This is a genomic window from Agreia bicolorata (assembly GCF_000938265.1).
In the GTDB taxonomy this organism is placed as follows: domain Bacteria; phylum Actinomycetota; class Actinomycetes; order Actinomycetales; family Microbacteriaceae; genus Agreia; species Agreia bicolorata.
The window spans coordinates 1-221685 of the sequence record NZ_JYFC01000008.1; the positions used below are offsets into that span (position 1 = coordinate 1).

A 221685-nucleotide genomic window follows, 5' to 3' on the forward strand; every position below is an offset into this window, starting at 1 on the left:
CTACCACCGCCGGAGGCGCCAACCCCGCCTGGGCCGTTTGACGCCCATCGAGTTCGAGACCATCATGAACACGACCGCCGCACTGGCGGCGTGACTACAACATGTCACCTACTCGTGCAGCAGACCCGACGCCATCATCAGTGGCAAGCGGTACCTTGCATTCCAAGTTCCTGAGAGTGAAGGAAAAGCCTGTGGCCGCACCTTCGAAGACGCCTTCCTCCTCGCTAACCCCTCTGCTGAAGGGCTCACGCTCACGGGCGATATCAGCCAGGACGAGGCCCGCGTTCGCGAGGCTGTGGACGGTCTGAAGAAGAGCGACTTCGCTTTGCGATTCGCCGTTGAGGAGGTGGGCTGGAAGACCCCTCGATACATTCAACGAGGACTCGACTGGTTACTGAATTACTCCACCGGGGTTGAACCCGTGGCTGAGGCTCCGAACGACTCGGGAGTGGTTGTTCGATGACCGCTCCGGAGAGCACCGTTGCTCACAACGCCGAGCGAGCGAGCGAGGAAGCTTTAGCGGCCCTCTTTGCCGCGCTCGATAGTCGCAGGAACTTCAAACTCGAAGCGGGGGCAGGAGCAGGCAAGACCTACTCGCTGGTCCAAGCCCTGCGACGCATACTGAAAAATAAGTCCGTCTACCTTCCCCGCAGCGATCAACGAGTCGCCTGTCTCACTTACACCAAGGTTGCCCGCGACGAGATCAAAGCAAGAACTGATGGAGACCCCGCCATCTTCGCCGATACCCTCCACGGGTTCCTATGGGAGATGATCAGTCCATACCAGAAGGCTCTCTCGGTGGCCCTCCACGCTTCAGAGAGTTGGAAAGATCGTCTTACTGAGAATCCAGAGATCAGTGGGCTGGCGATCGAGTACGACCTTGGAATTCGCGGCGTTCATGATGATCGAATCACGCTCCATCACAATGACATCCCAGAGTTCGCGATTCAGCTCTTCGGCAATGAGAAGTTCCGGTCGCTCATCACCGACCGATTTCCTGTCATCTTTATCGATGAGTACCAAGACACCCCGTCTGGGCTTGCTGAAGCGGTGCTATCTGGTCACGGAGACGACCGTACAAGCCCTGTCGTTGGTTTCTTCGGTGACCACTGGCAACAGATCTATGACAGAACATGTGGTTCGATCGAGCATTCTTCGCTCACATCGATCCCGAAGAACGCCAACTTCCGATCGGACAGATCGGTCGTCAGCTTCCTGAACAAGCTACGCCCGGAGCTTCCTCAGGCGCCTCGAGCCGACGCCGGTGAGGGCACAGTCACGGTATTTCACTCCAACTCCTGGCCGGGCGTCCGTCAAGGCAGAAATTGGAAGGGCCAGATCTCCCAAGAGGCAACCCAAGCATGTCTGGAATGGCTCCAACACGCGTCCCCAAGCAGCACATGGATCCAGGACTCAGAGGATCTGAAGATCCTCATGCTCACGCACGCGACGATCGCGAACGAACTCGGCTACCCGAGCCTTCCAGGGGTATTCGGCTCAAACGATGCCTTTGCCAACAAGGAAGACCCGGTGATCGAGTACCTTGTCGACATTGTCGAACCCGCCATGCAGGCGTTCTCCGAGCACAAATACGGAGAGTTGTTCCGCCTCCTGGGGAGCAAGAAGCCAACGCTCAATGCACCGAAGGATAAGCATCGCTGGTCGGATTACTTCGATTCGGTCATCTCGACCAGTCGTACGGGCACGATCGGGAACGTGTTGGACCTCTTGAACTCGCAGAATCTCTTCTCCTTACCCACGCGAGTAGCTAAGAGACAACGCGAGTTAAGGGAGGCGCTCCTGGCTCTCGGCGCGGGAGAGGAACTTAGAGAACCACGAAAACTGGTTGAGCATCGGGCACTACGCTCCGTGCCGTATGCCGAAGTTCGCGCGCTTCGTTCGTACTTGGAAGACAGCACCGTTTTCTCAACCAAACACTCTGTAAAGGGCGCAGAGTTTGACGACGTGATCGTACTTGTCGGGCGCGGCTGGACCAAGTACGACTTCGCCAAGATGATCGCGGCCCACGCTCCGCAGAGCAATCCAGAACTTAGGGAGGCCGGGAGTTTTCAGCACTCACGCAATCTCTTCTACGTCTCCGCTTCGCGAGCAAAACACAACCTTGCACTGCTGTTCGTTCAAGAGCTCAGCGACGATGCAATCGCGGTACTCGAGGACTGGGCAGGACAGGGGAATGTGATCTCGATCGAGTTCGACGAGGCGGGAACACCACGATCGCTCTCCGCGTAGGTACTTCCAGGGGCAGGCTATGGGCGGAAGGCCCCTCAAATCGTCGTACCCACGACGCGCGAGTGATACGTAACTACCGCGAGTCAGAGACGATAGTTCTTAGCCAGCTCGTGTGTCGTCTCATAACGAACCGTCCCCGCACCATGTGACCAAGCGTTAAGCGCGAACCGTCCCTCTAGTCGCCTGCGTGGCCCAGCCCCTTGAGGGCGTCGGACGGGCTAGATGCTCGACTCGGAGCGCCCAAGTAGTCACCGCGCGAGGGTCTCGCGAAGGTATTCGTGGGCCGCCCCGAACAGGCCGCGTTGTCAGTTCGATTAGGCACCCAACGCGCCTCAGACCTTAGCCCTTAGCCCTTAGCGAGTGTTTAAGCAAGAAGGTCGGACGGCCCCAGGTAGTCGAGTTCGACGACGTCTCCTGCTCCGATCGCGGTGACTTTCAGTAGCCCCTGACGGCGCAGGTTCAGGTGCGCGGTCAGCACTCCGACAGGCCGGGCATCTGCTGCTTCGAGCACGGTTGTTTCGTCGGAGTGGGAGATCGCTCGGTATGGCTCACCGGGGGTGGGCAGGTAGCCAGGAATCCAACTCACCGAAGCCTCGTGCACTTCATGAATCCAGGTTCGTTGACGGAGGACGACAGTGCGGGTGGCGAAACTCATCCACAGCTCGCGGGTGATCGGCGTAGGCCAGGACGCGTCTCTGGTTGCGATTTGTGCTGCCTCGGAGATCATCCACTCGTGTAGCCCGGCTGGGGTCGTGAATGCAGCTTCGGTTGACTCCACCGCGGCGAGCGCTCCCGACCGGGAGGCGAAGCCCGCTCGCATCAGCGTCGACGCGGCCCTGTTCAGGGTGCCGGCTTCCACAGCAGCGACGCTCAGTCCGGTCTCCGGACTGGATAGGGCCCAGGGGAATGTGTCGGGGGTGGGGTGTGCTGCAGCTCGGACACGGACGGCTTCGAGTGCCCACGGGAGTCGGTATGCCAAGGTTTCTTCAATGAACTCTGCAGTTTCGAGGCTGTCGTCGGCAGCGAGTTCCACGACTGGGCGTCCGCGGAGCCACCCGACCAGGATCTCTTCCCAGTTGTCGGGCCGGGTCTTGGGAGTGAAGGGGAAGATTTCTAGCGCGATCCTGGCGAAGCGGGTGATCGCGTCGATTGCTTCGTCGTTCATGCCGAGTTGGATGGCAGCTTCGGCTATTTGAATGTGTCGGTTGAGTTGCTCAGCATTCGAATCGAGTTCCCGGCCGGTCGCGAGGCCAACGCCGGCTAGGTAATAGCCGCGCCGCTGATCTGGTGTCGTGCTCCGCCAGATGACCTCAGCCCGGGCCACGAGACCTGTTCGCAGGGCGTTGCGCACAGGTTCCTGGTATCGAGCGATCGTCCGTGCCCACAGTGATGAAACGAGAACGGCATCGAGCGCAGCGCCGAGATCGTCTTCAGCGACTGAGGAGTCGCTGAGTAGACCGAGGATTGCGCAATCCAGACTCGCGAGTTGGCCCGGCCAAGACTTCATGGATTCGTTTGTGGCTTCTTCGTCTTCGGTGGCAATCACAGGAAAGGACCAGTCGGCAAGCCCGGTGACGTACTCGGTGAAGTCGCCCCAATCGGTTTCGCCGAGATTGTCGGACATCCTCTGGAGCATGGTGGCGAGGAGTCGGACGAGTCCGCTCTGCATGTCCCGCAGCTGGGAATCTTCAACGAGCCATTCCCAGTTCTGTCGTGCTCGTCGGCTGGGTTCGAACATCGGGTGTACCACGAGTCCGGACGAATCGACGAACGCTCGTCCTGCCCGGCCCACGATGTTGCGGAACTCCGCGGCGTCGATGATCTTCCGGTTGCGCCACAGACTATGCACCACAAGCGAGCTTGCCGACAAATTCAGTCCCTGTGCCAGCGTGGGGGAGGAGATCGTGATTTTCAACGCCCCCTGTTGCAGAAGTTTCTCGACTTCTTTCCGGTAGGGCCCCGGGAGAGAGCCGTGATGTATGGCCACGCCCAGGCGCAGGCAGGCAAGGAGAGGATGATCGGCCCCGAACCATTCCTGGCCGATGCTGAGCGCGGTGTTCAGGACGGTCGGGTCGCCGTCAAATACGCTGCGAAGCGCGCCTTGCCGGACCAGCTTGACGATCAGTTTGGCAAACGCGTTCACCGAGCTCTTCAGCGGGCAGAACACCAGGACGGTCTGGCCGTCATCTACAAGGCGCCAAGCGGTAGCCAGAGTCAGCTCTTGCGCGTCTTTCGGGAACGGGAGCTTTCGTTGCTTGCTGGGGACGGCCTCCGCAGTCAGGAACCGGGGGACATATGGTTCCTCACCGCCGACAGTAATGTTAAGTCTCGCGTTGTCCTCGCGCCAGACGACTTCTCCGTATCGGAGGACAGTTGGGCGCCAGTCACTGCTGATCAGTCCATTAGGTTCATCGTCTGTGAGCCAATCAACGAAATCCTTCACCTCGTCACCCTCGGGCAGGATCGCTGAGAGGCAGATGATGCGACGAGTCTTCGCGTCGGGACGGCGGAGGAGTCGCTGAATCTGGACTTCGTACCGCACCTCCCGCTCGCTCGCTCCGATCATGTGTCCCTCGTCCAACACGATCAGCCCGACATCATTGAGCAGGTCCGGATCGTTGCGGAGGGCGAAGTCGAGCTTCTCGGGAGTCGAGACCACAATGTCTCGGCCCTGGAGGATGCTCTCGTCGACATCGCTGACCCCGGTGGTGCCGTACAAGGATGAGATGGTCTTGCCAAGAGGGACGAAGGTGCGTTCGAGAGCAGTCTCGGTCTGCGCGGAGAGCGCGCGGAGCGGGGTGACGAACACCACCCGTTTTCCTTCAGCCAGGGTCGCCAGGATGCATAGTTCTGCGATGCGAGTCTTGCCGGCGCTCGTGGGCAGGGAGAGCACGAGGTTGTCTTGCGTGTTGAGTACTCGTGACGCGGCTTCCAATTGGGAGGGCCAGAGGTCGATCTCGGATCGGCGTCGGCGGAAGAGCGAGGCGATGAATGTGGCGCGTAGGCGATCCCAGTCGCCAGCGTCCCCGCCTTCCGGCCCCATCGGCAGAACCACGTGGAAGCTGGATTCCCACAGTCCCCGAAGCAGGTGAGTCGCCAGCCGATGACACCACCACTGCGGCACCATGCTCAAAGCGGCCGCGCCGCGCATACCCACCTCGAGTCGTGCAATGGCCTCCGTGAGGAGAGGTGGTTCACCACGTTCGAACCCGAGCATTGCCACACTGATCGCACCCATGAACGCATCGGTCAATGCGGCATCGACGATGTCCAAGACATCGGCCTCGTCGTCGTTGTCTTCATCCGGGGCGAGCACCGAGCGCAACTCCTCGGCAAGGCTTGCGTCCGCGGCCCGTTCGTCCGCGCGGCTTCCGGAGACGAGCGTCGTCAGGCTATCCAGGTCCCGGAGCATGAGTAGCACCAGGCATCTCTCGGTGGGGGAGGTGTTCTGATCGTTGCGCGTCGCTGCCAGAAGGGAATAAGCCCTCGCTGAGAATCGAGCGAGATGAAAGCTAGCTGCGGCCACCACCCTGTGAAAGCCCAAGTCCGGTGTTACCTCCCCGCGGGCGATGACTGATTCGATCGCTGTCGCCGCGTTCTCGAATGCCCGTCGAGATGCCTCGGCAGATCCCTCTAGATCGCTCAGTTCCAGTCCGTGCTCCAGAAGCGCATACCCGTAGGAGAGGAGATCATGGCTCAGCAGAACGTCAAATGGGGGAGCGTCCTCTGGGAGAACACCTTCGCGCCATACCATTGCGCGCGCTTCCCCACGCGCGAGAAGCCGCCCACGGAAGCCTGGCGCCGTTGCCCGACCGATCGCTGCTTCGAGATCCTCAACGCGCCCGGGCATCACGGATCACCTTCTCGAACACTCGACGGATGAATGCCTGGTGTTCTGGGACCTGCAGCCCCACACCGAGGCGCCGGATCTTGCCCTTATACGCCTCGGTGTGATCGCGGAGCAATCTGAGAGAGTCATTGCCAGAAAACGTGAATAGCAGGTGCAATACATCGCCCGATCGGATACGTCCACGAAGCTGAGCCGCGAGAATCTTCATGTGCAGCTTGGTTTCGCCCATTTCGCGCAGACGCGCGGCGACGAACATCAGCGCGTGGGGCGTCGGCAGGCCATGCTCGCTCAGCAAGGCGGCTTCCGCCTCATTCAGTGTCGAAGTCGAGAGACTCGCGCGACTTTTCGCCTCACCCTTGAGGAACTCGAGCTTGTCGTCGTCCACCATGCGAACGCCGAGGAGATCGTCGCCGCGCATGGGCATCTCGCGGCCGTCCTTCCACCGCAGGCGTGCGATCATGCGGTATCCGAGTTCGCGCGCCACAAACTGGGTGGCGAGAATCTCTCCGAGTTCGCCGGACCGGGTCCGCTTACTGACCGGCAGCTTTCCGCTGAGAACCTCCGCCGCCTCCGGCTTGCCGAGCTCGCGTAACACTGCGGCGATCTCATCCGCAGACACATAATGACGAGGAACGGCGGCAGCGGCCCATTTTACCCCAGCATCAATCGCGACCTCGTCGGCTGGCACCATCCGCACAACCTTGTGAGAGCCAACGTTCTCCCGGGTGATGGTCACCCATGTCTTAATCCGAGCCATCCGAACAATCCTCCAAAATTGGCCAGGTCAAACGAGTCGTCCGGCCTGTGATTGTCCGAGACCGGCCGCCGGTAGAGCGGACTGCTCATTAAAGTTCCCACCATTCATGGGTCAGACCGCCCGAAGGTTCGCTTGGCTGCGTGACCCAGTTTGCGCATTTCCTTCGAGGGAGAACGTCACGAGTCCGAGCATGAGATCCCGCACGTCCTGTGCGCGCACGTCGAGCGCTCGCGCGATCTCGATGAATCCTGCGCCTTGGCCACGCATATCGTTCATGACCTGCGTTAGCAGGCTGGAGCTTTCGGCGAGTAGGTCGGAGCCGGGCTCGCTTCGTCGGAAGCCAGCCATTGAGAGTTGTTTCGCTAGTGTGCTGTAGGTCCAGTCGGAGATGACACCCAGTCGATGCGCGCGAAGATTGAGTGCCATTGCGCTTACATGCCAGCGCCTCTTGAGCATCAGGATGTCCTCGAGCATCAAGTTGCCGCGGATCGAGCCGAGGACGTCGGCCCGCGGCATTAAGAAGGAACTGGCAAAGTCGTTCGCGGCCTGCTCTTTTTCCTTGCCGGGCTCAACATGCAATGACCCACCGTGCATGACGAGATGCCCGAGTTCGTGGGCGAGGTCGAAACGTAGCCGCTCGGCGGACTTATGCACGTTCAGGAAAATCACCGGTGTCTCCCCGTGCCGGAACGAGAAAGCGTCGATGGCTTGCAGTGGCCCACCGGCGGAGTAGACCTTGGCCCCCTTGGATTCGAGAAGCTGCAGGAGGTTTTTGATCGGTGACACACCAAGACCCCATGCGCCGCGCAGCGCCTCGGCGGCTTGCTCGGGTGGCAGTGAGTCGTCAGAGTCGAGGAGATCCTGGAGCTCTGGAACCTCTGGAGCCGGTGCCCTATATGTCGCTTCGATCCAGTCCGACAGCTCGATCGCCAGTGTCGACAGGCTTCGTGCTGTCGCCTCGTCCTTCTTCGCGAGTCGCGACGTCGCCCGAAAATGGAAAGCATCCGACGGCGGGAGTGCCGTGACCGGGCGGTAGAAGAAGTCGACCGGAAAGTTGAGGACGCGCGCGAACTCACGAACAAGCTCCGGACTCGGTGTCTTCTTAGTGTTCTCGGCTTGAGACACCCAAGGCGCGGTCGTGCCCGCTTCCGTGGCGAGCGCGGTTGCGGTCATCTGTCGGATGGCGCGCGCCATCTCAAGGCGTGCGGGAATGAAGGTAGTGCTCATCGCGGGAAACCCGGCGCCTTAGCGCCGTGCGACGGTGAAGCCGAAGCCCTCGTCTTCTTCGGTGTCTTCCTCGAACGAGAACGCACCGAGCGCTAGATCGAACGGCGGGAAGATGATCCGCTCCGACCAGCTGTCTATCTGCTTGCCGGCCATCGAGGTCGGACGAGACAGCTCCAGGAAAACCATGCCATCACGTTCGTTGTAGAGCAGGATCCAGAGGTACTTGACGTCGATTTCGCCACCGTCGTCGGTCGGCTGGCCGAACATGGCAATCTGGCCGTTCTCGTCCACGCGACGCGCAAAGGCCGAGCCCTTCGGGTTCTTGGTGCTCGGCGTGCCCCAGGCGACCCCGGTGAACTCGTCGCCACTACTGGTGATCAGTCCGAGGTTGAGGTCAGTCTGAGAGAAGTAGGGCAGATTCTGCGGGTCTGAACGCTTCCAGTCGAGCTGCAGCAGCATGAGTTGCTCGTGAATTACCTCGACGGTGCGGTACCAGCGAGTCATATTGGGTGCAGACTTCGGCGCGCCCTTCGAGTAGGTGCGACTCTCCGCAGCGCCCACCGCGACGGCACGCTCGAAGACGGTCGCTTGGAGACGCATTGGGTACAGGTGGCGCGCGAGATCCTCGCGGGTCTTGGGGGTATGAATCGCCATGACGGTTCCTCTCTCGCGGCCGGTGATGAGTATCACTCTAGTGGGAGAGTGAAAGAATTGCCACATCGAGTCAGGGTCGGCGTGTTGATGCTTCAGTTCAGAAACGGAGGCTCATCGCCCAGGATCGCAGCCGGAACTGCGTTCACCACCGCAAGCCCGACCCGGGGTCCGGCAATCGTTGGCCTGGAGATGCGAGCAGAGTCGATGGTTCGGTACACCACGCGGTCGCCGTCGATCGTGCCTGAGTACTGGCCGGAGGTGTCGAAGACGTACCGGGCCTGGATCGTTCCCAGGTAGGTTCCCGATCCGGCAAACAACCGGTTACCGTCTCGTTGCAACGGACGGCCATTCTTTGTGTAGAGCTGAGGCATGTTGGCATTCTCCGGCAGGCCTCAGACATCGCGACTGAAGGAACGGTATGCCGCTCACCGAGGAACAGAAGGCTGAACGAACGCAGAAGCGTCGCGTGACGAACGCACTCAAGGAAGAAGCACGCGCGCATCGCGACGAAGCGAGGCGACAGGAATGGTGCGACAAGGGGATGTACCTCACGCGCGAGCAGGCGGCCGCGGGTGAGGCATGCCGAGGCTGCGGATTGCCGGTCATCGACAACCTCGGCAGTTGGCCGGGGACGATGTATCTCACGGACGAACAGCGCGTCATCTTCGACGCGGACCAAGAGCGCTACCGCGAGATGCATCCGAACTGCGATGCGCACCGCTGGAGCATTGTGGCTACTGCTGCCCACCGATCCCGATCTCGCACGATCAGGCAGAAAGAATCCAGCGCATCCTTGCCACCGTCTCCGAGCGTCGGGAGGGAGAACTCGATGTCTGGGCTCGGACGCTGACATGTGGGAGCAACGTGGAGCAGAGCGTCCATCACACCAACCGGGCGCCGAGCTTCTCGACGCAGTGGTGCCCGGAGTGTGAGATCACTCGCGGCGTCGTGTCGTCAGAGAAGGTGGTCGAAGCTGCGGCTCGGATGACTGAGGCGAACCGCAGGCGCGACGACAAGATTGCAAGCGCGGAGAGTGCAGTGAAGAAGGCCATTGGGTCGGGTTGGACTGAACTTGTTCCTGGAGGCCCCGAAATGTGATCGGTCCATCGCGTGTTTGGTCGTCGAATGTCGGACCTCAACGCTAGTCTTCTTGAGCATGAGAACAACGTCAGCAATCGGGGGGTAGCGTGACGAACTTGACGACAGGTACTGAAAGGGCGATGCCTGATTTGCAGTCGGAGCGAAGCCCGCTGCCGGATGACTTCAATACTTTCAAGAAGCCGCCACTCTATTTTGCAGTCACCAGGCCGATTGGTACCCACACGAAGCAGGTAACCAGCGCACTGTCAGCACAGCTGCACGAGTCGGGCTACTTGACAAAGGAAATCAAACTTTCTGGCCTGATTCGAGCTGCATACAGGGATCTAATTGGCCAAGATCTTCCTAGCGTTGATCGCGAGGCAGACCCTCATAATTTTTCTGGACATAGAGCCCTGATGAGAGCGGGGGACATGCTACGGGTCGCCTTGGACAACTCGATTGCGGCTCGTCTTGCAATTCTCACCATCAATGCCGAGCGCGAGCAGGTTGTTCAAGACGCAATTCTTAACCGTCGCGATGGGGTGGCGTACATCGTTACTCATCTCATGCATCCAGACGAAGTGCAGATGATGCGGAGCGTTTACGGCAGTAGGTTCTTCCTCATTGCTATCAATGCACCTAGGAAAAGGCGGCAGGACTACCTCGAGGCTCAATTTGACCGGATATCCAACCAGTCTCCTGATGAGGTAAGAGCCGACACGAGGCTAGGAGGACAACAGCGATCCAAACGGCAGGAGATTAGCCGTGACGCGGTGAATCTCGCAAAAGAATTAATTTCGATCGACGCCGGAATTCTGAGCTCCGTTCCACTGCTACATCCAAAGGGCCGCTTAAACGTTGACGAGACCTTTCACCTTGCGGATCTCTTCATTCGTTCCCGGGCGGAGTTTGGTCCCGGGGAGGAACCGCTGAAGACGAACGCGACCCTTGACGCGTCGGCTGTTTCGCAGATAGTCCGATTCGTTAATCAGATATGCGGTGACCCGTTCGGCACTCCAACGATTCAAGAGAATGCGATGGCTGCTGCATTCTTAGCTGCGAAATCGTCAGTGGCGATGGGGCGAAGTGTCGGCGCGGCTCTGGTGGATACCAATGACGGTTCACTCATCGCAACTGGATGGAATGAGGTTGCAAAGCCCAGCGGAGGCCCATATCGAGAAGGAGACTCCCCTGATTTCAGGGATCATCAAAGGGGCATTGACCCAAGCGACCCGAATCGCATACATGCCATCAGAACATTTTTGGGAATACTGTTTACGCCGAGTTCGTGGCGAGAAGAGTTGGGCTCAATCGACGACAAGTTTGCTGGAACCAAAGAGTGGTTGGAGAACTTGGCAGATGGACTGAATGGTGACGATAATGCTCCTTCCGATGCTGCGGTAGCTGGGCTCTCGGCTCTTGAAGCCTTCGATAACACCCGGATTATGCACCTGATCGAGTTTGGTCGAAGCGTTCATGCTGAAATGGCGGCGCTCTCAGACGCCTTTAGAAGATCCGCCGGAGCTTCCAGTTCGACGATGTTTGTAACTACATTTCCCTGTCACGAGTGTGCGAGAAACCTAGTGTCTTTCGGAATACAAGACCTTTACTACGTTGAGCCCTACGGAAAGAGCATGGCGGAGTCGTTATATTCCGAAGAGATTGTCGTCTTCCCTGACGATCTGTCCGGCAAATCCGAACGTCGGGTCCGGTTCATTCCGTTTGAGGGCATTGCCCCGGCTCGGATCGAAACACTTTTTTCACCGGTGAAACGAAAAATGAGCCTCCGTGACGGAGTCAAGGCGAGCGATATCGGTTCGAAGGTCGGATGGGAACTCAAAGTTGGCTCAGTGAGGCCATTGATACTTGCGTACCCCGGAGAATTTGAAGGGACTCTCAATCCGGAGATCGAAGTAGGAATGTTGTCACTTGAGTTATTTGTTTCGAAAGAAACGGTCGGAATGATCAAAGAGATAGCCGATGGTTTAGAAAATAATTCTTAGCTATGAGGTACTTGCAATTATGGGTAAATAATCACCATCTAACTAAAGGTCTATAAAAATGGAAAAAAAATTTGGATCAGACGATGTAACGGAAATATCTGAACTGTCTCAAGATCGTCTAGACATGATCCTCAAGATGGCCCAGAGCGCGTTGGAGTCAGGGTTAATTCCAAGACGGGATGATCTGACGTCGGACTACATTGACGCCCTTCTTCCCGCTTAGTATTCGTGTTTACCGCTCGGGTATTGACGATCTTCGTCGCTTCCCCCGGAGATCTTAAGGCTGACCGCGCAGAGATCCCTAAGATTGTTCTCGATTGGAATCAGCAACACGGCGAGCGTTTGAGTGTTCTCTTCTTGACGAGAATGTGGGAGTTTGATCTACCGCATGGCGGTCATGATCCTCGGGGTGGTCAAAATCTCATCGATTCGACTTTGCTCCTGTCGTCCGACGCTTGCATCGCTTTGTTTTGGACGACCCTGGGAAATGGAATCACCAACGGAATGCCGTCGAGCGCGCACGAACTCAGTTTGGTGCGCAACAGCGGTCGTCCGACCTACGTTTGGCTAAAGCAGTCCAAGGTGTCGGTTAATGCTGATGTGAGCAAGCGTCAAGAGCTCGTCGAATACGTCAAGGACATGCAGGCCACGGGCTACATAACTGGAACATTTACAAAACGGTCCGACCTTTCATCGTTACTTCACCGAGTCCTCTTCGACTTGGCTAAAGACCTGCCTGTTCCAGCTGCTTCAGATCCTGAACAGAAAGGTCAGAGTCTTTCTGGCTCCTACTTCAAAGCTTCGATCTCCCGAAGCCGAAGAGTTGGTTACTTCTCCCTGGAGAATCTGAGCGCAGACTATTTGGATCTGGAGCGGGTGTCGCTCAGTTCCGCTGCGGGGCCAAGCCCATCACTTGCAAACGTTTCCGTACCAGGAGGCATTGCTCCCGCGGGTGTCTGGCGTGAAATGATCCATTTCCCAGCCCCAGTGACAGACGTGACCGTGAAAATAGTGTTCCAACACCCGGCATTCGGGCGGCTAGAGGAAAAACTAGAAATCGAAATACGAGATACTTAGACGCCTTTCTGTTCTTTGGACGGGTCCGGTCGAAATTGATTCATATGTCTGCCTCGATTGTGTCGAACGGGCTATTTTGTCACAAATGTGCGTCGGTATTGGAAGTGAATCAATTAGTACCAATCTTTAACTGCGTTGCGGGAAGCTTGTCTACGAACGGGCACCGACTCACGGCCTCAGGGTGGTGCTCGAAGCCGAATACCCGACGCGATCTGGAACACATTCCACGCAGGCAAAACTAGTTCCCAATTCCGAAGCACGAGTTCTCTCGAGGCGTTTCGGTTTTTGCAACTACCGAAGGACTAGCGTCGGTCAGCGCAGTGGTGGCGAATGGCATTTGCATGTCCATTCGCAAGATGAATGTCAACTACTCGTGCTCCCAGTGAAGGTGAGTTGCTCATATCGACTGGAAGCACGCTCGACTGTCTCGCGAAGCCGATGCTTATTAGGGGCCGATTTGGCATCGTCATGCGCTGGAGCATTTGATTGACGGCCCCAGTAGTCATCGAGAACGCATACATGCCATTCGACGCCGTCTGACCACAGATCTTCTTCGTCCTCGTCGGAGCCGCCATCTGCACAACACAGACAGCGAACACCCGCGACGAAGGACCAGTACCCAGCGCGACGGCCTCTTGGGTTGGACGACTTACGCCGTTCATTATCCTTACTGTGGTCGTGACCTGGTTTGTGATCTCGCCTATAACTTCGTTGCCGGTCTCGTGACACTCGGCTTCGCGGCCGGAATCACATCGCCGATTGCTGCCACGCCGCCCCATGGCTTGGAAACCTTGAGCTGACTCGAGCGGCACATGTAGGGGGCAAGCACTGTCGATATGACGTGCCTTACCCCCTGGTATCGCTCCACTCACGAATCCCCGTGGCGATCTCGTCGTGGTGCGCGTGATGCAGGTAGTGCTCCCCATCGATCGGCACCACCGTCCCATCCGACACCGCAGCCGCTTGCTCCTCATGCAGCCCGAGCCAGCCCGGGTTGCTCTCATTGTTCGCGACGACGAACAGCAACAGTGGTAGCCCCTTCGGGAATCCCGTACCCAGAGCATCCGCGAAGTTCGTGCGGATGTGCGCCATCTCGTCGAGATAGGTCGGGCTCAGCGAGTTGCGGTTGCTCAGCATCGCGAGCTGCTCCCTGTCGTGGTCGGAGTATGCAGCGTCGCCGTAGTCGTCCCCGCTGACGGCGGCCACGAGGCGCACCAGGCCGAGGTTCTTCGCCACGGCGAGGAGGCCTGTCGGGAACTCCGCATCCATGCCCGGCTGGCCGGGAACACTCGAGTCGATGCCGACGAACGCCGTGACCTCGTCGGGATAGCGGTTCGCATACTCGATGCCATAGATGCCGGCGATGGAGTGACCCATGAGCGTGTAGCGCTCGAGGCCCAGAGCGGTCACCGCGTCGTGGATCTCCGTGACGATGTTCGCGGTCGTGCGCTCGGCATCCGTGCCATCACTGAGGCCGTAGCCGAAGGGCTCGACCACGGTCACGCGGTGGTCGACGGCGAGCTCCGCCACGAGGGGCGCGAAGTCGAGCGCGGGGGAGGCCGTGCCGAATCCGGGGAGCAGCACGATGTCGGGGCCCTCGCCGGTCACCACGACGTTCATCTGCTTTCCATCGACGGTGACCGGAGTGCCGTACGGCTCGATCCGGTCGCTTTCAACCGACGACGCAACGGCGTGCACGACCGTGGTCGTCGCCAGTCCGAGCGCCAGGACCGCACCGACGGCGGTTACGGCCAGAAGGGCTCTTCGAGCAAATGTCTTCATGTGTTCCTCTCGCGGGGACACAGGAATTCGCCCCCCATCCCATGGTCCTGGCCACGGGAGTCGAGCGCGTCAGCCCAGAGGGGTCACTCTTCCGCTGCGGCTACCGCGGACGCAGTACGCGCGCCGAAGGGGCGGTCGCGTCCGTCGAGCGCATCGATGTAGCGCAGCACGATTCCCTCACGCAGTGCCCACGGCGAGATCGTCATCGTCTGCACGTCGAAGACCTTCATGGCCGTGCGCAGCACAACCGCGCCGGCGAGGATCTGATATCCGCGCTCGGGAGTGATGCCGGGCAGGTGCTCGCGCGCGGCGCCTGTCATCGCGCGCAGGGACGGCTCCCACTCGCGCAGGCCCGCGTAGTGCAGCTGGGCCAGATCGCCGGTCACCGGATCCGGCGGACCGCCGACCAGCCTGGCGAGCGATCGAATCGTCTTGGAGGTGCCGACCACTCGCTTGGGGCGAGGCCGGTCTGCGAACAACTCATTTCGCAGCTGAGTCAGCTCGGCGCGGGCGTGAGCGCGCAACCGCGAGATATCGGCGCGCTGAGGCGGGTCCTCCGCGAGGAACCCGACCGTCGTGCGTCCGGCGCCGAGGGGAAGAGAAGCCTGCACGTCGGGGTATTCGTCGGCGCCCTGGGCGATCTCGAACGATCCGCCGCCGATGTCGAAGAGCAGGATCTCGCCCGCCGACCAGCCGAGCCAGCGCCGCACGGCGAGCATCGTGATGCGCGCCTCGTCCTCGCCGGAGAGCACGTGCAGCTCGACCCCGGTCTCCCGCGCGATCCGAGCCAGCACCTCCTCGCCGTTTGTCGCCTCGCGGATCGCGCTGGTGGCCGTGGAGATGAGGTCGTCGACCCCGATATCGCGGGCGGTCTCGGCCGACTCCTTCACCGCCGCGACGATGCGCAGCACGCCCTCGTCGACGATCGCACCATCGGCATCCAGATAGCGCATGAGCCGCAGCGTGGAGCGCTGGGAGTGATAGGGCACGGGGCTCGCCCCGGGATGGGCGTCCACAACCAGGAGATGGACGGTGTTGGACCCTACATCGATGACTCCGAGGCGCATGACCCGGAGTCTATTGCCCGCGCACGCGTCATACAGGCACGACCCGGTGCCCGACAGTGTTGACTGGCATGCATGAGGAAGTCATGAACACGCGACCCGACGAGGCGCTGCGCGGCGCCCTGAACTCGGCGGACGCCTCGATACGGCTGCAGGCGGCGCTCTCGGCCGGTACCTATCCGCGCGACGAGTACGTCGACGCCCTCGTCGAACGCTGTGCTGTCGAAGCCGATTTCTTCGTGCGCGACATGCTCACCTGGGCTTTGACGCGGCATCCGGCCGACCTCACCGTGCCACGCCTGATCGCCGAGACGACATCTGCCGTGCCACAGGCGCGCAGCCAGGCCTTCCACAGCCTGTCGAAGGTGGGCGACCCGCGCGGGTGGGCTGCCGTCACCGAGACGGCGATACAGGATGCCGACGAGTCGGTCGCGCGGGCGGCCTGGCGGGCCGGGGTCATTCTCGTGCCGGTCGGCCAGGAGGGGGAGGTGGCGACGGTGTTGAGCACGCAGCTCGGCCGCGGCGATCGCGACGTGCAGCTGAGTCTCGCCCGGGCGCTCGCGGAGCTCGGCGATCACGCCGTTCCGGCGCTCCGAGCGGCACGGATCCATCCGAGTGAGGTCGTCAGGGCGCACGCGCTCGCGATCGAGAGGCTGATCGAGGACCCCGACGACTACTTCGACGAGGCGATCTTCGAAGCCATGAGGGTGGTCACGCGACCGGATGAGCCCGAGAAATCGGCTGATTCGACGCATGCGCCCCACGTCGAAGACGCAGAATAGGACGCATGTCACGGTCCACGATCCTGAGGCAGTTCGCTGCCGGTGTCTTTCTCGTCAACGCGGTGCCGCACGGCGTCGCCGGGGTGCAGGGACGGCGCTTCCCGTCGCCGTTCGCGCGTCCACCGGGCCGCGGGCTCTCGTCGCCGACGGTGAACGTGGTGTGGAGCGCACTGAACGCCGCGGCCGGATCGGCGCTTCTTCGTCGTGACCGCACGGCCGGCGAGAATGCGGCCGTCGGAGCGGGAGCCGCGGTCATGGCGATCTTCCTGTCTCTCTACTTCGAGAAGAGCGACAGGGACTGAGAATAGCCCGCCGGGAATCCCTCGAACACGGAGCCATCTGTCAGCTTGCCGATATATCGTTGACTATCGTTCGCGAGTTCATTTGGAGGACATCATGGGCAACTCATTCCCCTCAGGCGGGTTCAACCTCGGCAACCTCGGCAACGCCGACGGCATGTGGCAGGCCATGGAGCAGCTGCGCGCCACCTTCGAGAAGAAGGCCGGAGCGGGCACCCGCATGGGCAAGGGTGACGTGCGCGCGGCCGTGCTCTCGCTGCTCGCCGAACAGCCCATGCACGGCTACCAGATCATTCGCGAGATCGAGGAGCGCTCGGGCGGCAGCTGGAAGCCCAGCGCCGGCAGCGTCTACCCGACCCTGCAGCTGCTCGCCGACGAGGGGCTCGTGAGCGCCGAGGAGTCGAATGGGCGCAAGACCTATGCCCTCACTGACGCAGGCCGACAGGTCGTCGACACAGACGGCACCTCGACCCCCTGGGCGTCGACCGACACGAAGGAAGACGGCCCCAGCTTCGGCGCCCTGCCGAAGTCCGGCGTCGAGCTCGCTCAGGCCGCCGCCCAGGTAGGTCGCACCGGCACGCCGGAGCAGGTGCAGCAGGCCGTCGCCGTGCTCGACGACGCCCGTCGTCGCCTGTACTCGATCCTCGCGCAGGACTGACGGGAGTGACGTCGGTCAGTCCGGCCCGGGCAGACCTCGCGGCCGGCGCCGGCAACACGCGTGCGCGGTACCGCCGCATCCTGCGTTTCTCGGCCTGGCACCTGGCCGTGACCTGGTGGTTCGAGCTGTTCCTGCCCCGCATCGGCCTGCTGAGGGTCGCGGAGCGCACACGGGCCAGGCGCATGCAGCGCTTCGCGCGCAGCTTCCATGTGCTCGCCGTCGACCTCGGCGGGCTCATGATCAAGGTGGGCCAGTTCATGTCGTCGCGCCTCGACGTGCTTCCGCCTGAGATCACGAAGGAACTCGAGGGCCTGCAAGACGAGGTTCCCGCGGTTCCGTTCGCGGCCATCCGGGCGCTCGCGGAGGCCGAGCTGGGCGTGTCGCTTGAGACGGCGTTCGCGCGAGTCGACGAGACGCCCGTCGCCGCGGCATCCCTCGGCCAGGCCCACCGGGCCGTTCTCGCACCGACGGCCGCCGTCGACACCGGCCTCACGGGGGTCGTGCTCAAGGTACAGCGACCCGGAATCGACGAGATCGTCGACGTCGACCTGGCGGCGCTGCGCAAGGTCGGCGGGTGGCTGAGCCACGTGCGCCTCGTCTCCGACCGCGTCGACATGCCCACCCTCGTCGAGGAGTTCGCGGCCACGAGCCTCGAGGAGATCGACTACCTGCACGAGGCGGCGAGCTCCGAGCGGTTCGCCGAGGACTTCGCCGGCGACGACCGGGTGGCCGTGCCGTCGATCGTCTGGGAGCGCACGACCCGCAGGGTGCTGACGCTCGAAGACGTCACCGCGATCAAGATCACCGATGCCGCCGCGCTCCGGGCCGCCGGCATCGATCCCGCCGAGGTCGCGCCGGTCTTCGCCGCTGTGATGTTCGACCAGCTGTTCACGAACGGCTTCTTCCACGCCGACCCGCACCCCGGCAACATCTTTGTCACCCCCACGGGCGGTGGGCCGGATGCGTCGGGCAAGACGACCTGGAAGCTCACCTTCATCGACTTCGGCATGATGGGCGAGGTTCCCGGCAACACGCGCAGCGGGCTGCGAAAGCTGCTGATCGCCGCTGCCTCGCGCGACGGCAAAGGCCTGGTGGATGCGATCCGCGACGTGGGCGTGCTGCTGCCGTCTGCAGACACCACCGAACTCGAACGCGCCATGACGCAGCTCTTCGCCCGCTTCGGCGGCATGGGGTTCGCCGAGCTGCGCGAGGTCGACCCCCGGGAATTCCGCGACTTCGCCGACCAGTTCGGACACGTCGTCAGGTCGCTGCCGTTCCAGCTGCCCGAGAACTTCCTGCTCATCATCCGCGCCATGTCACTGACCTCCGGGGTGTGCAGCGCGCTCGATCCCTCGTTCAACCTCTGGGACTCAGTCGAGCCGTACGCTGCCCAGCTCATTCGCGACGAACGCGGCAACGTGGTGGGCGACCTGGGGCGCCAGGCGCTCGACAACGCCGCCCTCGTCTGGAGGCTCCCCAAGCGCATCGACGGTCTCGTCGCCCGCATCGAGGACGGCTCCGTCGCTGTTGCCAACCCGGGGCTCGAACGTCGGGTCATCAGACTCGAGCACGCGGCTCGCAGGCTCGTATCGGCGTTGCTCTTCGGAGCACTACTGATCGCGGGAGCCCTCGTGCGCGCCGACGACACGGTGTTCGGCACCGTGCTCATGGCCGTGTCGGCGATACCGCTGCTGCACGCCGTCTTCTCGGGGCGGCGACAGGGTTGATGCGCGCCGCCGAAGCATCCGTGGTTTTCTTAGCGGTATGACTCAGAGCACTTCACGGGTTCGGCCGGGCTTCGTCACCGTCGCCGTGGCGGTGATGTATCTGGGCGGGGTCGCCCAGATCGCCCTCGGCATCCTGACTCTCTTCATCCGGTACATCCCCGACGCGCCGACCGGCGACATCGGCCTGCTCGTGTCGCTCTTCGGCGCGGGCATGATCCTGTTCGGACTCTTCGTGATTGCGCTCGCGTCGGGTGTTGCCCGGGGCAGCCACGCGTCTCGGGTGTCGGCGACCGTCGTGCTGCTTCTCACGCTCGTTCTTGCGCTCGTCGATCTGGTCGTCGCGGGCGACGGCGACTGGTCTGGCGTCGCGGTGCAGCTTGTGTCGTCGACTGCCGTCATCCTGCCGCTGTGGACGGGCGCCGGGCGTCGCTACTTCGCCCCGCGCTGACTCACAGCCGGCTCCGCGTCGCGGCGAGCGATCCTGCGGTGGGCGAAGCGCACGATCTCGATCAGGGCGATCGATACCAGCGATGCTCCGAGCACGAGCAGCGCCGTCGGCAGTGTGAGGTCGACGAGCTGCAGGAATTCCCGCATGATCGGCACCGTGTATACCAGCACGAGGCCGACCATCATGGCGCCGATCACGACGCCCTTGAACCGGGTCACCGGGCGTGACAGCACCACGAGGATCCAGAGTCCGATGATCGTGAGGATCAGTGTCGAACCGGTGCGAATCTCGGCTTCGGGGATCTGCTGGCCCGCTGCGAGCCGCGCGTAGGCGGCAATGCCGAGCGTCGCGGCGACACCGGCCGGAATGGCGAAGGTGAGCGAACGGCGCAGAAAGCCGGGCACGTAGCGCTGCGCGTTCGGCAGCAGGGCGAGGAAGAACGCCGGGATGCCGATGGTGAGACCGTCGGTCACAGACAGCTGTCGAGGCAGGAACGGGAACGGCAGCAACAGGATGCCGAAGGTGATCGCGAGGAAGGTGGCGTAGGCGGTCTTGGTGAGGAACAGCATCGATACGCGCTCGATGTTCGCGATCACCTGGCGACCCTCTGCGACGACGCTCGGCAGGTGCGAAAAACGCCCATCGAGCAGCACGAGCCGGGCGACCGCCTTCGTGGCCGCGGCTCCCGAATTCATCGCGATCCCGATGTCGGCCTCCTTGATCGCGAGCGCGTCGTTCACGCCGTCACCGGTCATGGCGACCGTGTGGCCGGCTGCCTTGAGTCGCACCACGATGCGCTTCTTCTGATCTGGCGTGACCCGGCCGAACACGATGTGCTCGTTCAACACCTCGAGAAGCTCGTCATCGTCGTCAGGCAACTGCCGCGCATCGAAACCGCGGGGCGCGTCGAGACCGACCTCGCGGGCGATGGCCGCGACGGTCTGGGGATTATCGCCCGAGATGATGCGCACGCCCACGCCCTGGGCCGCGAAGTAGCGGAGCGTTTCGGCGGCATCCGGACGGATGTTCTCGCGGAACGTCAGGAGCGCGACCGGCACCGCGTCGGCGGGGACTGTCTCGTCGATGGGCGGCGACCCGTGAGCGAGAACGAGGGTTCGGCGACCGGTGGCCGCGAGCTCGGCCGCCATCGTTGCAAGACCCTCTCGATCGGCGCCGGGGGAGTCGTGGCCAGGGAAGACCATCTCGGGTCCGCCCAGAATCCACATGCCGTCGTCGAAGGTCGCGGCACTCCACTTGCGGGCGGAGGAGAAGGGAACCCGATCGATAACGGCCTTGCGTGGAGAGTCCGTGAAACGCGAGGAGAGGCTGCGCGCCGTCGCGTTCGCGTCGTTCTGCACCCCGTACCAGGCGAGCACACTCTCCCAGCCTGCGACCGCCGTGAGCACGTGTGCCGCGTCGAACACGATGTCGCCCTGGGTCAGGGTTCCGGTCTTGTCGAGACAGATCATGTCGACCCGGGCGAGGCCCTCGACCGCGGGAAGCTCCTGCACGAGAATCTGCTGCCTCGCGAGCTTGACCGCTCCGACGGCGAACGTGATGCTCGTCATCAGAACGAGGCCCAGGGGCACCATGGCGACGACGGATGCGATGGTCGCCGTCGCCGCGATGCGCCACCCGCCGCTCGCGGCCGCGTCGACCCAGCCGCCCTGCGTGATCATCTGCGCATTCAGCACCAGGAGCGCCACCGGACCGACGATCCAGGCCACCCACTTCAGCACTCGGTTGATCGAGGAGCGCAACTCGCTCGCCACGAGGGAGAACCGCTTGGCCTCCGCCGAGAGCGAGTTCGCGAACGAATCCGCGCCCACCCGGTCGACGACCGCGGTGCCCTCGCCCCCGACGACGACCGAGCCCGACAGCACGCGATCTCCGGGAATCTTCTCCACGGCATCCGATTCGCCGGTGAGCATCGACTCGTCGACCTGCAGGCCGCTCGAGGCGTCGACGATCCCGTCGGCGGCGACCTGGTCGCCCGCGCGCAGCACGAGCGTGTCGTCGACGACGACGAGGGCGATGTCGATCTCTACTTGGGAGCCCTCTCGCAGAACCCGGGCGTGCGGCGCGTTCAGAACCGCCAGCCGGTCGAGAGCGCGCTTGGCCCGATACTCCTGAACGCTGCCGATCACCGCATTGGCCACCGCGCTGAAGCCGAACAGCGCGTCTTGCCACCGCCCTATCGCGAGGAGTACCAGGAAGCAGACGAGAATGATGCCGTTGAACAGTGTGAGCACGTTCGTTCGTACGATGCTCCAGACGCTGCGACTCGTGTCTTGCACGAACGAGTTGGTCTTGCCGTCGGCAACGCGCTCTGCCACCTCGATCGAACTCAGACCCGACCCCGTCACGTGCGCCCCCTCGACCTCGGCTCACTGTAGCAACCGAGTTCCGGGCGCTGCTGGGGCTGCTCGTCGAGAAGGCTCAGATCGCGTGGATCTTCACCTCTCCGTCGACATCGACAGAGGGGGCGCGGTCGTGGCGCGGGCGACGAGCCGTGTCGGCAGCAGCACATGCGTCGACGCCAGGGTCTCGCCATCCATCAGGCTGGTGAGCATGCGGGCGGCCGCCTGACCGATGCTCTGCATAGGCTGACGAACGGTCGTGAGGGGCAGAGCGAGACGGGATGCCTCGGGCACGTCGTCGAAGCCGACGACCGACAGATCGCGCGGAACCTCGAGACCCAGCGACTGAGCGACCTCGATGATCGCGATCGCAGAGAGGTCGTTCGCCGCAAAGACCGCCGTGGGGCGGTCGCGCTGCATAAGCAGTTCCTGCGCCGCGCGGCGCGCGGTGTCGGCCTCGTAGAAACCAACGCGAACGAGCCCGGGATCGAAGGCAATGGATGCCGCGACGAGGGCCTCGCGGTATCCGGCGTCACGGAGGCGCGACGACTTGAGGTCGGGCCGGCCCGATACGAAACCGATGCGTCGGTGGCCCAGCCCGACCAGGTAGGCGGTCGCCTCGAACGCACCGCTCCGGCTGTCGGCTTCGACGGTCGGGAGATCTGCGCGGCCCGTGTGCGGGTCGACCGCGACGATCGGAACATCGGCGGCGACGTTGACGACCGTCGGGGTCACGATGATGGCTCCGTCGATCAGGGTGCCGCTCAGGCGACTGAGAGAGCGCCGCTCCCAGCCCTCGCCCTCGCCGCGCCGCGATCCACTGTAGGCGAGCAGGTCGTACCGCGAATCGCGCAGGCCCACCGCGACGCCCTTCAACACCTCGGCGCTGAACGGCTCGAAGTCGGCCACGAGCACCCCGATGACGCCCGTCCGTCGTGAGCGCATGCTGCTCGCGACGAGGCTCGACTCGTATCCGAGCGCTGCCACCGCCTCGAGAACACGATCTGTGGTGACTGCCGATACGCCGTATCTGCCGTTGACCGCTTTCGACACGGTGGCTACCGAAACGCCCGCCGCCGCAGCGACGTCGTGGATTGTCGCCCTCGCCATCATGGGCCGAGCATAGTGCTGATTCCGGGCGTGCGAAAATGATTTCGAAAACGTTTGACGACCTTTGTGCGGTCACGCACACTGATCACGCCCGATCAGACAGCGTTGCCTCGGATCCTGATACATCCAGGTCCTCGGTGGGAGGGCACACCGCACCACCCGTGCACCAGCAAAGCGTCCGCACAGCCGCGGGCGTCCCTCAATGAAGAGAGCAGGTTCGAATCACAATGAGACTCACCAAATTCGTCGCTGGCTCGGCCGCGATTCTTCTGAGCGCACTCGCGCTCAGCGGATGCAGTGCCGGATCGAGCGACTCGTCCGACGGAAAAGTCACGCTGACGATGTGGCAGAACTCCACGACCGGCGACGGAAAGAAATACTGGGACGACACGGCGGCCGCGTTCGAGAAAGCGAACCCCAACGTCACTGTCAAAATCCAGTCGATCCAGAACGAGGAGATGGACGGCAAGCTGCAGACCGCCCTCAACTCTGGCGATGCTCCTGACGTCTTTATGGCTCGCGGTGGTGGCAAGCTCGCGGATGTCGTGAAGGCCGGCCAGGCGATGGACCTCACATCAGGGCTCAGCGACGCAACGAAGAAGGCCGTCGGAAACAGTCTGTCGGCATTCGAGATCGACGGTAAGAACTATGGAGTGCCCACGGCGGTGCTCCCTTCCGGATTCTTCTATTCGTCTGATCTGTTCACCCAGGCAGGCGTCGCGTCGCCTCCGAAGACGATCAGCGACCTCGAGGCGGCGGACGAGAAGCTCAAAGCAGCGGGTATCGACCCCATCGCTGTGGGGGCTAAGGACGCGTGGCCTGCGGCCCACTGGTACTACAACTTCGCGTTGCGTGCCTGCTCGCAAGATGTGCTCAACGAGGCAGCCAAGAGTCGCAACTTCGACGATGACTGCTGGCTGAAGGCCGGTGAGAACCTGCAGTCGTTCATCAAGACGGAGCCGTTCAATGATGGATTCCTCACCACCTCCGCGCAGCAGGGCGCGGGCTCATCTGCCGGCCTCATCGCGAATAAGCAGGCCAGCATGGAGCTGATGGGTGCGTGGGATCCAGGCGTCATCGCATCTCTCACCCCCGATGAGAAGCCCCTGGCCGATCTCAAGTGGTTCCCGTTCCCCGAGGTGCCGGGCGGCAAGGGCGAGACCGGCGCCATGATGGGCGGTGTCGACGGTTTCACCTGTTGGGTCAACGCTCCGAAGGAGTGCGTCGACTTCCTTAACTTCATGGTCGAAAAGAGCAACCAGGAGGCGTACGCCACGGCGTTCCAGACCCTGCCCGCATCGACCGAGGCGCAGTCCTCCGTCTCCGACCCCGCGCTGAAGGACATCCTGGCTACCTACAACAACGCTCCCTATGTGAGCGTGTGGCTAGACACGCTGTATGGACAGAGTGTCGGTAACGCGCTCAACGTGGCCGTCGTCGACATGTTCGCTGGCAAGGGTGATGCTCAGAGCATCGTCGACGCTGTGAACGCTGCCGCAGCGAAGTCCTAGGAGAAGCAAGAATGGCTGTCCTGCGCGACGAAATGCACACGAAAGAAGCTGCGCGGGGCAGCCGGAGTCCAGCCGGGGGAGGCGCTCAGGCGCTGCCCCCGGCGGGCGCACCCCCACGGGCGCGTTCCCGCTGGCCCAAGCGAGCAGAGCTCCTTCTGCTCATCGGGCCCGCCCTCGTGGTGTTCGTAGCCTTCGTCATCTTGCCGGTGGCGCTGGCCGCCTACTACGGATTCTTCAGTTGGTCGGGTTACGGACCGGCCACCGACTTCGTGGGACTGCGCAACTACATCACGATCCTCACCGACCCGGCCTTCCTGGAGGCGCTCAGTCACAACGCGTTCATCGTTGTGATGTCGCTCGTGCTGCAAGGGCCACTCGCGCTTGGAATCGCGCTTCTGCTCAACCGCAGGCTTCGCTTCCAATCGCTGATCCGGGTACTCATCTTCGTTCCCTACGTCATCTCCGAGGTCGTCGTCGGTCTCGGCTGGAGCCTGATGCTCCAGTCCAACGGCGCGCTTAATGGCCTCCTCGAGAAGGTGGGCCTCGGCGGCCTCGCCACCGACTGGCTGAGCGACCCCAGCGCAGCGATTTGGACGCTGCTGGTCATCATCACGTGGAAGTACGTCGGATTCGCTGTCATTCTGTTCCTCGCTGGCCTTCAGGGGATACCTGACGAGATCACTGAAGCCGCACGAATCGATGGGGCCAGCTACTGGCAGGTTCAGCGCTACATCGTTCTGCCGCTCATGGGGCCGACCGTCCGCATCTGGGCGTTCCTCTCGATCATCGGCTCGCTGCAACTGTTCGACCTGGTCTGGATCGTCTGGGGGCAGTACGTGGCCGGCACCGCCGGCACCTCGACGATGGCGACCTACATGGTGGCCAACGGTCGTAGTTCCGGCAGTTACGGCTACGGCAATGCCGTGGCGGTCGTCATCTTTCTCATCTCACTCGTCGTCGCGCTGCTCTACCAGCGCTTCATCCTGCGCCGCGATTCAGCGGTCACTACTACCGGAGGCGCACACTGATGGCTATCGCCGCACCCGTCGCATCCCGACCCCGCCGAAGCCGGCGCGTATCGGAACAGACCAGGCGTTCGAGCCTGATCTCCTACTTCGTGGCCCTCGTCCTGATCGGATTGATGCTGGCGCCCGTGGCCTACATCATTCTCGGCGGCTTCCGCTCCAACTCGGAGATCACGGTCGATCCATCAGGATTCCCGCAAGCCTGGGCGTGGTCGAACTTCGGCAGCGTCCTCGCCAGCAGTTCCTTCTGGACCCAGGTGCTCAACTCGACGATCACCGCTGTGTGCACGACGGCATTCGTCGTCGCGCTCGGTCTCATGGCTGCTTACGGTCTGTCGCGCTATGCGTTCCGGGGCAGAGGTATCGTCTACGGGCTCTTCACCGCTGGCCTTATGTTTCCGCTCACGGTCGCCATCACGCCGCTGTACGTTCTGGTGCGCGACCTCGGCCTGATGAACTCCCTCGCGGGCGTGATCGTTCCTCAGATCGCCTTCGCGTTGCCGTTGACGATCATCGTTTTGGTACCGTTCCTCGCCGCTATCCCGAACGAGCTGCAGGAGGCGGCCGCGATCGACGGGCTGGGCCGGCTCGGTTTCTTCTTCCGCATGGTGCTGAGACTGTCACTGCCCGGTGTTATCACCGTCGGAATCCTCGCATTCATCGGAAGCTGGAATGCCTACCTCCTGCCGCTGTTCATTCTGAATGGCGAGGCGTCGTTCACCTTGCCGCTCGGAACGCAGGCGTTCGCGTCGCAATACGCGGTCGACACGGCCAAGGTGCTCGCTTTCACCTCGTTGTCGATGATTCCCGCACTCATCTTCTTCAGTCTCTTCGAGCGCCGCATCGTCGGCGGTCTCACCGGAGCGGTCAAGGGCTGACGGCATGAGTATCGAACACGTGGAGACCGCTGCGGCGACTCCCGGAGCAACGAATCGTGTGCGTGAGCTGCTGTCGCAGATGACCCTCGAAGAGAAACTCGCGCAGTTGGTGGGGTTCTGGGTCGACCAGGGCGACGAGGTCGTCGCGCCGATGGCGGGCGAGATGGCGTCGTCGACGAGATACGAGGATGCCACGGTGCACGGACTCGGGCATCTCACGCGGGTCTACGGCACACGTCCGGTCGACCCCGTCGAACGGGCCTCCTGGCTGTGGTCGGAACAACGCCGGCTGCAGACGGATACCCGCCTCGGCATCCCGGCTCTTGTGCACGAGGAATGCCTGACCGGCCTCGCTGCGTGGAAGGCCGCGACCTTCCCGACGCCGCTGGCCTGGGGCGCGGCCTTCGATCCGCAGCTCGTCGAACGTATGGGCAACGCGATCGGCCGCTCCATGCGTGAGCTCGGTGTGCACCAGGGCCTCGCCCCGGTGCTCGACGTCATCCGCGACCCCCGATGGGGCCGCGTCGACGAGTGCATCGCCGAAGACCCCTACGTCGTCGGCACCATCGGCACCGCCTACGTGCGGGGCCTGCAGGATGCCGGGGTGCACGCGACCCTGAAGCACTTCGTCGGCTACTCCGCGTCTCAGGCCGGACGCAACCACGCGCCGGTCCATATCGGACGGCGAGAACTCGAGGACGTGCTGCTGCCTCCGTTCGAGATGGCGGTGCGCTCCGGCGCGGTCCGCAGCGTGATGAACTCCTACGCCGAGATCGACGGCGTGCCGGTCGCGGCGACCCCCGACTACCTGACGAGCATTCTGCACGATCGTTGGGGCTTCGACGGCGTCGTCGTCTCGGACTACTTCTCCGTCGCCTTCCTCGAGACGATGCACGCCGTCGCCGAGAATCGAGGGCACGCAGCCCATCTCGCCCTCGAGGCAGGAATCGACGTCGAGCTGCCGAGCGGCGATGCATACCTCGCACCTCTCGCCGAGCGTGTCCGAGACGGCCGAACCCCGGAACTGCTCGTCGATCGCGCAGTTCTTCGCGTGCTGGCGCAGAAAGAGCAACTCGGTCTGCTCGACGCGACCTTCGACTCGCCCCCCGCATCCATCGATCTTGACGACGCCGAGCACCGTGCTATCGCGCGCGAACTGGCCGAGAAGTCTGTTGTGCTGCTGTCGAACGACGGCACGCTGCCCCTCGCCTCACCGGCGAGGATCGCCCTGATCGGCCCGAACGCCGACAGTGCCGAGGCTCTGATGGGTTGCTATTCGTTCGCCAACCACGTGCTTGCGCACCACCCCGGCGTTCCGTTCGGATTCGACATTCCAACGATCGCTGAAGAGCTGCGCGTGCGGCATCGGGATGCGCGGATCACCTTTCACGAGGGATGCGCTGTCGAAGGCGACGACCGCTCGGGCATAGACGCCGCAGTGGAATCTGCCCGAGCGAGCGACATCGCAGTGGTGGTCGTGGGGGATCGCGCCGGACTCTTCGGCCGAGGAACTGTCGGTGAAGGCAACGATACGGACTCGCTCGAGCTGCCGGGGATCCAGAGAGAACTCGTCGAGGCGGTCATCGCCACGGGAACGCCCGTCATCGTGGTGGTGCTCTCGGGTCGTCCCTACGCGATCGGCTGGATGCTCGACGGAGAGGGCGCCGCCGCTGCGGTAGTCCAGTCGTTCTTTCCGGGGGAGGAGGGCGGCGCGGCGCTCGTCGCGATCCTCTCCGGTGACACTGACCCGTCGGGCCACCTGCCGGTTTCGCTTCCACGCTCCGCCGGAGCGCAACCATACAGCTACCTGCATCCGCTCCTCGGTGGGCCGAACGAGGTGACCAGTTCGGACAGCACGCCTGTGCGCTCCTTCGGCTTCGGGATGGGATACACGACGTTCGATCGAACAGACTTGCAGGTCGAGGAGAGTGCGCCGACCGATGGCGTCATCCGGGCGAGCGTGTTCGTGCGCAATACCGGGCGGCGTGCGGGGAGCGATCTGGTGCAGCTCTACGGGCACGATGTCGTCGCGAGCGTGACCCGTCCCGTCGCGCAGCTGCTCGGCTACGCGCGAATCGACCTCGAACCCGGTGAACGGGCCCAGGTGGTGTTCGATGTTCCCTCCGCACGGCTGGGGTTCACCAACCGTGACTTCGTTCGAGTCGTCGAGTCCGGCGACATCGAACTCTGGGTGGGAGGATCGTGCGCCGACAAGCAGACCACAGCTTCCGTGCGGCTGACGGGGGAGGACTATCTCTTCGGGGCGGATGCGCCGGCCGTGACGGCGGTGACGATCACCCGCGATCGGTCGTGAGATGACGGTTCGACCGACCGCTCCGTAGGACATCTTGGTAAAGTTAGGGTAGCCTAAGCTTAGCCATGACCCGGCGCGATCGGAGAAGAAGACACGATGAAACGAGCATCGACCGCTTATTTGTTGACCTGCGCAGTGCTGGGCGTGGCGGGAGGACTGCTTCTCGCGCCGGCCAATTGGCTGTCGACGGCGCTCTATGCCTCCGTGCCGTTCTTCTCGGTGGCTATCGCCGGCCTATGGCTGCTGCCGGCGATCATCGCCCTCCGGCTGATCCAGCGTCCGGGTGCAGGTCTGCTGGTGGGCGTCATCTCAGGTCTGGTGCTTGCTCCGTTCTCGGGCTACGGCTTCTCGACGGTCGCGACGAATGTCTGGTGGGCCTTCTTCGCAGAGATCGGATTCCTCATCGTCGGCTATCGGTTCTGGACGATCTGGCAGCACTACGCGGGCGCGGTGGTCGTCGGCGTGGCGTACCCGATCCTTGCTCGCCAGTCGTTCGATCTCGACTCCTACCCGGTCGGCATCCAGATTGCCTTCTTCGCGCTGACTTTCGCCAGCTGCGTTGCCGCCACGGCAATCGGAATCGGAATCGCTGCGGCGCTGCGGCGCGCGGGCGTCGGTGCCGCTGCTCGCCGTCGGCCCCGATCGGTGGCGTCGCAGACCGCCCAGTGATCGCAGGGTGGCCGCGCTTCGCCGATGGCGTGCAGATCACCGTATCGTTGCCTCGATCCTTGCGCCGCGCCAGGCTCTGAATTCGTCGGCGATCTGCGCCGAATGAGCGTGATGCAGATAGTGTTCTCCGTCGATCGGGATCACCGTTCCGTCTGTCGCCTCGGAGGCCTGTCGCTCGTGCAGCCCGAGCCAGTCCGGATTCTTCGAGTTGTTGGACTGGACGAACAGCAGCAGGGGGAGATCCTGAGGGAAGCCCGTGCTCGCGGCCGCCGCGAAATTGGTGCGGATGTGCGTCATCTCATCGAGGTAGGTGGGGTTGAGGGAGCTTCTATTGCTCAGCATTCCTATCTGTTCGCGCGCGTGTTCTGAGTACTCGCCACCGCCGTAGCCGTCGTCGCTCAGTGCGGCCACGAGTCGCAGCAGTCCCAGATTCTTCGCCGCAGTCATGAGGCCGATCGGGAATTCCGCGTCCATGCCGGGCTGCCCGGGCGCGCTCGAGTCGATGCCGACGAAAGCGGTGACCTCGTCTGGGTATCTCGTGGCGAAGTCGATGCCATAGATGCCGGCGATGGAGTGACCCATGAGGACGTACCGGTGAGCGCCGAGTTCGGTGAGTGCGCCGTGAATCTCCGTAACGATGTTCTCGGTGGTTCGTTCGCTTTCGGTTCCGTCGCTGAGTCCGTAGCCGAAGGGTTCGATGACGATGACCCGATGGTCGTGTGAGAGGTTCGAAACGAGCGGCTCGAAGTCGAGAACAGGGGATGCGGTTCCAAATCCCGGCAGGAGGACGATGGTCTCCGGTCCGTCGCCCGCGATCAGCACGTTCATCGAGCGCCCGTCGACGGTGACGGACTGGCCGTAGGCCTCGATTCTGTCGGCCTCGGCCTCGGTGGCTACGGTGTGAACCACCGTCGTTGTGGCTAATCCGAGCGATGCGGCGGCGATGACCGCCGCAAGTGCCAGGAGTGATCGCTTCGCGATGCTCTTCATATGTCCCTCTCCGGATGCGCGGTGCGCGTCCTCCACAATGGTTGCGTGAGGAGGGTTCAGGCGCGTCCACCCGATGGAGGACCTTCGTCGTCGCCCCTACCGCGAGTGCGGTACGAGGGCGGAACGCATGATCGGTACGGCTACCAATTGCGCCGTGTATTGATCGGGACAGCGTCGCCAGGTCGATCACGAATCGGCGTCCGAGGTGCTGTTTCTGTGGCGAGTCCTGATTTCTTTGAGCAGCTTTTCGTGCTGCACGCATGCCGCGCACGGGCAATCCAACCACTCGTGTGGGCCGGGGAAGGATGCGGCCCGCGGGAGGTGTTCCAGACCGACGTAGTCGCGGAAGCTGTAGCGTGGGACCGTCGAGAAGGCGCCAGCACGTAGTACCGCGAGTAACGCGGTTCCTCGTTCAGCGTTCGCGCGATGTCGTCGACGTGCTCAGCGCTCGATGAGCCCATGCGGTCGACGACCCGCGTGGTCGACCAGTACCGCAGCTGCGCGTCCATTGTGAGGACCCAGAGTGGGTTCTCGTCGACGTCTTCCGTATCTTTCTTGCGTCTGTTCGCTACTCCGTTGATGAGCAGCTCGACGATGTCGTAGCCCGCTTCGATGATCATGCTCGACGGTAGAACGGCGGCGACAGTGCCGGCGCCGTTCTACCGATAATGTGCAGAGGCCGGTCGCACTCCAGCATGTGGAGGACGACCGGCGCAGCGCGTCGATCAGGCCAGCGTTGCCACATCGATCACGAAGCGGTAGCGCACATCAGACGCCAGCACGCGCTCGTACGCCTCGTTGATGTAGTCGGCCGCGACGAGTTCCGTCTCGGGCGCGATGCCGTGCTCGGCGCAGAAGTCGAGCATCTCCTGGGTCTCGCGGATGCTGCCGATACCCGACCCCGCGAACGAGCGGCGATTGCCGAACAGGCTGAAGACCTGCACCGGAAGCGGCTCGGGCGGTGCGCCGACGCTCACGAGAGTGCCGTCGAGTCGGAGGAGCGACAGGTATGCGTTGATGTCGATCTTCGCGCTCACCGAATTGACGATGAGGTCGAACGTGTTCTTGAGTGTGCCGAACGTCGCCGGGTCGCTCGTGGCGTAGTAGTGATCGGCACCAAGACGCAGGCCGTCCTCCTGCTTGCTCAGAGACTGCGAAAGCACGGTGACCTCGGCGCCCATCGCGTGCGCGATCTTCACGGCCATGTGTCCGAGTCCGCCCATGCCGACGACGGCCACTCGCGATCCGGGCCCCACCTTCCAGTGGGCCAGGGGCGAGTATGTGGTGATGCCGGCGCACAGCAGTGGAGCCGCCTTCTCGAACGGGATGGCTTCGGGTACGCGGAGTACGAAGTCCTCAACGACCACGATGTGGGTCGAATAACCGCCCTGGGTGATGGTGCCGTCGCGGTCGACAGCGGCGTACGTGCCCGTGTTTCCGTTGAGGCAGTACTGCTCCTCGCCGGCGAGGCAGTTCTCGCACTCGCGGCAGGAGTTGACCATGCAGCCGACGCCCACACGGTCGCCTACCTTGTGCAGGGTGACCTCGGTACCGACCTCGGTGACTGTTCCGACGATCTCGTGGCCGACCACCTGCGGGTAGGCGATGTCACCCCATTCGCCGCGGACGGTGTGGATGTCGGAGTGGCAGATACCGGAGTAGGCGATCTCGATCAGGACGTCTTTTGCGCCGACATCTCGGCGCTCGATGGTGGTTCGGGACAGGGGTTCGGTGGCTGAGGTCGCGGCGAACGCGTTCACTGTAGGCATAGAGCGATTATCGCGCGTGATTCCCGTGTGGTGGCCGGGTGCGCGGACTGTGCTAGAGGCCTGCCTGTTCACGCTTCGAAGCGCGCCAGCCAGGTCGTGAGGAGTGATTCGAGCTGGTCGACCTGATCGCGCGTGAGGCCGTCGAGCAGTTCGCGCTCGTTATTCATGTGCTCGGTGAACACTTCGTCGATCAGGCGTCGACCTGTCTCGGTGAGCCCCACGACGCGCGAACGCCCGTCTCTCTCGCTCACGCGGCGTGCCACGAGCCCGGCGCGTTCGAGTCTGTCGACCCTCTTGGTGATGGCACCCGTGGTCACCATGGTGTGCGCGGCCAGTTCCCCCGGTACGCGTTCGAAGGGGCAGCCCGCTCGACGCAGGGCAGCGAGTACATCGAACTCACCCTCTCCCAGGCCGTGGCGCGCGTACACCTCCACGATCGAGTCGGTCAGATGCATGCCAACGCGATGCAGCCTGCCGATCACGCCCTGGGGTCGCACATCGACATCCGGCCTCTCGCGCTCCCACTCCTGTTGGATCCGAGCGACGCGGTCGAATTCACTGGATGACGGATCTTCTCGCATGTGGCCATAATACCTTCCCAGGAAGATATATTGGTTTCCATGGAAGCTATATCGACCTCGCGCATCTCCGACCGACCCGGCGTCTGGGCGCTGGTCACCGCGGTGGCGCCGATCGCCTGGGGCACGACCTACTTCGTGACCCGGGAGTACCTGCCGGAGGGATATCCGCTGTACGGCGCGCTCACCAGGGCGCTCCCGGCAGGCCTCCTGCTGCTGGCGATCGTGCGCCGCCGCCCGCACGGATCGTGGTGGTGGAAGGCGATCGTTCTCGGCACGCTCAACATGGGCGCCTTCTTCGTGCTGGTCTACCTGGCCGCGCAGCTGCTGCCCACCAGCGTCGCGTCGACCGTCATGGCCGCTGCGCCCGTGGTGATGATGCTGTTCGCCTGGGTTCTTCTCGGCGCGACGCCGCGCATGGCGCAGGTGATCGCGGCGGCCATCGGCATCCTGGGTGTCGCCCTGCTGCTTCTGGCCGGAACGCGAGCCGTCGACCCGGGCGGAGTGGCCGCATCCGTCGCGGCTCTCGCGATGTCCTCTCTCGGCTACGTGCTCGCCCAGAGATGGAGCGCCGGCATCGACGCCGTCTCGCTGACCGCGTGGCAGCTCGTCGCCGCCGGCCTGATCCTGGCGCCGGTCGCCGTAGCCGTCGAGGGCGCGCCGCCGGCGATGGATGTCACGACCTGGCTCGCGTACGGATACATCAGCATCGTGGGAACGGCCGTGGCCTTCGTGGCGTGGTTCACGGGGCTGCGCAACCTCGGCGCGGGAACGGTCGGACTGATCGGCCTGCTTAACCCGGTCACGGGTGTGCTGCTCGGGACCCTCGTCGCCGGCGAGCTTCTGGCCCCGCGGCAACTGCTCGGCGTGCTCATCGTGCTCGCTGCCGTGGTGCTCGGCCAACCCGGAATCTCTCGTGTACTCGTGCGCCTGCGTGCTTGGATGAGGGCATGACAGAAATCATCCCCGCCGACTACGCGGCGTTGCTCGAGAACCCCAACTACGGACACCTGGGAACGATCCGCCCCGACGACACGGTTCAGGTGAATCCGATGTGGTTCCTGCGCGACGGCGACACCCTGCGCTTCACACACACGACGAAGAGGGCCAAGTTCAGGAACCTCCAGCACAATTCGTCGATGAGTCTCTCGGTGATCGACCCGGAGAATCCGTTCCGCTACCTCGAGGTGCGGGGACGGCTCATCGCCGTCGAACCGGACCCCACCGGGGCGTTCTACGTCGTGCTCGGCAAACGTTACGGCAACGCAGAACAAACGCCGCCGCCCGACTCCGCGGATCGCGTCGTTCTCGTGATGAGCATCGAGAAGAGCACGAAGCAGTAGCAGGTCGGACGGAGTCGTTCAGCGCGGGTCAGTCGCGACCGTAGCGGGGGCGATCCTCACGCTTGGCCGAGTTGCCCGCACGATCGGGTTTCAGCTCGATGAGCTTGCCGCTGATTCGTGTGTTCTGAAGGCGATCGAGTACATCGCCGGGCAGATCGGACGGCAGCTCGACCAGTGAGAAGTCGGGGCGGATCTGGATGGCGCCGAAGTCGCCGCGATTCAGCCCGCCCTCGTTGGCGATGGCGCCCACGATCTGGCGTGGCTCGACCTTCTGGCGCTTGCCCACCGCAATGCGATAGGTGGTCTTGGGTCCTCCGGAGCTGCGCGGTGCGCGGTCGGGGCGGTCGCTGCGGTCGGGGCGTTCCCACTTGTCGCCGTGGCTTCCGCGCTCGGCGCGAGCCGGACGGTCATCGCGGAATCGATCGTTTCGATCGTTCCGCTCGGGCCGGTCGCGAGAATCGCGTTCGAACCGCGGAGTGCGCACCGGTTCGGGGTCGAGCAGTAGGGGAGTGTCGCCCTGCGCAACGACGGCCAGAGCCGCGGCCACGTCGGCCTCGGGCACATCGTGATGCTCGACGTAGTGTCCGACGATGTCGCGGAACTGCTGAATCTGCTCGGGCTGGCTGAGGGCCGCTGTGATCGCATCGTCAAAGCGAGTGAGACGCGTGGCGTTCACGTCGTCGACGCTCGGCAGCTTCATCTCGGTCAGCGGCTGGCGGGTCGCCCGCTCGATGGCCGTGAGCATCCGACGCTCACGAGGGGTGACGAAGCTGATCGCGTCGCCCGTGCGCCCGGCGCGACCCGTGCGGCCGATGCGGTGCACATACGACTCTGTGTCGATCGGGATGTCGAAGTTGACGACGTGGCTGATGCGTTCGACGTCGAGACCGCGTGCCGCGACGTCGGTCGCCACCAGAATGTCGAGCTTGCCCGACTTGAGCTGATTGACAGTTCGTTCCCGCTGCGCCTGAACGATGTCGCCGTTGATGGCGGCGGCGGAGTAGCCGCGCGCGCGCAGTTTCTCGGCGAGCGTCTCGGTCTCGTTCTTCGTGCGGGTGAAGACGATCATGCCTTCGAAGTTCTCGGTCTCGAGGATGCGGGTCAGGGCATCGACCTTCTGCGGATACGACACGATGAGGTAGCGCTGAGTCGTGTTGACCGACGTCGTGGTCTTGTTCTTGACCGTGATCTCTTCGGGGTCATGAAGGTACTTGGCCGAGATGCGCCGGATCTGGGCGGGCATCGTGGCTGAGAACAGTGCGACCTGCTTCTCGTCGGGGGTGTCGGCAAGGATCGTCTCGACGTCTTCGGCGAAGCCCATCTTGAGCATCTCGTCGGCCTCGTCGAGAACGAGATACTTCAACTGCGAGAGGTCGAGCGTGCCCTTCTCGAGGTGATCCATGATGCGACCGGGCGTGCCGACGACGATGTGCACGCCGCGGCGTAGTGCGGAGAGCTGCACGCCGTAGCCCTGGCCGCCGTAGACCGGCAGCACGTGTACGCCTCGAAGATGCGAGGCGTACTTCTCGAACGCCTCGCAGACCTGCAGGGCGAGTTCGCGGGTGGGAGCGAGCACGAGGGCCTGCGGAGTCTTCTGCGCGAGGTCGAGACGGGAGAGGATCGGAAGGGCGAAGGCGGCCGTCTTGCCCGTGCCTGTCTGTGCGAGGCCGACAACGTCGCGGCCATCGAGAAGGAGGGGGATCGTTGCTGCCTGGATTGCTGAGGGGGTTTCGTAACCCACGTCTTTGAGTGCCTTGAGCACTGCGTCGTCGAGGCCGAGATCGGAGAATGTCTGCTCGGCCTGCGCGGCGTCGGCCTCGGTCGGGCCGGAAATCGTAGAGGATGCCATCCCTCAACGGTAGTCCACGCGGTGCGGGCGGGCGTCAGGTCGGGCGCTTGGCTCGCGGCAGGCCCTCGACGACCCGCTCATAGGAGTTGACGATCAGGTCGGTGACGAGTTGCGGATCCGCGTCGGGACCGACGGTCACCGTCACCCAGTGACGCTTGTTCATGTGGTACCCCGGGGTGATCCAGTCATGATCTCTGACCAGTGCCTCCGCGTGCGGCGGATCGGCCTTCAGAGTTACCGTCACAGGCTCGCCATCGAGATTCGTGATGGCGAATACCCTGCCGACGACCTTGTACACGCTCGTCTCGGGACCGAAGGGGTTCTCGTTCCGCGTGGCCGGAAGCGCGTCGCAGACCGCGAAGATGTCGTCTCTCGAAAATCGCTTCTGCATGATCCGAGCGTACAGTTGGCGTAATCGCCCATGAACAGCTATCACCAGCCCCCGTTGAGGCCGGTCGCCCGACCCGCCTCCAGACGCGCACGGCTGACGCGTCGCATCCTGGGTGTCACCGCAGGGGCTGCGGTTCTGGCGCTCGCCTCTCTGAGCGCGCTCGCGCCTCCGCCCGCCCCGGCTCAGGATGACCTGGCGGCCGCGAGCGCCGCGTCTGCTCGGTCGGCCTCGGAGCAGGTGCTCAAGCTGCCCGAGGGGCTGACGCAGGCCTCCGTCGCCCGGGATTCCTTCGCGGCCGTCGCCGGCGTTCAGGGCCTGGCCGCTGGAAGCACGAACCGCGACTGGGCCGAGCTGGTTCTGCTGCTCGGCGATTTTCCTCGCACCGACGACAACATCACGGTGATGCTGCGCTGGATGCGACAAGAAAACGGACCCGACAACTGGTGGAACCGCAACAATCCGCTGAACAACGGCTGGGGCTCTGGCGGCAACAGCGGTCTGGGCAGCTACGACAACCTCGTCATCGCCGCCGAGAACGCGGCCGAGGCGCTGCATAGCAACCCGGGTTACGCCGGCATCGTGGCAGGCTTCTCGTCATCCGCTCCGACATCCCAGATCGAACAGGCGATCTGGGCGTCACCGTGGGCGACGAGCCACTATGCGAACGGCGCGCACTGGTCGTACACGCCCGTGCCGGTGATCGAATCACCCGCCGGCACCTGGTGATCGACGGTAGGACCCTTAGACCGATACCTCTGCCATCGCCTCGGCTGTGAGCTCCACCGATCGAAGCCGTCCAGGCAGCTCAGGCGAAATGTGCGCGATGATCAGTTCATCAGCCTGTGAGTGGCGGGCGAAGTCCTCGAGATAGTCGCGCACTTCTGAGGGTGTGCCCACGGCGGAGTAGGTCATCATCGAGGCGAGCTGGCGACCGTTCGGCGTCGTCAGGAATTCGTCGATCTGAGCGTCGCTGTAGTCGGGTGTCGCGGGGCCGCGGGAGATCATGCCGCGCACACGGGCGCGCCGGGTCGTCGCCGCCTGCTCGACGGCGTCGTCGTGATCATCGGATGCCACGACATTGACTCCCGCGATCACGTGCGGCTCGGCGAGTTGCTCGGATGGCCGGAACCCGCCGCGATACGCGGCGACGGCCTCGTGCAGCGCATCCGGTGCGAAATGCGACGCGAACGCGTAGGGCAGTCCGAGTTTGGCCGCGAGCTGTGCCCCGAAGAGAGACGAGCCGAGAATGTAGAGGGGCACGATGCCGCGGGCGCGGGGCACGGCCTGCACGCCCGGGATGCGCGATTGGCCGCTGAGGAATCCCTGCAGTTCGATCACGTCTTGGGGAAAAGACTCGGCCGACATCGGGTCGCGACGGAGTGCGCGCATGGTTTTCTGGTCGCTTCCGGGCGCTCGCCCCAGACCCAGGTCGATGCGCCTGGGGAAGAGGGTCTCGAGGGTGCCGAACTGCTCCGCGATCGTCAATGGCGAGTGGTTCGGCAGCATCACGCCGCCCGAGCCGAGCCTGATCGATGACGTGTGCGCCGCGACGTAACCGATCAGAACGCTCGTTGCCGATGACGCGATGCTGGCCATGTTGTGGTGTTCGGCGTACCAGACTCGACGGTATCCGGCCCGTTCGGCGGCCTGGGCGAGGGCCACACTGCCCTCGAAGCTCTCGCGTGCCGTCTGACCTGGCGCGATCGGGGCGAGATCGAGAATGGACAGCGGAATCGACATGGTGTGACGGCTTTCGTTTCGAGTGCTCGGATAGCGCTCGGAACGATCGCCACCCTCACACCTCAACGATGTTCAAGCCCCTGACATTCCGTGGTTGACGAAGATGATCACGGCCACGGCGGTGGCAATCAGATATCCGAGCAGCGTCAGGTAGCCGATGACGAGCCCGATGATTGCCATCACCCGCCCTTGTTCCTGGGTCCGCCTGATCTGGCCGAGCGATATATGGCCGAGAATGATCGGCACGATGGCGAAGCCGAGGATGCTCGTGACCAGGGTGATGATCGACAGAACGTTTGTTCGGGGATTCTCCGGGTACGCATCCATGGTCCACACGTTACCCGAAGGTAACGAATCGGCATCGTCCGCGATCACCGTCGTTTAGCGGATCGCGCCGTATTCTTGGCGCCAGACTGCTCGGAATACCCCCTTTCGAGGGTGATTTTTGTTTCAGTCCGCGTCGAATAGCTGTTACGGTTATGCCCGGTCCATTGGCCTATCACCCCAAGACGCGCACCCGCAGGCCACCTTGCCGCGGGTTCGTACGGTAAACCGTGACGAAGCGATCTCATGATGGCTTCCGCCCGCGCAGATTGATGCGTCGAGAGCGATCACGGCAACCCGTCTGCGAGTACGGAACACGTCTGGCGACCGCCTTTAAGATTCGAGAGCGCCGCCGGTCGTGATGGAGATTCCTCACGTGACACTGACAACCCCGGCACTGAAGGCCGAACACCTCTACAAGGCATTCGGCCGCCGACCATCCGAGATCGTCGACAGATTGAGAGCGGGCAGCACTCGAGCGGAGGTGACATCCCTCGGAACAGCCGCCGTCATCGACGCGTCATTCGATGTGCAGCCCGGTGAGATCTTCGTGGTCATGGGCCTCTCCGGCTCAGGCAAGTCGACGCTCATCCGCATGCTCAATGGACTGCTCGACGCGACCAGCGGCAGCGTGACCATCGGCGGGTCTTCTATCACCGGCGTTCCCCAGGCCAAACTGCGCGAGGTTCGCCGCCAGAAGGTCTCGATGGTGTTCCAGCACTTCGCGCTGCTTCCGCACCGCTCCGTGATCGACAACATCGCCTACGGCCTCGAGATCCAGGGCATGTCCAAGACTGAGCGCACTCAGCGGGCTCGCGACATGGTCGCCACCGTCGGTCTCGACGGATGGGCCGATTCCTTGCCTGGCGAGCTTTCCGGTGGCATGCAGCAGCGCGTCGGTCTGGCCCGCGCGCTGGCCGCCGACACCGACGTTCTGCTGATGGACGAGGCGTTCTCCGCCCTCGACCCGCTGATCCGTAGGGAGATGCAGGAGCAGCTCATCGAGCTGCAGCAGAAGCTCGGAAAGACCATCATCTTCATCACCCACGACCTCAACGAGGCCATGTTCCTTGGAGACAGGATCGCGGTCATGCGCGATGGTCGCATCGTGCAGATCGGCACTCCGGAGGAGATCCTCACCGACCCGGCGAATGACTACGTCGCCCAGTTCGTGCAGGACGTCGACCGGGCGCGCGTGCTCACGGCCTCGAGCGTGATGGAGCAGGCGAAAGCCGTCATCCCCATGTCTGCCGGACCCCGCGCCGCCCTGCGGATCATGCGCGACCTTCAGACCTCCGCCGTCTTCGTCACCCGACGCGACCGCAGCCTCGCCGGCGTCGTGCGCGACCGCGACGTGCTGCGTCAGGTCAAGTCCAACCAGAACGACCTCGAGGCGATTCTTCGTCACGAGGCCACCGTTGTTCCCGCCGATGCGCATCTCGTCGATCTGGTCGAACCGTCGGTCGGCAGTGACCTTCCGATCGCGGTTGTCGGCGACGACGGTCGACTGCTCGGGGTCATTCCTCGCGTCACCCTGCTTGCCGCTCTCGGCAACGTATCTACCAGCACAGCGGATGTTCCGGTGCAGCTTCCTCCGACGACCCTCACACTCGAGGTCATTGCCGAAACCCTCCGTGAGTCGACGACGGAAGGGGCCGTGCGATGACCGACTTCCGCCTCGATCTCGGAACCTGGGTTGCCGGTTTCATCTCCTTCGTCACCGATACCTTCGGCGGCGTCTTCGACGTCATTCGCGCCATCTTCCTGGCCGCGTATGACGTGGTCGACTTGCTGCTCGCATCGCCGCCTTTCTGGGTTGTGATCGTGATCGCCGCGATTCTCGGCTATCTCGCCCGAGGATGGAGGTTCGCGCTCGGCACCGCTGTGGGCCTCTTCGTCATCGTGAGTGTCGATCAGTGGGAGAATGCGATGGACACGCTCGCGCTCGTTCTCGTCGCGAGCTTGCTGGCGATCGTGCTCAGCATCCCACTGGGCATCTGGGCCGCCACCTCGTCGGTCGCGTCCCGGATCATCCGCCCGATTCTCGACTTCATGCAGACGATGCCCGCCTTCGTCTATCTGATTCCGGCGTTGATTCTCTTCCGTGTCGGCGTCGTTCCCGGAATCGTGGCGACGGTCATCTTCGCGCTCGCCCCGGGTGTCAGGTTGACCGAGCTTGGCATCCGCGGTGTCGACAAGGAGATCGTCGAGGCAGGCCAGGCCTTCGGTGCGTCGCGATGGCGCATTCTCCGGCAGATCCAGCTGCCCCTTGCCCGTCCGACGATCATGGCCGGTGTCAACCAGGTGATCATGCTCTCGCTCTCGATGGTCGTCATCGCCGGTATGGTCGGCGCCGGCGGCCTGGGCGCCCAGGTCGTTGCGAGCCTCAATCGCATCGATGTCGCACTCGGCTTCGAGGCCGGCCTCTCGGTGGTCATCCTCGCGATCTTCCTCGACCGTCTCACCGCCGCCCTCGGCGACGGCGAGACGGTGCTCGGTCGGATGCTGGGCGCACGTGCAGCACGACGCCGCGCGTCAGCCGCTCCGGCGGCACCAGAGCGGGCCGCGGAGCCGGCGCCGGAGCGCACCGAGCCGGCCCTCGTCTGACCGGCAGCGGCTCGTAGATCTTTTCTCACCCGACGGGTGGCCCATCCGGTCGCCCAGAACAGGAACTCCTATGAAGAACAGCACTCGCATCATGTCTCTGCTCGCCCTCTCGACCGCCGGCGTCCTCGCATTCGGTGGCTGTGCGGCCACCGAGGCGGAGACCGTCGGAGACGGCAACGACGACAAGAAGGAGCTCAGCCTCGCCGTGTTCAACGGCTGGGACGAGGGCATTGCCGCATCTGAACTGTGGAAGGCGATCCTCGACGAGAAGGGCTACGACGTCGAACTCGAATACGCCGACGTCGCGCCGGTGTTCTCCGGTCTGTCAACGGGCGACTACGACCTCACCCTCGACGTCTGGCTGCCCGACACCCACGCGTCCTACCTCGACGAGTACGGCGACGACATCGTCGACATCGGAGCCTGGAACAACGAGTCGAAGCTGACCATCGCGGTCAACGAGGACGCCCCCATCGATTCGCTGGAGGAGCTGGCGGACAATGCCGACAAGTTCGACAACCGGATCGTCGGCATCGAACCCGGCGCCGGCCTGACGAAAGCCACCACCGAGCGGGTCATTCCCGCCTACGGACTCGAGGACATGGAGTACGTGACGAGTTCGACGGCCGCGATGCTGACCGAGCTCAAGAGCGCGACCGACAAGGGCGAGAACATCGTCGTGACCCTGTGGGAGCCGCACTGGGCCTACACCGATCTGCCCATCAAGAACCTCGAAGACCCCGAAGGAACCCTCTCTTCGGTGGAGAGCCTGCATGCATTCGCACAGTCGGACTTCGCGAAGGAGTTCCCGCAGGCCGCGAAGTGGATCGGCAACTACAAGATGGATCTCGAGCAGCTGTACTCGCTCGAGAAGGCCATGTTCGTCGACTACGACGGTCAGGACTTCGGTCCCGTCGTCGAGAAGTGGATCTCCGAGAACCGCGACTACGTCGACTCGCTGACGGCAGAGTAGCCCGTCATCTCGTGTGGGCGGCGGGGGAGTGACTCCGCGCCGCCCGCACGAGTAGCCTTCCCACTATGGCGAGCGAAGCGGCAAGCATCAGTGTCCCTGGCCCTCACGGCGATCGGGAGGTGCGCATCTCGAGTCCGTCTCGTGTGCTCTGGCCTGAGGTGGGCATCACGAAGCTCGATCTGGCCCAGTATCTCGTCACCGTGGGCGAGGCATTCATTGCCGCGAACGGCGACCGGCCGGTGTCACTGCAGCGGTTCTCTGGCGGCATCGACGGCGAGCAGTTCTTCTCAAAGAACCCGCCGAAGGGCGCACCCGACTATGTGCGCAGTGAGATGGTCGTCTACCCGAGCGGCCGCACGCATCCGCAGCTCGTGCTCGACGAGCCTGCCGCCGCCGTCTGGGCCGCCCAGATGAACACCATCGTGTTCCACCCGTGGGCGTCGCGTGCATCAGCGAGTGACTTTCCCGACCAGCTGCGCATCGATCTCGACCCGCAGCCGGGCACCGACTTCGACGATGCGAAGCCCGTGGCCGTCGAGTTGCGGGCTGTTCTCGCCGAGGCGGGGTTGGAGGCCTTCATCAAGACCTCGGGAAACCGCGGGCTGCATGTGTTCGCGCCCATCCGGCCGGAGTGGGAGTTCCTCGAGGTCAGGCACGCAGTGATAGCTGCGGCCCGCGAACTCGAACGCCGGATGCCGGACGCGGTCACCACGAACTGGTGGAAGGAGGAGCGCGGGGAACGCATCTTCGTCGACTACAACCAGGCGAACCGCGATCGTACGATGGCCGGCGCCTACAGCCCGCGAGCGCTCGCCCACGCTCCCGTCTCGTGCCCGATCGAGTGGAGCGAGCTCGATCGTGCCGACCCCGCGCAGTTCACGATTCTCACCGTTCCCGAGCGGCTATCGACCACGGGGGACCCGTGGGCCGTCATGGGCAAGAAGCCTGCCTCGATCGATGTGCTCCTCGAGTGGTGGGCGCGCGACGTCGAGAACGGCCTCGGCGAGCTGCCTTTCCCCCCGGACTACCCGAAGATGCCGGGGGAGCCGCCGCGAGTGCAGCCGAGCAGGGCGAAGAAGCAGCCCTGACGCGTTTCGGGGATGTAAAGATCGGGTAACAACCCAGTACCCCCTATTGGGGGCACTTTGCTGTCTCCCTAGGCTGGCGCAACCGGCCCGTAGCCGCGGGCCACATCATCAGGGGGACCCTTGCAGAAGAAACAACGACGTTCACGTTCCGCCTTCGCCGCGATCGGCGCCACCGCTCTTGCGGGGGCCATGGTCTGGGGTGGCGCGACATCCGCCTCGGCCGTTGATCAGGACGCATTCGCCGATACCGTCACCGTCGACGCGATCATGGAGCGCCTCGCAGACCTGCAGGCCATCGCGGACGCTCCGGGCAACGGCGGCAACAGATCCGCCGGCAGTCCCGGGTACGAGGCGAGCGGCCAGTACGTCGAGGCCGTGCTCGCCGAGGCCGGCTACACCACCTCGCGCCAGGTCTTCGACGTGACGACCCAGACGATCGAGTCGCAGTCGGTCACTGTCGGCGGCGAGATCCTCACTCCCGAGCAGGCCATCCCCATGGCGTACACGCCGGGCACCACACCGATCACCTTCGACGCGATCGTGCCTGCCGTCAGCACCGGCTGCACCGCAGACGACTGGGCCGGAGTGGATGCGACAGACCGCATCGCCGTTGTCAGCCGTGGTGTGTGCTCGTTCGCCGAGAAGTCCGTGGCCGCCGCCGGCGCGGGCGCGCGCGCCCTCCTCGTGTACAACTCGGAGCCTGGTCCGTTGAACGGCACGTTCGGCGAGGTCGTCGACGGCACCGTGCCGTCGTTCGGCATCGAGGCCGACAGGGGCGCCGCCCTCGTTACCGCGATCGGTGCGGGTGCGGTCTCGATCTCCGTCGCGCTCGAGCAGACGACCGCGACGGTCTCGACGTTCAACGTGATCGCAGAGACCGCGACGGGGCGTGCCGACAATGTCGTGATGCTCGGTTCGCACCTCGACAGCGTGCCGGAGGGGCCGGGCATCAACGACAACGGAAGCGGATCCGCGACCCTGCTCGAGGTCGCGGTGCAACTCGCCAAGCAGGGCGAGCTGAACAACAAGGTGCGCTTCGCATGGTGGGGTGCCGAGGAGCTCGGACTCGTCGGGTCCACCCACTACGTGGACGACCTGGTGGAGAACGATCCCGCGGCCCTCGACCGCATCGCCACCTACCTCAACTTCGACATGGTCGGCTCACCGAACTACATCATCGGAACGTACGACGCCGACGAGTCGAGCGTTCCCGCCGACGTGGAGATTCCCGCCGGATCGATCGAGACGGAGGACGTGTTCGAAAACTACTTCACGTCGATCGGCCAGCCCTTCGTGGGCACGTCGTTCGACGGACGCAGTGACTACCAGGCGTTCATCGACAACGGCATCCCCGCCTCCGGCCTGTTCACCGGCGCGGATGACGTGAAGACCGAGGAGGAGGCGGCCCTGTTTGGCGGTATCGTCGGCGAGACCCTCGACCAGAACTACCACCAGGCCGGCGACAACCTCGAGAACATCAACGAGGAGGCCCTCGGCATCATGTCGAAGGCCATCGCGTTCGCCACGGCATCACTCGCGAACGACACCGTGCTGATCAACGGGGTGGCCGCGCCGACGCCGGTCGAGGAGACGCCGGTCGCGCCGGCCGCCGCTCCGCAGCCTGCTCTCGCCGCCACAGGTTCGGCCGATGCGGTTCCGCTGCTCGCGCTTTCGTCGCTCACTCTGCTCGTCGGGGCGACGATGATCGGACTTCGCGCCCGTCGCCGCTACTCCAGCACGGCTCCGAAGTCGTAGGCGACGGGAGTCTCGAGCTGGTCGAACGTGCACGAGCTGGCGTCCCGATCGGGGCGCCAGCGGTCGAACTGCACGGTGTGGCGAAACCTTGAGCCCTCCATCTGGTCGTAGCGCACCTCGGCCACGATGGTGGGCTCAAGGCGCACAAATGACACGTCCTTGCCCGAGGAGAAGCGGCTTCGTTCGCCTTCACCGGTGACGACCGCCCCCTCGGCGTCGCGCATCACGGCGGGCTCGAGCTCGGAGACGAGCTCGAGCCGTCGCGCCGCAGTGAACGCCGAGGCACCGCCGACGCTGCGGAGTTCGCCCGAGTCGTCGTAGAGGCCGAGAAGCAGGGAACCGACACCCTCGCCGCTTGTATGCACCCGGTATCCGATGACGACCACGTCGGCAGACCGGTGGTGCTTTACCTTGAGCATCACGCGTTTCCCGGGGGAGTACGGAGCGGCCAGTGGCTTGGCAACCACTCCGTCGAGCCCGGCGCCCTCGAACTCCACGAGCCAGCGTCGTGCGGTGTCGACATCCTGGGTCAGCCGGCTCAGGTGAAGGGGCGCGACGGCGGAGCCGAGCAGGTCGACCAGCGAGCTCCGCCGTTCGGAGAACGGCCGCTCCATCAGCGACAGGCCGTCTCTCTCCAGCAGATCGAAGGCGATGAAACTCGCCGGTGTCTCGCTCGACAGTGTCTGGATGCGACTGGCGGCCGGGTGGATTCGTTGCGAGAGCGCGTCCCAGTCGAGACGTTCGCCGCCCGGGGCGCCGAGCCGCAGCACGATCTCCCCGTCGATGACGCACGGTTCCTCGAGCTGCTCGGCGAAGGCATCCACCAGCTCGGGAAAATACCGGGTGAGCGGCTTCGACCCGCGGCTCGTGATCTCGACCGATTCCCCGTCGTATGACACGATCCCGCGGAAGCCGTCCCACTTCGGCTCGTATCCGAGCCCGCCAGGAACGCTGTCCTGGTCGGGAAGCCCGGGAACGGACTTCGCAAGCATGGGCGCGGGGACAGGTCCGAGGGGAGATTTCATACGAACGATCCTGCTCCGTCGACGTCGGGGAACCAACCCCCCTAGCCGTGGTCGAAGAAAGGCCCGTGCACGGGGTGCACAGGGGTTTAACCGTGAAATCTCAGGACAACTTCGCATACTGTCGGCTTCGCCCGCGCGCCGCATCAGGCCGTGGGCGCACCCGACACCGATTCGTCACGCCACGAGGCCGCGCCCCGCTTACCCGGTTGCGACGACGGCCTCGTCCCCTCCGGACAGACAGAGAACCACGGGGAAACGCGAGCGCCCTGGCACGACCGCGCTTGCTTTCGGCGTGCCGGTCGACGATCCATTGGACGACATGCACCAGGCTCCACAGACCGTTTCCACCCGAACAGCGTCTACCCGACGCGAGCTGGCGAAGACCCGCCGACAGACGACCCGCAAGCGCTACCTCGCCACGGCGGCCATTGTGGCTGTCGGCGGCTCGCTCGTCGGTACCGGATTCATCGTTCAAGCACATGCTGCGTCGGCCGAACGCGCGGCGGCGACCGCGCAGCTGTCGAGCGGGACGGGCCTGCAGCGCGATCATCTGGGCGTCTACGCGACCATCGCCAAAGTGCAGGCTGACCAGAAGGCGAAGGCGACGATCGATGATGCGAATCAGGTGATCGCGGCCGTGCAGAACAAGGTCGACACGACCCCGCTGTCGACAACCGTAGCGTCGCTGGCGTCGTACCAAACGCTCGACAGCGACACGGTGCTGTCATTGGTGAAGCAGGCTGCAGAGGCGAAGGCGAACGTTCAGGCCGCCGCCAGCCAGGCTGACCAGGCTGCCGCCGAGGCTGCCGTTGCTGCTGAGGCCGCCGCCGCAGAGGCCCTCGCCGCAGGCAACACTGTCGCGGGTGCCAAGGCCACCGCTCAGTCGCTTGCCGCATCGAAGTACGGTTGGGGCGACGATCAGTTCTCGTGCCTGGTCTCGCTGTGGACGAAGGAATCGGGATGGAACTACCAGGCTTCGAACGCATCGAGCGGAGCGGCGGGAATCCCGCAGGCGCTTCCCGGCAGCAAGATGGCCTCGGCCGGCTCTGACTGGGAGACGAATGCAACGACCCAGGTCACGTGGGGACTCGACTACATCAAACGCGGTTACGGCACGCCGTGTGCTGCCTGGTCGCACTCGCAGTCGGTGAACTGGTATTGAACTCCGTCATCGCAACCCGAAGGTTGCCCTAGACTGGCGGCATCCGCTGCCGATCCCGTCGAAGGAGTTCTTTCGTGGCCTACGATCTCGAACACTTGAGGCAGGTGTGCTCTGCGCTCGGCGAGGCGACGAGATGGCAGATTCTCGGCAGAGTGGCCGGTGCCGAACTCTCGGCGTCGGCCCTCGCCGAATCGGTGCCGGTCAGCAGGCAGGCCATCGCTAAGCATCTCGCCGCCCTCGACGCCGCCGGACTGGTGTCGTCGAAACGGGTCGGCCGTGAATTGCGATACTCGGCGCGTCCCGACGTCCTGAGCGAAGCATCCCGCCACCTCGGCGAGATCGCCGATGCGTGGGCTCAGCGAACGCCGGATGCGTCGTGAGCGTTGCGCGCCGAGGTCATGGCGCTCGGCTCGCGAGGAGGCTCTCCATATAGTCGATCTCTCCCGACTGGGCGAATACGATCGCCCGCGCCAACGTCGTGACGAGGGGGTGGGTGCTGCGCGCGAGAACGGCATCAGCCATCTCGACGCCACCCTTGTGATGCGCGATCATCAGGGTGAGGAAAAGCACTTCTGCGTCTGATCCGCTTGCGTTGCGCAGGCGCTCCAGATCGGCCTCACTGGCCATACCGGGCATAACGCCACTTTCAGCGGAGGCGCTGGTCGACGAGGTGGCGTCCGTCGTGGCCGGGATTCCGTGATCGTGCCCCTGGCCGGCGCTTCCGTCGAGTGTGGGGGCAGACATCCATTCCATGGTTTCGCCCGGACGCGCTTGGGGAACTCCCCAGTCGTTGAGCCACGCGTACATCTGGCCCGACTGCTGGGCCTGGCTCGTTGCGATGTCATAGGCCAGACCGCGGATATCGGGGTCATCGGTGAGGTCCCGAACGATGAGGGCCATCTCGACGGCCTGATCGTGGTGGGTCTGCATGTCCCGAGCGAATCCGGCCTCGACGCTCGACGACGTGGGGTCGGCGCTACGTGCTGCGAGTATCCAGCCTCCGGCCAGACCGACCGTGAGAACGAGCGCTCCAGCGATGACGCCGGCGGTTACGAGCCGCCAGCGGCTTCCCTCGCGCGGACGTTCCTTTTCGGTCACGCCACGCGGCCCGGCGCGTTGATGCCTCCGGTGCAGGCGGCCCCTGGCTCTGGCGCGTCGTTGGAGCGCCAGAACCGGTCGAGGAACGATCCGAGGCGCACGTCGTCGGGGTCGTCGAGCGCGACCTGAGCGCCCCAGGCGCTGGCGACGATGGGCGAGTCGAGTCCGTCGATGGGCGAGACAACGATGTAGTTGTCTGGAAGCTTGGACCGGAGAGCATCGACGCCGGCGGAGTCGAGCTTCGCGGGGTCGTATGAGACCCAGACGGCGCCGTGCTCGAGCGCGTGCACGGCGTTCTCATTGGGCACGGGCTCCTCGTACACGCCGCAGTTCAGCCATGCTCCGGCATGATCGCCGCCGACCGGCGGGTTCTGCGGGTAATCTACGCGGGTGGTGACGTGGTTCGCCGTCAGGCCCGGGTAGGTCTGCAAGCCCTCTATGGCGATGCTCGACGGATCTGGTTTGGGAGTGGCCGATGTGACGACGAATCCGATCAGCAGTCCGACAATCGCCACGGCCGCCACGGATCCCGTGACGATGGCGATCAGACGATTGCGCTTCTGTCGTGCCTGTGCCTGACGGAACGCGGCCAATTTGGCTTCTCGATCCGCGGCGCGCTGCTGCTTCACCGTCAATTTCTGGGGGCGGTCGGATGCTCGGGCGTCTTCGGGCGGCGGGGTCACGTCTCTCGATTCGGTCGGATTTTTTCGGTTGTACCTACAAGTTGCCATGAATGGGCTGGTGAAATACTGGGAACGGGCAGAACTTCGCCGCACCGTCGGCAGCCGCATCATCGACGGGAGAAAGCGAACGCTCAACGATATTCTTCAGTCCGAGCTCGTTCGGAGCATCCTCGGGGCACTCATCGCCGTGGCTTCAGCTATCGTCGTCGTCATCGTCTTCCTCGAGAATCCCGGTCTGGCGCGGTCGCTCTCGGTGCCGTTCTGTTGTCGTTTCCTGGCGCCCAGACCTTCGGGGCCAGCCTTCTCGCGTCTGCCGGACTGCTCTCGATCATCGCCGGACTCGCGGTTCAGTCGAGTCTCTCGAACGTCTTCTCGGGAATGCAGCTCGCCTTCAGCGACGCGATCGGAGGCTAAGTGCGGATCCGCATCCTGGTCAGCGCCAAGGCCGATATGCGTGGCCCGTCGCTCGATCCCGAGCCGAACACGGGAACGGGCGATCTCTTCTCGGGCGATCCCGAGGCCGAAGACAGAGCGAGCCTCTTCACGGGCCGGATCGACGTGATCCGCCCGCCTGCACCCGAGTGAGGTTCGGCGCGTCGGAATCTACGCGCTCTGCTGGCCGAGCAGGGTCGTCACGCCACGGCGTAGTTGTATGGCGGCGATGATGAACATAACGCCGAAGACGATGGCATAGATCCCCACGATCCAGATGAGGCTCAGCACCGTCGCGCCAGGAGTCGCCAGCGTGAGGATGCCGAGCAGGATGCCGAACGCGAGCGTGAGAAGGCCAGAGACAATGCCGATGGTACGGTTCCGACCGTCGGCGAGTCCGGCTGCAGAGCCGATACCGAGCGCTCCGTGCATCACCGCGTAGATCACGATCGTCCATAGGGCGAAGAGCCCGCCTATGACGCCGGCCAGCACCGGGAAGATCAGGGCGACAACGCCCGCGATGATCGAGACGGCGCCCTGGAAGAGCAACCATCCCCATCCGCTGCCGGGAGTCCGGATCTGAACGGCATGGATGACCGCCGTGACGCCGTCGACGATGGCATAGATTCCGAAAACGAACACAACACCTGTGAGAGCGGCGCCTGGCGCAGCAAGGGCGATGATTCCAAAAATCACGGCGAAGATGCCGCGCAGGAGCACGGCCCACCAGATTCCTTTGGCGACTGCCGCGAGCGGGGAATTTGTCATATTACATACCGTAGTGGGTCACGCTTAGCAGATTGAAGAGGCTTTCGTCCCTAGGGGGTGAGTACGACCTTTACGCAGCCATCCTCCTTCTTCTGGAACACCTCGTACATCGCCGGAGCCTCCTCGAGCGAGACGCGATGGGTGGTCAGATCGAGAACCCCGAGCGGGTCACGCGACTCCTCGACGAGCGGGAGGAGGTCGTCGATCCAGCTGCGCACATTGCACTGCCCCATTCGTAGAGAGATCTGCTTGTCGAACATCGACTTCATCGGCATCACGTCGGCCTCGCCGCCGTAGACGCCGCTCAGCGACACCGTTCCGCCTCGGCGCACGAGATCGAGGGCCGTGTGCAGAGCGGCGAGCCTGTCGATGCCGGCTTTGTCCATCGCGGGTCGAGCCAGGGCGTCGGGCAGGATGCCTACGACAGCCTGCGCAAATCCGGCGCCGGGGGAGCCGTGCGCCTCCATGCCCACGGCGTCGACCACCGAGTCCGGTCCGCGCCCCTCCGTCTGGTCGCGCAGCACATCGACGATGTCGTCATCGAGATTCCATACCTCGGCGCCGTAGCGGGCCGCCAGCTCGCGCCGCTCGAGCACCGGATCGACCGCGAGTACCCGATAGCCGAGATGAACACCGACCCGCGCGACGAACTGGCCGACGGGCCCCAATCCGAGCACGCCGAGGGTGCCGCCATCCGGCACATTCGCGTACGTCACGCCCTGCCACGCGGTCGGCAGAATGTCACTCAAGAACAGGTAGCGGTCATCCGGACCTTCTGCCGAAACCTTCACGGCGTTGTAGTCGGCCAGTGGCACGCGCAGCAGTTCGGCCTGTCCTCCAGGAATCTGCCCGTAGAGCTTCGTGTAGCCGAAGAGCGACGCGCCCGAACCCTGCTCTCTGACCTGCGTCGTTTCGCACTGGGACTGCAGGCCGCGACGGCACATGTAGCAGTGGCCGCAGGCGATGTTGAAGGTCACGACGACGCGATCGCCCACGGCGAGGTTGCGCACGTCGGAGCCCACCTCCTCGACGATTCCCATGGGTTCGTGCCCGAGAACGTCGCCGCGGTCGAGAAACGGCCCGAAGAGTTCGTAGAGGTGAAGATCGGATCCGCAGATAGCCGTCGACGTGATGCGGACGATCGCATCCGTCGGAGCCACGATGACGGGATCCGGCACCGTTTCGACGCGCACGTTTCTTTTTCCCTGCCAGGTGAGTGCTCTCATGCATCCATCGTGCGCTGAACCTGTCGGGCCGCGTCGACGGCTGGACACACGGCGGGCGACGGTGTAGCGGGCCGGATGCTCCGGGGCACGACTTCAGGATTGGCCGGTATTCTCGTGCTCGGGACCTGTGGGTCACACCCTGATCAGGAAGGTTCACGAGCGGTATGTCTGACAGTCCGGCCTCGGCCACTCCCTACGAGGTGCTCGGCATCACGCCCGCTGCCAGCGTCGAGGAGATGCGACGCGCTTACCGTCGGCGTCTGCGCGAGACGCACCCCGACACGGGTGGTTCTCCGGCGCGCTTTCACGCTGTGCAGGCCGCCTGGGAGGTTCTGGGCGACCCCGTCTCTCGATCGGCCTACGACCGCGGAGCGTCTGCGCCGTCTGCCCGCTCAGGCTCGGCTCGTGCCGCGGGATCGTCATCGTGGACCGCTCGTGCCGCAGCGCCGTCGACCGCATCGAGCCTGAAAGCGCGATCCTACGGGCACCCTGGGGGCCAGGCCAGGGAACGATTTCTCACGCTCATCAGGGAGTGGGCGGGGCGGGGCGCCGATCTGGCGGACCCCTACGACGCCGCCCTTGTGCGAAGCGCTCCCCGCGAGATCCGCTGGCTCCTCGGCAAAGCGCTGGCGGAAGAGCAGACGGCTCGCAGCCTCTCCGATCTCGGCATGGGGTTCACCGTCTGGAACGACGTCGCCACTCCCACGGGCCACAAGATCGACCACATCGTGCTCGGACCGGCTGGACTTCTCGCCCTGATGTCGGAGGACTGGGGAGAATCAGTGCGCCTCCACAGGGGTGAGCTGACAGGGGACGCGATCCCCGACGGAGAACAGCCCATTCGCGACCTCGTGCGTTCAGCGCGAAAGCTCGGCAGATCGCTCGGGGTCAGATTCGACGGTCAGGTAATCGTCGTGCCCGATGGAGCGCTCGTAGATGCGTCATCCGAGTCGATCGACAGAGGCCGCAATGCGGGCACCCTCGTGATAGCGCGCTCGCGGTTGTCGGATGTTATGCGATCCGGGGTGCCCGGCGGCGACGCGAGGCGTCGGGGCGACGTCTTCGAGGTGCGAACGCGACTCCAGCAGGGCGTTCAGCTGGTCTGAGGCACGCAGTTGCCGAGCTGCTCGGCCGACGGTGTCAGTGGCCGCGCAGCTTCTCGATATCGCGTCGCTCGCGCTTCGTCGGACGTCCGGCCCCACGATCGCGGATGGGAACGAAGGGCACGTCTTCACGCGCCGGCGGCGGCGGCGGAGTGTTGTCTGTCAAGCTCTCTGCCGCGACGGCCGCGCTCACTCGTTTCGCGAGGATCCTCTTGACCACCACGATCCGCTCGGCGTCGGGCATTCGGAGTCTGACCTCGTCGCCCACCCGTACGGAGTAGGCCGCCTTCACCTTCTCGCCGTTGACCCGCACGTGACCCGCACGGCACGCGGCCGTGGCAAGGGAGCGTGACTTGATCAGCCGAACGGCCCAGATCCAGCTGTCCACTCGAATCGATGAGCCTGCTTCCATTCCTCGACTCTACGAGACGACCGATGCGACACCCACGGCGACTAGAACATATGTTCGAATATACGTATGCTCGGTGTATGACTCTTGCATATCAGGCCTCGCTCTTCGATGACCCGGGGGCGGCCCCGGTCGTCGGCGCCCTCGGCGAGCGGGTGCGGCGCATCCCGCTCGATTCGGGGGCGTGGATCGATTTGAGGCCGGGATGGGTCGCCAATTCCGACTCGCTCTTCGAAGACCTGGTCGCTGCCGTGGAGTGGCGAGCCGACAGGCGTGAGATGTACGACAGGGTGGTCGAGGTGCCTCGGCTTGTGAGCTGGTTCGGCGCGAAAGACCGCCTGCCGCACCCGACGCTCGACGAGTCGATGCGGTTGCTCAATGAGCACTACGCGCATCTCGATGCCGAGCGATTCGCGACCGCCGGCCTGTGCTTCTATCGAACCGGCGACGACAGCGTCGCGTGGCACGGCGATCGAGTAGGCCGTACGGTGCAGCGCGACACGCGTGTCGCCATCCTCTCTGTCGGCGCGGAGCGCGTGCTGTCCGTGCGTCCGGTCGGAGGCGGGGAGATCTCCAGATTTCCGGTGGGGCACGGTGACCTCATCGTGATGGGCGGCAGTTGCCAGCGCACCTACGAGCACGCCATCCTCAAATCGGCCAAGGCTGTCGGGCCCCGCATCAGCGTGCAGTTTCGACGCGCCTGACCTGCGGTTACGCCGAAACGGTGAGATTCGCCAGTTGTTGGGCGAAGGGAATGACGGGCTCCTCGATGGGCCGTGTTGTGGGGCGTCCCTCGATCATCTCGGCCAGCTCGCCGCCCGCCCGTGTGATCCGCGCGGCAAGTTCGCCATGCGTTCCCCCTGCGCTTCCCCAGTCTTCTGACGCTGCGAAAACCGAGGTTGGCACGATGACAGATTGTAGGTACGCGAAGAGCGGGCGCACCGAATATTCAAGGGCCAGTGAGTGACGAGCCGTGCCACCCGTTGCCGCAAGGAGCACGGTCTTGCCGGCTAGGGTGCGCGGTTCGAGGATGTCGAAGAACGACTTGAAGAGTCCGCTGTACGACGACGAGAAGATCGGGGTCACCGCGATGACGGCATCCGCGTCGGTGATGGTCTCGATCGCGGATGAGAGTTCTCCGGCGGCGAAACCGGTCAGCATCGTGTTCGTGATCTCGTGCGCCAGGTCGCGCAGTTCGATGACGGTGATCGTCGCATCGGAACCGGCGTCTGCCAATGCTCGCGTCGTCGCCTCGCCCAGTCGGTCGGCAAGCAGGCGCGTCGACGAGGGCTGGCTGAGTCCGGCCGAGATGATTGCGATCGACTTGTTCATGATGATCTCCACTCCCACATTTCAATGCGTTTGCATCTACATGGGTTCGAAACCCGATGGCGGTGGCGAATATTCCCACCGATCGGGGGCGGCGCCACCCTCGACGAGATGAGGCAGAATCGGGTGATGGATACCTTGGAGCCCGGCGCGTATGTTCACTTCAAGGGCGGTCGATACGACGTCGTCGGCGAAGCGCGGCACAGCGAGACGGAAGAGAGGGTAGCGGTCTACCGATCTGCGGACGGTTCCCTGTGGATTCGGCCCCTCGATATGTTTCTCGGCGACGCCGTGGTCGATGGTGTTGCGGTGCCACGCTTCACCAAGCTGTGATGGCCACGAACCCGCTCGACGCGGCAGGTCGCCGACCCCACGGAAGCGGCGACGCGTGGGTCACGGCACCAGATGGGCGTAAATTCTGGGGCACTTTCGGGGCGGCAGGACTTCTCGTGCACGACGACCGCGGCATTCTTCTGCAGCTGCGGGCCGAGTGGAGCCATCATGGCGGAACCTGGGGTCTTCCCGGTGGCGCACGGCATGAGGGCGAGTCTGCCGTGCGCGGTGCTCTGCGCGAAGCGTCGGAGGAGGCGGGGGTGCCGGCCGACGCGCTCGTCCTCGAATTCACGAGCGTGCTCGACCTTGGAGTCTGGAGCTACACGACGGTCGGCGTGCGCGCCACACATGCCTTCGAGGCGGTCATCGGCGATGCGGAGAGTGCCGAGCTCCGCTGGGTTCCGATCCACGAGGTCGACTCGCTGCCGCTCCATCCTGGCTTCGCTGCGCGCTGGCCCTCGCTCAAGAGGCTTGTGCAGCAGTCGATCAGCGTTGTCGTCGATGCGGCGAACGTGGTCGGCTCCCGACCGAATGGATGGTGGAAGGATCGGGCGGGGGCGGCCGCAAATCTGCTCGAGTCGCTCAACCGCCGCGCCGACGCGGGCGTGCCCGGAACGCTTATGGGTCTCGATGTCGACATTTACTGGCCATCGATCGTCGCCGTGCTCGAAGGGCAAGCCAGAAATGCACCCGATCCGCGTGCCCAGAACTCGGCGCGTGCCCTGGCCGACGGCATCCATACGCCTGTTCTCATGATCGACCGAGCCGACGGCGAGGGTGACGATCTGATCGTCGAGATCGCCGATTCGCGGCGGAATCGCGGCGACACGGTGCTGGTCGTCACGGCCGACGCGGGTCTTCGAAGACGTGTCGAGTCGTTCGGATGCGTGACGAAAGGAACGAGTTGGCTGACGGGAATACTCGAGGGTCTCTCAGACGGATCCATATGACGCCTGATCGGCGCCCTAACCTGCCTCAGCGTGTATCCGTACGGCGTATTCCCTGCTCGCGGGCTGACTCGCATCGGCTACGCTGGACACCCTAGGAGGTCACGAACTTGGCTGATGACACGAACGCACACGAGTCCGCGAACCGCGCACGTAATGAGACCGACACGACCCTGCACTTCACTGCGGAGTTCGCGGCCCAATTGGCGGCTCTCGAAGGTGGGGTCACGGCAGAAGAACTCGAGGCGATTGCCGCTCTGCCCTCGGGTTCAGCGCTGCTGATCGTGCGCCGCGGGCCGAATAACGGGGCTCGTTTCCTCCTCGACTCCGACAGCACGATCGCGGGGCGTCACCCCGAGGCGGACATCTTCCTCGACGACGTCACCGTATCGCGTCGGCATGCCGCCTTCACACGTCGCGCCAATGCCTTCGAGGTGACCGATCTGGGTTCCCTCAACGGCACGTACTTCGACGGCGTGCGGGTCGACAGGGCGCTCTTGAGCGATGGAGCCGAAGTGCAGGTCGGCAAGTTCCGTCTTACGTTCTACCCGTCGCGGCTCGACGTCGTCACCGCTCCCGGCGAGTAGATGGCCGCAACACCCGCATCGGCGCGCGGATCAGCCTCGGCACAGCTTCTCAGCATCGGCCAGGTGCTGGCCCGACTGACGCCCGAATTTCCTGACCTGACACCCTCGAAGCTTCGCTTCCTCGAGGAGCGAGGGCTCGTTAGGCCTGCTCGAACCGAATCCGGCTACCGCAAGTTCTGCCAGCAAGACCTTGATCGACTCCGTCTCATCCTCACGATGCAGAGAGATCGCTATCTGCCGCTCGTTGTCATCAAGTCGTACCTCGACGACGTCGACGCGGGCCTCGGGCCACTCCTTCCGGGGTCGACAACCGATCACGGGCCGTCGATGCTGCCGAGCGGTCGACGTCTCAGTCGCGACGAGTTGATCCGCGAAGCCGGCGCTACGCCGATGCTGCTTCAAGATGCGGTCTCGGCTTCTGTCATCACAGCCGGGGAGACATTCGGAGACGAAACCCTCGCGGTGCTGAAGGCGCTCGTCGAGCTTCAGCGCTGCGGCATCGAACCGCGCCATCTGCGGGGATTCCGCGTTGCCGCCGAGCGAGAGCTCGGGCTCATCGAAAGTGCGCTTGTTCCCGTGTCGAGGCGAAATGACGCGTCGAGTCGTGCACGGGCCGCAGAACTCGCCGTCGAGATCGCGGGTCAACTCGAAATAGTTCGAGGGAGCCTGATCAGATCGGCTCTCGGTCGACTCGTTCCCTGACGACTGCGCGCCGTAGACTAGACGCACGTCGACTCAGCGCGACACGCCGACCGTTAAATGCGGATGTCGTTGCTGCCGAGGGATCGCCTCGCTAGCGTGGACTGAGTAGACACATCCGGCATTTCACTGCCGATAACTTTCTGGAAGAGGCGCGTTTCTTGAGCGAGAACATCGGAACCGGTGCCGGCCCAGGCACGAAGCGCAGCGACGACGCTCGCTTCGATGGCCTCCTCTTCACCGACGGCATGGCCGAACTCGACGCTGACTCGGGATATCGGGGAGCCGTCGCCGCGCGTGCAGCCGGAATCACCTATCGTCAACTCGATTACTGGGCACGCACCGCTTTGGTCGAACCGACCGTGCGCGGCGCCGCCGGGTCTGGCTCGCAGCGTCTCTACGGATTCCGTGACATTCTGGTGCTCAAGCTGGTCAAGCGTCTGCTCGACACTGGCATCTCACTTCAGCAGATCCGCACGGCTATCGAGCAGCTTCGTGAGGCCGGCATCAACGATCTCGCCCAGACGACCCTGATGAGCGACGGAGCCAGCGTCTACCTGTGCACCTCGAACGACGAGGTCATCGACCTGGTCAGCCGCGGACAGGGCGTGTTCGGCATCGCCGTGGGCAAGGTTCTGCGAGAGGTCGAGACAACGCTCGTCTCGATCGATTCGAACGTTCCCGACCCGATGGACGAGCTCGCTGCACGGCGAGCCAACCGCAAGATCTCCTAGGCTAAGCGAGCGCTTCGACAGGCTCGCTTCGACAGGCTCAGCAAACGGGTCCGTTCGCTGAGCCTGTCGAAGGGCAGGTATCTAACCGCGAGCGGTCTTGGTCTCGGCGTACTCGCCGAGTCGCCCGGTTCGCATAACGCGCTCGAGAAGAAGGTCGAAGTTACGCGCCATCTCCTGCGCGCCTTCGCCGGGCCACACATGCAGTGGCTTCGCGGCACCCTGCGCCTGCTGCAGAGACGTGCGCTCTGGTAGCTGTGGGCTCAGAACGAGCGGACCGAACATGTCGCGCAGCTCTTTGATGCGGAACTGGTGCTCGAGCGACTGCGACCGAACACGATTCACGATGATGCCTAGAGGCTGAAGTCGAGGGCTGAGACCACGACGGATCTCTTCAATGGCTCGAAGTGCGCGGTCTGCCGCTGCGACAGAGAAGAGTCCGGGCTCGGTGACCACACTGACTCGATCGCTGGCTGCCCACGCGGTTCGGGTGAGTGCGTTGAGCGAGGGGGCGCAGTCGATGAGCACGAGATCGTAGTCTGCCTCGACGGTGGCCAGTGCCTCCTCGAGCTTCCAGATGTCGCGGATGCTCGGGTGCGGACCGTCGAAGTTGAGCGCCGAGGGACTGCCGATCAGCACGTCGATCTTGCCGCCGCGATCCTTTGTCCAGCCGCTCGGGGCGATGGCCGCACGAACGACCTTCTCTTTGGGGCTGGCCAGAACATCGGCCACGTTGAGGTGACCGGCGACACGGATGTCCATGCCGGTCGAGACATCGGACTGGGGGTCAAGATCGACGACGAGGGTACGCAGGCCCTTTGCAAAAGCGGCCGAGGCGAGCCCGAGCGTCACCGTGGTCTTTCCCACTCCTCCCTTGAGGGAGCTGACGCTGAGTACATGCACGAACACCACGTTACCTTTACTAGGCTGAGACAACCTAACCGTGCGCTGTATGCGCACGTATTTGTGAAAGGCCCTCCCATGTTCTCCAAGATTCTCGTCGCCAACCGTGGAGAGATCGCCATCAGGGCATTCCGTGCGGCGTATGAGCTCGGTGCGAAGACCGTCGCCGTCTTTCCTTATGAAGACCGAAACAGCATGCATCGACTCAAGGCCGACGAGGCCTACCAGATCGGCGAGATCGGTCACCCGGTGCGTGCGTATCTCGACGTGAGCGAGATCATCCGCGTCGCCATCGAGAGCGGCGCCGACGCCATCTACCCCGGTTACGGTTTTCTCTCCGAGAATCCCGAACTCGCCGAGGCTGCCCGCGCATCGGGAATCACCTTCATCGGGCCCGGCTCGCACGTGCTCGAGATGGCCGGAAACAAGGTCACGGCGAAGGATCATGCGATCGCAGCCGGTGTGCCGGTACTCCGATCCACCCCTGCATCACGTGACCTCGACGTGCTCCTGGCTGGTGCTGCTGGGATCGGCTTCCCCCTTTTCGCCAAGGCTGTCGCCGGAGGCGGCGGTCGAGGGATGCGTAGGGTCGAGTCGCAAGGCGAGCTGAGAGAAGCCCTCGAGGCGGCGATGAGAGAGGCCGACAGCGCATTCGGCGACTCCACCATGTTCCTCGAGCAGGCTGTCCTTCGCCCGAGGCACATCGAGGTGCAGATCCTTGCGGATGCAACGGGGGAGACCCTGCACCTCTTCGAGCGAGACTGCTCCGTTCAACGGCGCAACCAGAAGGTCATCGAGATCGCGCCGGCACCGAACATCAGCGACGAGCTGCGTGAGGCGCTGCACCGAGATGCGATCGCCTTCGCTCGGTCGATCGGATACGTGAACGCCGGCACGGTCGAGTTCCTTGTCGACACCGTGGGGCAACGCGCGGGCGAGCATGTCTTCATCGAGATGAATCCGCGCATCCAGGTCGAACACACCGTCACCGAAGAGGTCACCGATGTCGACCTCGTTCAGTCGCAGATGCTCATCGCCGCAGGCGTCACCCTGGCCGAGATGGGCCTGTCGCAGGAGAAGATCGTGCTTCGCGGTGCCGCATTGCAGTGCCGCATCACAACCGAAGATCCGACCGCGGGGTTCCGGCCCGATACGGGCAAGATCACCACGTACCGATCGCCGGGAGGAGCTGGCATTCGGCTCGACGGCGGAACCATCAATCCGGGCGCGCAGATCAGTCCGCACTTCGACTCGATGCTGGCCAAGCTCACCTGTCGCGGCCGCGACTTCTCGGCCGCAGTGCGTCGCTCGAAACGAGCCCTAGCGGAATTCCGCATCCGCGGCGTTGCCACCAACATCCCGTTCCTGCAGGCCGTGCTCGAAGACCCGAGCTTCGCGGCGGGAGACCTGAGCACCTCGTTCATCGACGAACGCCCCGAACTGCTTCGAGGCCATGTCTCAAAAGACCGCGGAACCAAGATCCTCAACTGGCTCGCTGACGTAACCGTCAACCAGCCGAACGGCGCACGCCTGTCGAGCGTCAACCCCCTCGACAAGCTTCCGGCCATCGACCTCGATGCCCCCGCGCCGAGCGGTTCGAGGCAGCGACTCCTCGAGCTCGGTCCGCAGGGCTTTGCGAGCGCCCTTCGCGCCCAGGCCGCTCTCGCTGTGACCGAGACGACCTTCCGCGACGCGCACCAGTCTCTTCTGGCAACACGCGTACGCACCCGAGACCTGCTGGCGGTCGCGCCGTACGTTGCCCGCATGACCCCAGAACTCCTCTCTGTCGAGGCGTGGGGCGGCGCGACCTACGACGTCGCCCTGAGATTCCTGGGCGAAGATCCATGGGAGCGTCTCGCATCTCTGCGCGAGGCCGTTCCGAATGTCGCCCTGCAGATGCTGCTGCGCGGTCGCAACACCGTGGGGTACACGCCGTACCCGACCGAGGTCACCGATGCGTTCGTGCGTGAGGCTGCCAAGACGGGTGTCGACATCTTCCGCATCTTCGACGCGCTCAACGACGTCGACCAGATGCGTCCCGCTATCGACTCCGTGCTCGAGACCGGCCACGCGCTGGCCGAGGTGGCCGTCTGCTACACGGGTGACCTGCTCGACCCCGCCGAAGACCTCTACACCCTCGACTACTACCTGAGACTGGCCGAGCAGATCGTGTCATCGGGCGCACACGTGCTCGCGATCAAAGACATGGCGGGTCTGCTGCGTCCGGCTGCGGCAGAGAAGCTGGTCACGGCGTTCCGCGCCAACTTCGATCTGCCCGTGCACGTGCACACCCACGACACACCGGGCGGCCAGCTGGCGACGCTGCTTGCCGCGAGCCGGGCGGGTGCAGACGCCGTCGACGTGGCGAGCGCACCGATGGCCGGCACGACCAGCCAGCCGTCGGCATCCAGTCTTGTCGCTGCTCTCGCGCACACCGACCGCGACACCGGCATCTCGCTTCAGTCTGTGCTCGACCTCGAGCCCTACTGGGAAGCCGTGCGCACCGTCTATCGTCCGTTCGAGTCGGGTCTCGCCGGACCCACCGGGCGTGTGTACAGCCATGAGATTCCCGGGGGCCAGCTGTCGAACCTGCGCCAGCAGGCGATTGCGCTCGGCCTCGCGGATGACTTCGAGCGCATCGAAGACCTCTACGCGGCTGCAAACAAGATCCTCGGTCGAGTGCCCAAAGTGACGCCGTCGTCGAAGGTGGTCGGCGACCTCGCCCTGCACCTCGCCGCCGTCAAGGCCGACCCCAAGGACTTCGAAGAGAACCCCCAGAACTACGACATTCCCGACTCGGTGATCGGGTTCATGGCGGGGGAGCTCGGCGAACTGCCAGGTGGATGGCCGGAGCCGTTCCGCACCAAGGTCTTGGAGGGCCGCGAAGTCAAGATCGGGGTCACCCCGCTCGCGCCGGCCGACGCCGACACCCTGTCGGGCGACGACAGCATGGCTATCAGGTCAACCCTGAACAGGCTGCTGTTCGCCGGCCCGACGAAGACATTCGAGCAGGTGCGTGAGCAGTATGGCGACCTGTCGGTCGTCGACACTGTCGACTACCTCTACGGCCTTCGACAGGGCGTGGAGAACGTCGTCGAGATCGACAAGGGCGTCAAGCTCTACGTCGGTCTCGAGGCGATCGGTACAGCAGACGACAAGGGCATGCGCACGGTCATGACCATTCTGAACGGCCAGCTTCGTCCGGTGTTCGTCAGAGACCGCAGCATCACGGTCGACACGAAGGCTGCGGAGAAGGCCGACCCGTCGAAGCCGGGTCAGGTTGCGGCTCCGTTCTCGGGCGTCGTGACCTTGAAGGTGGCTGAGGGGTCGATCGTCGCTGCGGGAGAGTCGGTCGCAACCATCGAGGCCATGAAGATGGAGGCCGCCATCACGGCCCCGATTTCGGGCCGTGTGAGCCGCGTCGCCATCCCGGTGACCCAACAGGTCGAGGCCGGCGATCTGCTCGTCGTGGTGGCCGCCCAGTGAGCGTCCGCGAGATCCGCCTCTTCGGCGACCCTGTCTTGAAGACCGTTTCCGATCCTGTGGTGGTGATCGACGATCGCATCCGAGGGCTCGTTGAAGACCTGCTCGATAGCGTACGTCTGCCGGGTCGCGCCGGAGTCGCCGCGTCGCAGATCGGTGTCAATCTCCGCGCGTTCAGCTACAACGTCGACGGTCGGATCGGGTACATCCTGAATCCCGAGATCATCGAGCTGTCGGGGGAGCCGCAACTCGTCGATGAGGGATGCCTCTCCGTGCCCGGGCTCTGGTTTCCCACGCTCCGGCACCCGTTCGCACGGGCGACCGGCATCGACCTCGATGGCAACGCGATCGAGGTATCGGGAACCGGAGTGATGGCGCAAGCTCTGCAGCACGAGACCGATCACCTCGATGGCCTGCTCTACCTCGATCGGCTCGACAAGCCGGCACGACGCGAGGCCATGAAGCAGGTGCGAGAGTCTGACTGGTTCTAGGCTGCGGCAGGATCTGGTGCCGGGTGACCGGCCCCTGCTATGTCTATTGCGCTGACACTCTGAACCCGTGACGATGCGTCTGCGATGCCCCAGGACTCGAACAGGGGAGCCCACAGAGACTTGAGTCGGATCTCCAATTCATCGGCGTTCACCGTCGTTGATCCGCCCACCAGGCCGAACGTGGCGCTGAGGAGGAGTCCGACGGTTCGCTCGGGGAGCTCGTCGGGATTGCCGCCGGAGTCGCGCACAGCGATTTCGAGCTGCTGCCTCACGGTCGTCGCCCAGTCGAAATCGCGGGGCACGTCGATTCCCGCATCGAGAAGCTCGTGCAGCAACCTCGTCGCGCCCCCCGCAAGAGGGCAGGAACGGGCGTCGAGAGACGTCGTCAAAAGAAACGCGGTGAGTCGTTCGAGACCCGGCGGATGAGGCAGCCTCTCGTACAGGCTCGTCCACCGCAGCTGCTGCTGCTCGATCACCGCAGTGGCGAGGGCCAGTTTCGACGGGAACAGGTGGTATCCGATGGCGGATTTCGGCTTGCCCATCGCCTCGGCAACGCGCGAGAACGTTGTCGCCTCGTATCCATACGTGCCGAACTGTCGACCGGCGGCCTCGACGATGGCAGCCTTCGACGCTTCCATCGCTTGCACTCGTCGATTCATTGCCCTCCTCGACCCGCTGATCCGGCACTGTGCGAGAGGCACAATTATACGGAGGCCGATCGTCTGAGCTGCTCTATCGCGAGGCCGCGGCTTGTCGGGTCAGCCTGCGCAGAACGATGCCCAGGCCACCCGCACGGCCTTGCGCTCGAGCGAGTCCATTCCCGGATACGTTCGATCACGCTCGGTGTCGACGGCGTGCGAACAGCGCGAGTCGTTCGCCACGGCGGACGCATCACCGATCGCGGTCACGAGCGCGGTGTCGATGGAGTCGAGCTGAGGTCGGATGGCGGCGAGGTCGGGAGCGGTCGTCGGCGCCGCTTCGGGGTCGTGCTTCCACGTGGTGAAGAGACCCTTCTGAATCACCTTGCTAGCGCTGATCTGCGCACGAATCACGCGTTCCACCAGGGCGGGGTCCACGCCATCCTTCGTCGCGAGCGCGACCGCCTCGTCGACGACGGCCTGCTCCCGTGCGGCGTCTGTGATGGGTTTTCCGCTCAGCCACTTTGATTGGGCGACGGGGGTGGCGAGCGCGAGTCGTTGCGCGACGAGGGATCCGATCGGATCGAGTTCGCCCGCGCCATCCGTGTGAAGTTGTGCTGAGGCGCGTGTGACCGAGGACTGCTCGACTGCTGCGGACATGTCGGACGCGGTGGCGCTTTCCGTGGAGCCGATGATGCCCGTGAAAGCAACGCCGAGAATCACCGCGCCGGCGAGAGCGCGAGAGACGCCGCCGCGCCGAGAAGTCTGAAACTGCGTCGTGGTGCGGATGCGTGGCATGAATGTCTCCCTTGCTGATTGGTCGACTGCGTCGGCGGCGCGCCGCAACAGTTCGTCGGATGACGTCCGCCAGGGAGTGGGGCGGCACTGATCCGCTGTCCCTTTACCTAGACGATCGTCTAAGTAGATGATTCACGAGCGCGACGGTGCCCCGTGACCAACCCGGCAAGTTTTCAGTGAATCGGAAGCTGCTGGGGAGGCACGGCGACCGCGCATCAGCGGCGCTACAGAATGAGCGATTGGCCCTCGGTCGACGGCGCCGCCTGGTAGATACGCTCTACATCGTCGGCGAAGTCTTTCATGATCACGTGCCGCTTGATCGTGAGCTTCGGAGTCAAGTGACCCGAATTCTCGGTGAGATCGTTGCTCAGCACCACGAATTTGCGAATGGACTCAGCGCGTGAGACGGTGCTGTTCGCCTCGTCGACGGCACGCTGGATTTCGGCGAGCACGGCCGGGTTCTGGGCCGCCTCGGCGAGCGAAAGAGTGGACGGTTGGCCGTTGTTGCCGAGCCAGACTGGCAGCATCTCGGGATCGAGCGTGATCAGCGCCGAGATGAACGGCTTCTGATCGCCGACCACGATGACCTGCCCCACAAGAGGATTCGCGCGGATCGGGTCCTCGAGCACAGCGGGCGCGACGTTCTTGCCCGCAGCCGTCACGATGATCTCCTTCTTGCGTCCCGTGATGGTGAGGAAGCCGTCGGAGTCGAATGCCCCGATGTCGCCCGTCTTGAACCAGGTGCCGTCCATGGCCTCCCTGGTCGCTTCCTCGTTGTTCCAATACCCCGCGAACACGTTGATGCCGGAGACCTGGATCTCGCCGTCGTCGGCGATTCTCACTCCCACACCGGGAAGCGCGGGGCCGACCGTGCCGATCTTGAACTTCGAGACGAGGTTGACGGTCGCGGGCGCTGTCGTCTCTGTGAGCCCGTATCCCTCGAGGATCTTGATGCCCAGGCTGCGGTAGAAGTGGCCGAGGCGGTGGCCGAGTGGGGCGGACCCCGACACCGCGTACTGCACACGGCCGCCCATGGCCTGTCGGATCTTCGAGAGAACGAGACGGTCGAAGAGCGCGAACCTCAGTCGCAGTCCGAGGGGCACCTTTCCCGCGTCCAGAGCGACCGAGTGCTCGATCGCGGTGGCGGCGGCCTTGCGGAAGATCGTCCCCTTTCCACCAGTCTCGGCCTTCTGCTCCGATGAGTTGTAGACCTTCTCGAAGACACGGGGCACTGCGAGCAGGAACGTGGGGCGGAAGCTTGCGAGCGAGGTCAGCAGCTTCTTTGTGTCTGGCTGGTGCCCGACCTTGACGCCGGCGTGCACGCAGAGCACCGAGATGAATCGGGCGAAGATGTGCGCCGTCGTGATGAACAGCAGGGTGGATGCTCCGGGCTCAAGCATCTCCTTCATTGCGACCCCGGCGTTGCGGCTGAGTTCAACGAAGTTGGAGTGCGTGAGCATGCAGCCCTTCGGTCTGCCCGTTGTCCCCGATGTGTAGATGAGAGTCGCGAGGTCGCTTCCTGAAGCACTCGACCGTGCGGCCTCAAGAGCCTCGTCGCTCACATCGGCTCCAGACGCCACGATCTTGTCGAGGTCGCCGAGGTCGATCTGCCAGACCTGGTTGATCAGGGGCAGCTCTGGGTGCACCTCGTCGAATCTCGCGAAGTGATCCGCTGTCTCGAGGATCACGGCGACAGCGCCCGAGTCGCTCAAATTCCACTGAACCTGACTGGGAGACGACGTCTCGTAGATCGGCACGAGAATGGCCCCCGCGAACCACGTGGCGAAGTCGACCACGGTCCACTCATAGCGGGTCTTGCACATAAAGCCGATCTTGTCGCCCGGCTTGATGCCGCTGGCGATGAGCCCCTTCGCCGTCGCGCGCACCCGGTGCAGGAATTCGGCGACGGTGACCTCGCTCCACGCATCGTCTCCGTCGGGAACGGCGAAAAGCGGCGCGTCTGGCGTGGCGGATGCCCGAGCGAGCAGCAGGTCGGTGGCGTTCGCGTCGGGGTCAGCCTTCACAACGGCGGGTACAGAGAATTCTTCCACGTCAACTCCTTTGTCAACAGGTCAATGTGCTCGTCGGCGGGTGGGCCGATGCTCCGGCCAAATGGTGCTGCATGGTGCCGGATAACTACACTCTACTTGGCGCATTCGATCCTTTGTCGGAACGCGCATCGCAAGTGACGTCCTTGCCTCACCCGGCCGGCGACGTGGAAGGACACGGGTTTCATGCACGCCATCGGCATCGACATCGGCGGAACCAAGATCGCCGGAGCGCTGGTCGACGACCTCGGGCAGATCGTGCGATTCGACCGACGGCCCACCCAGGCCGTCGACATCCAGAACATCGAGGACTCGGTCGTCGCGATGATCATCGAGCTGGCTGACGGCTACGACGTCGCTGCGGTCGGTGTGGCCGCCGCCGGGTTCATCGACGCGGCGCAGTCGACCGTGTATTACGCCCCGAACATCAGCTATCGCAATGAGCCGTTCCGCGAGAAGCTCGAGCGGCGTGTGCCGTACCGCGTCATCATCGAGAATGACGCGAATGCCGCGGGGTGGGCGGAGTTCCGATACGGAGCCGGGCGGCTCGTGAGCGACATGTGCATGCTCACCATCGGCACGGGTGTCGGGGGCGCAATCGTCTCGACCGATCGTATGTTCCGCGGCGGCTTCGGTGCGGCCGCCGAACTCGGCCACATGCGTGTCGTTCCCGATGGGCTGCCGTGCGGTTGTGGGGCACGCGGATGCATCGAGCAATACGGCTCGGGCCGAGCGCTGCTGCGCTATTCGAACGAATTGGCGGATGCCGGCGGCATCGGCATCGGGTTGGCTGCCGCGCGGGCTCGCGTGGGCGTGCTCACGGGACACGAGGTGAGCGAGCTCATCCAGGCTGGAGACCCGGGGGCACTCGCTGCCCTGCGTGAACTCGGCCATTGGATCGGACAGGCGAGCGCCAGCCTTGCAGCGGTGCTCGATCCACAGCTTTTTGTGATCGGTGGGGGAGTCGCCCAGGCGGGAGACCTGCTGCTCGACCCCATCCGGCAGTCTTTTCTCGACAATCTGCCCGCCCGCGGCTATCACCCCGAACCGGAGTTCAGGATCGCCGAACTCGTCAACGACGCGGGGGTCGTCGGCGCCGCCGATCTCGCACGTCTCTACGCCGCGCAGATCTGAGCTGAAGGCACACGATGTTCTACTGGATCATGAAGAACCTGATCGCCGGACCGATCGTGCTCACGGTGTTCCGCCCATGGATCCGCGGACTCGAGAACGTGCCCCGCTCGGGCGGCGCCATCCTGGCGAGCAACCATCTGTCGTTCATCGATTCCGTGATCCTTCCACTTGTCCTCTCGCGCCGGGTATCCTTCCTCGCCAAGAGCGATTACTTCACCGGCAAGGGCATCAAGGGTGCACTCGTGCGAGGGTTCTTTCTCGCAACCGGGCAGCTGCCGATCGATCGCTCCGGCGGCAAGGCATCGGAGGCGTCGCTGAACACAGGGCTCGGCGTGCTGGGACGGGGCGACCTTCTCGGCATCTACCCTGAGGGCACGCGGAGTCCCGACGCCAAGATGTACCGGGGACGCACCGGTGTCGCGAGGATGGTTCTCGAGGCCGGCGTTCCCGTCATCCCCGTGGCGATGATCGACACTCACAAGGTCATGGCCATCGGAACGAAGGTGCCGAAGATCAGGAGAGTTGGCGTCATCATCGGTGAGCCGCTAGATTTCTCTAGGTTCGAGGGGTTGGAATCCGACCGATTCATTCTTCGAAGCGTCACCGACGAGATCATGTACGAACTGCAGCGGCTCTCGGGCCAGGAATACGCAGACGTCTACGCGACTTCGGTAAAGGAGAAACGGACGAACGTCGTCCGTTGACGCGGCCGGCCCTCAGGGCGCATGGTTCGCACACCCGAGTAGAAACAGATACGGAAACCCTCACGTGGTAGATCCAACCGAACAGGTCGTTCAAGCAGATGAATCTGTGATCGCCGGGTTGGACTATTGGCGAGGACTTCCGGTCAAGCAGCAGCCGACCTGGCCAGACAGCGTGGCCGTCGAATCGGCATCGGCCGAGATCGCCGGCCTGCCCCCTCTCGTCTTCGCGGGCGAGGTCGACAATCTGCGCGACAGACTGGCCGTGGCCGCTCGAGGAGAGGCCTTCCTTCTCCAGGGGGGCGACTGCGCCGAGACCTTCTCCGGCGCAACGGCCGAGCAGATCCGTAATCGTGTCAAGACCGTTCTGCAGATGGCCGTGGTGCTCACCTACGGCGCCTCGATGCCCGTCATCAAGATGGGACGCATGGCGGGGCAGTTCGCGAAGCCTCGGTCGAGTGATACCGAGACACGCGGATCCGTCACCCTGCCCGCCTACCGGGGCGACATCGTCAACGGCTACGACTTCACACCCGAGTCCCGCGAGGCGGACCCTCGTCGACTCGTGCAGGGTTACCACACAGCGGCGTCGACCCTCAATCTGATCCGCGCATTCACCCAGGGCGGCTTCGCCGACCTCAGGCAGGTGCACGACTGGAACAAGGGCTTCACGTCGAACCCGGCCAACGTCAGATACGAGCACCTCGCTCGCGAGATAGACCGCGCCGTCAAGTTCATGATCGCGTGCGGGGCGGACTTCGAGGCGCTCAAGCGTACGGAGTTCTTCGTGAGCCACGAGGCTCTGCTCTTCGATTACGAGCGCCCGATGACCCGCATCGACTCGCGCACGGGAACCCCGTACAACACGTCGAGCCATTTCTTGTGGATCGGGGAGCGCACCCGTGACCTCGACGGTGCCCACGTCGACTTCCTCAGTCGCGTGCGCAACCCGATCGGGGTCAAGCTCGGTCCCAGCACCACGGGCGACGACATGCTGCGTCTCATCGACAAGCTCGACCCGAATCGCGAGCCCGGTCGTCTCACCTTCATCACCCGTATGGGCGCCGGCAAGATCCGCGACGCCTTGCCTCCTCTGCTCGAGACGATCAAGTCGGCGGACGCCACTCCTCTGTGGGTGACAGATCCGATGCACGGCAACGGATTGACTACTCCGACGGGATACAAGACGCGTCGTTTCGACGATGTGGTCGACGAGGTCAAGGGCTTCTTCGAGGCGCACCGCGCGGCGGGCACCCACCCGGGAGGAATCCACGTGGAGCTCACGGGCGACGACGTCACCGAGTGCCTCGGCGGCTCGGAGCACATCGACGAGGCAGATCTGGCGACGCGGTACGAATCACTGTGCGACCCCCGCCTCAATCACATGCAGTCTCTCGAACTCGCGTTCCTCGTGGCCGAGGAGCTCGGCGAGGTTCGCAAGGCCTAGCGTCCGCCGATAGATTCAGGCGCGCTCGGCCTCGGATGCCTTACACATCCGAGGCCGAGCGCTTCGCTTTTCGAGGGGCGGTGCCGGGAGGCGGCACGGTGCCTAGAAGCTGACGCTGACGGTGAGCTTGGAGCCGCGCGGGACGCTCGTTCCGGCCGCCGGATTCGTCGCTGTGACCGTGACGAGCGCGGGCACGATGTCGGCGCCGGCGGGGTAGCTGAGGTCGAAACCGGCCGCAACCAGAATCGACTTGGCGTCGATCCAGGTCTTGCCGACGACATCCGGAACAGTGACCGGTTCGGGGCCGCGCGAGATCTGAAGCGACATCGTGTCACCAGGATGGACGGTGTCAGCAGGCGCGATCGCCTGGATCACCCTGCCTTCTTTGATCGAATCGCTGTAGACCTGTTCGCCGGCAGCGGCAGACAAGCCGACAGACTGCAGCGTGGCCGTGGCGTCGTCGACCGTCTTGTCGGAGACATCTGGGACGGGGCCGGCAGAGACCAGCAGGGAGACAGGTTGAGCCTCACTGTAGAGGACTCCTTCGGTCGACCCGTTGCTGGCGAGGCTCGCGCCCTCGGCGTTGTAGGCATCGAGCACGATCCCCGCTGCAGCATCGCTGGAGAACACCTGCGATTCGCTGCCGAGAGTGAACTTCGCGTTTTCGATCGCCTGCTGCGCCGAGGCCTTGTCTGCGCCGATCAGCTGGGGGAGTGGCAATTGCGCCGGCCCTGTCGACACGAGGAGATTGACGGCGGAGTCGCGTGCGACGTGAGTGCCGGATGACGGATCTGTTCCGATTACGGTGCCCGCGGGTACAGTCACGCTCGATTGATCTGCCCGGGTGACTACGACGCCGAGTTCTTCGAGAGCTGCCTGTGCGGCGTCTGGCGCCTGCCCGGCGACCTCGGGGATGGTCAGCTGGGCCCCTGGTCCGATGCCGAAGTACCACCCGGTGCCACCGGCCAGCGCGACGAGAAGGATGATGACGCCGGCAAGCCAGAACCCTCGTCGTCGACGAACTGCGGCTGAGGTTTTGAGACGCTCGGCCGGCGCTGCAACTGCAGAGGTGTGAGCGGCGGTCGCCTGGGGTGTTCTCTGTGGCGCCGGTGCGCGTGTCGGAGCGGTCAGCGCCGAGGTCAGGCCGGTCTTCTGAAACGCCTGGGTCTGCGCCGATGCGATGTCGGGGCTGAGTGCCGCGGGCATCACGACAGTGCGCTGGATGCCGGTTGTCGCTGCCTGGGTGGCCGTCATGCTCTGCTCGGTGAGTCGCAGCTGTTCGAGCATGGCCCGGCCGTCTGTCGGACGGTCGACCGGGTCTTTCGCCGTCGCCCACAGCACGAGCTCGTCGAGATCGCGCGGCACTGATGGATTCACCGCGCTCGGGCGTGGCACCTGGTCGTTGGCGTGCTGGAACGCGATCTGCATGGGCTGGTCGCCGACGAAAGGCTGTGCGCCCGTGAGCATCTCGTACATCATGATGCCGGCGGCGTAGATGTCGCTTCGGGCGTCGGCCGTGCCGCGCGTCAAGAGTTCGGGGGAGAGGTAGGCGATGGTTCCGAGCAGCGCCTGACCGGTGGCCGTGTTCGCCGACGTCGCTCGCGACAGCCCGAAGTCGCCGATCTTGATGCGTCCGTCATCGGCGAGCAGCACGTTCTCCGGTTTGAGGTCGCGGTGCACGATGCCCGCCTTGTGCGCCGCAGCCAGGCCGCCGAGCACGGCGTCCATGATGTCGAGTGTCTGCTCGGTCGTGAGGGTTCCGTAGTCTTTGAGCAGGTCGCGCAGGGTCATGCCCGGCAGGTATTCCATGACGAGGTACGCCATGTCCGAGTCCTGGCCCTGATCGAAGACGTTGACGACATTGGGGTGCGCGAGACGCGCTGCGGAGCGGGCCTCCTGCACGAAGCGTTCTTTGAAATTCGACTCGTCGGCGAGGTGTCCGTGCATGATCTTGATGGCGACACGACGCTCGAGTCGGAGATCGGTGGCCAGGTAGACAGTGGCCATTCCACCACGCGCGATCCGCGACCGCACCTGATACCGACCGTCGATGAGACGTCCGATCATAGGGTCAGTGGGCGCGGTGGTCACGAATGAAGTTTAGAGAGCAGTGACCGAGGAAGTCGGGATAGACACCACGAAGATCGAGACGCGCCGCGCCTCACCCGCCGCGTTCAGCCGGCGCGCCTGTCTAATCTGTCGGCAGTCTCGGCCGCGGGCCATTCGAGATCGTCGGGGATCGGGTCGAGCCGAAGCATCTGCCCCGGAAAAATGGGAGTTTTCCAACTCAGACCGTTCTGGGCCAGTACATGGGCGGTCGGAAGGCCGTGACGGATGGCGATCTCGCTGACGGTGTCGCCCAATTCGACGCGGTACAGCGCCACATCCGATTTTGCGCCGTCTACCGGAGCCCGGTTTCGTCTGCGCTTCGACGAAGCCGCGAGCTTCGACGCCACGATTCCCACCAGAACGAAGGGGAGAGCGGCCAGCGCGATCAGGGAACGAGATTGGTGGGGCCGCGCTCGTCGGCCTGCGCGGCTCGGCGACCTGGTCATAGCGGCCGTGCACCTCGCAATTCTCGTTTCACCCGTGCGACAACAGTTCCACGGATGCCGGTGCTCGTCAACGCCTCGACGTCACCGCGGACCCGGTGCGGATAACGATGCGATATCGGTGGCGGGGTGCCAGGCGCGGCCCTGATCGTGGCAGGCTTGGCATGTGAGTGAAAACACCCCCGCTAGAACCTGGTTGACCATCCCCGACGTTGCCGAGATGCTCGGATCCACACCGGGTCGAGTTCGCAAGATGATCGAGGAGCATTCCCTGCTCGCGATTCGTCGAGACAAGGTTCTCGTCGTGCCCGATGTCTTCATCCGCGACGGTGAGCCTCTTCCTGAGCTGAAGGGCACCGTCATCGTGCTCTTCGACTCGGGCTTCGCCACTGAGGAAGCGATGCAGTGGCTGCTCGACGAAGAGGAATCGCTCGGGGTCGCTCCGATCGATGCATTGCTCGCCGGCCGAAAGGCCGAGGTTCGCCGCGTGGCCCAGGCGCTCGCCTGACCAGGTGACTGCTTAGAACGAGCGCTTTGTGAGGAGCTGGGCGAGCTCCTCTAGCTCCGCCACGGCGTGGGGATCGAGATCCGCGGCGTGCAGTGCATTGAGTGCGTCGGCGGTGTACGACGATATCGACCGCTCAGTGCTCTCGAGTGCGCCGCTGAATTCGATCTGCCTCTGCAGATCGGCTACGGCGGCGGCGTCGAGGTCGCCGCGACCGAGTGCATCATCGAACGCTCCCCGTTGGGAGTGAGGCATACCCTGGCGCGCAAGCGCCACCAGAACGGTGCGCTTGCCTTCGCGCAGATCGTCGCCCGCCGGCTTACCGGTGATGGTCGCGTCGCCGAACACTCCCAGCACATCGTCTCGCAGCTGAAAGGCGAGTCCGAGCGGCAGTCCGAACCGACGCAGCGAATCGACCTGCGCGGCGGAGGCGCCGCCGATGAGGGCGCCCAGAGCGAGTGGAGCCTCGACGCTGTACTTGGCCGACTTGAAGGTCATCACGCGTTCCGCCCGACGGATCGTGTCGGCGTCGGGCACGGTGGGCCAGGCGTTCTCTTCGAGGATGTCGAGATACTGGCCGACAGTGACCTCGGTGCGCATGCGGTTGAACTCCGCTCGTGTCGACCGGGCGTTGTCTTGATCGGGCAGCAGAGCCAGTGCCGCATCGACGAGCTCGTCGCTCCAGCCGAGAAGGAGGTCGCCGTGAAGAATGGCGCTGGCACGGCCGAACGCACCCGCGGCGCCGGCGAAGTGCTCATCACGATGCAGCGCGGCGAATCGAATGTGGGCGGCGGGCATGCCCCGGCGCGTGTCTGAGTTGTCGATGATGTCGTCGTGCACCAACGCTGCAGCATGAAAGATCTCGAGCGCAGCCGCGAGGGTGATCACGGCCCGTTCTTCCGCAGAATGAGCCCCCGAAGACGTTGCCTGCCATCCGGCGATGCAGAACCTGGCCCGGAACCGTTTGCCGCCGCTGAGAAGATCCCGGGAGAAGTCGGTGAACGAGGACAGTTCGTCTGCCACAGCGACGAGAATAGGTTCACGAGACGCGAGAAATTCAGCGATTTCGGTGTCGACCTGGCCTACCAGGTGCGTGCTTTGTGTCACGTACCTAGCCTAGCCAGATGCTGGGCACTACAATCGCTTCAAGTACGACGCGTGTGACAGAGCCTGAGGTGAATAGGATGCCGCTTTCCGAGCAGGAGCAGAAGCTTCTAGATGAGATGGAGCGCAGTCTCTATCACAACGATGCCGATTTCGTTTCGGCGGTCAACGCCACTAGAGGAAGACTCAACTACGGGGCTCTCGTTCTCGGCATTCTTCTCGCCGTTGCCGGACTCGTCGTAGTCATCGTCGGTGTCATCACGCACCTCCTCATCGTCGGCCTCGTCGGTTTCGTCGGAATGTTCGCGGGGGTTCTTCTGGCCCTTCGTCCTTCGTCGTCGCCTGCGCGTCCGGCTTCGGGCCCGCGTACCGGATCATCGGCCAGCGCCGCCGCATCCAAGACCAATCTGATGGACAAGCTCAACGATCGTTGGGACAAGCGCCAGGATCGCGAGGAGTAGGCCAGGCGCCCACTCCCTCCACCCACCTCCACTTCAGGGGTCGACCTTCGGGTCGGCCCCTTTTTTTTGCGTTTAGTGGCCTGTATTCATCGCTGATACGAAATATCCCTCCATTTCCCTCCACCAACAAGATCGCCGAAATCTAGACGATTTGAGAGGAGAAAAATAAACACGCGTCCGCAATATCGTTGTTTGGTGGTGCGAAGTGGAGTAATGTGGAGGAATACCCAGCACCTGGCCGGATTCGAGGGGGAGAAAGGACGATGTTCCTTGGCACGTACGCTCCCAAACTCGACGACAAAGGCCGAATCATCCTTCCGGCGAAATTCCGAGACGAACTCGAAGGCGGAGTCGTGCTGACGCGTGGTCAGGAGCACTGCGTCTACGTGTTCAGCTCGTCTGAGTTCGAAGAGCTCCACAACAAGATTCGGCAGGCTCCTGTCACCAGCAAGCAGGCCCGCGACTACATGCGCGTCTTCCTCTCCGGTGCCGATGCATCCGTGCCCGACAAGCAGAACCGCGTCAGCATTCCTGCCCACCTGCGCAGCTACGCCGGACTCGAACGCGAACTGGTCGTCATTGGCGCCGGATCGCGCGCCGAGATCTGGGACGCCGAAGCCTGGAACACCTATCTGGCCGCCCAGGAGGCCGCGTTCTCCGAGACCGACGAGGAGGTGATTCCCGGCCTCTTCTGATCGTTCCGCGTGACTCCCAGCCGTTCCTCGCCCTGACACACTTCCCCGGTGCCAGGTCGGAATGGATGGGGATCAGGCAGAACGAACAGGTCGATACACCATGGACGACGTCACACGAATTCATACTCCCGTTATGCTCGAGCGCTGCATCAGCGTGCTGGAGCCGGCACTCGAACGCCCCGGTGCCGTTCTCGTCGACGCCACCCTCGGCCTCGGCGGTCACGCAGAGGCGTTTCTCAGCCGCTTTCCCGAACTGACGCTTGTCGGTCTCGATCGCGATCTCCAGGCCTTGGCGTTGGCCGAGGGCAGACTGAAACCCTTCGGCGATCGCGTGCATCTCGTGCACTGCGTCTACGACGAGATCAACGCAGGGCTGCAGAAGCTCGGCATCCAAGCGGTCGACGGCGTGCTCTTCGACCTCGGTGTCTCGAGCATGCAACTCGATCGCGCTGAGCGCGGATTCGCGTACTCCAAAGACGCGCCACTCGACATGCGCATGGATCAGGAGGCGCCTCTGACGGCCGAGATGATCCTGGCCGAATACTCCGAGTTCGACCTTCGCCGCATCTTCCGGGACTACGGCGAGGAGAAACTTGCCGACCGCTATGCGCGACGAATCGTGCAACGGCGCGCAGAGCAACCGCTTGTGCGATCCGCCGATCTGGTCGACCTGCTTCAGCAGGCCACGCCAGCAGCGCTGTCTCGCGCGGGCCACCCAGCAAAGCGCGTCTTCCAGGCTTTGCGCATCGAGGTCAATCAGGAGCTGAGCGTGCTGGAACGGGCTGTCCCCGCCGCGATCGGTGCGCTTCGTGTTGGCGGCCGCATCGTCGTGATGTCGTACCAGTCTCTCGAAGACCGCATCGTCAAACGCGCGCTCCAGGCCCTGAGCGTGTCTACCGCCCCTCCCGGACTTCCGGTCGAGCTGCCCCAGCACAAGCCGGAGCTGTCGCTCCTCGTGCGAGGCGCGGAGCGCGCAACCGATGAGGAGAAGGCAGAGAACCCCCGAGCCACCCCTGTCCGTTTTCGAGCTGCCGAACGCATCAGGAGCGCCTCATGACGAATCTCGCCACCGTCCCACTTTCGCGACTCGGTGCGCCCGCATCCGCTCCCCAGGTGGAGCCGCGGCGTCGTTGGCTGAGGCCCGCGCCGGACAGCATGCCTCGGCAGCGGCAGCGGCCGAGGATCGTCTACGCGGCGGTCGCCATCGGCGGCATCGCGATCATCGCGCTCGCCCAGCTCCTGCTGAGTATCGGACTCTCCGACGGGGCTTACCAGGTCTCAGCGCAGCAGGCGACGCTGAAAGATCTGTCGCGAACGAATCAGGCGTTGAGCGAGCAAGTGACGGCCTTCTCGTCGCCGCAGAACTTGGTGCAGAATGCGCAAGCTCTCGGCATGGTCGCCAACGGCAACACGGTCTACCTGAGACTCTCCGACGGCGCCGTCCTCGGTTCGCCCGCGCCCGCCAGTGCTGCCAGCGCGCCCATCGCCGCCGACCAGGCGCTCGTTCCGAACTCGCTGCTGCAGCCGGATCCAGTCGTGGCCGCGCCCATTCCCGACGCGTCGAGCGCGCCTCCGACTGCTGCACCCGACCCGACAGTACCGTGGCAGGGTGCTCTCCCATCCCCGCAGACGCACTGACCGACAGATGATCTGCTCACCAGCCGAATGAAAGGCCGCGCGTGACCCCGACGACAGTCAGAACAACTCGAGGGCGCGTGACCATCGCGGTGCTCATCATCGTCGCAGTGGTCTCGGTATTCTGCGTCAGACTCATCGACATCCAGGTCGTGCAGGCGGACAGCCTGAATGCGAGTTCGCTCGCCAGCCGTTCCGACAGCACGGTCACTCTCGGCACACGCGGAGATATCGTCGACGCCAACGGGGTCGTGCTGGCCACCAGCATCCTTCGCTATGCGATTGAGGCCGACCCGTCGGCCGTCGCTGAGTTCGATCGCCCGGCCGCAGACGGCTCCGGCGACGTCACCGTCAGTGCTGAGCAGGCGATCGGCGAACTCGCGTCTGTTATGAAGTTGGACCCGGCCGTGATCACGGCCATCGTCACCGCCGACCCGACGTCGCGTTACGCGCTCATCTCGAAGTCGGTCGACGTGACCACGTACAACGCCATTCGTGCACTCGACATCCCGTGGCTCTACTACAAGGCCGACCAGACGCGCACCTATCCCGATGGAAGCGTCGCAGGCAACCTCGTCGGCTTCGTCGGGGCAGACGGCTCCGCCCTGGCTGGCACCGAACTCACGCAGAACTCGTGCCTCGCCGGCACCGACGGCAGTGAGGTGACGGAGACCGGCGAAGACGGCGTGGCGATTCCCGGGTCGACCGTAACCCTCAAGAAAGCGGTTGACGGCGGCAAAGTGAAATTGACGATCAACAGCGACCTGCAGTATTTCGCGCAGGAGGCGCTGGCTCAACGCGTGACCGAGGTCGGCGCCGAATCGGGAACCGTCGTCGTGACAGAAGCCAAGACAGGCAAGATCCTCACGGCGGCCGAGTATCCTACCGTCGATCCGAACAACATCGACGCCACCGATCCGGCCTATCGTGGCGCCAAGGTCTTCAGCGACCCCTTCGAGCCCGGGTCGACTTTCAAATCGATCACGGCGGCGTCACTGATCGACGCCGGCGCGGCGACTCCGGCCAGCCAGGTACTCGCGCCCTATGAATACAAGTCCGGCAACGCCGTCATCCACGATTCGTTCTATCACGCGCCCATGCCGTGGACCCTGACCGGTGTCATCGAGCAGTCGTCGAACACCGGAATCTCCATGCTCAGCAACAACATGTCCGTCGATCAGCGCTGGGACTACATGAACAAGTTCCACCTGGGCAAGCCCACCGAGGTCGGCTTCGTCGGTGAAGACTCGGGCGACATCCTGCCCGGCGGTGTCTCTGGCCCCACCCAGCTCGACGACCAGACGATCTACAACACCACCTTCGGGCAGGGTCTCACGGTGACCGCCGTGCAGATGGCCAGCGCCTACCAGACGATCGCGAACAACGGCGTGCGGATGCCCGTGCAACTCTTCGAGGGATGTCAACACGAAGACGGCACTGTCACAGATGCCCCGCCGGCATCGACGGGAGAGCAGGTGATCTCTCCTCAGGCCGCACAGGACACGGTGCACATGATGGAGTCGGTCGCGACGACCGGTTACGCCGCCGACGCCTTGAAGATTCCCGGCTACCGAGTCTCTGCGAAGACGGGCACGGCTGAGATGAGCAATGGTGACGGAGCCTACGGTGGGGCGTATCTCACGTCGATGGCGGGTATGGCACCATCGGACGATCCGCAGTACGTCGTTTCGGTCACCATCCGGAAGCCCGTTACCATTACATCTGGACTGGCGGCAGCGCCGGTCTTCCAGAAGGTACTGTCACAGGTGCTGAAGACGTATCGGGTGCAGCCGTCCACGGTTCCCGCGCCCGATCTGCCCACTACTTACTGAATGAAGGAGTCATCTGTGCCGGATCGGGTTTCGCAGGGACTGCGCCCGGAACATCCGATCGCACGATCGCTCTCTCAGCTCGTCGCCGACTTCGAGCTCGAGCAGATCGGCGAATTCGCACCCGACTCCGTCACCGGAATAAGTCTGACGTCGAAAGACATCGTGCCCGGTGACCTCTACGTCGGTCTACCCGGACGCAACATGCACGGTGCCACGTTCGCGACCGCCGCTGCGGAGAGCGGCGCTGTGGCGATCCTCACCGATTCGCGGGGCGCCGAGCTCGCGGCTGACAGCGGGCTGCCGGTGATCGTCACCCCGCAGCCCCGTGAGGCTCTGGGCGCGGTATCGGCATGGATTTATCGCACTCTTGAAGACCCGCCCACTCTCTTCGGTGTGACCGGAACCAACGGCAAGACGTCTGTCACCTACATCCTCGATGCGATCCTCTCGCAGCTCGGCATCGTCGCGGGCTTCAGCACCACGGCGGAGCGCGGCATCGGCGAGCTCCGTATCGCCAGCACCCTGACGACGCCGGAGGCGACCGAGGTGCATGCCCTGCTCGCACGCATGCGCGAAGCAGAGGTGCGTTCGGTGATCATCGAGGTCTCGGCTCAGGCGTTGACTCGCCACCGCGTCGACGGCATCGTCTTCGATATCGTCGGATTCACGAATCTCACTCACGACCACCTCGACGACTACGGCCGCATGGAGGACTACTTCGAGGCGAAGCGAGCCCTGTTCGACCCTGATCGTGCCCGTCGCGGAGTGGTGCTGGTCGACGGTGAGTGGGGTGCCCGGCTCGCCGACGAGTCGAGGATTCCCATCGCGACGGTCTCGACGAAGCCCGGCGTCCCCGCCGACTGGCAGGTGACGATTCTCGAGGAGACCGTTGATTTCACGCGGTTCACCATCGAGGGTCCGGATCACCGTTCCATCACCACGAGCATCCCGCTTCTCGGTCGTTTCATGGCGGAGAACGCGGCTCTCGCGATCGTGATGCTCGTCGAATCGGGCTACGACCTCGAAGCCATCGCTCACGTGCTCGACCGAGACGGTGGCATCGACGCCTTCGTGCCGGGTCGCGCCGAGAAGGTGTCCGCCGATGCGGGTCCACGGGTATACATCGACTACGGTCACAGTCCGGATGCGTTCCAGAGCGCACTCGAGGCGCTCCGGCGTGTCACCGACGGCCGGGTGATCATGGTCTTCGGCGCCGATGGAGACAGGGACACGACCAAGAGGGTCGACATGGCATCGATCGCGGCCCGCCTCGCAGACATCGTGGTCATCACCGACTACAACCCGCGTTTCGAAGACCCGACTTCGATCCGCACCGTGCTTCTGGATGCCGCACGAGCGGCCCGAGAGGACGTCGAGCTCTACGAGGTTCCCGATCCCAGACTCGCGTTCCGGAAGGCCCTTTCGCTCGCCGGCGAGGGTGACGTCATCTTGCACGCCGGTCCGGGCCACGAGGACTATCAGGAAGTCGCGGGCGAGAAGATTCCCTACTCCGCGCGCGACGAGGCACGGCTCGCCCTGCAGGAATACGGATGGCTCTGACGCATGCTACAACTCACACTTCACGACATCGCCGACATCACTGGTGGCCGACTCGTGATCCCCGACGCCGTCGATGCGGCGGGCGTCTCACCTGAGACGGTCATCTCCGGAGCCGTCGACACCGATTCGCGAGAGATCCGAGACGGTGGCATCTTCGTAGCCAAGCCCGGCGAGTTCAGCGACGGCTTCCTGTTCATCGACAAGGCGGTCTCTGCCGGCGCGGCCCTGGTGATCGCCGAGCGGCCATCCGAAGCTCTCGTCGCTCAGATCATCGTCGACGACGCGGTGCTGGCGCTGGGTGCCCTGGCGACCGAGGTCGTGCGCCGCGTGAGAGAGCACGGGCTTCTGCGGATCGTCGGCATCACGGGATCGAACGGCAAGACGACGACGAAGAACCTCCTCCGGTCGATCCTCGATGCCGAGGGCGAAACGGTCGCGCCGCGAGACTCGTTCAACAACGAGGTGGGTGCCCCGCTCACCATGCTCAAGTTGACGCCCTCGACCAGATACCTCGTCGCCGAGATGGGCGCATCCGGCCCGGGTGAGATCACCCGGCTGATACGCATGGCGAAGCCTGATGTCGGCGTGGTTCTCACGGTAGGGCTCGCCCATGCCGGCGAATTCGGCGGCATCGCCACGACGTTGGCGACGAAGACCGAGATGGTCGCCGACCTCGACCAGACGGATGTGGCGGTGCTGAACCTCGATGACGCGCGGGTCGCAGGGATGGCCGACAAGACCGCGGCGCGAGTCGTGTGGTTCGGCCTCGACGAGCGGGCCGCGGTTCGTGCGCACGATGTGTCGGCCCACGCTGGCGGCACGGACTTCATCTTGACCCTCGTCTCGGGCGACAGCAGGCCGGTGCGATTCAAGGTTCTCGGCGAACATCACGTGATGAACGCGCTGGCCGCTGCTGCCGCAGCAGAGAGCCTCGGTGTCGGAATCGATCGCATCGTCGACGCGCTGCAGGCGGTCACGCGTGCGGAACGCTGGCGCATGGAGGTGCTCGGAGGACGCGACAACGTGACCGTCATCAACGACGCCTACAACGCGAGCCCCGATTCGATGGTCGCCGGGCTCAAGACCCTCGCGCAGATAGCGACGCCGTCGTCGCGAAAGATCGCGGTGCTCGGCGAGATGAGTGAGCTCGGCGAGTTCTCGCTCGAGGAGCACGATCGGATCGGTCGAATGATCGTGCGACTCGGCATCGAGAAGCTGATCGTCGTGGGTGAGGGGGCGCGTGCGCTCCACCTCGCTGCGACGCATGAAGGATCGTGGGACGGCGAGTCGCAATTCGTCGATACCGCCGACGAGGCGTATGACGCGCTTGCGCCTGAGCTGCGGTCGGGCGACATCGTGTTCGTCAAATCGTCGAACTCCGCCGGGCTGAGGTTTCTCGGCGACCGACTGGGGGAGCTCTTCGCATGATCACCCTTCTTGCTGCCGGCTCGCTGTCGATGGTCTTCACGCTTTTTATGACGCCCGTCTTCATCCGACTCTTCAAACGACTGGCCTGGGGCCAGTTCATCAACATGGACGGCCCCGAGACGCACCACGTCAAACGTGGAACGCCGACCATGGGCGGAATCGTCATCGTGCTCGCCACGCTGTTCGGCTACTTCGTCGCGCTCCTCCTCACCCAACGCGGCATTTCGATCTCTGCACTTCTTGTGCTCTTCCTGATGGTTGGTCTCGGCGTCGTCGGCTTCATCGATGACTTCATCAAGACGCATCGAAAGCGGAGCCTGGGGCTCGGCCCTGTGGCCAAGCTCGTCGGTCAGATCGTGGTGGGCGTCGCGTTCGCGATCCTCGCGCTGAACTTTCCCGACAAAAACGGCGTGACCCCGGCATCGACGGCGATCTCGATCGTGCGTGATACGCATATCGACTTCGACATGCTCGTCGTTCCTGCCATCATCGTCATCGCCTTCGTCGTATGGGTCTGCGTGATCGTCATGGGCACGTCGAACGGCGTGAACCTCACAGACGGTCTCGACGGCTTGGCGCCCGGGTCGAGCATCCTCGCAATCGGTGCCTTCGTCTTCATCGGCTTCTGGCAGGACAGCCAGAACTGCTTCAACCCGCATCTCAATGCCGAGGTCGCGAGCAAGTGCTACGAGGTGCGCGATCCCATGGATCTGGCGATCATCGCGGCCGCGATCGTGGGCGCCCTCATCGGGTTCCTGTGGTGGAATACCAACCCTGCGAAGATCTTCCTCGGCGATACCGGTTCGCTCGCCCTGGGCGGGGCCCTCGCAGCACTCGCCATCCTGAGCCGCACGGAGCTGCTGCTGGTCGTCATCGGCGGTATCTTCGTGATCGTCGCCGGTCAGGTCGTCATCCAGCTCACCTACTTCAAGCTCACTCGAGGCAAGCGCATCTGGCTGGCGAGCCCGCTCCATCACCACTTCGAGGTCAAAGGCTGGGCAGAGGTCACCATTGTGGTGCGGTTCTGGATCATTGCGGGCCTTCTCGTCGCCGCCGGTGTCGGGTCGTTCTATCTCGAGTGGATTTCGCGATGACCGATGCCGTCACCGGCAGGGCGCTCGGTCTCACGAGCTGGCACGACGACTGGTCTGGCCTCCGCGTCGGCGTGCTCGGCCTCGGCGTCACAGGATTCTCCGTGGCCGACACACTCGCCGAGCTCGGCTCACGCGTGCTCGTGGTCGCAGAGAAGGTCGATGACCGCTACCGGCTGATGCTCGAGGTGATCGGCGCCGAGCTCGCGCAGGCGCAGCCCTTGAGCTCCGTTCCACCAGAGCTCGAATCGCTCGATCCCGAGTTGCTGATCGTCTCCCCGGGATTCCACCCGGACCATCCGGTGATCACCTGGGCGCTTGAGAAGGGCATTCCTGTCTGGGGCGACGTCGAACTCGCCTGGAGGCTGCGCGACAAGGTCGGCGTCTCCGGCGCCGGCAGCGCTCCGGCCGAGTGGATCGCCGTGACCGGAACGAATGGAAAGACGACGACCGTTCAGCTCACGGCCGCCATGCTCGCTGCGGGGGGTCTGCGGGCCGCGCCGTGCGGCAACATCGGAGTACCCGTGCTCGATGCCGTGCGTGATCCGCAGGGCTTCGACGTCTTTGTGGTCGAACTCTCGAGCTATCAGCTGCATTCGACGTCGAGCATGTCGCCGTGGGCTGCCGTGTGTCTCAACGTCGCGGAAGACCATCTCGACTGGCACGGATCGATGGATGCATACGTGGCGGCCAAGGCGCGGGTCTACGCAAACACACGCAGGGCCTGCGTCTACAACCGCGCCGACGAGCTCACCCTGAAGATGGTCGAAGATGCAGAGGTCGTCGACGGAGCCCGTGCCATCGGATTCGATCTCGGTGTACCCGGCCCGAGCGATCTAGGAATTGTCGACGGCATCCTCGTCGACCGGGCATTCCACGACGACAGACATAGCTCGGCTCTCGAGGTCACGACGGTGGCTCGGCTGGCCGCCGTCGGCCTGGGTGCTCCGCACACGGTGGCCGATGTCCTGGCGGCGACGGCGCTTGCGCGCAGCATAGGCGTCACGATTCCCGCCATCCGGTCGGCCCTCGAAACGTTCCATCTCGACCGGCACCGCATCGAGGTCGTCGAGATCCGCGATGAGATCACATGGGTCGACGATTCGAAGGCCACGAACCCGCATGCCGCCGCCGCGTCACTCTCGGCCTATTCGTCGGTGGTCTGGATTGCGGGAGGGCTGTTGAAGGGCGTCGATATCGAACCGCTGGTTCGGGCACGCGCGTCCAAGCTGCGAGGAGTCGTGCTTCTCGGCGAGGATCGTACGGCGCTTCGGGAGGCATTCCAGCGACACGCGCCGCACCTTCCCGTGCGAGAGGTGACGGGCACGGAGACTAAGGGTGTCATGTCGGTCGCTGTCGAACTGGCTGCCGCTCTCGCGGTTCCCGGTGACGTCGTGCTTCTGGCACCGGCGGCCGCGTCGATGGATCAATTCACCGACTACTCCGACCGAGGCGATCGCTTCGCCTCCGCCGTTCGCAACTACCTGGGAAGTGATCCGACTGACGACAACACGCCCGACGGTGCGGCACCCGCTGGGGCTTCCGGGATCTAACCCGAAGAATCCAGCGAAGTCGACATCCGCCAGTCCCGCGGCTCGCACAGCCCGCATCTCGCTCGGACGCGCATTTCAGCCTGAATCTCGCAGCTATTTTCTGCTGCTCGGCACAACCATGTTCCTCATGCTATTCGGGCTGGTCATGGTGCTGTCAGCGAGTTCGGTTTCGTCGTACGCCGGATCGCAGGGAGCGTTTGGTGTTTTCTGGCGACAAGCCATCTTCGCCGCCTTCGGCGTTCCTTTGATGCTGATAATGGCCCAGACGCCGGTGAGGGTCTGGCGCCGCTTCGCGTGGGTTCCGCTGGTCGCAGGAATATTTCTGCAGATATTGGTGCTCTACACGCCCCTGGGAATCGAGTCCGGGGGTAACCGCAACTGGATCGGGATCGGCGGATTCAATGCCCAGCCCTCTGAACTCATCAAGCTTGGGCTCGTGGCATGGCTGGCAGTCATTCTGTCGAAAAAGGAGCCCTACCTCAATCGTTTCAGTCACGTCTTGATTCCCGCACTCCCCGTGGCCGCCCTCGGCATTTTTGTCGTGCTGCTCGGAGGCGACATGGGAACAGCGATGATCATGGCCGCACTGGTTTTCGGGGCGCTTTTCTTCGCGGGCATCAAGGTGCGGATGCTTGCGATCCCGGTGGTGATCGCCCTCGTTCTGACCGTCGTCATCGTTCTGACACGGTCGTCGCGTATCGAGCGCATCCAGAACTTCCTGGGCATCGGTGGTGGAGACCAGACCGGTCTGAGCTATCAAAATCAGCACGCTGACTGGGCGATGGCAGCCGGCGGGGTCTTCGGTGTCGGTCTCGGCAACAGCAAGGCCAAGTGGCTATGGCTCCCCGCTGCGGACAACGACTTCATCTTCGCCATCATCGGCGAGGAACTCGGCCTCGTCGGCGCTGTTGTGGTGCTTGCACTCTTCGTCGTTTTGGCGATTTCCTTCTTGCGAATCGTGAGGTCGTCGACGGAACTCTTTTCGAGGGTCGTGACAGGCTCCGTGATGGTCTGGATCATCGGCCAGGCGTTTGTCAACATTGCCGTTGTTCTGCAGGTCCTCCCGGTTCTCGGTGTGCCCTTGCCGCTTATATCCTCCGGTGGCTCGGCTCTCGTGACCAGCCTCTTGGCGGTCGGCATGGTGCTTTCGATCGCGAGACACAACAGCCGGTCGGTCGACGACCTCTCGAAGAGTTCCATTCGATGACCACCTATCTGCTTGCGGGTGGCGGCACGGCCGGGCACGTTAATCCCCTTCTCGCGACCGCCGATGAGTTGAGACGCCGTGAACCCGACGCGTCGATCATCGTGGTCGGCACCGCAGAGGGGCTCGAAGCGCGCCTCGTGCCCCTGCGGGGTTATGAACTCGTGGTCATTCCGAGGCTTCCGTTCCCGCGCAGGCCGGGCAAAGCCGCGGTCGCATTCCTTCCGCGCCTTCGCGGCGTCATCGCGCAGTTGCGCTCGCTCATTGCAGAGCGGTCGGTCGATGTGGTGGTCGGATTCGGCGGGTACGCGGCCGCACCCGCCTATCTCGCGGCCCGTCGCTCTCACGTACCCATCGTCATCCACGAGGCCAATGCCCGGCCGGGGTTGGCTAACAGGCTTGGTGCGCGATTCACGCCCTATGTGGGCGTCGTTTTCGCCGGAACCCCGCTGCCGCACGCCGTGCTCACCGGCCTGCCCCTGCGCAGTGAGATCGCCACGCTCGATATGAGCGCGGCATCCGGCCCGGCCCGGCAGAATTTCGGGCTCGACAGCGCCGCGCCCGTGCTCCTCGTCACCGGCGGATCGCTGGGCGCGCAGAGGCTCAACCACACGATTCGGGATGCCTTCGGCGTGATTCTCGACGCCGGGTGGCAGATCCTGCACATCTGGGGGGACAAGCCCGACATCGTCGACCCCGGTGTAGACGGTTACGTGGTCGTGAAGTACTCCGATCGCATGGACCTCGCGTTCGCTTCTGCTGACCTCGTGGTCGCCAGGGCAGGGGCAGCGACCGTCTCGGAGTTGGCCGTGCTTGGTCTCCCGAGCATTCTCGTGCCCTATCCGGTCGGCAACGGCGAGCAGAAAGTCAACGCTCACGACCTCGTCGAGGCCGGTGCGGCCGTGCTGGTCGACGATGCCCGCTTCACGTCGAGCTTCGTCGCCGGCGAGCTGAGCCAGCTTCTCGCCGACCGCTCGCGCATCGATGCGATGGCGCACGCCGCCCGCCAGGTCGGCATCGCCGACGGCGATGCGCGGCTGGCCGATCTGATCCAGCGTGCAGTGGCGAGAGCGTAATCTTGATCACTGGTCCGGCGCATTGCGCCGGGTTCCGTTCGAAGAAATGAGTCGTACCCCGTGATCAAGCCAGATCTCAGTCAGCAGATACCAGCCGAGCTCGGTGCGGTGCACTTCGTCGGCATCGGCGGCTCGGGCATGAGCGGCATTGCGCGTCTGATGATCGATGCCGGCATCCCGGTTTCAGGATCGGATGCGAAGGAGTCGAAGGGCACGAAGGCGCTCCGCGAACGCGGTGCGCGCATCAGCATCGGACACGCAGCCGAGAACCTCGGCGACGCAGACACGCTCGTCGTGACGAGCGCCCTCTGGCCCGACAACCCCGAGTATCTCCTCGCGAAAGAACGAGGCATCCCCATCCTCCACCGATCGCAGGCGTTGGCCTGGGTCGCCGGCCGTCATCGCCTCGTCGCGGTCGCCGGAGCGCACGGCAAGACCACCTCGACAGGCATGATCGTGACAGGGCTCATCGAGCTCGGTCAGAAGCCCGGCTTCGTCAACGGCGGAGTTATCTCGGCCCTCGGCACGAGCTCCGCGAGCGGCGAGGGCGAGATCTTCGTGCTCGAGGCCGACGAATCCGACGGATCGTTCCTGCTGTACGACAAGGCCGTCGCGCTCATCACGAACGTCGACCCCGACCATCTCGACCACTACGGGTCTGTGAAGGCCGTTGAAGACGCCTTCGTCACGTTCGCCGACGAGGCATCGGAACTCGTTGTCATCTCGGCCGACGATGCCGGCGCGATCCGGGTGTCCGAGCGGCTCGGCGCCGACCGCGTGCTGACCTTCGGAGAAAACGAGAACGCCGACGTGCGCCTCCACTCCGTCGAGACCGGTGACAACGTCACCTTCCAGGTGCGCTACCTCGGCAACGACTACGCGGGCTCGCTGCTCGTTCCCGGTCGGCACAACGCCCTCAACGCGGCGGGCGCCTTCGCCGTTCTGGTGGGCATGGGCTTCGCCCCGGCCGAAACACTGGATGCCATCGCCCGTTTCGGCGGAACAGGTCGCCGCTTCGAGTTGCACGACACGGTCAGGGGAGTCAGCGTCTACGACGACTACGCCCACCACCCCACGGAGGTCGCAGCCGCTCTCACGGCCGCTCGCACCGTTGTGGGCGAGGGTCGCATCATCGCGGTGCACCAGCCTCACCTGTACTCGCGCACCCAGTTGATGGCGGGCGAGTTCGCCGAGACTCTGGAGCGCACGGCCGACTTCACGATCGTCCTCGACGTCTGCGGCGCACGCGAAGATCCGGTGCCCGGCGTGACCGGCGCGCTGGTGTCTGAAAAGTTCGCGAACGCCGAAGCCGTGCGTTACATCGACGACTGGCAGAAAGCGGCCGACTTCATGGCGTCGATCGCCCGGCCCGGCGACTTTGTTGTGACACTCGGATGCGGAGACGTCAACCTGATCGTGCCGCAGCTGCTCGACGCGCTCGCCCGTGAGACGCAGGCGCCGCCGGCGGCATGAAACGACCTCCTGGCGTCACGCCGCCATCCGCCGGGCCACCGGATGCGGAGCAACCGGCCGGCCCCCGCGGCACTGAATCTGGCCGACGCGCACCGGGGCGCATCCGGCGTTCGAAGAAGGCGTCGACGTCTGATGTCGAGGCGGTCACCGAGCCGATCGATATCATTCCGATTGCAGCGGCTTCAGTGCCGGAGGCGTCGACCGGCTACCGTCCCCTCCCTCCTCTGCCAGAAGTATCGCTCGGCGACGAGCGCGATTCTGTGCGCGACGACGCAGACGATTCAAGTCCCAAACCGTGGTGGCTCACCCGTCGCACCGATCCCACCGTCGAGAAGGCGGCTGAAGCCGAGAAGAACCTCGCTCACGCCGAGAAGCGCCGCCGCAGATACGAGCGTGCCGAGGCTCGACGGTTCACGCAGGCCACTCGCAGCCGTCGCCGCAAGTACCTGGTGGGTCTCGGCGCCGCCGTCGTTCTGGTGCTCGTTGTGGTTCTGACCGCGTATTCGCCCCTGCTCGCCGTGCGCACGATCACCGTCGAGGGCGCGTCCCGCGTCGATGCGTCAGCGGTGTCGGCAGCGCTCGGCGACCAGCTCGGTAGACCGCTGACGCTGGTCGATTTCGGCGAGGTCAAACGAACCCTCGAAACCTTCCCTCTGATTCAGAGTTACGTCACAGAGGCCCGGCCGCCGGACACGCTCGTGATCCGCATCGTCGAGCGGCGCCCGGTCGTGACAGTCGCCGCTGATGGCGCTTTCAACCTAGTGGATGCCGCCGGCGTCGTCGTCGAGACCACTCCGGCTCGCGCGCCCGGCTACCCGACCATCGATGTCGCGGCCACCCCGGTCGACTCGGCCGGTTTCGCTGCGGCCAGTCAGGTGCTGCTCTCGCTTAGCCCCGAGTTCCTCGCCCAGGTCGACTCGGTGAGCGCGCCAACGCCGGATTCCGTGACGCTCGCTCTGACGAACGGCCAACGCGTGGTCTGGGGGAGTGCGGAGGACTCCGCGCTGAAGGCGCGCATCATCGCGAGCATGATCTCGAACCCCGGCATCCCGAACGTCACTGAATACGACGTGTCCTCTCCCGAGGCTCCGATCACGCACTGACGCGCCGGTCTCCGTCTGCCCCCTCATTGCGCCCTCAGTTCGCGACACGCGGGGTGCGTGGAGTGGAAGGACCCGGCCGCGCCCTTAGGTTCGAAACAAAGAAATGCATACTCGATATAACTTTAAGTCTCAGCTAGAGGTTTAGGGTTCCAGCGGAGGCCGGACGTGACAACCAACCAGAACTATCTCGCAGTCATCAAAGTTGTCGGAATCGGCGGCGGCGGCGTGAACGCCGTCAACCGCATGATCGAACTCGGACTGCGGGGTGTCGAGTTCATCGCCATCAACACCGACGCCCAGGCGCTGCTGATGAGCGATGCCGACGTCAAGCTCGACGTCGGTCGTGAACTCACCCGTGGACTCGGCGCAGGCGCCGACCCCGAGGTGGGTCGTCGAGCCGCCGAAGACCACGCCGAAGAGATCGAAGAGGCCCTGTCCGGCGCCGACATGGTCTTCGTCACCGCGGGCGAGGGTGGAGGCACGGGAACGGGTGGCGCGCCCGTCGTCGCACGCATCGCGAAGTCGATCGGCGCCCTGACCATCGGTGTCGTCACGAAGCCCTTCGGATTCGAAGGCAAGCGCCGCGCTGCGCAGGCCGAAGACGGTGTCGCGACTCTCAAGAACGAGGTCGACACCCTCATCGTCGTGCCGAACGACCGCCTGCTCGAGATCAGCGACCGCGGCATCAGCATGCTCGAGGCCTTCTCTACGGCCGATCAGGTACTGCTCGCCGGTGTTCAGGGCATCACCGACCTCATTACGACACCCGGGCTCATCAACCTCGACTTCGCCGACGTCAAGAGCGTTATGCAGGGTGCAGGCTCGGCTCTTATGGGGATCGGTTCCTCTCGTGGGGCCGACAGGGCCATCAAGGCGGCCGAACTCGCTGTCGCGTCGCCGCTTCTCGAGGCGAGCATCGAGGGTGCACACGGTGTGCTCCTCTCGATTCAGGGCGGATCGAACCTCGGAATTTTCGAGATCAACGATGCCGCGAAGCTGGTTCAGGACGCCGTGCACCCCGAGGCGAACATTATCTTCGGTGCAGTCATCGACGACACGCTCGGCGACGAGGTGCGTGTCACCGTCATCGCCGCCGGTTTCGACGGCGGCGACGCGACAGATCAGAGGCGCGGAAGCTTTGTCGCGTCGGCAGACGAAAAAGACCCGTACGGCCCCGGCGGAACCGCCATTTCGACGCTCGCCCCCGTTCGTCACGCCGAGGAGCAGCCGGCCGAGACCCCGTCGTGGTCGCAGACCGGCGAGCACCACCTCACCGGTGCCGTCGCCTTCGATCCCGCGTCGGAAGACGACGATACCGACCTGGACGTTCCCGACTTCCTCAAGTGACACTCGAGCAACGCCTTTCGGAGGTCACAGCTCGGGCCGCAGCCGCTGCGACCCGAGCGGGGCGCACCCTTGACGAACTCACGATCATTCCCGTGACCAAGTTCCATCCGGCGTCGCTCGTGCGCGAACTCTACGAGCTCGGCATACGTGACGTCGCTGAGAATCGTCACCAGGAGGCCCGCGAGAAAGCTCTCGAACTTGCCGATCTGACCGACCTCCGCTGGAATTTCGTGGGGCAGCTGCAGGGCAAGAAGGCCAGGCAGGTGCGTTCGTATGCACGCATCATTCAGTCGATCGACAGGGCTTCGCTGATCGACTCGCTGTCGTCGGACGACACGGATACGTCGATCTTCCTGCAGGTCAATCTCACCGACGATCCTGCACGCGGGGGAGCGGCCGCCGACCAGCTCGAGGAGTTGACCGAGCACGCGCTACGCGCCCAAGGCATCCGGCTCGAAGGTCTGATGGCTGTGGCGCCCCTCGGCGTAGACCCGGGAGCCGCCTTCGCTCGAGTTCGCCAGCTGTCCGAGCGCATCCGTCGCATCGCGCCCACGGCGTCGTCGATCTCGGCCGGTATGTCTGCCGATTTCGAGTCGGCCATCGCCGAAGGGGCGACACACCTACGAATTGGTACCGCAATCACTGGAAATCGCCCAACGGGCGGTTAATCTTGCGACTAGGCACCTGAATCACATACCGGAGGAACACAATGGCCAACCCGCTTCGCAAGACGATGGTGTACCTGGGTCTGGCGGACGAAGAGCTGGAGTATGAAACTCCCGCCCCTGGTCCCGTCGCCCCGGTTCCCGCTCCCCAGTCCCACTCGGCGCAGGCGCACGCCGCACCGGCCGCAACGCGGGCACCAGTAACTCCGCTGCGCAAGACGCACATCCAGAAGAACGTGGCACCCACTGAAATGAACGAGATCCTCACGGTTCACCCCAAGCAGTACAAAGATGCTCAGGTCATCGCAGAGAACTTCCGCGAGGGTATCCCGGTCATCATCAACCTGTCGCAGATGACCGATGCCGACGCGCGTCGCCTCATCGACTTCGCCGGCGGGCTGTCGCAGGGCCTCTACGGAAAGATCGAGCGCGTCACCAGCAAGGTGTTCCTGCTTTCGCCGTCGCACGTTTCGGTCTCTGGCGACACATCGGCGGACACGCGCGCGGAGTCATCCTTCTTCGTCCAGTCATAATTGACGAGTGGATCTACTCGTCATCATCGTCGCGTCAGTCGCGTATTACGCGCTGCTCGTCTACTTCTTTCTCATGTGGGGGCGCTTCGTCCTCGACCTGGTGCAGAGTTTCCAGCGTTCCTGGCGACCGGCAGGCGCTGTGCTGTTCATCGCCGAAGTCGCGTACACGGTGACCGACCCTCCGATAAAGTTCTTCCGCCGAATCATCCCGCCGCTCCGTCTCGGGCCTGTGGCGTTCGATTTCGGCTGGAGCATTGTGATGCTGCTCGTCATCATCGCCATGTTCATCCTGAACCTCGTCAGGTATTCGGCGTAGCTCGCTGTAGTGTGTGTCATGCACAATCGAGACACGTGCCCGTGGGCCTGAATGCCCGCCGCCGTGTTTATTGCTAGCGTTAGTTAGCGATATCCCCGTTCGTCGAATGTAATAAAGGTGGAAGAACATGGCGTTAACTCCAGAAGACGTTGTTAACAAGCGCTTCGCGCAGACCAAGTTCCGCGAGGGCTACGACCAGGACGAGGTCGATGACTTCCTGGACGAGGTCGTCGTTGAACTCCGTCGACTGACCCAGGAGAACGAGGAGCTTCGTGCTCAGCTCTCTTCGGGCGGCTCTGCTCCGTCGGCCGCCGCTGACGCACCCGTCGTCTCCGAGCCTGTTGCCGACGCTCCCGTCGCCGACCAGGTCGTCCCCGAGCCCGTCGCGGCCGCTCCGGCTCCGGTCGCCGCTGCTCCGGCGCCCGCCGCAGACGACGACGCGGCTTCGACCACGAACCTGCTGCAGCTGGCACGCCGCCTGCATGACGAGCACGTCAAGGAAGGCGCGGACAAGCGCGATGCACTCATCGCCGAGGGCCACGCCACCGCCGCACGCATCGTCGCCGAAGCAGAGACGAAGCAGCGCAACGACCTCGCCCGCCTCAACCAGGAGAAGGCTGCCATCGAGCACCGCATCGACGAGCTGCGCTCGTTCGAGAAGGACTACCGAGTGAAGCTGAAGAGCTACATCGAGGGCCAGCTCCGCGACCTCGACTCCTCGGGCACCGAAGGCGGATCGAACTCCTCCGCACCGAGCTACACCGGCTTTGGAGGCTAGGACTGCCGCGAAGGCCAGTCCCAGGGTCCTGATCGTCCTGGTTCTCGTTGCAATCGCTGCGTTTATCCTCGATCAAGGCTCCAAGTATCTCGTTGTCACAACGCTGAAACCGGATGAGGTCGTCCCCGTGCTGGGCGACCTCCTCCAGTTTCAGTTCGTCAAGAATCCAGGCGCCGCCTTCTCCATAGGCAACGCCTACACCTGGATCTTCTCGATCCTCGCGTCTGCGGTCACCGTGTTCATCGTGTGGTTCGCACGTCGCATCCGCTCGCTCGGCTGGGCGATCGTGTTCGGCCTCCTCCTCGGAGGTGTGCTCGGCAATCTGACCGATCGGCTGTTCCGCGAGCCGGGCTTCGGAGTCGGGCATGTGATCGACTTCCTCCGCATTCCGCTGCTGCCGGCCATCTTCAATATCGCCGACACCGCGATTGTCGTCAGCATGGGCCTTTTCCTCATCCTGACTCTGCGTGGCATCGGCCTCGACGGCTCCCGGCCCGTCCGCACGGGCGACGGGGAGTCAGATGAACTCCAGGAGTCGTCGGCGACATCGCCGGGCGAGACCTCCTGATGGCAGAGAGCCGTTCCTTTCCGGTTCCTGACGGCCTAGACGGCACACGGGTCGACGCCGCGCTGGCGAAAATGCTCGGATTCTCGCGCACCTTCGCAGCAGAGATCCTCGATGCCGGCGGCGTAACGGTCGACGGTGTCGAGGTCGGCAAGTCCGACAGACTCCGGGCCGACTCGTGGCTCGAGGTCACGTGGAGCCCTAAGACCGAAGTGCAGATCGTGCCGATCGACGTGCCCGATCTGGGAATCGTGTACGACGATGACGACATCGTCGTCATCGACAAGCCCGTCGGTGTTGCAGCGCATCCTTCCGTCGGCTGGACCGGGCCGACGGTTCTCGGGGCGCTGGCGGGGGCGGGCTTCCGCATCTCCACGAGTGGCGCCGCAGAGCGCGCCGGCATTGTGCATCGACTCGACGCCGGCACCAGCGGTCTTATGGTCGTCGCGAAGAGCGAAGACGCCTATACGTGGCTCAAGAGCGCCTTTCACGACCGCGAGGTCGACAAGATCTATCACGCCGTCGTACAGGGTCATCCCGACCCTCTCGCGGGCACCATCGACGCGCCCATCGGACGCCATCCGCGTTCCGACTGGAAGTTCGCGGTGACCGCCGCCGGTAAACCGAGCGTGACGCACTACGAGACGCTCGAGGCTTTTCCCTCGGCGTCGCTGCTCGAGGTGCATCTCGAGACGGGGCGCACGCATCAGATCCGCGTGCACATGGCTGCACAGCGGCATCCCTGCGTCGGAGATGCGATGTACGGTGCAGACCCGACGATCTCGACGCGTCTCGGCCTCACGAGGCAATGGCTGCACGCGAAACGCCTCGGATTCATCCACCCGAGAAGCCGAGAGTACGTGTCGTTCGAATCGCCGTACTCGCTCGATCTGCAGCACGCGCTCGATATTCTTCGCCGCGACTGAGGTCGCGTGTCGGGGGAGCCGACGTAAACTTGAGACCTCTCAGCCCAGCATTAGTCGGAGTCATCTGTGCCTTCTCAGGATTCATTCGTTCACCTCCACGTGCACAGCGAGTACTCGATGCTCGACGGTGCCGCGCGGGTGAAACCCTTGATCGAGGCAGCGGTCGAGCAGGGCATGCCTGCCGTCGCCGTGACCGACCACGGCAACGTCTTCGGAGCGTTCGACTTCTGGAAGACGGCCACCGACGCGGGCATCAAGCCGATCATCGGAACCGAGGCGTACATCACGCCCGGCACTGCCCGAGGCGATAAGACAAGGGTCAAGTGGGGCGGCCCCAACTCCGGTCGAGACGATGTCTCGGGTTCCGGTGCCTACACCCACATGACCCTGCTCTCCGAGACGACGGAGGGCATGCACAACCTCTTCCGGCTCTCGTCGCGGGCCTCTATCGAGGGCTACTACTTCAAACCGCGCATGGACCGCGAGCTTCTGAGCATGTACTCGACAGGGCTCATCGCGACCACCGGATGCCCGAGCGGCGAGATCCAGACCCGCCTGCGGCTGGGGCAGTACGACGAGGCGCTCAAGGCAGCCAGCGACTATCGCGACATCTTCGGCAAAGAGAACTACTTCGCCGAGATCATGGATCACGGGCTCGGCATCGAGCGGCAGATCATGCCCGACCTGCTGCGGCTGGCCAAAGAACTCGACTTGCGGCTGGTCGCAACCAACGACTTGCACTACACGCACGCACACGATGCGACGAGCCACGCCGCCCTGCTGTGCGTCCAGTCGGGTTCGACACTGTCCGACCCCAACCGGTTCAAGTTCGACGCCGACGAGTTCTACCTCAAGTCCGCAGCCGAGATGCGGCACCTGTTCCGCGATCACCCCGAGGCGTGCGACAACACGCTGCTCATCGCCGAGCGGTGCGAAACGGTCTTCAACACCTCGGCCAACTACATGCCCCGGTTCCCTGTCCCGGAAGGCGAGACCGAAGATTCCTGGCTGGTCAAGGAGGTCGAGGCGGGCCTGATCGCCCGCTACCCGAACGGCATCCCCGACGATGTGCGTGCGCGTGCCGAGTACGAGACCGGCGTCATCCTTCAGATGGGGTTCCCCGGCTACTTCCTCGTTGTGGCCGACTTCATCAACTGGTCGAAGAAGAACGGAATCCGCGTCGGTCCCGGTCGTGGCTCGGGCGCAGGCTCGATGGTGGCCTACGCCATGAACATCACCGACCTCGACCCGATCAGGCACGGCCTGATCTTCGAGCGGTTCCTCAACCCCGACCGCGTCTCCATGCCCGACTTCGACGTCGACTTCGACGACCGTCGCCGTGGCGAGGTCATCAAGTACGTCACCGAGAAGTACGGCGACGAGCGCGTGGCCCAGATCGTGACCTACGGAACGATCAAGGCGAAGCAGGCGCTAAAAGACTCGTCTCGCGTTCTGGGCTTCCCCTTCGGCATGGGCGACAAGCTGACCAAGGCAATGCCGCCGCCCATCATGGGAAAAGACATCCCGCTCTCGGGCATCTTCGATACGAAGCACCCGCGCTACAAAGAGGCATCCGACATCCGCGCGGTCATCGAGAGCGATCCCGAGGCGCGCACCGTCTTCGACACCGCCGTCGGAATCGAGAACCTCAAGAGACAGTGGGGCGTGCACGCGGCCGGCGTCATCATGTCGAGCGAGCCGCTGATCGACATCATCCCGATCATGAAGCGCGAGCAAGACGGGCAGATCGTCACGCAGTTCGACTACCCGGCGGCTGAGGCGCTCGGCCTCATCAAGATGGACTTCCTGGGTCTTCGCAACCTGACGATCATCGACGACGCGCTCGACAACATCCAATCGAACCGAGGGCACCGCCCCGTTCTCGAGGATCTCGAACTCGATGACGTGCCGTCGTACGAGCTCCTGGCCCGCGGAGACACCCTTGGGGTCTTCCAGCTCGATGGTGGGGCCATGCGCTCGCTCCTGCGTCTGATGAAGCCCGACAACTTCGAAGACATCTCGGCCGTGCTCGCGCTCTACCGGCCCGGCCCCATGGGCGCCGACTCGCACACCAACTACGCCCTGCGCAAGAACGGTCTGCAGCCGATCACCCCGATTCACCCCGAGCTCGAAGAGCCTCTTCAGGAGGTGCTGGGCACAACCCACGGCCTGATCGTGTACCAAGAGCAGGTCATGTCGATCGCTCAGAAGCTCGCCGGCTTCACGCTCGCCCAGGCCGACCTGCTGCGCCGCGCGATGGGAAAGAAGAAGAAGTCCGAGCTCGACAAGCAGTTCGAGGGCTTCTCCGCCGGTATGAAGGCCAACGGATACTCGATGGCGGCCGTTCAGACCCTCTGGGACATCCTTCTTCCCTTCTCCGACTACGCCTTCAATAAGGCCCACTCCGCGGCATACGGTGTGGTGTCGTATTGGACCGCGTACCTCAAGGCCCACTATCCGGCCGAGTACATGGCCGCCCTGCTGACCAGCGTCGGCGACTCCAAAGACAAGATGGCTCTCTACCTCAACGAGTGTCGGCGCATGAACATCAAGGTGCTTCCGCCCGACGTCAACGAATCGATCGGCTTCTTCGCGGCCGTGGGGGAGGACATCCGATTCGGACTCGGCGCCGTGCGCAACGTCGGGTTCAACGTCGTCGACGGCATCAAGAATTCTCGCGAGGAGAAGGGCCGCTTCGAGACTTTCCATGACTTCCTGCGCAAGGTTCCTCTGCCCGTCACCAACAAGCGGGCAATCGAGTCTCTGATCAAGGCCGGCGCGTTCGACTCCCTGGGCTCGTCGCGTCGCGCGTTGATGGAGATTCACGAGGATGCGGTCGAGAGCGCGGTGAGCGACAAGAGGGCCGAGGCGAACGGCCAGGTCGGATTCGACTTCGACAGCCTGTGGGACGAGCCCCAGACCGAGAGCCAGGTTCCCGAACGGCCGGAGTGGACGAAGCGAGACAAGCTCGCGTTCGAACGGGAGATGCTCGGACTGTACGTGTCGGACCACCCGTTGGCCGGTCTCGAGATCCCCCTGGCGAAGCACGCGTCGACATCGATCACCGACCTGCTCGCCAGCGAGCACACCCAAGACGGCGATCAGGTCACCGTCGCGGGTTTGATCACCAGCGTGCAGCATCGCACGGCACGCAACAGCGGCAACCAATACGGCATGATCCAGATCGAGGACTTCGGCGGCGAAGTCACGGCCATGTTCATGGGCAAGTCGTATCAGGAGTTCGCACCGGCACTGACCAACGACGCCATCGTCGTGGTTCGCGGGCGGGTCAGCATGCGCGACGACGGCCTGAATCTTCACGCGTTCAGTCTGTTCTCACCCGATCTGGGCCAGGCCGGAGGCTTCGGCCCTGTCGAGATTTCTCTGACCGAGGCGCGGGCGACCACTGACACAGTTCAGGCGCTGAACGACGTGCTCATCCGGCACTCCGGCGACACAGAAGTTCGGTTGAAGCTCGTCAAGGGTCAGACCGCGCGGGTCTTCGAAATTCCCTATCCGGTGAGGGTCTCGGCCGACCTCTACGGTGAGCTGAAGTCGCTTCTCGGGCCGAACTGCCTGGCGTGATCGCGGAAGGTCGCTTCGGCTAGGCGTGATCGCCGAGCAGCCGGTATGCGCGCTCGTGGTAAAGCAGGGCATCGTCGTCTTCGCCGAGCGCGCCTTGCTCGATCTGCACCGCTACGACGGCGTTGTTGTGCAGGGGCATGCGCCCGATGATGCGTCCCACCATCCATGCGGTCACATCGTTCAGGATGGGCAGGCCGTGCGGGCCGGTATGCCAGTGATCGCCCTCGAAGCGAAGCGCATGGTCGCCCGACATGATCTCGGCAACGGGCCTGTTGCGCGACCCGAGCATGTGGATGGCCACATGATCGGTCTCGGCGATCGCCCGCCAGGCGCTGGCCGAGCGTGCCATGTTGAACGTTGCCATCGGCGGCACGGCGGAGAGCGACGACAACGACGTTGCGGTGAAGCCGACCGGTGCGCCCTCGGGCGAGAGCGCGGTGACGACCGCGACCCCAGCGGCGTGGCGCCGGAAAGCCTGTTTGAAGGCGAGGAGATCGTCGGGGGTCTGCGGCTGGCTGGACGTGCTCTCGGGTGCGTCGGGCTGGGATGTATCGGTCACACTGTCCTCCAACTCGACGCAGCGTGTGAGCTATTCCCGACGGCGGCCACTGACCGGTATCGGCCAATACAATGGACAGGCCATGATTCAGACGATCGACCTTCGGGGTCACAAGCCTAGTCCTTCAGAACTCATCGACCTCGTGCCTCGATCGCTCACCGACGTGTCGGTGGCGCAGGCTGCAGCTCAGCAGCTGATCGATGACGTCATCGATGGGGGAGAGCAGGCGATCCTCGACCAGGCCCTGCGCTTCGATGGGGTGACACCGCAGTCGATCCGTGTCTCCCAGAGTGACATCGATGAGGCCGTGGCACATCTCGATCCAGACGTTCGCACTGCTCTCGAGTCGGCGATTGAACGTGTACGCCAGGCGACGCGTGCTCAAGTCCCCCCGGCCATGACAACGACGCTAGGCGACGGCGCGCTCGTCGAGCAGCGGTGGCACCCGGTCGAAAGAGTCGGTCTCTATGTGCCTGGAGGCAAGGCCGTCTACCCGTCGAGCGTGGTGATGAATGTCGTGCCTGCCCAGGTGGCCGGGGTCGCTTCGATCGCCCTCGTATCGCCCGCGCAGAAGGAATTCGGCGGATCGGTGCACCCGACGATTCTCGGCGCCGCCGGGCTTCTGGGAATCACCGAGGTCTACGCCATGGGCGGAGCGGGCGCGATCGGAGCACTCGCCTACGGCATCCCGTCTCTCGGCCTGCACCCCGTGCAGGTCATCACAGGCCCGGGCAACGTCTACGTCGCCGCCGCGAAGCGTATCGTCGGCGCACGAACCGGAATCGACTCCGAAGCCGGCCCGACGGAGATTCTCATCATCGCCGACGCGAGTGCCGATGCCTCCTTCGTCACCGCCGACCTGGTGAGCCAGGCCGAACACGACGAGCTCGCAGCGGCTGTACTTGTCACCGATTCGCCGAAGCTTGCCGATCAGGTGCGCTCGCTTCTCGAGCACACCGCGCGCTCGACTCGTCACGCCGAGAGGGTCGCGATCGCACTCGACGGCGTGCAGTCGGCCATCGTGCTCGTCGACGATCTTGCGGCGGCGGCCGAGTTCAGCAACGCCTACGGTCCGGAACACCTCGAGATTCAGACGATCGATCCAGACGCGATCGTGTCATCGATCCACAACGCCGGGGCGATCTTTCTCGGCGCGTATTCTCCCGTGAGTCTCGGCGACTACCTGGCAGGCTCAAACCACGTGCTTCCGACGGGGGGCCAGTCGCGGTTCTCCTCCGGCCTCGGTGCCTATACCTTCCTGCGCCCGCAGCAGATCATCCGCTACGACCGCGCCGCCCTCCACGAGGTTAAAGACCGTATCCACGCTCTCGCCGAGTCGGAGAATCTTCCGGCGCACGCCGAGGCCGTGGCAGTACGCTTCGACTCTCCCGACCGTTAGGCTCCGCGACATGTTCTGCCCCTATTGCCGCTATCCAGACTCGAGAGTCGTCGATTCCCGAACGACCGACGACGGCCTCGCCATCAGGCGACGACGCCAGTGCCCCGAGTGCGGTCGGCGCTTCAGCACCACTGAGACCGCAAGCCTCAACGTGATCAAGCGCAGCGGTGTCGTCGTGCCGTTCAGCCGCGACAAGATCGTGAGCGGAGTGCGAAAGGCATGCCAGGGGCGACCCGTCACCGATTCCGACCTGGCGATCCTCGCCCAGCGCGTCGAAGAGACCGTCCGGCTCAGCGGCGCGGCCCAGATCGAGGCCAACGACATCGGTCTCGCCATCCTGCAGCCTCTTCGCGAGCTCGACGAGGTGGCCTATCTGCGCTTTGCCAGTGTCTATCAGGGCTTCGATTCGCTCGATGACTTCGAAGAGGCGATCATGCTTCTGCGAGTCGAGCACGCGGCATCCCGATCGAGCGACGACAGCGAAGCAACGGTCGAGTGAGCATGTATGGTCTCCTCTTCTCCCACGTCCTGACCCGTATCGATCCGGAGCGGGCGCATCACCTTGCGTTCACGGTGATCCGCCTTATACCTCGTCTCGGCCTCGGCGGCCTCGTTCGCCGTTTCACCGCGTCCCGGTCGTCGCACGCGGTGCGCACGCTGGGGCTCGAATTCGCGACCCCGTTCGGTCTTGCCGCCGGTTTCGACAAGGATGCCCGTGGCATCCACGGGTTGGGCGCGCTCGGGTTCGGGCATGTGGAGGTGGGCACGATCACGGCTCATCCGCAGCCGGGCAACGACAGGCCGCGCCTCTTCCGCCTCATCGCCGACCGGGCTGTTGTGAATCGCATGGGCTTCAACAACGGGGGAGCGGCCGAGGCATCGCTTCGAGTGGCGAAGGCCACCGGGCTTCGGAGTCGGCCGGTGATCGGCGTCAACATTGGAAAGAGCCGGGTTGTCTCTGTCGATGATGCGATCGGCGACTACATCTCGAGCACCCGCGCCCTTGCGCCGGTGGCCGACTACCTCGTTGTGAACGTCAGCTCCCCGAATACTCCGGGTCTGCGTGGCCTGCAGGAGATCGACAAGCTCGAGCCGCTTCTCAGGGCTGTGAAGACCGAGGCCGGTTCGACTCCACTGCTGGTGAAGATCGCGCCGGACCTCACCGACGACGCCATCGAGCGGGTGTCCAGACTCGCTGTGGACCTGGGTCTCGACGGCATCATCGCCACGAACACGACGCTGTCCCGCGAGGGGCTCCGTACTGCCGAGGAGACGGTCATCGCGGCCGGAGCCGGAGGGCTGTCGGGGGCGCCTCTCGCGGCGAGATCGCTCGACGTTCTGCGCATCATTCGCTCAGTGGTGCCTGCAGAACTCTGCGTGATCTCTGTCGGCGGCGTGGAGACGGCTCACGACGTGGTGGAACGCCTGCGCTCCGGTGCCACGCTGGTGCAGGGCTACACGGCGTTCCTCTATCGTGGCCCACTGTGGGCGCGCCAGATCAACCGCGGATTGGACCGACTTCTCTCAGCTGATCCGGTCTAGCGCAGTTCGGACAGGGCGGCGTCGACGCGCCGTGCTCGAGTGACGTCGGTCTTGGCGGACTCGATCGACAGTGCGATGCGATTCTGATTTGTGTATGAGAATGCCTCGAAACGGGCCTTCGCGTCGGGTTCGTCGACGAACGCACGTGCGAGCTCGGCGGGAATGGTGACCGTTCTAGAGCCGGTATCCCGCTCGATCTCGACCTCGACCTCGTCTCCTCCCGCTACGTTCGCCGCCGTTCGGTTGGCGGCGCTCAGCGAGATCATCAGCCGACCTTTGTAGGTCGCGACGCTGCTGCGGTAGCTGTGAGACCCGATCGTGACGACGACCGGAATCCGTTTCTCTGCGCCAAGCGCCGACATGATCTCGGCCGGCACCTCGATGCCCGTGTTGTTGCCGTCGAGCACGATGGTTGTGGTGAATCTCATGGGCGCTGACTTTCGGTGTCGGCTCGAAGCGGTCGAGGATCAGACCGGGTACTTGCCACGCTTCACCTGCGGCTTGGGCAGACGAAGAGGGCGCAGCTGCAGAGCGCGCATCGCCGCATACCAGCGGACGCCCTTCTCGACCTTGCCGTCGCCGAACTTCGCCTTGAGCTTGCGTGTCACGAGCCAGCCCAGCAGCAGGCTGTCGACGATGACCAGAATGACGAACGCATAGAGAGCGAGCATCAGAGCCGTCTGCACGGTGGGGTTCGGGACGAGTGTTGCCAGGATTACGGCGAACATCACCGGAATCATGACCTCGCCGAGGCTGAACCGGGCGTCGACGTAGTCACGAACGTAGCGGCGCTGCGGGCCCTTGTCACGGAGCGGAAGAAACTTCTCCTCGCCGTTCGCCATGCCGATACGTGCCCGATCACGGGACTCCTGCAGTTTCGCCCGCGAAGCCTTGCGAGCCTCTTTGTTGTCGCCGGCGACGAGCGGCCGTTTGTTGGCCGCCTCGCGTTCCTTGCGAGTCGGAGTCGCGTGGCCTTTGCCGCTGAGGGGCGCGTCGTCGAGCGGTGCGTCGAGAGCGGGGGCTTTGTCTTTGGCCACGATGTACGTCCTTGCCGAGAAGTGCAGAAGTATAAAGTTTACCTCTATGACTGAGAACACGGGCGCGATACCTTCCACCGAGAGCGAGCTGCAGGGGACGGTTCGCCGCATCGTCGAACAGAACATGCCGGGGTCCGTCTCGACTCTCACCGATCTCGTGCGCATCCCCTCGGTGTCGTGGGACGCGTTCGATCGTGCTTTTGTGGCGCAGAGTGCCGACGCTGTCGCATCGTTGCTCGAGCAGACCGGCGCCTTCGACTCGGTGATCGTCTCGCAGGCCGAGACTCCCGAGGGCTCCCTCGGCCAGCCCGCGGTGCTGGCATCACGCGCCGCGAAGAACGGCCGCCCCACCGTGCTGCTCTACGCGCACCACGACGTTCAGCCTCCCGGTGATGATGCCGACTGGGAGTCCGCCCCGTATGAGCCCACCATTCGCGGCGACCGTCTCTATGGCCGTGGGGCATCCGACGACAAAGCGGGCGTCGTCTCGCACATCGCCTCCGTGCGCGCCCTGGTCGAGGCGACGTCGAACGAGTTCGATCTGGGACTGGTCGTGTTCATCGAGGGCGAAGAGGAATTCGGTTCGCGTTCTTTCTCCGCCTTCCTCGACAAGCATCGCGACCAGCTCGAGGCCGACGTCATCGTCGTCGCGGATTCCGACAACTGGAACGTCGACACACCGGCCCTCACCATCAGTCTTCGCGGCAACGTCACCTTCAAGCTCACCGTGCGCACGCTCGAGCACGCCTCGCATTCGGGCATGTTCGGCGGCGCGGCCCCGGATGCGATGCTGGCGGCCGTTCGGCTCCTCGCCTCACTGCATGGTGACGACGGATCCGTGGCGGTTGAAGGACTCGTCGGCTCCGATGGGGCGACGCCGGACTATCCCGAGAGCCAGCTGGCGAACGAAGCGGGATTCGTCGGGGGAGTGACGAGCATCGGTCGCGGTTCGATCCTGTCGCGTCTCTGGTTTCAGCCGGCCATCACGGTAACGGGAATCGATGCACCCAGCGTGGCCAATGCATCCAACACTCTTCTGCCCCAGGTGGCCGTCCGGATCAGCTCGCGCATCGCACCCGGCCAGAAGGCGAGCGACGCTTTCGAGGCGATCGAGAGCCACCTTCGGCAACACGCGCCTTTCGGAGCGACGATCGAGATCAGCGACGTCGACCTCGGCGACGCCTTCCTCGTCGACACGACGGGCTGGGCCGTGCGCGAGGCCAAGACGGCCATGAAGGACGGATGGGGCGTCGACCCGGTCGACACGGGAATCGGTGGGTCCATTCCGTTCATCTCGGATCTCGCTCGTGTCTTCCCGTCCGCGCAAATTCTCGTGACCGGCGTAGAGGACCCCGATACCCGCGCCCACAGCCCTAACGAATCGCAGCACCTGGGTGTTCTCAAGCGTGCGATTCTGAGCGAGGCATTCCTTCTCGCCCGACTCAACGGCAGAACTCTCGCGGAGCTGTCGGAATGAAATCCGCCCACGCACGGTTTGCGTGTTTAGACTGACGAGTAGCTACGTGCATGTGCGAACGATCGCACATCACGGTGCACGTGCTTTCCCGACTTACTAGGAGCAGCCATGAGCGACACCGTATTGACCCAGACCGAGGCTCCCAGCCACCGCGTGGGCGTCACCGACGCCGCAGCCGAGAAGGTGCGCAGCCTGCTCATCCAGGAGGGCCGTGAAGATCTCCGCCTGCGCGTTGCCGTGCAGCCGGGTGGATGCTCGGGTCTGATCTATCAGCTGTACTTCGACGAGCGTCAGCTCGATGGCGACGCTGTCGTCGACTACAACGGCGTCGAGGTCATCGTCGATGAGATGAGCGTGCCCTACCTCGACGGCGCCACCATCGACTTCGAAGACACCATCCAGAAGCAGGGGTTCACGATCGACAACCCCAACGCCGGCGGAAGCTGCGCCTGCGGCGATTCGTTCCACTGATTCTTCGGGCCCGACCAGGCCCGGAATTCCGCTGTTCCACAAGGGAGTCGCTGTCAAGCGGCTCCCTTTGTGGATTCAGGCGGGCGTGTTATGTCGAGTAGGCTAGACCTCGGTTCTCTACACTTGTCGGTAGTTCCTCCGACAGTCTTCCGAAAGGTCACTGGTGCGCTCTCGACGTCTCCGCCTGGCTGCAATTCCCATTGCCGCCACCCTTGCACTTCTTCTCGCGGGCTGCACTCAGCAGCAGCTCCAGGGATGGCTGCCCACCGAACCTGGAACGACGAACAACGTCGACCGCGTGATCGGGCTTTGGGTCACGTCGTGGATCGTGCTCCTCATCGTCGGAATCATCACCTGGGGCCTCACGCTCTGGGCTGTGATCGTCTACCGTCGTCGCCGCGGCCAGACCGGGCTCCCCGCTCAGCTGCGCTACAACATGCCGATCGAGATCTTCTACACCGTGGTCCCGCTGATCCTGGTGCTGGGCTTCTTCGCCTTCACCGCCCGTGACCAGTCGGCCATCGAAGCGAAGTACGACGACCCCGACGTGACGATCGCCGTCTACGGCAAGCAGTGGGCATGGGACTTCAACTACGTCGACGAAGACGTGTACTCCGCCGGCATCCAGGGCCAGCCCAATCCCGACGACGCCAAGGGCAGCCTTGTCGAGTCCGAGATCCCCACCCTCTACCTGCCCGTAGGCAAGAAGGTCGAGATCCAGCTCGAGGCTCGCGACGTCATCCACTCTTTCTGGGTCATCGACTTCCTCTACAAGAAAGACATGATTCCCGGCAAGACGAACTACATGTACGTCACACCAGAGCGCGAGGGAACGTACAGCGGAAAGTGTGCCGAGCTGTGCGGTGAATATCACTCGCTCATGCTCTTCAACGTCAAGGTCGTTTCGCAGGATGAATACGACGCGTATATCAAGTCTCTGAAGGACGCCGGATTCAACGGCCAGCTCGGGCACGAATACGACAGAAATCAGAACCTCCCCGGCACGACGTCGCCCCGGGTAGCGGAGTAGGGGAACGCGCACATGACGACTACAGCCGTAGCACCGACCATGGGTCAGGCACTCAAAGACGGACAATCCCGCAGCGCCGAGCGCAAGGGCAATGTTCTGGTCAAGTGGATCACCTCCACTGACCACAAGACCATCGGATACATGTATCTGATCTCGTCGTTCATCTACTTCTGCCTCGGCGGCGTGATGGCGCTGGTCATCAGGGCGCAGCTCTTCGAGCCCGGGCTTGAGATCCTGCAGACAAAAGATCAGTACAACCAGCTCTTCACGATGCACGGCACGATCATGCTGCTGATGTTCGCCACCCCGCTCTTCGCGGGCTTTGCGAACGTCCTTATGCCGCTGCAGATCGGCGCTCCCGACGTCGCCTTCCCGAGACTCAATGCGTTCGCCTACTGGCTCTACAGCTTCGGCAGTCTCATCGCCGTCGCGGGATTCCTGACCCCTCAGGGCGCGGCATCCTTCGGATGGTTCGCCTATGCTCCGCTCTCGAGCGAAACCTTCACCCCGGGAGACGGTGGCAACCTCTGGGTGATCGGTCTCGGAATCTCCGGCTTTGGAACCATCCTCGGCGCGGTGAACTTCATCACCACCATCATCACCATGCGCGCACCGGGCATGACCATGTTCCGTATGCCGATCTTCACCTGGAACATCCTGGTGACCTCGATCCTCGTCCTGATGGCGTTCCCCGTTCTGGCGGCCGCCCTCTTCGCCCTTGGGGCAGATCGAATTCTCGGTGCCCACGTGTACGACGCGGCCAATGGGGGAGTGCTCCTCTGGCAGCACCTCTTCTGGTTCTTCGGTCACCCCGAGGTCTACATCATCGCTCTGCCGTTCTTCGGAATCATCTCTGAAGTGCTGCCCGTGTTCAGCCGCAAGCCGATCTTCGGCTACAAGACCCTGATCTATGCAACGATCTCGATCGCTGCGCTCTCGGTTACCGTGTGGGCTCACCACATGTACGTCACCGGCTCGGTGCTGCTGCCATTCTTCGCCCTGATGACCATGCTCATCGCGGTGCCGACGGGCGTGAAGATCTTCAACTGGATCGGCACGATGTGGCGCGGCTCCGTGACCTTCGAGACTCCGATGCTCTGGGCGATCGGCTTCCTGATCACGTTCACGTTCGGCGGGCTCACGGGCGTCATCCTGGCGTCGCCCCCGCTCGACTTCCACGTCTCCGACTCCTACTTCGTCGTGGCGCATTTCCACTATGTGGTCTTCGGCACCGTCGTCTTCGCGATGTTCAGTGGGTTCTACTTCTGGTGGCCCAAGTGGACAGGCAAGATGCTCAACGAGACTCTGGGCAAGTGGCACTTCTGGATGCTGTTCATCGGGTTCCACACCACCTTCCTCATCCAGCACTGGCTCGGCGTCATCGGCATGCCCCGTCGGTACGCCACGTACTCGCCGCAGGACGGATTCACGTCGATGAACCAGGTGTCCACGGTCGGAGCGTTCCTGCTGGCCGCATCCCTGGTGCCGTTCTTCCTGAACGTATACATCACGGCTCGACGTGCGCCGAAGGTCACAGTGAACGACCCGTGGGGCTACTCGAGGTCACTCGAGTGGGCCACGTCGTGCCCGCCCCCGAGGCACAACTTCACGTCGATTCCGCGCATCCGCAGCGAGTCTCCGGCTTTCGACCTCAACCACCCCGAGGCCGGCATCCCTTTCGGCGTGGGGCCGGCGAAAGACGCGCCTGACGCTGCCACGTACGACACAGCATCCGAGAAAGTGAAGTAGGCCATGAGAGCGAATAAGAATCTCTTCTGGATCCTCGCGGTCTTCTGCCTCCTGCTCGCAGGGGTATACATCTTCTGGCACGTCCTCGACCAGGGAACGGTCGAATGGGTGGGCGCCCTCGGCATCGGCCTCGCCGGCGTTCTTTCTGCCTTCCTTGCCTTCTACCTGGGTCGCGTCTTCAGTGCCCAGGGTGGCGATCTGCCCGAAGATCGGCTTGACTCCGACATCGACGACGGCGACCCCGAGATGGGCTTCTACAGCCCATGGAGCTGGTGGCCCGTCATCCTTGCCGGGTCGGCCTCGCTGATGCTGCTGGGGTTCGCCGTCGGAACCTGGATCACCTTCATCGGCGTCGCACTAGTTCTGGTCGCGATCGTCGGCTGGACCTACGAGTACTACCGCGGGTACTTCGCCCGGTAGATTCGACTCCTGCACCAGGGCCCGTCTCGTTCGCTCGAGGCGGGCCCTTCGTGGTTGCAGGCTTCATCCGGCCGCTCAGTAGATTGTTCCCATCACCTCACGCACCTCCGCGAGCGTGACCTCGGCCGCCATGTTCGCAAGCCGATTGCCGTGATCGAGGATCGCGCGTGGCAGTTCGGCGTCTGCTGCGAACGTCTGCCGCCTCTTCCTCAGGGGCGCCAGGTAGTCGTTCACTGCTGTCGCTGTCGCGTCTTTCAGAGCGCTGCTGCCCCGGTCGCCGATCTCCTCGGCGAGCTCGACCTGGTCGATGCCCAGGCACAAAGACGCTGTCGTGAGCAGTGCTGAGACGCCGGGTCGATGCTCGGGGTCGAAACTGATCCGCCGGTCTTGATCTGTCTTTGTCCGGCGAATCGCGTCGACCGTCTCATCCGCTGTCATCGACAATGAGATCGCGTTGCCGTAGCTCTTCGACATCTTCCGGCCGTCGAGCCCAGGAACCTCGGGCGCCGAGGTGATGAGGGCATCCGGCACGGGGAACACTTTGCCGTAGCGCTCGTTGAACCTGCGGGCGATCGAGCGGGTCATCTCCACGTGCGGAAGGTTGTCTTTGCCGACAGGCACAAGGTTGCCCTTGCAGAACAGGATGTCTGCAGCCTGGTGCACCGGATACGTCAGGAGCAGACCGCTCAAGGCACGCCCGGACGCGGCGAGCTCGGCCTTCACCGTTGGATTGCGATGCAGTTCAGCTTCCGTGACCAGACTGAGAAATGGCAACACGAGCTGGTTCAGCGCGGGTACGGATGAGTGCGTGAAGATCGTGGTGCGCTCGGGGTCTATGCCCGCGGCGAGATAGTCGAGCACGGCACTGTACACGTTTTCGCGAACATGGGCCGTCGTTTCTCGATCGGTGATCACCTGGTAGTCGGCGAGCACAAGAAACATCTCGACGCCGGCTTGTTGCAGCCGCACCCGTTCCCTGATGGTGCCGAAGTAGTGCCCCAGGTGCAGCGGTCCGGTGGGCCGCTCGCCGGTCAGCACGCGAAAGCGCTCCGGATGCTTGGCCACGGCGGCCGAGATCTCCATCGAGCGTTCTGCGGTTGCGCTAAAGGAATCCATGTGTATCTCCCGATTTGTGGGAGCCGCACGGAGTACTCGGGTCGTTCACGAGCTGCCGCGCAGCCCGTGAACATGCTTCAACCGGCTGCTATCGCAGCCACCACCATGCGGATTGGTTGAAGTGCATAGAGGGGAGAATACCAAAAGATCCGCCGGGCGGTCTCGTTGGAGAGAGCCCGACGGATCTGTATGCCGCGCGTACTGGGGTTAGTGGTGACCGCCGCGCTCGATCTCCTTCGGGCTGACCGGCGCGATGCGGTCCTCGAAGAACCACCGCGACATTCCTGCACGGAAGCGCTGCACGGCGGTGATCTTGCCCTGTGCGTTCGGACGGATCATCAGAGGCTGGTAGTCGTTGTAGTCGACCAGCTTCCAGCGCTCGTACTCGTCGACAGGCTGGTGCACCTCGATGTACTCACCGCCCGGGAGTCGCACGATGCGTCCTGATTCGAAGCCGTGAAGGGCGATCTCGCGATCCTTCTTCTGCAGGGCGAGGCAGACGCGCTTCGTCACGAGATATCCGATGATCGGGCCGAGGACGAGCAGAGCCTGGTTCACGTGGATCACGCCCTCGATCGACAGCTGGAAGTGCGTGGCGATGAGGTCGGAGCTCGCCGCCCCCCAGAGGGCGGCGTAGAACAGAACTCCGGCGACACCGATCGCTGTGCGGGTCGGCGCGTTACGCGGACGGTCGAGCAGGTGGTGCTCGCGCTTGTCACCGGTGATCCAGGCCTCGATGAACGGGTACACGAGGACTGCAACGATCAGGCCGGTCAGGATGAGCACCGGGATGATGATGTTGAACGACCAGGTGCGGTTCCACAGTTCGAATTCGAGTCCCGGCGGAATCAGTCGCAAAGCGCCGTCGGCGAATCCGATGTACCAGTCGGGCTGCGTTCCTGCAGAGACCGGGGACGGGTCATAGGGCCCATAGTTCCAGATGGGGTTGATCGTGAAGAACGTGCCCATCAGGGCGATGACGCCGAAGACGATGAAGAAGAAGCCGCCAGCCTTGGCAGCGAACATCGGCAGGATGGGGGAGCCGACCACGTTGTCCTTGGTCTGGCCGGGGCCGGACCACTGAGTGTGCTTGTGCACGACGACGAAGACGAGGTGCAGAGCGAGCATAACGGCGAGGATCGCGGGAAGCAGCAGAATGTGCAGCGAATACAGTCGGCCGACGATGTCTGTTCCGGGGAACTCGCCGCCGAAGAGCAGGAACGAGATCCAGGTTCCGACGACTGGAAGACCCTTGATGAGGCCGTCGATGATGCGAAGGCCGTTACCCGAGAGGAGATCGTCGGGAAGCGAATATCCCGTGAATCCCTCGGCGAGAGCGAGGATGAACAGGATGAAACCGATGACCCAGTTCAACTCACGCGGCTTGCGGAACGCGCCGGTGAAGTAGATGCGCAGCATGTGGATGCCGATGGCCGCGATGAACGTCAGAGCCGCCCAGTGGTGGATCTGGCGGATGAGAAGACCACCGCGAACGTCGAATGAGATGTTGAGCGTCGACGACATGGCGGTGGACATCTCGACGCCCTTGAGGGGAACGTACGAGCCGTTGTAGACGACCTCGGCCATGGACGCCTGGAAGAAGAACGTGAGGAACGTGCCCGTCAAGAGGATGACGACGAAGCTGTAGAGAGCGACCTCACCGAGCATGAATGACCAGTGGTCGGGGAAGATCTTTCGGCCGAACTCTTTGACGACGCCCGAGATGCTGGTGCGCTCGTCGATGTAGTTGGCGGCAGCCTCGGTGAAGCGGCTCGTGCTGCTGCGCTGCGAAGACGACTGTGTCGGGGCCGGTGCGGGCGCTGTGTCCGGCGTGGTCACTGTACTCATGATGAAGATCGCTCCCAGAAGCTCGGGCCGACAGGTTCGTGGAAATCGCTCTGGGCGATCAAGTAGCCTTCGCCGTCAACGGCGATGGGGAGCTGCGGGAGTGCGCGCTTTGCCGGCCCGAAGATGACCTTGCACTCTTCGGTGACATCGAACGTCGACTGGTGGCAGGGGCACAGCAGGTGGTGCGTCTGCTGCTCGTAGAGGGCGACGGGGCAACCCACGTGGGTGCAGATCTTGGAGTATGCGACGATGCCGTCGTACGACCATCCTCTGCGCTCCGGGCTCTCTTTCAGCTTGGCGGGGTCGAGGCGCATAAGAAGGACGGCAGCTTTCGCCTTCTCTTCAAGGCGGTGCTCCGACTCGTTCAGGCCTTCAGGAATCACGTGGAATGCAGACCCGAGGGTGACGTCGGATGCTTTGATCGGCAGACCGGAGGGGTCGAGGGTGAGACGGGCACCCTTCTTCCACATGGTGTGCTCGAGCAGCTCGACGGGGTTTTCGTTCTGGGGGCCCCAGCCGCGGAAGAGGACGACCGCGGGAAGGGGGAAGGCGACGAGCGCACCCAGGAGTGTGTTGCGAACAAGTGTGCGGCGTCCGAAACCCGACTCCTCATTCGCCTGCTTGAAGATCTCGACAGCGCGGGCGCGGGTCTCGTCGCTGCCACGGACGGGGTGCCGCAGGTCGATTCCCTCGTGGTTGGCCATGAGGCTCTTGGACCAGTGCACTGCACCGAATCCCAACCCGAAGAGGGCGAGAACGATTCCGATGCCAAGCATCATCGTGTGAAGGCGCAGAGCGCCCGTGTCACCGTCTTCGATGGGGAACGCCATGTACGAGGCGATGGCGAAGATACTGCCGACGATTGACAGATAGAAGAAGGTGTAGACCTGTCGCTCGGCCTTCTTCTCGGCCTTCGGATCGGTGTCGGTCACGCGCGGACGGTGAGGCGGGAAGCCCGGGTTCTCGAACGTCTCGGACGGGATGACGGCCGTGCCAGGAGCTGCCGTCTCGTGGGAGACGCCAGCCGACGAAACAGCGGTGATGTCCTTGCCGCTCAGATCGTCATGTGCCATGTGATTGCCTTTCGAGCTTTTCTTCGAGGAAGTCCCTTACGGGTCGTCCTCGCCTCGGTGAAGAATGTGTGCGCAGCTGGGCGCTGGTCTAGTTCGACTTCGCAGTGAGCCAGACGGTCAAGGCGACGATGGCGCCGAGTCCGAAGATCCACACGAAGAGTCCCTCGGCTACGGGGCCCAGGCTGCCGAGTTCGTATCCGCCCGGCGACGGGTTCTTCTCGATGTACTTGAGGTACGTGATGACGTCGCGCTTGTCTTCGGGCGAGAGATTCTTGTCGTTGAAGACGGGCATGTTCTGCGGGCCGGTGACCATGGCCTCGTAGATGTGCACCGCAGCGACTCCGGTGAGTGCGGGCGCGAACTTGCCCTCGGTCAGAGCCCCGCCGGCACCTGCGACGTTGTGGCACATGGCGCAGTTGATGCGGAAGAGCTCGGCGCCGTTGCTGGCATCGCCTTTGCCATCGAGCAGGCTGTCGTCGGGAACCGCCGGGCCGGGTGACAGGGACGCGACGTAGGCTGCGAGCGCCTTGGTGTCGTCTGCGGTGAACTGGGGCGTCTTCTGCATGGCCTGCGGGCCCTGCATGGCCATCGGCATACGACCGGTTCCGACCTGGAAGTCGACAGAGGCGGCGCCGACACCGAGGAGGCTGGGCCCCGCGCCCGTTCCCTGGAGGTCGAGTCCGTGACAGCTGGCGCAGTTGGCGGCGAAGAGCTTCTTGCCCTCGTCGATGGTGGTCTGCGACGCCGTGTTGGTCTCAGCGGTGGCGGTGCTGCTGAAGAGCGCATAGCCACCGCCGGTGAACATCAGTCCGATTGCGATCAGGGCAACAGTCGCCAAGGGGTGACGTCTGTTTGCCGCGCTGCCTTTTCGGGCCATTCTCTTCACTCTTTTCACAACTCTCTTCGTTCGACCAGTGCTCGGGTGTGCCGGTCGATTATTTCAGCACGTAGATAACGAGGAACAGGCCGATCCAGACCACGTCGACGAAGTGCCAGTAGTACGAAACAACGATGGCGCTGGTCGCCTCGCGATGCCCCATGTTCTTGACGGCGAAGATTCGGCCGATCACAAGCAGGAAGGCGATGAGTCCGCCGGTCACGTGAAGACCGTGGAAGCCTGTCGTGAGGTAGAACGCCGAACCGTACGCGCTCGAACTCATCGAGATGCCTTCGGAGACGAGGGTCGCGTACTCGAAGATCTGGCCGGAGACGAAGATCGCCCCCAGGAGATAGGTGAGGAAGAACCACTCGGTCGTGCCCCACTGGGTCGGCTTCCAGCCGGTGGCGCGTGCCTGAAGACGCTCGGCAGCGAACACGCCGAACTGGCACGTGAACGAACTCGCGACGAGGATGAGGGTGTTCACCAGGGAGAAGGGAACGTTGAGAACGCTCGACTCGCTCTCCCACAATGGCCCGGACGTGCTGCGTAGGGTGAAGTAGATGGCGAAGAGGCCGGCGAAGAACATCACCTCGCTTCCGAGCCACACGATTGTGCCCACTGCCACGACGTTCGGTCGTTGAATCAGGGGGGCACTCGAAGTCTGGGTCAGGGAGCTGCTCGTCACTTCTCCATTATGTCCGATATCAGCACAGGGTTTTTGCATTTGGGTGTGAGTGGCGGAGCCCATTGACACCGGTCGGGCGGTCGTCCGGCCTTTAGAATCGGCCTATGGCGTACTCAGAGTCCTGGTCCGAAATTCTCTCCACTCTTCTAGCTCGAGACGATCTCTCGGTATCGGACTCCTCGTGGGCCATGGATCAGATCATGTCGGGGGCTGCATCCGATGCTCAGCTCGCCGCCTTTCTCATTGCACTACGCGCCAAAGGCGAAACTGTCGACGAGATCGTGGGTTTTCGGGATGCCGTGCTCGATCACGCCGTCAGCCTCGATGTCGACCCGCGTGCTCTCGACATCGTCGGCACCGGGGGAGATAGGCACGGAACCGTGAATGTCTCGACGATGGCCTCGATTGTGGCCGCGGCGACCGGTGTGCCTGTGGTCAAACATGGAAACAGGGCAGCCAGTTCGAAGTCCGGCTCCTCTGACGTACTGCAGGCGCTGGGCGTTGATCTCGACATCTCGAATCTGCGCACCGCTCAGGTGCTCGACGAGGCCGGAATCACCTTCGCTTTCGCTGCCAAATTCCATCCTGGATTCGGCAATGTCGCGAACGTCCGGCGCGAGCTGGGCGTGCCGACCGTCTTCAACTATCTCGGCCCGCTGTGCAATCCGGCCAGGCCCGAGGCATCCGCCGTCGGTGTGGCACAACTCGACAGAGTGCCGATCTTCGTGGGTGTCTTTCAGACACGGGGCGCCACTGCGCTCGTGTTCCGGGGAGACGACGGCCTCGACGAGTTGACCACCACGGGCCACAGTCACATCTGGGAAGTGTCGCTCGGGGCCGTTGTCGAGCACGATCTCGATCCTCGAGATCTCGGTCTAGCCCGAGCGAAGATCAGCGATCTGCTCGGCGGTGACGCCCAGTACAACGCCGACATCGCACGCCGCGTGCTGCAGGGAGAGTCGGGCCCGGTTCGCGACATCGTTCTGTTGAACGCCGCCGCCGGACTCGTGGCGTTCGACCTGGCGTCGGATCCTGAACAGGGGCGGCGGCCGATCGTCGATCGTCTGCGCGAAAAAATGGCCGTGGCCGCCCGGACGATCGATTCCGGTGCGGCGACGGCCACTCTCGACGCGTGGGCCGAAGCCACGCGTCACTGACTCACTGCGTGTCTTCGTCGACCCAGTCGAGGGTCTTCGTGACCGCCTTCTTCCAATTGCGCAGCAGACGCTCGCGTTCGGCGTCGTCCATGCTCGGCGTCCAGCGCCTGTCTTCCTGCCAGTTGTCGCGCAGTTCGTCGAGGGTCGACCAGAAGCCGACGGCGAGGCCGGCGGCGTAGGCCGCGCCGAGGGCGGTGGTCTCTGCAACGACGGGGCGCACGACCGGCACATCGAGGATGTCGGCCTGGAACTGCATGAGGCGGTCGTTTGCGGATGCTCCGCCGTCGACCTTCAGTTCGGTCAGCGGAACGCCGGAATCGGCGTTGACGGCATCCAGAACCTCGCGCGTCTGGAATGCGATCGCCTCGATCGCGGCGCGGGCGATGTGGCCCTTGTTCACGTACCGGGTGAGGCCGACCAGCGCGCCACGGGCATCCGATCGCCAGTGCGGCGCGAAGAGGCCGGAGAACGCCGGCACGAAGTAGGCGCCTCCGTTGTCGTCGACCGTGTCGGCGAGCGCCTCAACCTCGGGTGCCGACGAGATGATGCCGAGATTGTCGCGCAGCCACTGGATGAGTGAGCCTGTGACGGCGATGGAGCCTTCGAGGGCGTAGTGGGTCTCGCCGTCGCCGAGTTTGTAGCCGATGGTGGTGAGGAGGCCGTTCTCGCTTTTGACGATGTCGGTGCCGGTGTTGAAGATCAGGAAGTTTCCGGTGCCGTAGGTGTTCTTGGCCTCGCCCTTGTCGAACGCCGCCTGACCGAATGTGGCCGCCTGCTGGTCGCCCAGGATTCCGGCGACCGGAACCTCGCGCAGAAGGCTCGAGTCGTGCACCAGGCCATAGACCTCCGAGGAGCTCTTGACCTCCGGCAGCATCGATCTCGGCACATTGAAGACGGCGAGAATGTCGTCGTCCCACTCGAGCGTTTCGAGATTCAGGAAGAGGGTGCGGCTGGCATTCGTGACGTCGGTGATGTGCACACCGCCGTCTACCCCGCCGGTCAGATTCCAGGTGACCCAGCTGTCGGTCGTGCCGAACAGCAGGTCTCCCGCCTCGGCCCGTTCGCGGGCTCCTTCGACGTTCTCGAGAATCCAGACGATCTTGGTTCCGGCGAAGTACGTCGACAGTGGGAGACCGACGATGTCTTTGAACCGGTCGCCGCCGCCGTCCGCAGACAGCCGGTCGACGATCTCTTGGGTGCGGGTGTCCTGCCAGACGATGGCGTTGTAGACGGGCTCGCCCGTGTTCTTGTCCCAGACCACCGCAGTCTCGCGCTGGTTGGTGATGCCCACAGCCTTGATGTTGTGGCGCGTGATGTTCGCCTTCGACAGGGCCTGTCCGATGACCTCGCGAGTGTTGTCCCAGATCTCTTTGGGGTTGTGCTCGACCCAGCCCGCTTTGGGGAAGATCTGCTCGTGCTCGAGCTGGCCTGTCGACACGATCGAGCCCGAGTGATCGAAGACGATCGCCCGTGTGCTGGTCGTACCCTGATCGATCGCGAGAATGTAGTCCGTCATTGTCTAACTCCTTCGTTGAATCCTGAGGTTCGTCGGTGAAATGAAGAGCGGGCCCGACACGATCATGTGCGGGCCCGCTGTGTTTCAGGTGAGGATGGGGAGGAGGGGGACGGCGGCGAGGCCGGCGAGGACACCACCGATGATGGGTCCGACGACGGGGACCCAGGAGTAGGACCAGTCGGATCCTCCCTTGCCCTTGATGGGCAGCAGGGCGTGGGCGATGCGGGGTCCGAGGTCACGGGCCGGGTTGATCGCGTATCCGGTCGGGCCACCGAGGGATGCGCCGATCGCGATCACGAGAATCGCCACGGGAAGAGCACCCAACGCGGCAAGACCCCCACCGGGCTCCTGACGTCCGAAGCCGATCACCACGAACACGAGAACGAAGGTGCCGATGATCTCGGTGACCAGGTTCCAGCCGTAGGAGCGGATCGCGGGACCGGTCGAGAACACGCCGAGCTTGTTCGCGGCATCCGGTTCTTCATCGAAGTGCTGCTTGTACGCGAGCCACACGAACACGGCGCCGATGATCGCACCGAGCAGTTGGGCTGCGATGTAGGTGAGGATCGACACGATATTCACCGGGACCCCGGAACCGAACTCGGTCGCACCATTCGCGACCAGCCCCAGAGTGACGGCCGGGTTCAGGTGAGCGCCGCTGTTGTACGACACGATGACACCGGAGAAGACCGCGAAGCCCCACCCGATGTTCACCATCAGAAACCCGCCATTGAAGCCCTTGTTCTTCACCAGAGCCACGTTCGCGACCACACCACAGCCGAGCAGAACCAGCAGCGCAGTGCCTACCAATTCAGAGAGAAATACAACCCCAAGATTGTCCACGTTGACCTTCTTTCGTGTGACGTCTATGTCACCTTGTGCAGAACCCCACATCAAGCGGTTGACTACACCATATCCGCGCGGATCGTTGGCGCATATGGTCTTGAGCGAAATGGTCGGACTCTTCCACGGAACTGGAGCGGACGAGTACATTTGACACTGCGAGCTCCGCTCCCGCGCAGCTCCCTGTTCGCAGAGACGCGTCCAGGTCGCACGGCCATCACAGAGGATTGCCACCCATGAAGAAACTCATCAATGACCCGCGTCGAGTGGTCGAAGAAGCAGTCGCCGGATTCGAAGCGGCCCACGGAGACGTGGTCGCCGTGTCGCACGACCCGATCTACATCACCCGCAAGGATGCGCCGAAACAGGGCAAGGTAGCCCTCGTCAGCGGCGGCGGCAGCGGCCATGAGCCGCTGCACGGCGGATTCGTCGGTTTCGGCATGCTCGATGCGGCTGTGCCCGGTCCCGTCTTCACCTCTCCGACCCCAGACCCGATCCTCGCAGCGACCAAAGCCGTCGATGGGGGAGCGGGGGTGCTGCACATCGTCAAGAACTACACGGGCGACGTGCTCAACTTCGAGACCGCCGCTGACCTTGCAGCTGCCGACGGCATCGACGTGCAGACCGTGATCGTCGACGACGATGTCGCCGTCAAAGACTCTCTCTACACGGCCGGGCGTCGCGGAGTTGCGGGCACGGTTCTCGTTGAGAAGATCGCGGGCGCGGCGGCGGAGCGAGGCGATGACCTCGCCGCAGTCGCGGCGATCGCGACCAGAGTCAATGCTGTGACCCGATCCATGGGGGTCGCCCTGACGCCGTGCGTCGTTCCACATGCGGGGGAGCCGAGCTTCATTCTCGCCGACGACGAGATCGAGATCGGCATAGGCATCCATGGCGAACCAGGCCGCGAGCGCATCAAGATCGAGCCGGCAGACGCGATCGTCGATCGGATACTCGCACCGATCGTCGATGACCTTCCTTTTGCATCCGGCGACAGAGTTCTGCTCTTTGTGAACGGCTTGGGTGGCACGCCGCAGGTTGAGCTGTACATCGTTTTCCGACGCGCAGCGGAGGCTCTCGCCGAGCGTGGCATCACCGTGTCGCGCACCCTGGTCGGCAATTTCGTGACGTCGCTAGAGATGCAAGGAATGAGCATTACCGTGATGAAACTCGACGACGAACTAGAACAGCTGTGGGACGCGCCCGTCGAGACGGCCGCTCTGCGGTGGGGACGGTAGGCGGCATGACGTTGAACACGGACTGGGCGGTCCGCTGGATCAAGGGGAGCGCGGCGGTCGTCTCGGAGCATCGGGTCGAACTGATCACACTGGATCGCGAGATCGGCGACGGTGACCATGGCGAGAATCTCGATCGCGGCTTCTCCGCCGTTCTGCCGAAGCTCGACGATCTCCCGGCTGATGCGACGCCGGGCGATGCTCTGAAGCTCGTTGCGACGACTCTGATCTCGACCGTCGGCGGCGCGGCCGGGCCGCTCTACGGAACCGCCTATCTGAAAGCCGCGGGAGCGGTAGCCGGTCATGCGGAGCTCGACGGCGAGGCCGTCGTCGCCATGCTCACGGCTGCCCGTGACGGTATCGTGCTTCGGGGCAAGGCCGAGGCGGGCGACAAGACGATGGTGGACGCCTGGACTCCTGCCGTCGACGCCGCCTCGTCGGCGTTGGCCGACGGGCTCGGCGAGGCAGCGATTCTGGATGCCGCGGCGACGGCCGCCGAAGCCGGCGCGCGTGCCACGGAGCCGCTCGTCGCGCGTAAGGGACGTGCGAGCTATCTGGGGGAGCGGGCCATCGGACACCGAGACCCCGGCGCTCAGTCCTCAGCTCTTCTGCTTCGTGTCGCCGCCGACGCAGCGGCGGGCGTCTGACGTGGCAGGAGTCGCTGGCAGAGTCGGTCTCGTTTTCGTCTCGCACAGTTCGAAGATCGCAGAGGGCCTCGTCGAGCTGGCCGGCCAGATGGCACAGGGAACAGCGCTGGCGGCGGCCGGCGGAATGGACGACGGCGGAATAGGGACGAGTTTCGACCGGGTCGGAGAGGCGATCGCTGCAGTCGATTCCGGATCGGGTGTCGTGGTGTTGTGCGATCTGGGTTCTGCGATCTTGACGGCCGAGACGGCGAGGGATTTCCTCGACGACGACGACGTTCGTGATCGGGTCGTCATCGTGGATGCGCCGCTCGTCGAGGGCGCCGTCGCTGCGGCCGTCGAGGCGGAGGGCGGGGGAGACCTGGCAGCGGTCGTGTCGGCCGCCCGCTCGGCCATAGGTGCATTCTCGTTGCCAGGGGAGGACGCACCGAACGAGGAGGAAGCGGCGACCGTCGGCGCAGAAGCGTCATCCGGTTACTCGCGCAGCGTGACGATCGTCAACCGCGACGGCCTGCACGCGCGTCCGGCGGCGGAGTTCGTGAAGATGGCGAACGGACTGGACGTGCCCGTGACGGTCAATGGAAAAGACGCGAGGAGTCTTCTTGGCATCATGTCGATGGGTCTCGTGAAAGGCAGCAAGGTTGAGCTGGCGACTCCGTCGGCGGACGGCCGGTCCGCAGTCGACTCACTGGCCGAACTCATAGAGTCGGGGCTCGGGGAGAATTGACGGCGCCCGAGCGCACCGATGGCCGGCGGATTGTCATGGACTTCCTGCGCTCGCTTTCGCCACGCGAGACAGAACATCACGATGTGCTCGTGCGCTGAATGTGGGTCGCGATCCAGACTCGCGTTCTGACGCTCAGCGGTTGAAGTAGTGCCCGTCGGCGATGTCGGCAACCAGAGTCGGGTGGGTGGGCTCCCAATCGAATCGCTCACGGGTAAGTGCATTCGAGACGGGACTATCGAGAGTGACGAGAAGCGCGAGGATACTGAAGTGCTCGGCTGCCTCGGCCGCCCCGCCGATGCTTTCGACGGGAAGATCGAGGTGTTGTCCGATCGCCTGCGCAAGGTCGCGGAATGGTACGCCCTCTTCCCCGACTGCGTGTAGGCGCGTTCCAGCGGGTGCCGATTCAATTGCGAGCCGGAAGAGTCGGGCCGCGTCGAGACGGTGCACGGAAGGCCACCGGTTGGACCCGTCACCGACGTACGCGGAAACGCCTTTCTCCCTCGCAATGGCGATGAGCATCGAGACGAAGCCGCGAGTATCCCCGACGCCGTGCACGGTCGGAGTCAGAGCCACAGACGATGACCGAACGCCCCTGTCCGCGAGAGCCAGGACGGACGCCTCCACGGGCAGCCGAAGCGCGGTGAGCGGACTCATGTCGGCTTCGTCGTCTTCGGTGAGTAGCCGACCGGGAGTACGCCCGATGACTCCCGACGTAACGACGAACGGTTTGCCGGTCCCTTCGAGCTCGAGACCGATCGCTTCGACCGCGTTACGTTCTGCCTTGGCGCGCGCGGCTGAATCGGTTGTCTCAGAGATGTGCTGGTTGGCCGCGTAGATGACGCCATCCGCAGCCGCGGCGCCGGATCGGAGGCTGTCGAGGTCGCTCACGTCGCCGCGATGCACGTCGACGTCGAGTGCTGCCAACGCGGCTGCCGAGCTGTCAGAGCGGGCGAGCCCCACGACGTCGTGTCCGCTGGCCATAAGTTCGGCGACGACGGCGGAGCCGACATAGCCGGTGGCTCCTGTAACAAAAATGCGCATGAAAAGGCCCTCTGATTCGAGTGTCTGCGCCGGTTGCATCATTGGGCCGGCTTGTCCTTCGACTTTATGAATCACGGGCCCATACGTCTAAGACCGGTTCTGCACGACGCCATACGAAAAATGAATGATGCCTAGACTGAACCCGACAGAGGAAGCATCCCCATGGATCTTGACCTGCGATTCGTCAGGTACTTCACGGTGGTCGCCCGGCACGAGAACTTCGGACGGGCCGCCGCCGAACTCCGGCTCGCGCAGCCGACGCTCAGCCGCTACATCCGACGGCTCGAGCAGGATCTCGGCGTCCAGCTGTTCGAACGGTCTTCCCGCGGAACGCAGCTCACCGAAGCGGGCGTGAGCTTTCGACCGCTCGCCGAAACTCTCCTCGACGACGCAGCACGAGCCGTGGCGCAGGTTCTCCAGGTAGCGACACCGCATCGCCTCACGGTTGGGTACGTGGGCGGCCTCATCATCACGCCGGCGGTTGCCCATCTGAAGCGGACGAATCCAGGTATTGACGTCCGCACTCTCCATCTTCACTGGAGCGACGCGCACGCGGCGCTTCTCGACCACCGGGCCGACGTTGTTGTGGCCCGCACTCCTTTCCCGACTGACGGACTCCGAACCACCGTCCTCTACGAGGAGCCCCGCGTTCTCCTCGTGCCCCTTGGCCATCGTCTCGCGAACCGACCCTCGGTCACACTCCAGGACTTCGCCGAAGAACCACTGGTCGGATACGATCGCGCCGACTATGACGCGTTCTGGAGGGTCACGCCCCGACCTGACGGAAGTCCAGCCCCTTACGGCCCCGTCGCCGACGTGTGGCACGACAAACTCGAGTCCGTCGCCAGCGGTGCGGCGCTTGCCGTCGCACCCTCCGGCCCGGGCAATGGCGCGCCCCGCCCCGACCTGATTGCTGTACCCGTTGAAGGCATCGCTTGGTCCACCATTGTCGTCGCGAGCAGGCTCGAGCACCGGAAGCCGCTCGTAGCCGCCTTCGAGAAGTCCGCCAAGGCGAAGCTCGTTCCTTCAGGATGCCCACCGAAGTAATCACGTAGCGAGCACGTCACGACGTTCTTCATGTCGTTTCGCTATTCGGTGTTGCTACCTAGCAGTAGTCGGCGTTACTATCTAGTGGTAGTCAATATCACTGAGTAGTTGAGGCGAGTGTTCATGAGTAAGCAACAGATGACCGAGATGCTGAAGGGCACGCTCGAGGGCGTCGTCCTCGCGATCGTGGCACTGCAGCCGGCATACGGCTATGAGATCACGGCGCGGCTGCGCGAGCAGGGGTTCTCCGACATCGTCGAAGGCACCGTGTACGCGCTGCTGATCAGGATCGAGCAACGTGGTCTCGTGGATGTGGCAAAGGTCCCGTCTGAGAAGGGGCCACCTCGCAAGGTCTACTCGCTGAACCCCCTGGGCAGCGACTACCTCGAAGAGTTCTGGAGGACATGGACGTCGCTCTCAGAGCGGATCGAACTCCTCCACCACCACATTGAACAACCGCACGACAAAGGAGAGAAGTAATCATGGCCGCAAAGTGGATCGAGACCCTCACGGGGTCCCTCGAGCAGAAGAAACAGTACAAGCAGGACAAAGCTCGCATCGATGCCTTGCCCGAGCCGTACGGAACAGCAGCGAAGGCAGTACATCGGTATTTCATCTACAACGGAGGCATCACCGACGGTGACGCCCTCACCAAGATGTTCGGCGACTTCGTCGACCTGTGGGAGCGCGCCGCCCTCGATGGGACACCGGTGCGCGAGATTGTCGGCGACGATCCGGTCGCTTTCGCCGAGTCCTTCACCGAGGCATACGGCGGCAAGCAGTGGATCGACAAGGAGCGTACCCGCCTGGCCAAAGCGATAGAGGATGCCGAACAGAGGGAACGGAAGTGACCGAGGAGCCTGCCATCCGCGTGCAGGGGTTGAAGAAGTCCTTCAAGAAGTTGCACGTGCTACGTGGGGTGGACTTCGAGGTTGAGCGGGGCAGCGTCTTCGCTCTTCTGGGCTCCAATGGGGCAGGCAAGACTACGGTCGTGAAGATCCTCGCCACACTGCTGAAGTCGGACGCGGGTACCGCCACCGTCCACGGCTTCGACGTCGCCACGAGGGCCGGCGAAGTGCGCGAATCGATTAGCCTGACGGGCCAATTCGCCGCAGTCGATGAGATACTGACCGGCCGGGAGAATCTGATACTCGTCGCCAAGCTCCGCCACATGAAGGCCCCCGGTGCCATTGCCGACGAGCTACTTGTTCGCTTCTCGCTCACTGAAGCCGGAAACCGGAAAGCGGCTACGTACTCGGGTGGTATGCGACGCCGGCTTGATATCGCGATGAGTTTGATCGGGAAACCCCCGATCATCTTCCTTGATGAACCGACGACGGGCTTGGACCCCGAGGGGCGCATCGAGGTGTGGGAGACCGTGAAGCAACTCGCCGCACAGGGCACGACCGTGCTGCTCACCACGCAGTATCTCGACGAGGCCGAACAGCTCGCAGACCGCATCGCGATCCTGCACAAGGGCACCATCATTCAGACCGGCACTCTCGCCTACCTCAAGCAACTCCTCCCGGTCGCCACAGTCGAGTACGTCGAGAAGCAGCCCTCACTTGAGGATGTCTTCCTCGCCCTCGTCGGCGACACCAGGGCGACCGGCAGTGAAGAAGTCTCCGACACGGCGTCTGACGGAAGGGCTGTCCGATGATCACCCATGCCCTTACCGACACCAGTACGCTGACAGGCCGGTCGTTGCGCCACATCCTCCGCAGCCCAGACACGATCATCACCACCGTCGTCACCCCGATCGCCCTCATGCTGCTTTTTGTGTTCGTCCTCGGCGGCGCGATCAAGACGGGATCCGAGGAGTCCTATGTCAACTACATGCTCCCCGGCATCTTGTTGATCACGATCGCCTCCGGCATCGCATACACCGCGTACCGGTTGTTCCTCGACATGCAGGGAGGCATCTTCGACCGCTTCCAGTCGATGCCGATCGCGAGGTCGAGTGTGCTCTGGGCTCACGTGCTCACCTCCGTGGTGGCGAACCTGGTCTCGATCTCGATCGTCATCGGCGTGGCGCTGATCCTGGGGTTCCGCACCGGCGCATCCTTCGGAGCGTGGCTCGCCGTCGCCGGCATCCTGGTGCTGTTCACGCTTGCCCTGACCTGGCTCGCTGTGATCGCCGGCCTCTCTGCGAAAACCGTCGATGGTGCGAGCGCCTTCAGCTACCCGTTGATCTTCCTGCCGTTCATCAGTTCGGCGTTCGTGCCTACTGACTCGATGCCCGGCCCGGTGGCGTGGTTCGCCGAGCACCAGCCGGTGACGTCGATCGTGGATACGATCAGGGCACTGTTTGCGCAGGAATCCGTCGGAAACGACATCTGGATGGCCCTCGCCTGGCTTGTCGGCATCCTGGTCGTCGCCTACGCTTTCGCAATCGTCCTCTATCGTCGCAAGATCAGTTGACGGCGAGTCCCGCTCCTGCTCGATGTGGCTCGCGAGAGCATGTTCTCTATCCGAGAAGAACCTGGTCAGCTAGAGATTCGGGGGAGTGGTGAACTTGTCCCCGTTTTCACAGTAGGGGTCCGCATGTCGATACGTCCGCGCCGGTGGACTACGTCACCGGGACATGATCCATTGAGTTGAGCGAGCCCAGTCTGCGTTTGGTCCGTCCAAGGTGACCGTGTCTTATGGCTCGAAGTCAAAACGGGCGACGAAGCGTCGTTGCCACGGTGTCTCTATAGCTCGCTGACGATAGTTCGCGCGCGCCCATCGAACCGCGTCTTCGCCCGACACTCCAGCGAGCCGCGCCAGAAGCGCAATTGCCACGCCCGTGCGACCCGTGCCGCCATCGCAAGCAATCTCGACCCTCGACGAGGCTGAACGTTCGTACGCGTCCGTTAGTGCAGCGATGGCTGCCCCGGGAGAGCGGGGCAGTCGAAAGTCGGGCCAGGAGATCCAGCTCGACTCCCACATCTCTTCTTGATGACGCCGAGCGGTTAGGTAGAGACCGAACTCTGGTAGTTCATCGTTAGCCGGTAGGCCTTCCCGTAGGCCTCGGCCACGAATTCGACGCCCGTCAGGCAGCGTCACGAGGCCCGTTGTCGAGTCGTTCCACAAACTCATAGAGCCATTCTCTCCGACACGCTTGCGACCTACCCGGCGATAATCCTTGTTCAGGAGTGAAGCCTTTGCAGAAAAGCGCGGCCAGGGTAGATGTGTGTTGACATAATGTGCATTATCGGCGTAATGATGAGTGGTGCGAAGCAGGGTCCTTAGGCGGTGTAATCGCCTCGAGAACTACGTCGTGATGTGAGCATGTGAGCGTGCATGTGCCGCTACCGGACGTGGTGAGATGATCGGGTTGGGGATGCTGCGCGGCGCGTGCAGCTGCGAACCCATGCGGCCAGCGCGCATCCTGTCGCTCTAGCGCCGCCTGGCGAAATCTCTTGACATAACGGATGCAACGGTTAGTGCGCGTCGACGTAGCGCGCCAGATATTCGCCCGTCAGTGTGGAACGTGCCGACACGAGGTCGGCCGGTGTGCCCTCGAAGACCACGCGGCCGCCGTCGTGGCCTGCGCCTGGCCCGATGTCGACGATCCAGTCTGCGTGTGCCATGACGGCTTGGTGGTGCTCGATCACGATCACTGATTTTCCGGAGTCGACGAGACGATCGAGCAATCCAAGCAGTTGCTCGACATCGGCGAGGTGAAGTCCGGTCGTCGGCTCGTCGAGGATGTAGATGCCACCGTGCTCTGCCATGTGCGTCGCCAGCTTGAGTCGTTGTCGCTCTCCACCTGACAGCGTATTCAGTGGCTGCCCGAGACGGATGTACCCCAGTCCAACGTCTGCAAGCCTGGTCAGGATGGCCTGGGCTGCGGGGGTGCGCGACTCCCCCGTCGAAAAGTACTCCAGAGCTTCGTCGACACTCATCGCGAGGACCTCGCTGATGTCGCGACCGGCCAGGTGATAGTCGAGCACCGAGGCGTCGAATCGGCGGCCCTCGCATACCTCGCAGGTGGAGGTGACCGAGGCCATCATGCCGAGATCGGTCACGATCACGCCGGATCCGTTGCAGTTCGGACAGGCCCCCTCGGAGTTCGCGCTGAACAGCGCCGGCTTGACGCCGTTGGCCTTGGCGAAGGCCTTCCTGATCGGTTCGTGGAGCCCTGTGTAGGTTGCGGGATTGCTGCGCCTGGAGCCGCGGATGGCTCCCTGGTCGACGGAGATGACGCCGTCGCGGCCTGCGATCGATCCGTGGATGAGTGAACTCTTGCCCGAGCCGGCCACGCCCGTGATCACTGCGAGAACACCTGTTGGGATGTCGACATCGATATCGTGCAGGTTGTGCGTTCGCGCCCCGCGGATCTTGAGTGCACCGGTGCGCTCCCGCACCCTTTTCTTGAGAGTGTGCCGGTCGTCGAGGTGGATGCCTGTCAGGGTGCCGCTCCCCCGCAGCCCGGCGACAGTTCCCTCAAAGCAGACCTCGCCGCCCGCCGTGCCCGCGCGGGGCCCGAGGTCGACGATGTGGTCGGCGATGGCGATCGTCTCGGGCTTGTGCTCGACGACGAGAACAGTGTTGCCCTTGTCGCGCAGCTGCAGGAGGAGGCCGTTCATGCTCTGGATGTCATGGGGGTGCAGACCGATGGTCGGCTCGTCGAAGACGTAGGTGACGTCGGTCAGAGACGAGCCCAGGTGCCGGATCATCTTCGTGCGCTGCGCTTCGCCGCCCGAGAGTGTTCCCGCGGGCCGATCGAGTGAGAGATATCCCAGTCCGATCTCGACGAAGGAGTCGAGCGTATGCCGCAGGGCGGTCAGCAGCGGCGCAACAGACGGCTCGTCGATCGTGCGCACCCACTCCGCGAGATCGCTGATCTGCATGGCACAGGCATCCGCGATGCTGGTCCCGCCGATGCGAGACGAGCGCGCGCCCTCGTTGAGACGCGTGCCCGAGCACTCCGGGCAGGTCGTGAAGGTGACGGCCCGGTCGACGAAGGCCCGGATGTGTGGCTGCATGGCCTCCCGGTCCTTCGACAGGAACGACTTCTGCACTTTGGGGACCAGTCCCTCGTAGGTCATGTTGATGTCTCCCACTTTGACCTTGACGGGCTCGTGGTAGAGGAAGTCGTCGAGTTCCTTCGTCGTGTAGTCGCGGATCGGCTTGTCGGCGTCGAGGAATCCGGATCCGGTGAAGATGCGCACTCCCCACCCGTCGGCCGCATAGCCGGGGATCGTGAGCGCGCCCTCGTTCAGCGACCTCGTGTCGTCGTAGAGCTGGGTGAGGTCGATGTCATTGACGCGACCCATGCCCTCGCAGCGGGGGCACATGCCCCCGGTGACCGTAAAGCTGCGGCGTTCCTTGACCTCTCGTCCGCCCTTCTCCATCGTCACGGCGCCGGCGCCGCTGATCGACGGAACGTTGAACGCGAATGCCTGGGGCGAGCCGAGGTGGGGTTGCCCCAGTCTGCTGAAGACGATCCGCAGCATCGCGTTCGTATCGGTCGCCGTTCCGACCGTCGAACGGGAGTTGGCCCCCATGCGCTCCTGGTCGACGATGATGGCCGTCGTCACGCCCTCGAGGACATCGACATCGGGACGGGCGAGCGTCGGCATGAATCCCTGCAGGAACGCGCTGTAGGTCTCGTTGATCATGCGCTGCGACTCGGCGGCGATCGTGGCGAACACCAGGGAGCTCTTGCCCGACCCGGAGACGCCGGTGAAGACGGTGAGGCGCCGTTTCGGGATGTCGACGCTGACGTTCTTGAGGTTGTTCTCGCGGGCTCCCTGCACGCTGATGCGGTCGTGGTTGTCGGCTGCGGTGCTCATGAATCCCCTTGTCGAACAGTCAGCAGGACGCGATCTGGCCGCGCAGGAGCCGAGCGAGGTTCTCGGGTTCGACGGGATCTGTCGTTGTCTCGAGCTCGCGTAGGCTCCACCACCTCTGGTCGATGATGTCGACCGTCTCCTCGGGCGTCCAATTCGCCCGATCGATCTCGAATCGGTTGGTGCGAACGGAGTACCAGACCTCGTGGTGCGCGGCCCAGACGCCGGGAGCCCGTTCGGCGACGAAATCGCGGGCCGAGAACGGCGCTCCCGGGTCGTCGATGACGAGACCTGTCTCTTCGAAGAGCTCGCGCACGGCGGCGGTGCGATGGTCTTCGCCTGGCTCCAGGTGTCCGCCTGTCGTCAGCCATCGTGCCGGGTACCCGTCGACATCGTGGCGGGTCAGCATCAGCAGCACATGATCGTACTGATCGACGAGGAGCACGCGCGACTTCGCGTAGACGACGTCGGTGGTGGTGTGCTCGCTCATGCCGGCCGGTCAGGACGTCAGTCGACGGGAGCGAAGTCGCTGATGTCGCCGACGTACCGCGTGTGGTTCGCGGGAATCGGCTCAACGGCGGCGAGGGCGACCTCGGCAGCGAACTCCCCCACGTTGTAGAGGCGGCCGGCCGATTCCTTGCGTGAGCTGATCGCGCCCGGATTCGCTCGCTCGAGGAGGGTAGCGGTGATCGTTCCTTCGATCATGTCGCCCGAGACGACGACGAACTCGATTCCCTTCTCGTCGAGCTGGGGAATGAGTGCGCGCAGCGCGTCCTCCCCCGCACGCTTCGACAGGGCCACCGGAACGTACTCCGGCATGGTCTCGGTCGTGTGGATGAAGTGCGCCTGGTGGCTGGTGACGAAGACGACTCGTGAACCGGGGGCCAGAAGAGGCGCGGCACTCGTGAGCACGTTCAGCTGGGCATCGCGATTGAGTGTCATGGCGTAGTCGGCCGCCATGCCGCCCTCCATGCCGCCCGAAGCGTTCAGTACGAGAACGTCGAGTCCGCCGAACTCCGACTGGATGCGTTCGAACAGCTGGGCGACCGAGGCGGGGTCGGTGAGATCGGCTCCGACGGTGATGGCCTCTCCGCCGGACTCTGCGATCTTCGCGGCCAGCTTGAGGGCGCGCGCCTCTTTGTTACGGAAATTGATGGCGACCCGAGCGCCGGCTTCGGCGAAGTACGACACGGTGTCGGCGCCGATTCCGCGCGACGAGCCGGTGACGAGCACGCGTTTCGCGGCCATGGATTCGGGTTGCAGGGGGTTTGTTGACACTCTCGGTGCTCCTTTGACTCTGGCTCCCGAGACTACCAAGTCGGGGTCATGCTCTCAGGCGTTGCTGGTAGTTTTGAGGAATACATCGACGAGAGGAGTCGTGTACACATGGTCGAATTCCTGGCGTCCTACGCATGGACGATCTGGCTGGCCCTGGTGCTGGTCTTTCTCATCGTCGAGATGTTCAGTCTCGAGTTCACGTTCCTCATGATCGCTCTCGGCAGCGTCGGCGGTCTCGTCTCCAGCCTCGTCGGGGTCCCCTGGTTCTTCCAGATCGTGATCGCTGCTGCGATCTCTCTTCTGCTCATCTTCACGATCCGCCCCCCGCTGCTCAGGGCTCTCAGGCGGGGCGGCGACCCCACGAAGAGCAACGTGGATGCGCTCATCGGTCTCGAGGGCATCGTCACGACGCGGCTCACCGGTGAGGGCGGTCACGTCAAGCTCTCCAACGGAGATATCTGGACGGCGCGGGTCTCCCCCATCACCGACTCGGCGGTCGTCGACCTCGGCGAGAGGGTGCTCGTGACCGCCATCGATGGGGCAACGGCATTCGTCGTCCCCGCAGAAAGGACAGCGCTGTGACCGGTTCGGACTCCTCCCTCGTCGGACAGATCGTGGTGGTCGCGATCATCGTGGTCATCGTCATCTTCGTGCTCGTGATTCTCGCCCGCTCGATCCGAATAATTCCTCAGGCAACTGCGGGCGTCGTGGAGCGACTCGGCGCATATCACAAGACGCTCGAGCCTGGACTCCGGGTGCTGGTGCCCTTCATCGACCGACTCCGCCCCCTCATCGACCTTCGTGAGCAGGTTGTCTCGTTCCCCCCGCAGCCGGTGATCACGGAAGACAACCTGGTTGTATCGATCGACACGGTGGTCTTCTTCCAGGTCACCGATGCCCGCGCTGCGACCTACGAGATCGCCAACTATCTCGGCGCGGTCGAGCAACTTGCAACTACTACGTTGCGCAATGTTGTCGGTGGACTCAACCTCGAACAGGCGCTGACCAGCCGTGACGAGATCAACGGCCAACTGCGGATCGTCCTCGACGAAGCCACCGGCAAATGGGGCATCCGGGTCGGACGAGTCGAACTGAAAGCCATTGATCCTCCCTTGTCGATCCAGGATTCGATGGAGAAGCAGATGCGGGCAGAGCGGGAGCGTCGCGCGGTGATTCTCACGGCGGAGGGCACCAAGCAGTCGGCGATCCTTGAGGCAGAGGGTCATCGGCAGGGCGAGATCCTGAGGGCGGAGGGTGATGCCCAGGCCGCGGTGCTGCGAGCCAAGGGCGAGGCAGAAGCCATCACGACCGTTTTCGGCGCCATCCATCAAGGCGAGCCTGATCAGCTTCTCCTTGCGTACCAGTACCTGCAGACTCTGCCTAAGCTCGCCGAGGGGTCGGCCAACAAACTATGGATCATTCCCAGCGAGCTCACCGAGGCGCTCAAGGGGATCGGTCAGGCATTCGGCGACCGTGGTCCGACACCACCAACGACGTAGAGGCGTCGGCGAGTGGTTCTCCCCCGCCGTGCCCCGAATTCTGGCCCATCGCGGCTTCGCCCTCGATGCTCCCGAGAACACGCTCGCCTCGTTCGATGCGGCTGTGCGCCTCGGCGTTCTCTACATCGAGACCGATGTTCACGCCTCCAGCGACGGTGTGGCGATGATCGCGCATGACCCCCGTCTGAATCGGGTCGCAGGCGTCGATGTCGAGGTGTCCAATTTGACAACCGAGGAGTTGCAGAAGATCGATCTCGGCGAGGGACATCGTATGCCGACCCTGCTCGAAGCTCTTCTCGCTTTTCCTCAAGCGCGTTTCAATATCGACATCAAGTCGCCGAGAGCGGGAGCCGCCGTCGCCCGTGCGGTACTCGAGTCCGAGGCGACCGATCGCGTGTTGATCACGTCGTTCTCGTCGAGACGGCGTGCGGAGGCAGTGAATCTCCTTCCCCGCGTGGCCAGTTCGGCCAGCGCTTCGCGCTTCGTCCTCATTCTCGCCCTGGCGAAGTTGGGACTCCTCGGGCTTGTTCCTGGGCTCGTGGGCGGGGTCGACGCGGTGCAGGTCCCTTCGCGGCACGGGCGCCTCACGATCGCAACAGACCGCGTGGTCAGGGCCCTTCATCGCCGTGGCGTGGAGATGCACATTTGGACGGTGAACGACCCCGTCGAGATGCGTCGACTGCTCGAGCTCGGCGTCGATGGAATTGTGACGGATCGGCCGGATCTGGCCCTCGAACTCGTGCGTCGTATCCGATCGCCAGACGAGGCACAGCCACGGGCGTGAGCCTGCTTACTCTCTGGGAGAGTTCTGGTAAAGCTCCGGCCGGGAAGAATTGCCCCCTTTCTGGGGTTTATAACGGTGTAAGCAACGCGAGAAAGGACCACACAATGGCGGATCGCAGCTTGCGCGGAATGAGACTCGGAGGCCAAAGCCTTCAGACCGAAGAAGGCGTCGTCTTCTCCCCGCGCTTGACCCACACGTATCACTGTCCCTCCTGCGGAAAAGACACCGACATGGTGTTCTCCGCAGAGGCCGAAGCTCCCGACACCTGGGAGTGCAAGTACTGCAGCATGGAAGCGACTCGGATGGTCGGGTCGGAACCCGTCGTCGTCGAGCACGCGGAGTCGAAGACGCCGCGAAGCCACTGGGACATGCTGCTCGAGCGCCGCACTCGGGCAGAGTTGGAGGAGCTCCTCGAGGAGCGCCTCACCTACCTCCGAGCCCGTCGAGGCCAGAAGGTCAACGCCTAGTTAGAAACCCAGCACGGTTCAGCGCCCCGGTCAGCATCAGCTGGCGCGGGGCGCTTTTCGTTGTGCCCGACGGGGGCTCCGGCCGGCGAACAGGCTGAGAGCAAAACCGGCGAGACCAAGACCAGACACGAGAAGCTCTATGCCGCTCCCCAGGAGCATCGCTGGAGTCTCCTGCGTCGCGAGCGGTACATCGGAGATCATCGATCCGGCCTCGTAGGGGGGAATGGATGCGATGGTCGAGCCGTCGGGGGCGATAATCGCCGATGTGCCGACGGTGGAGATGTTCACGACGCTGCGGCCCGTCTCCACCGCTCGCAGCCGGGCGATGGCGAGCTGCTGCAGGTTCTCGTCTGTCTTGCCGAAGTCGGCGTTGTTCGTCTGGGCGAGAATCACCTGCGCACCGTCATGGACCATGTCTCGCGCCACCGCATCGTCGGTGATGTCGAAGCAGATCGAAATGCCCGCGATCACGCCGTTGACATCGAAGACGGTGTCGGTTGTTCCCTTGCTGTAGTCACGGGTGACCAGATCGACGAGATCCGGAACGATGGCGCGGAAGAAAGCACGGGCCGGCATGTACTCGGCGAACGGCACGGGATGCCGCTTGTCGTAGTGATCGATCGAGCCGCGACCGGCCGCCCAGAGCAGCGACGTGTTGTAGTAGGTGTTCTGCGAGGGATTCGTGATCGTTCCCACGATGAATGGCGCATTCATCTTGCCGCTCAGATAATCGAGTTGCTTCGAAGCCTGCGCCGATCGTGCCGGGTCGAGATCCGATCCGTTCTCGGGCCACACGACCATGTCGACCTTCTGATCGATGATCTTCAGGGTCTCAGCCGTCTGATCGCTCAGCACGTCACCGGCCGCACGCTGAGAGAACAGCGACGCGTCGGTGTTTCCCTGCACGGCTGCGATGCGCGACGACCCTTCGGTCGGCGCATACCAGGCCGGCATGGCAAGAGTTGCGACGATGGCCGTGGCAGCCCAGACGGCACGAGTCGTCGAAGCAACGGCGGACACGCGCGCGAGTTCGATGAGAAAAGCGACAAGCCAGACCATGACGAACGAGACCCCAGAGAAGCCGATCCAGGCCACGAGCGACGCGTAGGGGCTCTCGGACTGCGAGAAGACGACCCGTCCCCACGAGAAGCCACCCTCGGGCCACACGGCTGTGATGGCCTCCCGAGCGGTCCACAGCCCCGCGATGACGATCGGCAGCATCACCAGCCGGATGCGCGTGCCTGGCCAGACGCGCCGGGCGCGAGCGTAGACCACGGCTATCAAGGACGCTCCCAAAGCGAAGAAGAGCGCCTGGAGGATCGCCAGCGCGAGCCAGGGAATAGGTCCGAGATAGAGCGTGAGCCAGATGATGTGCACACCCCAGAACGAGAATCCGCCCACCAGGCCGATCAGAAAAGCGCCGGGCGCGCGTCGGCCGATGACGGAGACAAGAACGAGTGCGATGCCCAGGAAGGTGACCGGCCAGATGCTCTTATCGGGGAAGCCAGTATCGAGGGCTACTCCCCCGGCGGCTGCCGTGAGGAGGGCCAGCCAGAACGGCATAAGCGGGCGCACAGATGCGCTGGTCTCGGGCAGCACTGGTCTCACGCCACCGACGAGTAGGCCACGATGCCTCGACGAATCAGGTCGAGAGCGTCACGCGCCGTGCGCGCGACACGCGCGTCGGGCTGCCCCTGCAGCTGGTCGAGCAGGTCGATGGTCTGCTTCGTCCAGCGAACGAAGTCGCCCGCTTGCATATCGGCGTCGGTCAGAACGTCGTCGAGACGGGCGCCTCGCGCCCACTGATACATAGCGAGGCTGAGACCGGTGGAGATGGGCGAGCCCTCGGGAAGACGGTGCCGAGCTTCGAGCTGCTGGATCGAGTCGAGGATGTGCCGAGTCGCCTCGAGAGCAGCTCTGAACGCTCCACGCGGCAGGAACCGATCGGCCAGATCGTTCTCTTCGCGTCGAGGTTCGTAGACCAGAGAGCAGGCCATGGCGGCGAGTCCGGCGGCATCCAGGTCTTTCCACGCCTGGCGGCGCAGGCATTCGGCAACCAGCAGATCGCGCTCACCGTAGATGCGTTTGAGCGTTCGCCCTGTCTGGGTGAGCGTCATCTCGCCATCCGTCTGAGCCGTGAGATAGCCGAGCTCGACGAGTACATCGGTGACCCGGTCGAAGACCTTGGATATCGCGCCGGTACGCGTGTTGATCTGCAGGGACAGGCGGTCTGTGTCTTTCTTCAGTCGCCACCACCGTTCTGCCCACCGCGCGTGCTGCTCTCGGTCGGGGCACGAGTGCACAGGATGCACCTTGAGCCGACGACGGAGGTCGTTGATCTTCTTCGCCCGAGAATCACGATCGGCGCGGGACTGGCTGTCTGCCTTTCCCGCCCCCGAGCGCTCGAGGTCGGTGATCTCCCGCCGCAGTGCAGCGTACTCGGCGAAATCGCCCCGGTCGCAGGTCATGGATCGTGCGTAGCCGGCGAGCGACTCCTCGTGCGAGCGAAGTTTGCGGGCGAGGTCGACAACGGCCCTGTCGGCCTGGAATTGTGCGAAAGACGACTCGAGGCTGTCTCTGGTGCGAGCTCGACCGAATTGCTCGATCAGATTGACCGCCATGTTGTAGGTGGGTCTGAAGCTCGAGTTGAGAGGGTAACTTCGTCTGGATGCAAGCGACGCGATCGCTTGCGGGTCGAGACCGTCTCGCCACTGAATGACAGAGTGCCCCTCGACATCGATCCCGCGTCGACCGGCGCGTCCCGTGAGCTGGGTGTACTCCCCCGGCGTGATCGGTACTCGGGCTTCTCCGTTGAATTTCTCGAGTTTCTCGAGAACGACCGTGCGCGCCGGCATATTGATGCCGAGCGCCAGCGTCTCGGTGGCGAAGACGACCTTGACGAGCTTCTTCTGAAAAAGTTCTTCGACGACTTCTTTGAAGGCGGGCAGGAGCCCGGCATGGTGCGCCGCCACTCCGCGCTGAAGGCCCTCCAGCCATTCCCAGTATCCGAGCACGGCCAGATCCTCGTCGAGGATCGTGCGGCATCTCTCTTCGACGATGTCGCGGATCTCATCTCGCTCGTCTGCGGTGGTGAGCCGGATGCCGGCTCGCAGCACCTGCTTGACGGCCTGATCGCATCCGATTCTGCTGAAGACGAAAAAGATCGCCGGCAGAAGATTCTGCCGGTCGAGCATGTCGATGACCTCGGGCCTGTCGGCTCGCTCCTGTGCGCCACCACCACGGTGGTAGGAGCCACCACCTCGTCGGTCACGTGAGCCTCGTCGATTCGAGCTCTGTGACATCGAGTTGCGGGCGATCCGCATGAGTTCGGGATTCACCCGATTGGTCGCGGCCTTTCCTGTCGCGTCGAACAGATCGATGAGCTTGCTGCGCACCATTACATGCTGGTCGAGGGGAACCGGGCGTTCTTCGGAGACGATCACTGACGTCTGGCCCCGAACCGCCTGCAGCCAGTCGCCGAACTCCTCGGCGTTCGAGACCGTGGCACTGAGCGAGACCAGTCGCACCTCGGACGAGAGGTGGATTATGACCTCTTCCCAGACGGCCCCGCGGAACCGGTCTGCAAGGTAGTGCACCTCGTCCATCACGACGTAGGCCAGGTCGGTGAGCAGATCGGAGTCGGCGTAGATCATGTTGCGGAGCACCTCGGTCGTCATGACCACGATGCGCGCCGACGCGTTGATGTTCGTGTCGCCCGTCAGGAGCCCCACGTTCTCGGCGCCGTATTCGGCCGTGAACTCGTGGAACTTCTGATTGCTCAGCGCCTTGATCGGCGCCGTGTAGAAGACCTTGGCTCTCTTCTGCTGCATCGCGAGGAACAGGGCGAACTCGGCGACGACCGTCTTTCCGGCGCCTGTCGGTGCTGCGACCAGCACGCTGTCGCCGCCCTCCAGGGCGCCGCACGCCTCGATCTGGAACGGGTCGAGGCCGAAGTCGACTCGCTCCGCGAACGCGTCGAGCAGAGGCTTGCCGCCCCGAGCCCGGCTGCGCGCATAGCGTTCGGCCGGCGAGAGTGCGGCAGGGTCGGATGCGCGCATCAGGCGGCCAATTCGCTGTCGAGGCGATCAGACGCGCGGGCAACGCGCCAGTCGTGGATCCACGCGACCCCGTAGGCCGCGAAGTAGAGGATGATCATAGGGATCGCGAGGAGGATCATCGCCGTCGGGTCTGCGGCCGGTGTCGCAATTGCCGTGAAGAGAACGATCACCAGGATGGCCACGCGCCACGACTTGATGATCGATGATGCGCTGAGAACGCCGACGAAGTTGAGCAGAACGAGGAAGACGGGGAGGACGAAGGCAATGCCGACGGCGAGAACCAGCTTGAGGACGAAGTCGTAGTAGCCGCGCGCCGTGATGAGGTTCGTATCTTCCGAGGGAGCGAAGCCTGCCAGAAGGATCACGATGTGGGGCAGCACATACCAGCCGGCCACGCAGCCCGCGAGGAAGAGAGGAATGGATGCGCCGAGGAACCCGACGCTGTATGCCTTCTCGCGGCGGGTCAGTCCCGGTACCAGGAATGCCCAGATCTGGTAGAGCCACACCGGTGATGACACCACGAAGCCGATCGTGAGCGCGATCTGCACCTTCAGATCGAAGGCGCCGCCGATGTTGTCCCAGTTGATGCTGGCGACACGCCCCTGCTGCTGACCGATCTCGGTGATGGGCCCCCGGATCGCATCGAGCACGAAGTCGGAGAGGAACCATCCGGCGATTGCGCCGAGAACGATGCCGATCGCCGCAATGAAGAGTCTCCTGCGTAGCTCGAGGAGATGCGCGCCGAGAGACATGCGTCCCTCGCGGTTGGCACGCCGCTTGGTTCGGGCGGCCACCGTGCCTATGGCTTTGGCTTGAACTCAGGCGAAACGACGCTCGGTGCCTGGTCGGCGACTGACGCGGCCTGTGCAGAGGTGTCGGTCGTGCCCGTCGTGTTTGACGGCGACGCGTTCTCGTCTTTCATCGTCTTGACTTCGCTGCGGAAGATGCGCATCGACTGGCCGAGGCTGCGCGCGAGACCCGGGAGCTTCGGAGCGCCGAAGAGCAGAACGACGACGACGAGAATGATGAGTAGGTGAGGCCACCCAAATGCGTTACCGAGCATCGGTCCGTCCTTCCCAGGCGTGTGGTGCGGTGATCAGTCTACCCCGCGCCAGACGCGTGTCCCTGCGAAGCTGCCGCATCGTGGCACGACGATCCTTCTCACGGTCGCGACGGTTCGCGACCGCCGCATAGCCGTCGAGGATCGCGTTCGGCGGCGTTTCGACCCGGAGCTCATCGACGTTCCGCTGCAGAAGCTCGACCTTGTCGGTCAGCAACTCCAACTCCTCGACGACGGCGACGCCTTTCTTGAAGAGGCGCCAGCCGAAGAACACGAGTGTGCCGATCAGGAGGATCGCCAGCGCAAGCCAGACGAGGATCCACGACCACCAGTACATCGTGCCAGCCTACGCGTTCGTGATCGTCGTCTCGGAGGACGGCGAATCGGGATACGCAGCCAGCGCATCGAGCGCCCAACGACGTGCTGCCTGACGGGCCTCGGGCGGATCCACGACTCGGGCCACCCCTGCAAGGCCGGCGACGAGGCGAGTGAGACCGTTGAAGTGCGCGACGCGAACGGATGCCCGACTCATATCTCCGGAACGGGTCACTCGTGTGCCCTCCGGCACGAACTCGCCGAGCAGGCTCAGTGCCTCGGGGCGGAATTCGAGAACGACGCTCGTGTGCTCCCCCGACGTGTCGAAGAGGGAATCGGAGAGGGGTACGTCGGCGGGTCGGTGATCGATGGCCAGGTCGGTGACCCGCAGCGCATCGATGCGATCGAGGCGGAACGTGCGCACAGAGTGCCGCGAGTGGCACCAGGCTCGCAGATACCAGTCGTCGTCATCCGAATCCAGACGCAGCGGATCGACGCGTCGGTGCTCTGTCTGCCCACGCGAGTCTCTGTAGTCGAACTCGAGTTGCACGCCCTGAGACAGGGCATCGCCGATGCGGGCGAACGTCTCGTTCGTCGCCGCCGGGGACACGATGACCTGACTCGGCGTCTCGGATGCACCGCGCGCAAGTTTGGTTGCGAGGCTCGAGTACGCCGCCGAATCGACGTTTTCGGGCAGCGATTGAATGTATTGAAGTCCAGCGATGAGGGCAGATGCTTCGCGGGCCGAGAAGCGGGGCGAGTCATCGATGGCGACGAGCTGGGTGATGATGATCTCGTTCTCGTCGAACGCATCCCAGTCGATATCGAAGAGGTCACCGTGCTGATAGTTGCTGTCGCTTCCTGGCACGCCCGACACCGCGATCAGAAGCACGGCCTCACGGATGGTCTCGTCCGACACTCCGAAGTGCCGGGCCGCGTCGTGCACGCTCACCTGGGACTGCTGAATCAAATAGGGAACGAGCGAGAGAAGGAACGTCAGCTTGTCTTGCGCGTGGTGAAACCCGCCGGATGTCGTCTGCTCGGCGCTCATGCGGCATCCACCGTGTCTGAGTGGCTCGCGACGATCGCCCGGAGCCGATCGCGAACCGCGTTCAGGAGCGCCGGCGGTGAAATCACGACGACCTCGGGTCCGAAGGCGGCCAGATCGTCGGCGAGAAGCGCCAGGTCGGTGTAGTGCAACGCGATGGTCCCGTCGGTGTGCCGGATGCTCCCCCGCCGCTTTCCGAGGCGCGATTCGGCATCGGTACCGGGCCGCACCGAGACGCGCGCGATCTGCGTGCTCCAGATCTCGTCGAGCTCTGCCAGCGCATCGTCACCGGCCGTCGCTGATGCCGGACGAGGTGCGGGCGTGCGGGTGACCACGACGGGGCCCACGATCCTCGACAGGAGGAAGGTGCGCGGGGCGTCGGCCTGTTGATCCTCAGCCTGCAGGTACCAGCGGCCCTGGTGCTGCACAACGGCGGTCGGGGCTACCGTTCTCTCTCGGGCATTCTGCTCCCCCGGCTTGAGGTAGCTGAAACGCACGAGAACCGCCTTGTCCAGGGCGTCGGTGAGTGGTCCGAAGGCGGCGTCTCGTGTGCGGATGCGCGGGGCGTAGCCGACGAGCTGCTTGCTTCCCTCGGTTCCCAGTGAGCGCAGCTTGAGAAGCGCCCGGCGGGACTCGCCGGAGAGCGATCCCTCTCGCCAGACCATGGCCGCCAGGTTGAGCAGAGTGGTCTCTTCTGGGGTGAACGTGATGTCGGCGGGAAGATCGTAATCACCCTTGGCTATGCGGTAGCGCAACGCCTGGTTGTTGCCCGGGTCGGTCGGTGACTCGAGCGTCTCGAGCGGCACGCCCAGCTCGCGGATGTCGTCTTTGTCGCGCTCGAACTGGCGCTCGAGGCTCGAATTGTCTCCGCCCGGAACGAACTTCTGCCGGTAGCCCTGAACGGCGCCCAAGATCTCGGCCTTGGTGAGGCCGATCTCTGTGGAAACGAGAGCCAGAACGAGGCTGAAGAGTCGCTCTTCGACGGCAACAGCGGGAGCTGATGCTTCGGTCGAGGACGTGGTTCGGGACTGGTCTGGCACGGGCACTATTTTAGTGCGCCGCAGTAGCTCGGTGACCTGAGCCGCCCTTGTCAGGACGCCGGGTTGGAACCGAGGATGTCGACGACATAGACGAGCGTGGAACCCGGGGGGACGCCTGTCGTTCCCGTGTCACCGAAACCGTCGCTCGGAGGAACGACAACGAGAACCTGGGAGCCGACGGTCTGGCCGACGAGCCCCTTGAGGAGTCCAGGCACGACGCCGCCCTTCGTGGTCGTTCCGTCGGCGGCGAGAATCTGAACGGCAGCGCCCTTGTCCCAGGTGGATTCGAAGACGGACTTGTCACCCCAGACGACACCGAGTTCCTGAACGACGAGAACATCGTTCTCGGCGACCACTGCTCCGGATCCCTTCTTGAGGGTGGTGTAGCGCAGATCGCTTGGCACGGGGCCGGAGGGGATGGTGACGCCGGGCCGGCCATCTGGTGCGGTGACGACGCTGGGGAATCCTGCTTCTGCGGGCTCGGCGGAACCGTTCGCGGCGCCGGGGTACACCGAGGTGATGTCGAAGACATAGGCGTCAGCGGTGCCGTCTGCCGGTGCCGTCGACTGGTCGACCGTCGTCTGAGCGGTGGGGATGACGGCTGCGATCCGGTCTCCTGCACGTGCGCAATCAAGGGCGTCGATGAACCCGGCCGGCGTCACCTTCTGATCGAGCGTGATCATAAAGGGTGCCTGCTGAGACTGCGACGAGTCGGTGCCGCTCGCGATAACTGCCTTGCCCCAGATCACATCCCCCACCTGCGCGGCAGGGCCGGAGCCAGCCGTGAGTACGGAGCGTTCGGTGCTCTTCGACTTCAGCGGAGTGGCGAAGTCGAGGGTTGCCTGCCCGGGATCACCGGCGGCCGTGACGGTCTCGGATGCCGCTCCCGGCTGAGCCAAGGGTGTGCAGTTTCCGTCGGCGAGGCCCGATCCTGGGGACGCGCACGCAGACAGGGTGGCGAGAAGACCCGCAGACAGAATGAGCGCGATCGACTTGCGCACGGATCCTCTTTTCAGTGGTGGTTGAGCGGACAACAGCTTAGTTTATTCCGGGTCGGCGTCGTCGCCGGGCACCGGGTGCTCGGCGTCGCCGGCGGTGCGTGCTGTGGCGGTTGCCGTCGCCATTCGCACTCGCTTGCGGAGGCTCTTGGGGCTGATACCGCGTTCGCCGAGTGCGCCCGGGGTCCACGTCTCAACGTCGTCGTCGGAGTATTCCGATTTGGATGCCCGGCGCTTCAGTTCAGGTAGCTGGGCGCCCGGCGCGAGCCGGCGCGCGGTGACGAGGAAGCCCGTGTGGCCGATCATGCGATGATCCGGTCTCACGGCCAGGCCCTCGACGTGCCACGACCTGATCATGGTCTCCGAGGGCTGCGGATCGGTGAAAGCCCCTGTGCTGCGGATTGTCTCGACGACGCGGGATAGCTGGGTGACGGTGGCCACGTAGCAGAGCACGACTCCCCCCGGTTTGAGCGCGTCGGTCACCGCGGGGATGCACTCCCATGGCGCGAGCATGTCGAGCACCACGCGATCCACCGAGTGATCCGGATGCTGTTCGGGCAGAGCCTCGCTCAGGTCGCCCAGGGTGATGCTCCAGTTGCCGGGAGTCGAGCCGGAGAACGCGGTCACGTTGGCCATGGCCACATCGGCGAACTCTTCGCGTCGTTCGAACGACGACAGGCGCCCCTCAGGACCGATCGCTCGCAGCAGCCAGAGCGACAGGGCGCCGCTGCCGACGCCGGCCTCGACGACCGTGGCACCCGGGAAGATGTCGGCCTGGCCGAGGATCTGCGCCGCGTCCTTCGGGTAGATGATCGCGGCGCCGCGCGGCATCGACATCACAAAGTCGGTGAGAAGGGGGGCGCAGCACGAGGTACTCGACACCGACCGTGTTCGTGACGACGGATCCGTCGGGCTGCCCGATGATCGCGTCGTGGTCGATCGCTCCGCGGTGGGTGTGGAACTCCGCCCCGGTCGCCAGTGTGATGGAGTTGAGCTTGCCCTTGGGGCCGGTGAGCTGCACGCGTTCGCCGACGCGGAACGGCCCGGAGAATGAATTCACAGTTATGGGTGTCGACTTCCGGTTGTGGGGTGGATGGCGCCCGGGCGCCTGTGGGCCTGCAGAGCTGCACCGACGTCGTCGACGGTGCGGCCCGCGAGCGTCGGCCACAATACACTCGCCGGGCTGTTCTCGAGCGGGAGTAGGTGGGGTACGCCGATCGTGACGGCGCCCGACGCCGCAGCGCTGGTGACACCAGGAACGGAGTCCTCGAAAGCGACGCAGTCTTCGATGGGAACTCCCAGGAGACGCGCGGCTTCGAGATAGGCCTCGGGATGAGGCTTGCTGTTCTCGACGCTGTCGCCTGAGACGACGGCATCGAAGGCATCGAAGGGAATGAAAGATCTGACGTGCTCAGCCATGACGCCGAATGACATGGTCACGAGAGCACAGGGCACGGAAGACTCCCGCAGGGCGGAGAGCAGCTCGCGGGCACCGGGTCGCCATGGCACACTCACGCTGATGAGCGTCATCACCTCGTGCGTCAGGTGATCGATGATCTCGTCGGCCTGCATGTCGACGCCACGCTCCTGAAGGAGACGGGCCGTACGGTCGAGCCCGGAACCCACCAGGGTCATCGCGTCGTCGTGGGTCCAGACGCCGCCGAATCGGGAGACGAGCGCCTCCTGCGACCGCATCCAATAGGGCTCGGTATCGACGATTGTTCCGTCCATGTCCCACAGGACGGCGGCGGGCATGGGTGTCATCACGTGGAACGAGTCTACGGGGCCGGGCGCCTGGTCTGGATCGACGGCCTATCCTTGTCAGAACGATCACGCGACGACGAAAAGGGTTCTCCACACGGTGACACAGGGCAACGAATTCCTCAGAGGGCGGCTTCTTGTCGTCGCATTCGAGGGCTGGAACGATGCGGGCGAAGCGGCGACGGGAGCTGTGCAGCTGCTGCGCGAGCAGCTCGACCTGGTCACGATCGCCGGTGTCGATGCCGAGGAGTACTTCGACTTTCAGTTCAACAGGCCGGTGGTGTCTCAAGACGACGAGGGCAATCGAGCCCTGATCTGGCCGAGCGCGACGATCTACGGTCCGGCGAGCACGGAGGTCGACAACATTCCTCTCGCAGCCGACGCAGAACTTCGCGTGGGATCGGACAACACCGGCAATGTCTTCCTGCTCGTGGGTGCTGAGCCGTCTCGCAACTGGAAGAAGTTCACGGTCGAGGTGCTCGACGCGGCCATGACCGCCGGTGTCTCGGGAATCGTTCTGCTCGGGGCTCTGCTGGCCGACGTGCCGCACACCCGGCCGATCTCCGTGACCGCGACGAGCGAGAACGCATCCGTGCGCAGCCAGCTCGGCATCGAGAGATCCACATACGAAGGCCCTGTCGGCATCCTGAGCGTTATCGCCGATGCGGCCGAGGCTCTGGGAATCGCGACGGTCTCCATCTGGGCATCCGTTCCGCACTACGTGCACAACGCCCCGTCTCCCAAGGCGACGTTGGCGCTGATCGACAAGCTCGAGGAACTCGTCGACGTCGTGATCCCCCGCGGCGATCTCGTCGACGAGGCATCCGCCTGGGAGTCTGGAATCGACGCGCTTGCCGGAGAAGATGACGAGATGGCCTCCTACATTCAGCAGCTCGAGCAGGCGCGCGACACGGTCGACTCGCCCGAGGCGAGCGGCGAGGCGATCGCGCAGGAGTTCGAGAAGTATCTGCGCAAGCGCGGCGACGGCCGACCAGACGAGCCGTGGCGCCCCGGCGCTTGACGGTCTGCTCTAGAGCTGCACTCCCAGCAGTGCGTCGACGGCGCGTGCCACGAGGCCTCCCGTCGGATGCGCGCCTGCGACCCATTCATCGATCACCTTGAGGGCGGCGGGAGTGTCGAGGTCTGACGAAAGCACACCGCGAAGCTCCGCGAGCAGCGTGACCTCGTGGTCGAAGGCATCGGATGCCTGTGGGCGCGCGACCGCATCGCGCCAGCGCTCGAGGCGGGCAACGGCTTCTGCCAGGCCGGCGTCGGTCCACTCCCAGTCGTCGCGGTAATGGTGCGCGAGAACGGCGAGTCGCACGGCCGACGGGTCGACACCGGATGCGCGAAGACCCGAGACCAGTACGAGGTTGCCCAGCGACTTGCTCATCTTCTCGCCCTGGTAGGCGACCATGCCCGCGTGTGCGTGCACGTCGGCGAAGCGCTTACCCGTGAGGGCCGTTGCGTGCGCCGCAGAGAACTCGTGGTGAGGGAAGACGAGATCGCTGCCGCCGCCTTGCACGCAGAAGTGTGGACCGAGGGCATCGAGTGCGATGACCGAGCATTCGATGTGCCATCCCGGGCGTCCTTCGCCGACGGCGCTGGGCCACGACGGTTCGCCCTCGCGGGCAGCGCGCCACAGCAGCGGATCGAGCCGATTGCGCTTGCCTTCGCGGTCGGGGTCTCCCCCGCGCTCCGCGAAGAACGCAGCCATCGTCGCCGCGTCGAGACGGCTTTCGAGCCCGAGGTGCCAGTCGGTGTGCTCGGCGGCCGCGTCGATGTCGAAGTAGATGTCCTGGCCGTCGGCATCCCTCGCGTCCGGCGTGTCGACCGGGTAGCCGAATCCGGCGTCGACGAGCCGGCGTACGGCATCCGCTATCGGGTCGACGACCTCGGTGACGGCGACGTAGTCGCGGGGCGGAAGGACGCGCAACGCCGCCATGTCTGTTCGGAACAGCTCGACCTGGCTCGCGGCGAGTTCGCGCCAGTCGACGCCGGTCGCGTTCGCTCTCTCGAGCAGCGGGTCGTCGACATCGGTGACGTTCTGCACATAGTCGACCTCGAGGCCCGCGTCGATCCACAGACGCTGGATGCCGTCGAAGGCCAGGTAGGTCGACGCATGACCCAGGTGGGTGGCGTCGTAGGGGGTGATCCCGCACACGTAGATGCCGATCCGGCCGTCGACGCCCGCCGTCTCGACCAGTGACTCTGTCGAGTCGTCGAAGACCCGGGGAACGGGACCCCGTCCGGGAAGTGAGGGGACGGTGGGTCTGCTCCAGGAATGCACTGCAAAAGACTACCGTCGCCCGAGGGGTCAGGCCTGCATGGCGCCTGTGCTGAGCAGAACAACGAGGACGAGTCCCAAAGCGATGCGGTACACGACGAAGGGCAGGAAGCTTCGCTTCGAGATGTAACTCATGAAGAAGGCGATCACGACGAGGCCGACGACGAAGGCGATGACCGTGGCGACCAGCGTCTCGAGTGGGCCGAAGACCTCGGGGGTGCAGGTGGCCGTGGCTACGGTGCAGGTCTCTTTGACGGACTTGAAGACCTGGTAGAGGCCGCTGCCGAAGACGGCGGGGATCGCGAGCAGGAAGGAGTATCGCGCTGCGGCGGCGCGTTCGTACCCCATGAACAGCCCGGCCGTGATGGTGCCGCCCGAGCGGGATACGCCGGGGATCAGTGCGAGAGCCTGGGCGAAGCCGAACACCGTCGCGTGAGGAACCGTGAGCTGATCGAGGCGCCTCTTCTTTGCTCCGATGTAGTCGGCGACGCCGAGGAGGATTCCGAAGACGATGAGGGTTCCGGCGACGATCCAGAGCGAGCGCAGTGTGCTCTCGATCGCGTCTTGGAAGATCAGCCCGAGCACAACGATGGGCACGCTGCCGAGAATGATGAACCAGCCGAGCTTTGCGTCGGGATCGGTGCGGGGAATTCTGCCGATGATCGAGAGGAACCACTGCGAGACGATGCGCGAGATGTCGCGCCAGAAGTAGATGACGACGGCCGTCTCGGTGCCGAGCTGCGTGATCGCGGTGAATGCGGCTCCCGGATCGTCGCCCGTGCCCAGGAGACGGCCGACGATCAGCAGGTGTGCGCTCGAGGAGATAGGCAGGAACTCGGTGAGTCCTTGGACGAGGCCGAGGATGACGGCGTTGAGGAAGTCCACGAACTCTCCTTGGGAAATGATGCGACGTAGTCGGTCGGGCGTGCGGTGGTGCGGCCGGTCAGTAGCGGAGCAGGAGGTCGGTGAGAACCTGTCTGCCAAACACTAACGCGTCGAGCGGCACCCTCTCGTCGACGCCGTGGAACAGGGCGGGGAAGTCGAGCGCCGGTGGCAGTTGCAGAGGAGCGAATCCGTAGCCCTTGATGCCGATGGTACTGAGGGCTTTATTGTCGGTTCCGGCCGACAGCAGATAGGGAAGTACTTCGGCCTCGGGGTCGAATCGGTGGAGGCTGGAGATCATCTGGTCGACGAGCGGGCCTGAGAAGTCGGTTTCGAGTCCGATGTCCTGATGTGAGATCTCGACGTCGACGCCGGGGCCGGCGAGTTCGCGGAGTCGCGTGATGACCATCTCCTCCTGGCCGGGCAATACGCGTATGTCGAGTAGCGCCTCGGCCCGGTCGGGGATCACGTTGTGCTTGTAGCCGGCCGTCAAGCCTGTGGGGTTGGCGGTGTTGCGCAGTGACGCCGAGATGAACCGCGACGCCGTTCCCGTCGCGATGGCGAGTTCGTCGGGGGTGGTTCTCTGCGGGTCCCTGCCCAGAATTGTGGCGACTCGCCCCAGGAGTTCCGTGGTCGTCTTGGTGAGGTGTACCGGCCACTCCTGGCTGCCGATCCTCGCGACGGCGCCGGCGAGCCTGGTGATCGCGTTGTCGGAGTTGATCTGGGATCCGTGTCCGGCTGTTCCCCTGGCCACGAGCTTCGCCCAGATCAGGGCCTTCTCGCCTGTCTGAACCAGATAGGCCCTCGTTCCGTCGAGGTCGATGGAGTAACCGCCGACCTCGCTGATCGCCTCGGTCGCCCCGGCGAAAAGGTCCGGGCGATTTTTGACAAGGTAGTGGGAGCCGAGGACTCCCCCGGCCTCCTCGTCGGCGAAGAACGCCACCACGAGATCTCGGGCGGGCCTCCGGCCGGACGACAGGATGTCGTCGAGCGAGGTCAGGATCATCGCATCCATGTTCTTCATATCGACGGCACCACGACCCCACAGCATGCCGTCGGCGATCACGCCATCGAATGGATCGACCGACCAGTCGTCGGCTATTGCCGGCACCACGTCGGTGTGACCGTGCACGACGAGCGCGCCTCGGCTCGAATCCTCGCCCTCGACGCGGGCCACAACACTCGTTCGGCCAGGCTCAGAATCGATGAGTTCGGCAACCAGTCCGAGCCTCTCAAGATGCGCTGCGACATATTCCGCTGCGTCCGTCTCGCCATTGGATCGGCCTTCTCCGAAGTTCGATGTGTCGAAGCGGATCAGGTCACGGGCGATCGCGGCTGTGGCGTCGAGACCCGCTTCGGGGATGGGGTTCGCGGGAGTCGAAGTCATGGTTTCACGGTACCGCAGGGCCTCGATGAGCTCGTGGCGTCGAGTGCGTTTCAAACCGTGCTATCGTCTTACCTTGGCTGCACCGGGAACGGAAGCGGCTCATCCAGTCCGGATGGCGGAAATGGCAGACGCGCTAGCTTGAGGTGCTAGTGCCCGTATAGGGCGTGGGGGTTCAAGTCCCCCTTCGGACACAGAAGCAAGAATCACCCCCGATCATCTCTATTCACCGGAGATGTCGGGGGTTTTTCTCTTTTTCGAGGCTGTTTTCACGGGAGTGTGATCAAGGCGTGATGATTTTGGTCGCACGCTGAAGCCGAGAGCATAGTAGGCTGTTCACAGAAGTTGATGTGCCTCGCACGTCCGGGGTGCCTGCGGTGCCCTGCCCGACACTGTTCGGGCCCAATCCTGGGAGACGACGAACACCCCGACGAGTGGCCCCGACAATCGGGACCGAATTATCACTCCAGGAGGAGTTTGCAATGGCTACAGGCACAGTGAAATGGTTCAACGCTGAAAAGGGATTCGGCTTCATCGCCCCCGAAGACGGCAGCCCCGACGTGTTCGCGCACTACTCGGCTATCGCGTCCAGCGGATACCGCTCGCTCGATGAGAACCAGAAGGTCGAATTCGACGTCGCGCAGGGCCCCAAGGGTCCTCAGGCTGAGAACATCCGCCCCCTCTAAGTCTTTCCTTACCCGGTCGAGGTTGCGCGAAAGCGATGACTGAGACGGCGTGAAGCGAAGCTTGACAACGAAGGCCCTCCATCCATTCGGATGGGGGGCCTTCGTCGCGTGTTCTGAAAAATATGCGACACGCCGAATTCGCTCCGGTTGATTGATTCTTTACCGTGTATAGAGCGGCACCCCAATCGTTGCTAGTGTGAGCGATGTTGTTGTTGTGACGAATGTGACTCACGACATCGTTGCGGCCATATCTGCGAATTCGGGGAACCCATGCTTGTCACCACCACCGCACCGCTCGGTCGGTCTTCGACTCGTCGCTCTCCATGGCGTAGCTTTCTTGCGGCAACCGCCGTGGTGGGCATGCTGGCGGCCGGGGCGATCTCGTCGTCGCCGGTATCAGCCGACAACTACCCATCGTGGGACGACGTGGTCGCCGCGCGGTCGTCGGAGGCCGGCAAAGAGGCGGAGATCGCCCGCATCACAGGCCTGATCGACGGTCTGCAGACGCAGGTCGGTCAAGCGCAGGCTGCGGCCGACGCGCGCTGGCAAGAGAATCAGGCGGCGCAGAACGCCTACAACACAGCATCTTTCGAGGCCGATCAGCTGGCGTCGAAGGCGGCCGCGGCCAAGTCCAAGGCTGCCGAATCCCGCGCTCAGGCGGCGATCCTTGCCGCTCAGTTCGCCCGCTCGGGCGGCAATGACCTCTCATCGCGTCTCTTCGTCGAGGGCGACAAGGCGAGCGATCTTCTTTATCAGCTCGGCGCCATGTCGAAGCTCAGCGAATCAACGACCGGCATCTATCAACAGGCCGAGGTCGACCAGAACACGGCGGACTCGCTCAGTGATCAGGCTGATGTGGCACGCAATGCTTTGGGTGCGCTGGCTGCGACAGCACAGAGCGCGCTCGACGACGCCGTAGCGGCCCAGCAGTCGGTCGGCGCCGCCCTGATCGAGCAGCAGAACCACGAAGCCGAACTCTCGGTGCAGCTTCAGGCCCTCACAACCAACCTCGAGCTGACAGAAGATCAGTACAACGCCGGCGTGCAGGCGGCAGCCCAGGCCAAGCAGGCGGCCGATGAGGCGGCGGCGAGGGCTGCGGGGAGCGGTGACTCCGAGACTCCCGGGTCGGCGCCGTCCTCCGGCGGCGATGGATCCTCGGGTGAAACGGGCGGATCGGGCGGATCGTCGGGCGGCAACGAGCCGAGCGCGCCGACTCCGACGGCCCCTGTCGTCAACCCGCCCCAGAGCTACGACGGAGACGCTGTGGTCGCTTATGCCGAGCAGTTCGTCGGAGTCGTGCCCTACGGCTGGGGCGCAGACCCCGGCGACAGCTTCGGATGCGATGGGTTGACCCAGTATGTCTACAAGCAATTCGGAATCGATCTCCCCCGATACGTTCCCACGCAGGCAGCGCAGGGCGTTCGCATCTCATCGTCCGACGCCCGGGCCGGCGACGCGGTCGTGTGGAGCGGTCATATCGGCATCTACGACGGACAGGGTGGAGTCATCCACTCCCCCGACTGGGGTCGCTACGTGACTCATGCCCACTCGCTCTGGGGCAGCTACTACTTCGTGCGATTCCTTTAGGGGCAGCTGAGTCCGCCTGGTGAGGCCGGCGTCAGGAGTGGTGGGCGCCCATCCATTTGCGCACCGTGGCTATGCGCGACTGCAACTGGGTGACGCTCGCTTGGGGAACGGCCGGACCACCGCAGACTCGACGCAGTTCGGCGTGAACCAGGCCGTGCGGCTGGTCTGACGTCTTGGCCCAGATGCCGACAAGGCTGTTGAGGAGCTTCCGCTGCTCTGCCAGCGTGCGGTAGAGAGGTGCTGCCGGCTCGTCTTCCGGGGGGCCGGGGGGAGCGTTCTTGCGCCGGTCGGCCGCGTGGCGCTGCTGTCTGGCCTGCCGGTGTTGAAGAAGCTCGCGCACCTGATCGGGTTCGAGCAGGCCAGGAATGCCGATGAAGTCGAGTTCTTCGTCGCTGTCGACCGGAGCCTCGGCGCCGAACTCGCTGCCCTCGAAGAGCACTCTGTCGAAGGTCGCGTGCGAGCCGAGTGCCTGGAAGGCGAAGTCGTCCTGCAGTGCATCAGAGGCTTTGTCTTGAACGTTGGCCTCGGCGACCATGGCGTCCTCGGGATTCCACATGTCGCCCTCGGGGTCGCCGGAGTCGCGCCGGTCGAGAGCGTGGTCTCGCTCGAGTTCCATCGTTCCGGCCAGGGCCATCAGGCCGGGAACGTTCGGAAGGAAGATCGAGGCGGTCTCACCCCGGCGCCGGGCGCGAACGAAGCGGCCGATGGCCTGAGCGAAGAAGAGCGGGGTTGACGCGCTCGTGGCATACACGCCCACCGCGAGCCGGGGAATATCGACGCCCTCCGACACCATGCGCACGGCGACCATCCACCGCCTCGACGACTTCGAGTACTCTTCGATGCGGCCCGACGCCTCCTTCTCGTCAGAGAGAACGACGGTGACCGGCTCGCCCGAGATGTTCTCGAGGATCGCCGCATACGCGCGCGCCGTGAACTGATCGGTCGCGATCACCAAGCCGCCGGCATCCGGAATGCCCTGTCGCACCTCGGCGAGCCGACGATTGGCAGCGGCGAGGACCGACGGGATCCAGTCGCCGGCCGGATCGAGCGCGGTGCGCCACGCCTGCGACGTGATGTCTTTGGTGTTTCCTTCGCCGAGCCGCGCCTCCATCTCGTCGCCGACCTTGCTGCGCCAGCGCATGTGGCCGGCATAGACCATAAAGAGCACGGGGCGCACGACGCCGTCTTGGAGGGCACGCCCGTAGCCGTAGTTGTAGTCGGTCTGCGAGAGCCGAATGCCGTGTTCGTCTTGGAGGTAGCTGACGAAGGGGATCGGCGAGGTGTCTGATCGGAACGGGGTACCAGTGAGTGACAACCGTCTGGTTGCAGGAGCGAAGGCTTCGCGGATGGCCTCGCCCCAGCTGAGCGCATCGCCGCCGTGATGAACCTCGTCGAGGATGATGAGACTGCGTGCCGACTCGGTGAGTTCGCGGTGCAGGGCGGGACGCGCCGCGACCTGTGCATACGTGACCGCGACGCCGTGGAAATGACTGCCGTAGCGGCGGTCGCTGTTCTTGAATCCGGGGGTGAGGCGGATGTGCACGCGGTCGGCCGCGTCGGCCCACTGCTTCTTGAGGTGCTCGGTCGGTGCCACGACGGTGACACGGTCGATGATGCCCCTGTGCAGAAGTTCGCTGGCCAGGCGAAGCGCGAAGGTGGTTTTGCCGGCGCCCGGTGTTGCGGCGGCGAGAAAATCGCGAGGCTGGTGGGTGAAGTAGGCCTCGAGCGCCTCGGACTGCCAGGCGCGGAGCTTGGACGCGGTGCCCCAGGCGGCGCGTTCGGGAAAGGACGGAGAGAGGTGCTCGGCGGCGCCTCCGCCCACCACAGGCGTGCCATCGGTGCCCGAAGGATCGACCCGGAGCTCGGGCAGGGGAAGAGGATCGGGCAGGCTGTTCACGTGCATCCACACTACCCGCAGCCGCCGACGCCAGGAACGAAACGAGATGCTTCGGCGTCGTTACGAGAGGAGTACATTGACGAGTGGATTTCTTCGAAGGAGCGCATATGACCGAGCGGCATCCATGGCGGCGATACGTGGCGATCGGGGACTCGTTCACCGAGGGCATCGGAGACCCGGAGCCTGCGAGCCCCGGCGGGTACCGCGGATGGGCCGATCGTGTGGCCGAGGTTCTGAGCGCCGAGGCGGGCGACGATTTCGCATACGCGAATCTCGCCATCCGGGGCCGTCTGATGCAGGGCATCCTCGACGAGCAGGTGGAGCCTGCCTTGGCGTTGCAACCCGACCTCGTCACGATTTCGGCGGGAGGCAACGACATCATCCGCCCCGGGACCGATCCCGACGACATCGCGCGCCGGATGGATGCCGGCATCGAACGTCTGAGGCGCGACAACGCCACCGTGGTGATCTTCACGGGAACGGATGTGGCCTTCTCCCCCGTCTTCAGAGGCATCCGCGGCAAGGTCGCTATCTACAACGAGAACCTCCGCACGATCGCGGCACGTCATGACTGCATCGTCGCCGACCAGTGGGGTCTGTCGTCCATTCAGGACTCGCGCATGTGGAGCCCGGATCGGCTTCACCTCAACGCTCTCGGCCACCACGAGGTGGCTCGCCTGGTGCTCCAGGCGCTGAATGTCGAGAACGACCTGCAACCGGGCGTGCCGGAGCCGCTCCCCGCGGCGACGTGGCGTCAGGCTCGAACGGAGGACCTTGTGTGGGCGCGTACGCATTTCGTGCCGTGGGTCATCCGGCGCGTGACCCACCGATCGAGCGGCGATGGGATCTCGCCGAAGCGGCCTGACGCGGTGCCCATGAATCTGCCGGCGCCAAAGCTGGACGAGTCGGAACAGGTGGACTAGCCGAAAACCAGTTCGGGGTGGCCGATGCGCCACCAGAACCCCGGATCCTCCAGAGTTCCGTCGAGCTCGAGGGCGACCTGTTCAGTCGTGTTGTCGACGGTGTAGCGAATGGTGCCTACATTGACGCCCGCCTGTGCAGTCACCATGTCTGCAGCACTGGCGTCGACCTCGACGGCGTCGTTCGACCACACGATGGCATCGCTGTCGGATGTTGCGACGATCCGGGCGGTCTCACCCCAGGCCGTCGTGTATGTGCCGACTTCGGTATCCGCGCGAATGAGCGGAAGCGTGGTGAACGACGCCTTCGTGCTTGCGAGGAGGGCTTGAACGGCGTCGCGCGCGGCCTGGGAGCTCTCTGCCCCGAGGATTACGCCGACCACGGACTTCGTCTCATCTCCGACGGTGAATTCGGCTGAGAACAGCAGGCACGATCCCGCCTCGTCTGTCGTTCCGGTCTTGATGCCATCGATGCCGTCGATTCCGAGGAGCTTGTTGCTGTTGTCGATCTCTCCGATGACCGGCACCTGATCGATCGCTGTTGACACGATTTTCGCGAGGACCGGATCCGCGAGGGCGAGCGACGCGATTCTCATCAGATCCTTCGTCGAGCTGCGGCTCCCGGGATCGAGTCCGGAGGCATCCACGAGCGTCGTGTCCGTGAGGCCATGCTCGGCCGTGAACGACCGGGCCGCCTCGAGATAGGCGGCGAGCGATCCGAACGCCCAGTTCGTGACCGTCTCGGCGTAGTTGTTCGCCGACTTCAGCAGCATGATCTCGAGCACCTGTCGCTCGCTCAGAACCTGTCCCTCGTTGACGAGCTCGTAGGAACCGTCGACCGCGCGGGTCTGCTCGAGGATCTGCACGTCGGCCGCCGTCATTGTGATCCCCGGCCCGTCATCGCCTTCGACGAGAGGATGTGCCTTGAGAACCACCAGGGCCGTGATGACCTTCGTGACGCTGGCTATCGGCACGGGTCCTGTCTGACCGCTCTCACCGAGCAGCTCGTCCGACCCCTCCAAGGCGATCGCCCCTGTGCCCACGCCCGGCAGCGCGAGAGTGGCTGGTTCGGCTGGCGCGGGTGTCGGAACGTCGAGCTGAAGCTGGGCTGTCGGTAGCGGGGCGGCCAAGGCGGCCGGCACGTACAGGCCGAGGGCGACCGCTACGACGACAAGGATGCCTGTGGCCGAGATCGCGACGATTCGGCGGCGGCGGCGGCGGGCAGGTGCTGACGTCGGGGACACCCGCCAATCCTAGGAGACTTGTTGCTTGAAGAATGCCGCCAAGAGCATCACATCCGTCCGCCGTCGACCGACCTCGGGATGCGGGTCTCCCCTTCGGGAACGAGGACCGGTGTCTCGCGATTGAGGCTCTCGCCCCGGAAGAACGGCTTCGCCGAGGGGAAGAAGTACCACACGACCATGACCACCGCACCGACGAGCAAGGAGCCGACGCCGATCACGAACACCCCTCCGATGCCGAAGAGCACGGTGTACCCGTAGTCGGGATCGAGCATGTCGATGGCGGATTGCACGAACGCGGCTGTGAGCATAAGGCCGCCGAGCAGGGGGAAGAGTCCTTTGGTCGCAAAGTTGCGAACCGAAGTGAAGAGCTCCCGGCGGAAGTACCAGACGCAGGCGAAGCTCGTGATCGCGTAGTAGAACGCGATCGCCAGGCCGAGCGACAGGATCGTGTCGGAGAGGAACGCGTCGCTGATGATGGTCATGCCCACGTAGAAGACGCTGGCCACGATGCTCATGACGATCGTGGAGAACGCCGGTGTGCGGAATCGCGGGTGAACCCGGCCGAACCGCTCGGGGAGCGCCCGGTACGTGGCCATCGAGAGCGTTCCGCGGGCTGTCGGCAGGATCGTGGTCTGTGTCGACGAGATCGCCGAGACCATCACGGCGACGACGAGAAGCCACGCCCACGGGCCGAAGAGCGCATCCTTGAGCGCGAAGAACACGTCTTCGGCGTTCTTGTCGTTGGCGAGCCCCAGTCCCGCCTCGCCGAGACCGGCGTAGGCCATCGCGGCCACCGCCACCGCGACGTAGGTGATCACGAGAATGACGGTCGAGAGCAGGGCCGCGCGCCCGGGAATGTGCTCCGGATCCTTCGTCTCCTCGTTGAGGGCGAGGCAGGTGTCCCAGCCCCAGTAGATGAACAGGCACAAGAGGATCGCCTCGGTGAAGCCGGGCAGCGAGTCGAACGCGAACGGGTTGAACCAGTCGGCCTGGGGCACCATCGACCCCTCGGGCGCCGTGCCGGCGAAGACGCTCCCCAGCGCGAAGACCACGAAGAGGATGAGTGCCAGGTACTGGATGCCGAGCAGGATGTTCTGCAGGATCTCGCCGATTTCCAGGCCGCGCACGCTGACGAACGTCATCGCCGCGATGAACACGACGCCCGTCGCGGTGACCAGGGGTGTGCTGTTGTAGAGGTCGGGATTGCCGATGAGTAGCCAGAAGTACTTGCTGCCGATCTGCGCGAGATTCGCGAGCACGATGGTTCCGGCGACGATGACGCCCCACCCGCTCATCCATCCCACCCACGGGCCGAAGGCCTTCGTGCTCCATGTGAAGGAGGTGCCGCAGTCGGGAACGGCCTCGTTGAGCTCCCGGTAGGCGTAGGCCGTGAGGAACATCGGGATGAACGCGAGGACGATGGCGATAGGCGCCTGTGCTCCGACGGCGAGCACTACGAAGCCCACCGTGGCCGCGAGGGAGTAGACGGGAGCCGTGGACGCGAGGCCGATCACCACGGATCCCACGAGCCCAAGGGAACCCGTGGCGAGTCCCTTGCCGTCTGACGTGCCGGCGCCCGGCGTGGACCTCGTGGACTGCTGCGACATTGCATCCTCCTCGTTGCGTGGTAGCGGGATACTACCGCTGAAGGTCAGCGGAGTGTGTAGAGCGCCACGGCGCTCGCAGAGGCCACGTTGAGGGAATCCACTCCGTGGCTCATCGGAATCGTCACCACGGTGTCCGCGGCGGACAGCGCCTGTCGCGAGAGCCCGTCCCCTTCCGAGCCCAGCACGAGCGCGAGCTTGGACGGCACCTCGGCCGCGAACTCGTCGAGCGTGACCGCCTCGTCGGAGAGGGCGAGGGCGGCGATGTGGAATCCGGCGGCATGCAGAAGCGGAGCAGCCTCCGACCATTCGGGCAGCCGGGTCCACGGAACCTGGAGCACCGTGCCCATGCTCACCCGTACGCTCCGCCGGTACAGCGGATCCGCGCACCGGGGGGAGATCAACACGGCGTCGGCACCGATGCCCGCGACGGCACGGAAGATCGCGCCCACATTCGTGTGGTCGGTGATGTCCTCGAGTACGACGATCCGTCGCGCGCCCTCGATGACCTCGGCGACCGGTCGGAGCTCAGGCCTATGCATCGCGGCCAGTGCGCCCCGATGCAGGTTGTACCCCGTGAGCGACTCGAGAGTCGCTGCATCTCCGACGAAGACCGTCACATCGTCCCATTCCGCGAGCAGGGGCTCGATATCGTCGAGCCATTGTTCCTGCACGAGCACGGAGCGCGGTCGATGCCCCGCCGCGAGGGCGCGCGCGATGACCTTCGACGACTCTGCGATGTACAGGCCTCCCGCGGGTTCGCTGAGACGCCTCAGAACCACATCGGTCAGCCGTGCGTAGTCGTCGAGTCCGGGGAGATCGAGACTGTCGATCCGCACTGTCTTCACGTTCGGGCACTCCTCGTTCTTCCGTGTGCGGCTGATGACGCGATCGCGAGCGACCGGTCGGAAACAAAACCGCCCTCGGGACTGTTTAGACTTCGAAGAGTAACGCGAAGCGCCGGAGTCCACAGACTCGGGCGGCAGGAGGTGCAGATGGTCCCGCTCGTCGAATCGAGCCCGAGAGCAGCATCACCCGTCGAGATAGATGAGGCCGTGGCGGCCCTCGCAGGGCGAAGAATCGTCGTTCTGACGGGCGCAGGAATGAGCACGGACTCGGGCATCCCCGACTATCGCGGCGAAGGCGCTCCGAAGCGCAACCCGATGACGTTCGATCAGTTTCTCGAGAGCCATGACTACCGCCGCAGGTACTGGGCAGGCAGCCACCTCGGCTGGAAGATGTTTCATGCGGCCCGCCCCAACGCCGGTCATCGCATCCTCGCCGAGCTCGAAGACGCGGGCGTGGTGTCCGGAGTCATCACCCAGAACGTCGATGGGCTGCACGCACGAGCCGGATCCACGCACCTCGTCGACCTGCACGGCTCGATGGATCGCGTGCTCTGCCTCAACTGCGGCCAGGCATTCGCACGGGCGAGCATTGCAGAGCGGATCTCCGCCGACAACCCCTGGCTCGACAGGCCGGATGCCATCACCCTGGCGCCCGACGGCGACGCTGACGTCACCGACTACTCGTCGTTCGTGGTGCCCGACTGCTCCGTCTGCCAGGGAATGCTGAAACCCGACGTCGTCTTCTTCGGCGAATTCATTCCGAACGAGCGATTCCAAGAGGCGTCCGCGCTTGTCGCCGGAGCTGAGGCGATGCTCATTGCGGGCTCATCGCTCGTGGTCAACTCAGGCATCAGGCTTCTGGAGCAGGCTCGTCGCCGTCGCCTGCCGATCGTCATCGTCAATCGAGGTGCGACGAAGGGCGATTCTCGTGCGACGGTCAAACTGGATGCCGGGGCCGCTGAGACCCTTGCCGAGCTGAGCCGGCATCTCCTCCCCGAGAAGAAGAACGCATGACCGAGCTCGTTCTCGTGCGTCACGGTGAGACCGATTGGAACCTCGGGCGGCGTATCCAAGGCGGGACCGACATCCCGATGAACGACACGGGTCGTGCGCAGGCGGAGGCCGCGGCCGAGCGGCTGGCCGACGAGGAGTGGCACGCGATCGTGACGAGCCCACTCGATCGAGCCCGGGAGACGGCCCGCATCATCGCCGAACGGCTCGGTCTCGGCGAGCTCCAGGTCGATGATCGTCTCGTCGAGCGCGCCTACGGTGAGGCAGAGGGCATGGATGACGCGGCACTCGCGATACGGTTTCCCTCGATGGCGGGCGTACCGGGCATCGAGCGGCGCAGTGACGTGACCCGGCGGGTGCTTCCCTCGCTCGAGTCGATCGCCCTCGAGCATCCCGGGCAGCGGGTTCTCGTCGTGACCCACGGTGGCGTCATCAGTTCGCTTGTGCGCTATGTGACCGAGAAGGCCCTTCCCCCGGCCGAGGTGCGCATTCCGAACGGGTCAGATCACCGATTCCGTCACGTCGACGGAACGCTGGTTCTCGAGAGGTTCAACGGCCTCGCGGTCGAGCCGCCAGTTCGTCGAGAAGCTCCCATAACGTCGTCGCTGACGCCTTCCAGCTGAACTCCGCGGCCTGCACGACGCCGGCCTCCGACCGGCGCGTGAATTCGGCCGGGTCCTCGAGCGAGCGCACGCGCTCGGCCAGGCCCGCCGGGTCGTGAGCATCGAAGTAGAGACCCGCTTCGCCGCCGATCTCCGAGAATACGGGGATGTCGCTGACGACGATCGGTGTTCCCTGCGCCATCGATTCGACGAGAGGAATGCCGAAGCCCTCTTCCAAGGAGGCCGTCACGAGCGCCGTGGCGCTCCGCAGCACCGAGGTGTACTCGTCGTCGCTCGCTCCGTTGTGGAACACCAGCCGCGCGTTCGGTGCGATCGCCTCGAGTCGCCGCCTGTCGGCATCCGATACCCGGCTCATGAGGTGCAGCTCGTAGCCGTCGAGCAGGCCTGCTGCCGCCACGAGCGTCTCGACGTTCTTGTAGGGCATAAAGGAACCCATGTAGACCAGGTGTCGGTTGCGGCTCGAGGCTGGTACGGGCGACGAGACGGCACCATCCGCCGCGTTTCTGACGACGGTGACCGGCTTGCGGGTGAGCTTGTTGCGGGCGATGAGATCGCGCGTGGTCTTCGACACGGTGACCACCGCATCTGCACGTGAGAGCAGGTAGCGCTGCGGCCACCAGGAGAGGTGATAAGCGCGCCACAGGAGCCGAATGGGCCAGGCGAGATCGCGGGGCGGCGTGGGATTCGAGTAATAGATGAGATCGTGCACCGTGAGGGCGAGCGCATAGCGGCGGCCGAACGATCCCATCGTCTGCATCGGAGAAAAGACGACGTCGGGCTTCAGGGTGTTTACCTGCAGCGCCACCAGCGGCTCGCGCACGCTGGTGGGAGAACTCGCGAGGTGCCACGGCAGATCAGGGAGCATCTCGAGTTGGCGGACGTCGCTGATCAGCATCACGAGCTCGTGTTCTTCGGCCAGCGCGCTGACGAGCCCCGCGGTGTAGCGGCTGATTCCGTCGTGTCGACCGATGCGGGTGTAGCGGCAGTCGACGACGACCCTCATTCGCCGCTCGATTCGTCGCGCAGAAATTCGTCGATCGCTTCAGCCGCCTGCTTGGGCATCTCGTAGTGCACCAGGTGGCCGACGTCGCCCAGGACCACGAGCCGCGAATCAGCGATTTTCTCGGTCAGTCGATGCTGGGCCTCGACGGGGGTGATGTCATCGCGGTCGGCGGCGATGAGCAGCGTGCGTGTCGTGTTCTCGGCCGCGTATTCGGAGACGTCGTGAGAGATCGAGGCCTTGAAGGCGTCGAGAACGACCTGCCGGTTAGAGAAGGCGCCGAAGTAGAGATCGTGCTGATTGTGGATCCATCGGCGCAGAGACCGTGACCGGGTCTTCGCCATCGTGACACTCATGATGCGGGTGACGATCGGTGCTTTGAGCACGGCGAATCCGAGACGCTCCGGCATCTTCGCGGGTGCCCAGTAGTAGAACACGGCCAGGCGGGTGAGGATGCCGCGGGGGCCGGACAGCGCCGGTGCGGCGATGGGATTGACAAGAACGATGTCGTCGACCTCGAGACCCCGTGCCAGCGCGGCGGACACGATGATCGAGCCGAAGGAATGGCCGAGCACGACCGTTCGCCCCGGTCCGCGCACACGATCGACGAGTTCGAGAAGCCAGGCCGAATAGCCGTCGATGTCGTGGTCGGCATCGAGGGGCGTAGACACGCCGAATCCCGGAAGATCGGCCAGAACTGTGCGGTACTGGGGCAGGTGGGCGACAACCGGCTCGAGGCCGTGATGGTCTCCGCGGAAGCCGTGAACCAACACGATCGTGGTGTCGGCGTCGCGGGGGCCGTAGACCCAGAGTTCCGTCGTACTTCCGGCGAGTTCTTCGGTGCGTCGCTCGAGCGGGATGGCGTCGAGTCGAGCTGCGTAGGGCGAGGGAACAATCATCGTGATCCAGTGTAAGTGCACGCCTAGACTGGGCTGATGCAGCGCGGCGATACGCCCGATACGCGCCCTCGGAAGGACTAGTACGTGAACTTCACCGCCCCCATCCAGTTGCCGGGACTCACGCTCGATCCACAGTGGTATCGCAGGAGCGTCTTCTACGAGGTGATGGTGCGGTCGTTCGTCGACAGCAACGGCGACGGGGCGGGCGACATCGCAGGCCTTGTGTCGAAGCTCGACTATCTGCAGTGGCTCGGCATCGACGCCCTGTGGCTGCCGCCGTTCTACAACTCGCCGCTTCGCGATGGCGGCTACGACGTCTCGGACTTCACGTCGATCCTTCCTGAATTCGGAACGCTCGACGAGTTCCGCGACCTCGTCACCAAGGCGCACGAGCGCAACATGCGACTCGTTATGGACTTCCCGCTCAATCACACCTCCGACGCGCACGAGTGGTTCCAGCAGTCGCGGTCCGACCCGGAGGGACCGTACGGCGACTTCTACGTCTGGAGCGACACCGATGAGAAGTACGAGAGCATACGCATCATTTTCGTCGACACCGAGGAATCGAACTGGACCTTCGACCCGGTCAGGCGCCAGTTCTTCTGGCACCGGTTCTTCTCGCACCAGCCCGATCTCAACTTCGAGAACCCCGCCGTGCACGACGCGATCTTCGACATCGTTCGGTTCTGGCTCGAACTCGGTGTCGACGGGCTGCGCCTCGACGCCATCCCCTATCTCTACGAGTCCGAAGAAGGCAATGGAGAGGGCGAACCAAAGACTCACGACTTCATCGTGAAGCTCCGCGCCATGGTCGACCAGGACTATCCCGGTCGCGTGCTCATCGCCGAGGCGAACCAGTGGCCGCGCGAGGTCGCCGCGTTCTTCGGCACCGAAGAAGAGCCCGAGTGCCACATGGCCTTCGACTTCCCGGTGATGCCCCGCATCTTCTACTCGCTGCGCTCGCAGAATGCCGACGAGCTGGTGCGCATCCTCTCTGAGACGACGGATGTGCCCGACTCGGCCGCGTGGGGCGTGTTCCTGCGCAACCACGACGAGCTGACGCTCGAGATGGTCTCAGAGGAATACCGCCAGGCCATGTACGGCTGGTACGCCTACGACCCGCGCATGCGATCGAACATCGGAATCCGGCGGCGCCTCGCTCCCCTGCTCGACAACTCGCGGGCTGAGCTCGAACTCGCGCACGCACTGCTGTTCGCGCTGAAGGGAAGCCCGTTCCTGTACTACGGCGACGAGATCGGCATGGGCGACAACATCTGGCTCAACGACCGAGATGCTTCGCGCACGCCGATGCAGTGGACCCCTGACCGCAACGCGGGATTCTCCACGGCTGACCCAGGCAAGCTCTACCTGCCCGTTGTGCAGTCGCTCGTCTACAACTACGCCCTGGTCAACGTCGAGTCTCAGCTTGCGCAGTCGCGCTCGCTCCTGCACTGGGTGCGCAACGTCATTCACGTGCGCAAGGCGCATCCCGCGTTCGGACTCGGCAGCATGCAGGTTCTGCAGACCGATCATGAATCCGTGCTCGCCTTCGTTCGCACCTACGAAGGGTCGGGATCGCACCTCGGAGACTCTCCTGAGCAGGTCCTCTGCGTGTTCAGCTTCGCCCACAACCCCGTCGCCGTTCACATCCAGCTGCCCGATCAGGCGGGCGGACGACTCGTCGATCTCTTCGGAGGCGGAGAGTTCCCAACGATCGCAGACGACGGCAGTCTCACCCTGACCTTGGGCACTCAGAGCTTCTACTGGCTGCAGATCGGTCAGTCTGTCGACCAGCGGTTCTGATCCCCAGGTGGCGCCAGGGTAGCGTCCGAGGTGGCCGGTAGAGTTCGGGTTGTGACAGATTCAGTGCAGCCCGAATTGTTCAGCCTCTCAGACGATGCTGTCCTCATCGCAGATCCGGCCGAGGTCGAGGCAGCGGTGCCGGCACCGTGGTGGCACCGCCTCGCCGTCTTCGATCTCGAGACCACCGGCATCGACGTGCAGACGAGCCGTATCGTCACGGCGAACGTGAGCGTCATCGGCGTCGACGGGCATCCAGTGTCTCGTCTCGATTGGCTCGCGAACCCCGGCGTCGAGATTCCCGAGCAGGCCACGGCCGTGCACGGTGTCACCACCGAGAAGGCCATCGCCGACGGTCGACCCGCCGCGCTGGTAGTGTTCGAGATCGTCGAAGCGCTCCGGGCACTCCTCACCGATGGTGTGCCTCTTGTCATCTATAACGCGCCCTACGACCTCACCCTGCTGCACCACGAAGCGATGCGTTACGGCATCGACCCACTCGAGCTTCCGGGCCCCATCGTCGATCCCCTTGTCATCGACAAGGCCGTCGATCGCTATCGCAAGGGCAAGCGCACCCTCGAAGCCGCGGCAGTGGTCTACGGCGTCGAGCTGCTCGACGCTCACGATGCCGGTGCCGACGCCATCGCAGCAGGTCGGGTCGCTCAGGCTCTCGCTCAGAAGCACGATGCGGTGTCGGCTCTCGCCGTACACGAACTGCACAACAAGCAGGTGGACTGGTTCCGAGAGCAGGCCGAGAGCTTCCAGGAGTACATGCGGCGAACGCGCGACCCCGAGTTCACCGCCAGAACAGCCTGGCCGGTCGGCTGATCGCGCACTGCTTTCGTCTCGACAAGCTCGACGAACGGGAGCGAGCACAGAAGAAGGGCCGGAAGCGAATCGCTTCCGGCCCTTCTTCTGTGCTGAGCGGAGTACTACGCGCCGAAGCCCTTGTAGCGGCTGTTGAACTTCTCGACGCGTCCGGCGGAGTCCATGATGCGCTGCTTGCCCGTGTAGAACGGGTGCGACTCGGACGAGATCTCGACGTCGATGACCGGGTAGGTGTTTCCGTCTTCCCACTCGATGGTCTTCGAGCTGCCGACCGTGGAACGGGTCAGGAAGGTCGCGCCGGAGGCGAGATCGCGGAAGACAACCGGAGCGTAGTTCGGGTGGATGTCTGTCTTCATGGGGTTTCCTTTGGATACGAGTGATGCGAAAAAGTCTGTTCGGCCTGGCACGCACGCGGCATACAGCAGCGTCGACCGGACCAGCGGTCAACTCTATCAGAAAAGTGCCGTGTTCGACGGAGCGTCAGGCAGCGCGGGCCGAGTAGCGGCCGTCGGTCTCCGTCAGCGTGATAGGGAGACCGAAGGTGGCCTCCAGGTTCTCTGCCGTGAGCACCTCGGCGAGGGGGCCTGCGGCCACGATGCGGCCGTCCGAAACGAGCAGCGCGTTGGTGAACCCTCGGGGAATCTCCTCGACGTGGTGCGTGACCATGACGATGGCCGGTGACTCGGAGGAACTGGCGTATCCCCCGAGCAACTGCAGCAGTTCTTCGCGCGCACCCAGGTCGAGGCTCGCCGCCGGCTCGTCGAGGAGAAGAAGTTCTGGATCGGTCATGACTGAACGCGCAATCTGCACGCGCTTCTGCTCGCCATCGCTCAACGAACCGAAGAGTCGGTTCTCGAGGTGATCGAGCTTCCACTCCGCGAGAACACGGTGCGCACGTCGGAGGTCGACGTCTTCGTAGTCCTCGTTCCACCGGCCCGTCACCGAGTAGGCCGCCGTCAGAACGACGTTGAGCACGGTCTCATCTGCCGGAAACCGCCGTGCCATCGCGCTCGACGCGAACCCGACCCGGGGGCGCAGCTCGAACACGTCGACCTGGCCCAGCTTTCCGTCGAGCACCGTGGCGACGCCGCTCGACGGATGGCTCATTGCCGCCGCGATCTGGAGGAGGGTCGTCTTGCCCGCCCCGTTCGGTCCGAGGATGACCCACCGTTCGTCGCCCTCGACCGTCCAGTCGAGGTTCGAGAGAATGGGATTCGCGTCTCGCACTACGGACACGTCGGACAGCTGGAGTACCACGGGCATGGCTCTAGCTTAACCGGTGATCAGAGCAGGGAGCGGTAGATCCGCTCCGTCTCGACGGCGATTTGGGCCCAGCTGAACGTGCTCTCCGCCCGCAGCCTGCCGGCGCGCCCCATCGAGCGCGCCCGTTCGGGGTCGTCGAGCACTCGGGTGAGAGCTGCGGCGAGATCTGCCACGAATCGATCGGGATCGACGGGCGTTCCTGTGCCGTCCTGCAACTGATCGATCGGCACGAGGATGCCCGTGACGCCGTCATCGACGACCTCGGGAATTCCTCCCGTGGCCGTTCCCACGACCGGTAGGCCGCACGCCATGGCTTCGAGATTGACGATGCCGAGAGGCTCGTACACGGAGGGGCATACGAAGACCGTCGCGCTCGACAGCACAACAGACAGAGTGCGCGTGTCGAGCAGCCGGTCGATCCACACGATGCCGGATCGCGTCTTCTGCAACTCCCGCACGCCGGCGGAGACCTCTTCGAGGATCTCGGGAGTGTCCGGGGCCCCGGCACACAGTACGACCTGCACGTCCGGCGACAGCTTCTCGATCGCACGAAGCAGGTAGGGCAGACCCTTCTGGCGGGTGATGCGCCCGACGAAGACCACGGTGGGTCGGGTCGGGTCGATGCCCAACTCCGCGAGCACATCGTCATCGCTCTCGGGGTGCCACTTCTCGAGATCGATGCCGTTGTAGACCACGCTGACGCGCTCCGGGTCAAGAGAGGGATAGCTACGCAGGATGTCGCGGCGCATGCCGTGGCTGACGGCGATGACGGCGTCCGCGCTCTCGAACGACGTCTTCTCGATCCAGCTTGAGAGGCGGTATCCCCCGCCGAGCTGCTCGGCCTTCCACGGCCGCAGCGGCTCGAGGGAATGAGCCGTCACGACGTGCGGGATGCCATGAAGTCGCGCCGCGATCTGACCGGCGGCGTTCGCGTACCAGGTGTGCGAATGCACCACGTCGGCCCCGGCGACATCGTTGGCGATCTCGAGGTCGGTGCCGAGCGTCTTGAGGGCGGGATTCGCGTCGGCGAGCTCGACCGGAGTCGAATACGAGAACACGCCTGCCTCGTTCCTCGGCTCGCCGAAAGCCCTGACGACCACGTCGATGCTGCCGCGCAGCGCCTTGACGAGTTCGGCGACATGCACCCCCGCTCCGCCATAGACCTCGGGTGGATACTCTCGGGATATCACGTCTACTCGCACAGCTATGAACGTAGTACAGTCCTCCGCCGAGGCTCTACTGTTAGTGCATGGCAGCATCGAAGAAGATTTTTGGCATCGTCCTCGCCGGCGGAGAGGGTAAGCGACTCATGCCGCTTACCGCAGACCGGGCAAAGCCCGGCGTTCCGTTCGGCGGCAGCTATCGGCTCATCGATTTCGCTCTTTCGAACCTGGTCAACTCGGGCCTCCGGCAGATCGTGGTGCTCACCCAGTACAAGTCGCACAGCCTCGACCGGCATGTGTCGCAGACCTGGCGACTGCCCATGATGCTCGACTCGTATGTCGCCTCCGTTCCGGCTCAGCAGCGACTGGGAAAGCGCTGGTTCGCCGGATCTGCGGACGCGATCCTGCAGAGCCTCAACCTCATCGGCGACGAGCGACCCGACATCGTCGTTGTCGTCGGCGCCGACCACGTGTACCGCATGGACTTCGAGCAGATGGTCGCCGCACACATCGAATCTGGACTGGGTGCCACGGTCGCCGCTATCCGCCAGCCCATCGAACTCTCCGACCAGTTCGGTGTCATCCAGACATCCGACGACGACCCCACGAAGATCTCCGAGTTCCTCGAGAAGCCCGTGAACGCGAAGGGTCTGCTCGACTCCCCCGGCGAGGTTCTCGCGTCGATGGGCAACTACGTCTTCGACGCGGACATGCTCATCGAAGCCGTCATCCGTGACGGCGAGAAGCCCGACTCCAGCCACGACATGGGTGGCGACATCATCCCCGACTTCGTCGAACGCGGATTGGCCGGCGTGTACGACCTTCAGCGCAACGAGGTTCCGGGAGCGACAGACCGTGACCGCTACTACTGGCGCGACGTGGGAACGATCGACTCGTTCTACGACGCCCACCAGGATCTGATCTCGGCGCTGCCGATCTTCAATCTCTACAACCGCGAGTGGCCGATCTTCACCCAGCAGCTCAACTCGCCGCCGGCCAAGTTCGTGCGGGATGCGAAGGGCAACACGGGCACCACGCTCGGGTCGCTCGTCTCGCTCGGCTGTCTCATCTCCGGTGCACGGGTCGAGGGCAGCGTCGTCGGCCCATGGTCGACGATCGAATCCGAGGCGCTCGTTCAGGACTCCGTGCTGTTCGACCGTGTGCACGTCGAGCCGGGCGCTATCGTCAAGCGGGCTATTCTTGACAAGAACGTGGTGGTTGCAGCCGGGGCCCAGGTGGGAACGGATGCAGTGCGGGATCGAGAGCGCGGATTCACCGTGACCGACTCGGGCATCACGGTCGTGGGAAAGGGAATTCGCGTAGAGCCATGAGTCTGACCTCGGAGGCAGTTCAGCACAGCCCGGGCCGCCAACCGATAGATTCACGGATCTCTTCGCAGGATGCTTCTCGGTTTCTTGTCGTGCTCGACGTCGACTCGACACTCATCGAGAACGAGGTCATCGAGATGCTCGCGCAGGCTGCGGGCAGTTTCGCCGAGGTCGCTGAGATCACCGAGCGGGCGATGAGCGGCGAACTCGACTTCGAGCAGAGCCTGCGTTCGCGCGTGGCCACCCTCGAGGGTCTCCCCGTCGCACAGCTGCCCGACATCGCCGCGCAGATCAGACTCACGGCCGGTGCGCAGCAGATGATCGACACCCTGCATGCGAACAACAGCGTGGTGGGCGTCGTCTCCGGCGGGTTCCACGAGCTGCTCGACGAACTCGCTGGCGAGGTAGGGCTCGACTTCTGGAGAGCGAACAGGCTCGATGTGCGGGATGGAAAGCTGACCGGTGCTGTGCTCGGCCCGGTGATCGACGCCGAAGCCAAGGCCTCCGCTCTTACCGAGTGGGCGTCCGTCTACAAAGTTCCTCGCTCGCGCACCGTGGCCGTCGGAGACGGCGCAAACGATCTTCAGATGATGAAGGCCGCGGGGCTCTCCATCGCCTTCGACGCACGACCTGTTGTTCGCCGTTCGGCGAACGTCGCCATCAGTGAACGCGACCTCAGTCAGGTGCTTCCGGCCCTCGGACTACGCGGCTGACCCGCTGCGGGCGTCGGGTCAGTGACCCATTCCGAGGCCGCCATCCACCGGGATGACCGCACCCGAGATGTAACCCGCGTCATCCGAAGCGAGCCACGCGACGACTCGCGCAACCTCGGTCGGCGTCGCGAAGCGGCCGGCGGGAATCGACTTGAGGTACTCCGTCTGAGTGGCCTCGGGAAGGGCTGCCGTCATGTCGGTCTCGATGAAGCCCGGAGCGACGACGTTGGCGGTGATGCCGCGCGATCCCAGCTCTCGAGTGATCGATCGTGCGATTCCGACGAGGCCGGCCTTCGACGCGGCGTAGTTGACCTGGCCGGCCGATCCGTAGAGGCCGACAACGCTCGAGATCAGAATGATGCGGCCGAAGCGCGCCTTGAGCATGCCCTTCGATGCGCGCTTGATCACGCGGAACGACCCTGACAGATTCGTGTCGATGACCGAGGTGAAGTCGTCTTCCGTCATACGAAGCAGAAGCGTGTCTTTAGTGACGCCCGCGTTTGCCACAAGTACCTCGACGGGTCCGAGCGCCGCCTCGACCTCGGTGAACGCGCGGTCGATCGACGCGGCATCGGTTACATCGGCCAGCACCGTCAGGCTGCCTTCGGGACCCTCGCCGGAGCGTGCCGTGACGGCCACCCGATGTCCCTGGGCGATGAATTCCTCGGCGAGGGAGTAGCCGATTCCCCGGTTTCCGCCGGTGATGAGTACGGTGCGAGCTGTCGTCATGTACGAGTCCTTCTGTGCGGGGCGCGGATCACTGGCCCGTACCAGCATAGGAGGTGCATACGCGGCGTAGGCTTAGTGCAGCCTTCCGGCCATCGAACCCGAGCAGACGAGCGCATGAAACAGCAGTCGATCACCGATCTCCCGCCTTCGCCGGGCGATGAGCGCCGAACGCGCATGATCAAGTACAGCATTGCCATGTCTATTCGTCTCGTCTGCATCGTCCTGATGCTCTTTCTGCACGGGTGGTGGCTGATCCTTCCCGCGATCGGCGCCGTCGTGCTCCCTTACTTCGCCGTTGTACTGGCCAACGTCGGCTCCCCCACGAAGTCCGTCGTGAACCGTCCGGGCGGTGTCGTCGCCGTTCCGGGAGCCCGACCTCCCCGCGATTTCGGCGGTCGCCCGGAATGATCGGTCTCGGACTCGAGCCGGAGGGCTCGGAGTGTTCCCGTGCGGGCTGCCGCGCGGCATCCGCTTGGCGAATCGAGTGGCGAAACCCCAAGATCCACGCTGAGACGCGGCGCAAGATCTGGCTCGCCTGCGACGAGCACGTCTCGTTCCTGCGCGAATTCCTTGCCGCCCGCGAGTTTCCGCTCGAGGTGATCGCCGATGCAGGCGATGGATCTCAGAAGAAGGACGGTCTCGGATGAGCGCGGGCTGGCAATTTCTGATCAGTAGGCGCTGGGGAGGCTACCTGGCTCTCACCATCGTGTTCGCCCTCGTCTGCGTGCTGCTCGGGTTCTGGCAACTGGCACGGAGAGCCGATGCAGTCGCCGAGAACAATCGCGTCGCCGCGAACTACGATGCTGTTCCCCGGCCTGTCGCCGATGTGCTCGATGGCCTGGATTCCTTCGATGAGTCGCAGAAGTGGATGACCGTCTCCCTGACGGGCTCGTATCTCGAGTCCGAGCAATTGCTCGTGCGCAACCGCCCATCGGGAGGGCAGCCCGGATTCGAGCTTCTTGTGCCGTTCCGGCTCGACGACGGCTCCGTCTTCATCGTCGACAGGGGGTGGCTTCCCACCGGTCAGGAGCAGGACAAACCAGACGTCGTTCCCTCATCGCCCTCGGGCGAGGTCACCGTCGTGGCGCGATTGAAGGCCAGCGAGCCCAAACTGGAGGGGCGATCGGCTGCCGCCGGCGAGATCCCCTCCATCGATCTGCCGACGATCGCCGAGCAGGTCGGCGAGCCGACCTACACGGGAGCGTACGGCGACCTGGCCAGCGAGTCCCCGTCCGCCGACACAGGGCAGCTCGACACGCGTCCCCCGGAGGACGAAGGCCCCCACCTCTCCTACGCCTTCCAGTGGTTCGTTTTCGCTCTGCTCGGATTCCTCGGCCTCGGCTACGCGGCCCGTCAGGAATACCGGGCGCTGAACGCCGACGATCCCGAGGAGAAGGAACGTGCGGCCGATCGCGAACGGCGTCGTAAGGCGAAGGCTAAGAGCGATAACGAAGTCGAGGACGAGCTGATCGATCGATCTGCCTCGCGCTGAATTTTCTCGCCCCTACATCTCGAAGTAGAGGTGCGCGTGCAAGCTGCAGCGTTCATTGAAGGGTGCACAGCAGTGGAGGCACCGATCTGTCTTCAGGTACTCGTCTATGGTGAGCTCGCTCGAGCACGCCCCGCAGAGAATGGCTTTGGTGCGTCGCTCTCCGATCGGCCATTGCGTGGCCTGATGGGATTCTGCTTCTTCGTGACATAGGTGACACGGATAGTATCGGCCGCAGCACGCGAACTTGATGGCGATGATGTCTTTCGGCGTTCGGTAATGCACGCACCGCGTCTCGTCGTCTACCGTCTGGCCCCAGACCTTCATGGCTCGATTCCTCTCGCACTCACCGCATCGGCGAGATCGTCGGCGTGCTTCAGCGACATGATGAGGAGAGGAACAGCGAAACTCAGCCGGTGGGGTGGAATGCCACGGGCTCGCTGTGCGTCGCGAATCGTTGCAGCGAAGCCTGCGATCACGGGAATGGAGGTGATGGTCAAGGCGAGGACAAGTGCCACGGCTTCGGGGCGTATACCGAAGCGGCGGAACGGTGCACAGGCGCGTTCGGTGGCGTCGAGAAGATCCGGTATGCGCGTCGTCAACGTGAACAGGGCCGCAAGAATCACTATCAGCGCCACTCGCGCGGTGTTGGTCACGGCATCGATAGCGGGGAGAAAGAGCAATTGGGGCGCGAGCATGAACAGGATGATCCACCTGGCCGCGACAACCTGGCTCGCCAGCACCCGCGCGCTCAGTCCAGCACACGCGTATCCCGTCATAACGAAGGTCAACGCGGAAATGACCTGCCACAGGCTTGTGGTCGTTGTAGCGATAGCGAGAGACGCCCCGATGAAGCAGACGAGCTTGAGGCCCGTCGGCATTCGGTGAAGGACACTCGTTCCTGGCCTGTACAGGCCTATCATGGGTGGCTTCTCTCGTATTCCGCGATGACCGCTCGGGGCTCTCCACATCGGCGCAGACGGCCCTGGTCGAACCACAACGCCGTGTCGCAGCGTTCTGCGAGGCGAAGGTCATGCGTTACCAGGACAAGTTGTTGGGGCATTTCGTCGAGCAGGTGATTGCTGATCCGCCGAGTGTTCGCGGCATCGAGGAGCGCGGTCGGCTCGTCGGCGACGATGAGTTGCGGCTCGCTCACGAGAACGGAGCTCAGTGCGAGGAGCTGCTTCTGCCCACCCGACAAGCTGTGCGCCGCAGAGTTCTCGTGGTGTGAGAGGCCGTGGGTCTGGATCATGCGCGACACTCGTTCGTCGACTTCCGTTCGAGACAGCCCTCGTCCGCGAAGTGAGAAGGCGATGTCTTCGGCAACTGTCGGCATCACGATCTGACTGTCGGGATTGCTGAAGATGAAGCCCACGCGGCGCCGTAGCAGCCGGGCCTGTCTGATGGGGTCGATTCCGTGCACTCTCACTTCGCCGCGGCTTGCGGAGGCCAATCCGTTGAGCAGTCGAGCGAAGGTCGACTTGCCGGATCCGTTGGATCCTATGACGGCGATACGTTTCTGATCGAGTAGAACGGAGACGTTGTCGAGTGCGGTCCTCTCGCCGAAGTCGACGGAAACCTGCCGAAACGAGATGAGCCGCTCAGAGTTCATCGGACGACCTCGAAGACTGCCGCGACGCCCATTCCCCCGCCGATGGCAGCCGTCGCGAGGCCCAGCGCGCCGGCGGGTGCATCCTGTCGGACGAGCCGGGAGAAGAGACGGACGACGCCGACCGCCCCGGAGGCGCCCCACGGATGCCCGAGTGCCAAGGCTCCCCCGTCTGCGCACACACGCGGGTCGACCCGATGGCGATCCGCAAGGTCCAGCGATTGAAGTACGGCGAGCGTCTGGGCCGAGAATGCCTCGACGATCTCGATGGCGGAGATCTGGGACAGGCTGACATTCGCGTCATGAAGCGCTCGGCGCACGGCGGCGACAGGCCCTATGCCGGGGAGAGCCGGATCGCATCCGATCGTCGACGCGGCAACCAAGGCCAGACCGGGCGCGCCCTGTCGCGCGGAGCGCGGCACCATCGCGACGGCGGCGGCTCCGTCACAGATTCGGCAGGAGTTGCCGGCGGTGACGGTGCCGTCGGCGTGACCGGAAGCGTCAGCAAAGAGCGGAACGAATCGTGAGAGCAGACGCGACACGTTCTCGCGCGGTCCGTCGTCGTTCGCCACGCCGTCGACGGAGACGATCTCAGCATCGAATATCTGTCGCCTCTGCGCAGCAAGCGCACGTTGGTGGCTTCGTCTCGCGTAGTCGTCCTGGTGTGCCCTGCTGATGCCGAACATCTGAGCTAGAGCCTCAGCCGCTGGGCCCATCTCCGGGTCGGGGAATCCGGTCGGAGCGAACGGTGCCCTCGTGTACGGCGCACCCGCGATCAGCCGAAGCGGCGCTGTCGAGGCGCTTTCGACGCCGCCAGCGATGCGCATCCGGTGATCGCCGGCCCTGATGGCCTCCCCCGCCGTGATGATGGCTGAGAGGCCGCTGCCGCATTGACGATCGATCGACATTCCGGGAACTGACGAGTCGAGCCCCGCTGCCAGCGCGGAGATACGACCGATATTGCCTCCTGGACCCATGCAGTTGCCCAGGACGACGTCGGCGACCTGCGCCCGCTGCCCCGTCGCCGACTCTGCATCGGTGACGCACTCGCGCACGACCGGGCCCGCCAGCTGTTCTGCGCCGAGGTGGGAGAGGCCGCCTCCTCTCACCGTGATGGGAGTGCGCCGGGCGGCGACGATGACAGCGGGTCCGTTGTCAGTCAAGGCGCCGGGCTTTCTTCTCGAGAGCACAGAGTCGGATCTGCGATCGGGCTGCTTTGCCCGTGCTTGTGCGAGGCATGTCCTCGGTCCAGAACCACCGTCGCGGAATGTGAGTGAGCGGAAGCCGAGCAGCCGCCTGCTCGCGGAGCCGCGCTGTCGACGGGCGTGAACTGCCCGGCGAGAACTGAACGAGCGCGGCGACGAGGGCTCCCGTTCTCTCGTTGGGTAGCCCGAAGACCGCCGCATCGTCTATGCCGTCGATGCTGCGCAATGCGGCCTCGACTTCGTCTGGAATGACCGTTGCGGAGCTGGTGAGGATGGCTCCGTCGATACGACCTCGAAGCATCAGTCGTCCGGAGGCATCGTTCTCCGCGCGGTCCCCAACGGTTCCCCAGCCCTCCCCGTCGACGCGAAAGGGTCCTCCGCCGTCTTCCAGATACCCGGATGCCAGATAGGCGGATCGGGCCCACAGCTCCCCGCCCACGATGCGAGTCTGAACTCCGGGGAACGGACGCAGACCGAGGCCGTCGTCATCGACCGCGACGAACGACAGTTCGGCCGCGCCGTAATAGCCGATCACCCGGATGCCCAGGGCCGCGCATCGTCTCCTCAGCGCGTGATCGAGGTGGTCGCCGCCGACGAGCGCGACTCGCATGCTGTGCGGCGCACCGCCCTCGATCACCTCCACGATGGCGCGCAAGGATTGCGGCGTCGTGTGCACGACGGTGGCGCGAGTGAGATGTTCGGCCGACGACGACGGCCGAGATGGAAGAAGGATGCTCGCGCCCACGGATCGTGAGTGGGCGACCGAGAAAAGTGTCAGCGACGAAGCCAGCGGTGCGGGGACGTAGACCACGTCGTCGGCAGTGAGTGCAAGCAGATCTGTGACGGCGGCGAAGGACACTTGCCATGACGACGCCGAACGAAGAATCACTCGGGGTGCGCCGCTGCTGCCCGAGCTGAAACTTGCCCATGCCTTGTCTCCCCCGACACACTCGGCTTTCGCGTGCGAGCTGACTGCCGACCAGTACTGCGTGCTCCAGCGGCTGTCTCCCACGAGCGGCACTCCGCCCGCTTCGCGCACAGCGAGCAGAGCGACGAGCGCATCGGCCGCGTTGTCGTCGAGTATGGGGTGGATGATCCCGATTCGCGGGTCGTTCTCGGCGACGAATCTGCTCACTCGTTCGTTCAGCTCAGCAGGGCCGATCGTCTTCGATCCATGGAGGATCGAGCCGGGTTTCGTCACGCAGTCACATCCGTATCCACCGGATGCTTCGGGTTGGTTCCGCGACTGAACGCCCGGGGATACGCGCGCCAGAGCGTGAGGGTGATGACTGTGGCAAGCACGGCTTTGACGAGGTCGCCAGGCAGGAAGACGGTGCTTGTCAGGGCTGTTTCGACGAGAGGAAGCCGGGTGACCAGAGCCTGGATCGGAATTCCGAAAGCGTAGACGACAAGGATGCCGCCCGTGACACAGGCAACTGCCGTGCGCCACCAGCGGGGCCTCTCCGAACCGACGGAAGCGATGGCGCCGATGACGACAACTCCGAAAATCCACCCGAGCAGGTATCCCGCCGACGGACCCACGAACATGCCTGCACCGCCCCGACCGCCGGACACGATTGGTAGTCCGAACAGCACCAGCGCCTCGAATGTGAGTATTGCGGCTGCCCCGCGCCACGGGCCGAGAATGGTTCCGGCCAGCATCACTCCCAACGTCTGCAGGGTGATTGGAACGGCTCCCCCGAAGACGGGAACTGCTCCGGGAAGACCGAGAACCGCAATAAGAGCGGCGAAAGCCGCTACTCGCGTCGTGTCACGCACGTCCCAAGCCGCTTGTTTGAACATCGTCTGCCTTCACTTGAACACCGTTCACCTGAACACCGTTCATGTTAGTTGTTATGATGAGCCTACGATGACCACGAACGCTACCCCTTCGGCAAGACCACAGCGACATTCCCGGAGTGACGTCGTCGATGCTGCGCTTGCGATTCTCGACGAATACGGTCTGCCTGATCTGACCATGCGTCGACTGGCGTTGACCTTGAACGTGCAGCCGAGCGCTCTGTATTGGCACTTCGAGAACAAGCAGACGTTGCTCGCGGCAGTGTCGGATCGAATCGTTCGTGGCACGCGCGTCGTGCACCATGGCGAAACCGACTGGGCGTCGGCCGTGCGCATCGAAGCCGAGGCGCTGCGGAACGCCCTGCTGTCGTTCAGAGACGGAGCCGAGGTCGTTCTGAGCTCCCAGGCTCTTGGTCTCGGGGCTGGTGAAGCCCTGGCACGACTCACTGCCGCAATTCACCTGGGCGACTTTGACGAACGCGTCGAACGAGCCGCCGCTGCAGCCTTTCTGCATTTCCTTCTCGGCCACGTCTCTCACGAACAGCAAAGGATCCAGGCGGACAGTCTGGGCGTCGTCATCTCTTCGCAGGGTGCGAAGCCGTCGGATGTCGACACCGAAGCACGCCGTGAACGTGACTCGTTCGACTTCGGGGTGTCCCTGCTCATTGCAGGACTCGCTGTGCAGAGCGAGGTCGCCCGTTAGGCACACCTCACGGGCGCGTCAGGCCAACGAGATCAGGTCGGCGTAGTCCTTGTTCCAGTGGTCCTCGACCCCGTCGGGCAGAATGAGCACGCGTTCGGGGTTGAGCGCTTCGACGGCGCCCTCATCGTGGCTGACGAGCACAACGGCACCCTCGTAGTGAGCCAGGGCGTCGAGAATCTCTTCGCGGCTCGCGGGGTCGAGGTTGTTCGTGGGCTCGTCGAGCAGCAGCACGTTGGCGCCCGATACGACGATCATGGCCAGGGCGAGGCGAGTCTTCTCTCCACCCGACAGAACGCCCGCGGGCTTGTGCGAGTCATCACCGGTGAAGAGGAAGGATCCGAGCACTCGGCGAGCCTCCATCTCGGTGATGTTCGGCGACGACGACACCATGTTCTCGAGCACGCTGCGCTTCACGTCGATGGTCTCGTGCTCCTGCGCGTAGTAGCCGATGCGCAGCCCGTGGCCGGGCTCTATCTGCCCGGTGTCGGGTTTGTCCGCTCCCCCGAGAATACGAAGGAGAGTCGTTTTGCCGGCACCGTTCAGCCCGAGGATGACCACCTTCGATCCCCGGTCGATAGCCAGATCGACTGCTGCGAAGATTTCAAGTGAGCCGTAGCTCTTTGAGAGGTTGGATGCCATGAGCGGGGTTCGGCCGCACGGCGCGGGGGTCGGGAAGCGCAGTTTGGCCACGCGGTCGACGGCGCGTACCTCCTCGAGGCCTGACAGCATCTTCTCTGCGCGGGCCACCATCTGGTGAGCCGCCGCGGCCTTCGACGCCTTCGCGCCGAACTTCGCTGCCTGCAACTGCAGAACCGATGCCTTCTTCTCGACGTTGACGCGCTCTTTCTTGCGGCGCTCTTCGTCGGCTGCGCGCTGGCGCAGGTAGTTCTTCCAATTCATGTTGTAGACGTCGATGACCTGGCGGTTGGCATCGAGGTAGAAGACCCTGTTCACTGTCTCGCCGACGAGTTCGATGTCGTGGCTGATCACGATGAATCCGCCGGAGTAGCTCTTGAGGAACTCGCGCAGCCAGACGACGCTGTCGGCGTCGAGGTGGTTCGTCGGCTCGTCGAGGATCAGCGTACGCGCGTCGGAGAAGAGGATGCGGGCGAGCTCGATACGCCGACGCTGTCCACCGGACAGAGTCGAGAGCGGCTGGTCGAGGATACGGTCGGGCAGGTTGAGGTTCGACGCGATCGACGCGGCCTCGGCCTCGGCCGCGTAGCCGCCGAGCGCGAGGAACCGATCGGTGAGGTTGCCGTACTTGGTCATGCCCTGAGCGCTGACCTTGGGGTCCGAGCTGCCCATGTCGGCCGTGGCCTGCTGCATGCCGAGCACGAGCTGTCCGAGCCCGCGGGCGTCGAGGATGCGGGTGCGGGCCAGATCCTCGGGGTTGCCCGACCTCGGGTCCTGAGGAAGATAGCCGATCTCGCCGTTCCGCTCGACCTTGCCGCCGTTCGACAGCTGCTCCCCCGCCAGGACTTTCGTGAGTGTTGTCTTGCCTGCGCCGTTGCGGCCGACGAGACCGATCTTGTCGCCATCGGCGACCCGGAACGAGACGTCTTGCATGAGCACCCGTGCACCGACCCGTAGTTCGAGGTCTTGAACATTCAGCACAGGCACAATCCATTTCTTCTCATACGCTCTCGCGCTGAGTGTTTGGGGGAAGAACTTCAGTATAAAACTCGGGACGCCGGACCTCCGTGACAACAGACGAAGGCCCCGATCCGATATCGATCCGGTCGGGGCCTGGTCTGCTCACATCGTCGGGAGCTGCAGGATGTGAAGCACGACTACATCGAGAAGCCGAGGGCCCGCATCATCTCGCGGCCGTCATCGGTGATCTTCTCCGGACCCCACGGCGGCATCCAGACCCAGTTGATGCGGAACTGCTCGACCGTGCCGTCGAGCGCCTGCGCCGTCTCCTCCTCGATCACGTCGGTGAGGGGGCATCCGGCACTGGTCAGGGTCATGCTGATGAGAAGGGCGTCGTTCTCGTCGTCCCAGGCGAGATCGTAGATCAGTCCGAGATCGACGATGTTGACCCCGAGCTCTGGGTCCATCACGTCTTTCAGCTTGTCTTCGATCTCATCGAAGCGCTGCGGGGAGAGTGTCGACGCCATGATTACGAGCCGACGTTCACGTTCGAGAGGAAGCGGTCGTAGCCCTCGTTCTCGAGGCGCACAGCGAGCTCCGGCCCACCCTGCTCGACGACCTTTCCCGCGACGAACACGTGAACGAAGTCGGGCTGAATGTACTTGAGGATGCGGTTGTAATGCGTGATGAGCAGGATGCCGAGCCCGGTGTTCGCCTTGGCGCGGTTGACGCCCTCGGACACGATCTTCAGAGCGTCGACGTCGAGACCCGAGTCGGTCTCGTCGAGCACGGCGAACTTGGGCTTCAGCAGCTCGAGCTGGAGGATCTCGTTGCGCTTCTTCTCGCCGCCCGAGAACCCCTCGTTGACATTGCGCTCACGGAACGACTTGTCCATGCGCAGCTGCGACATCGAGGAGTCGAGGTCTTTGATCCAACCGCGAATGGGCGGAGCGGTGCCGTCGATGGCCGTCTTCGCAGTGCGGAGGAAGTTCGACACGCTCACGCCGGGGATTTCGACGGGATACTGCATGGCGAGGAACAGGCCGGCGCGGGCGCGCTCGTCGACGGTCATGGTGAGTACCTCTTCGCCATCGAGCTTCACGGAGCCGCTCTCGACGGTGTACTTGGGGTGTCCGGCGATCGCATAGGCGAGGGTGGACTTGCCGGAGCCGTTCGGGCCCATGATCGCGTGGGTCTCGCCTTCGCCGATCGACAGATCGACGCCCCGAAGGATCTGCTTGGTTCCCTGCTCGGTCTCCACGCTCACGTGGAGATCGCGGATCTCAAGATTCGACATGGCTACACAATCTCTTTCGTTTTGGTCGGGTCGATGTAGACATCTCCATCAACGATGGTGAGTTCATACACCGGAACCGGCTCGTAGGCCGGGAGGGTAAGGGGCTTTCCTGAGGTGACAGAGAACTTGGAGCCGTGGGCCCAGCACTCGAGCGTCTCGCCTTCTACGAAGCCTTCGGCGAGTGAGATATCGCCATGGGTGCAGGTGTCACCGATCGCGTGACATTCTCCGGCTGAGTCCATAACGAGGGCGATGGCCACGTTATCGATGACGACGCGCACCGCCTCGTTCGGCGTGAGGTCGGACACACTGCAGATGAGTTCGGCGGCCATGGCTCAGATCCCCTGTGCGCGCGTCAGCTCGGCCTCGATGGCTGCTGAGAGTTCCGACTCCACCTGCTCGGAGCCGATCTGAGCCACGATCTCGGCGAGGAAGCCGCGAACGACGAGACGGCGAGCCTCGTCTTCGGGGATGCCTCGGGACTGCAGATAGAACAGCTGTTCGTCGTCGAAGCGGCCGGTCGATGACGCGTGGCCGGCACCCTGGATGTCTCCGGTCTCGATCTCGAGGTTCGGAATGGAGTCGGCGCGGGGGCCCTCGGAGAGCACGAGGTTGCGGTTCTCTTCGTAGCTGTCTGTGCCGGTCGCGTGCGGTCCGATCAGTACATCGCCCACCCAGACCGAGCGCGCGGTCGCACCCTGAAGGGCACCCTTGTACTTGACTCGGCTCTTTGTCTGGGCCGCGACGTGATCGATGTACACGCGCTGCTCGAGATGCTGGCCGGCGTCGGCGAAGTACGCGCCGAACGCGCTGCCGTCGGCGCCGGTCTCGACGAGGTGGATCGACGGGTTGACCCGCACGACTCCCCCACCGAGGCTGATGACGATGTGGCGCAGGCGCGCGTCACGTCCGACCCGGGCGAAGTGACTGGCGAGGTGGTTGCTCTCGTCTGTCCACTCCTGCACCGTGACGACGGTGAGCTGTGCCTGCTCGCCGACCACGATCTCTACGTTCTCGGAGAGCTGTGCGTCGCCGGAGTTGCTGAGGATGACGAGACCCTGGCTGAAGGGGGCGGCGGTGATCACCGTGTGGGCTGCGCGATTCACGTGTCCGAGACCGGAGCGGATGACGCGGTACTCGTGGAGTTCTTCGCCCGAAACATCGATGGCGAGGGCTTTCTCGAAAGACGACCACGCGTTCGCGCTGGCCCGCTCTTCGGGCGCGCCGGCGGTGCCGATTCGCGCATCCGATCGGTCGACCCAGCTCGCGGCAACACCGGGCACGCCCTCGGGAAGTGTTGTGGCCGGTGCCGAGCCGTCGAGCTCACCCTCGGTGAGCGACGCGATGCGGGAGACCGGCGTGAGCTTCCACTCGAGCTCGAATCCGGTGACCTTCTCGAAGTCGTCGACAGAGGTCGACGTGAAGCGCTCCGCACGCGACTGCACGGGCACATAGGCGTCGCCCCCGTCGGAGTGGGCCTTCAGGCCGTGCTGTTCTGTCTCGATGAGACCGGTGTTCGCTGAGACTGCTGCGGACATCTAGCCGACACTGCCTTCCATGCCCATTTCGATGAGCTTGTTGAGTTCGAGTGCGTACTCCATCGGGAGTTCGCGGGCGATCGGTTCGATGAAGCCGCGCACGATCATGGCCATGGCCTCGTCTTCGGGCAGACCGCGGCTCATGAGATAGAACAGCTGCTCTTCGCTGACGCGCGAGACGGTCGCCTCGTGTCCGAGTTGAACGTCGTCGACCCGGATGTCGATGGCCGGGTAGGTGTCGGAGCGCGACTGGGTGTCGACCAGCAGGGCATCACAGCGCACGGTGTTGGCCGAGTGGTGCGCGTTCTCGGCCATGCGGACCTCGCCGCGGTAGCCCGCGCGGCCGCCGCCTCGAGCGATGGACTTCGACACGATGGACGACTGTGTGTATGGAGCCATGTGGATCATCTTGGCGCCGGCGTCCTGATGCTGGCCCGGGCCGGCGAATGCGACCGACAGCGTCTCGCCCTTGGCGTGCTCGCCGACCAGGTAGATCGACGGGTACTTCATGGTGACCTTGGAGCCGATGTTTCCGTCGATCCACTCCATGGTGGCGCCCTCGTGCGCGATTGCGCGCTTGGTCACCAGGTTGTAGACGTTGTTCGACCAGTTCTGGATCGTCGTGTAGCGAACGCGGGCGTTCTTCTTGACGATGATCTCGACCACGGCGGAGTGCAGCGAGTCGGACTTGTAGATCGGAGCCGTGCAGCCCTCGATGTAGTGCACGTAGCTGCCCTCATCGGCGATGATCAGCGTGCGCTCGAACTGGCCCATGTTCTCGGTGTTGATGCGGAAGTAGGCCTGAAGCGGGATCTCGACGTGCACGTTCTTGGGAACATAGACGAACGATCCGCCCGACCACACGGCTGTGTTCAGCGCGGCGAACTTGTTGTCACCGGCGGGGATGACCGTGCCGAAGTACTCGGTGAAGAACTCGGGGTGCTCGCGAAGCGCCGTATCGGTGTCCATGAAGATGACGCCCTGGGCCTCGAGATCTTCGCGAATCGTGTGATAAACGACCTCGGACTCGTACTGGGCTGCGACGCCGGAGACGAGACGCTGACGCTCGGCCTCGGGGATGCCGAGACGCTCGTAGGTGTTCTTGATGTCGTCGGGCAGGTCATCCCAGGTGGTCGCCTGCTTCTCGGTCGACCGCACGAAGTATTTGATGTTGTCGAAGTCGATGCCGGAGAGATCTGCACCCCACGTGGGCATCGGCTTGCGCTCGAAGAGCTGAAGACCCTTGAGGCGGTTCTTCAGCATCCATTCGGGTTCGCTCTTGAGGGCGGAGATGCCCTTGACGACGTCGGCATCGACCCCGCGTTTCGCGACGGCACCCGCCGCATCGGAGTCGGACCAACCGAATTCGTAAACCCCCAGGTTTTCGAGTTCCGGACGGTCGATTAGTACGTCAGACATAACTTTCTCCCTTCCTCGTTGATCTCAACCCACGGTCAGCGGCAGGCATTCCAGACCGGGGTATTTATGTGATTCGGCGCAGATCACCGAAATGATTGCCTGATCACGTTCTCGTGGGGAGAACACCCGTACTTAGAATGTACTGAGGTCTGGGGGCGTGAGCCCCGCCCAACGCTGGGCGATATGCGCAAAACGCGTTCGAACGCGGATTTCTACAACTTTCAGATTCTACAGGCAATGCCTGTCGGAAAGTAGATCGCCGACCTTTTCATCGACAAGTCTTGACAAGGAATTCTCCCGCTCGTGAAGCGACTCATTGCATATCTGCCCACCTCGGTCGGCCGTCCGGCACGGATACTGGCATGGTTCTCCCTCGCGTTCCAGGTGGTGCTCATCGGCACGGGCGGTGCTGTGCGATTGACCGGGTCGGGTCTCGGATGCCCCACCTGGCCGCGCTGCACCGAATCGTCGTTCGTCTCGACACCGGAGATGGGCATCCACGGAGTCATCGAATTCGCAAACCGCATGCTCACGTTCGTGCTGGCTCTGATCGTCATTGCCGTATTCCTTGCCGTCGTGCGCTTCTGGAGAGAACGCAGGGACCTCTTCGTGCTGACGCTGCTGCAGGGTCTGTCTATTCCTCTGCAGGCCGTCATCGGCGGCATCACCGTGCTCACCGGTCTCAACCCGTTCATCGTGGGTGTGCACTTCGTGATTTCGATCCTGCTCGTCGTGAATGCGACGATTCTCGTCTACCGCGTGTACCGCGGCCCGCGCGGTGCTCGACGCGAGGCGCCCCTCTGGTATCTGATCGTGGCTCACATTGCGTCGTTGTTCGTCGCCATCACGGTCGTCATCGGCATCCTGACCACCGGCTCGGGCCCGCATGCCGGCGATGAGAAGACGCCGCGCAACGGCCTCGACGCCGAATTGCTGCAGCACTTCCACAGCTGGCCGGCCTACGTGCTGCTTGGCCTCACAGTGGTGCTCGTGGCCGGATCCTTTGTTCTGAGGCTGGGCGTGCGGCGCTGGGCGCTCGCGCTTCTGGCCGTCGAGGCGCTGCAGGTCATCGTCGGGCTGACGCAGGCGCGACTGGGTCTGCCTCCCCTGCTCGTCGGGATCCACATGGTGCTTGCGGGACTGCTTGTAGCCGCGATGACAGTCGTCGTGCTGTCGCTGCGTTCGTCGGCGAACGCCCCCGAATCGGTAGACGACCCGTGGGAGCTCAGCTCCGCCGGTCGGACCCCGCGCCGATCGCCGAGTGTCGGCTAGAACCGAAGCAGCGGGTCGATGGCGACCGCGAGGAAGACGAGCGTCAGGTAGCTGATCGACGCGTGGAAGACACGCATCGGCTTGACCTCATATCCGTGGATGGCCCGGTTGTAGAGCCGGTGCGTCTCGTAGATGAACCAAGCGCCCGAAGCTACCGCGACCACGCTGTACACGAGTCCCATCGGCGCGACCGGGATAAGCAGCAACGAACACGCGACTGTGGCCCACGCATAGAGAATCGTCTGGAGTCCGACGACGGCGCGACCGCGCACCACGGCGAGCATCGGCACGTTCGCGGCCTTGTACTCGTCGCGGTACTTCATCGACAGCGGCCAGTAGTGCGGCGGCGTCCAGAGAAAGATGACGCCGAAGAGGACGAACGGGGTCCAGCTGAGCGAGTTCGTGACGGCGGCCCATCCGATGAGCACCGGCATGCACCCGGCGATGCCGCCCCACACGATGTTCTGCGAGGTACGGCGCTTCAGCCAGACCGTGTAGAGGAAGACGTAGAGCAGGATCGCGACAAGCGACAGTGCTGCGGCGAGGAGATTGGCGAAGACGGCCAGCCACACGATGGATGCAACGCCAATAATCCACGCGAAGACGAGGGCCTCACGATCGGTCAGCTCGCCGGTGACGAGCGGTCGCCCCTGGGTGCGTTTCATGACCCGGTCGATATCGCGGTCGATGTAGCAGTTGAACGCTCCCGCGCTTCCGGCGCTCAGGGCACCGCCGATCAGCGTGGCGACGACGAGCCAGAGGTTAGGAATGCCGTTCTGCGCCAGGATCATCACCGGCGCGGTCGTCACGAGAAGCAGCTCGATAACCCGGGGCTTCGTCAAGGCGACGTAGGCCTTGGCTTTCGCAGACAGGCTGATACGCCGCTCTTCTGTGCGGCCCTCTACAGCGACGTTCATTGCTCCTCAAACTGTTGCCGGCCCCCACGCGAAGCGCGCGCGATCCCGAACCAGTCTAGGCGATCGGTACTCGTCGCTCGCCCGGAGCCGATACCGTGGCTCTCATGACAGCTCGTGAGCCCAGCACTCCGGAGGAATTCGCGGCCCTGGCCGCGCGCATCGAAGACGAGGTGGCGGAGTTGTGGCTGGATGCCTTCGGCCCATCGGATGCGCTGCGACTGGGTCTCATTCTGGTGCGCAGGGCGACGGAAGGGTCGTTTCCGGTCGCCATCGACATCCGGCGCGGCAACCAGATTCTCTTTCATGTCGCCCTGGAGGGAGCCCAGGCAGACAACGACGTCTGGATCGCCCGCAAGGCCCGTGCTGTCGAGCGCTTCGGCATTCCCTCGCTGCTTCTCGGCACGCGCCCGAAGATCGCGGGCAGGCTCATCGAGGACGAGGGTTGGTTCGACCAGATGACATACGCGGCTCACGGCGGCAGCTTTCCCCTGTCGGTGAGAGGAGTTGGGATCGGTGGCTGTGGCGACTGTCTCGGGATTGCCTCAGATCGACGATCACGACCTCGTCGTGACCGCGTTACGTGAGTTTGTCGAGGGGTAGTCACGCTGTGCGCCCGATTCCCTATACTTGTAGCGGCGACACAGCAGTCGGTGTTTCCTGCGTGTCTTTCTAGCGGAGAAGCCATGTCGCACAGTGCCGAAGACGTACCGTGCACTGGCTGTCATTCGCCGGTCTTTCACGCGGTTCTCCCTGCTGCCGATGGCAACACGGCGCCTGACGGGCAAATCTGCCCAGTCTGCAACTAAGAAGGGGCTTATTCCTCGTGGCATCATTCCAATGGACTCCCATTGACGACCAGGCCGTATCCACGGCGAAAGTTCTTGCGGCGGACGCCGTCGAGAAGGTAGGAAACGGGCATCCGGGAACGGCCATCAGCCTTGCCCCCGCCGCGTACCTCCTTTTCCAGAAGGTCATGCGACGCGATCCGAGTGACAACGAGTGGATCGGTCGCGACCGCTTCATTCTGTCGGTCGGACACAGCTCGCTCACGCAGTACATCCAGCTCTATCTCGGTGGCTACGGCCTCGAACTCGACGACCTCAAGGCGCTGCGCACCTGGGGTTCGCTCACCCCGGGCCACCCCGAGTACGGCCACACCGATGGCGTCGAGATCACGACCGGTCCGCTCGGACAGGGTCTCTCCTCCGCCGTCGGCTTCGCCTATGCGTCGCGCTTCGAGCGTGGCCTGTTCGACCCCGAGGCAGAAGCGGGCACGAGCCCCTTCGATCACTTCATCTACACCATCGCCGGCGACGGCGACCTGCAGGAGGGCGTGACGAGCGAAGCATCGTCGCTCGCCGGACACCAGCAGCTCGGCAACCTCATCGCGATCTACGACAGCAACCAGATCTCGATCGAAGACGACACGAACATCGCCTTCACCGAAGACGTGCACGCGCGGTACGAGGCCTACAACTGGCACGTGCAGGTAGTCGACTGGAAGAAGACCGGCGAGTACGTCGAAGACGTCGAGGCTCTGTTCACCGCCATCGAGGCCGCCAAGGCCGAGACGAGCAAGCCGTCGCTCATCATTCTCAAGACCATCATCGGATGGCCGTCGCCGAAGAAGCAGAACACCGGCAAGATCCACGGCTCGGCTCTCGGCGCCGAAGAGCTGAAGGGCCTCAAGGAGGTTCTGGGGTTCGACCCCGAGCAGAGCTTCGAGGTCTCCGACGAGGTCATCGCTCACACCCGCGGTGCCGTCTCGCGCGGTCAGGCCGAGCACGCCGAATGGAACCAGGCGTTCGACGCCTGGGCCGCGGCGAACCCCGAGAAGAAGACCCTCCTCGACCGCGTGCTCTCGGGCGACGTGCCCGAAGGGCTCGAAGAGGCTCTGCCTGTCTTCGAAGCGGGCAAGGCCGTCTCGACCCGCGCCGCTTCCGGCAAGGTCATCAACGCGATCGCGCCGATCATGCCCGAGTTCTGGGGCGGATCCGCCGACCTGGCGGAGTCGAACAACACGACGATCGAGTCGGGTGCGTCGTTCATTCCGGCCGAGCACTCGACCCACGAGTGGACGGGAAACCCGTACGGCCGCGTTTTGCACTTCGGCATCCGTGAGCACGCCATGGGCGCGATCCTCAACGGAATCGTTCTGCACGGCAACACTCGCCCGTTCGGTGGCACCTTCCTCATCTTCAGCGACTACATGCGTCCGGCCGTTCGACTCGCTGCCCTCATGAAGTCCCCCGCGATCTACGTCTGGACCCACGACTCGGTCGCGCTCGGAGAAGACGGACCGACGCACCAGCCGATCGAGCAGCTCTCGACGCTTCGCGCCATTCCCGGCCTCGACATCGTGCGCCCCGGCGACGCCAACGAGGTCGCCTACGCATGGAAGACCATCCTCGAGCGCCGCAACGGGCCCGCGGGCATCGCGCTGACGCGCCAGAACATCCCGGTGTTCGAGCGTGGCGAGGGCGACGCCAGCGGCGAGACCTTCGCGTCGGCGAAGAATGTCGCCAAGGGCGCGTACGTGCTGGCCGAGGCTCCGAACGGCACGCCCGACGTGATCTTCATCGCCACCGGCTCGGAGGTGCAGATCGCCGTCGAGGCGCGCGAGCTCCTCAAGAACGAGGGCATCAACGCCCGCGTCGTGTCGGCACCGAGCCTCGAGTGGTTCGAGGAGCAGAGCGCCGAATACCGCGAGTCGGTTCTTCCCGCCGCGATCAAGGCCCGCGTCTCGATCGAGGCCGGCCTCGACCTGACCTGGCGCGCCTACGTGGGAGACCACGGCAAGAGCGTGTCGATCGAGCACTTCGGCGCTTCCGCCGACTACCAGACACTGTTCCGCGAGTTCGGCATCACCACCGAGCACGCCATCGAAGCCGCAAAGCTCTCGATCTCGTCGCTGTAGACCACACGAATCTTCAAGGAGTACTTACATGACCGACACAACACCCACCGCCCAGCTCTCTGCAGCCGGTGTCAGCATCTGGCTCGACGACCTGTCGCGTGAGCGCATCACCTCGGGCGGACTCGAGAAGCTGATCGCCGAGAAGAACGTCGTCGGGGTCACCACGAACCCGTCGATCTTCGCCGCCGCCCTCACGAACGGCGAGTCCTACGCGGCGCAGGTCGCCGAGCTGGCCAAGGCCGGCAAGAACGTCACCGAGGCTGTCTTCGAGATCACCACGCAGGACGTCGCGAACGGCTGCGACATCTTCCGCCCCATCTACGACGCCACGAACGGCTTCGACGGACGCGTGTCGATCGAGGTCGAGCCGGGCCTGGCGAACGACGCCGCCGGCACGACGAAGCAGGCCAAGGAGCTCTTCGACAAGGTCGCGAAAGAGAACGTGCTGATCAAGATCCCCGCGACGATCGCGGGCCTCGAGGCCATCACCGAGACCATCGCGGCCGGCATCAGCGTCAACGTCACGCTGATCTTCAGCCTCGCCCGCTACCGCGACGTCATCAACGCCTACCTGGCCGGCCTCGAGCGCGCCAAGGCGGCAGGGCTCGACCTGTCGAAGATCCACAGTGTCGCATCGTTCTTCGTGTCGCGCGTCGACACCGAGATCGACAAGCGTCTTGTCGCAATCGGCACCGACGAGGCCCTCGCCCTCAAGAGCAAGGCTGGCGTCGCCAATGCCCAGCTCGCGTACGAGGTCTACGAGCAGGCGTTCTCGACCGAGCGCGCAGCGGGACTCCTTGCCGCCGGAGCCAACAAGCAGCGCCCGCTGTGGGCATCCACCGGCGTCAAAGACCCGGCCGTGCCCGACACGACCTACGTCACCGAGCTCGTGGCTCCTGAGGTCGTCAACACGATGCCCGAGAAGACCCTCGACGCGACATTCGACCACGGCGTGATCACCGGCGATACCATCACCGGTTCCTACGCTGCGGCCAACAAGGTCCTCGATGAGATCGCGGCGCAGGGCATCTCCTACGCCGAGGTCACCGAGCTGCTCGAGACCGAGGGTGTCGATAAGTTCATCGTCTCGTGGAATGAACTCCTTGAGACGGTCACGACGGCGCTCGAGTCCTCGAAATGAGTGTCCGGATCCACCTTCCCGGCGCGGCGAATGCCGCGGCCGGGAAGGTCGATCCGGCCTCCGCCTCATCCGGCCCCCCGCATTCTCACAGTCGGCTTGCCCAATGATCCCCCGCGTTTCATTTCGTCGACAGGGCCGCACAGACCGAAGCTGCGCGAGTCATTCTGTGGCCGATGTTCCTCGGCACTTCCACCCCGAGTCACGGCCGGTTCTGACCGACCTGTCCCGTACCGCATCTAGCCCGTTCTCGCCGCTGTCCTAGCGCCGAAATAACCCGTCGACCCAGAAGGTCTCAAGGAGTTTCATGCCACCGGTAGAAATCACTCCGGAATACAATCCGCTCAGAATCCCTTCGGATCGGCGGCTCAATCGAATCGCAGGCCCGAGCGGTCTCGTCATCTTCGGCGTGACAGGCGACCTGTCACGCAAGAAGCTGATGCCGGCTGTGTACGACCTCGCGAACCGCGGTCTGCTGCCCCCCGGCTTCTCACTCATCGGATTCGCGCGTCGTGATTGGGAGGACCAAGACTTCGAGCGGGTCGTTCACGACGCCGTCAAGGAGTACGCGCGCACCCCGTTCGACGAGGACGTGTGGCGTCAGCTCTCCGAGGGAATCCGATTCGTCTCGGGCGAGTTCAGTGACGACGAGGCATTCGACCACCTCAAAGAGACCATCGACGCCCTCGATGCCGAGCGAGGAACCATGGGCAACTATGCGTTCTATCTCTCGGTACCGCCGAAGGCGTTCCCGTTGGTCACCGAGCAGCTGCGTCGTTCGGGACTCGCTCATCCCGAGGATGGCCAGTGGCGCCGAGTCGTCATCGAGAAGCCCTTCGGCAGCGACCTGAAGACGGCTCGCGAACTCAATGATGTCGTCGAGTCGGTCTTCGCGCCCGACTCTGTATTCCGTATCGACCACTACCTCGGCAAGGAGACCGTTCAGAACATTCTGGCGCTCCGCTTCGCCAATCAGCTGTACGAGCCCATTTGGAACTCGAACTACGTCGACCACGTGCAGATCACCATGGCCGAAGACATCGGTGTGGGTGGACGCGCCGGGTATTACGACGGCATCGGCGCTGCACGCGACGTCATTCAGAACCACCTGCTGCAGCTTCTCGCTCTCACGGCGATGGAAGAGCCCATCTCGTTCAACGCTGCTGATCTTCGCGCGGAGAAGGAGAAGGTTCTCGCCGCCATCCGGCTGCCGAAGGATCTGGCCAAGCACACCGCACGTGGGCAGTACGCGGGCGGATGGCAGGGTGGAGAGAAGGTGACCGGCTTCCTCGAGGAAGACGGAATGAACCCCGAATCCCTCACGGAGACCTATGCGGCCATGCGGCTCGACATCGGCACACGTCGTTGGTCTGGTGTTCCCTTCTACCTGCGTGCGGGCAAGAGGCTCGGCCGACGTGTCACCGAGATCGCGGTCGTCTTCAAGCGCGCGCCGCAGTATCTGTTCGCAGAGAGCCAGACATCGGCACTCGGCCAGAACGCGCTCGTGATCCGCGTGCAGCCCGATGAGGGTGTCACCATCCGCTTCGGTTCCAAGGTTCCCGGCGCCGGTATGCAGGTGCGCGACGTGACCATGGACTTCGGCTACGGCCACGCCTTCACCGAGGCGAGCCCCGAGGCCTACGAGCGGCTCATCCTGGACGTGCTCCTCGGAGACCCGCCGCTGTTCCCCCGCCAGGAAGAGGTCGAACTCTCCTGGAAGATCCTCGACCCGATCGAGGAGTTCTGGACCACCCAGGGACAGCCCGATCAGTACCGCCCCGGAACCTGGGGCCCCGACTCCGCGGACGAGATGCTCGCCCGCGACGGAAGAACCTGGAGGCGTCCATGATCGTCGATCTGCCCGATACCAACACAAGCAAGGTCTCGAAGGCCCTCGTCAAGATTCGCGAGGAGGGCGGCGCCGTCGCACTCGGTCGCGTTCTGACCCTGGTCATCCGCACTGCCCTCGGCCAGGAGGAAGACGCGATCGAGGCGGCCAACGATGCCTCGCGCGAACACCCCATGCGCGTGATCGTCGTGTCGACCGATGTCGACGACGGCGTGAAGTCGGGTCGCGGTGCGCGACTGGATGCGCAGATCCGTGTGGGTGGCGACGCCGGCGCGAGCGAGGTCATCCTGCTCAAGGCTTACGGTGCGGCGGCAAGCGACGAAGAGGGACTCGTGACCGGTCTGCTTCTGCCCGACGCACCCGTCGTCGTGTGGTGGCCGGGCGATGCACCTGAATCGCCGTCGACATCCGACCTCGGCCGAATCGCCCAGCGTCGTATCACCGACTCGTCGAACAGCAGCAACCCGAACGAGACTCTTCGCACGCTGTCGAAGAACTACTCCCCCGGCGACACCGATTTCGCTTGGACTCGACTCACGCTCTGGCGTGCGCAGTTGGCTGCGGTGCTCGACCAGCCGCCATTCGAGCCCGTCGAGGCTATCGAGGTGTCAGGCGCGTCCGATTCTCCGTCGACCCTTCTGCTCGCGGCCTGGCTCCGCCACCAGCTCCGGGTGTCTGTCGACTACGGAATCTCCTCCCGTGCCAACGGCTCCAGCGGCATTCACGGGGTGAAGCTCTCTCGTTCATCCGGCGTCATCGAACTCGAGCGTTCGGTGCCCAACGTGGCGACCCTGGTCCAGCCCAACCAGCCGCTGCACGATCTGGCTCTCCCCCGTCGGTCGCTCCGCGACTGCCTGGCTGAAGAGCTGCGCCGGCTCGACCCCGACGACCTGTACGGCGAGGTGCTCACCCGCGGAGTGCTCGAACTGGGTGAACCGGATTCCGACACGGTGGCCGGCGCCGCGAAGACGACAGCAGAGGTGCGTTAAGCGATGACGAACGAACGCCGTGTGCTGATCCATCCCGACAAGGCATCCCTGTCGGGATCTGTGGCGGCGCGATTCATCACGAAGACCATCGATCTGCTCGAAGATCGTGACGCTGTGAACGTGGTTCTGACGGGCGGATCAGTCGGAACGGCGGTTCTCGCGGCGATCAACGCCTCGCCTGCCCGAGACAGCGTCGACTGGAACAGGGTCAGTTTCTGGTGGGGCGATGAGCGTTTCGTCCCCCGAAACGATCCTGACCGCAATGAGCTGCAGGCACGCGAGGCGCTGCTCGATCACATCGACGTGCCAGCCGCCCAGGTCCACCCGTTCCCGTCTAGCGACGAGATCGCCGATATCGACGAGGCTGCAGCGACCTATGCGCTCGAGCTGCTCGAGGCGGGCGATGGCAACGACTACCCCAAGTTCGACATCACCTTTCTGGGCGTAGGTCCCGACGGGCACATCGCCTCGCTCTTCCCTGGGCAGGAAGCCGTTCGTGTGACCGATGCGACCGTCGTAGCCGTGAGGGAATCCCCCAAGCCGCCGCCGCAGCGTCTGAGCCTCACCCTGCCCGTCATCCGATCTTCGGATCGCATCTGGCTGGTTCTCGCGGGCTCGGACAAGGCATCGGCGCTCGGCCTCGCTCTTGCCGGAGCCAGCACCGACGAGGTACCCGTCGCCGGAGCCGAAGGACGTCGACGCACGGTCTTCTTCGTCGATAAGGATGCGGCATCGGAAGTGCCGGAGTATTTGATCACCCCGACCTACTACTGATCGGCGTCCACATACGAAGAAGCCCCCTGGCACTGCCAGGGGGCTTCTTCGTTGTCTATGCTCGGGCGAACGCCGATCAGGCGGTCGTCGTGCCGCGCCTCGCACGAAGTTGCGTCAGCGCATCTTCGAGAAGCTGTGCGGCCTCTTCTTCGGTGCGGCGTTCTTTGACGTACGCCAGGTGAGTCTTGTAGGGCTCGAGCTTCACGACGGAAGGGGGGTTCTCCTTGTCGCGGCCCGCCGGAAGGCCGGACGACGGGCAGTCGATGGTCTCGGGAATCTCTTCTTCGGGCAACGTCGCTGCGAAGTACTTGACGGTCTCGTTACCCAGCGCGTCCCAGTAGGAGACCTTGATGCGATCGGCGTGGAAGCCCCGATCCTGTTCGCCCATCGGGCCTGCGCCCACCCGGGATCCACGAATTGCACTGCCGCCTGAAGCCACGAGGTTCTCCTAGATTCCGGAATCGAATTTGGTGATGAGGCCGAGAACCACGATGCACGTGACCCAGACGAGGCCGAGAATCACTGTGATGCGGTTGAGGTTGCGCTCCGCGACGCCGGAGGCGCCCAAGTTGGAGGTGACGCCGCCGCCGAACATGTCGGAGAGGCCCCCGCCGCGACCACGGTGGAGAAGGATGAGGAGGGTCAGAAGGAGGCTCGTGATACCGAGCAGCACCTGTAGAACGACCTGAAGGATCTGCACGAATTGCCTCTCAAGAATGATGGCCGACCGGTGTGAAGCCAGACCAACGTCAATTATACCTGTACGTTGCCGCTGTGACGCACCATGACTTGCAGCGGCGCACAAAAGGCCGACCCGGGTGGGCCGGCCTCTCTGGTGTGCTTAGAACGCGTGCTTCTGGTACCGGATGATGCTGGCGAACTCTGTCAGGTCGAGACTGGCTCCACCGACGAGTGCTCCGTCGACGTTCGGCTGCTTCATGAAGCCGCCGATATTGGTCGACTTGACCGATCCGCCGTAGAGGATCCGTGTCTTCGCTGCGACGTCGGAGCCAAGCGTGGACTCGAGTACACCGCGCAGTGCGGCGCAGACGGCCTCCGCCTGCTCGGGCGTCGCCGCCTGTCCTGAGCCGATGGCCCAGACGGGCTCGTAGGCCACGACGATGTCGGATGCCGACTGCACGGACGACAGAGCCGCCGTCAGCTGCGCAACCGGCACTGCCGACGGACCGTGCTTCTCGAGATCTTCGGCTGTTTCTCCGACGCAGATGATCGGCACGATGCCGTTCGCGATGGCTGCGGCCGTCTTCGCCGCAACGACCTCGTCGGTCTCGGCGTGCAGCGTGCGGCGCTCCGAGTGTCCGATGATCACGTAGCGGCAGTCGAGCTGCTTCAGGAACGCGCCGGAGATCTCACCGGTGTATGCGCCGCTCGCATGCTGCGACACGTCTTGCGCGCCGTAGGCGAGCTCGAGCTTGTCAGCGGAGACGAGCGTCTGCACACTGCGCAGATCGGTGAACGGCGGAAAGATCGCAGCCTCGACGTCGGCGTAGTTGTGGCCGGCATCTTTCAGGCTCCATGCGAGTTTCTGCACGAAAGCGATCGCCTGCAGATGATCGAGATTCATCTTCCAGTTTCCCGCGATGAGCGGAGTTCTGCTCTGCTTCTGACCAACACTTACCATCCGAGGACCTCCAGTCCGGGCAGACGCTTGCCTTCGAGAAACTCGAGGCTTGCACCGCCACCTGTTGAAATATGGCCGAACTGATCATCACTGAAGCCGAGCGCCCTCACGGCGGCGGCCGAATCGCCACCCCCGACGACACCCAGGCCGTCGACGCGGGTCAAGGCATCGGCCACGGCACGCGTGCCCTCTGCGAATGGCGCGAGTTCGAAGACCCCCATGGGCCCGTTCCAGAAGACCGTCTTCGACTCTTCGATGATGCGGGCGAACTCCGCACCCGTCTCAGGGCCGATGTCGAGTCCGAGCCCGGTCTGGCCGAACGGAGTCTCTTCGATGGATTCGGCACTCGTTACCGTGTGTTCTGCATCGGCACCGAATTTGGATGCGACGACGACGTCGGTCGGCAGAACGATGCGGATGCCGCGTTCTTTCGCCTCGGCCAGATAGCCCTTGACCGTATCGATCTGGTCGCTCTCGAGCAGGCTGCCGCCAACGCGGAAGCCCTGCGCCGCGAGGAACGTGAAGAGCATTCCTCCGCCGATGAGCAACGTATCGACCTTGGGAAGCAGATGGCCGATGACGCCGAGCTTGTCGGAGACCTTCGAGCCACCGAGTACGACGGTGTAGGGCCGAGCCGGCTTCTCTGTCAGCTTCTCGAGCACGTCGAGTTCTGCAGCGATGAGCAGACCGGCCGCGCTGGGAAGCGCGGACGCGAGTTCGTAGACGCTCGCCTGCTTGCGGTGGACCACGCCGAAACCGTCGGAGACGAATGCGTCTCCGAACTCGGCGAGCTGGGCCGCGAACGACGCCCTCTCGTCGGCGTTCTTGCTGGTTTCCGCAGCGTTGAACCGCAGGTTCTCGAGCAGTGCGACGTCGCCGTCGGTGAGTGAGCTGACAGCCTCGCGAGCACTCGCGCCGACCGTGTCGCCCGCGAAGGCGACAGGTTTGCCGAGAAGCTCCGACAGCCGCTGAGCGACCGGTTCGAGGCTGTACTGGGGATCGGGTGCACCGTCCGGCCGACCGAGGTGGCTGAGAAGGATTACCCGGGCGCCCTGATTGATCAGGGCGTTGATGGTTGCCAGAGACGCTCGAACGCGCCCGTCGTCGGTGATGACCCCGTCTTTCAACGGAACATTGAGGTCACACCGAACGAGGACGCGTTTTCCCGTGAGGGAGCCGAGCGAATCCAGAGTGCGCAGAGTCACAGTGGATTCCTCGAATTACAGGCGGTCGGCGACGTACTCGGTGATGTCGACGAGGCGGTTGGAGTAACCCCACTCGTTGTCGTACCACGACGCGATCTTGACCTGGTTGCCGATGACCTTGGTCAGGCCGGCATCGAAGATCGAGGAGTGCGGGTCGCCCTGGATGTCGCTCGAGACGATCGGGTCTTCGGTGTACGACAGGATGCCCTTGAGCTCGCCCTCGGCAGCCTTCTTGTAGGCCTCGTTGACCTGTTCGACGGTGACCGTCGAGCTGGTCTCGACCGTGAGGTCGGTGATCGAGCCTGTGATCACCGGAACGCGAAGCGCGTAGCCGTCGAGCTTGCCGACCAGCTCGGGGATGACCAGGCCGAGGGCCTTGGCGGCACCGGTCGAGGTCGGGATGATGTTGGCGGCAGCGGCGCGGGCGCGACGCAGGTCGCTGTGCGGACCGTCCTGCAGGTTCTGGTCGGCGGTGTACGCGTGAACCGTGGTCATCAGACCGCGCTCGATGCCGAAGTTGTCCATAAAGACCTTCGCCAGCGGGGCCAGGCAGTTCGTCGTGCACGAGGCGTTCGAGATGATGTCGTGGATGGCCGGATCGTACGTGCCCTCATTGACACCCAGAACCAGGGTCGCGACATCGGAGCCTGTCGCGGGAGCAGAGACGATGACCTTCTTGGCGCCGGCGGCGATGTGCTTGCGGGCGTCTTCGGACTTCGTGAAGCGACCGGTCGATTCGATGACGATGTCGACCCCCAGCTCGCCCCAGGGCAGGTCGGAAGGGTCGCGCTCCGCGAGCACGAGAATCGGCTTGCCATTGACGATGATGTTGTCGCCGTCGAGTTCTACCGTTGCATCGAGACGACCCGTGATCGTGTCGTACTTGAGGAGGTGCGCGAGGGCCTTGTTGTCGGTGAGGTCATTGACCGCGACGATCTCGAGCTCGCTGCCCTTTGCCAGGGCTGCACGGAAGTAGTTACGCCCGATACGACCGAAGCCGTTGATACCGATCTTTACAGACACGTGAAGTTCTCCATGAATCGTGTGGCCCCGCGGGGCTGGTGGCTGAAACTGAGGGCGTGCCGGGCCCTGATGGCCCGGCACGTCGTCGTCGCTACGACAGTAGCAGTAGCCCGGAGGTCTTTTCGCGGGCAGTCTGGAAGCGCGTCGCGACGTTCTGCCAGTCGACGATGTTCCAGAATGCCTTCACGTAGTCGGCGCGCACATTCTTGTAGTCGATGTAGTAAGCGTGCTCCCATACGTCGAGCATAAGAAGGGGCACTGTGCCGGCCGCGAAGTTCGACTGCTGGTCGAAGAACTGCTGAATGATCAGGCGCTGTCCGATGCTGTCCCAGGCGAGCACAGACCAGCCTGAACCCTGCACTCCCAGGGCGGTGGCCGCGAAGTGCGCCTGGAACTTGTCGAACGATCCGAAGAACTCGTCGATAGCCGCGGCGAGTTCGCCGACCGGCTTGTCTCCACCGTTCGGGGACATGTTGGTCCAGAAGATCGAGTGGTTGACGTGACCGCCCAGGTTGAAGGCGAGGTCTTTCTCGAGCTTGTTGACCGCGCCGAGGTTCTCGGAGTCGCGGGCCTCGGCAAGCTGGGCTAGCGCGGTGTTCGCGCCGGTCACATAAGCCTGGTGGTGCTTGGAGTGGTGCAGCTCCATGATGGTGCCGCTGATGCTGGGCTCAAGCGCCGAGTAGTCGTACGCGAGCTCTGGAAGGGTGTATTCAGCCATTGATATCTCCTCGAATAAGGCGCCGTTCCGAGAACCCGGACGGCTGTGAGTGACCTGATCAGTCTACTGAGGTCAACGGACAGGGCCCTGAAAACTTCCTGACGTCTCGGTATCGGCCCGATGAATCTCTCAGTCGTCGAGATCCGGCGGCAGGTTCGCGTCGGTTCCCGGGATTCCGAGATCGCTCGCCTGCTTATCGGCCATCGCGAGCAGACGCCGGATGCGCCCGGCGATCGCATCCTTCGTCATGGGCGGGTCGGCGTGATGCCCGAGTTCGTCGAGACTCGAGTCGCGGAAGTTCAGACGAAGGTCACCCGCATACTTCAGATGGGGCGGAACATCCGGTCCGAGGATCTCGAGAGCACGCTCAACCCGGGAGCACGCCGCGACGGCGGCTTGCGCCGAGCGACGCAGGTTGGCGTCGTCGAAGTTGACGAGTCTGTTCGCCGTTGCGCGTACCTCTCGGCGCTGTCGCAGGTCTTCCCATCGGGAGACCGCGTCGGCGGCGCCCATAAGCGAGAGCATGCGTGCGATCGCCTCACCGTCGCGAATGACGACGCGGTGCACTCCCCTGACCTCTCGTGCCTTCGCCTGCACGTGGAGTCGTGCAGCCGCTCCGACCAACGCCATCGCTGACTCGTTGCCGGGGCACGTGATCTCGAGAGCGGCCGATCTCCCCGGATCGGTCAGGGTGCCGTTCGCCAGGAATGCGCCCCGCCACACCGCGGAAAGCTCTTCTTGGGAGCCCGTCGTGAGCCGGTTCGGAAGGCCGCGGATCGGCCGACGACGCGCATCCAGCAACCCGGTCTGTCGGGCGAGCGTCTCGCCGCCATCGATGACCCGCACGAGATACGTGCCCGTGCGTTTGGTGCCCGATGCGGAGACGTGCGAGACCTCGCCTCGAATTCCGTAGAGTTCGGCGAGGTCGCGGCGCACGCGCTTCACCAGATCGGGAGTGTCGAGTTCGGACTCGATCGCGATGCGATTCGAGATCAGGTGAAGTCCACCGGAAAAGCGCAGGATCGTCGCCAGTTCGGCGGCGCGGAGGGTCGTCTTCTTCGCGACGACGCGGGTCAGTTCTTCTTTGACATCGGCGGTGAGAGCCAATCTCTATCCATTCGTTCGTGCGGCCGATGTCGCGCGGGATGCTTGTGGCATCTGCCGGCGACGGCCGGTGTTATTCGCGACCGAGGTCGCGATGCTTGACGTTGACGACGACGCCCGGGTAGGACGCGAGCCGCGTGGCGAGAGCTCGGGTGAGGGCCACGGAACGGTGTTTGCCGCCCGTGCATCCGATGGCCATGGTGGCGTGTCGTTTGTTCTCGCGCTGGTAACCGGCGAGAACGGGCTTGAGGGAGGCCGCGTAGGACTCGAGGAACTCCGCCGCGCCGTCTTGAGCGAGGACGTAGTCGCTGACCTCGGGGTCGAGTCCGGTGTGGGCGCGCAGTTCCGGAATCCAGAACGGGTTCGGCAGAAAGCGGGCATCGGCAATCGAATCGACGTCTGTCGGGGTGCCGTACTTGAAGCCGAAACTCATGAGCGTGACCTGAACGCCGGGCGTATCCGTGGTGGAGAAGCCCTCCGCGATGCGGGTGGCGAGCTGGTGGATGTTGAGATCCGATGTGTCGATGACCATATCGCTTGACTCGCGGATGGGGTGGAGTCGCACGCGTTCGCGCTCTATGCCGTCGAGGAGAGTGCCGTCGCCCTGAAGCGGATGCGGGCGTCTCACCTGTTCGAATCGCCGCACGAGCGCCGAGTCGGTGGCCTCGAGGAACAGCACACGGAGCTGGCTGCCGTCGCGGAGCGAGTGGATGATCTCCTGCAGGTCGCCGAAGAAGTCGCGGCCTCGCACATCGACGACGGCCGCGATTCGGGGAAGTGTCGATCCGGCCTTCTCCGCGAGATCGACCAGGGGCCTCAGCATCTGCGGCGGGAGGTTGTCGACGACGTACCAGCCCAGGTCTTCGAGGGCATTGGCGACGGTCGATCGGCCGGCCCCCGACATGCCTGTGACTATCAGCACTTCTTGCGGAAGTGGATCGTCAGTCATGGGGTCGCCTTCTTCGAGAGTGCAGTCGGATGAACGTCTAGCCTACCGTCGGGGCTCGGCGGCCGGAGCCGCGGAGTCTGGATGGAGGTGGGCGAAGACTGTTTGCGCCAGAGCCGGGCCGACCCCGCGAACGGCGGCGATCGCATCCGGTTTCGCCTGTCGTAGTTGCGACACCGAGCCGAAGTGAGTGAGCAGCTGCTTGACACGACTCGGACCGAGCCCCGGGATCTCGCCGAGAACTGAGGCGATATCGCGCTTGCGCCTCGTGCGCTGATGGATGATCGCGAATCGATGAGCCTCGTCGCGCAGTCGCTGGAGCATAAAGAGCGCTTCGCTGCCTCGCGGCAGTATGACCGGGAAGTCACTGTCGGGCAGCCAGATCTCTTCGAGGCGCTTGGCCAGGCCGCAGAGGAAGATGCCCTCGACACCGGACTCGCGGAGCGCGCGGGCGGCGGCCTGCACCTGCGGTTGGCCTCCGTCGACGACGAGGAGGTTCGGTGGGTAGGAGAACTTTTTGGAGGCGGAGTCGGACTCGCTGCGCTCGGTTCCTTCGCGCAGATAGGCGAGCCGCCTCGTGACGACCTGGTGGATCGAGTCGGTGTCGTCTGTGGATTCGGCGATCGTGAACCGGCGGTACTGGTCTTTTCGCGGAAGCCCGTCTTCGAAGACGACCATGGATGCGACGATGTTCGTGCCGCCGAGGTGGGACACGTCGAAGCACTCCATGCGTAGCGGGGCGTCAGGCATGCCGAGCGCGTCTTGAATATCGGTCATAGCCTGACTGCGAGCGACGAAATCGGCGCTGCGCCTGGTCTTGTAGAGCTGAAGCGCGTTCATGGCGTTGATTCTCGCCGTCTGCATCAGCGCCGCCTTCTCGCCTCGCTGGGCGGTGCGGAGGCTGACCTTGCCCTTCTCTCGCCGGGTGCCGAGCCAGGTCTCGAGTTCGGCCTTGTCTTCGGGCAGCTCGGGAACGATGATCTCGCGAGGCGGGACGGTCGTGCCGTCGTATGCGGCCTGCAGGATGGAGTCGACGAGCTCGGCGGTCGTGAGGTCGAGTTCTTTGTCGACGACCCAGGCCCGCACACCGCGAATGCGGCCGCCGCGAACGATGAATTGCTGCACCGCGGCCGCAAGCTCGTCGTGTTCGACACCGAACAGGTCGGTGTCGAGATTGTCAGACAGAACGACGGCGCTCTTCTCGAGCACTGCCTCGAGAGCCTGGAGTTGATCGCGGTACATGGCTGCTGCCTCGTATCGTTGCTCGACGGCCGCCTCTTTCATCTTTCGGGTCACTTCGGTTACGAAGCGGTTGTCTCCCCCGGCCATAAATGACACGAAGTCGTTGACGATGGCCCTGTGCTCCTCGACCGTCACCTTGTGCGAGCACGGCCCCCGCAACGGCCGATCTGACCGGGAAAGCACGGGCGCCCGGACTCCATGGCCTTTTTGTAGCTCGAGTCCGAGCAGGTGCGGATCGGGAACGCCTTGACCATGAGCTCGATCGTCTCGCGCACGGCCCAGATCTTGGGGTACGGGCCGAAGTAGCGTGCGCCCGGAATGCGTGTGTTGCGAGTGACGATGACACGCGGAGCCTCATCGGCGAGCGTTATGGCCATGAACGGGTAGGTCTTGTCGTCGCGGAACTTGACGTTGAACGGCGGGTCGAACTCCTTGATCCACGTGTACTCGAGCTGCAGGGCCTCCACATCGCTGCCCACGACGGTCCACTCCACCGAGGCGGCAGTGGTGACCATGCGGCGTGTGCGCTCATGCAGGCTTCGCAGCGGCGCGAAGTAGTTGCTCAGGCGGGCTCGCAGGTTCTGCGCTTTGCCCACGTACAGCACCCGCCCGGTCGCGTCGCGGAAGCGGTACACGCCCGGCTGGGTGGGAATTTCCCCCGCTTTCGGGCGGTAGGGAACCGTGTCTGGAGAGGTTCGTGCCATGTCTACTTCGCCTCGAGGATCTCCTTGAGGAAGAAGCCGGTGTGGCTCTTCTTTACCTTCGCCAGCTGCTCGGGTGTACCGGTTGCCAGGATGCGCCCACCGCCCGCGCCGCCCTCGGGCCCGATGTCGATCAGCCAGTCCGCGCTCTTGATGACGTCGAGGTTGTGCTCGATGACGATGACCGTGTTGCCCTTGTCGACCAGGCTGCCGAGCACGAGGAGGAGCTTGCGCACGTCTTCGAAGTGCAGACCGGTGGTGGGCTCGTCGAGCACGTAGACCGTGCGCCCGTTGGAGCGCTTCTGCAGCTCTGTCGCCAGCTTCACACGCTGCGCCTCGCCGCCTGACAGGGTCGTCGCGCTCTGGCCGAGTCGCACGTAGCCGAGGCCGACATCGACGAGAGTCTTGAGAAAACGGTGAATGGCACCGATCGGCTCGAAGAACTCCGCCGCCTCGGCAATCGGCATGTCGAGGACCTCGGAGATGCTCTTGCCCTTGTAGTGCACGCTGAGGGTGTCGCGGTTGTAGCGCGCTCCCCCGCAGACCTCGCACTTGACGTAGACGTCGGGAAGGAAGTTCATCTCGATCTTGATTGTTCCGTCGCCCGAGCAGGCCTCGCAGCGGCCCCCCTTGACGTTGAAGCTGAAGCGGCCGGCCAGATAGCCGCGAGCCTTGGCCTCGGCCGTGTCGGCGAATAGATTGCGGATGCGATCGAAGACGCCCGTGTAGGTCGCAGGGTTCGATCGCGGGGTGCGGCCGATGGGGTTCTGGTCGACGTGCACGACCTTGTCGAGGTTCTCGAGCCCCGTGACGCGCTTGTGCTTGCCCGGTATCTTGCGTGCGCCGTTGAGCTTGTTCGCGAGCACCCGGTAGAGGATGTCGTTGACCAGCGAGGACTTTCCCGAACCGGAGACGCCGGTGACCGCGACGAATGTGCCGAGCGGGAAGTCGACCGTGACCTTGCGGAGATTGTTTGCCTCGGCGTCGACCACTGTGATCACGCGGTCGGGATCGATCGGGCGTCGGGTGGCGGGAACCTCGATCTCTTTGCGCCCCGAGAGGTAGTCACCCGTGAGCGACTGTGTGTTCGCCAGGAGTGCGTCGTACGAACCCGAGTGTACGACCTTGCCTCCGTTGACACCGGCACCCGGCCCGATATCGACGATCCAGTCGGCCGTGCGGATGGTGTCTTCGTCGTGTTCGACGACGATCAGCGTGTTTCCGAGGTCGCGCAGCTTCACCAGAGTCTCGATGAGTCGGCGGTTGTCTCGCTGGTGCAGACCGATCGACGGCTCGTCGAGCACGTAGAGCACGCCGGTGAGTCCGGATCCGATCTGGGTGGCGAGCCGGATGCGCTGGGCTTCGCCGCCGGAGAGGGAGGCTGCGGCGCGCGCCAGGTTGAGATAGTTCAGACCGACCTGAATCAGGAAGTCGAGGCGCAGTCTGATCTCGCGCAGCACCTGAGCGGCGATTGCTGCCTCTCGATCGGTGAGTACCACGTCGTGCATGAACTCCTGTGCGTCAGTCAGGGAGATGTCGGTGACATCGGCGATGCTGCGGCCGTTCACGGTGACCGCGAGGACCTCGGGCTTCAGTCGCTTGCCGTTGCAGACGGGACACGGGATCTCGCGGAGGAACTCCGACCAGCGCGCACGCTGCGTGTCGGTCTCGGCCTGCAGGAACTGCCGTTCGATGTAGGGGACGACGCCTTCGAAGCCGGACGAGTAGCTCACCTCGCGGCCGTAGCGGTTCTTCCAGCGGACCTTGACCTCGAAGTTGTTGCCGCGGAGCACGGCGTTCTGCACCTCATCGCTCAACTCGCCCCAGGGGGTCTTGAGCGAGAAGTCGAGGTCGCGCGACAGGCCGTGCAGCAGCTTCTCGTAGTAGCTGAACAGGCCCTTGCCCTGGGTCGTCCACGGAACGATGACACCCTCGGCAATGCTGAGGTCGGGGTCGCCGAGCAGCAGGTCGGAGTCGACAGACATACGGGTGCCGAGACCGGAGCACTCCGGGCACGCTCCGAAAGGGGCGTTGAACGAGAAGGTGCGAGGTTCGATCTCGGTGAGTGCGATGGGGTGGTTGTTCGGGCACGAGAGCTTCTCGGAGAACGTCTGCCAGGCATCCGGACCCTCGGAGTCGACATAGTTGATCTGCACCAGCCCGTCGGTGAGGCGCAGCGCGGTCTCGAGGGAGTCGGTGAGACGACTCAGTATGTCGGGGCCGGCGACGAGACGGTCGATGACGACCGAGATGTCGTGCTTGATCTGCTTCTTGAGCTTGGGCGGATCGTTCAGCTGAACGACCTCGCCGTCGACGAGCGCACGCGAGTAGCCGCCCGCGGCCAGCTCTTTGAAGAGGTCGACGAATTCGCCCTTCTTCTGCGAGACCACGGGGCTCGCGACCTGGTAGCGAATTCCGTCTTCGAGCTCCATGAGCTGGTCGGCGATCTGCTGCACAGTTTGGGACTTGATGGGTTCGCCGCAGATCGGACAGTGCGGAATGCCGATGCGCGCCCACAGCAGGCGCATGTAGTCGTAGATCTCTGTGATCGTGCCGACGGTCGACCGCGGGTTGCGGTTGGTCGACTTCTGGTCGATCGACACCGCGGGGCTGAGACCCTCGATGAAGTCGACGTCGGGGCGGTCGACCTGCCCCAGGAACTGACGGGCGTAGGCCGACAGCGACTCGACGTAGCGGCGCTGGCCCTCGGCGAAGATCGTGTCGAACGCGAGTGACGACTTGCCCGACCCGGACAGGCCTGTGAAGACGACGAGCGAGTCTCGAGGGATCTCGAGGTTCACGTCTTGAAGATTATGGACGCGGGCGCCGTGGACGCTGAGGACGTTGGAGGAATTTACCTTCGAAACTGACACCTCGAAAGTCTATGTGCGGCCACCGACACCGCGTCCCTCTTCCGCTGAGGGCGTGCAGTGTCGAGGGACTGTGCTAGGCCTCGAACACCAGCAGGGTGCTCGACGCGGTCGCCACGGTGCGCCCCTCGGAATCGGTCACCACACCCTCGGCGAAGGCGATGCGGCTGCCGGGCTTGGTGACCGTGCCCGTGACGGTGAGCGTTCCCGAGACCGTGTTGAGGGCGCGGAGGTAGTTGACCTTGATCTCGAGCGATGTGTAGCCCTGCCCTGCCCGCAGGGTGGAGTGCACCGCGCAGCCGAGAGCGGAATCGAGTGCGGTGCACATAAAGCCGCCGTGGACGGCGCCGATGGGGTTGTAGACCGACTCGTCGGGCGTGCAGGTGAAGACGGCGGTGCCATGGCTCGCCGACACGAGCTCGAGGTTCATCAACACTGCGATCGGCGGGGGCGGGATGCGGCCCGCGATCATCGCGTTCAGGTACTCGAGTCCGCCGAGCGTCTTCGCCTGGGCGGCCCCGATGAGCGGATCCTCCCACTCGACGACCCGCCGGCGCAGTGGGTCGGGCTCGGTGGTCACGAGAGGTGCCCGGCGGCCGACATCTGCCGCAGCTCTTTCTTGAGGTCGCCCAGCTCGTCGCGCAGACGTGCGGCGAGCTCGAACTTCAGTTCGCCCGCGGCCTGGAGCATCTGCTCGTTGAGGTCGGCGATGATCGCCTCCAGCTGGTTCGCGCCCTCCGCCGCGATGCCTTCGCGGCGCAGATTAGGCGTCGGCGACTTCTTTTTGGAACCGTCGCGGCCCGCGAGCAGCTGCGCTGTATCCGCACCTTCTCGCGCGAGCACCTCAGTGATATCGGCGATGCGCTTGCGCAACGGTGTGGGGTCGATGCCGTGCTCGGTGTTGTATGCCACCTGCAACTCACGCCGACGCGTGGTCTCGCTGATGGCGAAGGCCATCGAGTCGGTCACCTTGTCGGCGTACATGATGACCTGGCCCGACACGTTGCGTGCGGCTCGACCGATGGTCTGGATGAGCGAGGTCGACGACCGCAGGAACCCCTCCTTGTCGGCATCGAGGATGGCGACAAGCGAGACCTCGGGCAGGTCGAGCCCTTCTCGCAGGAGGTTGATGCCCACGAGCACGTCGTAGAGGCCTGCGCGCAGCTCGGTGAGCAGTTCGACCCGGCGCAGGGTGTCGACATCGGCGTGCAGGTAACGCACCTTGACCCCGTGCTCGCCCAGGAAGTCGGTGAGTTCCTCGGCCATCTTCTTGGTGAGTGTGGTGACGAGAACGCGCTCGTCTCTGCCGGCACGCAGGCGGATCTCTTCGAGAAGATCGTCGATCTGGCCGGTGGAGGTCTTGATCACGATCTCGGGGTCGATCAGGCCCGTGGGCCGGATGATCTGCTCTACGACACCGTCGGCGATGCCCAATTCGTACTTGCCGGGGGTAGCCGACAGGTATACCGTCTGGCCGACTCTCTCTTTGAACTCGGGCCATTTGAGCGGGCGGTTGTCGAGCGCGCTCGGCAGGCGGAATCCGTGGTCTACCAGGGTGCGTTTGCGCGACGAGTCGCCCTCGTACATGGCGCCGATCTGAGGAACCGTGACGTGGGACTCGTCGATGACCACGAGGAAGTCGTCGGGGAAGTAGTCGAGAAGGCAGTGAGGGGCGGCGCCGGGAGGCCGCACGTCCATGTGCCAGGAGTAGTTCTCGATGCCGGAGCAGAACCCGATCTGCTGCATCATTTCGAGATCGAAAGTGGTGCGCATGCGCAGGCGCTGGGCCTCGAGAAGCTTGCCCTCCTTCTCGAGCTGACCCACGCGCAGTTCGAGCTCGTCTTGAATCGTGCCGATGGCGCGCTGCATCACATCGGTATCGGTGACGTAGTGCGACCCAGGAAAGACGGAGACGGAGTCGAGCTTGCGCACGATGTCGCCGGTGAGCGGGTGGAGGCTGTAGAGAGCCTCGATCTCGTCGCCGAACATCTCGATGCGGATCGCGAGCTCTTCGTACTGGGGAATGATCTCGATCGTGTCGCCCCGCACACGGAAGTTGCCGCGCGAGAAGTCGATGTCGTTGCGGTTGTACTGCATCGAGACGAACTTGCGGATCAGCCAGTCTCTGTCGATGCGCTGGCCGACCTGCAGCGCGATCATCGCGTTCATGTACTGCTCTGGCGTGCCGAGGCCATAGATGCACGAGACCGTCGAGACCACGACGACGTCGCGCCTGCTGAGCAGCGAGTTCGTGGTCGAGTGGCGCAGGCGCTCGACCTCGGAGTTGATCGAGCTGTCTTTCTCGATGAAGGTATCTGTCTGGGGAACGTAGGCCTCAGGCTGGTAGTAGTCGTAGTACGAGACGAAGTACTCGACGGCGTTGTTGGGCATGAGTTCGCGGAACTCATTCGCGAGTTGAGCCGCAAGGGTCTTGTTGTGCGCGAGCACGAGCGTGGGGCGCTGGACCGCTTCGATGAGCCAGGCCGTCGTCGCCGACTTGCCGGTGCCTGTTGCACCGAGGAGTACCACGTCGGTCTCCCCCGCGTTGATCCGTGCAGTCAGCTCGGCGATGGCGGTCGGCTGGTCGCCGCTCGGGCTGTATTCACTGACGACTTCGAAGGGGTGGACGGAGCGGGTGGGTTCCATGCATTAAGTTTAGGTCGGGGTAGTGACACTGGTCCCTGCCTGGCAGTGGAAACGGATTTCTTTCGAACAGGAGCGGCGCCATGCGCATCGGCATTCTCACCTCGGGCGGCGACTGTCCCGGACTCAACGCGGTCATCCGCGGCGCGGTTCTCAAGGGAACGGAGATCAACGGCCAAGAGTTCGTCGGGTTCAGAGACGGCTGGAGGGGTGTCGTCAACGCCGACATCATGGAGCTCACCCGCCACAACATCCGCGGTATCGCCAAGCAGGGCGGCACGATCCTGGGTACATCGCGCACCAACCCGTTCGAGGGCGAGAACGGCGGACCGGAGAACATCGCCGCCAACATGGAGCGCCACGGAATCGACGCGATCATGGCCATCGGCGGTGAAGGCACTCTCGCTGCAGCGAAACGCCTCACCGATGCCGGCCTCAAGATCGTCGGCGTTCCGAAGACTGTCGACAACGACCTCGACGCGACGGACTACACCTTCGGTTTCGATACCGCTGTGCAGATCGCGACAGACGCCATGGATCGACTGCGCACGACCGGCGAGTCGCACAGCCGGTGCATGGTTGCAGAGGTCATGGGTCGTCACGTGGGCTGGATCGCACTGCACTCGGGTATGGCGGCGGGCGCCCACGCCATCCTGATTCCCGAGCAGAAGACCAGTGTCGAGCAGATGTGCGAGTGGGTGCAGAGCGCCTACGATCGCGGTCGCGCTCCCCTGGTCGTTGTGGCCGAGGGCTTTATGCCCGACAGCATGGACGACCCGCACTCCGAGCGGGGTCTGGATGCTTTCGGTCGGCCGCGTCTCGGAGGCATCGGCGAGCGCATCGCGCCGCTGATCGAATCGATAACGGGAATCGAGACCCGGGCGACGACGCTCGGCCACATCCAGCGTGGAGGTGTGCCGAGCGCCTACGACCGCGTTCTCGCGACTCGTCTCGGCATGGCTGCCAGCGACATCATCGGCGAAGGCGCCTGGGGCCAGATGGTCGCTCTGAAGGGCACCGAGATCGTCACTGTCGGGTTCGCCGAGGCGCTGGGCAAGCTCAAGACGGTGCCGCAGCACCGTTACGACGAGGCCGCGCTGCTGTTCGGCTAGACGCGAGCCCTGTCCTTGGCTCGTGCCGACAGGTCCGTCCACAGCTCGTCGACCTGGTCGAGGGTGTGCTGGAGCGATCCCGACGTGTCGATGACGACGTCGGCGACCGCGCGTCGCTCCTCGTCACTGGCCTGGGCGGAGATGCGTCGTTCCGCTTCGGTTCGGGGCATTCCTCGATGCGTGAGAAGACGATCGATGCGCTCATCGGCCGGCGCCTCGCAGACGACGATCAGGTCGAATCGCAGTTCTCGGCGGGCCTCGACGAGGAGAGGAACGTCGTAGACGACGACCGCAGCGGGATCCGCTTTCTCAGCCGCGGCGATCAGCTCTGCCGTGCGTGTATGCACCCGCGGGTGGATGATGGCCTCGAGCCGGCCCCGGGCATCCGGATCGGCGAAGACGATCGCCCCCAGCGCAGCGCGGTCGAGCGAGCCGTCGTCAGCAAGTACCTCGGCGCCGAACTCGGCCGTGACGGCCGCGAGCCCCGGGGTCGACGGCTCGACGACCTCGCGGGAGAGGGCATCCGCGTCGACGTGCACGGCGCCGTGGTCGACGAGCCGCCGGGCCACAGTGGATTTTCCTGATGCGATTCCGCCGGTGAGGCCCACGATGAACATGGCTCCATGGTATCGGCGGCGTCCGGTGGCCTCGTCGACGACGGGGTTAACGACGGAACGGCCGCCCCGAAGGACGGCCGTTCTGTGATGCAACTTAGGAGTTGCTGCTCGACAGCTTCTCGCGAAGCGCGGCGAGGGTCTCGTCGTCGGCGAGGGTGCCGGCTCCGGTCGACTCGCTCGAGAAGGAGGAACCAGCGCTGGCGCCGTCGCCCGAGGCGACCTCGGCGTTGCTCGTGGCAACCTGCTTCTTGTGGGCTTCCCAGCGAGCCTGGGCTGCAGCGTAGTCCTGCTCCCACTTCTCGCGCTGGGTCTCGAAGCCCTCGCGCCACTCGTTCGTCTCCGGGTCGAAGCCCTCGGGGAACTTGTAGTTGCCCTGGTCGTCGTACTCGGTGAGCATTCCGTAGAGCGCCGGGTCGAACTCGGTGCCTTCGGGGTCGACACCCTCGTTGGCCTGCTTGAGGCTCAGCGAGATGCGGCGACGCTCGAGGTCGATGTCGATGACCTTGACGAAGACCTCGTCGCCGACCGACACGACCTGCTCGGCGAGCTCGACGTGCTTGCCCGACAGTTCGGAGATGTGGACGAGTCCCTCGATGCCCTCGGCAACGCGAACGAATGCGCCGAAGGGAACGAGCTTCGTGACCTTGCCCGGTGCAACCTGGCCGATGGCGTGGGTGCGGGCGAAGACCTGCCACGGGTCTTCCTGCGTCGCCTTGAGCGACAGGGAGACACGCTCGCGGTCGAGGTCGACCTCGAGGATCTCGACGGTGACCTCCTGGCCAACCTCGACGACCTCGGACGCGTGCTCGATGTGCTTCCAGCTGAGTTCGGAGACGTGAACCAGTCCGTCGACTCCACCCAGATCGACGAACGCACCGAAGTTGACGATCGACGAGACGACGCCCTTGCGGACCTGTCCCTTCTGGAGGTTGTTGAGGAACGTGGTGCGGCTCTCGGACTGCGTCTGCTCGAGCAGAGCGCGGCGCGACAGAACGACATTGTTGCGGTTCTTGTCGAGCTCGAGGATCTTGGCCTCGATCTCCTGGCCCAGGTAGGGCGTGAGGTCGCGCACGCGACGAAGCTCGATGAGCGACGCGGGCAGGAAGCCTCGGAGTCCGATGTCGACGATGAGTCCACCCTTGACGACCTCGATGACCGAACCGGTGACAACACCGTCGGCGTCCTTGATCTTCTCGACGTCTCCCCACGCACGCTCGTACTGAGCGCGCTTCTTGGAGAGGATCAGGCGACCTTCTTTGTCTTCTTTCTGAAGAACGAGGGCCTCGACCAGATCGCCGACCTGGACGACCTCGGTGGGGTCGACGTCGTGCTTGATGGAAAGCTCACGCGAGGGGATGACACCCTCGGTCTTGTACCCGACGTCGAGGAGAACCTCGTCGCGGTCGATCTTCACAACGGTGCCCTCGATGAGGTCTCCGTCGTTGAAGAACTTCAGTGTCTTTTCGACCGCGGCGAGAAAGTCTTCTGCCGAGCCAATGTCGTTGATGGCGACCTGCTTGGCTACTCTGTCGGTCGTTGCGATTGTCATAAAAGTAAATGCTCCAGGATGGACATATATCAGGCCGACGACAGACGAGTTCGAGGTTTCGAGCAGGACTGCTCCGCCGACGGCGAGCGGATGGGATGGCACAAAACGTGCCAAGTCATTCTAGCCCCGTAGATCCGTGCGCGGCAACACCGCGGACTGTCCGGCGTGCTGCGCCGCCTCCGGGCCGAGGCCCACCATGATCTTCGTCTCATCGTGCGGTGCAAGAGGGTCGAACCACACGACGGCGGGATCTCCGGCTCGCGGGGTGGCTGCGCGAGGGAACGTCGCCTTCTTCGTCACCCAGCGGTCCGTTCCTGCCGTGTCCCTGAATCGTGCCGTGAACTGGATCCGCGGCATCCCTTGGATCTCTGTTCCGGTGGCGATCGCCTCCGTGACGACGCCGGGAACCCGCGTTCCTCGCGACTCGATGTCCTTCATTCGCACGAGACTGCGGCGAGTGGCTCGGATCGCAGCCAAAGTAGCAACGACCGCGAGAAGCAGGAGAACCCCGAAGGCGGCGGGTAACCAGTAGGGCAGGTAGTAGGCGACCCATGCATCCGACTGCCATGGCTCAGTGTCACCGCCATCGATGAACGCCACCTTCTCACCGATCGCGTCCGGCGGGCTCCAGTTCGGAATGAAGAGCAGCAGCCCGATGGCAATACCGAGAAGACCTGTGCAGAACGGCACGATAAGCGCGGCGCCGCCGAGTCCCGCCCGGCCGAGTCGCCCGGTAAAGAAGACGCCGAGGAAGGAGCCGATGCAGATGGCTCCGACGGCGAGAAATTGCGAGTCCACGGCATCGAATCCGCTGTTCCAGTTGCCGACCTGGTTGACGGTCATCAGGCGGAATGTGTCGAGGATGGTGCCGATGCCGAACCCTGCGACCATCCACACGGCGAGGTGGGCTGCTCCGAGGAGAACGATGACGATGGTGGTGCCGGGGCGTTTCGAGGCCGCGGCTTGGCGTTCGGCGCGTTCTACGCGCGGATCAGATGTGCTCATGTGCACACGCTACGAAGCATGACAAGCGCCGGGTAGGTGACGAGCTACTCAGCCGCGCCACCGCTATTACTCAGAGTGGCACGCGGTGACCGCGGGTCAGCTGACCCCCGGCAGTACGAAGTCGGCGAACTCCTGGGCGTCGGTGAGGCTGCCGGTGTACTGCACTCCGTCGACGATCACTGTGGGCGTGCCCGAGATCTTGTCGAGATCGGAATTCGGTACGGGTTCGTTGAGGGCCCGGTCCGTGGCCTGCGTCACCCAGCCGGCGAACTCGCCCGAGTCGATGCAGTCTGTTACATCGGTACCCTCGATCGCCCCTGCTTCGTTCGCCAGATCGATCAGATCGGCATCGCTCAGCCCCTCGGTGTTCTCGTCGGGCTGGTTCTCGAACAGAAGAGCACTGAACTTCTCGAACTGATCCGGCGCCGAGTCGGCGACGCAGGCGGCAGCATTGGCTGCTCTGGTCGAGTACTTCGTTCCGAGCGAGGCGCGGTCGAGAATCGAGATGGGGTGGACTTCGAGAACCACCTCGCCCGAGTCGACCCACTCGGAGAGCTGTTTCGCGTTGGTCGACTCGAATTGGCCGCAGTACGGGCAGAAGTAATCGACATAGGTCACGACTCGAATGGCGTCGTCTCCCCCATCTCCGATGACGACGCCGTCGCCGGAACTGCCGGCCGGCGCACTCGACTCGCCGCCCGGTTCGTGCCCAGACCCGCTCGGCGAGGACCGTTCGATCGACGAGAAGACACTGGCGAGGACGAGAACTGCGGCGACGAGTACGGCGACGATGACGAGCAACGAGCCACCGAGCACCCACGGCCAGACAGGTCGACGTGATGGATGCGCTGCGGCCGCGGTGTGCGTGACTCCGGGGTCTGCGGGAGGTACGACGGGAGCCGGAGCGTCGCGACGGCTTTCGCTCCAGTTCTGACCGTCCCACCATCTCTCATTGGACGTGTTCTCTTCGGGGTACCACCCGGGCGGCGGGGAGTTCGTCATCGGGATTCTCCGTCTGTGAGCAGAAACTTCTGGAGAGTGTCGAGCCCGACCCCGCCCAGATCGAGTGCGCGGCGGTGAAACTCCTTGGCGTCGTAGGCGTCGCCCTGCAGTGCCCGGTAGTCGTCTCGCAACTGCTCCCAGATGCGTTGTCCGACCTTGTACGACGGCGCCTGTCCTGGCCAGCCGAGGTAGCGATTCACCTCGAAGCGAATGAAGGCGTCGTCCATGTTCACGTTCGCGCGCATGAACTCCAGCGCGTAGTCGGCGTCCCAGACTCCGGCACCGTCGGGGCGCTGCTTGCCTAGGTGCACTCCGATGTCGAGCACGACTCGGGCGGCCCTCATCCTCTGACCGTCAAGCATGCCGAGCCTGTCGGCCGGGTCGTCGAGGTAGCCCAGTTCCTCCATCAGACGTTCGGCGTAGAGCGCCCAACCTTCCGCGTGTCCTGACGTTCCCGCCAGCTGACGACGCCAGGTGTTGAGGGTAGCCCTGTTGTAGACGGCCTGGCCGATCTGCAGGTGATGCCCTGGAACTCCCTCGTGGTAGACCGTGGTCAGTTCACGCCAGGTGTCGAAGGTGGTGACTCCCGCCGGCACCGACCACCACATTCGTCCAGGGCGGGAGAAATCGTCGGTCGGGCCGGTGTAGTAGATGCCGCCCTCGTCGGTCGGCGCGATCATGCACTCGAGGGCACGGATCTCGTCGGGGATGTCGAAGTGGCTTTGCGACAGCTCGTCGACGGCGCGGTCACTCGTGCTCTGCATCCACTGCCGGAGGGCATCAGTTCCGTGGAGCTTGCGGGAGTCGTCGGCGTCGAGATGAGCGATGGCCTCGTGCACGGTCGCGCCGGGCAGGATCTCCTGGGCGATCGCCTCCTGCTCCCGCGTCATGCGAGCGAGTTCGGCGAGGCCCCACTCGTAGGTCTCGTCGAGGTCGATCGTGGCGCCGAGGAATTGGCGTGACCGAAGCGTGTAGATATCGCGACCCACGGCATCCACCGGCGTCGCCGCAGGCAGCAGCTCGGTTTCGAGAAAGTCCGCGAACCGCGCGTAGCCGCCGGCCGCCACCGAGGATGCCTGTCTGAGCGACTCTGTTGCAGACTCCGCCGGAGCGCCGTCGGGGAGCGAGGCGAAGAACCCGTCCGACGAGGCGTTCTTGCGCGCCTGCGCCAGAACCTCTACGACCTGGCGCCTGGCCGGGACGATCTGACGAGCTATTCCCTCTCGCAGCGTCTCGACGTAGCCGTCGAGCGCTTCGGGAACCGCGTGGAGTCGGGTCTCGATGATATGCCAGTCCCCCGCCGTCTCGGTCGGCATCAGGTCGAAGGCCTCCCGGATGTCTTGGGACGGCGAGGCGATGACGTTGAGGTCACGCAGATGGAGACCTGCTTCAGCGCTCTCGATGGTGAGCTGGAGCGAGGCTCCGAGATCGATCTGCGTGACTCTGTCGACGTCGTCGACGGGCACGGCGGCTGTCAGCAGCGCCTGGGTTCGACGCACTTCGTCCAGGTAGAGCTCGTGACCTCTCGGCGACAGGTCGCCGAAGCGGGTATTCGCCTCGACACGGCCGATGTATGTTCCGAGCGTGGGTTCGAGCCGAACGAGGGTGTCGACCCACTCCTCGGCGATCGAGTCGATCTCCGTGGGCGTGCGGGCGGGAGGTTTTGGGGAACCGGTCATGCATTCAGCCTAACGAGGTGCTCCGACTGCGCTCGCTCTCCCCCGGCGTACGAATCGCTTCCCTGGTGGAGCGTCGTCTGTCTGCGGACAGCCGCCGATGCCCCTCGGCGAGCACGGTTGCGCTGAAGAACGCCTCGATCGAGTGCTGCGCCGCGTCAACGCTCGCGGTGTGTGCGCCGTACCACCGACCACAGGTTATCAAGGGCGGCCCGTCGGGTTCGTGTGCGAACCATCCATGGGTGCCCGCATTCGGACCGTGCACCGATCGGATCTCGATGTCGTGCCGCGACAACCGGGCATCGAAGACGGCAGCACGTGCGTCGTCGAACGACCGATAGATCATGGCGCTGCGCCCGAGTTCGCGGTTGTTGCTGGCCAGGAGTCGCCAGACGCAGACCGGTCCGGTCTGTGGATCGGCGAGACGGTCAGCGGGCCGCTCCGACGGTGCCGTCAGTTGGTCGCGAAAACGCGACCATGCCCGAGGCATCGGGTCGGCGGCAGACGTGAATGACGAGAATACAATATTCGCCGTCGTCGTCACCTCGACATTCTCTGTGACTCGGATGTCGTGCGAGCGTCCTGGAGGTGTCCGAATGGTGTCGAGAACGGATTGCCGGGAGGCGATCAGTGCGCTGCGTCGTTCCAGTTCGCGCCGCGCCCCACTTGCACCTCGAGCGGAACCCGAAGCTCGGCAGCGGTGCTCATGCGCGTGGTCACGATCTCGGAGAGCGTCTGCCATTCGCCGGGCGCCACATCGAAGACCAACTCGTCGTGCACCTGGAGCAGCATGCGCGACGCGAGCTGCTGCTCTTTAAGATCGCTCGCGATGTTGATCATGGCGATCTTGATGATGTCGGCCGCTGTTCCCTGGATCGGTGCGTTGAGTGCAGCCCGTTCGTCGTTGTCTCGAAGCACCCTGTTGGCGCTGTTGAGATTCGCGAAGGGGCGGCGGCGGCCGAAGATCGTCTCGGTGTAGCCGTCTTCCTTTGCCTGCAGCACCACGTTGCGCAGAAAGTCGCGTACGGCGCCGAAGCGCTCGAAGTAATCGGACATGAGCTTCTTGGCTTCGCTGGACTCGATGCGTAGCTGCTTCGACAGACCGAAGGCGCTCAGCCCGTAGGCGAGGCCATAAGACATTGCCTTCACCTTGGTGCGCATGGCCGGCGTGACGTCGGAGGGCTCGACGCCGAAGACGTGGGCCCCGACGAAGCGGTGCAGGTCTTCACCCTCGGTGAAGGCCGTGATGAGCCCTTCGTCGCCGGAGAGGTGGGCCATGATGCGCATCTCGATCTGTGAGTAGTCGGCTGTGAGAAGGCTCTCGAAGCCGTCACCCACCTGAAAGGCGTGCCGGATGCGACGGCCCTCTTCGGCGCGCACGGGAATGTTCTGCAGGTTTGGATCTGTCGAGGAGATTCGGCCCGTGCTCGAGCCGGTCTGCACGTAGCGTGTGTGCACCCGGCCGTCGGGGGCGATCGCCTTGTCGACCGTCTCGATGATCTGGCGGAGCTTGGTGGCATCGCGGTGCTGCAGTAGAAGACCGAGGAAGGGATGCGGGCTGGACGCCTGCAGATCGGCGAGGGCGCCCGCGTCTGTCGAGTAGCCCGTTTTGGTGGCACGCGTCTTGGGCATCGACAGTCTGTCGAAGAGCACCTCTTGGATCTGCTTCGGCGATCCGAGATTGATCTCGCCGCCGATGATCTCGTAGGCGTCTGTGGCGAGACCGGTCGCTGTGGCGGCCAACTCGGCCGACAGCTCTGAGAGCTCGTCATGGCTGACGGTGATTCCGATGAGCTCCATGTCGACGAGCGCCATCAGCGTGGGGATCTCGATGTCGCCGAGCACACGCAGCGTTCGCTCGTCGAGTGAGGACTTCTGAGCCGCCGCGACGCGGGCGATGTACCACGCCTCGGTCGCCGGGCCGACGTGGGAGTCGTCTTCGGGGACAAGCTGATTGGGGTCGGGTGTTGGCAGAACCTCGGCCAGGGCTCGGTCGACGAGTTCGGCGAGCGAGCGGTCTGCAGAGGAGTCGGGACGCACCAGCCACGCGGCGAGCGTCGTGTCGAAGCGCAGCCCGGAGACGGCGAGGCCTGCGCGGCGCAGCGTCTTGATCTGCTCCTTCGCGCCGTGCATGATCTTCGGCGAGTCGCTCGCCAGCCATGCCTCGAGCGCCGTGTAGTCGAGGCTGCCCGCGCTCCAGGGCGCGAACAGGCTTTCGGTCGCAGACGCGATGCCGAGGCCGATGGGCACGCCGCCCTGCTCTTCGACCGACAGGGCGAGCCCCTCGGGATTGTTCTTCTGTGCTCGCGAGAGCCAGAGCTCGAGTTCTTCGTCGAGCACCGTCGCAGGAGTCGGCGCCGTGATCGAGGCGGGAACCGACTCCGGACCCGCGGAGCCCGACGCGGCCGACGCATCCGAAGTGCCTTGCCCGTCGAGCTTGAGCACCCGGTCGAGAAGCGTGCGGAACTCGAGCCGGCCGAAGACCTCGCGAAGAGCCTGCTCGTCGATGGGTTTGCGCTCGAGGTCTGCCGGGCCGACCGGCAGCTCGACGTCGGTGAGCAAGTGGTTGAGCTTGCGGTTGCGTACCGCGTTCTCGTATTGCTCGCGCAGCTTGTCGCCGACGACGCCCTTTATCTCGTCTCTGCGTTCGATGATCGCGTCGAGACTGCCGTACAGGTTGATCCACTTGGCAGCCGTCTTCGGGCCGACCTTGTCTACTCCGATCAAGTTGTCGCTCGTCTCGCCCACGAGGGCGGCGATCTCAGGGTACTGATGAGGCTGCACACCGTATTTTTCGAAGACCTTCTCGGCGTCGTAGCGGGTGAGTTGCGACACGCCCATGGCCGACGGGTAGAGCAGCGTGACGTCGGGGCGGATGAGCTGGATGCTGTCGCGGTCTCCGGAGACGACGAAGACGCGATAGCCCTGCTCTTCGCCCTGGCGCGCGAGCGTGGCGAGGATATCGTCGGCTTCGTAGTCTTCTTTCGAGACCGTCGTGATGTTCATGGCGTGCAGGGCCTCTTCGAGCAGAGGGATCTGACCCTTGAATTCGGGCGGGGTCTCGCCTCTGGTGCCCTTGTATTCGGGATATTCGCGGGTGCGGAACGAATGGCGCGAGATATCGAACGCCACGGCGATGTGACTCGGATTCTCGGCCTTCAGAAGGTTGATGAGCATGGCGATGAAGCCGTGAATCGCATTCGTGTGCTGCCCGTCGCGAGTCTGAAAACTGTCGACGGGCAGGGCATAGAACGCCCGGAACGCGAGTGAATGGCCGTCGATGACGAGGAGGGTAGGCTTTTCTGAATCCGACACGTCCCCCAGCCTACAAGTCACCTCCGACGACGGCCGGGCCCCAGCATTCGAAGGCGACAATGACCGAAAAAACTGTGGATGCGCTGGGCTGGATTCGCGACAGGGGTGTGGGCGAGCTCGCAGACAAGATGGGCATCGAGTTCGTCGAGTTCACGCTCGAACGGGCCGTCGCCACGATGCCGGTCGAGGGCAACAGGCAGCCGGCCAATCTGCTTCACGGCGGCGCCTATGTCGTTCTCGGAGAGTCTCTCGGCTCCATGTCGGCGAATCTGCACGCCGGCCCCGACAGGCTCGCCGTCGGCATCGAAATCAATGCCTCGCACACGCGATCGGCTCGCAGCGGCCTCGTGACCGCCGTCTGCACGCCCATCCACCTTGGGCGCACTCTGACCACGCACGAGATCGCCATCGACGACGATCAGGGTCGGCGCTGCTCGACGATCCGCATCACGAACATGATCATCGACAAGAAGAACTGAGTCAGTTCGAGGTCATCGCCCGGTAGAACTGGGCGATGCTGTCGGACTCGCCGTTTCGGAAGGCTTTGAAGACCTTGCCGATGGGATTGCTGAGGTTCTCCGGAGGAAGCGAGACGAGCAGCGGGAAGCTCGCGTAGGCCTCGAGGGCGGTTCCTGCGCTGGTCGTCCACGACCCGCCGGCGTGCCGAACCATGACCTCGCCCACGTAGCAGCCGAAACCGAAGAGAGTCTCGGCGAACCGTTCCTCGGTGACACCCTGCGCGCGGAAACCGCCGATGAGGCCGTCGACCTGCTCGAGGCTGTCGACGGAGTAGTCGAGATCGACTCCGCTGACCGAGCGCGCGACCGCGACGATGTCATCGGAGAACAGCGGTGCGTTCGCCGGCAGAACCTCGTGCTTCAGCTTCAAGGTCGCGCGGCGAACCGGTCGATCGGGTTCGGCGGATGTTTGTGGGCGTCGACGGAACGCGGAACCGTTGGACGACAGGGTCGGGCTCTACTTCTTGGCGCTGAGCTGCTCGATGATCGCCAGAGCGACATCGTGCATGGTGAGGCGACGATCCATCGACGCCTTCTGAATCCAGCGGAAGGCCTCGGGCTCGGTCAGGCCCATCTTTTCGTTGAGCAGGCCCTTGGCCCGATCGACGAGCTTGCGGGTCTCGAATCGCTCGACCAGGTCGGCGACCTCTGCCTCGAGCGTAATGATCTGGGCGTAGCGCGACAGGGCGATCTCGATGGCGGGCAGCAGGTCGTTCGGCGTGAACGGCTTGACGACGTAGGCGAGCGCTCCGGCTTCGGTCGCGCGCTCGACGAGTTCTTTCTGGCTGAACGCGGTGAGCAGCACGACGGGCGCGATGTGACCCTTGCTGAGGCGCTCGGCCGCGGAGATGCCGTCGAGCTGGGGCATCTTGACGTCCATGATCACCAGGTCGGGGCGCAGCTCGGTGGCGAGCGCAACGGCGGTCTCGCCATCCCCTGCTTCACCGACGACCTCGAAACCGTTGTCACGGAGGATCTCGACGATATCGAGACGGATCAGCGATTCGTCTTCTGCAACGACTACGCGACGGGGAGCGACGGGGGTGGATTCTTGGTCTGACACCCTGCAAGCCTACGGTATTCTGATCGAAGCACGTGAACGAGCCGGTGTGGCGGAATGGCAGACGCGGCGCACTCAAAATGCGCTGTCCGTGAGGGCTTGTGGGTTCGAGTCCCACCACCGGTACAGTTTTTACCCCTCTGCATCTCTTCGGCGTGGGCAGGTATCGAACAGCGTCGGCTTTTCAACTGTCCTGTGGCCTCATCACGGATCGAGTCGATGTACTCGATCAGAGCCCACGCGTCATCATGAATGGACGCGGGTACGGCCTTCGCTGCGTGGTCGCTCGTGACCGTTGCCAAGACATCGGTACGGCTTGGCGCCTCTCGGGGATCCGGTCTTCCCTTGTCGCAACCGCTGCCCCGGGGACCGCCGGACGCCTGAGCGCCAGCCTGTCAGCGTGACCAGTGGTCTTGTCTCCCGCGGTGCAAATCCTGCGCCCGATTGCTGTGAGGGTCCACCGCGGTAGCGGGTGATCGCAGGTTCGTCGCTGCGGCTGTGGACCGAGATGCTCGACGCGAGCCTCTCATGTACTGCGGACGAGGCAAAGGTATCGATCTCAGCAAAAACATTCGGTGTATACACCCGATGTATTCATGTGGTGTATGGTTGAGTTATGGACTCAACCTTAACGATGCTGGGACTCCTCGGACGGAGCCCGAGTCACGGCTACGACCTGAAGAGCGCTTATGATCGACTCTTCGCCGCAGCCCGACCCATCGCCTATGGCCAGGTGTACTCAGCCCTGTCTCGTCTCACCCGCGACGACTTCGCCGTGCTCACTGCTGAAGAGGCAGGACAAGGGCCCGATCGCAAACGCTACGAGATCACCGACAAGGGTCGGGACAGGCTCCGCTCGTGGCTCTTCACCCCCGATGCTCCTGTCCCCGGGTTGCAGAGCAATGTTTATGCCAAAACGATGATCAGCCTCGTGCTTGGCGACGACGCCGTCCATCTTCTCGAGATACAGAAGAGCGAGCACCTCGACAAGATGCGCGACATCACCCGACGCAAACGTGATGCTGATGTCGCCACCTTGCTTTTGTGTGATCACGCTCTTTTCCATATTGAAGCCGACCTGCGATTCATCGATCTGACCATGTCTCGACTCACGGAACTCAAGCGAGAGGCACTGTCATGAACGTCTCATCAACGACAATCTCAGAGCCCGCATTTGGCGAGACTCTGCTCTCGGCACAAGGGCTGCATCTCTCGTTCGGGCTCACTCATGCGCTTCGCGGTATCGATTTCGAAATCGCTCACGGTGAGCGTGTTGCGATCATGGGACCCTCGGGCTCGGGCAAGTCAACCCTGCTGCACGTACTCGCCGGGGTCCTAACCCCAGACGAAGGTGAAGTCCGGTACGGCAAGACAGTTGTCTCCGGGCTGGGCGAGGCAGATCGAGCCCGCCTCCGCCTCAGTGATTTCGGATTCGTCTTCCAGTTCGGCCAACTCATACCTGACCTCTCTGCGATCGATAACGTGAGCATCCCCCTTTTATTGGCAGGGATGTCTCGAAAGCGCGCCCTTGGTCAGGCACGCGCTTGGCTTGATCAACTTCGTGTAGCTGACCATGCGTCCAAACTGCCGACCCAGCTCTCCGGTGGCCAAGCCCAATGTGTTGCGATCGCACGAGCGCTTGTTACGGCACCGAAAGTTCTATTCGCGGACGAACCAACGGGGGCGCTGGATTCCCTCGTCGCCGAATCGGTCATGGAGACGCTTACCGACGTCACACACGCTAACCGCACCACGCTTGTCATCGTCACGCACGACGCGCGGACTGCCTCGTATACCGACCGCGAGATAGTCGTGCGGGACGGACGAGTGTCCTCCGGCTACACCGACAGGCAGCCGGCCCGACGATGAATAGTCTTCTTATTCTGCGTTCGCTCTCAGTCGGAACTCGTTCCCACAATCGCCGACTCGGGGCCATTATCGCTGGCATCAGCATCGGCGTCGCATTGCTGCTGCTGCTGGGGAGTGCCGTCGGCTCCCTGCACGATCGCACCACACGCAGCGCTTGGCTAAGCGTCGGCGGGGAACGCGCTGTATCAGCAGGACTTCAGACACCCCTTGAGAACAACGAGATCGAGGCCAATTCAGTCGCTGCTTACTCGGATATTGATTTCGTTCGGCAGCGACCCATCTCCGAACTCGTCGTCGCGACGTCCGCCCCGCATGGAATGGAACTTCCTGGAGGCCTGCGCCCCCCGCAGCCTGGCGAGTACCGTGCCTCTCCCGCGTTACAACGCCTCATCGACACCCTGCCGCCAGAAGAATTGGGCAACCGGTACGGGCGGAGCATTGGAACATTGCCTACGGATATCTTGGAAAGCGACGATATGCTCGCTGTCGTAGTCGGCGCGAGCGGTGAGCAAGTTTATGCCGCGGGTGGATATGCGATTGCGGGCTGGAATTCGAGCTCTTCCGCAGCTGATGCTTATGATTTGATAGCGATCGCCGGATCGATCATGCTGCTGCTGCCGATCCTGTTGCTCATTGGCGCAGTGACTGATCTTGGCGGGTCACAGCGCGCGGAGAGATTGGCAACTCTTCGGCTGATCGGAGCGACTCCGGGACGCGTATCACGACTCGCTGCACTTGAGACCGCGCTGGCCGCGGCGGCGGGGACTCTCCTGGGTTCTGCCTTATTTTCTCTTGTCGGCCTAGCTCTCAGAACGGTTGCACCGAAGGATCAACTCGTAGTTCCTGGGATTATCGGCGTGGACTTTTACCGAGTTCTTCTGGTGGGTATAGCCGTGATTGCGGTCTCATCCGGGATTGCTGGTGTTCGGGCTCTGTTTGGGCGTATCGGGCCGCTGGGGAGCCAGCGTCCGATCGTGGAGGATCGTCCGTCTGTCCTCCGGCTGATCCCTCTCGCACTGGGTCTTACAGGTTTGGTATGCGCAGTGATGGAACGTGATGCGTCGCCCGTACGAGTATTTGACCAGCGGTCACTCTACGTAACTGTTCTTTTCGTCTCTGTGATCCTTCTGCTTGGTGGCCTGCTGTGGGCCGGGCCGACTCTTCTCAGCGTTGCGGCAAGGGTTGCAGGGTTGCTGGCCCGAGGTGCGACATCGACTCTTGCGGCTGCGCGAGTTGCTTGCAGTCCTCGCGCAACGTTTCGCGGGGTGAGTGGAGCAGCTGCGGTGATGTTCATTGCTTCACTGCTCGCCGGCGGAATAGGAGCGACGAGCGCGCCTCGACAGCACGACGGGGGATTGCCTGCCTCCACGGTGTTCGCTTTTCTCGATTCGACGGCTCCAAAAGCAACGGGTCCCAATGCGGATGCTGTTGCGGCATGGCGCGATGTACCGGGGATTACTTCAGCAGCGCTGGGGACAGCAGCGTCAGACGTTGTCCGGTTTGTGGTCCGCGGTCAGGATGCCCCCACCTTCGGTCTCGCTCCAGCAGGTGAATCCCTCGCGCTTGACCTGAGCAGCCTCTTCAGCGGACAAATGCACGCAAGAGCAGTTCAAACCTTCCCCGACGGGGCGGCACCTTATATCGTCGCCGTCGCGACAGACGGAAAGTCGGCATCGATTGACCGGGCCCGGACGCTCGTACTCTCCTCAGGTCTTCCTCTTCGAGGAATTCTTCGCACGTCGAGCGATGACCCGAACGGACCCTCCCTACTGCAAAACCAACAGTTCACCTCTCTGGCAGTTCCTGCTCTACTATTCATCGCTTTCGTCGCAGCTCTGATCTTCGGAGTCTCCACCATTGCACAGCTCTTAGATCGACGCAGAATTCTGTCCCTGCTGCGATTGACGGGCATGCCGTTGACAACCATCCAGCGCACCCTGGCCCTCGAAACAGCAGCACCTGCCATCGGTTTTATGGTTCTTGCATCGATCCTGGGCTATATCTCAGCCGGTGCCATTCTCGCCACAGTGACGACCGGACGACAACTTAATCCACCAAGCGCAATCTTCGTGGCGATATTAGTAACGTTCGTCGCCCTGCTCTTGTTCTCACTAGCGGCAACATTCAAAACAGCTCGTAAATCGACGGAACCAATCACCCTCCGCTTCGAGTAGTCCACCCGCTATAGATTTCCTCAAGCTACCGACCTCTGTCGGTCTCCTTGACGCGCCGCAAAGCTGTCATTTTCCCCCCCACCCGAAATAACAAAGTAAGGACAAATCATGATGTTTCTCACCACCTCTCGCGCCCGCATCATTACACGGCGTCAGCGAGCCACGATGCTTCTCGGAGGCCTAGCCGTGATCTCTGCCGCTCTTACCGGATGCAGCGCTTCGAGCCAGACCGCAGAGTCTCAGGACTCCGGATCTGCAGCGTCGCAGGACTCCGGATCCGCATCATCCACCTCCGGCATGACCAAGGAACAAGCCCTTTCTCTGCGGAACGAGACTGTACGTCGGGACTCGGCCTGGCTCGAGAAGTTCGACGCTTGCCTCGCCAGAAATGGCGTCAAGGACACCGGTCCCGCTCAAAACAAGGATCCCCGCTTCCAGACCGTTTCAGATGATTGCACCAAAGAAGTCGGCGACGCAGAACCGTTCTCTGCAGACGAGCTGTCCGCCATCCGAATGCTTACGAAGCTCACTTTCGACTGCCTACGAAACAAGGGCGCTGACATCCCGGACCTTACCGCGGACGGTAATTTTGGGGAATTTCCTGCTGACTTCGACTGGAAGCTCTACGACACGTGCGCGGATGGCGGCACCGAATGAGAATCTCGCGCCGGTCCGCCGTCATCGGAATATCCGTCACCCTCGTTCTCGCAGGAGGTTCCGTCGGAACGTGGGCCTATATCAACAACTCAAGTCACCATACTGCCCCCGCTCCCACAGCACCCGCCTCTACAGCACAGGTGACCCGCACCACCATAGCCACCTCCACGCGGATGTCCGGTGATCTGCGGTATCCCACAACGGGGACTCTCACAGCACGCGCCGCAGGGACCATCACTGCTGCTCCTGTGAGTGGATCGTCACCGGAAACAGGATCAGTCCTGTACCGGGTCAATACGGCACCGACCGTCTTGTTTGCTGGAACGTTCCCGATGTGGAGAGATATATCAGAGGGCATGACCGGGGACGATGTGCTTGAGCTTGAACAAAATCTGGCTGCGCTGGGTTACTACAGTCGGCAACCGGATTCGGAGTTTCTTGCACCCACCACGGCTGCCGTCCAGCGATGGCAGAAGGCCGTGGGCCTGCCGGAAACGGGTGTCGTCACGATGTCGTCGGTCGTCTTCCAACCGGGTCCGGTTCGTATCGGTAAAGTGACGGCTTCTCTCGGCGCGTCAGTCGAAGCAGGTGCAACCGTCAGTGAGGTCACAGCACCGACTCCTTCGGTGCTCGTGAAAATACCTTTGGCGAATCAAGGGCTAGCGTCGCTCGGTGCGGCAGTGTCTATCACCTTGCCGAACGGAACACCGACCACCGGATCAGTGACAAGCATCGGGCAACCAGAAGCAGCCCCCACCAAGTCGGGAGAAACGGCTGACCGGGTAGTTCCGATCGAAGTAGCGCTCAGCGATCTCTCAAATATTGGGACGATTCAAGAGGGGCCAGTCGCCGTGGATTTCACAGGCGAACGTCACGAGAACGTTCTTGCCGTTCCCGTCGACGCTCTTCTGGCGCAGCCAGGCGGTGGATTCGCGGTGGAACGAGTCACCGATGGCACAAAACGTAAAGTCATCCCTGTCACCACCGGCTTGTACCAGGATGCGCTCGTCGAGATATCCGGGGATGGCATCACCGAAGGCACCACCGTCGTGACGGCGCAATCATGACGTCACCTCTGCTAGAGCTCGACGACGTGACGCGCGACCATGGCACTCCCCCAGTACGAGCTGTGGATCACGTTTCCCTCCAAATAGAGCACGGCGAGATGCTCGCAATCGTCGGCCCCAGTGGTTCGGGCAAGTCAAGTCTGCTCAATGTTATGGGCTTACTCGACCACCCGACCGCCGGCGCAGTGCGCATCAATGGCGTCGACATATCTACCGTTTCCGATCGGCACCGTTCAGGGCTCCGTGCTCTCACTCTGGGCTTCGTGTTTCAACAATTCCACCTCAACGAGAGCATGACCGCGCTTGATAACGTCGCCGATGGGGCCCTCTATGCGGGTGTACCTCGACGTATTCGACGAAGCCAAGCCGATTCCGCGCTCGAAAAGGTAGGGCTTTCTCACCGCGTGAACCATCGGCCCCACCAACTCTCCGGCGGGGAAAAGCAACGAGTTGCTATCGCGCGAGCTCTCGTGTCTGACGCTCCCCTCCTACTGGCGGATGAACCCACGGGGGCACTTGACTCGGAATCAGGCTCGAGTGTCATAGCACTCCTCAGAGAAATTAATGCGCAGGGCACGAGTGTCGTGATCATCACCCACGATCACGCCCTGGCCGAGAGCCTCCCTCGCATCGTGTCCATTCAGGACGGGCGTATTCGCTCAGATATCACGACCGGAGGGTCACGATGAACCGTTCACGCTTACTCCCCGCAGACCTCCTCAGAGTGGGCGCAGTGGGAATACGCTTCCGCCCACTTCGCGCCGTCCTTGCCGCGCTCGGAATCGCCGTCGGAATCGCCGCCATGATCGCCGTCATCGGAATATCCTCGACAAGCCAAGCCCGGCTCGGCAAGCAACTTGATCTGCTCGGCACCAACTTGCTGACCGCCGGATCAGCCGCGAGCCCGGGCAGCGAACCGGTAGCGCTAGCACCAAATGCGGTTGAGCGGGTACTGCGCATTGACGGCGTCGAAGCCGCATCTGCGACGGCTTACCTCCCCGCAACGAACATCTACCGAAATTCTTTCGTCGACCCACGCCACACAAAGGGCATCATGGTGAGCGTCGCCGACAGTCGTCTGATCGACGTCACCCACAGCACTCTGCGAAGTGGCCGCTGGTTCGACTCCGCTACCGAAACCTTGCCAAGCGTCGTGCTCGGCGCTCAAGCAGCGCGATTACTTGGCATCGACACGATCGGAGATCTCGTCTGGCTTGGAGGATCCGACTTCACCGTCATAGGGATTCTCGAGCCCTCCCCTCTCGCACCAGAACTCGACATGAATGCGTTGGTGCCTCGCCCAATCGCCACGAGCGAGCTGGGTTGGGACGGACACCCGAGCACAGTGTACGAACGATCGAGCAACAGAGCGGTCCAGAACGTCCAAGCACTTATCGCCGCCAGCATCGATCCGGCTAATCCACGCCATGTCGGAGTAACACGCCCGTCGGACGCATTACAGGCGCGCTCCGCAGTGGACACCTCGTTCACCGGTCTTATCCTCGGCATCGGCTCGGTGGCCCTCTTGGTCGGAGGCATTGGCGTCGCCAACACCATGGTTATCTCCGTCCTAGAACGCCGACGAGAAATCGGTCTACGCCGGGCACTAGGGGCAACACGCGGGCACGTTCGCGTTCAATTTCTTATGGAAGCTTTTCTCCTTTCGCTGCTCGGCGGTTTAGGAGGAACAGGCCTGGGGATGATCGCGGTAGCCGTCTTTGCGACCTTGAACGACGCGCCATTCACGGTCCCCCTAGCAATCATTCTTACGGGTATCGGATCAACGGTCGCCATCGGCGTGCTCGCCGGGTTGTACCCCGCTGTATCCGCTGCACGCACAGCACCAGCTATCGCGCTGACGACATGAGGAGCAACCGATGGTGCCACAGTTCTGTGCACGAGCGCGTGGGTATATCGAATGCGGATGACCCTGACACCGCGCGATCATGAGATACCTCTAGATGAGTGAGTCCGATTGGTTCGGGCGGCGTGGATGCTGTTAATCGCAGGCGGAGGGTGTTAAGCCCAGTGTGTGAAAACAGACCTCAACACCCTCCTGACCACACTTTACGTCCATCTCGATG

Annotated in this window: 210 protein-coding genes, 2 tRNA genes and 3 pseudogenes; 113 read left to right on the forward strand and 102 right to left on the reverse strand. The window is 64.0% G+C overall.

The window, feature by feature from the left end; translation table 11 throughout:
- Positions 1–459 precede the first annotated feature (459 nt).
- Positions 460–2250, forward strand: a complete 1791-nt coding sequence (locus tag TZ00_RS15650) for a UvrD-helicase domain-containing protein (protein WP_044443140.1) — start codon at positions 460–462, stop codon at positions 2248–2250.
- A gap of 364 nt (positions 2251–2614) precedes the next feature.
- Here the strand turns inward: TZ00_RS15650 and TZ00_RS15655 are convergent, their stop codons facing one another.
- The 5 genes from TZ00_RS15655 to TZ00_RS15675 form a co-directional block, all read right to left on the reverse strand.
- The gene (locus tag TZ00_RS15655; RefSeq protein ID WP_044443141.1) at positions 2615–6100 is read right to left on the reverse strand and encodes a DEAD/DEAH box helicase; all 3486 of its coding nucleotides are present in this window, start codon (positions 6098–6100) and stop codon (positions 2615–2617) included.
- Positions 6084–6836, reverse strand: a complete 753-nt coding sequence (locus TZ00_RS15660) for a Hachiman antiphage defense system protein HamA (protein WP_238579723.1) — start codon at positions 6834–6836, stop codon at positions 6084–6086. Before TZ00_RS15660 ends, TZ00_RS15655 begins: the two co-directional genes overlap by 17 nt.
- Before the next feature lie 132 nt (positions 6837–6968).
- Complete coding sequence (locus TZ00_RS15665) at positions 6969–8084, reverse strand: ImmA/IrrE family metallo-endopeptidase (protein WP_052521635.1); 1116 nt, start codon at positions 8082–8084, stop codon at positions 6969–6971.
- Between the two features lie 18 nt (positions 8085–8102).
- Positions 8103–8738, reverse strand: coding sequence for a hypothetical protein (locus tag TZ00_RS15670; protein ID WP_152631240.1), 636 nt, complete (start codon positions 8736–8738; stop codon positions 8103–8105).
- Positions 8739–8830: 92 nt separating this feature from the next.
- Positions 8831–9109, reverse strand: coding sequence for a hypothetical protein (locus TZ00_RS15675; RefSeq protein ID WP_044443144.1), 279 nt, complete (start codon positions 9107–9109; stop codon positions 8831–8833).
- A gap of 47 nt (positions 9110–9156) precedes the next feature.
- Here TZ00_RS15675 and TZ00_RS15680 point away from each other — a divergent pair, with 47 nt between their 5' ends.
- The 3 genes from TZ00_RS15680 to TZ00_RS19810 all read left to right on the forward strand — a co-directional run bounded on the left by TZ00_RS15680 (position 9157) and on the right by TZ00_RS19810 (position 12898).
- Positions 9157–9588, forward strand: coding sequence for a hypothetical protein (locus TZ00_RS15680; protein WP_044443145.1), 432 nt, complete (start codon positions 9157–9159; stop codon positions 9586–9588).
- Positions 9589–9934: 346 nt separating this feature from the next.
- A complete protein-coding gene (locus TZ00_RS15685) occupies positions 9935–11821 on the forward strand; it encodes a deaminase (RefSeq protein ID WP_152631241.1) in 1887 nt (628 codons plus the stop codon).
- A gap of 246 nt (positions 11822–12067) precedes the next feature.
- On the forward strand, positions 12068–12898 hold the full coding sequence (locus TZ00_RS19810) for a hypothetical protein (RefSeq protein WP_152631242.1): 831 nt from the start codon (positions 12068–12070) through the stop codon (positions 12896–12898).
- 846 nt (positions 12899–13744) lie between these two features.
- Here TZ00_RS19810 and TZ00_RS15690 read toward each other — a convergent pair.
- Complete coding sequence (locus TZ00_RS15690) at positions 13745–14680, reverse strand: alpha/beta fold hydrolase (protein WP_044443147.1); 936 nt, start codon at positions 14678–14680, stop codon at positions 13745–13747.
- Between the two features lie 83 nt (positions 14681–14763).
- Positions 14764–15747, reverse strand: coding sequence for a Ppx/GppA phosphatase family protein (locus tag TZ00_RS15695; protein WP_044443148.1), 984 nt, complete (start codon positions 15745–15747; stop codon positions 14764–14766).
- Between the two features lie 83 nt (positions 15748–15830).
- On the opposite strand from TZ00_RS15695, the gene TZ00_RS15700 reads away from it, so the two are divergent.
- The 5 genes from TZ00_RS15700 to TZ00_RS15720 all read left to right on the forward strand — a co-directional run bounded on the left by TZ00_RS15700 (position 15831) and on the right by TZ00_RS15720 (position 19658).
- Positions 15831–16526: a HEAT repeat domain-containing protein gene (locus tag TZ00_RS15700; RefSeq protein WP_044443149.1), complete on the forward strand. Its 696-nt coding sequence runs from the start codon at positions 15831–15833 to the stop codon at positions 16524–16526.
- 5 nt (positions 16527–16531) lie between these two features.
- Positions 16532–16828 carry a hypothetical protein gene (locus TZ00_RS15705; protein WP_044443150.1) on the forward strand — a complete coding sequence of 99 codons (297 nt, stop codon included), beginning with the start codon at positions 16532–16534 and terminating at the stop codon, positions 16826–16828.
- A gap of 94 nt (positions 16829–16922) precedes the next feature.
- Positions 16923–17483, forward strand: a complete 561-nt coding sequence (locus tag TZ00_RS15710; RefSeq protein ID WP_044443151.1) for a PadR family transcriptional regulator — start codon at positions 16923–16925, stop codon at positions 17481–17483.
- Between the two features lie 5 nt (positions 17484–17488).
- Entirely contained in the window at positions 17489–19210 is a 1722-nt protein-coding gene (locus TZ00_RS15715) for an ABC1 kinase family protein (RefSeq protein WP_044443152.1), read from the forward strand.
- Between the two features lie 37 nt (positions 19211–19247).
- A complete protein-coding gene (locus TZ00_RS15720; protein ID WP_044443153.1) occupies positions 19248–19658 on the forward strand; it encodes a hypothetical protein in 411 nt (136 codons plus the stop codon).
- On the opposite strand, the gene TZ00_RS15725 is transcribed toward TZ00_RS15720, so the two are convergent.
- Both TZ00_RS15725 and TZ00_RS15730 read right to left on the reverse strand, forming a co-directional pair.
- Positions 19640–22024 carry an HAD-IC family P-type ATPase gene (locus tag TZ00_RS15725; RefSeq protein WP_044443154.1) on the reverse strand — a complete coding sequence of 795 codons (2385 nt, stop codon included), beginning with the start codon at positions 22022–22024 and terminating at the stop codon, positions 19640–19642. The genes TZ00_RS15720 and TZ00_RS15725 overlap by 19 nt on opposite strands.
- 90 nt (positions 22025–22114) lie before the next feature.
- Positions 22115–23131: a LacI family DNA-binding transcriptional regulator gene (locus TZ00_RS15730; protein ID WP_044443155.1), complete on the reverse strand. Its 1017-nt coding sequence runs from the start codon at positions 23129–23131 to the stop codon at positions 22115–22117.
- A gap of 224 nt (positions 23132–23355) precedes the next feature.
- Between TZ00_RS15730 and TZ00_RS15735 the strand changes: the two genes are divergently transcribed.
- From TZ00_RS15735 to TZ00_RS15755, 5 genes are all read left to right on the forward strand, one after another.
- Positions 23356–24639, forward strand: coding sequence for an extracellular solute-binding protein (locus tag TZ00_RS15735; RefSeq protein ID WP_044443156.1), 1284 nt, complete (start codon positions 23356–23358; stop codon positions 24637–24639).
- Positions 24640–24650: 11 nt separating this feature from the next.
- A complete protein-coding gene (locus TZ00_RS15740; RefSeq protein ID WP_139368744.1) occupies positions 24651–25667 on the forward strand; it encodes a carbohydrate ABC transporter permease in 1017 nt (338 codons plus the stop codon).
- Positions 25667–26542, forward strand: a complete 876-nt coding sequence (locus TZ00_RS15745) for a carbohydrate ABC transporter permease (protein ID WP_044443157.1) — start codon at positions 25667–25669, stop codon at positions 26540–26542. Before TZ00_RS15740 ends, TZ00_RS15745 begins: the two co-directional genes overlap by 1 nt.
- Before the next feature lie 4 nt (positions 26543–26546).
- Positions 26547–28856, forward strand: coding sequence for a beta-xylosidase/alpha-l-arabinosidase (locus tag TZ00_RS15750; protein ID WP_044443158.1), 2310 nt, complete (start codon positions 26547–26549; stop codon positions 28854–28856).
- 96 nt (positions 28857–28952) lie between these two features.
- Positions 28953–29525, forward strand: a complete 573-nt coding sequence (locus TZ00_RS15755) for an ECF transporter S component (RefSeq protein ID WP_044443159.1) — start codon at positions 28953–28955, stop codon at positions 29523–29525.
- 36 nt (positions 29526–29561) lie between these two features.
- Here the strand turns inward: TZ00_RS15755 and TZ00_RS15760 are convergent, their stop codons facing one another.
- From TZ00_RS15760 to TZ00_RS15775, 3 genes are all read right to left on the reverse strand, one after another.
- Positions 29562–30515, reverse strand: a complete 954-nt coding sequence (locus TZ00_RS15760; protein WP_044443160.1) for an alpha/beta hydrolase — start codon at positions 30513–30515, stop codon at positions 29562–29564.
- Positions 30516–31240: 725 nt separating this feature from the next.
- Positions 31241–32284, reverse strand: coding sequence for an NAD(P)-dependent alcohol dehydrogenase (locus tag TZ00_RS15770; RefSeq protein ID WP_044443162.1), 1044 nt, complete (start codon positions 32282–32284; stop codon positions 31241–31243).
- Between the two features lie 68 nt (positions 32285–32352).
- The gene (locus tag TZ00_RS15775) at positions 32353–32865 is read right to left on the reverse strand and encodes a MarR family winged helix-turn-helix transcriptional regulator (protein WP_044443163.1); all 513 of its coding nucleotides are present in this window, start codon (positions 32863–32865) and stop codon (positions 32353–32355) included.
- A gap of 39 nt (positions 32866–32904) precedes the next feature.
- Here TZ00_RS15775 and TZ00_RS15780 point away from each other — a divergent pair, with 39 nt between their 5' ends.
- Entirely contained in the window at positions 32905–33816 is a 912-nt protein-coding gene (locus tag TZ00_RS15780) for a DMT family transporter (protein WP_044443164.1), read from the forward strand.
- Positions 33813–34205, forward strand: a complete 393-nt coding sequence (locus tag TZ00_RS15785) for a PPOX class F420-dependent oxidoreductase (RefSeq protein WP_044443166.1) — start codon at positions 33813–33815, stop codon at positions 34203–34205. The genes TZ00_RS15780 and TZ00_RS15785 overlap by 4 nt, the downstream gene beginning before the upstream one ends.
- 28 nt (positions 34206–34233) lie before the next feature.
- On the opposite strand, the gene TZ00_RS15790 is transcribed toward TZ00_RS15785, so the two are convergent.
- Both TZ00_RS15790 and TZ00_RS15795 read right to left on the reverse strand, forming a co-directional pair.
- Positions 34234–36054 (reverse strand): DEAD/DEAH box helicase, encoded by a 1821-nt coding sequence (locus TZ00_RS15790; RefSeq protein WP_044443168.1) that lies wholly within the window; start codon positions 36052–36054, stop codon positions 34234–34236.
- Positions 36055–36088: 34 nt separating this feature from the next.
- Complete coding sequence (locus TZ00_RS15795) at positions 36089–36445, reverse strand: MmcQ/YjbR family DNA-binding protein (protein WP_078714825.1); 357 nt, start codon at positions 36443–36445, stop codon at positions 36089–36091.
- Between the two features lie 30 nt (positions 36446–36475).
- Here TZ00_RS15795 and TZ00_RS15800 point away from each other — a divergent pair, with 30 nt between their 5' ends.
- The gene (locus tag TZ00_RS15800) at positions 36476–37171 is read left to right on the forward strand and encodes a hypothetical protein (RefSeq protein ID WP_052521637.1); all 696 of its coding nucleotides are present in this window, start codon (positions 36476–36478) and stop codon (positions 37169–37171) included.
- 15 nt (positions 37172–37186) lie between these two features.
- On the opposite strand, the gene TZ00_RS15805 is transcribed toward TZ00_RS15800, so the two are convergent.
- Entirely contained in the window at positions 37187–38185 is a 999-nt protein-coding gene (locus TZ00_RS15805; RefSeq protein WP_044443170.1) for an LLM class flavin-dependent oxidoreductase, read from the reverse strand.
- Positions 38186–38257: 72 nt separating this feature from the next.
- The gene (locus tag TZ00_RS15810) at positions 38258–38512 is read right to left on the reverse strand and encodes a DUF4190 domain-containing protein (RefSeq protein WP_052521638.1); all 255 of its coding nucleotides are present in this window, start codon (positions 38510–38512) and stop codon (positions 38258–38260) included.
- A gap of 358 nt (positions 38513–38870) precedes the next feature.
- On the opposite strand from TZ00_RS15810, the gene TZ00_RS15815 reads away from it, so the two are divergent.
- The 5 genes from TZ00_RS15815 (at position 38871) to TZ00_RS15835 (ending at position 44932) form a co-directional block, all read left to right on the forward strand.
- Positions 38871–40175, forward strand: a complete 1305-nt coding sequence (locus TZ00_RS15815; protein ID WP_052521639.1) for a quaternary amine ABC transporter ATP-binding protein — start codon at positions 38871–38873, stop codon at positions 40173–40175.
- Entirely contained in the window at positions 40172–41116 is a 945-nt protein-coding gene (locus TZ00_RS15820; protein WP_084606216.1) for an ABC transporter permease, read from the forward strand. Before TZ00_RS15815 ends, TZ00_RS15820 begins: the two co-directional genes overlap by 4 nt.
- A 70-nt stretch (positions 41117–41186) precedes the next feature.
- Positions 41187–42089 carry a glycine betaine ABC transporter substrate-binding protein gene (locus TZ00_RS15825; RefSeq protein ID WP_044443172.1) on the forward strand — a complete coding sequence of 301 codons (903 nt, stop codon included), beginning with the start codon at positions 41187–41189 and terminating at the stop codon, positions 42087–42089.
- Positions 42090–42154: 65 nt separating this feature from the next.
- Positions 42155–43177 (forward strand): non-homologous end-joining DNA ligase, encoded by a 1023-nt coding sequence (ligD, locus tag TZ00_RS15830; protein WP_044443174.1) that lies wholly within the window; start codon positions 42155–42157, stop codon positions 43175–43177.
- A 120-nt stretch (positions 43178–43297) separates the two neighbouring features.
- Positions 43298–44932, forward strand: a complete 1635-nt coding sequence (locus TZ00_RS15835) for a M20/M25/M40 family metallo-hydrolase (RefSeq protein WP_084606218.1) — start codon at positions 43298–43300, stop codon at positions 44930–44932.
- Here TZ00_RS15835 and TZ00_RS15840 read toward each other — a convergent pair.
- On the reverse strand, positions 44905–45957 hold the full coding sequence (locus TZ00_RS15840; RefSeq protein ID WP_044443176.1) for an ATP-dependent DNA ligase: 1053 nt from the start codon (positions 45955–45957) through the stop codon (positions 44905–44907). The two genes, TZ00_RS15835 and TZ00_RS15840, sit on opposite strands and share 28 nt — an antisense overlap.
- 319 nt (positions 45958–46276) lie before the next feature.
- Here TZ00_RS15840 and TZ00_RS15845 point away from each other — a divergent pair, with 319 nt between their 5' ends.
- Complete coding sequence (locus TZ00_RS15845; protein ID WP_044443434.1) at positions 46277–47119, forward strand: aggregation-promoting factor C-terminal-like domain-containing protein; 843 nt, start codon at positions 46277–46279, stop codon at positions 47117–47119.
- A gap of 74 nt (positions 47120–47193) precedes the next feature.
- Entirely contained in the window at positions 47194–47499 is a 306-nt protein-coding gene (locus TZ00_RS15850; RefSeq protein WP_078714832.1) for an ArsR/SmtB family transcription factor, read from the forward strand.
- A gap of 16 nt (positions 47500–47515) precedes the next feature.
- Here TZ00_RS15850 and TZ00_RS15855 read toward each other — a convergent pair whose 3' ends face one another.
- Complete coding sequence (locus TZ00_RS15855; RefSeq protein WP_044443178.1) at positions 47516–48217, reverse strand: DUF305 domain-containing protein; 702 nt, start codon at positions 48215–48217, stop codon at positions 47516–47518.
- Positions 48214–48900, reverse strand: a complete 687-nt coding sequence (locus TZ00_RS15860; protein WP_044443180.1) for a DUF3105 domain-containing protein — start codon at positions 48898–48900, stop codon at positions 48214–48216. The genes TZ00_RS15855 and TZ00_RS15860 overlap by 4 nt, the downstream gene beginning before the upstream one ends.
- A 243-nt stretch (positions 48901–49143) precedes the next feature.
- Between TZ00_RS15860 and TZ00_RS19815 the strand changes: the two are divergent.
- Together TZ00_RS19815 and TZ00_RS20020 are read left to right on the forward strand one after the other, a co-directional pair.
- Positions 49144–49305 (forward strand): annotated as a pseudogene (locus TZ00_RS19815) (mechanosensitive ion channel family protein); the annotation flags it as partial.
- A gap of 9 nt (positions 49306–49314) precedes the next feature.
- Positions 49315–49485: a hypothetical protein gene (locus tag TZ00_RS20020; protein ID WP_161793791.1), complete on the forward strand. Its 171-nt coding sequence runs from the start codon at positions 49315–49317 to the stop codon at positions 49483–49485.
- Positions 49486–49503: 18 nt separating this feature from the next.
- Here the strand turns inward: TZ00_RS20020 and TZ00_RS15865 are convergent, their stop codons facing one another.
- Positions 49504–50100, reverse strand: a complete 597-nt coding sequence (locus TZ00_RS15865) for an HdeD family acid-resistance protein (protein WP_044443182.1) — start codon at positions 50098–50100, stop codon at positions 49504–49506.
- 50 nt (positions 50101–50150) lie between these two features.
- Positions 50151–51326 carry an alcohol dehydrogenase catalytic domain-containing protein gene (locus TZ00_RS15870; protein ID WP_044443184.1) on the reverse strand — a complete coding sequence of 392 codons (1176 nt, stop codon included), beginning with the start codon at positions 51324–51326 and terminating at the stop codon, positions 50151–50153.
- Between the two features lie 164 nt (positions 51327–51490).
- Here TZ00_RS15870 and TZ00_RS15875 point away from each other — a divergent pair, with 164 nt between their 5' ends.
- Positions 51491–52432 (forward strand): J domain-containing protein, encoded by a 942-nt coding sequence (locus TZ00_RS15875; protein ID WP_044443186.1) that lies wholly within the window; start codon positions 51491–51493, stop codon positions 52430–52432.
- Between the two features lie 34 nt (positions 52433–52466).
- Here the strand turns inward: TZ00_RS15875 and TZ00_RS15880 are convergent, their stop codons facing one another.
- Complete coding sequence (locus TZ00_RS15880; protein ID WP_044443188.1) at positions 52467–52841, reverse strand: RNA-binding S4 domain-containing protein; 375 nt, start codon at positions 52839–52841, stop codon at positions 52467–52469.
- Between the two features lie 77 nt (positions 52842–52918).
- Between TZ00_RS15880 and TZ00_RS15885 the strand changes: the two genes are divergently transcribed.
- Positions 52919–53542, forward strand: coding sequence for an alpha-ketoglutarate-dependent dioxygenase AlkB (locus tag TZ00_RS15885; RefSeq protein ID WP_044443190.1), 624 nt, complete (start codon positions 52919–52921; stop codon positions 53540–53542).
- Between the two features lie 7 nt (positions 53543–53549).
- Here TZ00_RS15885 and TZ00_RS15890 read toward each other — a convergent pair whose 3' ends face one another.
- Complete coding sequence (locus TZ00_RS15890; RefSeq protein WP_044443438.1) at positions 53550–54170, reverse strand: FMN reductase; 621 nt, start codon at positions 54168–54170, stop codon at positions 53550–53552.
- 126 nt (positions 54171–54296) lie between these two features.
- Between TZ00_RS15890 and TZ00_RS15895 the strand changes: the two genes are divergently transcribed.
- The 5 genes from TZ00_RS15895 (at position 54297) to TZ00_RS15915 (ending at position 57467) form a co-directional block, all read left to right on the forward strand.
- Complete coding sequence (locus TZ00_RS15895) at positions 54297–54500, forward strand: DUF1653 domain-containing protein (protein WP_202965868.1); 204 nt, start codon at positions 54297–54299, stop codon at positions 54498–54500.
- Complete coding sequence (locus TZ00_RS15900; RefSeq protein ID WP_044443192.1) at positions 54500–55450, forward strand: NUDIX hydrolase; 951 nt, start codon at positions 54500–54502, stop codon at positions 55448–55450. Before TZ00_RS15895 ends, TZ00_RS15900 begins: the two co-directional genes overlap by 1 nt.
- Before the next feature lie 107 nt (positions 55451–55557).
- The gene (locus tag TZ00_RS15905; protein ID WP_044443194.1) at positions 55558–56034 is read left to right on the forward strand and encodes an FHA domain-containing protein; all 477 of its coding nucleotides are present in this window, start codon (positions 55558–55560) and stop codon (positions 56032–56034) included.
- Positions 56035–56736, forward strand: a complete 702-nt coding sequence (gene ftsR, locus TZ00_RS15910) for a transcriptional regulator FtsR (protein WP_044443196.1) — start codon at positions 56035–56037, stop codon at positions 56734–56736.
- 245 nt (positions 56737–56981) lie between these two features.
- Positions 56982–57467 (forward strand): MerR family transcriptional regulator, encoded by a 486-nt coding sequence (locus TZ00_RS15915; RefSeq protein WP_044443442.1) that lies wholly within the window; start codon positions 56982–56984, stop codon positions 57465–57467.
- A gap of 81 nt (positions 57468–57548) precedes the next feature.
- Here TZ00_RS15915 and TZ00_RS15920 read toward each other — a convergent pair whose 3' ends face one another.
- Entirely contained in the window at positions 57549–58367 is an 819-nt protein-coding gene (locus TZ00_RS15920; protein WP_044443444.1) for a ParA family protein, read from the reverse strand.
- A 78-nt stretch (positions 58368–58445) separates the two neighbouring features.
- On the opposite strand from TZ00_RS15920, the gene TZ00_RS15925 reads away from it, so the two are divergent.
- Both TZ00_RS15925 and TZ00_RS15930 read left to right on the forward strand, forming a co-directional pair.
- Positions 58446–61853 (forward strand): pyruvate carboxylase, encoded by a 3408-nt coding sequence (locus TZ00_RS15925; protein ID WP_044443199.1) that lies wholly within the window; start codon positions 58446–58448, stop codon positions 61851–61853.
- Positions 61850–62341, forward strand: coding sequence for a peptide deformylase (locus TZ00_RS15930; RefSeq protein ID WP_044443201.1), 492 nt, complete (start codon positions 61850–61852; stop codon positions 62339–62341). The genes TZ00_RS15925 and TZ00_RS15930 overlap by 4 nt, the downstream gene beginning before the upstream one ends.
- Here TZ00_RS15930 and TZ00_RS15935 read toward each other — a convergent pair.
- From TZ00_RS15935 to TZ00_RS15945, 3 genes are all read right to left on the reverse strand, one after another.
- Positions 62338–63000, reverse strand: a complete 663-nt coding sequence (locus tag TZ00_RS15935) for a helix-turn-helix domain-containing protein (RefSeq protein WP_084606220.1) — start codon at positions 62998–63000, stop codon at positions 62338–62340. The genes TZ00_RS15930 and TZ00_RS15935 overlap by 4 nt on opposite strands.
- Before the next feature lie 99 nt (positions 63001–63099).
- A complete protein-coding gene (aroQ, locus tag TZ00_RS15940) occupies positions 63100–63777 on the reverse strand; it encodes a gamma subclass chorismate mutase AroQ (RefSeq protein ID WP_052521644.1) in 678 nt (225 codons plus the stop codon).
- Between the two features lie 224 nt (positions 63778–64001).
- Positions 64002–65828 (reverse strand): AMP-dependent synthetase/ligase, encoded by a 1827-nt coding sequence (locus tag TZ00_RS15945; protein ID WP_044443202.1) that lies wholly within the window; start codon positions 65826–65828, stop codon positions 64002–64004.
- 183 nt (positions 65829–66011) lie between these two features.
- On the opposite strand from TZ00_RS15945, the gene TZ00_RS15950 reads away from it, so the two are divergent.
- From TZ00_RS15950 to TZ00_RS15960, 3 genes are all read left to right on the forward strand, one after another.
- Positions 66012–66959, forward strand: a complete 948-nt coding sequence (locus TZ00_RS15950; protein WP_044443204.1) for an ROK family glucokinase — start codon at positions 66012–66014, stop codon at positions 66957–66959.
- A gap of 14 nt (positions 66960–66973) precedes the next feature.
- Entirely contained in the window at positions 66974–67663 is a 690-nt protein-coding gene (locus TZ00_RS15955) for a lysophospholipid acyltransferase family protein (protein ID WP_044443206.1), read from the forward strand.
- Between the two features lie 64 nt (positions 67664–67727).
- Positions 67728–69107 (forward strand): class II 3-deoxy-7-phosphoheptulonate synthase, encoded by a 1380-nt coding sequence (locus TZ00_RS15960; protein ID WP_044443208.1) that lies wholly within the window; start codon positions 67728–67730, stop codon positions 69105–69107.
- A gap of 102 nt (positions 69108–69209) precedes the next feature.
- Here the strand turns inward: TZ00_RS15960 and pknB are convergent, their stop codons facing one another.
- Together pknB and TZ00_RS20650 are read right to left on the reverse strand one after the other, a co-directional pair.
- Positions 69210–71198: a Stk1 family PASTA domain-containing Ser/Thr kinase gene (pknB, locus tag TZ00_RS15965; protein WP_044443209.1), complete on the reverse strand. Its 1989-nt coding sequence runs from the start codon at positions 71196–71198 to the stop codon at positions 69210–69212.
- An 83-nt stretch (positions 71199–71281) separates the two neighbouring features.
- On the reverse strand, positions 71282–71662 hold the full coding sequence (locus TZ00_RS20650; protein WP_044443210.1) for a LysM peptidoglycan-binding domain-containing protein: 381 nt from the start codon (positions 71660–71662) through the stop codon (positions 71282–71284).
- 163 nt (positions 71663–71825) lie between these two features.
- On the opposite strand from TZ00_RS20650, the gene TZ00_RS15975 reads away from it, so the two are divergent.
- Positions 71826–72167, forward strand: a complete 342-nt coding sequence (locus TZ00_RS15975; RefSeq protein ID WP_338010800.1) for an Rv2175c family DNA-binding protein — start codon at positions 71826–71828, stop codon at positions 72165–72167.
- Positions 72168–72179: 12 nt separating this feature from the next.
- Here TZ00_RS15975 and TZ00_RS15980 read toward each other — a convergent pair whose 3' ends face one another.
- Complete coding sequence (locus TZ00_RS15980; RefSeq protein ID WP_044443211.1) at positions 72180–73271, reverse strand: polyprenyl synthetase family protein; 1092 nt, start codon at positions 73269–73271, stop codon at positions 72180–72182.
- 77 nt (positions 73272–73348) lie between these two features.
- On the opposite strand from TZ00_RS15980, the gene TZ00_RS15985 reads away from it, so the two are divergent.
- The 21 genes from TZ00_RS15985 (at position 73349) to dnaE (ending at position 97094) form a co-directional block, all read left to right on the forward strand.
- A complete protein-coding gene (locus tag TZ00_RS15985; RefSeq protein WP_044443212.1) occupies positions 73349–73729 on the forward strand; it encodes a DUF3040 domain-containing protein in 381 nt (126 codons plus the stop codon).
- Between the two features lie 263 nt (positions 73730–73992).
- Positions 73993–74424, forward strand: a complete 432-nt coding sequence (gene mraZ / locus TZ00_RS15990) for a division/cell wall cluster transcriptional repressor MraZ (RefSeq protein WP_044443213.1) — start codon at positions 73993–73995, stop codon at positions 74422–74424.
- 100 nt (positions 74425–74524) lie between these two features.
- Entirely contained in the window at positions 74525–75481 is a 957-nt protein-coding gene (gene rsmH, locus TZ00_RS15995) for a 16S rRNA (cytosine(1402)-N(4))-methyltransferase RsmH (protein ID WP_044443214.1), read from the forward strand.
- Complete coding sequence (gene ftsL, locus TZ00_RS16000; protein ID WP_044443215.1) at positions 75478–76062, forward strand: cell division protein FtsL; 585 nt, start codon at positions 75478–75480, stop codon at positions 76060–76062. Before rsmH ends, ftsL begins: the two co-directional genes overlap by 4 nt.
- Positions 76063–76103: 41 nt before the next feature.
- Complete coding sequence (locus TZ00_RS16005) at positions 76104–77891, forward strand: peptidoglycan D,D-transpeptidase FtsI family protein (RefSeq protein ID WP_044443216.1); 1788 nt, start codon at positions 76104–76106, stop codon at positions 77889–77891.
- A gap of 15 nt (positions 77892–77906) precedes the next feature.
- Positions 77907–79451, forward strand: a complete 1545-nt coding sequence (locus TZ00_RS16010) for a Mur ligase family protein (RefSeq protein WP_238579724.1) — start codon at positions 77907–77909, stop codon at positions 79449–79451.
- 3 nt (positions 79452–79454) lie between these two features.
- Complete coding sequence (locus tag TZ00_RS16015) at positions 79455–80879, forward strand: UDP-N-acetylmuramoyl-tripeptide--D-alanyl-D-alanine ligase (RefSeq protein WP_044443220.1); 1425 nt, start codon at positions 79455–79457, stop codon at positions 80877–80879.
- The gene (gene mraY / locus TZ00_RS16020; protein WP_044443222.1) at positions 80876–81973 is read left to right on the forward strand and encodes a phospho-N-acetylmuramoyl-pentapeptide-transferase; all 1098 of its coding nucleotides are present in this window, start codon (positions 80876–80878) and stop codon (positions 81971–81973) included. The genes TZ00_RS16015 and mraY overlap by 4 nt, the downstream gene beginning before the upstream one ends.
- Positions 81970–83523, forward strand: coding sequence for a UDP-N-acetylmuramoyl-L-alanine--D-glutamate ligase (murD, locus tag TZ00_RS16025; RefSeq protein ID WP_044443224.1), 1554 nt, complete (start codon positions 81970–81972; stop codon positions 83521–83523). The genes mraY and murD overlap by 4 nt, the downstream gene beginning before the upstream one ends.
- 127 nt (positions 83524–83650) lie before the next feature.
- Positions 83651–84730: a putative lipid II flippase FtsW gene (gene ftsW / locus TZ00_RS16030; protein WP_238579725.1), complete on the forward strand. Its 1080-nt coding sequence runs from the start codon at positions 83651–83653 to the stop codon at positions 84728–84730.
- Positions 84727–85803 carry a UDP-N-acetylglucosamine--N-acetylmuramyl-(pentapeptide) pyrophosphoryl-undecaprenol N-acetylglucosamine transferase gene (locus TZ00_RS16035; protein WP_044443228.1) on the forward strand — a complete coding sequence of 359 codons (1077 nt, stop codon included), beginning with the start codon at positions 84727–84729 and terminating at the stop codon, positions 85801–85803. Before ftsW ends, TZ00_RS16035 begins: the two co-directional genes overlap by 4 nt.
- 60 nt (positions 85804–85863) lie before the next feature.
- Positions 85864–87276: a UDP-N-acetylmuramate--L-alanine ligase gene (gene murC, locus TZ00_RS16040; protein WP_044443230.1), complete on the forward strand. Its 1413-nt coding sequence runs from the start codon at positions 85864–85866 to the stop codon at positions 87274–87276.
- Positions 87273–88379: a cell division protein FtsQ/DivIB gene (locus TZ00_RS19465; protein ID WP_084606222.1), complete on the forward strand. Its 1107-nt coding sequence runs from the start codon at positions 87273–87275 to the stop codon at positions 88377–88379. Before murC ends, TZ00_RS19465 begins: the two co-directional genes overlap by 4 nt.
- Positions 88380–88544: 165 nt before the next feature.
- Positions 88545–89726, forward strand: a complete 1182-nt coding sequence (ftsZ, locus tag TZ00_RS16050; protein ID WP_044443231.1) for a cell division protein FtsZ — start codon at positions 88545–88547, stop codon at positions 89724–89726.
- Positions 89723–90394 carry a YggS family pyridoxal phosphate-dependent enzyme gene (locus TZ00_RS16055; protein ID WP_044443233.1) on the forward strand — a complete coding sequence of 224 codons (672 nt, stop codon included), beginning with the start codon at positions 89723–89725 and terminating at the stop codon, positions 90392–90394. The genes ftsZ and TZ00_RS16055 overlap by 4 nt, the downstream gene beginning before the upstream one ends.
- Positions 90395–90435: 41 nt before the next feature.
- A complete protein-coding gene (locus tag TZ00_RS16060) occupies positions 90436–90924 on the forward strand; it encodes a cell division protein SepF (protein ID WP_044443235.1) in 489 nt (162 codons plus the stop codon).
- A 7-nt stretch (positions 90925–90931) separates the two neighbouring features.
- Positions 90932–91240: a YggT family protein gene (locus TZ00_RS16065; RefSeq protein ID WP_044443237.1), complete on the forward strand. Its 309-nt coding sequence runs from the start codon at positions 90932–90934 to the stop codon at positions 91238–91240.
- 127 nt (positions 91241–91367) lie between these two features.
- The gene (locus tag TZ00_RS16070; protein WP_044443239.1) at positions 91368–92018 is read left to right on the forward strand and encodes a DivIVA domain-containing protein; all 651 of its coding nucleotides are present in this window, start codon (positions 91368–91370) and stop codon (positions 92016–92018) included.
- Positions 92008–92586 (forward strand): signal peptidase II, encoded by a 579-nt coding sequence (gene lspA, locus TZ00_RS16075; RefSeq protein ID WP_238579726.1) that lies wholly within the window; start codon positions 92008–92010, stop codon positions 92584–92586. Before TZ00_RS16070 ends, lspA begins: the two co-directional genes overlap by 11 nt.
- Positions 92586–93509: an RluA family pseudouridine synthase gene (locus tag TZ00_RS16080; RefSeq protein ID WP_044443240.1), complete on the forward strand. Its 924-nt coding sequence runs from the start codon at positions 92586–92588 to the stop codon at positions 93507–93509. Before lspA ends, TZ00_RS16080 begins: the two co-directional genes overlap by 1 nt.
- A 117-nt stretch (positions 93510–93626) precedes the next feature.
- Positions 93627–97094: a DNA polymerase III subunit alpha gene (gene dnaE, locus TZ00_RS16085; protein ID WP_044443457.1), complete on the forward strand. Its 3468-nt coding sequence runs from the start codon at positions 93627–93629 to the stop codon at positions 97092–97094.
- 19 nt (positions 97095–97113) lie between these two features.
- Here the strand turns inward: dnaE and TZ00_RS16090 are convergent, their stop codons facing one another.
- A complete protein-coding gene (locus TZ00_RS16090; protein WP_044443241.1) occupies positions 97114–97653 on the reverse strand; it encodes a flavin reductase family protein in 540 nt (179 codons plus the stop codon).
- An 82-nt stretch (positions 97654–97735) separates the two neighbouring features.
- Between TZ00_RS16090 and hisD the strand changes: the two genes are divergently transcribed.
- The 3 genes from hisD to TZ00_RS16105 are packed head-to-tail and all read left to right on the forward strand — an operon-like array spanning position 97736 to position 100594.
- Positions 97736–99052, forward strand: a complete 1317-nt coding sequence (gene hisD / locus TZ00_RS16095; protein WP_044443243.1) for a histidinol dehydrogenase — start codon at positions 97736–97738, stop codon at positions 99050–99052.
- A gap of 10 nt (positions 99053–99062) precedes the next feature.
- A complete protein-coding gene (nrdR, locus tag TZ00_RS16100; protein ID WP_044443244.1) occupies positions 99063–99551 on the forward strand; it encodes a transcriptional regulator NrdR in 489 nt (162 codons plus the stop codon).
- A 2-nt stretch (positions 99552–99553) separates the two neighbouring features.
- Entirely contained in the window at positions 99554–100594 is a 1041-nt protein-coding gene (locus tag TZ00_RS16105; protein WP_044443247.1) for a quinone-dependent dihydroorotate dehydrogenase, read from the forward strand.
- On the opposite strand, the gene TZ00_RS16110 is transcribed toward TZ00_RS16105, so the two are convergent.
- Both TZ00_RS16110 and TZ00_RS16115 read right to left on the reverse strand, forming a co-directional pair.
- Positions 100591–101022, reverse strand: coding sequence for a YdeI/OmpD-associated family protein (locus tag TZ00_RS16110; RefSeq protein ID WP_044443248.1), 432 nt, complete (start codon positions 101020–101022; stop codon positions 100591–100593). The genes TZ00_RS16105 and TZ00_RS16110 overlap by 4 nt on opposite strands.
- Positions 101023–101061: 39 nt before the next feature.
- Positions 101062–101631: a DUF3043 domain-containing protein gene (locus TZ00_RS16115; RefSeq protein WP_044443250.1), complete on the reverse strand. Its 570-nt coding sequence runs from the start codon at positions 101629–101631 to the stop codon at positions 101062–101064.
- 46 nt (positions 101632–101677) lie between these two features.
- Between TZ00_RS16115 and TZ00_RS16120 the strand changes: the two genes are divergently transcribed.
- From TZ00_RS16120 to TZ00_RS16140, 5 genes are all read left to right on the forward strand, one after another.
- Positions 101678–103108 carry a dipeptidase gene (locus TZ00_RS16120; protein ID WP_044443251.1) on the forward strand — a complete coding sequence of 477 codons (1431 nt, stop codon included), beginning with the start codon at positions 101678–101680 and terminating at the stop codon, positions 103106–103108.
- A 108-nt stretch (positions 103109–103216) separates the two neighbouring features.
- Entirely contained in the window at positions 103217–103579 is a 363-nt protein-coding gene (gene erpA / locus TZ00_RS16125; protein ID WP_044443252.1) for an iron-sulfur cluster insertion protein ErpA, read from the forward strand.
- 160 nt (positions 103580–103739) lie between these two features.
- A complete protein-coding gene (ctaC, locus tag TZ00_RS16130; RefSeq protein ID WP_044443254.1) occupies positions 103740–104609 on the forward strand; it encodes an aa3-type cytochrome oxidase subunit II in 870 nt (289 codons plus the stop codon).
- Between the two features lie 12 nt (positions 104610–104621).
- Positions 104622–106358 carry an aa3-type cytochrome oxidase subunit I gene (ctaD, locus tag TZ00_RS16135; RefSeq protein WP_044443255.1) on the forward strand — a complete coding sequence of 579 codons (1737 nt, stop codon included), beginning with the start codon at positions 104622–104624 and terminating at the stop codon, positions 106356–106358.
- 3 nt (positions 106359–106361) lie between these two features.
- On the forward strand, positions 106362–106778 hold the full coding sequence (locus tag TZ00_RS16140; RefSeq protein WP_044443257.1) for a cytochrome c oxidase subunit 4: 417 nt from the start codon (positions 106362–106364) through the stop codon (positions 106776–106778).
- Between the two features lie 75 nt (positions 106779–106853).
- Here the strand turns inward: TZ00_RS16140 and trpS are convergent, their stop codons facing one another.
- The 5 genes from trpS to ctaE all read right to left on the reverse strand — a co-directional run bounded on the left by trpS (position 106854) and on the right by ctaE (position 112419).
- A complete protein-coding gene (gene trpS, locus TZ00_RS16145) occupies positions 106854–107894 on the reverse strand; it encodes a tryptophan--tRNA ligase (protein ID WP_044443259.1) in 1041 nt (346 codons plus the stop codon).
- A gap of 207 nt (positions 107895–108101) precedes the next feature.
- On the reverse strand, positions 108102–109742 hold the full coding sequence (qcrB, locus tag TZ00_RS16150; RefSeq protein WP_044443260.1) for a cytochrome bc1 complex cytochrome b subunit: 1641 nt from the start codon (positions 109740–109742) through the stop codon (positions 108102–108104).
- Positions 109739–110815: a cytochrome bc1 complex Rieske iron-sulfur subunit gene (gene qcrA, locus TZ00_RS16155; protein WP_044443262.1), complete on the reverse strand. Its 1077-nt coding sequence runs from the start codon at positions 110813–110815 to the stop codon at positions 109739–109741. The genes qcrB and qcrA overlap by 4 nt, the downstream gene beginning before the upstream one ends.
- An 88-nt stretch (positions 110816–110903) precedes the next feature.
- Positions 110904–111692 carry a cytochrome bc1 complex diheme cytochrome c subunit gene (qcrC, locus tag TZ00_RS16160; protein ID WP_044443264.1) on the reverse strand — a complete coding sequence of 263 codons (789 nt, stop codon included), beginning with the start codon at positions 111690–111692 and terminating at the stop codon, positions 110904–110906.
- Between the two features lie 58 nt (positions 111693–111750).
- Positions 111751–112419, reverse strand: coding sequence for an aa3-type cytochrome oxidase subunit III (gene ctaE / locus TZ00_RS16165; RefSeq protein ID WP_078714974.1), 669 nt, complete (start codon positions 112417–112419; stop codon positions 111751–111753).
- Positions 112420–112484: 65 nt separating this feature from the next.
- On the opposite strand from ctaE, the gene trpD reads away from it, so the two are divergent.
- Complete coding sequence (gene trpD, locus TZ00_RS16170; protein ID WP_044443266.1) at positions 112485–113537, forward strand: anthranilate phosphoribosyltransferase; 1053 nt, start codon at positions 112485–112487, stop codon at positions 113535–113537.
- Position 113538: 1 nt separating this feature from the next.
- On the opposite strand, the gene glpK is transcribed toward trpD, so the two are convergent.
- Together glpK and TZ00_RS16180 are read right to left on the reverse strand one after the other, a co-directional pair.
- Entirely contained in the window at positions 113539–115053 is a 1515-nt protein-coding gene (glpK, locus tag TZ00_RS16175; protein ID WP_044443268.1) for a glycerol kinase GlpK, read from the reverse strand.
- An 84-nt stretch (positions 115054–115137) separates the two neighbouring features.
- Positions 115138–115947, reverse strand: a complete 810-nt coding sequence (locus TZ00_RS16180; protein ID WP_084606226.1) for an MIP/aquaporin family protein — start codon at positions 115945–115947, stop codon at positions 115138–115140.
- Positions 115948–116132: 185 nt separating this feature from the next.
- On the opposite strand from TZ00_RS16180, the gene dhaK reads away from it, so the two are divergent.
- From dhaK to dhaM, 3 genes are read left to right on the forward strand one after another with little or no spacing between them, the layout of a single operon-like run.
- Complete coding sequence (gene dhaK / locus TZ00_RS16185; RefSeq protein ID WP_044443270.1) at positions 116133–117134, forward strand: dihydroxyacetone kinase subunit DhaK; 1002 nt, start codon at positions 116133–116135, stop codon at positions 117132–117134.
- A gap of 5 nt (positions 117135–117139) precedes the next feature.
- Positions 117140–117778 carry a dihydroxyacetone kinase subunit DhaL gene (dhaL, locus tag TZ00_RS20455; RefSeq protein WP_044443272.1) on the forward strand — a complete coding sequence of 213 codons (639 nt, stop codon included), beginning with the start codon at positions 117140–117142 and terminating at the stop codon, positions 117776–117778.
- Position 117779: 1 nt separating this feature from the next.
- Positions 117780–118502: a dihydroxyacetone kinase phosphoryl donor subunit DhaM gene (dhaM, locus tag TZ00_RS16195; protein WP_044443461.1), complete on the forward strand. Its 723-nt coding sequence runs from the start codon at positions 117780–117782 to the stop codon at positions 118500–118502.
- A gap of 132 nt (positions 118503–118634) precedes the next feature.
- Here the strand turns inward: dhaM and TZ00_RS16200 are convergent, their stop codons facing one another.
- Entirely contained in the window at positions 118635–119543 is a 909-nt protein-coding gene (locus TZ00_RS16200; protein ID WP_044443462.1) for an SDR family oxidoreductase, read from the reverse strand.
- A gap of 162 nt (positions 119544–119705) precedes the next feature.
- Here TZ00_RS16200 and TZ00_RS16205 point away from each other — a divergent pair, with 162 nt between their 5' ends.
- The 5 genes from TZ00_RS16205 (at position 119706) to TZ00_RS16225 (ending at position 123011) form a co-directional block, all read left to right on the forward strand.
- Entirely contained in the window at positions 119706–120590 is an 885-nt protein-coding gene (locus tag TZ00_RS16205) for a LysR family transcriptional regulator (protein WP_044443273.1), read from the forward strand.
- Between the two features lie 123 nt (positions 120591–120713).
- A complete protein-coding gene (locus TZ00_RS16210) occupies positions 120714–121070 on the forward strand; it encodes a PadR family transcriptional regulator (protein ID WP_044443463.1) in 357 nt (118 codons plus the stop codon).
- A gap of 2 nt (positions 121071–121072) precedes the next feature.
- Positions 121073–121441, forward strand: a complete 369-nt coding sequence (locus tag TZ00_RS16215) for a DUF1048 domain-containing protein (protein WP_044443275.1) — start codon at positions 121073–121075, stop codon at positions 121439–121441.
- On the forward strand, positions 121438–122250 hold the full coding sequence (locus TZ00_RS16220; protein WP_044443277.1) for an ABC transporter ATP-binding protein: 813 nt from the start codon (positions 121438–121440) through the stop codon (positions 122248–122250). Before TZ00_RS16215 ends, TZ00_RS16220 begins: the two co-directional genes overlap by 4 nt.
- Complete coding sequence (locus tag TZ00_RS16225) at positions 122247–123011, forward strand: ABC transporter permease (RefSeq protein ID WP_044443279.1); 765 nt, start codon at positions 122247–122249, stop codon at positions 123009–123011. The genes TZ00_RS16220 and TZ00_RS16225 overlap by 4 nt, the downstream gene beginning before the upstream one ends.
- A 222-nt stretch (positions 123012–123233) precedes the next feature.
- On the opposite strand, the gene TZ00_RS19470 is transcribed toward TZ00_RS16225, so the two are convergent.
- The 4 genes from TZ00_RS19470 to TZ00_RS16240 all read right to left on the reverse strand — a co-directional run bounded on the left by TZ00_RS19470 (position 123234) and on the right by TZ00_RS16240 (position 127618).
- Positions 123234–123671, reverse strand: a complete 438-nt coding sequence (locus TZ00_RS19470) for a protein-tyrosine phosphatase family protein (protein WP_084606228.1) — start codon at positions 123669–123671, stop codon at positions 123234–123236.
- Between the two features lie 344 nt (positions 123672–124015).
- The gene (locus TZ00_RS16230) at positions 124016–126373 is read right to left on the reverse strand and encodes an ATP-binding cassette domain-containing protein (protein WP_044443281.1); all 2358 of its coding nucleotides are present in this window, start codon (positions 126371–126373) and stop codon (positions 124016–124018) included.
- Between the two features lie 19 nt (positions 126374–126392).
- A complete protein-coding gene (locus TZ00_RS16235) occupies positions 126393–126860 on the reverse strand; it encodes an NUDIX hydrolase (RefSeq protein ID WP_044443283.1) in 468 nt (155 codons plus the stop codon).
- A 17-nt stretch (positions 126861–126877) separates the two neighbouring features.
- Positions 126878–127618: an SDR family oxidoreductase gene (locus TZ00_RS16240; RefSeq protein WP_044443285.1), complete on the reverse strand. Its 741-nt coding sequence runs from the start codon at positions 127616–127618 to the stop codon at positions 126878–126880.
- Positions 127619–127756: 138 nt separating this feature from the next.
- Between TZ00_RS16240 and TZ00_RS16245 the strand changes: the two genes are divergently transcribed.
- The 4 genes from TZ00_RS16245 (at position 127757) to TZ00_RS16260 (ending at position 130398) form a co-directional block, all read left to right on the forward strand.
- Positions 127757–128230, forward strand: a complete 474-nt coding sequence (locus tag TZ00_RS16245) for an NfeD family protein (protein ID WP_044443286.1) — start codon at positions 127757–127759, stop codon at positions 128228–128230.
- A 29-nt stretch (positions 128231–128259) separates the two neighbouring features.
- Complete coding sequence (locus TZ00_RS16250; protein WP_420796239.1) at positions 128260–129147, forward strand: SPFH domain-containing protein; 888 nt, start codon at positions 128260–128262, stop codon at positions 129145–129147.
- 28 nt (positions 129148–129175) lie between these two features.
- A complete protein-coding gene (locus tag TZ00_RS16255; protein ID WP_044443290.1) occupies positions 129176–129931 on the forward strand; it encodes a glycerophosphodiester phosphodiesterase family protein in 756 nt (251 codons plus the stop codon).
- A 104-nt stretch (positions 129932–130035) separates the two neighbouring features.
- Positions 130036–130398: an RNA polymerase-binding protein RbpA gene (locus TZ00_RS16260; RefSeq protein WP_044443292.1), complete on the forward strand. Its 363-nt coding sequence runs from the start codon at positions 130036–130038 to the stop codon at positions 130396–130398.
- A 36-nt stretch (positions 130399–130434) separates the two neighbouring features.
- On the opposite strand, the gene lnt is transcribed toward TZ00_RS16260, so the two are convergent.
- The 10 genes and pseudogenes from lnt to TZ00_RS16310 form a co-directional block, all read right to left on the reverse strand.
- Complete coding sequence (lnt, locus tag TZ00_RS16265) at positions 130435–132006, reverse strand: apolipoprotein N-acyltransferase (protein ID WP_238579728.1); 1572 nt, start codon at positions 132004–132006, stop codon at positions 130435–130437.
- Positions 132003–134456 carry a DEAD/DEAH box helicase gene (locus TZ00_RS16270; protein WP_044443294.1) on the reverse strand — a complete coding sequence of 818 codons (2454 nt, stop codon included), beginning with the start codon at positions 134454–134456 and terminating at the stop codon, positions 132003–132005. Before TZ00_RS16270 ends, lnt begins: the two co-directional genes overlap by 4 nt.
- Entirely contained in the window at positions 134456–135208 is a 753-nt protein-coding gene (tatC, locus tag TZ00_RS16275; RefSeq protein ID WP_044443466.1) for a twin-arginine translocase subunit TatC, read from the reverse strand. Before tatC ends, TZ00_RS16270 begins: the two co-directional genes overlap by 1 nt.
- Positions 135209–135255: 47 nt before the next feature.
- Complete coding sequence (gene tatA / locus TZ00_RS16280) at positions 135256–135519, reverse strand: Sec-independent protein translocase subunit TatA (RefSeq protein WP_044443296.1); 264 nt, start codon at positions 135517–135519, stop codon at positions 135256–135258.
- Complete coding sequence (locus TZ00_RS16285) at positions 135509–135853, reverse strand: hypothetical protein (RefSeq protein WP_044443298.1); 345 nt, start codon at positions 135851–135853, stop codon at positions 135509–135511. Before TZ00_RS16285 ends, tatA begins: the two co-directional genes overlap by 11 nt.
- Before the next feature lie 9 nt (positions 135854–135862).
- Positions 135863–136882 (reverse strand): helix-turn-helix transcriptional regulator, encoded by a 1020-nt coding sequence (locus TZ00_RS16290; protein WP_044443300.1) that lies wholly within the window; start codon positions 136880–136882, stop codon positions 135863–135865.
- Positions 136879–137919, reverse strand: a complete 1041-nt coding sequence (locus tag TZ00_RS16295; RefSeq protein ID WP_044443467.1) for a helix-turn-helix transcriptional regulator — start codon at positions 137917–137919, stop codon at positions 136879–136881. Before TZ00_RS16295 ends, TZ00_RS16290 begins: the two co-directional genes overlap by 4 nt.
- Before the next feature lie 50 nt (positions 137920–137969).
- Entirely contained in the window at positions 137970–138920 is a 951-nt protein-coding gene (locus TZ00_RS16300) for an FKBP-type peptidyl-prolyl cis-trans isomerase (protein ID WP_044443302.1), read from the reverse strand.
- 42 nt (positions 138921–138962) lie between these two features.
- Positions 138963–139983, reverse strand: a pseudogene (locus tag TZ00_RS16305) (tRNA (adenine-N1)-methyltransferase).
- Positions 139980–140681, reverse strand: coding sequence for an HAD family hydrolase (locus TZ00_RS16310; RefSeq protein WP_420796240.1), 702 nt, complete (start codon positions 140679–140681; stop codon positions 139980–139982). Before TZ00_RS16310 ends, TZ00_RS16305 begins: the two are co-directional and overlap by 4 nt.
- 97 nt (positions 140682–140778) lie before the next feature.
- Here TZ00_RS16310 and TZ00_RS16315 point away from each other — a divergent pair, with 97 nt between their 5' ends.
- The gene (locus TZ00_RS16315; RefSeq protein ID WP_044443306.1) at positions 140779–141699 is read left to right on the forward strand and encodes a proteasome assembly chaperone family protein; all 921 of its coding nucleotides are present in this window, start codon (positions 140779–140781) and stop codon (positions 141697–141699) included.
- A 9-nt stretch (positions 141700–141708) separates the two neighbouring features.
- Here TZ00_RS16315 and mshC read toward each other — a convergent pair whose 3' ends face one another.
- Genes mshC through TZ00_RS16330 form a run of 3 tightly spaced genes read right to left on the reverse strand, consistent with a single transcriptional unit; the run spans position 141709 to position 145234 of the window.
- A complete protein-coding gene (gene mshC / locus TZ00_RS16320; protein ID WP_044443308.1) occupies positions 141709–142968 on the reverse strand; it encodes a cysteine--1-D-myo-inosityl 2-amino-2-deoxy-alpha-D-glucopyranoside ligase in 1260 nt (419 codons plus the stop codon).
- 27 nt (positions 142969–142995) lie between these two features.
- Positions 142996–143850: an undecaprenyl-diphosphate phosphatase gene (locus tag TZ00_RS16325; RefSeq protein ID WP_044443310.1), complete on the reverse strand. Its 855-nt coding sequence runs from the start codon at positions 143848–143850 to the stop codon at positions 142996–142998.
- A 58-nt stretch (positions 143851–143908) separates the two neighbouring features.
- A complete protein-coding gene (locus tag TZ00_RS16330; RefSeq protein WP_044443469.1) occupies positions 143909–145234 on the reverse strand; it encodes a M20/M25/M40 family metallo-hydrolase in 1326 nt (441 codons plus the stop codon).
- Between the two features lie 106 nt (positions 145235–145340).
- Between TZ00_RS16330 and TZ00_RS16335 the strand changes: the two genes are divergently transcribed.
- From TZ00_RS16335 to TZ00_RS19075, 3 genes are all read left to right on the forward strand, one after another.
- Positions 145341–145425, forward strand: a tRNA-Leu gene (locus TZ00_RS16335).
- A 288-nt stretch (positions 145426–145713) separates the two neighbouring features.
- On the forward strand, positions 145714–145917 hold the full coding sequence (locus TZ00_RS16340; RefSeq protein WP_044443312.1) for a cold-shock protein: 204 nt from the start codon (positions 145714–145716) through the stop codon (positions 145915–145917).
- A 270-nt stretch (positions 145918–146187) separates the two neighbouring features.
- Positions 146188–147504 (forward strand): C40 family peptidase, encoded by a 1317-nt coding sequence (locus TZ00_RS19075; protein WP_052521645.1) that lies wholly within the window; start codon positions 146188–146190, stop codon positions 147502–147504.
- A gap of 31 nt (positions 147505–147535) precedes the next feature.
- Here TZ00_RS19075 and TZ00_RS16350 read toward each other — a convergent pair whose 3' ends face one another.
- Positions 147536–149374 (reverse strand): DEAD/DEAH box helicase, encoded by a 1839-nt coding sequence (locus tag TZ00_RS16350; protein ID WP_044443471.1) that lies wholly within the window; start codon positions 149372–149374, stop codon positions 147536–147538.
- Between the two features lie 134 nt (positions 149375–149508).
- Here TZ00_RS16350 and TZ00_RS16355 point away from each other — a divergent pair, with 134 nt between their 5' ends.
- The gene (locus TZ00_RS16355) at positions 149509–150324 is read left to right on the forward strand and encodes an SGNH/GDSL hydrolase family protein (protein WP_044443314.1); all 816 of its coding nucleotides are present in this window, start codon (positions 149509–149511) and stop codon (positions 150322–150324) included.
- Here the strand turns inward: TZ00_RS16355 and TZ00_RS16360 are convergent.
- From TZ00_RS16360 to TZ00_RS16370, 3 genes are read right to left on the reverse strand one after another with little or no spacing between them, the layout of a single operon-like run.
- A complete protein-coding gene (locus TZ00_RS16360; protein WP_044443317.1) occupies positions 150321–151565 on the reverse strand; it encodes a D-alanyl-D-alanine carboxypeptidase family protein in 1245 nt (414 codons plus the stop codon). The genes TZ00_RS16355 and TZ00_RS16360 overlap by 4 nt on opposite strands.
- Before the next feature lie 47 nt (positions 151566–151612).
- The gene (locus TZ00_RS16365; protein ID WP_044443319.1) at positions 151613–153172 is read right to left on the reverse strand and encodes an APC family permease; all 1560 of its coding nucleotides are present in this window, start codon (positions 153170–153172) and stop codon (positions 151613–151615) included.
- Positions 153173–153216: 44 nt separating this feature from the next.
- Positions 153217–154017: a TrmH family RNA methyltransferase gene (locus TZ00_RS16370; protein ID WP_044443321.1), complete on the reverse strand. Its 801-nt coding sequence runs from the start codon at positions 154015–154017 to the stop codon at positions 153217–153219.
- Between the two features lie 147 nt (positions 154018–154164).
- On the opposite strand from TZ00_RS16370, the gene TZ00_RS16375 reads away from it, so the two are divergent.
- Together TZ00_RS16375 and TZ00_RS16380 are read left to right on the forward strand one after the other, a co-directional pair.
- Complete coding sequence (locus TZ00_RS16375) at positions 154165–155031, forward strand: NAD-dependent protein deacetylase (RefSeq protein ID WP_044443323.1); 867 nt, start codon at positions 154165–154167, stop codon at positions 155029–155031.
- Positions 155028–155651 (forward strand): histidine phosphatase family protein, encoded by a 624-nt coding sequence (locus tag TZ00_RS16380; protein WP_044443325.1) that lies wholly within the window; start codon positions 155028–155030, stop codon positions 155649–155651. Before TZ00_RS16375 ends, TZ00_RS16380 begins: the two co-directional genes overlap by 4 nt.
- Here TZ00_RS16380 and TZ00_RS16385 read toward each other — a convergent pair.
- Both TZ00_RS16385 and TZ00_RS16390 read right to left on the reverse strand, forming a co-directional pair.
- On the reverse strand, positions 155578–156654 hold the full coding sequence (locus TZ00_RS16385; RefSeq protein WP_044443326.1) for a glycosyltransferase family 4 protein: 1077 nt from the start codon (positions 156652–156654) through the stop codon (positions 155578–155580). The genes TZ00_RS16380 and TZ00_RS16385 overlap by 74 nt on opposite strands.
- On the reverse strand, positions 156651–157550 hold the full coding sequence (locus tag TZ00_RS16390) for an alpha/beta fold hydrolase (protein WP_044443328.1): 900 nt from the start codon (positions 157548–157550) through the stop codon (positions 156651–156653). The genes TZ00_RS16385 and TZ00_RS16390 overlap by 4 nt, the downstream gene beginning before the upstream one ends.
- Before the next feature lie 84 nt (positions 157551–157634).
- Between TZ00_RS16390 and treS the strand changes: the two genes are divergently transcribed.
- The gene (gene treS, locus TZ00_RS16395) at positions 157635–159353 is read left to right on the forward strand and encodes a maltose alpha-D-glucosyltransferase (RefSeq protein ID WP_044443330.1); all 1719 of its coding nucleotides are present in this window, start codon (positions 157635–157637) and stop codon (positions 159351–159353) included.
- A 51-nt stretch (positions 159354–159404) separates the two neighbouring features.
- Positions 159405–160178, forward strand: a complete 774-nt coding sequence (locus tag TZ00_RS16400; RefSeq protein ID WP_338010801.1) for an exonuclease domain-containing protein — start codon at positions 159405–159407, stop codon at positions 160176–160178.
- 104 nt (positions 160179–160282) lie between these two features.
- On the opposite strand, the gene TZ00_RS16405 is transcribed toward TZ00_RS16400, so the two are convergent.
- The 3 genes from TZ00_RS16405 to glgA form a co-directional block, all read right to left on the reverse strand.
- Positions 160283–160534, reverse strand: coding sequence for a type B 50S ribosomal protein L31 (locus TZ00_RS16405; RefSeq protein WP_044443333.1), 252 nt, complete (start codon positions 160532–160534; stop codon positions 160283–160285).
- 124 nt (positions 160535–160658) lie between these two features.
- Entirely contained in the window at positions 160659–161441 is a 783-nt protein-coding gene (locus TZ00_RS16410; RefSeq protein WP_044443334.1) for an ABC transporter ATP-binding protein, read from the reverse strand.
- 20 nt (positions 161442–161461) lie between these two features.
- Positions 161462–162643 carry a glycogen synthase gene (gene glgA / locus TZ00_RS16415; RefSeq protein ID WP_044443336.1) on the reverse strand — a complete coding sequence of 394 codons (1182 nt, stop codon included), beginning with the start codon at positions 162641–162643 and terminating at the stop codon, positions 161462–161464.
- A gap of 47 nt (positions 162644–162690) precedes the next feature.
- Between glgA and TZ00_RS16420 the strand changes: the two genes are divergently transcribed.
- Positions 162691–163935, forward strand: a complete 1245-nt coding sequence (locus TZ00_RS16420) for a glucose-1-phosphate adenylyltransferase (RefSeq protein ID WP_044443338.1) — start codon at positions 162691–162693, stop codon at positions 163933–163935.
- Positions 163932–164645 carry a phosphoserine phosphatase SerB gene (serB, locus tag TZ00_RS16425; RefSeq protein ID WP_078713339.1) on the forward strand — a complete coding sequence of 238 codons (714 nt, stop codon included), beginning with the start codon at positions 163932–163934 and terminating at the stop codon, positions 164643–164645. Before TZ00_RS16420 ends, serB begins: the two co-directional genes overlap by 4 nt.
- Positions 164646–164663: 18 nt before the next feature.
- Here serB and fabG read toward each other — a convergent pair whose 3' ends face one another.
- Positions 164664–165374 carry a 3-oxoacyl-ACP reductase FabG gene (gene fabG, locus TZ00_RS16430; protein ID WP_044443340.1) on the reverse strand — a complete coding sequence of 237 codons (711 nt, stop codon included), beginning with the start codon at positions 165372–165374 and terminating at the stop codon, positions 164664–164666.
- A gap of 114 nt (positions 165375–165488) precedes the next feature.
- On the opposite strand from fabG, the gene TZ00_RS16435 reads away from it, so the two are divergent.
- The 3 genes from TZ00_RS16435 to TZ00_RS16445 are packed head-to-tail and all read left to right on the forward strand — an operon-like array spanning position 165489 to position 166866.
- Positions 165489–165782 (forward strand): DUF3099 domain-containing protein, encoded by a 294-nt coding sequence (locus TZ00_RS16435; protein WP_052521646.1) that lies wholly within the window; start codon positions 165489–165491, stop codon positions 165780–165782.
- Positions 165779–166021 carry a hypothetical protein gene (locus TZ00_RS16440; protein WP_044443342.1) on the forward strand — a complete coding sequence of 81 codons (243 nt, stop codon included), beginning with the start codon at positions 165779–165781 and terminating at the stop codon, positions 166019–166021. The genes TZ00_RS16435 and TZ00_RS16440 overlap by 4 nt, the downstream gene beginning before the upstream one ends.
- Complete coding sequence (locus tag TZ00_RS16445) at positions 166018–166866, forward strand: SURF1 family cytochrome oxidase biogenesis protein (RefSeq protein ID WP_044443344.1); 849 nt, start codon at positions 166018–166020, stop codon at positions 166864–166866. Before TZ00_RS16440 ends, TZ00_RS16445 begins: the two co-directional genes overlap by 4 nt.
- A gap of 12 nt (positions 166867–166878) precedes the next feature.
- Here the strand turns inward: TZ00_RS16445 and TZ00_RS16450 are convergent, their stop codons facing one another.
- The 6 genes from TZ00_RS16450 to TZ00_RS16475 are packed head-to-tail and all read right to left on the reverse strand — an operon-like array spanning position 166879 to position 171480.
- On the reverse strand, positions 166879–167190 hold the full coding sequence (locus TZ00_RS16450; RefSeq protein WP_044443345.1) for a CHY zinc finger protein: 312 nt from the start codon (positions 167188–167190) through the stop codon (positions 166879–166881).
- A complete protein-coding gene (locus tag TZ00_RS16455; RefSeq protein ID WP_052521647.1) occupies positions 167187–167744 on the reverse strand; it encodes an energy-coupling factor transporter transmembrane component T family protein in 558 nt (185 codons plus the stop codon). Before TZ00_RS16455 ends, TZ00_RS16450 begins: the two co-directional genes overlap by 4 nt.
- Before the next feature lie 38 nt (positions 167745–167782).
- Complete coding sequence (locus tag TZ00_RS16460) at positions 167783–168475, reverse strand: energy-coupling factor ABC transporter ATP-binding protein (protein WP_044443347.1); 693 nt, start codon at positions 168473–168475, stop codon at positions 167783–167785.
- Positions 168472–169635 carry a thiolase family protein gene (locus TZ00_RS16465; protein ID WP_044443348.1) on the reverse strand — a complete coding sequence of 388 codons (1164 nt, stop codon included), beginning with the start codon at positions 169633–169635 and terminating at the stop codon, positions 168472–168474. The genes TZ00_RS16460 and TZ00_RS16465 overlap by 4 nt, the downstream gene beginning before the upstream one ends.
- Positions 169628–170878, reverse strand: coding sequence for a class I adenylate-forming enzyme family protein (locus TZ00_RS16470; protein ID WP_052521648.1), 1251 nt, complete (start codon positions 170876–170878; stop codon positions 169628–169630). Before TZ00_RS16470 ends, TZ00_RS16465 begins: the two co-directional genes overlap by 8 nt.
- Entirely contained in the window at positions 170875–171480 is a 606-nt protein-coding gene (locus tag TZ00_RS16475) for a biotin transporter BioY (protein ID WP_044443349.1), read from the reverse strand. The genes TZ00_RS16470 and TZ00_RS16475 overlap by 4 nt, the downstream gene beginning before the upstream one ends.
- A gap of 67 nt (positions 171481–171547) precedes the next feature.
- Here TZ00_RS16475 and TZ00_RS16480 point away from each other — a divergent pair, with 67 nt between their 5' ends.
- A complete protein-coding gene (locus TZ00_RS16480) occupies positions 171548–172180 on the forward strand; it encodes a TetR family transcriptional regulator (RefSeq protein ID WP_044443351.1) in 633 nt (210 codons plus the stop codon).
- 18 nt (positions 172181–172198) lie between these two features.
- On the opposite strand, the gene TZ00_RS16485 is transcribed toward TZ00_RS16480, so the two are convergent.
- From TZ00_RS16485 to sufB, 6 genes are all read right to left on the reverse strand, one after another.
- Positions 172199–173797, reverse strand: a complete 1599-nt coding sequence (locus TZ00_RS16485) for an ABC-F family ATP-binding cassette domain-containing protein (protein ID WP_044443479.1) — start codon at positions 173795–173797, stop codon at positions 172199–172201.
- 176 nt (positions 173798–173973) lie between these two features.
- Positions 173974–174303: a metal-sulfur cluster assembly factor gene (locus TZ00_RS16490; RefSeq protein WP_044443352.1), complete on the reverse strand. Its 330-nt coding sequence runs from the start codon at positions 174301–174303 to the stop codon at positions 173974–173976.
- A gap of 2 nt (positions 174304–174305) precedes the next feature.
- Positions 174306–175073, reverse strand: coding sequence for a Fe-S cluster assembly ATPase SufC (sufC, locus tag TZ00_RS16495; RefSeq protein WP_044443354.1), 768 nt, complete (start codon positions 175071–175073; stop codon positions 174306–174308).
- Positions 175074–175075: 2 nt separating this feature from the next.
- Positions 175076–175405: a non-heme iron oxygenase ferredoxin subunit gene (locus TZ00_RS16500; RefSeq protein WP_044443356.1), complete on the reverse strand. Its 330-nt coding sequence runs from the start codon at positions 175403–175405 to the stop codon at positions 175076–175078.
- Between the two features lie 3 nt (positions 175406–175408).
- Positions 175409–176611 (reverse strand): Fe-S cluster assembly protein SufD, encoded by a 1203-nt coding sequence (gene sufD, locus TZ00_RS16505; protein ID WP_084606232.1) that lies wholly within the window; start codon positions 176609–176611, stop codon positions 175409–175411.
- Positions 176612–178030, reverse strand: coding sequence for a Fe-S cluster assembly protein SufB (sufB, locus tag TZ00_RS16510; RefSeq protein WP_044443358.1), 1419 nt, complete (start codon positions 178028–178030; stop codon positions 176612–176614).
- A 303-nt stretch (positions 178031–178333) separates the two neighbouring features.
- Between sufB and TZ00_RS16515 the strand changes: the two genes are divergently transcribed.
- Positions 178334–179302: a COX15/CtaA family protein gene (locus TZ00_RS16515; RefSeq protein ID WP_044443361.1), complete on the forward strand. Its 969-nt coding sequence runs from the start codon at positions 178334–178336 to the stop codon at positions 179300–179302.
- Here the strand turns inward: TZ00_RS16515 and TZ00_RS16520 are convergent.
- Complete coding sequence (locus TZ00_RS16520) at positions 179299–180219, reverse strand: heme o synthase (RefSeq protein WP_044443363.1); 921 nt, start codon at positions 180217–180219, stop codon at positions 179299–179301. The genes TZ00_RS16515 and TZ00_RS16520 overlap by 4 nt on opposite strands.
- Before the next feature lie 104 nt (positions 180220–180323).
- On the opposite strand from TZ00_RS16520, the gene TZ00_RS16525 reads away from it, so the two are divergent.
- The 6 genes from TZ00_RS16525 (at position 180324) to pgl (ending at position 187886) form a co-directional block, all read left to right on the forward strand.
- Complete coding sequence (locus tag TZ00_RS16525; protein ID WP_238579729.1) at positions 180324–180803, forward strand: heme-binding protein; 480 nt, start codon at positions 180324–180326, stop codon at positions 180801–180803.
- Between the two features lie 239 nt (positions 180804–181042).
- The gene (tkt, locus tag TZ00_RS16530) at positions 181043–183136 is read left to right on the forward strand and encodes a transketolase (protein ID WP_044443365.1); all 2094 of its coding nucleotides are present in this window, start codon (positions 181043–181045) and stop codon (positions 183134–183136) included.
- 28 nt (positions 183137–183164) lie between these two features.
- Positions 183165–184277, forward strand: a complete 1113-nt coding sequence (tal, locus tag TZ00_RS16535) for a transaldolase (RefSeq protein WP_044443367.1) — start codon at positions 183165–183167, stop codon at positions 184275–184277.
- Positions 184278–184581: 304 nt separating this feature from the next.
- Positions 184582–186123 carry a glucose-6-phosphate dehydrogenase gene (zwf, locus tag TZ00_RS16540; protein ID WP_044443368.1) on the forward strand — a complete coding sequence of 514 codons (1542 nt, stop codon included), beginning with the start codon at positions 184582–184584 and terminating at the stop codon, positions 186121–186123.
- Entirely contained in the window at positions 186120–187112 is a 993-nt protein-coding gene (locus tag TZ00_RS16545; RefSeq protein ID WP_044443370.1) for a glucose-6-phosphate dehydrogenase assembly protein OpcA, read from the forward strand. The genes zwf and TZ00_RS16545 overlap by 4 nt, the downstream gene beginning before the upstream one ends.
- A 3-nt stretch (positions 187113–187115) precedes the next feature.
- On the forward strand, positions 187116–187886 hold the full coding sequence (gene pgl, locus TZ00_RS16550; protein ID WP_044443371.1) for a 6-phosphogluconolactonase: 771 nt from the start codon (positions 187116–187118) through the stop codon (positions 187884–187886).
- Positions 187887–187962: 76 nt separating this feature from the next.
- On the opposite strand, the gene TZ00_RS16555 is transcribed toward pgl, so the two are convergent.
- From TZ00_RS16555 to uvrB, 12 genes and pseudogenes are all read right to left on the reverse strand, one after another.
- Complete coding sequence (locus TZ00_RS16555; protein WP_044443372.1) at positions 187963–188325, reverse strand: RNA polymerase-binding protein RbpA; 363 nt, start codon at positions 188323–188325, stop codon at positions 187963–187965.
- A 9-nt stretch (positions 188326–188334) separates the two neighbouring features.
- A complete protein-coding gene (gene secG / locus TZ00_RS16560) occupies positions 188335–188586 on the reverse strand; it encodes a preprotein translocase subunit SecG (RefSeq protein WP_044443373.1) in 252 nt (83 codons plus the stop codon).
- Between the two features lie 141 nt (positions 188587–188727).
- Positions 188728–189528: a triose-phosphate isomerase gene (tpiA, locus tag TZ00_RS16565; RefSeq protein WP_044443375.1), complete on the reverse strand. Its 801-nt coding sequence runs from the start codon at positions 189526–189528 to the stop codon at positions 188728–188730.
- The gene (locus TZ00_RS16570; RefSeq protein ID WP_044443377.1) at positions 189522–190733 is read right to left on the reverse strand and encodes a phosphoglycerate kinase; all 1212 of its coding nucleotides are present in this window, start codon (positions 190731–190733) and stop codon (positions 189522–189524) included. Before TZ00_RS16570 ends, tpiA begins: the two co-directional genes overlap by 7 nt.
- A 15-nt stretch (positions 190734–190748) precedes the next feature.
- Positions 190749–191756: a type I glyceraldehyde-3-phosphate dehydrogenase gene (gap, locus tag TZ00_RS16575; protein ID WP_044443379.1), complete on the reverse strand. Its 1008-nt coding sequence runs from the start codon at positions 191754–191756 to the stop codon at positions 190749–190751.
- A gap of 91 nt (positions 191757–191847) precedes the next feature.
- A complete protein-coding gene (locus TZ00_RS16580) occupies positions 191848–192474 on the reverse strand; it encodes a superoxide dismutase (protein WP_044443381.1) in 627 nt (208 codons plus the stop codon).
- Between the two features lie 129 nt (positions 192475–192603).
- Positions 192604–193581: a DNA-binding protein WhiA gene (gene whiA, locus TZ00_RS16585; RefSeq protein WP_044443383.1), complete on the reverse strand. Its 978-nt coding sequence runs from the start codon at positions 193579–193581 to the stop codon at positions 192604–192606.
- A 70-nt stretch (positions 193582–193651) separates the two neighbouring features.
- The gene (rapZ, locus tag TZ00_RS16590) at positions 193652–194527 is read right to left on the reverse strand and encodes an RNase adapter RapZ (RefSeq protein ID WP_044443385.1); all 876 of its coding nucleotides are present in this window, start codon (positions 194525–194527) and stop codon (positions 193652–193654) included.
- 42 nt (positions 194528–194569) lie between these two features.
- A pseudogene (uvrC, locus tag TZ00_RS16595) lies at positions 194570–196470 on the reverse strand (excinuclease ABC subunit UvrC).
- A 2-nt stretch (positions 196471–196472) separates the two neighbouring features.
- The gene (gene uvrA, locus TZ00_RS16600) at positions 196473–199340 is read right to left on the reverse strand and encodes an excinuclease ABC subunit UvrA (protein ID WP_044443387.1); all 2868 of its coding nucleotides are present in this window, start codon (positions 199338–199340) and stop codon (positions 196473–196475) included.
- Positions 199341–199413: 73 nt separating this feature from the next.
- Positions 199414–199917: a PaaI family thioesterase gene (locus tag TZ00_RS16605; protein ID WP_044443388.1), complete on the reverse strand. Its 504-nt coding sequence runs from the start codon at positions 199915–199917 to the stop codon at positions 199414–199416.
- On the reverse strand, positions 199914–201983 hold the full coding sequence (gene uvrB / locus TZ00_RS16610) for an excinuclease ABC subunit UvrB (RefSeq protein WP_044443390.1): 2070 nt from the start codon (positions 201981–201983) through the stop codon (positions 199914–199916). Before uvrB ends, TZ00_RS16605 begins: the two co-directional genes overlap by 4 nt.
- 80 nt (positions 201984–202063) lie before the next feature.
- On the opposite strand from uvrB, the gene TZ00_RS16615 reads away from it, so the two are divergent.
- Entirely contained in the window at positions 202064–203092 is a 1029-nt protein-coding gene (locus TZ00_RS16615; protein ID WP_044443392.1) for a 6-phosphofructokinase, read from the forward strand.
- Here the strand turns inward: TZ00_RS16615 and coaE are convergent.
- The 7 genes from coaE to polA all read right to left on the reverse strand — a co-directional run bounded on the left by coaE (position 203089) and on the right by polA (position 212256).
- Positions 203089–203709 (reverse strand): dephospho-CoA kinase, encoded by a 621-nt coding sequence (gene coaE, locus TZ00_RS16620; protein WP_044443394.1) that lies wholly within the window; start codon positions 203707–203709, stop codon positions 203089–203091. The two genes, TZ00_RS16615 and coaE, sit on opposite strands and share 4 nt — an antisense overlap.
- A gap of 94 nt (positions 203710–203803) precedes the next feature.
- Positions 203804–205258, reverse strand: coding sequence for a 30S ribosomal protein S1 (gene rpsA, locus TZ00_RS16625; RefSeq protein ID WP_044443396.1), 1455 nt, complete (start codon positions 205256–205258; stop codon positions 203804–203806).
- 120 nt (positions 205259–205378) lie between these two features.
- Complete coding sequence (locus TZ00_RS19080) at positions 205379–206263, reverse strand: DUF3592 domain-containing protein (protein WP_052521649.1); 885 nt, start codon at positions 206261–206263, stop codon at positions 205379–205381.
- Positions 206264–206359: 96 nt separating this feature from the next.
- Entirely contained in the window at positions 206360–207265 is a 906-nt protein-coding gene (locus TZ00_RS19085; protein WP_052521650.1) for a thioredoxin domain-containing protein, read from the reverse strand.
- A complete protein-coding gene (locus TZ00_RS16640) occupies positions 207262–208944 on the reverse strand; it encodes a DUF885 domain-containing protein (RefSeq protein ID WP_044443398.1) in 1683 nt (560 codons plus the stop codon). The genes TZ00_RS19085 and TZ00_RS16640 overlap by 4 nt, the downstream gene beginning before the upstream one ends.
- Positions 208945–208948: 4 nt before the next feature.
- The gene (locus tag TZ00_RS16645; RefSeq protein ID WP_044443400.1) at positions 208949–209485 is read right to left on the reverse strand and encodes a hypothetical protein; all 537 of its coding nucleotides are present in this window, start codon (positions 209483–209485) and stop codon (positions 208949–208951) included.
- An 83-nt stretch (positions 209486–209568) separates the two neighbouring features.
- Positions 209569–212256: a DNA polymerase I gene (gene polA, locus TZ00_RS16650; protein ID WP_044443402.1), complete on the reverse strand. Its 2688-nt coding sequence runs from the start codon at positions 212254–212256 to the stop codon at positions 209569–209571.
- Between the two features lie 59 nt (positions 212257–212315).
- Here polA and TZ00_RS16655 point away from each other — a divergent pair, with 59 nt between their 5' ends.
- A complete protein-coding gene (locus TZ00_RS16655) occupies positions 212316–212735 on the forward strand; it encodes a PaaI family thioesterase (protein WP_044443404.1) in 420 nt (139 codons plus the stop codon).
- A 1-nt stretch (position 212736) separates the two neighbouring features.
- Here TZ00_RS16655 and TZ00_RS16660 read toward each other — a convergent pair whose 3' ends face one another.
- Together TZ00_RS16660 and TZ00_RS16665 are read right to left on the reverse strand one after the other, a co-directional pair.
- Complete coding sequence (locus TZ00_RS16660) at positions 212737–213144, reverse strand: hypothetical protein (protein WP_044443405.1); 408 nt, start codon at positions 213142–213144, stop codon at positions 212737–212739.
- A gap of 87 nt (positions 213145–213231) precedes the next feature.
- Positions 213232–213837: an ANTAR domain-containing response regulator gene (locus tag TZ00_RS16665; protein ID WP_044443406.1), complete on the reverse strand. Its 606-nt coding sequence runs from the start codon at positions 213835–213837 to the stop codon at positions 213232–213234.
- 40 nt (positions 213838–213877) lie between these two features.
- Between TZ00_RS16665 and TZ00_RS16670 the strand changes: the two genes are divergently transcribed.
- The 8 genes from TZ00_RS16670 to TZ00_RS16700 all read left to right on the forward strand — a co-directional run bounded on the left by TZ00_RS16670 (position 213878) and on the right by TZ00_RS16700 (position 221468).
- Positions 213878–213960 (forward strand) — tRNA-Leu (locus tag TZ00_RS16670).
- A 490-nt stretch (positions 213961–214450) separates the two neighbouring features.
- The gene (locus TZ00_RS16675) at positions 214451–214975 is read left to right on the forward strand and encodes a PadR family transcriptional regulator (RefSeq protein ID WP_044443407.1); all 525 of its coding nucleotides are present in this window, start codon (positions 214451–214453) and stop codon (positions 214973–214975) included.
- Complete coding sequence (locus TZ00_RS16680) at positions 214972–215703, forward strand: ABC transporter ATP-binding protein (protein WP_044443409.1); 732 nt, start codon at positions 214972–214974, stop codon at positions 215701–215703. The genes TZ00_RS16675 and TZ00_RS16680 overlap by 4 nt, the downstream gene beginning before the upstream one ends.
- A gap of 95 nt (positions 215704–215798) precedes the next feature.
- Complete coding sequence (locus TZ00_RS19475) at positions 215799–217877, forward strand: FtsX-like permease family protein (protein WP_161793792.1); 2079 nt, start codon at positions 215799–215801, stop codon at positions 217875–217877.
- 108 nt (positions 217878–217985) lie between these two features.
- Positions 217986–218534 carry a hypothetical protein gene (locus TZ00_RS16685; protein WP_044443411.1) on the forward strand — a complete coding sequence of 183 codons (549 nt, stop codon included), beginning with the start codon at positions 217986–217988 and terminating at the stop codon, positions 218532–218534.
- 356 nt (positions 218535–218890) lie between these two features.
- On the forward strand, positions 218891–219601 hold the full coding sequence (locus TZ00_RS19480) for a peptidoglycan-binding protein (protein WP_161793793.1): 711 nt from the start codon (positions 218891–218893) through the stop codon (positions 219599–219601).
- Entirely contained in the window at positions 219598–220290 is a 693-nt protein-coding gene (locus TZ00_RS19485; protein WP_084606238.1) for an ABC transporter ATP-binding protein, read from the forward strand. The genes TZ00_RS19480 and TZ00_RS19485 overlap by 4 nt, the downstream gene beginning before the upstream one ends.
- Before the next feature lie 44 nt (positions 220291–220334).
- Positions 220335–221468: an ABC transporter permease gene (locus TZ00_RS16700; protein ID WP_238579730.1), complete on the forward strand. Its 1134-nt coding sequence runs from the start codon at positions 220335–220337 to the stop codon at positions 221466–221468.
- The last annotated feature ends 217 nt before the right edge of the window (positions 221469–221685 follow it).

Excerpts from the sequence above, each read along its gene's own strand:
- TZ00_RS15650 (WP_044443140.1), top strand. The coding sequence starts at position 460 with ATGACCGCTCCGGAGAGCACCGTTGCTCACAACGCCGAGCGAGCGAGC.
- TZ00_RS15655 (WP_044443141.1), bottom strand. The coding sequence starts at position 6,100 with ATGCCCGGGCGCGTTGAGGATCTCGAAGCAGCGATCGGTCGGGCAACG.
- TZ00_RS15665 (WP_052521635.1), bottom strand. The coding sequence starts at position 8,084 with ATGAGCACTACCTTCATTCCCGCACGCCTTGAGATGGCGCGCGCCATC.
- TZ00_RS15670 (WP_152631240.1), bottom strand. The coding sequence starts at position 8,738 with ATGGCGATTCATACCCCCAAGACCCGCGAGGATCTCGCGCGCCACCTG.
- TZ00_RS15675 (WP_044443144.1), bottom strand. The coding sequence starts at position 9,109 with ATGCCTCAGCTCTACACAAAGAATGGCCGTCCGTTGCAACGAGACGGT.
- TZ00_RS15680 (WP_044443145.1), top strand. The coding sequence starts at position 9,157 with ATGCCGCTCACCGAGGAACAGAAGGCTGAACGAACGCAGAAGCGTCGC.
- TZ00_RS15690 (WP_044443147.1), bottom strand. The coding sequence starts at position 14,680 with ATGAAGACATTTGCTCGAAGAGCCCTTCTGGCCGTAACCGCCGTCGGT.
- TZ00_RS15695 (WP_044443148.1), bottom strand. The coding sequence starts at position 15,747 with ATGCGCCTCGGAGTCATCGATGTAGGGTCCAACACCGTCCATCTCCTG.
- TZ00_RS15700 (WP_044443149.1), top strand. The coding sequence starts at position 15,831 with ATGAACACGCGACCCGACGAGGCGCTGCGCGGCGCCCTGAACTCGGCG.
- TZ00_RS15705 (WP_044443150.1), top strand. The coding sequence starts at position 16,532 with ATGTCACGGTCCACGATCCTGAGGCAGTTCGCTGCCGGTGTCTTTCTC.
- TZ00_RS15710 (WP_044443151.1), top strand. The coding sequence starts at position 16,923 with ATGGGCAACTCATTCCCCTCAGGCGGGTTCAACCTCGGCAACCTCGGC.
- TZ00_RS15720 (WP_044443153.1), top strand. The coding sequence starts at position 19,248 with ATGACTCAGAGCACTTCACGGGTTCGGCCGGGCTTCGTCACCGTCGCC.
- TZ00_RS15730 (WP_044443155.1), bottom strand. The coding sequence starts at position 23,131 with ATGATGGCGAGGGCGACAATCCACGACGTCGCTGCGGCGGCGGGCGTT.
- TZ00_RS15735 (WP_044443156.1), top strand. The coding sequence starts at position 23,356 with ATGAGACTCACCAAATTCGTCGCTGGCTCGGCCGCGATTCTTCTGAGC.
- TZ00_RS15740 (WP_139368744.1), top strand. The coding sequence starts at position 24,651 with ATGGCTGTCCTGCGCGACGAAATGCACACGAAAGAAGCTGCGCGGGGC.
- TZ00_RS15745 (WP_044443157.1), top strand. The coding sequence starts at position 25,667 with ATGGCTATCGCCGCACCCGTCGCATCCCGACCCCGCCGAAGCCGGCGC.
- TZ00_RS15750 (WP_044443158.1), top strand. The coding sequence starts at position 26,547 with ATGAGTATCGAACACGTGGAGACCGCTGCGGCGACTCCCGGAGCAACG.
- TZ00_RS15755 (WP_044443159.1), top strand. The coding sequence starts at position 28,953 with ATGAAACGAGCATCGACCGCTTATTTGTTGACCTGCGCAGTGCTGGGC.
- TZ00_RS15760 (WP_044443160.1), bottom strand. The coding sequence starts at position 30,515 with ATGAAGAGCATCGCGAAGCGATCACTCCTGGCACTTGCGGCGGTCATC.
- TZ00_RS15770 (WP_044443162.1), bottom strand. The coding sequence starts at position 32,284 with ATGCCTACAGTGAACGCGTTCGCCGCGACCTCAGCCACCGAACCCCTG.
- TZ00_RS15775 (WP_044443163.1), bottom strand. The coding sequence starts at position 32,865 with ATGCGAGAAGATCCGTCATCCAGTGAATTCGACCGCGTCGCTCGGATC.
- TZ00_RS15780 (WP_044443164.1), top strand. The coding sequence starts at position 32,905 with ATGGAAGCTATATCGACCTCGCGCATCTCCGACCGACCCGGCGTCTGG.
- TZ00_RS15785 (WP_044443166.1), top strand. The coding sequence starts at position 33,813 with ATGACAGAAATCATCCCCGCCGACTACGCGGCGTTGCTCGAGAACCCC.
- TZ00_RS15790 (WP_044443168.1), bottom strand. The coding sequence starts at position 36,054 with ATGGCATCCTCTACGATTTCCGGCCCGACCGAGGCCGACGCCGCGCAG.
- TZ00_RS15795 (WP_078714825.1), bottom strand. The coding sequence starts at position 36,445 with ATGCAGAAGCGATTTTCGAGAGACGACATCTTCGCGGTCTGCGACGCG.
- TZ00_RS15800 (WP_052521637.1), top strand. The coding sequence starts at position 36,476 with ATGAACAGCTATCACCAGCCCCCGTTGAGGCCGGTCGCCCGACCCGCC.
- TZ00_RS15805 (WP_044443170.1), bottom strand. The coding sequence starts at position 38,185 with ATGTCGATTCCGCTGTCCATTCTCGATCTCGCCCCGATCGCGCCAGGT.
- TZ00_RS15810 (WP_052521638.1), bottom strand. The coding sequence starts at position 38,512 with ATGGATGCGTACCCGGAGAATCCCCGAACAAACGTTCTGTCGATCATC.
- TZ00_RS15815 (WP_052521639.1), top strand. The coding sequence starts at position 38,871 with ATGGAGATTCCTCACGTGACACTGACAACCCCGGCACTGAAGGCCGAA.
- TZ00_RS15820 (WP_084606216.1), top strand. The coding sequence starts at position 40,172 with ATGACCGACTTCCGCCTCGATCTCGGAACCTGGGTTGCCGGTTTCATC.
- TZ00_RS15825 (WP_044443172.1), top strand. The coding sequence starts at position 41,187 with ATGAAGAACAGCACTCGCATCATGTCTCTGCTCGCCCTCTCGACCGCC.
- ligD (WP_044443174.1), top strand. The coding sequence starts at position 42,155 with ATGGCGAGCGAAGCGGCAAGCATCAGTGTCCCTGGCCCTCACGGCGAT.
- TZ00_RS15840 (WP_044443176.1), bottom strand. The coding sequence starts at position 45,957 with ATGAAATCTCCCCTCGGACCTGTCCCCGCGCCCATGCTTGCGAAGTCC.
- TZ00_RS15845 (WP_044443434.1), top strand. The coding sequence starts at position 46,277 with ATGCACCAGGCTCCACAGACCGTTTCCACCCGAACAGCGTCTACCCGA.
- TZ00_RS15865 (WP_044443182.1), bottom strand. The coding sequence starts at position 50,100 with ATGACAAATTCCCCGCTCGCGGCAGTCGCCAAAGGAATCTGGTGGGCC.
- TZ00_RS15870 (WP_044443184.1), bottom strand. The coding sequence starts at position 51,326 with ATGAGAGCACTCACCTGGCAGGGAAAAAGAAACGTGCGCGTCGAAACG.
- TZ00_RS15875 (WP_044443186.1), top strand. The coding sequence starts at position 51,491 with ATGTCTGACAGTCCGGCCTCGGCCACTCCCTACGAGGTGCTCGGCATC.
- TZ00_RS15880 (WP_044443188.1), bottom strand. The coding sequence starts at position 52,841 with ATGGAAGCAGGCTCATCGATTCGAGTGGACAGCTGGATCTGGGCCGTT.
- TZ00_RS15885 (WP_044443190.1), top strand. The coding sequence starts at position 52,919 with ATGACTCTTGCATATCAGGCCTCGCTCTTCGATGACCCGGGGGCGGCC.
- TZ00_RS15890 (WP_044443438.1), bottom strand. The coding sequence starts at position 54,170 with ATGAACAAGTCGATCGCAATCATCTCGGCCGGACTCAGCCAGCCCTCG.
- TZ00_RS15895 (WP_202965868.1), top strand. The coding sequence starts at position 54,297 with ATGGATACCTTGGAGCCCGGCGCGTATGTTCACTTCAAGGGCGGTCGA.
- TZ00_RS15900 (WP_044443192.1), top strand. The coding sequence starts at position 54,500 with ATGGCCACGAACCCGCTCGACGCGGCAGGTCGCCGACCCCACGGAAGC.
- ftsR (WP_044443196.1), top strand. The coding sequence starts at position 56,035 with ATGGCCGCAACACCCGCATCGGCGCGCGGATCAGCCTCGGCACAGCTT.
- TZ00_RS15915 (WP_044443442.1), top strand. The coding sequence starts at position 56,982 with ATGGCCGAACTCGACGCTGACTCGGGATATCGGGGAGCCGTCGCCGCG.
- TZ00_RS15925 (WP_044443199.1), top strand. The coding sequence starts at position 58,446 with ATGTTCTCCAAGATTCTCGTCGCCAACCGTGGAGAGATCGCCATCAGG.
- TZ00_RS15935 (WP_084606220.1), bottom strand. The coding sequence starts at position 63,000 with ATGAATCGACGAGTGCAAGCGATGGAAGCGTCGAAGGCTGCCATCGTC.
- aroQ (WP_052521644.1), bottom strand. The coding sequence starts at position 63,777 with ATGCCACGCATCCGCACCACGACGCAGTTTCAGACTTCTCGGCGCGGC.
- TZ00_RS15950 (WP_044443204.1), top strand. The coding sequence starts at position 66,012 with ATGCACGCCATCGGCATCGACATCGGCGGAACCAAGATCGCCGGAGCG.
- TZ00_RS15955 (WP_044443206.1), top strand. The coding sequence starts at position 66,974 with ATGTTCTACTGGATCATGAAGAACCTGATCGCCGGACCGATCGTGCTC.
- TZ00_RS20650 (WP_044443210.1), bottom strand. The coding sequence starts at position 71,662 with ATGACCAGGTCGCCGAGCCGCGCAGGCCGACGAGCGCGGCCCCACCAA.
- TZ00_RS15985 (WP_044443212.1), top strand. The coding sequence starts at position 73,349 with ATGCCGCTTTCCGAGCAGGAGCAGAAGCTTCTAGATGAGATGGAGCGC.
- mraZ (WP_044443213.1), top strand. The coding sequence starts at position 73,993 with ATGTTCCTTGGCACGTACGCTCCCAAACTCGACGACAAAGGCCGAATC.
- rsmH (WP_044443214.1), top strand. The coding sequence starts at position 74,525 with ATGGACGACGTCACACGAATTCATACTCCCGTTATGCTCGAGCGCTGC.
- ftsL (WP_044443215.1), top strand. The coding sequence starts at position 75,478 with ATGACGAATCTCGCCACCGTCCCACTTTCGCGACTCGGTGCGCCCGCA.
- TZ00_RS16015 (WP_044443220.1), top strand. The coding sequence starts at position 79,455 with ATGCTACAACTCACACTTCACGACATCGCCGACATCACTGGTGGCCGA.
- mraY (WP_044443222.1), top strand. The coding sequence starts at position 80,876 with ATGATCACCCTTCTTGCTGCCGGCTCGCTGTCGATGGTCTTCACGCTT.
- murD (WP_044443224.1), top strand. The coding sequence starts at position 81,970 with ATGACCGATGCCGTCACCGGCAGGGCGCTCGGTCTCACGAGCTGGCAC.
- ftsW (WP_238579725.1), top strand. The coding sequence starts at position 83,651 with ATGCTATTCGGGCTGGTCATGGTGCTGTCAGCGAGTTCGGTTTCGTCG.
- TZ00_RS16035 (WP_044443228.1), top strand. The coding sequence starts at position 84,727 with ATGACCACCTATCTGCTTGCGGGTGGCGGCACGGCCGGGCACGTTAAT.
- TZ00_RS19465 (WP_084606222.1), top strand. The coding sequence starts at position 87,273 with ATGAAACGACCTCCTGGCGTCACGCCGCCATCCGCCGGGCCACCGGAT.
- TZ00_RS16060 (WP_044443235.1), top strand. The coding sequence starts at position 90,436 with ATGGCCAACCCGCTTCGCAAGACGATGGTGTACCTGGGTCTGGCGGAC.
- TZ00_RS16070 (WP_044443239.1), top strand. The coding sequence starts at position 91,368 with ATGGCGTTAACTCCAGAAGACGTTGTTAACAAGCGCTTCGCGCAGACC.
- TZ00_RS16080 (WP_044443240.1), top strand. The coding sequence starts at position 92,586 with ATGGCAGAGAGCCGTTCCTTTCCGGTTCCTGACGGCCTAGACGGCACA.
- dnaE (WP_044443457.1), top strand. The coding sequence starts at position 93,627 with ATGCTCGACGGTGCCGCGCGGGTGAAACCCTTGATCGAGGCAGCGGTC.
- hisD (WP_044443243.1), top strand. The coding sequence starts at position 97,736 with ATGATTCAGACGATCGACCTTCGGGGTCACAAGCCTAGTCCTTCAGAA.
- nrdR (WP_044443244.1), top strand. The coding sequence starts at position 99,063 with ATGTTCTGCCCCTATTGCCGCTATCCAGACTCGAGAGTCGTCGATTCC.
- TZ00_RS16105 (WP_044443247.1), top strand. The coding sequence starts at position 99,554 with ATGTATGGTCTCCTCTTCTCCCACGTCCTGACCCGTATCGATCCGGAG.
- TZ00_RS16110 (WP_044443248.1), bottom strand. The coding sequence starts at position 101,022 with ATGAGATTCACCACAACCATCGTGCTCGACGGCAACAACACGGGCATC.
- TZ00_RS16120 (WP_044443251.1), top strand. The coding sequence starts at position 101,678 with ATGACTGAGAACACGGGCGCGATACCTTCCACCGAGAGCGAGCTGCAG.
- erpA (WP_044443252.1), top strand. The coding sequence starts at position 103,217 with ATGAGCGACACCGTATTGACCCAGACCGAGGCTCCCAGCCACCGCGTG.
- ctaD (WP_044443255.1), top strand. The coding sequence starts at position 104,622 with ATGACGACTACAGCCGTAGCACCGACCATGGGTCAGGCACTCAAAGAC.
- TZ00_RS16140 (WP_044443257.1), top strand. The coding sequence starts at position 106,362 with ATGAGAGCGAATAAGAATCTCTTCTGGATCCTCGCGGTCTTCTGCCTC.
- trpS (WP_044443259.1), bottom strand. The coding sequence starts at position 107,894 with ATGGATTCCTTTAGCGCAACCGCAGAACGCTCGATGGAGATCTCGGCC.
- qcrB (WP_044443260.1), bottom strand. The coding sequence starts at position 109,742 with ATGAGTACAGTGACCACGCCGGACACAGCGCCCGCACCGGCCCCGACA.
- qcrA (WP_044443262.1), bottom strand. The coding sequence starts at position 110,815 with ATGGCACATGACGATCTGAGCGGCAAGGACATCACCGCTGTTTCGTCG.
- qcrC (WP_044443264.1), bottom strand. The coding sequence starts at position 111,692 with ATGGCCCGAAAAGGCAGCGCGGCAAACAGACGTCACCCCTTGGCGACT.
- ctaE (WP_078714974.1), bottom strand. The coding sequence starts at position 112,419 with ATGCAAAAACCCTGTGCTGATATCGGACATAATGGAGAAGTGACGAGC.
- trpD (WP_044443266.1), top strand. The coding sequence starts at position 112,485 with ATGGCGTACTCAGAGTCCTGGTCCGAAATTCTCTCCACTCTTCTAGCT.
- glpK (WP_044443268.1), bottom strand. The coding sequence starts at position 115,053 with ATGACGGACTACATTCTCGCGATCGATCAGGGTACGACCAGCACACGG.
- TZ00_RS16180 (WP_084606226.1), bottom strand. The coding sequence starts at position 115,947 with ATGTGGGGTTCTGCACAAGGTGACATAGACGTCACACGAAAGAAGGTC.
- dhaK (WP_044443270.1), top strand. The coding sequence starts at position 116,133 with ATGAAGAAACTCATCAATGACCCGCGTCGAGTGGTCGAAGAAGCAGTC.
- dhaL (WP_044443272.1), top strand. The coding sequence starts at position 117,140 with ATGACGTTGAACACGGACTGGGCGGTCCGCTGGATCAAGGGGAGCGCG.
- TZ00_RS16200 (WP_044443462.1), bottom strand. The coding sequence starts at position 119,543 with ATGCGCATTTTTGTTACAGGAGCCACCGGCTATGTCGGCTCCGCCGTC.
- TZ00_RS16205 (WP_044443273.1), top strand. The coding sequence starts at position 119,706 with ATGGATCTTGACCTGCGATTCGTCAGGTACTTCACGGTGGTCGCCCGG.
- TZ00_RS16210 (WP_044443463.1), top strand. The coding sequence starts at position 120,714 with ATGAGTAAGCAACAGATGACCGAGATGCTGAAGGGCACGCTCGAGGGC.
- TZ00_RS16215 (WP_044443275.1), top strand. The coding sequence starts at position 121,073 with ATGGCCGCAAAGTGGATCGAGACCCTCACGGGGTCCCTCGAGCAGAAG.
- TZ00_RS16225 (WP_044443279.1), top strand. The coding sequence starts at position 122,247 with ATGATCACCCATGCCCTTACCGACACCAGTACGCTGACAGGCCGGTCG.
- TZ00_RS19470 (WP_084606228.1), bottom strand. The coding sequence starts at position 123,671 with ATGAGTTTGTGGAACGACTCGACAACGGGCCTCGTGACGCTGCCTGAC.
- TZ00_RS16230 (WP_044443281.1), bottom strand. The coding sequence starts at position 126,373 with ATGAGCACCGCAGCCGACAACCACGACCGCATCAGCGTGCAGGGAGCC.
- TZ00_RS16235 (WP_044443283.1), bottom strand. The coding sequence starts at position 126,860 with ATGAGCGAGCACACCACCACCGACGTCGTCTACGCGAAGTCGCGCGTG.
- TZ00_RS16240 (WP_044443285.1), bottom strand. The coding sequence starts at position 127,618 with ATGGCCGCGAAACGCGTGCTCGTCACCGGCTCGTCGCGCGGAATCGGC.
- TZ00_RS16245 (WP_044443286.1), top strand. The coding sequence starts at position 127,757 with ATGGTCGAATTCCTGGCGTCCTACGCATGGACGATCTGGCTGGCCCTG.
- TZ00_RS16260 (WP_044443292.1), top strand. The coding sequence starts at position 130,036 with ATGGCGGATCGCAGCTTGCGCGGAATGAGACTCGGAGGCCAAAGCCTT.
- TZ00_RS16270 (WP_044443294.1), bottom strand. The coding sequence starts at position 134,456 with ATGCGCGCATCCGACCCTGCCGCACTCTCGCCGGCCGAACGCTATGCG.
- tatC (WP_044443466.1), bottom strand. The coding sequence starts at position 135,208 with ATGTCTCTCGGCGCGCATCTCCTCGAGCTACGCAGGAGACTCTTCATT.
- tatA (WP_044443296.1), bottom strand. The coding sequence starts at position 135,519 with ATGCTCGGTAACGCATTTGGGTGGCCTCACCTACTCATCATTCTCGTC.
- TZ00_RS16285 (WP_044443298.1), bottom strand. The coding sequence starts at position 135,853 with ATGTACTGGTGGTCGTGGATCCTCGTCTGGCTTGCGCTGGCGATCCTC.
- TZ00_RS16290 (WP_044443300.1), bottom strand. The coding sequence starts at position 136,882 with ATGAGCGCCGAGCAGACGACATCCGGCGGGTTTCACCACGCGCAAGAC.
- TZ00_RS16310 (WP_420796240.1), bottom strand. The coding sequence starts at position 140,681 with ATGACACCCATGCCCGCCGCCGTCCTGTGGGACATGGACGGAACAATC.
- TZ00_RS16330 (WP_044443469.1), bottom strand. The coding sequence starts at position 145,234 with ATGACTTCGACTCCCGCGAACCCCATCCCCGAAGCGGGTCTCGACGCC.
- TZ00_RS16340 (WP_044443312.1), top strand. The coding sequence starts at position 145,714 with ATGGCTACAGGCACAGTGAAATGGTTCAACGCTGAAAAGGGATTCGGC.
- TZ00_RS19075 (WP_052521645.1), top strand. The coding sequence starts at position 146,188 with ATGCTTGTCACCACCACCGCACCGCTCGGTCGGTCTTCGACTCGTCGC.
- TZ00_RS16355 (WP_044443314.1), top strand. The coding sequence starts at position 149,509 with ATGACCGAGCGGCATCCATGGCGGCGATACGTGGCGATCGGGGACTCG.
- TZ00_RS16365 (WP_044443319.1), bottom strand. The coding sequence starts at position 153,172 with ATGTCGCAGCAGTCCACGAGGTCCACGCCGGGCGCCGGCACGTCAGAC.
- TZ00_RS16375 (WP_044443323.1), top strand. The coding sequence starts at position 154,165 with ATGGTCCCGCTCGTCGAATCGAGCCCGAGAGCAGCATCACCCGTCGAG.
- TZ00_RS16380 (WP_044443325.1), top strand. The coding sequence starts at position 155,028 with ATGACCGAGCTCGTTCTCGTGCGTCACGGTGAGACCGATTGGAACCTC.
- TZ00_RS16385 (WP_044443326.1), bottom strand. The coding sequence starts at position 156,654 with ATGAGGGTCGTCGTCGACTGCCGCTACACCCGCATCGGTCGACACGAC.
- TZ00_RS16390 (WP_044443328.1), bottom strand. The coding sequence starts at position 157,550 with ATGATTGTTCCCTCGCCCTACGCAGCTCGACTCGACGCCATCCCGCTC.
- TZ00_RS16405 (WP_044443333.1), bottom strand. The coding sequence starts at position 160,534 with ATGAAGACAGACATCCACCCGAACTACGCTCCGGTTGTCTTCCGCGAT.
- TZ00_RS16410 (WP_044443334.1), bottom strand. The coding sequence starts at position 161,441 with ATGCCCGTGGTACTCCAGCTGTCCGACGTGTCCGTAGTGCGAGACGCG.
- TZ00_RS16420 (WP_044443338.1), top strand. The coding sequence starts at position 162,691 with ATGGCAGCATCGAAGAAGATTTTTGGCATCGTCCTCGCCGGCGGAGAG.
- serB (WP_078713339.1), top strand. The coding sequence starts at position 163,932 with ATGAGTCTGACCTCGGAGGCAGTTCAGCACAGCCCGGGCCGCCAACCG.
- fabG (WP_044443340.1), bottom strand. The coding sequence starts at position 165,374 with ATGACGACAGCTCGCACCGTACTCATCACCGGCGGAAACCGGGGAATC.
- TZ00_RS16435 (WP_052521646.1), top strand. The coding sequence starts at position 165,489 with ATGAAACAGCAGTCGATCACCGATCTCCCGCCTTCGCCGGGCGATGAG.
- TZ00_RS16440 (WP_044443342.1), top strand. The coding sequence starts at position 165,779 with ATGATCGGTCTCGGACTCGAGCCGGAGGGCTCGGAGTGTTCCCGTGCG.
- TZ00_RS16445 (WP_044443344.1), top strand. The coding sequence starts at position 166,018 with ATGAGCGCGGGCTGGCAATTTCTGATCAGTAGGCGCTGGGGAGGCTAC.
- TZ00_RS16450 (WP_044443345.1), bottom strand. The coding sequence starts at position 167,190 with ATGAAGGTCTGGGGCCAGACGGTAGACGACGAGACGCGGTGCGTGCAT.
- TZ00_RS16455 (WP_052521647.1), bottom strand. The coding sequence starts at position 167,744 with ATGCCGACGGGCCTCAAGCTCGTCTGCTTCATCGGGGCGTCTCTCGCT.
- TZ00_RS16460 (WP_044443347.1), bottom strand. The coding sequence starts at position 168,475 with ATGAACTCTGAGCGGCTCATCTCGTTTCGGCAGGTTTCCGTCGACTTC.
- TZ00_RS16475 (WP_044443349.1), bottom strand. The coding sequence starts at position 171,480 with ATGTTCAAACAAGCGGCTTGGGACGTGCGTGACACGACGCGAGTAGCG.
- TZ00_RS16480 (WP_044443351.1), top strand. The coding sequence starts at position 171,548 with ATGACCACGAACGCTACCCCTTCGGCAAGACCACAGCGACATTCCCGG.
- TZ00_RS16490 (WP_044443352.1), bottom strand. The coding sequence starts at position 174,303 with ATGGCGTCGACACTCTCCCCGCAGCGCTTCGATGAGATCGAAGACAAG.
- sufC (WP_044443354.1), bottom strand. The coding sequence starts at position 175,073 with ATGTCGAATCTTGAGATCCGCGATCTCCACGTGAGCGTGGAGACCGAG.
- TZ00_RS16500 (WP_044443356.1), bottom strand. The coding sequence starts at position 175,405 with ATGGCCGCCGAACTCATCTGCAGTGTGTCCGACCTCACGCCGAACGAG.
- sufD (WP_084606232.1), bottom strand. The coding sequence starts at position 176,611 with ATGTCCGCAGCAGTCTCAGCGAACACCGGTCTCATCGAGACAGAACAG.
- sufB (WP_044443358.1), bottom strand. The coding sequence starts at position 178,030 with ATGTCTGACGTACTAATCGACCGTCCGGAACTCGAAAACCTGGGGGTT.
- TZ00_RS16520 (WP_044443363.1), bottom strand. The coding sequence starts at position 180,219 with ATGAACGTCGCTGTAGAGGGCCGCACAGAAGAGCGGCGTATCAGCCTG.
- TZ00_RS16525 (WP_238579729.1), top strand. The coding sequence starts at position 180,324 with ATGACAGCTCGTGAGCCCAGCACTCCGGAGGAATTCGCGGCCCTGGCC.
- tal (WP_044443367.1), top strand. The coding sequence starts at position 183,165 with ATGACCGACACAACACCCACCGCCCAGCTCTCTGCAGCCGGTGTCAGC.
- zwf (WP_044443368.1), top strand. The coding sequence starts at position 184,582 with ATGCCACCGGTAGAAATCACTCCGGAATACAATCCGCTCAGAATCCCT.
- TZ00_RS16545 (WP_044443370.1), top strand. The coding sequence starts at position 186,120 with ATGATCGTCGATCTGCCCGATACCAACACAAGCAAGGTCTCGAAGGCC.
- pgl (WP_044443371.1), top strand. The coding sequence starts at position 187,116 with ATGACGAACGAACGCCGTGTGCTGATCCATCCCGACAAGGCATCCCTG.
- tpiA (WP_044443375.1), bottom strand. The coding sequence starts at position 189,528 with ATGGTAAGTGTTGGTCAGAAGCAGAGCAGAACTCCGCTCATCGCGGGA.
- TZ00_RS16580 (WP_044443381.1), bottom strand. The coding sequence starts at position 192,474 with ATGGCTGAATACACCCTTCCAGAGCTCGCGTACGACTACTCGGCGCTT.
- rapZ (WP_044443385.1), bottom strand. The coding sequence starts at position 194,527 with ATGACTGACGATCCACTTCCGCAAGAAGTGCTGATAGTCACAGGCATG.
- uvrB (WP_044443390.1), bottom strand. The coding sequence starts at position 201,983 with ATGGAACCCACCCGCTCCGTCCACCCCTTCGAAGTCGTCAGTGAATAC.
- TZ00_RS16615 (WP_044443392.1), top strand. The coding sequence starts at position 202,064 with ATGCGCATCGGCATTCTCACCTCGGGCGGCGACTGTCCCGGACTCAAC.
- coaE (WP_044443394.1), bottom strand. The coding sequence starts at position 203,709 with ATGTTCATCGTGGGCCTCACCGGCGGAATCGCATCAGGAAAATCCACT.
- rpsA (WP_044443396.1), bottom strand. The coding sequence starts at position 205,258 with ATGACAATCGCAACGACCGACAGAGTAGCCAAGCAGGTCGCCATCAAC.
- TZ00_RS19080 (WP_052521649.1), bottom strand. The coding sequence starts at position 206,263 with ATGAGCACATCTGATCCGCGCGTAGAACGCGCCGAACGCCAAGCCGCG.
- TZ00_RS19085 (WP_052521650.1), bottom strand. The coding sequence starts at position 207,265 with ATGACGAACTCCCCGCCGCCCGGGTGGTACCCCGAAGAGAACACGTCC.
- TZ00_RS16640 (WP_044443398.1), bottom strand. The coding sequence starts at position 208,944 with ATGACCGGTTCCCCAAAACCTCCCGCCCGCACGCCCACGGAGATCGAC.
- TZ00_RS16655 (WP_044443404.1), top strand. The coding sequence starts at position 212,316 with ATGACCGAAAAAACTGTGGATGCGCTGGGCTGGATTCGCGACAGGGGT.
- TZ00_RS16675 (WP_044443407.1), top strand. The coding sequence starts at position 214,451 with ATGGACTCAACCTTAACGATGCTGGGACTCCTCGGACGGAGCCCGAGT.
- TZ00_RS16680 (WP_044443409.1), top strand. The coding sequence starts at position 214,972 with ATGAACGTCTCATCAACGACAATCTCAGAGCCCGCATTTGGCGAGACT.
- TZ00_RS16685 (WP_044443411.1), top strand. The coding sequence starts at position 217,986 with ATGATGTTTCTCACCACCTCTCGCGCCCGCATCATTACACGGCGTCAG.
- TZ00_RS19480 (WP_161793793.1), top strand. The coding sequence starts at position 218,891 with ATGACCGGGGACGATGTGCTTGAGCTTGAACAAAATCTGGCTGCGCTG.
- TZ00_RS19485 (WP_084606238.1), top strand. The coding sequence starts at position 219,598 with ATGACGTCACCTCTGCTAGAGCTCGACGACGTGACGCGCGACCATGGC.